The 168,364-nt window shown below is 68.5% G+C and carries 171 protein-coding genes and 3 pseudogenes (1 of these 174 cut by a window edge); 85 read left to right on the top strand and 89 right to left on the bottom strand.

From position 1 onward, the window contains the following. The 9 genes from ACWIGI_RS25225 to ACWIGI_RS25265 form a co-directional block, all read right to left on the bottom strand. A protein-coding gene (locus tag ACWIGI_RS25225) for an enoyl-CoA hydratase/isomerase family protein (protein WP_454204921.1) crosses the window boundary here: on the bottom strand, window positions 1–48 show its 5' portion. It extends 780 nt beyond the left edge of the window; the window shows 48 of its 828 coding nt (coding positions 1–48); the start codon lies at window positions 46–48; its stop codon lies off the left edge, out of view. Next, entirely contained in the window at window positions 48–812 is a 765-nt protein-coding gene (locus ACWIGI_RS25230; RefSeq protein ID WP_454204922.1) for an SDR family NAD(P)-dependent oxidoreductase, read from the bottom strand. Before ACWIGI_RS25230 ends, ACWIGI_RS25225 begins: the two co-directional genes overlap by 1 nt. Continuing rightward, entirely contained in the window at window positions 812–1,978 is a 1,167-nt protein-coding gene (locus tag ACWIGI_RS25235; RefSeq protein WP_454205089.1) for an acyl-CoA dehydrogenase family protein, read from the bottom strand. The genes ACWIGI_RS25230 and ACWIGI_RS25235 overlap by 1 nt, the downstream gene beginning before the upstream one ends. A gap of 247 nt (window positions 1,979–2,225) precedes the next feature. Then, window positions 2,226–2,534 carry a hypothetical protein gene (locus ACWIGI_RS25240; protein ID WP_454204923.1) on the bottom strand — a complete coding sequence of 103 codons (309 nt, stop codon included), beginning with the start codon at window positions 2,532–2,534 and terminating at the stop codon, window positions 2,226–2,228. Further along, window positions 2,506–2,877 (bottom strand): hypothetical protein, encoded by a 372-nt coding sequence (locus ACWIGI_RS25245; RefSeq protein ID WP_454204924.1) that lies wholly within the window; start codon window positions 2,875–2,877, stop codon window positions 2,506–2,508. Before ACWIGI_RS25245 ends, ACWIGI_RS25240 begins: the two co-directional genes overlap by 29 nt. Then, window positions 2,874–3,626, bottom strand: a complete 753-nt coding sequence (locus ACWIGI_RS25250; protein WP_454205090.1) for an ABC transporter ATP-binding protein — start codon at window positions 3,624–3,626, stop codon at window positions 2,874–2,876. Before ACWIGI_RS25250 ends, ACWIGI_RS25245 begins: the two co-directional genes overlap by 4 nt. 124 nt (window positions 3,627–3,750) lie before the next feature. Beyond that, the gene (locus ACWIGI_RS25255; RefSeq protein ID WP_454205091.1) at window positions 3,751–4,452 is read right to left on the bottom strand and encodes an ABC transporter ATP-binding protein; all 702 of its coding nucleotides are present in this window, start codon (window positions 4,450–4,452) and stop codon (window positions 3,751–3,753) included. Window positions 4,453–4,537: 85 nt separating this feature from the next. After that, window positions 4,538–6,664, bottom strand: a complete 2,127-nt coding sequence (locus ACWIGI_RS25260) for a branched-chain amino acid ABC transporter permease (RefSeq protein ID WP_454204925.1) — start codon at window positions 6,662–6,664, stop codon at window positions 4,538–4,540. Window positions 6,665–6,693: 29 nt separating this feature from the next. Next, entirely contained in the window at window positions 6,694–8,076 is a 1,383-nt protein-coding gene (locus ACWIGI_RS25265; RefSeq protein ID WP_454204926.1) for an ABC transporter substrate-binding protein, read from the bottom strand. 231 nt (window positions 8,077–8,307) lie between these two features. Here ACWIGI_RS25265 and ACWIGI_RS25270 point away from each other — a divergent pair, with 231 nt between their 5' ends. The 7 genes from ACWIGI_RS25270 to ACWIGI_RS25300 are packed head-to-tail and all read left to right on the top strand — an operon-like array spanning window position 8,308 to window position 14,033. After that, window positions 8,308–8,841, top strand: coding sequence for a carboxymuconolactone decarboxylase family protein (locus ACWIGI_RS25270; protein WP_454204927.1), 534 nt, complete (start codon window positions 8,308–8,310; stop codon window positions 8,839–8,841). A 4-nt stretch (window positions 8,842–8,845) separates the two neighbouring features. Further along, on the top strand, window positions 8,846–10,114 hold the full coding sequence (locus tag ACWIGI_RS25275; protein ID WP_454204928.1) for an aromatic ring-hydroxylating oxygenase subunit alpha: 1,269 nt from the start codon (window positions 8,846–8,848) through the stop codon (window positions 10,112–10,114). Continuing rightward, window positions 10,098–10,445, top strand: a complete 348-nt coding sequence (locus tag ACWIGI_RS25280; protein WP_454204929.1) for a hypothetical protein — start codon at window positions 10,098–10,100, stop codon at window positions 10,443–10,445. The genes ACWIGI_RS25275 and ACWIGI_RS25280 overlap by 17 nt, the downstream gene beginning before the upstream one ends. Window positions 10,446–10,449: 4 nt before the next feature. After that, window positions 10,450–11,670, top strand: coding sequence for an amidohydrolase family protein (locus ACWIGI_RS25285; protein WP_454204930.1), 1,221 nt, complete (start codon window positions 10,450–10,452; stop codon window positions 11,668–11,670). Beyond that, window positions 11,654–12,070 (top strand): nuclear transport factor 2 family protein, encoded by a 417-nt coding sequence (locus ACWIGI_RS25290; RefSeq protein ID WP_454204931.1) that lies wholly within the window; start codon window positions 11,654–11,656, stop codon window positions 12,068–12,070. The genes ACWIGI_RS25285 and ACWIGI_RS25290 overlap by 17 nt, the downstream gene beginning before the upstream one ends. Continuing rightward, the gene (locus ACWIGI_RS25295) at window positions 12,067–13,185 is read left to right on the top strand and encodes an acyl-CoA dehydrogenase family protein (RefSeq protein WP_454204932.1); all 1,119 of its coding nucleotides are present in this window, start codon (window positions 12,067–12,069) and stop codon (window positions 13,183–13,185) included. The genes ACWIGI_RS25290 and ACWIGI_RS25295 overlap by 4 nt, the downstream gene beginning before the upstream one ends. Before the next feature lie 2 nt (window positions 13,186–13,187). Beyond that, on the top strand, window positions 13,188–14,033 hold the full coding sequence (locus ACWIGI_RS25300; protein ID WP_454204933.1) for an acyl-CoA dehydrogenase family protein: 846 nt from the start codon (window positions 13,188–13,190) through the stop codon (window positions 14,031–14,033). Window positions 14,034–14,266: 233 nt separating this feature from the next. On the opposite strand, the gene ACWIGI_RS25305 is transcribed toward ACWIGI_RS25300, so the two are convergent. After that, window positions 14,267–14,572, bottom strand: coding sequence for a hypothetical protein (locus ACWIGI_RS25305; RefSeq protein WP_454204934.1), 306 nt, complete (start codon window positions 14,570–14,572; stop codon window positions 14,267–14,269). Between the two features lie 213 nt (window positions 14,573–14,785). Then, window positions 14,786–15,649, bottom strand: a complete 864-nt coding sequence (locus ACWIGI_RS25310) for an SDR family oxidoreductase (protein ID WP_454204935.1) — start codon at window positions 15,647–15,649, stop codon at window positions 14,786–14,788. Between the two features lie 178 nt (window positions 15,650–15,827). Here ACWIGI_RS25310 and ACWIGI_RS25315 point away from each other — a divergent pair, with 178 nt between their 5' ends. After that, on the top strand, window positions 15,828–16,412 hold the full coding sequence (locus ACWIGI_RS25315; protein ID WP_454204936.1) for a dihydrofolate reductase family protein: 585 nt from the start codon (window positions 15,828–15,830) through the stop codon (window positions 16,410–16,412). Window positions 16,413–16,454: 42 nt separating this feature from the next. On the opposite strand, the gene ACWIGI_RS25320 is transcribed toward ACWIGI_RS25315, so the two are convergent. Continuing rightward, complete coding sequence (locus tag ACWIGI_RS25320; RefSeq protein WP_454204937.1) at window positions 16,455–17,456, bottom strand: RNA polymerase subunit sigma-70; 1,002 nt, start codon at window positions 17,454–17,456, stop codon at window positions 16,455–16,457. 212 nt (window positions 17,457–17,668) lie between these two features. Between ACWIGI_RS25320 and ACWIGI_RS25325 the strand changes: the two genes are divergently transcribed. After that, entirely contained in the window at window positions 17,669–18,214 is a 546-nt protein-coding gene (locus tag ACWIGI_RS25325) for a nitroreductase/quinone reductase family protein (protein WP_454204938.1), read from the top strand. Here the strand turns inward: ACWIGI_RS25325 and ACWIGI_RS25330 are convergent. From ACWIGI_RS25330 to ACWIGI_RS25380, 11 genes are all read right to left on the bottom strand, one after another. After that, entirely contained in the window at window positions 18,183–18,602 is a 420-nt protein-coding gene (locus ACWIGI_RS25330) for a MerR family transcriptional regulator (RefSeq protein WP_454204939.1), read from the bottom strand. The two genes, ACWIGI_RS25325 and ACWIGI_RS25330, sit on opposite strands and share 32 nt — an antisense overlap. A gap of 5 nt (window positions 18,603–18,607) precedes the next feature. Then, on the bottom strand, window positions 18,608–18,940 hold the full coding sequence (locus ACWIGI_RS25335; protein WP_454204940.1) for a hypothetical protein: 333 nt from the start codon (window positions 18,938–18,940) through the stop codon (window positions 18,608–18,610). A 170-nt stretch (window positions 18,941–19,110) separates the two neighbouring features. Then, window positions 19,111–19,527, bottom strand: coding sequence for an RNHCP domain-containing protein (locus ACWIGI_RS25340; protein WP_454204941.1), 417 nt, complete (start codon window positions 19,525–19,527; stop codon window positions 19,111–19,113). 32 nt (window positions 19,528–19,559) lie between these two features. Beyond that, complete coding sequence (locus tag ACWIGI_RS25345) at window positions 19,560–19,919, bottom strand: RNHCP domain-containing protein (RefSeq protein WP_454204942.1); 360 nt, start codon at window positions 19,917–19,919, stop codon at window positions 19,560–19,562. A 393-nt stretch (window positions 19,920–20,312) separates the two neighbouring features. Next, the gene (locus ACWIGI_RS25350; protein WP_454204943.1) at window positions 20,313–20,525 is read right to left on the bottom strand and encodes a hypothetical protein; all 213 of its coding nucleotides are present in this window, start codon (window positions 20,523–20,525) and stop codon (window positions 20,313–20,315) included. A 719-nt stretch (window positions 20,526–21,244) separates the two neighbouring features. Continuing rightward, a complete protein-coding gene (mbp1, locus tag ACWIGI_RS25355; RefSeq protein WP_454204944.1) occupies window positions 21,245–21,490 on the bottom strand; it encodes a microaggregate-binding protein 1 in 246 nt (81 codons plus the stop codon). 129 nt (window positions 21,491–21,619) lie between these two features. Then, window positions 21,620–22,420, bottom strand: a complete 801-nt coding sequence (locus tag ACWIGI_RS25360; RefSeq protein WP_454204945.1) for an alpha/beta fold hydrolase — start codon at window positions 22,418–22,420, stop codon at window positions 21,620–21,622. Between the two features lie 175 nt (window positions 22,421–22,595). Continuing rightward, a complete protein-coding gene (locus ACWIGI_RS25365) occupies window positions 22,596–23,027 on the bottom strand; it encodes a hypothetical protein (RefSeq protein ID WP_454204946.1) in 432 nt (143 codons plus the stop codon). Between the two features lie 73 nt (window positions 23,028–23,100). Further along, window positions 23,101–23,730 carry a GNAT family N-acetyltransferase gene (locus tag ACWIGI_RS25370; protein WP_454204947.1) on the bottom strand — a complete coding sequence of 210 codons (630 nt, stop codon included), beginning with the start codon at window positions 23,728–23,730 and terminating at the stop codon, window positions 23,101–23,103. Window positions 23,731–23,793: 63 nt separating this feature from the next. Continuing rightward, window positions 23,794–24,144, bottom strand: coding sequence for a hypothetical protein (locus tag ACWIGI_RS25375; RefSeq protein WP_454204948.1), 351 nt, complete (start codon window positions 24,142–24,144; stop codon window positions 23,794–23,796). 144 nt (window positions 24,145–24,288) lie between these two features. Next, window positions 24,289–24,429 (bottom strand): hypothetical protein, encoded by a 141-nt coding sequence (locus tag ACWIGI_RS25380; protein WP_454204949.1) that lies wholly within the window; start codon window positions 24,427–24,429, stop codon window positions 24,289–24,291. Window positions 24,430–24,642: 213 nt separating this feature from the next. Between ACWIGI_RS25380 and ACWIGI_RS25385 the strand changes: the two genes are divergently transcribed. The 4 genes from ACWIGI_RS25385 to ACWIGI_RS25400 are packed head-to-tail and all read left to right on the top strand — an operon-like array spanning window position 24,643 to window position 26,768. After that, complete coding sequence (locus ACWIGI_RS25385; protein ID WP_454204950.1) at window positions 24,643–25,080, top strand: phage holin family protein; 438 nt, start codon at window positions 24,643–24,645, stop codon at window positions 25,078–25,080. Then, window positions 25,077–25,472, top strand: coding sequence for a hypothetical protein (locus tag ACWIGI_RS25390; protein ID WP_454204951.1), 396 nt, complete (start codon window positions 25,077–25,079; stop codon window positions 25,470–25,472). Before ACWIGI_RS25385 ends, ACWIGI_RS25390 begins: the two co-directional genes overlap by 4 nt. Next, window positions 25,469–25,729: a DUF4235 domain-containing protein gene (locus ACWIGI_RS25395; RefSeq protein ID WP_454204952.1), complete on the top strand. Its 261-nt coding sequence runs from the start codon at window positions 25,469–25,471 to the stop codon at window positions 25,727–25,729. Before ACWIGI_RS25390 ends, ACWIGI_RS25395 begins: the two co-directional genes overlap by 4 nt. Before the next feature lie 7 nt (window positions 25,730–25,736). Then, window positions 25,737–26,768 carry a YihY/virulence factor BrkB family protein gene (locus ACWIGI_RS25400; protein WP_454204953.1) on the top strand — a complete coding sequence of 344 codons (1,032 nt, stop codon included), beginning with the start codon at window positions 25,737–25,739 and terminating at the stop codon, window positions 26,766–26,768. Window positions 26,769–26,792: 24 nt separating this feature from the next. On the opposite strand, the gene ACWIGI_RS25405 is transcribed toward ACWIGI_RS25400, so the two are convergent. Then, window positions 26,793–27,848, bottom strand: coding sequence for an NAD(P)H-dependent amine dehydrogenase family protein (locus tag ACWIGI_RS25405; protein ID WP_454204954.1), 1,056 nt, complete (start codon window positions 27,846–27,848; stop codon window positions 26,793–26,795). A 117-nt stretch (window positions 27,849–27,965) separates the two neighbouring features. Further along, window positions 27,966–28,637, bottom strand: a complete 672-nt coding sequence (locus ACWIGI_RS25410; protein WP_454204955.1) for a GntR family transcriptional regulator — start codon at window positions 28,635–28,637, stop codon at window positions 27,966–27,968. 68 nt (window positions 28,638–28,705) lie between these two features. Here ACWIGI_RS25410 and ACWIGI_RS25415 point away from each other — a divergent pair, with 68 nt between their 5' ends. The 3 genes from ACWIGI_RS25415 to ACWIGI_RS25425 are packed head-to-tail and all read left to right on the top strand — an operon-like array spanning window position 28,706 to window position 32,246. After that, window positions 28,706–30,082 (top strand): LLM class flavin-dependent oxidoreductase, encoded by a 1,377-nt coding sequence (locus ACWIGI_RS25415; protein ID WP_454204956.1) that lies wholly within the window; start codon window positions 28,706–28,708, stop codon window positions 30,080–30,082. Between the two features lie 8 nt (window positions 30,083–30,090). Next, window positions 30,091–31,275, top strand: a complete 1,185-nt coding sequence (locus tag ACWIGI_RS25420; RefSeq protein ID WP_454205092.1) for a CaiB/BaiF CoA transferase family protein — start codon at window positions 30,091–30,093, stop codon at window positions 31,273–31,275. A 38-nt stretch (window positions 31,276–31,313) separates the two neighbouring features. After that, window positions 31,314–32,246: an HpcH/HpaI aldolase/citrate lyase family protein gene (locus tag ACWIGI_RS25425; RefSeq protein ID WP_454204957.1), complete on the top strand. Its 933-nt coding sequence runs from the start codon at window positions 31,314–31,316 to the stop codon at window positions 32,244–32,246. A gap of 227 nt (window positions 32,247–32,473) precedes the next feature. On the opposite strand, the gene ACWIGI_RS25430 is transcribed toward ACWIGI_RS25425, so the two are convergent. The 5 genes from ACWIGI_RS25430 to ACWIGI_RS25450 all read right to left on the bottom strand — a co-directional run bounded on the left by ACWIGI_RS25430 (window position 32,474) and on the right by ACWIGI_RS25450 (window position 36,576). Next, entirely contained in the window at window positions 32,474–32,674 is a 201-nt protein-coding gene (locus tag ACWIGI_RS25430; protein WP_454204958.1) for a hypothetical protein, read from the bottom strand. Between the two features lie 348 nt (window positions 32,675–33,022). Then, the gene (locus ACWIGI_RS25435) at window positions 33,023–33,517 is read right to left on the bottom strand and encodes a hypothetical protein (RefSeq protein ID WP_454204959.1); all 495 of its coding nucleotides are present in this window, start codon (window positions 33,515–33,517) and stop codon (window positions 33,023–33,025) included. Between the two features lie 103 nt (window positions 33,518–33,620). Next, on the bottom strand, window positions 33,621–34,412 hold the full coding sequence (locus ACWIGI_RS25440) for an enoyl-CoA hydratase (RefSeq protein ID WP_454204960.1): 792 nt from the start codon (window positions 34,410–34,412) through the stop codon (window positions 33,621–33,623). Between the two features lie 3 nt (window positions 34,413–34,415). Next, entirely contained in the window at window positions 34,416–35,594 is a 1,179-nt protein-coding gene (locus ACWIGI_RS25445) for an acyl-CoA dehydrogenase family protein (protein ID WP_454204961.1), read from the bottom strand. Then, window positions 35,578–36,576 carry an acyl-CoA dehydrogenase family protein gene (locus tag ACWIGI_RS25450; protein WP_454204962.1) on the bottom strand — a complete coding sequence of 333 codons (999 nt, stop codon included), beginning with the start codon at window positions 36,574–36,576 and terminating at the stop codon, window positions 35,578–35,580. The genes ACWIGI_RS25445 and ACWIGI_RS25450 overlap by 17 nt, the downstream gene beginning before the upstream one ends. Before the next feature lie 175 nt (window positions 36,577–36,751). Here ACWIGI_RS25450 and ACWIGI_RS25455 point away from each other — a divergent pair, with 175 nt between their 5' ends. Both ACWIGI_RS25455 and ACWIGI_RS25460 read left to right on the top strand, forming a co-directional pair. Next, window positions 36,752–37,405, top strand: a complete 654-nt coding sequence (locus ACWIGI_RS25455; RefSeq protein WP_454204963.1) for a TetR/AcrR family transcriptional regulator — start codon at window positions 36,752–36,754, stop codon at window positions 37,403–37,405. 43 nt (window positions 37,406–37,448) lie between these two features. After that, window positions 37,449–38,261: an acyl-CoA thioesterase gene (locus ACWIGI_RS25460; protein ID WP_454204964.1), complete on the top strand. Its 813-nt coding sequence runs from the start codon at window positions 37,449–37,451 to the stop codon at window positions 38,259–38,261. A 198-nt stretch (window positions 38,262–38,459) separates the two neighbouring features. Here the strand turns inward: ACWIGI_RS25460 and ACWIGI_RS25465 are convergent, their stop codons facing one another. Genes ACWIGI_RS25465 through ACWIGI_RS25475 form a run of 3 tightly spaced genes read right to left on the bottom strand, consistent with a single transcriptional unit; the run spans window position 38,460 to window position 42,022 of the window. Then, window positions 38,460–39,410 carry an ArgK/MeaB family GTPase gene (locus ACWIGI_RS25465; protein WP_454204965.1) on the bottom strand — a complete coding sequence of 317 codons (951 nt, stop codon included), beginning with the start codon at window positions 39,408–39,410 and terminating at the stop codon, window positions 38,460–38,462. A 43-nt stretch (window positions 39,411–39,453) separates the two neighbouring features. Beyond that, the gene (locus ACWIGI_RS25470) at window positions 39,454–40,602 is read right to left on the bottom strand and encodes a thiolase family protein (protein WP_454204966.1); all 1,149 of its coding nucleotides are present in this window, start codon (window positions 40,600–40,602) and stop codon (window positions 39,454–39,456) included. After that, a complete protein-coding gene (locus tag ACWIGI_RS25475) occupies window positions 40,595–42,022 on the bottom strand; it encodes a class I adenylate-forming enzyme family protein (RefSeq protein WP_454204967.1) in 1,428 nt (475 codons plus the stop codon). Before ACWIGI_RS25475 ends, ACWIGI_RS25470 begins: the two co-directional genes overlap by 8 nt. Window positions 42,023–42,075: 53 nt before the next feature. Between ACWIGI_RS25475 and ACWIGI_RS25480 the strand changes: the two genes are divergently transcribed. Both ACWIGI_RS25480 and ACWIGI_RS25485 read left to right on the top strand, forming a co-directional pair. Beyond that, a complete protein-coding gene (locus ACWIGI_RS25480) occupies window positions 42,076–42,840 on the top strand; it encodes an SDR family NAD(P)-dependent oxidoreductase (protein ID WP_454204968.1) in 765 nt (254 codons plus the stop codon). Between the two features lie 32 nt (window positions 42,841–42,872). Next, window positions 42,873–43,058, top strand: coding sequence for a hypothetical protein (locus ACWIGI_RS25485; protein WP_454204969.1), 186 nt, complete (start codon window positions 42,873–42,875; stop codon window positions 43,056–43,058). A gap of 117 nt (window positions 43,059–43,175) precedes the next feature. Here the strand turns inward: ACWIGI_RS25485 and ACWIGI_RS25490 are convergent, their stop codons facing one another. Beyond that, a complete protein-coding gene (locus ACWIGI_RS25490) occupies window positions 43,176–44,282 on the bottom strand; it encodes an AraC family transcriptional regulator (RefSeq protein WP_454204970.1) in 1,107 nt (368 codons plus the stop codon). Window positions 44,283–44,527: 245 nt separating this feature from the next. Here ACWIGI_RS25490 and ACWIGI_RS25495 point away from each other — a divergent pair, with 245 nt between their 5' ends. Next, entirely contained in the window at window positions 44,528–46,618 is a 2,091-nt protein-coding gene (locus ACWIGI_RS25495) for a CocE/NonD family hydrolase (RefSeq protein WP_454204971.1), read from the top strand. A 137-nt stretch (window positions 46,619–46,755) separates the two neighbouring features. Here the strand turns inward: ACWIGI_RS25495 and ACWIGI_RS25500 are convergent, their stop codons facing one another. The 4 genes from ACWIGI_RS25500 to ACWIGI_RS25515 are packed head-to-tail and all read right to left on the bottom strand — an operon-like array spanning window position 46,756 to window position 50,895. Further along, window positions 46,756–47,523, bottom strand: coding sequence for an enoyl-CoA hydratase/isomerase family protein (locus ACWIGI_RS25500; protein WP_454204972.1), 768 nt, complete (start codon window positions 47,521–47,523; stop codon window positions 46,756–46,758). Window position 47,524: 1 nt separating this feature from the next. Beyond that, on the bottom strand, window positions 47,525–48,613 hold the full coding sequence (locus tag ACWIGI_RS25505) for an acyl-CoA dehydrogenase family protein (protein ID WP_454204973.1): 1,089 nt from the start codon (window positions 48,611–48,613) through the stop codon (window positions 47,525–47,527). Then, complete coding sequence (locus ACWIGI_RS25510; protein WP_454204974.1) at window positions 48,600–49,505, bottom strand: acyl-CoA dehydrogenase family protein; 906 nt, start codon at window positions 49,503–49,505, stop codon at window positions 48,600–48,602. The genes ACWIGI_RS25505 and ACWIGI_RS25510 overlap by 14 nt, the downstream gene beginning before the upstream one ends. Next, complete coding sequence (locus ACWIGI_RS25515) at window positions 49,483–50,895, bottom strand: class I adenylate-forming enzyme family protein (protein ID WP_454204975.1); 1,413 nt, start codon at window positions 50,893–50,895, stop codon at window positions 49,483–49,485. Before ACWIGI_RS25515 ends, ACWIGI_RS25510 begins: the two co-directional genes overlap by 23 nt. A 76-nt stretch (window positions 50,896–50,971) precedes the next feature. Between ACWIGI_RS25515 and ACWIGI_RS25520 the strand changes: the two genes are divergently transcribed. Then, a complete protein-coding gene (locus ACWIGI_RS25520; RefSeq protein WP_454204976.1) occupies window positions 50,972–51,979 on the top strand; it encodes a 2Fe-2S iron-sulfur cluster-binding protein in 1,008 nt (335 codons plus the stop codon). Window positions 51,980–52,050: 71 nt separating this feature from the next. On the opposite strand, the gene ACWIGI_RS25525 is transcribed toward ACWIGI_RS25520, so the two are convergent. Continuing rightward, window positions 52,051–53,007 carry an LLM class F420-dependent oxidoreductase gene (locus ACWIGI_RS25525; protein ID WP_454204977.1) on the bottom strand — a complete coding sequence of 319 codons (957 nt, stop codon included), beginning with the start codon at window positions 53,005–53,007 and terminating at the stop codon, window positions 52,051–52,053. Window positions 53,008–53,030: 23 nt separating this feature from the next. Continuing rightward, window positions 53,031–53,429 (bottom strand): cobalamin-dependent protein, encoded by a 399-nt coding sequence (locus ACWIGI_RS25530; protein WP_454205093.1) that lies wholly within the window; start codon window positions 53,427–53,429, stop codon window positions 53,031–53,033. A gap of 150 nt (window positions 53,430–53,579) precedes the next feature. On the opposite strand from ACWIGI_RS25530, the gene ACWIGI_RS25535 reads away from it, so the two are divergent. The 3 genes and pseudogenes from ACWIGI_RS25535 to ACWIGI_RS25545 all read left to right on the top strand — a co-directional run. After that, window positions 53,580–54,413 carry an SDR family oxidoreductase gene (locus ACWIGI_RS25535; RefSeq protein WP_454204978.1) on the top strand — a complete coding sequence of 278 codons (834 nt, stop codon included), beginning with the start codon at window positions 53,580–53,582 and terminating at the stop codon, window positions 54,411–54,413. A 55-nt stretch (window positions 54,414–54,468) separates the two neighbouring features. Then, window positions 54,469–54,750 (top strand): hypothetical protein, encoded by a 282-nt coding sequence (locus ACWIGI_RS25540; RefSeq protein WP_454204979.1) that lies wholly within the window; start codon window positions 54,469–54,471, stop codon window positions 54,748–54,750. A gap of 63 nt (window positions 54,751–54,813) precedes the next feature. Beyond that, a pseudogene (locus tag ACWIGI_RS25545) lies at window positions 54,814–55,029 on the top strand (aldehyde dehydrogenase family protein); the annotation flags it as partial. 247 nt (window positions 55,030–55,276) lie between these two features. On the opposite strand, the gene ACWIGI_RS25550 reads toward ACWIGI_RS25545, so the two are convergent. Together ACWIGI_RS25550 and ACWIGI_RS25555 are read right to left on the bottom strand one after the other, a co-directional pair. Further along, window positions 55,277–56,254, bottom strand: a complete 978-nt coding sequence (locus ACWIGI_RS25550) for an NAD(P)-dependent alcohol dehydrogenase (protein ID WP_454204980.1) — start codon at window positions 56,252–56,254, stop codon at window positions 55,277–55,279. Window positions 56,255–56,333: 79 nt separating this feature from the next. Then, window positions 56,334–57,323: a hypothetical protein gene (locus tag ACWIGI_RS25555; protein WP_454204981.1), complete on the bottom strand. Its 990-nt coding sequence runs from the start codon at window positions 57,321–57,323 to the stop codon at window positions 56,334–56,336. A 52-nt stretch (window positions 57,324–57,375) separates the two neighbouring features. On the opposite strand from ACWIGI_RS25555, the gene ACWIGI_RS25560 reads away from it, so the two are divergent. Both ACWIGI_RS25560 and ACWIGI_RS25565 read left to right on the top strand, forming a co-directional pair. Next, window positions 57,376–57,894: a ferredoxin gene (locus tag ACWIGI_RS25560; protein WP_454204982.1), complete on the top strand. Its 519-nt coding sequence runs from the start codon at window positions 57,376–57,378 to the stop codon at window positions 57,892–57,894. 349 nt (window positions 57,895–58,243) lie between these two features. After that, the gene (locus tag ACWIGI_RS25565; protein ID WP_454204983.1) at window positions 58,244–58,576 is read left to right on the top strand and encodes a hypothetical protein; all 333 of its coding nucleotides are present in this window, start codon (window positions 58,244–58,246) and stop codon (window positions 58,574–58,576) included. A gap of 66 nt (window positions 58,577–58,642) precedes the next feature. On the opposite strand, the gene ACWIGI_RS25570 is transcribed toward ACWIGI_RS25565, so the two are convergent. The 3 genes from ACWIGI_RS25570 to ACWIGI_RS25580 all read right to left on the bottom strand — a co-directional run bounded on the left by ACWIGI_RS25570 (window position 58,643) and on the right by ACWIGI_RS25580 (window position 61,438). Beyond that, window positions 58,643–59,464 (bottom strand): LLM class flavin-dependent oxidoreductase, encoded by an 822-nt coding sequence (locus ACWIGI_RS25570; RefSeq protein WP_454204984.1) that lies wholly within the window; start codon window positions 59,462–59,464, stop codon window positions 58,643–58,645. A gap of 99 nt (window positions 59,465–59,563) precedes the next feature. Beyond that, the gene (locus ACWIGI_RS25575; RefSeq protein WP_454204985.1) at window positions 59,564–60,103 is read right to left on the bottom strand and encodes a TetR/AcrR family transcriptional regulator; all 540 of its coding nucleotides are present in this window, start codon (window positions 60,101–60,103) and stop codon (window positions 59,564–59,566) included. A gap of 102 nt (window positions 60,104–60,205) precedes the next feature. Further along, the gene (locus ACWIGI_RS25580) at window positions 60,206–61,438 is read right to left on the bottom strand and encodes a cytochrome P450 (RefSeq protein ID WP_454204986.1); all 1,233 of its coding nucleotides are present in this window, start codon (window positions 61,436–61,438) and stop codon (window positions 60,206–60,208) included. Between the two features lie 275 nt (window positions 61,439–61,713). Here ACWIGI_RS25580 and ACWIGI_RS25585 point away from each other — a divergent pair, with 275 nt between their 5' ends. The 3 genes from ACWIGI_RS25585 to ACWIGI_RS25595 all read left to right on the top strand — a co-directional run bounded on the left by ACWIGI_RS25585 (window position 61,714) and on the right by ACWIGI_RS25595 (window position 63,756). Next, window positions 61,714–62,097: a DUF5313 family protein gene (locus ACWIGI_RS25585; RefSeq protein ID WP_454204987.1), complete on the top strand. Its 384-nt coding sequence runs from the start codon at window positions 61,714–61,716 to the stop codon at window positions 62,095–62,097. Between the two features lie 121 nt (window positions 62,098–62,218). Further along, a complete protein-coding gene (locus ACWIGI_RS25590; RefSeq protein ID WP_454204988.1) occupies window positions 62,219–62,836 on the top strand; it encodes a TetR/AcrR family transcriptional regulator in 618 nt (205 codons plus the stop codon). Window positions 62,837–62,925: 89 nt separating this feature from the next. After that, entirely contained in the window at window positions 62,926–63,756 is an 831-nt protein-coding gene (locus tag ACWIGI_RS25595) for an NAD(P)H-binding protein (RefSeq protein WP_454204989.1), read from the top strand. A 199-nt stretch (window positions 63,757–63,955) separates the two neighbouring features. Here the strand turns inward: ACWIGI_RS25595 and ACWIGI_RS25600 are convergent, their stop codons facing one another. From ACWIGI_RS25600 to ACWIGI_RS25640, 9 genes are all read right to left on the bottom strand, one after another. Beyond that, complete coding sequence (locus tag ACWIGI_RS25600) at window positions 63,956–65,380, bottom strand: MCE family protein (protein ID WP_454205094.1); 1,425 nt, start codon at window positions 65,378–65,380, stop codon at window positions 63,956–63,958. 2 nt (window positions 65,381–65,382) lie between these two features. Then, window positions 65,383–66,525 (bottom strand): MCE family protein, encoded by a 1,143-nt coding sequence (locus ACWIGI_RS25605; RefSeq protein WP_454204990.1) that lies wholly within the window; start codon window positions 66,523–66,525, stop codon window positions 65,383–65,385. After that, on the bottom strand, window positions 66,522–67,766 hold the full coding sequence (locus ACWIGI_RS25610) for an MCE family protein (protein WP_454204991.1): 1,245 nt from the start codon (window positions 67,764–67,766) through the stop codon (window positions 66,522–66,524). Before ACWIGI_RS25610 ends, ACWIGI_RS25605 begins: the two co-directional genes overlap by 4 nt. Further along, a complete protein-coding gene (locus ACWIGI_RS25615; protein ID WP_454204992.1) occupies window positions 67,763–68,782 on the bottom strand; it encodes an MCE family protein in 1,020 nt (339 codons plus the stop codon). The genes ACWIGI_RS25610 and ACWIGI_RS25615 overlap by 4 nt, the downstream gene beginning before the upstream one ends. 2 nt (window positions 68,783–68,784) lie before the next feature. Further along, window positions 68,785–69,807: an MCE family protein gene (locus ACWIGI_RS25620; protein ID WP_454204993.1), complete on the bottom strand. Its 1,023-nt coding sequence runs from the start codon at window positions 69,805–69,807 to the stop codon at window positions 68,785–68,787. Beyond that, complete coding sequence (locus ACWIGI_RS25625; protein WP_454204994.1) at window positions 69,807–70,967, bottom strand: MCE family protein; 1,161 nt, start codon at window positions 70,965–70,967, stop codon at window positions 69,807–69,809. Before ACWIGI_RS25625 ends, ACWIGI_RS25620 begins: the two co-directional genes overlap by 1 nt. Window positions 70,968–70,975: 8 nt before the next feature. After that, window positions 70,976–71,821 (bottom strand): ABC transporter permease, encoded by an 846-nt coding sequence (locus ACWIGI_RS25630; RefSeq protein WP_454204995.1) that lies wholly within the window; start codon window positions 71,819–71,821, stop codon window positions 70,976–70,978. A gap of 9 nt (window positions 71,822–71,830) precedes the next feature. Then, on the bottom strand, window positions 71,831–72,595 hold the full coding sequence (locus ACWIGI_RS25635) for an MlaE family ABC transporter permease (protein ID WP_454205095.1): 765 nt from the start codon (window positions 72,593–72,595) through the stop codon (window positions 71,831–71,833). A gap of 109 nt (window positions 72,596–72,704) precedes the next feature. Further along, window positions 72,705–73,367: a TetR/AcrR family transcriptional regulator gene (locus tag ACWIGI_RS25640; protein WP_454205096.1), complete on the bottom strand. Its 663-nt coding sequence runs from the start codon at window positions 73,365–73,367 to the stop codon at window positions 72,705–72,707. 105 nt (window positions 73,368–73,472) lie between these two features. Between ACWIGI_RS25640 and ACWIGI_RS25645 the strand changes: the two genes are divergently transcribed. The 9 genes from ACWIGI_RS25645 (at window position 73,473) to ACWIGI_RS25685 (ending at window position 81,766) form a co-directional block, all read left to right on the top strand. Further along, a complete protein-coding gene (locus tag ACWIGI_RS25645; RefSeq protein WP_454204996.1) occupies window positions 73,473–74,333 on the top strand; it encodes a mycofactocin-coupled SDR family oxidoreductase in 861 nt (286 codons plus the stop codon). A gap of 56 nt (window positions 74,334–74,389) precedes the next feature. Continuing rightward, window positions 74,390–74,584, top strand: coding sequence for a ferredoxin (locus ACWIGI_RS25650; RefSeq protein ID WP_454204997.1), 195 nt, complete (start codon window positions 74,390–74,392; stop codon window positions 74,582–74,584). A gap of 47 nt (window positions 74,585–74,631) precedes the next feature. Continuing rightward, window positions 74,632–75,996: a cytochrome P450 gene (locus ACWIGI_RS25655; RefSeq protein ID WP_454204998.1), complete on the top strand. Its 1,365-nt coding sequence runs from the start codon at window positions 74,632–74,634 to the stop codon at window positions 75,994–75,996. Between the two features lie 37 nt (window positions 75,997–76,033). Beyond that, window positions 76,034–77,644, top strand: coding sequence for a 4Fe-4S binding protein (locus ACWIGI_RS25660; protein WP_454204999.1), 1,611 nt, complete (start codon window positions 76,034–76,036; stop codon window positions 77,642–77,644). Between the two features lie 32 nt (window positions 77,645–77,676). Further along, window positions 77,677–78,627, top strand: coding sequence for a hypothetical protein (locus ACWIGI_RS25665; RefSeq protein ID WP_454205000.1), 951 nt, complete (start codon window positions 77,677–77,679; stop codon window positions 78,625–78,627). Then, window positions 78,624–79,154: a twin-arginine translocation pathway signal gene (locus ACWIGI_RS25670; RefSeq protein ID WP_454205001.1), complete on the top strand. Its 531-nt coding sequence runs from the start codon at window positions 78,624–78,626 to the stop codon at window positions 79,152–79,154. The genes ACWIGI_RS25665 and ACWIGI_RS25670 overlap by 4 nt, the downstream gene beginning before the upstream one ends. 149 nt (window positions 79,155–79,303) lie before the next feature. Further along, on the top strand, window positions 79,304–80,326 hold the full coding sequence (locus tag ACWIGI_RS25675; RefSeq protein WP_454205002.1) for a hypothetical protein: 1,023 nt from the start codon (window positions 79,304–79,306) through the stop codon (window positions 80,324–80,326). A 390-nt stretch (window positions 80,327–80,716) separates the two neighbouring features. Continuing rightward, on the top strand, window positions 80,717–81,283 hold the full coding sequence (locus tag ACWIGI_RS25680; RefSeq protein ID WP_454205003.1) for a hypothetical protein: 567 nt from the start codon (window positions 80,717–80,719) through the stop codon (window positions 81,281–81,283). A gap of 135 nt (window positions 81,284–81,418) precedes the next feature. Further along, on the top strand, window positions 81,419–81,766 hold the full coding sequence (locus tag ACWIGI_RS25685) for a hypothetical protein (protein WP_454205004.1): 348 nt from the start codon (window positions 81,419–81,421) through the stop codon (window positions 81,764–81,766). A gap of 57 nt (window positions 81,767–81,823) precedes the next feature. Here the strand turns inward: ACWIGI_RS25685 and ACWIGI_RS25690 are convergent, their stop codons facing one another. After that, window positions 81,824–82,264, bottom strand: coding sequence for a DoxX family protein (locus tag ACWIGI_RS25690; RefSeq protein ID WP_454205005.1), 441 nt, complete (start codon window positions 82,262–82,264; stop codon window positions 81,824–81,826). Window positions 82,265–82,567: 303 nt separating this feature from the next. Between ACWIGI_RS25690 and ACWIGI_RS25695 the strand changes: the two genes are divergently transcribed. Next, window positions 82,568–83,293 carry an ATP-binding cassette domain-containing protein gene (locus tag ACWIGI_RS25695; protein ID WP_454205006.1) on the top strand — a complete coding sequence of 242 codons (726 nt, stop codon included), beginning with the start codon at window positions 82,568–82,570 and terminating at the stop codon, window positions 83,291–83,293. A gap of 56 nt (window positions 83,294–83,349) precedes the next feature. On the opposite strand, the gene ACWIGI_RS25700 is transcribed toward ACWIGI_RS25695, so the two are convergent. The 3 genes from ACWIGI_RS25700 to ACWIGI_RS25710 form a co-directional block, all read right to left on the bottom strand. Further along, complete coding sequence (locus ACWIGI_RS25700) at window positions 83,350–84,558, bottom strand: alpha/beta hydrolase family protein (RefSeq protein WP_454205007.1); 1,209 nt, start codon at window positions 84,556–84,558, stop codon at window positions 83,350–83,352. A 145-nt stretch (window positions 84,559–84,703) separates the two neighbouring features. Next, a complete protein-coding gene (locus ACWIGI_RS25705) occupies window positions 84,704–85,264 on the bottom strand; it encodes a hypothetical protein (protein WP_454205008.1) in 561 nt (186 codons plus the stop codon). A gap of 231 nt (window positions 85,265–85,495) precedes the next feature. Beyond that, the gene (locus ACWIGI_RS25710; protein WP_454205009.1) at window positions 85,496–86,767 is read right to left on the bottom strand and encodes a diguanylate cyclase domain-containing protein; all 1,272 of its coding nucleotides are present in this window, start codon (window positions 86,765–86,767) and stop codon (window positions 85,496–85,498) included. 196 nt (window positions 86,768–86,963) lie between these two features. Here ACWIGI_RS25710 and ACWIGI_RS25715 point away from each other — a divergent pair, with 196 nt between their 5' ends. Then, window positions 86,964–87,626: a TetR/AcrR family transcriptional regulator gene (locus ACWIGI_RS25715; protein WP_454205010.1), complete on the top strand. Its 663-nt coding sequence runs from the start codon at window positions 86,964–86,966 to the stop codon at window positions 87,624–87,626. 74 nt (window positions 87,627–87,700) lie between these two features. On the opposite strand, the gene ACWIGI_RS25720 is transcribed toward ACWIGI_RS25715, so the two are convergent. Continuing rightward, on the bottom strand, window positions 87,701–88,318 hold the full coding sequence (locus tag ACWIGI_RS25720; RefSeq protein WP_454205011.1) for a hypothetical protein: 618 nt from the start codon (window positions 88,316–88,318) through the stop codon (window positions 87,701–87,703). A gap of 134 nt (window positions 88,319–88,452) precedes the next feature. On the opposite strand from ACWIGI_RS25720, the gene ACWIGI_RS25725 reads away from it, so the two are divergent. The 8 genes from ACWIGI_RS25725 (at window position 88,453) to ACWIGI_RS25760 (ending at window position 97,341) form a co-directional block, all read left to right on the top strand. Next, the gene (locus ACWIGI_RS25725; protein WP_454205012.1) at window positions 88,453–89,622 is read left to right on the top strand and encodes an amidohydrolase family protein; all 1,170 of its coding nucleotides are present in this window, start codon (window positions 88,453–88,455) and stop codon (window positions 89,620–89,622) included. Between the two features lie 32 nt (window positions 89,623–89,654). Then, window positions 89,655–90,890, top strand: coding sequence for a M24 family metallopeptidase (locus ACWIGI_RS25730; RefSeq protein WP_454205013.1), 1,236 nt, complete (start codon window positions 89,655–89,657; stop codon window positions 90,888–90,890). Continuing rightward, complete coding sequence (locus ACWIGI_RS25735) at window positions 90,880–92,007, top strand: M24 family metallopeptidase (RefSeq protein ID WP_454205014.1); 1,128 nt, start codon at window positions 90,880–90,882, stop codon at window positions 92,005–92,007. Before ACWIGI_RS25730 ends, ACWIGI_RS25735 begins: the two co-directional genes overlap by 11 nt. A gap of 130 nt (window positions 92,008–92,137) precedes the next feature. Continuing rightward, window positions 92,138–94,603: a CoA transferase gene (locus tag ACWIGI_RS25740; protein WP_454205015.1), complete on the top strand. Its 2,466-nt coding sequence runs from the start codon at window positions 92,138–92,140 to the stop codon at window positions 94,601–94,603. Window positions 94,604–94,741: 138 nt separating this feature from the next. After that, a complete protein-coding gene (locus ACWIGI_RS25745; RefSeq protein ID WP_454205016.1) occupies window positions 94,742–95,041 on the top strand; it encodes a DUF1540 domain-containing protein in 300 nt (99 codons plus the stop codon). 594 nt (window positions 95,042–95,635) lie between these two features. After that, window positions 95,636–96,256 carry a TetR/AcrR family transcriptional regulator gene (locus ACWIGI_RS25750; protein ID WP_454205017.1) on the top strand — a complete coding sequence of 207 codons (621 nt, stop codon included), beginning with the start codon at window positions 95,636–95,638 and terminating at the stop codon, window positions 96,254–96,256. A gap of 237 nt (window positions 96,257–96,493) precedes the next feature. Next, window positions 96,494–96,637, top strand: a complete 144-nt coding sequence (locus ACWIGI_RS25755) for a hypothetical protein (protein ID WP_454205018.1) — start codon at window positions 96,494–96,496, stop codon at window positions 96,635–96,637. Further along, window positions 96,634–97,341, top strand: a complete 708-nt coding sequence (locus ACWIGI_RS25760) for a TetR/AcrR family transcriptional regulator (RefSeq protein WP_454205019.1) — start codon at window positions 96,634–96,636, stop codon at window positions 97,339–97,341. The genes ACWIGI_RS25755 and ACWIGI_RS25760 overlap by 4 nt, the downstream gene beginning before the upstream one ends. 43 nt (window positions 97,342–97,384) lie before the next feature. Here the strand turns inward: ACWIGI_RS25760 and ACWIGI_RS25765 are convergent, their stop codons facing one another. Continuing rightward, window positions 97,385–98,623, bottom strand: coding sequence for an ABC transporter substrate-binding protein (locus ACWIGI_RS25765; protein ID WP_454205020.1), 1,239 nt, complete (start codon window positions 98,621–98,623; stop codon window positions 97,385–97,387). Between the two features lie 158 nt (window positions 98,624–98,781). Between ACWIGI_RS25765 and ACWIGI_RS25770 the strand changes: the two genes are divergently transcribed. The 3 genes from ACWIGI_RS25770 to ACWIGI_RS25780 are packed head-to-tail and all read left to right on the top strand — an operon-like array spanning window position 98,782 to window position 102,373. After that, window positions 98,782–100,794: an ABC transporter permease gene (locus ACWIGI_RS25770; protein ID WP_454205021.1), complete on the top strand. Its 2,013-nt coding sequence runs from the start codon at window positions 98,782–98,784 to the stop codon at window positions 100,792–100,794. Window positions 100,795–100,838: 44 nt separating this feature from the next. Next, window positions 100,839–101,657, top strand: a complete 819-nt coding sequence (locus ACWIGI_RS25775) for an ABC transporter ATP-binding protein (RefSeq protein WP_454205022.1) — start codon at window positions 100,839–100,841, stop codon at window positions 101,655–101,657. Next, window positions 101,654–102,373, top strand: a complete 720-nt coding sequence (locus ACWIGI_RS25780) for an ABC transporter ATP-binding protein (protein ID WP_454205023.1) — start codon at window positions 101,654–101,656, stop codon at window positions 102,371–102,373. Before ACWIGI_RS25775 ends, ACWIGI_RS25780 begins: the two co-directional genes overlap by 4 nt. Here ACWIGI_RS25780 and ACWIGI_RS25785 read toward each other — a convergent pair. After that, complete coding sequence (locus ACWIGI_RS25785; protein ID WP_454205024.1) at window positions 102,349–103,881, bottom strand: class I adenylate-forming enzyme family protein; 1,533 nt, start codon at window positions 103,879–103,881, stop codon at window positions 102,349–102,351. The two genes, ACWIGI_RS25780 and ACWIGI_RS25785, sit on opposite strands and share 25 nt — an antisense overlap. Before the next feature lie 107 nt (window positions 103,882–103,988). Between ACWIGI_RS25785 and ACWIGI_RS25790 the strand changes: the two genes are divergently transcribed. After that, window positions 103,989–105,182 carry an acyl-CoA dehydrogenase family protein gene (locus tag ACWIGI_RS25790; protein WP_454205025.1) on the top strand — a complete coding sequence of 398 codons (1,194 nt, stop codon included), beginning with the start codon at window positions 103,989–103,991 and terminating at the stop codon, window positions 105,180–105,182. A 23-nt stretch (window positions 105,183–105,205) separates the two neighbouring features. Here ACWIGI_RS25790 and ACWIGI_RS25795 read toward each other — a convergent pair whose 3' ends face one another. Further along, window positions 105,206–105,859, bottom strand: coding sequence for a TetR/AcrR family transcriptional regulator (locus ACWIGI_RS25795; RefSeq protein WP_454205026.1), 654 nt, complete (start codon window positions 105,857–105,859; stop codon window positions 105,206–105,208). A gap of 119 nt (window positions 105,860–105,978) precedes the next feature. On the opposite strand from ACWIGI_RS25795, the gene ACWIGI_RS25800 reads away from it, so the two are divergent. The 17 genes and pseudogenes from ACWIGI_RS25800 to ACWIGI_RS25880 all read left to right on the top strand — a co-directional run bounded on the left by ACWIGI_RS25800 (window position 105,979) and on the right by ACWIGI_RS25880 (window position 124,157). Beyond that, complete coding sequence (locus ACWIGI_RS25800) at window positions 105,979–106,965, top strand: alpha/beta hydrolase (RefSeq protein WP_454205027.1); 987 nt, start codon at window positions 105,979–105,981, stop codon at window positions 106,963–106,965. 168 nt (window positions 106,966–107,133) lie between these two features. Continuing rightward, window positions 107,134–108,246, top strand: a pseudogene (locus ACWIGI_RS25805) (AMP-binding protein); the annotation flags it as partial. Between the two features lie 204 nt (window positions 108,247–108,450). After that, window positions 108,451–110,022 carry an AMP-binding protein gene (locus ACWIGI_RS25810; RefSeq protein WP_454205097.1) on the top strand — a complete coding sequence of 524 codons (1,572 nt, stop codon included), beginning with the start codon at window positions 108,451–108,453 and terminating at the stop codon, window positions 110,020–110,022. Between the two features lie 27 nt (window positions 110,023–110,049). Then, on the top strand, window positions 110,050–111,177 hold the full coding sequence (locus ACWIGI_RS25815; protein ID WP_454205028.1) for an NDMA-dependent alcohol dehydrogenase: 1,128 nt from the start codon (window positions 110,050–110,052) through the stop codon (window positions 111,175–111,177). 177 nt (window positions 111,178–111,354) lie between these two features. Beyond that, a complete protein-coding gene (locus tag ACWIGI_RS25820) occupies window positions 111,355–112,143 on the top strand; it encodes a TetR/AcrR family transcriptional regulator C-terminal domain-containing protein (protein ID WP_454205029.1) in 789 nt (262 codons plus the stop codon). After that, the gene (locus ACWIGI_RS25825) at window positions 112,140–113,189 is read left to right on the top strand and encodes an enoyl-CoA hydratase/isomerase family protein (protein ID WP_454205030.1); all 1,050 of its coding nucleotides are present in this window, start codon (window positions 112,140–112,142) and stop codon (window positions 113,187–113,189) included. Before ACWIGI_RS25820 ends, ACWIGI_RS25825 begins: the two co-directional genes overlap by 4 nt. Window positions 113,190–113,370: 181 nt before the next feature. Continuing rightward, window positions 113,371–113,433 (top strand): mycofactocin precursor MftA, encoded by a 63-nt coding sequence (gene mftA, locus ACWIGI_RS25830; protein ID WP_454205098.1) that lies wholly within the window; start codon window positions 113,371–113,373, stop codon window positions 113,431–113,433. Next, window positions 113,423–113,713 (top strand): mycofactocin biosynthesis chaperone MftB, encoded by a 291-nt coding sequence (gene mftB, locus ACWIGI_RS25835; protein WP_454205031.1) that lies wholly within the window; start codon window positions 113,423–113,425, stop codon window positions 113,711–113,713. Before mftA ends, mftB begins: the two co-directional genes overlap by 11 nt. 16 nt (window positions 113,714–113,729) lie before the next feature. After that, window positions 113,730–114,917: a mycofactocin radical SAM maturase gene (gene mftC / locus ACWIGI_RS25840; protein WP_454205032.1), complete on the top strand. Its 1,188-nt coding sequence runs from the start codon at window positions 113,730–113,732 to the stop codon at window positions 114,915–114,917. A 33-nt stretch (window positions 114,918–114,950) separates the two neighbouring features. Next, on the top strand, window positions 114,951–116,123 hold the full coding sequence (gene mftD / locus ACWIGI_RS25845; protein WP_454205033.1) for a pre-mycofactocin synthase MftD: 1,173 nt from the start codon (window positions 114,951–114,953) through the stop codon (window positions 116,121–116,123). 267 nt (window positions 116,124–116,390) lie between these two features. Further along, window positions 116,391–117,089: a mycofactocin biosynthesis peptidyl-dipeptidase MftE gene (mftE, locus tag ACWIGI_RS25850; RefSeq protein ID WP_454205034.1), complete on the top strand. Its 699-nt coding sequence runs from the start codon at window positions 116,391–116,393 to the stop codon at window positions 117,087–117,089. Between the two features lie 283 nt (window positions 117,090–117,372). Beyond that, window positions 117,373–118,761, top strand: coding sequence for a wax ester/triacylglycerol synthase family O-acyltransferase (locus tag ACWIGI_RS25855; RefSeq protein ID WP_454205035.1), 1,389 nt, complete (start codon window positions 117,373–117,375; stop codon window positions 118,759–118,761). A gap of 185 nt (window positions 118,762–118,946) precedes the next feature. Next, the gene (locus ACWIGI_RS25860) at window positions 118,947–120,623 is read left to right on the top strand and encodes an FAD-dependent oxidoreductase (protein ID WP_454205036.1); all 1,677 of its coding nucleotides are present in this window, start codon (window positions 118,947–118,949) and stop codon (window positions 120,621–120,623) included. 130 nt (window positions 120,624–120,753) lie between these two features. Then, window positions 120,754–120,912: a DUF1059 domain-containing protein gene (locus ACWIGI_RS25865; RefSeq protein ID WP_454205037.1), complete on the top strand. Its 159-nt coding sequence runs from the start codon at window positions 120,754–120,756 to the stop codon at window positions 120,910–120,912. Between the two features lie 55 nt (window positions 120,913–120,967). After that, entirely contained in the window at window positions 120,968–122,266 is a 1,299-nt protein-coding gene (locus ACWIGI_RS25870) for an amidohydrolase family protein (RefSeq protein WP_454205038.1), read from the top strand. Window positions 122,267–122,340: 74 nt separating this feature from the next. Further along, entirely contained in the window at window positions 122,341–123,858 is a 1,518-nt protein-coding gene (locus ACWIGI_RS25875; RefSeq protein ID WP_454205039.1) for a class I adenylate-forming enzyme family protein, read from the top strand. After that, window positions 123,855–124,157 (top strand): hypothetical protein, encoded by a 303-nt coding sequence (locus ACWIGI_RS25880; RefSeq protein WP_454205040.1) that lies wholly within the window; start codon window positions 123,855–123,857, stop codon window positions 124,155–124,157. The genes ACWIGI_RS25875 and ACWIGI_RS25880 overlap by 4 nt, the downstream gene beginning before the upstream one ends. 71 nt (window positions 124,158–124,228) lie before the next feature. Here the strand turns inward: ACWIGI_RS25880 and ACWIGI_RS25885 are convergent, their stop codons facing one another. From ACWIGI_RS25885 to ACWIGI_RS25930, 10 genes are all read right to left on the bottom strand, one after another. Beyond that, window positions 124,229–124,864, bottom strand: a complete 636-nt coding sequence (locus tag ACWIGI_RS25885) for a cysteine hydrolase (protein WP_454205041.1) — start codon at window positions 124,862–124,864, stop codon at window positions 124,229–124,231. Further along, window positions 124,861–125,871: an aromatic ring-hydroxylating dioxygenase subunit alpha gene (locus tag ACWIGI_RS25890; protein WP_454205042.1), complete on the bottom strand. Its 1,011-nt coding sequence runs from the start codon at window positions 125,869–125,871 to the stop codon at window positions 124,861–124,863. Before ACWIGI_RS25890 ends, ACWIGI_RS25885 begins: the two co-directional genes overlap by 4 nt. A gap of 53 nt (window positions 125,872–125,924) precedes the next feature. Continuing rightward, the gene (locus ACWIGI_RS25895) at window positions 125,925–127,073 is read right to left on the bottom strand and encodes a thiolase family protein (RefSeq protein WP_454205043.1); all 1,149 of its coding nucleotides are present in this window, start codon (window positions 127,071–127,073) and stop codon (window positions 125,925–125,927) included. 17 nt (window positions 127,074–127,090) lie between these two features. Further along, the gene (locus tag ACWIGI_RS25900; protein WP_454205044.1) at window positions 127,091–127,507 is read right to left on the bottom strand and encodes a Zn-ribbon domain-containing OB-fold protein; all 417 of its coding nucleotides are present in this window, start codon (window positions 127,505–127,507) and stop codon (window positions 127,091–127,093) included. Continuing rightward, on the bottom strand, window positions 127,507–128,421 hold the full coding sequence (locus ACWIGI_RS25905; RefSeq protein ID WP_454205046.1) for an alpha/beta hydrolase: 915 nt from the start codon (window positions 128,419–128,421) through the stop codon (window positions 127,507–127,509). The genes ACWIGI_RS25900 and ACWIGI_RS25905 overlap by 1 nt, the downstream gene beginning before the upstream one ends. Continuing rightward, window positions 128,418–130,082: a thiolase C-terminal domain-containing protein gene (locus ACWIGI_RS25910; protein ID WP_454205047.1), complete on the bottom strand. Its 1,665-nt coding sequence runs from the start codon at window positions 130,080–130,082 to the stop codon at window positions 128,418–128,420. The genes ACWIGI_RS25905 and ACWIGI_RS25910 overlap by 4 nt, the downstream gene beginning before the upstream one ends. A 20-nt stretch (window positions 130,083–130,102) precedes the next feature. Next, entirely contained in the window at window positions 130,103–131,305 is a 1,203-nt protein-coding gene (locus ACWIGI_RS25915; protein ID WP_454205048.1) for an acyl-CoA dehydrogenase family protein, read from the bottom strand. Window positions 131,306–131,320: 15 nt separating this feature from the next. Beyond that, window positions 131,321–132,367: an acyl-CoA dehydrogenase family protein gene (locus ACWIGI_RS25920; RefSeq protein WP_454205050.1), complete on the bottom strand. Its 1,047-nt coding sequence runs from the start codon at window positions 132,365–132,367 to the stop codon at window positions 131,321–131,323. A 12-nt stretch (window positions 132,368–132,379) separates the two neighbouring features. Next, entirely contained in the window at window positions 132,380–133,204 is an 825-nt protein-coding gene (locus ACWIGI_RS25925) for an amidohydrolase family protein (RefSeq protein WP_454205051.1), read from the bottom strand. 190 nt (window positions 133,205–133,394) lie between these two features. Next, window positions 133,395–134,324 (bottom strand): NAD(P)-dependent oxidoreductase, encoded by a 930-nt coding sequence (locus tag ACWIGI_RS25930; RefSeq protein WP_454205052.1) that lies wholly within the window; start codon window positions 134,322–134,324, stop codon window positions 133,395–133,397. Window positions 134,325–134,475: 151 nt separating this feature from the next. Here ACWIGI_RS25930 and ACWIGI_RS25935 point away from each other — a divergent pair, with 151 nt between their 5' ends. Next, complete coding sequence (locus ACWIGI_RS25935) at window positions 134,476–135,714, top strand: amidohydrolase family protein (RefSeq protein ID WP_454205053.1); 1,239 nt, start codon at window positions 134,476–134,478, stop codon at window positions 135,712–135,714. Between the two features lie 66 nt (window positions 135,715–135,780). Here the strand turns inward: ACWIGI_RS25935 and ACWIGI_RS25940 are convergent, their stop codons facing one another. From ACWIGI_RS25940 to ACWIGI_RS25955, 4 genes are all read right to left on the bottom strand, one after another. Further along, window positions 135,781–136,629: an SDR family oxidoreductase gene (locus ACWIGI_RS25940; RefSeq protein WP_454205054.1), complete on the bottom strand. Its 849-nt coding sequence runs from the start codon at window positions 136,627–136,629 to the stop codon at window positions 135,781–135,783. A 127-nt stretch (window positions 136,630–136,756) separates the two neighbouring features. Then, window positions 136,757–138,940 (bottom strand): molybdopterin-containing oxidoreductase family protein, encoded by a 2,184-nt coding sequence (locus ACWIGI_RS25945; protein WP_454205055.1) that lies wholly within the window; start codon window positions 138,938–138,940, stop codon window positions 136,757–136,759. Between the two features lie 91 nt (window positions 138,941–139,031). Next, window positions 139,032–139,439 (bottom strand): pyridoxamine 5'-phosphate oxidase family protein, encoded by a 408-nt coding sequence (locus ACWIGI_RS25950; protein WP_454205056.1) that lies wholly within the window; start codon window positions 139,437–139,439, stop codon window positions 139,032–139,034. Then, window positions 139,439–140,659, bottom strand: coding sequence for an amidohydrolase family protein (locus ACWIGI_RS25955; protein WP_454205057.1), 1,221 nt, complete (start codon window positions 140,657–140,659; stop codon window positions 139,439–139,441). Before ACWIGI_RS25955 ends, ACWIGI_RS25950 begins: the two co-directional genes overlap by 1 nt. Window positions 140,660–140,984: 325 nt before the next feature. Here ACWIGI_RS25955 and ACWIGI_RS25960 point away from each other — a divergent pair, with 325 nt between their 5' ends. After that, a complete protein-coding gene (locus ACWIGI_RS25960; RefSeq protein ID WP_454205058.1) occupies window positions 140,985–141,803 on the top strand; it encodes an acyl-CoA thioesterase in 819 nt (272 codons plus the stop codon). Between the two features lie 37 nt (window positions 141,804–141,840). Here ACWIGI_RS25960 and ACWIGI_RS25965 read toward each other — a convergent pair whose 3' ends face one another. Further along, the gene (locus tag ACWIGI_RS25965; RefSeq protein WP_454205059.1) at window positions 141,841–142,752 is read right to left on the bottom strand and encodes a TIGR03619 family F420-dependent LLM class oxidoreductase; all 912 of its coding nucleotides are present in this window, start codon (window positions 142,750–142,752) and stop codon (window positions 141,841–141,843) included. A 143-nt stretch (window positions 142,753–142,895) separates the two neighbouring features. Between ACWIGI_RS25965 and ACWIGI_RS25970 the strand changes: the two genes are divergently transcribed. Both ACWIGI_RS25970 and ACWIGI_RS25975 read left to right on the top strand, forming a co-directional pair. Next, on the top strand, window positions 142,896–143,708 hold the full coding sequence (locus tag ACWIGI_RS25970) for an enoyl-CoA hydratase/isomerase family protein (protein ID WP_454205060.1): 813 nt from the start codon (window positions 142,896–142,898) through the stop codon (window positions 143,706–143,708). A gap of 41 nt (window positions 143,709–143,749) precedes the next feature. Continuing rightward, a complete protein-coding gene (locus ACWIGI_RS25975; protein ID WP_454205061.1) occupies window positions 143,750–144,436 on the top strand; it encodes a TetR family transcriptional regulator in 687 nt (228 codons plus the stop codon). A 45-nt stretch (window positions 144,437–144,481) separates the two neighbouring features. On the opposite strand, the gene ACWIGI_RS25980 is transcribed toward ACWIGI_RS25975, so the two are convergent. After that, a complete protein-coding gene (locus ACWIGI_RS25980; RefSeq protein WP_454205062.1) occupies window positions 144,482–144,991 on the bottom strand; it encodes a DoxX family protein in 510 nt (169 codons plus the stop codon). Between the two features lie 200 nt (window positions 144,992–145,191). Between ACWIGI_RS25980 and fabG the strand changes: the two genes are divergently transcribed. From fabG to ACWIGI_RS26010, 6 genes are read left to right on the top strand one after another with little or no spacing between them, the layout of a single operon-like run. Beyond that, window positions 145,192–145,920 carry a 3-oxoacyl-ACP reductase FabG gene (gene fabG / locus ACWIGI_RS25985; protein ID WP_454205064.1) on the top strand — a complete coding sequence of 243 codons (729 nt, stop codon included), beginning with the start codon at window positions 145,192–145,194 and terminating at the stop codon, window positions 145,918–145,920. Window positions 145,921–145,958: 38 nt separating this feature from the next. Next, the gene (locus tag ACWIGI_RS25990) at window positions 145,959–146,783 is read left to right on the top strand and encodes an FAS1-like dehydratase domain-containing protein (protein ID WP_454205065.1); all 825 of its coding nucleotides are present in this window, start codon (window positions 145,959–145,961) and stop codon (window positions 146,781–146,783) included. Between the two features lie 2 nt (window positions 146,784–146,785). Then, on the top strand, window positions 146,786–147,997 hold the full coding sequence (locus ACWIGI_RS25995) for an acetyl-CoA C-acetyltransferase (RefSeq protein WP_454205066.1): 1,212 nt from the start codon (window positions 146,786–146,788) through the stop codon (window positions 147,995–147,997). 2 nt (window positions 147,998–147,999) lie between these two features. Then, a complete protein-coding gene (locus tag ACWIGI_RS26000; RefSeq protein ID WP_454205067.1) occupies window positions 148,000–148,458 on the top strand; it encodes a MaoC family dehydratase in 459 nt (152 codons plus the stop codon). Next, window positions 148,455–149,693: a CoA transferase gene (locus tag ACWIGI_RS26005; RefSeq protein WP_454205068.1), complete on the top strand. Its 1,239-nt coding sequence runs from the start codon at window positions 148,455–148,457 to the stop codon at window positions 149,691–149,693. The genes ACWIGI_RS26000 and ACWIGI_RS26005 overlap by 4 nt, the downstream gene beginning before the upstream one ends. Further along, window positions 149,690–150,880 carry an acyl-CoA dehydrogenase family protein gene (locus ACWIGI_RS26010; protein WP_454205070.1) on the top strand — a complete coding sequence of 397 codons (1,191 nt, stop codon included), beginning with the start codon at window positions 149,690–149,692 and terminating at the stop codon, window positions 150,878–150,880. Before ACWIGI_RS26005 ends, ACWIGI_RS26010 begins: the two co-directional genes overlap by 4 nt. A gap of 6 nt (window positions 150,881–150,886) precedes the next feature. Here the strand turns inward: ACWIGI_RS26010 and ACWIGI_RS26015 are convergent, their stop codons facing one another. The 9 genes from ACWIGI_RS26015 to ACWIGI_RS26055 form a co-directional block, all read right to left on the bottom strand. Then, window positions 150,887–152,515 (bottom strand): acyl-CoA synthetase, encoded by a 1,629-nt coding sequence (locus tag ACWIGI_RS26015; RefSeq protein WP_454205071.1) that lies wholly within the window; start codon window positions 152,513–152,515, stop codon window positions 150,887–150,889. A gap of 211 nt (window positions 152,516–152,726) precedes the next feature. Continuing rightward, on the bottom strand, window positions 152,727–153,542 hold the full coding sequence (locus ACWIGI_RS26020) for an enoyl-CoA hydratase/isomerase family protein (protein WP_454205072.1): 816 nt from the start codon (window positions 153,540–153,542) through the stop codon (window positions 152,727–152,729). Window positions 153,543–153,636: 94 nt separating this feature from the next. Next, entirely contained in the window at window positions 153,637–154,407 is a 771-nt protein-coding gene (locus tag ACWIGI_RS26025) for an SDR family NAD(P)-dependent oxidoreductase (protein WP_454205073.1), read from the bottom strand. A 49-nt stretch (window positions 154,408–154,456) separates the two neighbouring features. Further along, entirely contained in the window at window positions 154,457–155,218 is a 762-nt protein-coding gene (locus ACWIGI_RS26030; protein WP_454205074.1) for a crotonase/enoyl-CoA hydratase family protein, read from the bottom strand. 63 nt (window positions 155,219–155,281) lie between these two features. Continuing rightward, window positions 155,282–156,460: a thiolase family protein gene (locus ACWIGI_RS26035; protein WP_454205075.1), complete on the bottom strand. Its 1,179-nt coding sequence runs from the start codon at window positions 156,458–156,460 to the stop codon at window positions 155,282–155,284. An 80-nt stretch (window positions 156,461–156,540) separates the two neighbouring features. Beyond that, window positions 156,541–157,803: an NAD(P)/FAD-dependent oxidoreductase gene (locus tag ACWIGI_RS26040; protein WP_454205076.1), complete on the bottom strand. Its 1,263-nt coding sequence runs from the start codon at window positions 157,801–157,803 to the stop codon at window positions 156,541–156,543. Then, window positions 157,800–157,991: a rubredoxin gene (locus ACWIGI_RS26045; protein WP_454205099.1), complete on the bottom strand. Its 192-nt coding sequence runs from the start codon at window positions 157,989–157,991 to the stop codon at window positions 157,800–157,802. Before ACWIGI_RS26045 ends, ACWIGI_RS26040 begins: the two co-directional genes overlap by 4 nt. A 2-nt stretch (window positions 157,992–157,993) precedes the next feature. Next, window positions 157,994–158,842, bottom strand: a complete 849-nt coding sequence (locus ACWIGI_RS26050) for a mycofactocin-coupled SDR family oxidoreductase (RefSeq protein WP_454205077.1) — start codon at window positions 158,840–158,842, stop codon at window positions 157,994–157,996. 53 nt (window positions 158,843–158,895) lie between these two features. After that, entirely contained in the window at window positions 158,896–160,434 is a 1,539-nt protein-coding gene (locus ACWIGI_RS26055) for an aldehyde dehydrogenase family protein (RefSeq protein WP_454205078.1), read from the bottom strand. Window positions 160,435–160,524: 90 nt separating this feature from the next. On the opposite strand from ACWIGI_RS26055, the gene ACWIGI_RS26060 reads away from it, so the two are divergent. The 3 genes and pseudogenes from ACWIGI_RS26060 to ACWIGI_RS26070 all read left to right on the top strand — a co-directional run. Next, on the top strand, window positions 160,525–161,745 hold the full coding sequence (locus ACWIGI_RS26060) for a CaiB/BaiF CoA transferase family protein (protein ID WP_454205079.1): 1,221 nt from the start codon (window positions 160,525–160,527) through the stop codon (window positions 161,743–161,745). 45 nt (window positions 161,746–161,790) lie between these two features. Beyond that, entirely contained in the window at window positions 161,791–162,237 is a 447-nt protein-coding gene (locus ACWIGI_RS26065; RefSeq protein WP_454205080.1) for a PaaI family thioesterase, read from the top strand. Window positions 162,238–162,285: 48 nt separating this feature from the next. Next, window positions 162,286–163,341: pseudogene (locus ACWIGI_RS26070) on the top strand (phosphotransferase); the annotation flags it as partial. 68 nt (window positions 163,342–163,409) lie between these two features. Here the strand turns inward: ACWIGI_RS26070 and ACWIGI_RS26075 are convergent. Together ACWIGI_RS26075 and ACWIGI_RS26080 are read right to left on the bottom strand one after the other, a co-directional pair. Beyond that, window positions 163,410–164,909, bottom strand: coding sequence for an acyl-CoA carboxylase subunit beta (locus ACWIGI_RS26075; protein WP_454205081.1), 1,500 nt, complete (start codon window positions 164,907–164,909; stop codon window positions 163,410–163,412). A gap of 71 nt (window positions 164,910–164,980) precedes the next feature. Next, window positions 164,981–166,216 carry a cytochrome P450 gene (locus ACWIGI_RS26080; RefSeq protein ID WP_454205082.1) on the bottom strand — a complete coding sequence of 412 codons (1,236 nt, stop codon included), beginning with the start codon at window positions 166,214–166,216 and terminating at the stop codon, window positions 164,981–164,983. Between the two features lie 160 nt (window positions 166,217–166,376). Between ACWIGI_RS26080 and ACWIGI_RS26085 the strand changes: the two genes are divergently transcribed. Both ACWIGI_RS26085 and ACWIGI_RS26090 read left to right on the top strand, forming a co-directional pair. Beyond that, window positions 166,377–167,162, top strand: coding sequence for an SDR family oxidoreductase (locus ACWIGI_RS26085; protein ID WP_454205083.1), 786 nt, complete (start codon window positions 166,377–166,379; stop codon window positions 167,160–167,162). A gap of 125 nt (window positions 167,163–167,287) precedes the next feature. Then, window positions 167,288–168,364, top strand: a 1,077-nt coding sequence (locus tag ACWIGI_RS26090) for a cytochrome P450 (RefSeq protein ID WP_454205084.1), incomplete at its 3' end; no start/stop codon positions are given.

Genomic DNA, 168,364 nt, shown 5'->3' on the forward strand with positions numbered 1-168,364 from the left:
GCGGACGCCGTCGTGGTCGGCGCTCAGCAGCACCGGCGGCTCGCCCATCACATCACCATGCCGCCGTCCACCGGCAGCACCTGACCGGTGACGAAGGAGGCGGCGTCCGAGGCCAGGAAGACGAAGGCGCCGGCGACCTCCTCGGGTTCGGCCCAGCGCCGCAGCGGAATTCGATTCAGCATGGTTTCGGCGAAGCGCTCGTCGGTGCGGATGGTCGCCGTCATGGGCGTCGCGGCCAGGGGCGCGAGCGCGTTGACCAGGATGCGCTTGCGCGCGAGCTCCTTCGCCAGGGATTTGGTGATGCCGATGATCGCGGCCTTGGCGGCCGAATAGTTCACCTGGCCCAGGGTGCCGACGAGCGCGGCGGCGGAGGTGACGTTGATGATGCGGCCGGTGCCGTCGGTGGGGAGCACGGCCAGGGCGGCCTGGGCGCAGTTGATCGTGCCCAGTGCGTGGATGTCGAACAGCCTGCGCACCGACTCCGCGGTGGTGTCGGCGAACATGGCCGGGTCGGTCACCCCGGCGTTGTTGACCAGGATGTGCAGGACGCCGCCGGTCGGCTCGGCCGCCGCGGCGACCGCTGCGTCGGCGGCGGCCCGGTCGGCGACATCCAGCGCGAAACCGGTGGCGGCACCGCCGTTTCCGCGAATCTTCTCGGCGACGGCGGCTGCGGCGTCGCCGTCGACGTCGGTGACCAGCACGGTCGCCCCGGCTGCGGCCAGGGCGTGTGCCACGGCCGCGCCGATGCCGCCCGCGGCGCCGGTCACCAGCGCCGAGCGCCCGGTGAGGTCGAATGGTGCGCGGTAGGTCATCAGTAGCTCCTCGGCAGTCCCAGGGTGTGCGAACCCAGGTAGTTCAAGATCATTTCTTGGCTGATGGGCGCGATGCGCATGACGCGGGCTTCCCGGAAGTAGCGCGAGACGTGATACTCCTCGGAGTAGCCCATGCCGCCGTGGGTCTGCAGGGCCCGGTCGGTGGCGGTGAAGCCGGCCTCCGCGCACAGGTACTTGGCGGTATTCGCTTCGCGCCCACAGGGTTTGCCGTGGTCGTACAGCCACGTCGCCTTGCGCAGCATGAGTTCGGCGGCATCCAGGTGAGCCAGCGAGTCCGCGAGCGGGAACTGCACGCCCTGGTTCATGCCGATGGGCCGGTCGAACACCACCCGCTCGTTCGCGTAGCGCACGGCGCGGTCCAGGGCCACCCGGCCCAGGCCGAGCGCCTCGGCCGCGATGAGCATGCGTTCGGGGTTCAAGCCGTCGAGCAGGTACTGAAAACCCTTACCTTCCTCGCCGACTCGGTCCCGCACGGGTACGCGCAGATCGTCGATGAACAGCTCGTTGGAGCTGACCGCGTTGCGGCCCATCTTCTTGATCGGGCGGATGTCGACGTGCGCGCGGTCCAGGTCGGTCAGGAACAGCGTCATGCCGTCGGTCTTCTTGGTGACCTCGTCGTACGGCGTGGTCCGGGTGAGCAACAGGATCTTCTCGGACTCCAGGGCCTTGGAGATCCACACCTTGCGCCCGTTGATCACATAGTCGTCGCCCACGCGCTTGGCGAAGGTGGTGATGCGGGTGGTGTCCAGGCCCGCGGTCGGTTCGGTGACGCCGAAGCACACGTGCAGCTCGCCCGTGGCCACGAGCGGCAGGGTCCGGGCCTTGAGCTCCTCGGAGCCGTGCACGACAACGGGATTCATGCCGAAGATCGACATGTGGATCGAGCTGGCGGCGTTCATCCCGCCGCCCGAGCGCGCCACCTCCTCGGCCAGCAGGGTGGCCTCGGTGATGCCCATCCCGTGCCCGCCGTACTGCTCGGGAATCGTGATGCCCAGCCAGCCGCCGGCCGCGATCGCGGCGTAGAACTCGGCCGGGAACTCGTGCGCCTGGTCCTTCTCCATCCAGTACTGATCGTCGAAGCGGCGGCACAGTTCGGCGACGGCCTTGCGGATCAGGTGCTGATCTTCGGACAGTTCGAAATTCATGCCCTCGGACATGGTTGGCGCCTTTCTCCTCGTACGGGTCATCGACCCGTGGGCGCGCCGATGCGGGCGGAGTCTGCCGTTCCACCCGCATCGGCGGCTCATCTCGACGGCCGAACGCGCTCGAACGCCCCGGCCTGTACCCCGGGGGCGGCGGCGCGCCGACAACGGCCGTCGTCGATCCCGGCGCGCTCGCGGCGCCGGGACGTGCTCCGCGCCCACCCGGGGCGCGGCGTGTGCGGGCCCGCGTTCAGTCCGAGGCGGGCAGGGCCTTGGCGGCCTTGAGGGTCAGGGCGACGCCGTCCAGCGCGAGTTCGCCGCTGCCCGAGCGCGTGCACAGCAGTTCGATCGATTCGGCCGCGTCGACATAGCGCTTGCCGATCAGCGTGACCGCCTGGCCCGCATCATCTTTCGGTTCGGCCTTGGCCGAGACCGCCATCGGCTCGCCGCCGCAGGTCAGGGCGACCGGTTCGGCCCCCGCCGTGCGCACCACGACCACGCGGGTCGCGCAGACGGCGCTGGCCAGCTGCTCACCGGGCCGCAGAGACAATGTCGTCATCGTGAATCTCCTTCTCCGCCAGTCGATCTCCGAGTAGAGCGAGATCGTGCGATTGTCGTGCCAGCCAGAAGCGCAGGAATTCGGTCAGCGAGTAGCGCAGGAAGATCGCCGAACCCACCACGCTGGTGGCCACCCCGCCCAGCGCCAGGGTGATGGCGTCGCGCTGGGTGAGCGGGTTCTTGGTGCCGTGCGAGAGGAAGTACGCGGACAGCGCGAGCACCAGACCGGTTGCCATCAGGGCGATTCCGATGCGCAGCCACAGCCGCGCTCGTCCGGCGGCCGGGTCGGGGATCTTCAGATCGGTGAGTTCGCGGACGAAGCGGTCCGCGCGGGACTCGGTCATGTCGTACTTCCTAGATAGTGGGCTGCCAGGTCGTTGCGGAATTCGGCGTCGGGCCGCCCGTGCGCGGCGACCCGCCCGCGCACCAGCACGGCCGCGTGATCGGCGATGTCGAGCACGGCGGCCGCGAACTGCTCCACGACCAGTACCGCCACGCCCTGCCGGGCGATCTCGGCGACCTGCTCGTAGAGCTCGCCGACCACCAGCGGCGCCAGGCCCATGGACAGTTCGTCCAGCAGCAGGACCGCCGGGTCGGTGGCCAGACCGCGCGCCAGCGCGAGCATCTGCTGTTCGCCGCCGGACATGGTGCCCGCGATCTGATGGGCGCGCCGCTCCAGGATGGGGAACCGGGCGAACGCGATCTGCTGGATCTCCTCGCGGGAACGGCCGGTGAAGGTCATCATCCGCAGGTTGTCCAGGACGCTCAGATTGGGAAAGACACCGCGGCCCTCGGGAATCAGGCAGACGCCGGCGCGCGCCAGGTCGCGCGGGTTCGCCCCGGTGACCGTGCGCCCGCCCAGAATCACGTCGCCGCCGGTGACCGGGTGTATGCCCGCCGCGACGCGCAGCGCGGTGGTCTTACCCGCGCCGTTGGGACCCAGCAGGGCCGACACGCGGCCCGCCGCGACACTCAGATCGACACCGTGCAGGACGGTGATCGCGCCGTAGGCGGCGCGGACACCGCGCAGTTCCAGCAGCGCGGTCTCCTCCGATGCCGGTGCGGGAGCATCGATCCGAACGGAATCCGGCATCGCGCCGTCACCGACCGCCACCGCGCCGGGGGATCCGGCGGTGCTCGTCGCAGGGGAACTCATGTCGTCTCCTCGGTCGCCCCGGATCGGGCCGCGGGCGACTGCCCGTGGCGGGCCCCGGCGGTCATATCTCCCCCAGGTACGCGGTGACCACGGCCTCGTTCGCCTGCACCGCCGCGGGCGGGCCGGAGGCGATGACCTTGCCGAGATCCAGGACGAACAGCTCGTCACACACCTTCATGACCAGGCCCATGTCGTGTTCGACGAGCAGAACGGCGGCGCCTTCGGCCGCCAGCGATCGCAGCAGCTCGCCGAACCGTTCCGTCTCGCCGGGGTCCTGTCCGGCGGCGGGCTCGTCGAGCAGGACCAGGCTCGGGCGCGCGGCCATGGCGCGGCCCACCTCGACCAGACGGCCGGTGCCCGTGGGCAATTCGTCGGCCGAGGTGTCCGCCAGGGCGGTCAGGCCCAGTCGTTCGAGCAGGTCGTCCACCGCGCGGGCCGCGCGCCGGCGCTCGGGTCCGAGTTCGGCGGCGACCAGCAGGTTGTCCCGGACGGTCAAGCGGCCGAACAACTCCAGGCGCTGGAACGTGCGGGCGAGCCCGTGGCGTGCGCGCCGGGCGGGGCCGTGGCGGGTGACGTCGCGGCCGCCGATGGCCACCCGGCCGCCGGTGGGGGCGCGCAGCCCGCAGATGACGTCGAACAGGGTGGACTTCCCGGCGCCGTTCGGTCCGATCAGCCCGGTCACCGCACCGCGCTCGGCGTGCAACCCGGCGCCGTTCAGTGCCAGGTGGCCGCCGAAGGCGACGCTGACGTTTTCCACGTGCAGATGGGCGGATTCACGCGTACTCGACTCCAGGACTGCGGCTTTCGTGTCCGTAGGCGTTGTGGGCGGCGAATCGCCGGGTACGGGTTCAGCGTGCGGTAGCGACGGCATGGTCGAGCACCTCCCTGTCCTCGGGGGTCCAGGGCTTGCGCACGCCCCACCATTCCACCGGCACCGCAACGTCTTCCGGTTGCGGCGGGCGAGCGCGTCGGGCGTGCCAGATCCGTGCGCCGACGACGGCGATCACCAGACCGCCGGTGAAGGACCAGCCGTCGATCATCCCGGTGATGTTCGCGATCCAGCACAGCGTCACGGCCAGTGCGAGCACCGGTGCGACGACGCGATCACGCAGCGTCCCCAGCCATTCGGACCGCATACTCGCCAGCGCGCCGGTCCGCAGGACACCACCGCCGAAGGCGATGCCGCCCGCGGCGGGCAGCACCTGGGCCAGGTTCGACAGCGCGGGCCAGAGCGCGGGGATCGCGGCCAGCGGACCGGCCAGCACCGCGCCGGTGAACAGGCCGGCGCCGACCATGCCGAGCCCGCCCATGACCACGATCAGGAAGATCGGCATGCCCGGGACGAGACCGAACTGCTCGGAGGTCACCGCCTGCTGCTGCATGCCGTACAGCGCGCCGCCCAGTCCGGCCAGCGCCGCCGAAACGGCGAACACCAGGACGCGAGCGGCGAGCGGGTTGCCGCCGAGGGTCGCGTACGCAGCCTCGCTGTCGCGCAGGGCGATGAGCCGGCGGCCGAATCGGCTGCGGCGCAGGGCGACCACGGCCAGCCCGGCCAGGCCCAGGCAGATCGCCGCGAAGACGGTGATCTCGGCGGTGGTGTCGAGGCTGACGCCGAACAGATTCGGGCCGACCAGCGACACCGAGCCCTGCTCGAACAGCGCGATCCGCACCCCGAAGAGTTCGAACGGCGGCAGGTTGAACAGCCAGCGATCGAGCACCACCGCGAACGCGGCGGTCGCCAGCGCCAGATAGACACCGGACAAGCGCAGCGCCGGAATGGCGATCACCGCACCGGCCGCACCGGCCGCGAGCATGGCCGCGGGCACCGCCCACCACTGCCCCGCCGCGCCCACCTGCGCGCAGGTGGCCGCGCCGATTCCGGCGAAACTCAACTGGCACAGCGAGATCTGGCCAGCGAATCCGGTCAGCGGCACGAACGACAGGGCGATGACGCCGAAGGCGAAGATCGAACCGTAGGTGATGAGGTCGGCTTCGGCGAGCACGGTCGCCAGGATCACGCCCAGTGCGGCCACGACCCCGGCGAACGCGGCCGAGCCGGACCAGGTCGGCAGCGGCACGGCGGCGAGGGTGCGGTCACGACCGCGCAATCGGCCGTGCGGGAACAGGAGCAGTGCCAGCAGCAACAGCAATGCCGGTGCGGCCAAACGCAATCCGGGCAGATAGTCGTTCTGCGGCAGATAGCCGGCGAGGTAACTCTCCAGGCAACCAACCACCACCGCGCCCACGAAGGTCATGGGCAGATTGCGGAGACGGCCGAAAATCGCGGCGGTGTAGGCGCTCACGATCAGCAGGGACAGCTGCGCGGCGTCCAGCGCCACCATGGGGGCGATGAGAATGCCGCCCACCGCGGCCAGTTCGATGCCGAGTATCCACGCGAACCGGTTGGCCCGGCCGGGATCGGCCCCGGTGAGCCCGACCAGTGCGCGGTCGTCCACGGTGGCGCGCATTTCCACGCCGATACGACTGCGGTACAGCAGTATTCGCAGCCCCACCGCGACACCGACCGCGACCGCCATGGTCAGGATCTGATGCCAGGTGACCGTCACCGCGCCCACCCGCACCGGGGTGACGTCGGCGAAGAACGTCGGCAGCGACCGCGCGACGTTCGGATCCCACACCCAGCGCGCGATCACGATCAACCCGCTCAGCAGCGCGATCGTCATGACGAGTTTCTCGGCGTCGCCCAGGCCCTGGGTGGGGGCCAGGGCCTTGCCGAACAGCACGCCGAACAGGGGTGCGAACACCCCGAGCACGAGGATCAGCGCCAGCGGCACCGGCACGTTCCAGCCGATAGTCAACTGCCAGTAGACGAACGCGGACACCATGCCGGCCGCGCCGTGCGCGAAGTTGAACACCCCGGTGGTGGTGTAGGTCAGCACGAGCCCGCTGCCGATGACGGCGTAGATCGCGGCGGTGCTGAGGCCGACGACGCCGAAGGCGATGAACTGCTCCATCAGTGTCCCGTCACGTCAGATCGTTTCCGTCACTTCAGGTCGCTGAAGGACTTGCCGACATCGGCCAGGGTGACGGCCTTGGTGTACTCGCCCTGGAAACGGAAGGTCGGGATATTGCAGCGGAAGACCCCGGTGTCGGGCTTGAAGTCGATGGTCTTCCAGCCCTCGGGGGTCGCGCGCTGGACGTTGAAGCAGCGCACCTGCTCGCTCGCGGGGGTGGACAGGTTGACCGGTGCGGTCAATCCGCCTCCGGTCCAGGCGGTTTCCTTGCGGGCGGCGTTGTAGACGCAGGCGCGGGTGAGTTGGTCGCCGCAGCTGGTCGCCGATTTCGCGAACAGCAGCCAGCTCTGGAACCCGCGCAGGGCCGGGTACGTGATGGCCGCGTCGGGGGCGTATTCGGCGAACAGCTCACGCAACTGCTTGACCGCGGGCACCTTGTCGGCCGAGTCCAGCGGCGCGATCTCGCTCAGGTCCGCGATGTTGTTCTGCGCGGACAGCGAGTTCTTCGCTGCTTCGATGAACGACGGGTTGTAGGCGTTGCTGTTGGCGTCGATCCAGTCCGGCTTGTAGTCCATGCCGGTGAGCACGTCCTCGAGCTTGGCCAGCTGGCGGAAGTCGCCCAGGAAGATCAGTCCGCGAACGCCTTTGGCCTTGATGGCCTGCGCGTACGGTGTCCAGTCCGAGACGCCCGCGGCGGGATAGAGGTCGTTGTAGACGATCGTCGCGCCGGCAGCGGTGAGTGAGGCCACCATCTTCTCGGCGGTCGGCTTGACCGCCGGGGAATCGCCCACGATGAAGCCGACGGCGCCGGCCGAGGCCGGGTAGGCCTCCTTGATCAGCCAGTGCTCGGACCCGGTGTACTGATTGACCGGTCCGGCGGCCGAGGAGCCGGCGGCCAGCTGCAGGTCCGAGCCCGCGTTGGCGGCCTGCACGACCTGGCCGGGGAATTCGGGCAGCAGGCAGGACAGACGATCCTTCACGCCCAGCCCGTCCAGGGCCGCGCCGCCGCCGACCAGGAAGAAGTCCTCGCGACAGGACTCGATCATGCGCTGGCGGTACTCCATGAGCTTGGCGTCGCGCATGTTGGCCACGAGCTTGCGGCCGTTGATGCCGCCGGCGGCGTTGCACCACTGCGTGAAGACCTTGGCGGTCTCGGAGAACTCGGGGTTCTTGGTGAATCCCATGTCGGTGAAGACACCGATCTCGATCTCGCTGTCCGACACACCTTGTGCGGTGGAGCCTTTCGCACTGCCGGGGCCGCACACGCCGGTCAGGTCACCGAAGTCGCCGGAGGTGGCGGCCGCGGTGGTGGGTTCCTCGGCGACGGGATCGTCGCCGCGCCCGCAACCGGAAGCCAGCAGTGCCAGCGTCGTCAGGGCAATGAGTATGCGGCGTGTTCGGCGCGGTTTCACCGTGTGTCCTCCTCTGCGAGCCCCGGCATCGGACCTCGTTCGAGAAAATTACATTCTCCAATAGTGAGAATCAATATCCTGTCCCGCATTCGGCGACCGTGCCGCACCGCCCGGGTGGCGGTGACCCTGCGGTGTCCGGGGTACCGAACCCACCTGGCGTTGACAGCATGACACACCCATGGAAATCTAGTAGTCACTTTATGAGAATCAGATTCTCCTCAGGAGGTGCGGATGCGGCTGCCACCCTTACCGGCAGACGAATGGGACGACCGGACCCGCAGTGCGCTACGCGCCCTGCTCCCCCGCGATCGACGTCATCCCGACGGCGCGGGCCCGGCCATGTCGACACTGGTGCGTCATCCCGACCTCACCGAGGCCTTCCTCGGTTTCGGGGTCTACGTCCTGTTCCGATCCAGCCTGCCCGCCCGGGTTCGCGAACTCGTCGTGCTGCGCGTAGCCCATCGCAGCTCGTGCGCCTACGAGTGGGACAGTCACGTCTCCATCGCCGCCGAGGCCGGCATCACCCCCGAGGACATCGCCGCCGTCCGGAGCGGCATCAGCCCAGACCCCTATGACCAGGCGGTCCTGACCGCGGTGGACGAACTCGCCGAGCACAACGCCCTCGGCGACCGCACCTGGGGCGAGCTCTGCTCGTACCTGGACGAGCGCCAGCTCATGGACTTCGTGTTCACCGTCGGCGGGTACAGCGTGCTGGCCATGGCGTTCAACAGCTTCGGTGTACAGCCCGAACACCACGAAAGGTAATGCGTTGGCACACTTCACCAAACCGGCGGCGGGAAGCTGGACCCAGAACTATCCCGAACTGGGTACCGCGCCGGTCGATTACACCGACTCCATCGACCCGGAGTTCTACGAGGCCGAACGGCAGGCCATCTTCCGCAAGAGCTGGCTCAACGTGGGCCGGATCAACCGGCTCCCGCGCGCGGGCAGCTACTTCACCAAAGAGCTTGCCTGCGTGGGCACCTCGCTCATCATCGTGAAGGGTACCGACGGCGAGGTCCGCGCCTTCCACAACATCTGCCGCCATCGCGGCAACAAGCTGGTGTGGGACGACTTCCCCAACGAGGAGACCTCCGGCACCTGCCGGCAGTTCACCTGCAAGTACCACGCCTGGCGCTACGACCTGACCGGCAAGCTCACCTTCGTCCAGCAGGAGAAGGAGTTCTTCGAGCTGGACAAGGCCGATTTCGGGCTCAAGGGCGTGCGCTGCGAGGTGTGGGAGGGGTTCATCTTCGTCAACCTCGACCCCGACGCCAAGCCGCTCGACGAATACCTCGGCCCGCTGGCCAAGGGGCTCGAGGGCTATCCGTTCGCGGAGATGACCGAGGTCTACAGCTACCGGTCCGAGATCGGCAGCAACTGGAAGCTGTTCATCGACGCCTTCGCCGAGTTCTACCACGCGCCGATCCTGCATCAGAAGCAGGCGGTCAAGGACGAGGCCGACAAGCTCACCGAAACCGGTTACGAGGCACTGCACTACGAGATCGCGGCGCCGCATTCGATGATCTCCTCCTGGGGCGGCATGGCGCCGCCGAAGGATCCGAGCATGGTCAAGCCCATCGAACGGGTGCTGCGCAGCGGGCTCTTCGGCCCGTGGGACGTGCCGGACATCGAGGGGCTCGACCCGCTGCCGACCGGTCTGAACCCGGCGCGCCACAAGGCCTGGGGCATCGACGAATTCGAGTTCTTCCCCAACATGTCGCTGCTGTGCTGGGCGCCCGGCTGGTACCTGACCTACCACTACTGGCCGACCGCGGTGAACAAGCACATCTTCGAGGCCAGCCTGTACTTCGTGCCCGCGCGCAACGCCCGCGAGCGCCTGGCGCAGGAGCTGGCGGCGGTGACGTTCAAGGAGTACGCGCTGCAGGACGCGAACACCCTCGAGGCCACCCAGACCATGATCGCCACCCGCGAGGTCACCGAGTTCCCGCTCAACGACCAGGAGATCCTGCTCCGCCACCTGCACAAGACCGCCCAGCGCATCGTCGAGGAGTACCGCAATGACAGCGCCAACTGAATCCCCCGCCCAGCTGCCGGAGGAGTTCGCCGATCTGACCCCGTTCGCCGACTGGATCCTGGCCACCGAGCCCGAGCGCTACGCCAAGCGCCTGGCCTCGACCATGGATCAGATGCAGGCGTTCTACGACGCGGCGTTCCCGCGACTGGAGCCGGCGATGGACTACATCGACAAGTTCGAGTGGAACGATCTGCCCGAACCCGCACGGGCGCTGTTCCATCTGCTGCAGTCGCTGGTGATGGTGTCCTTCCCCGTCGAGGTGTGGAAGCAGCCCCGCGTGCCGGATTCCGGTGCGGCCTGGGTGGATATCGTCTCCGAACCGGTGGTCTAGGGCAATGACGACGCTGACGCTGAAGGCCGCGGGCCTGCTCGACATCGACACCGGCGAGATCATCCGGCCCGGCCTGCTCCGGATCGACGGGGACAGGATCGCGGGTGTCGGCGGGCCCGAGACCGGTGAGGTGCTCGACCTCGGGGACGTCGTGCTGCTGCCCGGGTTCATGGACATGGAGGTCAACCTCCTGATGGGCGGACGCGGGGAAACCGGTCTGGCCTCCAGCGTCACCGACGATCCGGCGCTGCGCATGCTGCGCGCGGTGGGCAACGCCCGGCGGACCCTGCACGCCGGATTCACCACCGTGCGCAATCTGGGGCTGTTCGTCAAAACCGGCGGCTACCTGCTGGATGTGGCGCTGCGCAAGGCGATCGACGCGGGGTGGATCGAGGGACCCCGCATCGTCGCCGCCGGGCACGCCATCACCCCGACCGGCGGGCATCTGGATCCGACCATGTTCTCCGCCTTCGCGCCCGACGTGCTCTCGCTCTCGGTGGAGGAGGGCATCGCCAACGGGGTGGACGAGGTCCGCAAGGCCGTGCGCTACCAGATCAAGCACGGCGCGGATCTGATCAAGGTGTGCGTCTCGGGCGGGGTGATGTCCCTGACCGGCGCCCCCGGCGCACAACACTATTCGGACGAGGAGTTGCGCGCGATCGTCGACGAGGCGCATCGGCGCGGGCTCAAGGTGGCCGCGCACACCCACGGCGCGGACGCGGTGCGGCACGCGGTGGACGCCGGAATCGATTGCATCGAACACGGATTCCTGCTCGACGACGACGCCATCGACCGGATGGTCGAGCACGGGACGTGGCTGGTGCCCACCACCCGGCTGGCCGACGCCATGGACGTGTCCAAGGCCGCGCCCGCCCTGCAGGCCAAGGCGGCCGAGATGTTCCCTCGGGCGCGCACGTCGGTGCTGGCGGCGTACAAGGCGGGCGTCAAGATCGCCGTGGGCACCGACGCGCCCGCTATTCCGCACGGCCGCAACGCCGATGAACTCGTAGCCCTGGTCGAGCGCGGCATTCCGGCACTGGATGTGCTGCGCGCGGCCACCGTGCGCGGGGCCGAGCTGATCGGGGTCACCGATCGCGGCCGGCTCGCGGCCGGGCAGCTGGCCGACGTCATCGCGGTGCCCGATGACCCGCTGGCCGATATCGGCGTCACCCGAGACGTGCGCTTCGTGATGAAAGGGGGCAGGGTTCATGTCCAGAAACGATGATCTGCTCGAACTCCAGCAGCTGACGGCCCGGTACGCAACCGCCATGACCAGGGGCGACATCGACGAGGTGCTCGCGGTGTTCACCCCCGACGGCTCGTACAGTGCGTTCGGGGACACCTATCCCCTGGATCAGTTCCCGGAGCTGGTCGCTGCCGCGCCCAAGGGGCTGTTCCTCACCGGCACACCGGTTCTCGACATCGACGGCGATACCGCCACCGGTGTCCAGACGCTGTGCTTCGTCGAGCACAGCACCCACGACATGCGGATCGGGTACTACACCGACAGCTATGTGCGCGGTGCGGACGGCTGGCGGCTGCGGACCCGCCGGATGACCTTCATCCGGCGCAACGGCGACCACGACTCCGGCATTCCGCATGCTTTCGAGCGCTCGAAAGCATGAGCGCGACAACCGAATCGGGCACCGCGCCGAGCGTCGCCGAGTTCCGGGAGCGGGTGCGGGCCTGGCTCGACACCCACGATCTCACTCCCCCGCCGGATCATTCGCTGGACGCGCAGGTCGCGCAGCTCGCGCTCGTGCGACGGGAGCTGTACGAGGCGGGCTGGATGCGGTACGGCTGGCCCGCGGCGGTCGGCGGGCTCGGCGGGCCCGCCGTCCTGCGCGCGGTGCTGGGCGAGGAGGTGGCGAGCCGGGATCTGGCCGAACCCGGCATCTATTCGATGATCGAGGTCCTGGCTCCGACCGTCATCTCCTATGCGCGGCCGGAGTTGGCCGCCGATCTGGTGCCCCGGCTGCTGTCGGGGGAAGAGCAATGGTGCCAAGGGTTTTCCGAGCCCGGTTCGGGCAGCGACCTCGCTTCGCTCGCCACCCGAGCGGTCCCGGACGGGGACACCTGGGTGATCGACGGGCAGAAGGTGTGGACCAGCCTGGCGCAGTACGCCGCGCGCTGTGTCCTGCTCACCCGCACCGCCCCCGGCCACGACGGGATCACCGCGTTCCTGGTCGACATGGACACCCCCGGCATCACCGTGCGGCCGCTGCGCACCATGCACGGCGTCGACGAGTTCGCCGAGGTCTATTTCGACGGAGCCGTGGTCCCCGCCTCTCGTATGCTCGGCAAGCCCGGTGACGGCTGGCGGGTGGCCATGGATCTGCTGCCGCACGAGCGGTCCACGTGCTTCTGGCATCGGATCGCCTACCTGTTCACGCGCCTCGATCGCCTGCTGGAGCAGACCACGATCGCCGATGACGCCGAACTAGGCGCGGCCTATCTCGCGCTGCACGCCGCCCGTTGCCGCTCCCGGATCACCCAGGACCGCTTGGCTTCCGGTGCCCGCCTGGGGCCGGAGACCTCGGTCGACAAGGTCCTGCTCGCCACCGCCGAACAGCGCCTGTTCGACACCGCGCGCGAGCTGCTGCCCGGCGCGATCGAGTACGACGACCCGGTGTGGCGCACCGAGTACCTGTACTCGCGCGCGGCCACGATCTACGGCGGGACCGCCGAGATCCAGCGCAACATCATCGCCCGCCGCCTGCTCGATCTGGGGAAGGAGTAGCTGTGCTCGACGCCGACGAGACCCACCTGCTCACCGAGACCTTCCGTAAAACCCTCACCGCCACACCGGCATCCGACATCGACGCCGCCCTGACCGCCGCGGGCTGGCCCGATCTGCTCACCGAACACCCCGATGAGGCTGCAGCCCTGGTCTTCCGGCTGCTCGGCGAAACAGGCACGCACGCACCGATACTCAACGACGTGCTGTTGCGCGCGCTGGGAAAGCCGTTGTCCGGCACGATCGCGCTTCCCAGCGCCGGCGGGCGCCGGCTGCTCTGGGATAGGGCCGGCCACCGCCCCGACGCCCTCGACCCCGAGCTCCCTCTCTATCCGGTGGCTTCGGATGACCCGATGGACGAGCAGCGGCGGGAATCCCTCGCACCCAACGGTTTCCGGCCCGACGAAGTGTTCCCCCTCGCGGCAGGCCGCCGAGCCCTGTCCTGGTGGCTCCTCGGCACCGGCCACGCGATGCTGACCCTGGCCCGCACCCACGCCCTGACCCGCACCCAGTTCGGCCGCCCCCTGGCCTCGTTCCAGGCGGTACGCCACCGCCTGGCCGAAACCCTGGTGGCCTTGGAGGCCGCCGAAGCCACCCTCCACACGGCCGACGACGACCTGGGCGCCCTCCTGTCCAAGGCCGCGACCGGCCAAGCCGCCCTGACCGCCGCCCGCCACTGCCAACAGGTCCTGGCCGGCATAGGCTTCACCGCCGAACACGACTTCCACCGCCACGTCCGCCGGACCCTGGTCCTGGACGGACTCCTCGGCAGCACAAGGGAACTGACCCGAGAGGCCGGCGCCCTGGTCCGCGCCCGCGGCCACGCTCCCCGCCTGGCTCAACTGACCTGAATGGGTGCGCTCCGCGATCTCGTCCGCATCAACCACGATGCAACGTAGGAATCATGAGCGTCGTCCTGCGCGGAGGCACGGTGTGCCCGGGGGACAGCGTTGCTGTCGAGCTGCCGGACGAACCACATCTTCCGCTCGACCGCGTCTGAAGCTTCGACCCACTCGACGGCGGCTTGCCGCTGATCGAGGGGGCGGGCGCGGCTACGACCCGAGCCGCCACACTCCGCGCCGACCTAACGAATTTCGCGACCCCTCGCCGTCTCGGAACTGCTGCGAACCAGGTCGTACACATAGCTGCGGTCGCCCTTGCGGCTCACCCACACACCCTCGGGCGGGAGATCACCCAGCCCCGCATCGTCGAACGGACGGCTGTACACCTCACCGGACTCCGTACACACCACCCACCCGAAATCCGGCAGTCGGCGACACCAAATATCCAGGTCGACTCGCTTGTACGACGGAAAACCATGAGCCTGGCCGACGATGGCGAACTCGTAGGTCAAACCGTCCACCCGGCGCACGAACTTCACTTCCGACATGTCGCCATCCTCGATGGCCCGCGCGCGTCCTCGCAACAGAATTGGCCGCCGGAGCCTGCAAAGCTCGGGGCGGAGTAGCCGTAGGCAGGTTGAGCGGGTGCCTGCTCGACCACGGGTTGCGGCGAATCCGTGCGCCGCGTGGCGCTCGTTGTCCGTACCGGTCAGCGCGGCAATCGGCATCATGGCGCGAGCGTTCACCCCGTTTCCGGCGGCTCAGGCGTGGGTGGGGTAGTGCTTGCGCAGGTCCGAGGTGGTGACACGGTCGAGAGCGCGGTCGGGGAGCAGGCGTGAGGCGCTGATGAGCATCCTCGTCATCATGTTCGTGGTGTAGCGGGTGCGGGGTTTGGGCGTGGTGGCGGCGTCGGCGATGATGCGGCCCGCGGCCTCGGCCGTGATCGCGGAGTCGCCGAACCCGGCCATGTGGGCGGGGAGGGCGTGCATCAGGTCGCCGTAGCGGGCCCGGTGGTCGCTGGACATGTTGGTGCTCAGGCGATCCAGATCCGGGCTGCCGTCCATCGCGGTTTTCACCCCGCCGGGTTCGACGACGACCACCTGTACACCCAGGGGAGCTACTTCGTTGCGCAGGGCATCGCTGATGGCTTCCATCGCGAACTTGGAACCGGCGTACGGACCGTAACCGGCCATGGCGAGTTTGCCGCTCATCGAGGTGATGTTGACGATCCGGCCTTTACTGCGGGTCAGTGCGGGAAGGAACGCCTGGGACATGGCGATGTGACCGAATACGTTGACCTCGAATATTTTTCGCCATTGGTCGAGTGGCACCATTTCCACCGGGCCCACACCGGGAACGCCGGCATTGTTCACCAGCACACGCAGCGCGCGGCCCTGCGGATCGGCGTCCACTCGGGTGACGAGCGCGGCGATGTGATCCGGGTTGGTGATATCGAGGATGACCGGCTCGATACCGGCGGCCGCCAGCGAGTCGCCGTCACTCTGACGCCGCACCCCGGCCAGCACATGAAATCCCCGGCGAGCAAGCTCCTGGGCGGTCGCGGCACCCATACCCGTGGATGCGCCCGTCACGATCGCCAACTCCTGGACCGCGGACTTTGTCATCCGCAAAACCCTGCCACAGACGCAAGGACAAACCTGGGAATCACCAATCCGCCGAGCGTTTTCGCTGCCTGGTGGGCCCTGGCGCCCATTGTGCGGCGGCAGGCTCGTTTCCGAACCGATTAGCTTTTCGCGACGTGGCCGTCTGTATAGGGGAGATCAACCAACGGGAGGCTGACAAATGCGGAAACTGACGTTCGGCATGAACGTGACCTTGGACGGATACATCGCCGCGCCGGGCGACGACCTCGGGTGGAGTGGGGGTGACGGGCCGGACTCGTCGCCAAGCGACGAGCTGTTCCAGTGGTGGTCCGACCGGGTGGCGGGCACCGAGCTGGCCCTCTACGGGCGCAGGTTGTGGGAGGGGATGAACGCACACTGGCCGACCGCCGACCGGGACCCGGACGCCACACCGGCCACGGCCGAGTACGCGCGGCGCTGGCGCGACATGCCCAAGGTCGTGTTCTCCTCCACGCTAGGTGCGGTCGAGGGGAACGCCCGGCTGGTCACGAGTGACGCGGTCGCCGAGATCACCCAACTCAGGGCCGAGGACGGCGGGCAGATGGACATCAGTGGCGCGACACTCGCCGGCGCCGCCATGCGAGCCGGGCTCATCGACGAGTACATCCTGGTCACCGTGCCGGTTCTGGTGGGTGGCGGGACGCCGTTCTTCACCGCGCTGGACAGATGGGTGAATCTGAGTCTGGTGGAGACTCGGACGTTCCCGGGCGGCGTGCTGATGACCCGGTACGAGACGAGGCGATGAGTCCGGGCATTCGGTTGTCCAGACTTGTTGGGGCGCAGGTGATCACAAGGTCGAGGGCAGACCCAGCCACGGCTTGTCCCGCGCGTCGAACCCGGTGAGCTCGGCAATCTTCCCGTCGGCAACATGCAGGACCGCGATGGTGAACAACCGATAGTCCGGGTCGCCGGGGGCGCGGAGGTACAGCGCGGCCGCGGGCATGCGGTTGACCGACGTTGTGACGCAACGCCAGTCGTCGAAGCCGTGCTGGAACAGCCCGTGGGCGACCCAGCCGTCCACCGCGTCCCGGGCGGTCCTGCTCACGACGCCCGAGTCGGGCACCATCGCGAAGCGCAGGTCGTCACGCAGCAGCGACGCCAGCCCGTCGATGTCGCTGCGTTCATGGGCCTCGATGTACGACTTCACCACGCCGCGTTCGTCATTCGACAGCTCCCCGGCGCCCGGGCTACGCCAGTCGAGGCGCCGGCCGGGCAGCTGCTCGCGCATCGTCACCCGCGCCCGCTGCAACGCACTGGTCACCGATGCGACGGTCAGCTCGAGTGCGTCGGCCGTCTGCGCCGCCGGGAAGCCGAGAACATCCCGCAGGATGAACACCGCCCGCTGCCGCGGCGGCAGGTATTGGACGGCGACGATGAACGCCAGCTCGATCGTCTCCCGCGCCACCGCCGCGTCCTGCGGGTCCTCGGGCAGCATCCGGTCGGGATACGGCTGCAGGTACGGCAATTCGGTCTCGGGCAGCTCCACCTGCACCGGTGTCCGGTCGTTGCGCTTCTCCACGAAGTCGAGGCAGGCGTTGGTGGCGATCCGATACAGCCACGTCCGCAGCGCGGCCCGTCCCCCGAACGACTCTCGCCCGTTCCACGCCCGCAGAAACGTCTCCTGCGTCATGTCCTGCGCGTCCTCGAAGTTCGCGAGCATCCGGTAGCAGTGCACCTGCAACTCTCGCCGGTGCCGCTCGGTGATGGCCGCGAACGCGGCCGCGTCCCCCGAACGGGCGACCGCGATGAACGCGGCCTCGTCCTCCCCCAGCGCTCGGGCGTCGGTCATGGTCCCCAATCCTTCCATCGGTGCGAGGGCACAACCAGAACCGACGATGGGGCGGCGGGTTTCTAATCGGCGAGGGCACCGGCGGCACGGACCGAACCCCCGAGTGCGCACGCCGCCGCGGCACGGGCGCAGCCGATTCGGTGCAAAACCACTGGGCACCAGACGAAATGACTACTATGTTATGTAGTAGATATTTCGGAGCGGGGGACGCAATGAAGAGCATTCGCGGCACATTCACCGGCGCACGACCATCCAGCTCGCGGGCCGTCGACGGGACCGAGCAGCCACGCTGGTTCGTGCGGGCCTACGCCGCCTTCGCGACCGGCCGCCTGCCACGATTCGTTTCCCGCCACATCGCGTGGAAGCTCGATCCCGTACTCCTGCGGCTCACGCGCGGCCGCCTGGCAACAACGTTGATCTTCCCTACCGCGGTGCTGGAGACCACCGGGGCCAGGACCGGAGCCCGACGGCGCAACGCGATCATCTATTTCACGGACGGCGAGCACATGGTGATCGTGGCGTCCCATGCAGGCAGCGCGACCAACCCGAGCTGGTACCACAACCTGCTGGCGAATCCCGATGTCCGCTTCGGCGACACACCGATGCGGGCGACCGTGATCGCCGACGAGTCCGAGCGCCAACGCCTCTGGGCGATCGCCGACCGGGTCTTCCCCGCCTACGTCGCCTACCGCCGGGAGGCGGCCCGGGCGGGGCGAACCGTCCCGATCATCCGGCTGACTCCGCCGGTTCGCCGCTGAACGGGATTGGGCAGCCAGGGCTTTCGCCGCACTCGAGCAGGTCGTCGCAGCCGGCGGTCAGGGCCGCGAGCAGGGTCTGGCGGACCATGGTCAACTCGGCGAGCTTCGCGTCGACCTCTGCGAGCTTCGCGGTGGCCCGGGCACGCAGGCCGTTATCCGCACGGCGGGCACGCGGCCGAGTGACTTCGATCAGGTCACCGACCTCGTCCAGGGTGAAGCCCAGACGCTGAGCCGCCTTGATCGCCCGCAGCAGCGCCACGGTGTCGTCGGGGTATAGGCGATGGCCTCCGAGCGACCGTTCCGGTGCTCTGAGCAGCCCGCGCCGTTCGTAGTACCGCAGTGTCTGCACATTGACACCGGCCGCAGCGGCGACCTGACCGGTGCGCATCCCATTCATCGCGGATGTGCCAGAGCACGGACGCGCTGTTCGAGCGCGTCCAGAACGTCCAGGTGTGCGGGCGGAACTTCGATGCGCATCACCGGGCCGGTCTCGATGGTGAAGGTGAAGAACGAGCAGCATCCGGACTCACGGGCGGCCAGATCCCGCGCGAGCGGCTCGGCGCCCTCGGCGAGTGCCAGGTCCAACCGCGTCGGCAGCGGGCGGTCGAACCCGCGAACCGACGCGGTGAAGAAGCTGTCGAACTCTGCCACCCGCACCGGTTGTTCGGCGGTCGGCAGGGTGCACGCGTCCGGCACCCAGCCTTCGGGGTTCAGATCGATCGTCATGTCTTCACGGTAAGCCTGTACCCGGGTACCGGATACAAGATGTCCGATGGTCCCGAGAGTCGGGCAGCGCTCCCATCGCCCGGCCGTCGATCTCGGCGACCAGGTAGGCGTAGTTGCCGGCGTTCGGCGGTGGCGGAGCACGGTGTGCAGGCCACCGCCGAACGCCGGGTTCACAGGGCGAGTAGGGCGCGGCGGGCCAGCGCGGTGGTGGCCAGGGGCCGCAGCGCCAGACGCACGAGCGCCAGCGCGTTGTCGTCGCCCGCGGCGCGGTTGACACTGAGTTCGCCGCACGTCAGGCATTGATGAATGAGCAGCCACTCCCCGTCGGTGCGGGCGGTCATGCTCACCGCTTCCATCCGGCCGCGGCAACTCGCCGCCCGGTCACCGGGAATCCGCCGGTCGACATGCAGGGACGCCAAGCAGTTCGGGCAGTGATTGCGATGTGCGGTGCCCGGGGCCTGGATCGGTACGTCGAGACGGCAACCGACGCAACGGAAATCGGCATCGCGATGCCCGTCTCGACGATGAAGTACCGTCTTGTGCCGCTGCGGGCGACGCGTGGGGGTTCGACGAGTATGGCGTGGCACGCAGAGTCCTCCTTTCGGTATCTGCCACGCGATTACAGGGAACCGAATGCCTCGAGCGGGAAGGGTGGCTGCGCGAGTGGGCGCACCGCGATACGCATGAGTACCAATTGGTTGTCGTCGGCGCAGATCGGAGCCGCGGCGAGCTCGTCGCACCGCACGCAGCGGTGGATCAGCATCCAGTCGCCGCCACGCGGTACCGCGATGGCCAGCGGCGACATCCGTGCACCGCACTCGCTGTGGCCACCGGCGACGTGGTCGACGACGTGGCGTGAATGCAGACACGACGGGCAGTGGTTGCGCGGCACACCGTCGCCGGCGAAGGCGAACACGACGAGCCCGCACGAGATGCAGGTGAAGGTGTTGAGCTGTTGAGAGGTACTGATGGTAGACACCCGGGTTACTCCTCTTGCTGAAGTCCGACAAGACAGCAGGAGCAGGCCGAGCGAGCCTCGACGACAGAGCCCGAGTGATCGCCGTCCCCGGGTTCCGGGAATGGGTCGATCAACGGGTCACGGAATGGGCACCGGAACTCGACGCATCCGGCGTGCCGCGGTTAGCGGCGACGGATACGCGGTTGCGCGATGCGGAAAGGCGCGCTCGGCGCCGGCCGGGTCATCAGTACACCAACCCTCTACGTTCGAACGGACAGGAAGCGACCGTCGTGGTCGCGGCTGAGGGTAGCAACCCGAGGACACCCATCGTCAACCATATTTTCGTCGCCCTCACGCCCCGTGCGGGCGCCATTCGCGGCGAGCCACCGACACGGTCAACTCGGCCGGCTGACCTCAGTCGTCGGCGCGGGCGTGCCGCCCGCCGGGCAGATCAGTGTCCGGCGTGGACAATTCCCCGGACGGGTTCTCGACGATGCGCGGCAGGACCACGGTCGGGTCGTCCAGTTCCCGCCGCACCTGCACCAGGAAGGCGTCCAGGCTGGAGTACTGCTGCAGGACCTGGGTCAGCAGGCGCAGCGCGCCCGACTCGGGGTATGCGTTCGTCATCGATCCTCCACCGGCGGGCGAACCGCCTTCGCGGGCGGTTCGATCGGATATGGGTGCGGATCGTCCTCGGTGCGACGGCCGGCTGCCGTCGCACCGAGGACGAGTACTGCGGTGGAGCGATAGGTCCTGTTACAGGCCAGAACCCGGGCCGTCGGAACGGCCGATGGTGTGCGTCGGCGGGAAGTATCGGACTTCCCGACGGCGCTACCGCAGCCGGTGTACCTGCTCGATTGCGGTTCAAACAGCCCGCGCGCGAATCAGTCCCGAATGCCCGAATTTTGGTCCGGGACAACCTCGATGGTGGCGTCCTCGACGCGAGCCGGCGCCGGACTGCTGAGAACTTGCTGTGGGATTGGGCACACAGCCCGCAGTGAGAGGTATTGAAACATAGGCTTTTCGCGTAGAACGGTAATCGGCCGCAGTGTGGCGGGAATCCTCTCGGAGGGAACGCTCATGTCGGTGACGATGTTCGTGATCGTGGCAATACTCGTACCCGTGCTGGCAGCTGCCGCCGGGTACGCGACCATCGCTGCCACCTACTGGTGGGTCCAGCACGGTACGCGCAGGCCCGCGCTCGGCTACATCCGGAGCGAGGACGCACCCGCACGAGGGCGACCACGCCATTTCGCGCGAATGTCCTTTCAACGCAACGCCTGACGCGTCAGGACCGGGTGCCCGCGATTCGGGGCACCCGGTCCTGACGTCTTCAGCCCCGCGGGCTACTGATTTTGCTGGTACGCGCGCTGACGCTGTTCGTCCACCGCGGCTTCCGCGCGGGCCTTCTCGGCCTCGGCTTCCTTGGCGGCTACCTCACGCTGCGACTCGGCCTTGTCCTGCTGGGCACTTCCCTCCCGGCGCAGGTCGTCGTTCCCCACGACCGCACCGGCAACTTCCTTGGCCTTGCCCTTGATTCCCTCGACGACCCCTTCAACACCTTCGAGGGGGCCGCTCTTGCGCTCGGACATCTCTACCTCCGAAATTGTTGCGTCACTGGACAAAGACCGCATACCCGGGCAATCGGGCTCAAACCGGCGGGGACGCGGTACGCCCACGAGATCCCGATCACACCGCGACCGGGCGGTTTGGACGGGTAGTCAGTGGGCGACGGTCGCGCGGATCGCGTCGGCCACCGCCGGGGAATCCTTACGCAGGATTTTCGAGTGGTTACTGGCGACCTTGGCGCTGATCGTCACGTTGGGGTTGGCGGCGAGGATCGGATCGAGCACGGCCCGGTTCGTTTCCATCTCGCCGGATTCGCTGCCCAGACTGTCGCCGGTGGCCAGCACGAACCGCACCGGCCGGATCGCACGCTCGAGCACGGGCCCGCTGGCGGCAGCGATCTCGTTGAGCTCGATGTTGGATTCGGCGTGCTGGGCCGCGCTCATGCGTGCGGCCAGCCCGAACGGGCGAACCAGGGGCAGCAGGAACCGCATCCGGTGAAACAGCGTGCGAATCCGTTGCGCGCCTTCGTCACCGGTGAGGCCGTAGGGGAACGCGTCGACGGTGACCACGCCCAGCACACGGTCGGGGTTGGCATCGGCCCAGTGCCAACCCAGCACTCCGCCATACGACCAGCCGGCCAGCACGACCGGCCCGGTCACACCGCGCGCGGCCAGCACGGCGTCGATGTCCCGCAGGCACGCGGCGAAGGAGTAGTCACCGGACCGCCCGGACTTGCCCCGGGCGCGCTCGTCGAAGGTGATGTGGCGGTAGCCGTCACCGAGATCGGCGATCACCTTGCTCCAGTGCGACTGGTCGGCGTACGCGCCGTTGAGGTAGACGATCGGCTGTCCGGTTCCACCGGTGTCGGTGACCGCCAAGGCGGTGTCCTCGACCGCGACCGTGCCGCTCCAGGAGGTGCTGGCCGGGCTGCTGGGCTTCGCTGCTTTGCTCATGGGAAATACGTTGCCCGGCAGCGCTGTTCCGGCCCTGACACCGCCCTGACACCGTTTGCGTCACCGCCTGATGGGAGGACAGGAACCATCGGTGCGTGCCGGAAACGCCGCGATCGAAGATGCGTTCGCGCTGGTCATCACCGACGAGAAGTTCCTCGTCACCATCGAGCACTTCTCACCCGAGCCGGACCAATGCCAGGTCCCATTGGCCGTTCTGGTCCTCCCAGGTCGTCACGACCTCTCCGACACCGACCGGGTTCCGCCCCGGCGCATCATCGACGTCGAAATCCCCGTCCTCCTCGATCTCCGCCACGATCCGCAACGCGTCCTCCCGCGTCCCGTCCGTCCGCACCAGGATCCGCTGTACCCGCCAGTCGATTCCGCCCAGTTCCCGCCCCACCAGCTCACGCCCCTCGGCCGACTCCCCACCAACGTCGAACCTGGTCCCCGCCCCGTCCACCCGCAATGTGTCGGTGTCCCCGATCATCAGCTCGTCGCTCACGACATCCCGCTCCCCGCGCAGCAACGCGGGATCGAGCCACCCCGGATCACGGTCGAGACCGACCTCGTAGATGAAGTTTCCCCAAGCGAACAGCGCGTACGACATGGCGAGATCCTAAGCGAGCCTGCAGTTTCCGGAGCGGTGCCAGTGGTGGTTAGCCAGTCGGTGCGCGGCATCGTCATTCGGCTGAGCGGGAACGGATTTCGGGGAGCTCCCGACGTGGCTCCCGCTGCATACACCAGGTGCGCAGGCCATCGTCGGTCACCACGACCTCGGCGGTCACTTCGAAGCCCAGGCGCCGATAGAAGCGGACGTTCGCCACACTGGAGGTTTCCAGGAACGCCGGGTAGCCCGCCCGGGAGGCCGCCTCGACTCCGGGTCTGAGCAGGGCGCCGCCCAGTCCGCGTCCCTGGAGTTCGGGGGCGACCGCGACGGTGTTGAGCAGCCACACCGGATACGCGGGACGGTGCGGCTCAATAGCCGCCTCGGAGGCGGCCGCCGCGTCGGACCTGTCTCCGATGAGTTCACCCAACTCCGCTGCGATTGCGGCGAATTCGGCTCCGGGATCCCGGTCGGGGCTGAACCAGATCGCGACCGCGCGCCCCGAGTCCGCGACCCAGACCCGTCCGCGCACCATTGCGACGCGTGTCAGGCACAGCTCCTGATAGCGCCGAACCCGATCGAGGTGGTTGTCGGCGGCTATGACATGCCGGGTGTAGGGATACTCGGCGAAAGCGCGGGCCAGAGTGTCTACCGCGACGGGAACGTCGGCGTCCTCGATCGGACGCACCTCGGCCGTTGATGACATCACGGGTGGTGAACGACCCCCGCGACGATACCGTTCCGGGCGCGGCGGTTTACCGGCCGCAGGCTATTCCGCGAGTAGCGTGCGGGCGTAGTGGATCAGATCCTCCGGCGGCGGTAAGTCCTTGTACGACTGCCCCACCTGTGTGCCGTTCGCGTAGACGACGATCGTGTTCGCGTCCATGACGTGCTCACGTTCGGCGGCGCGTCGTACCCGGTCGTAGTGGACGGTGCCGAACACGATGTCGGACAGATGATCCCAGTGAGCGATGCCATGCCGTCCACACAACGGGCTCTCGCGCTCGCAGCGCCTGTACTCGATGACCACGATCGGGTTGCTACAGGTGAAGTCGTCGATCACCCTCCACTGTTCGGATGGATCGGTGTAGACATCGAACGTGATCCACGTGGCAGGCATGTCTGGCACCTCTGGTCGCGAAGACGCGCTCGAAACAGCGCGGAAGAACCATCGGGCCCATCGCCGACCATTGTTGCTCAAGGCCCCGCACATCGGCATCCCTGGGAACTCCAGAATGCCGCCGGGCAGTCGTGGGTATGAAACCTACTCCCGGCCGGACTCCTCAGCGGCGCGCTTCGCCTCCTCGAGATCCCTGCGGAGCCGGGTGGCGGTCTCCGTGTCGCCGGCGTCCTCGGCGGTCGTGATGTCCTGCTTCAGCTGGGCGATGACGTTTCCGATCTCCATTTCCAACCTCCAATGCGGTCTTCACGTCGGCCACGCAGCGTGGACAATCGCATGGCCAGTAGGGCGGCTACCCGTCTTGATGATCGCGAAACCGAGACGGGCGGCTCGGCGATTTCGCGCGGGGCGCCCGTCTCCGCAGACCGGCCGTCATGCCGGCGACCTGTTTCGGGTTCATGCCTCCGGGTAGTCGCCGACGAACAGGAGGTGCGAGGCATGAACCCTACTTCTGAACCCCGGACCGGCGTCGCGACGGCGAACGGGGACAACGACAGGCGCTCGCTGACCGAACTCGTCGACACCGTGGGCGCACAGCTGACCAGGCTGGTCCGGGACGAGATGCAGTTGGCCCGAATCGAGATGCGGGACAAGGGCAAAGGGATGGCCAAGGGCGTCGGCATCGCCGGCGCCGGTGGGCTGCTGGCGTTCTACGGCGGCGGCGCGCTGATCGCCGCGGCGATCCTGGCGCTGGCGCTCGTGGTGCCCGGGTGGGCCGCCGCGCTCATCGTGGCGGTCGTGCTGTTCGCGCTGGGCGCGATAGCGGGGCTGGTGGGCAAGAAGGCGGTCGACGAGGCGACGCCACCGGTGCCCGCCGAAGCGATCAAGGACGTCCGCGAGGACGTCGAGGTACTCGAGAACAGGAGTCGGCGATGACCGACAAGACACCACGTCCACATGTCCCCGACGAGGCCGAGCTGTTGCGGGCGGACCGCGACCTGGCACGCCGGGAACTCGGCGACGCCGTGGCCGAACTCGCGGATAAGGCCGACGTGCGAGGGCGAGCGCAGGACAAGGCGCACGAAACCGCCGAGGCCGCCCGCGAACGCGCGGCCGAAGCCACCCAATACGCGCGCGAGGTCGCCGGGAACGTGCGCACGAGCGCCGCACAGGTCGCGGACCAGGCTGTGGCCAAGACGCCCGAGCCGGTGCGCGAGAAGAGCAAGCAGGCGGCGGACGTGGCCTGGCGCAATCCCGTGCCGATCGCCGTGGCCGTGGCATCCGGCGCGGCCCTGATCTGGTGGACGCGGCGGCGGAGGAACGCGTGAACGCACTGTACAAACCCGTTGGACTGGTCGTGAGCGTGCTCGGCGGGATCGCGGCTAACGTGGTGTTCACGCAGGTGTGGCGGCGCGTCAGCGGTGAGGATCAGGCGCCGAGTGCCACCGCCCGCGAGTACGGCTGGCAGGAAGTGCTCGCCGCCGCGGCCTTGCAGGGCGCGATCTTCGGCGTGGTGAAGGCCTCGATCGACCGCGCGGGCGCGTCGGGCTACCAGCGATTGACGGGCACCTGGCCCGGGAAGTGAGTCGAGCATGGCCGCCGACGACCATCCGGCCGCTACCGATACCGGCGCTCGACCGGATCTGGACGCCGACCAACCCGACAGCCCTGCCGACCTGTCGAAACCGTCCTTGGTCGCGGTGGTCAAGCGCGCGGGCCGGGAATTCCAGCGCGACAACCTGACCGATCTGGCCGCGTCCCTGACGTACTACGCGATGCTGTCCATCGTGCCGGGGCTGATCGTGCTGGTCTCGCTGCTCGGCCTGCTCGGACCGGACGCGACGGGCGAGCTGATGGGCCAGGTTCGCGAGCTCGCCCCCGGCTCGAGCGCAGACTTCGTGCAGACGCTCATCGACCAGGCCCAGGCCAACAAGAGCGGCGCGGGACTCGGCGCGATCCTGGGTCTGGCGATCGCGTTGTGGTCGGCGTCGAGCTACGTCGCGGCGTTCATGCGAGCCTCCAATGTCATCTACGACATCGGGGAGGGTCGCCCGATCTGGAAGACCACGCCCATCCGGCTCGGCGTCACCGTGCTCTCGGTCGTACTGCTGTTGCTCAGCGCGGTGATCGTGGTGGTGAGCGGGCCGATCGCGCGACAGGTCGGTGATTTCCTCGGCCTGGGCGAGACGACGGTGCTGATCTGGAACATCACCAAGTGGCCCGTGCTGTTCGTCCTGGTGTCGGTGCTGCTGGCAATCCTGTTCTGGGCCAGTCCGAATGCGAAACAGGGCGGCGTGAAATGGATCAGTCCCGGCGGCGTGATCGCGGTCCTGATCTGGGTGATCGTCTCCGCGGGATTCGCGGTATACGTCGCCAACTTCTCGTCCTACGACAAGACCTACGGCTCGCTCGCGGGCGTGGTGATCTTCCTGGTGTGGCTGTGGCTCACCAATATCGCCCTGCTGCTGGGCGCGGAGATCAACGCCGAACTGGACCACGGCAGGGCCATGGCCGAAGGGCTGCCCGAAGAGGTCACGCCCTTCGCGAAGCCTCGTGACACCAGCAAGCTCGATCCGCTCGATCAGCAGGCTGTCGAAGAGGCTGAATCCGCTCGGCGAGAATGAATTTCACGCACCCTGGGCGATGACTCAGCGTGCCAGGTCCGGGTGGGCCCGGCCGGTCACCAGCGGCATGTCGACGAAGGTCAGTAGGCCCGGTTCGGCGGCGCAGACGTACGGGATCGAGTTCACGCAGTGCGCCGCGGTGACGACGATTCCGGGGTTGCGCTCGAGGCCCGCCGCGACACCGCTGGGGTGCCAGCCGTGGATCGTGACGTGACAGTCGGGATCGCCCTTCACCTCTACCTCGAAGCGGACGCCGCCGTCGCCGTATTTCCATGGCGGGTCGAGGTTTTCGTCGCCCATCAGCCAGTTGACCGCCACCCGGACGACCTTGGTTTCGCCGACGAACGCCTCCCAGGCGAAGCGCTGGGCCGCCACCTGGCCGGGCTGGATCTGGCCTATCGGCGAGTCGATCGGGGCGGTTGCCACCGCCACCTCGCGACTGCTGCGGATCTCGGCTTCGGCGAAACCCAGTGTGTCCAGGCACATACGGACGGACTGGTCGAAGCCCTTGTCCAGCAGGGACAGCATCGGGCCGTTCATCGCCGCCTCGGGCGACTGACCGAAGCCCATGATGTGGCGGACCACATCGGGAGAGTTGTAGGTGCGGATATCGGACCATTCCTCACCGCGGACGAACGTGATCGCGCTGGACAGGCCGGCGAAGAACAGCGGCTGTTGCTCGGTGGCGCCGCCGGGATCGATCCCGGTCCCGTGCAGCGTCACACCGCCTTCGATGGCCGGCGCGGCCATCCGCTCCTTCTCCTGCGGGGTCGGCCAGAACCAGCCCAGCGGGGTGACGACGTTCTTGCCCGACCGCAGGATCGCGGCGACCTCTTTGGGATTCGGCATCAACGGCGCGTACAGGACGCAGTCGGCCTCCAGCGCGAGGATCTCCTCGACACTGTTGGTGGCGATGACGCCGATCGGTCCGATCCCCGCGAGCTCACCGGCATCCTGCCCGGCCTTGGCCTCCGAATGCACCCAGCACCCGACGAGCTCGAGCTCCGGGTGCAGCTGGATCTGGCCGATCGCGGCCTGGCCGAGCCCACCCGTCGCCCACTGGATCACTCGCAGAGTCATGCAAGAAATAGAACACGTTGCATTCTCGGGGTCAAGATCGCAAAGCCACTGCGTTCGAGCCTCCTTGTCGAGGTCGTCCACCCCACCGGGACGTGGTGCGCCCGAGCAACCCGGTCGTCAGTCTCCCGCCATCTCGCCGGATTCGTTGCGCCGCAACCACTCCGCCAGCGAGCGACCCGCGTCGAGAACATGCCGTTCGGCGATGTCGCGGGCACGAACCGCGTCGCGGGCGGTCAGCGCGTCGATGAGCTGGTCGTGTTCGTGGAGGGCGTTCTGTTCGTGTTCGGGGAACACGCGCAGGAAGTTGGTGGGGACCACGCGGGCCGCCTGTTTGATCTGGGTCAGCAGGCGGGGCGAGTGCGCGGTCCGGTGGATCTGTTGATGGAAGCGCCAATTGGCGTCGGCAATCGCGTCCTCGCCGGAATGGGACGCCACGGCCGCGGCCAACTCGCGCAGGTGCGTGAGCTCGGCGTCGGTGGCACGTTCGGCGGACCAGGCCGCGGCCTGACCGGTCAGGACGCCGAGGATCGTGAAGCTGTCCATGACGTCGGCGGGACTGATGCCCAGCACGGTGATGCCGCTGCGGGGGGCCACCCGCACCAGGCCCTCGAAGGAGAGTTCGAGCAGGGCCTCGCGCACGGGGGTGCGGCTGGTCGCGAACTCCTCGGTGATCGCGTCCAGATCTATGCGCGCGCCGGCGGGGAGGGTGCCGGTCAGGATGCGGTCACGGAGTTCGCGGGCCGCGCGTTCGCGCACGGTGCCGCCGATATCGACTGATCGCGATGCCATTCCGGGGAGCCTAGCAGGTCTCGAATACAAGGTTTGATATCTGATATATCAGATGTTACGTTCACGATATGACAGCACAGCGTCGCGACCGGATGACCTTGGTCGCTTTCATGCAGGCGGGCAGCACCTCGGTCTACGCGGGTTCGTGGCGGCATCCGGCCACCGAGCACGGGTACCTCGACGCGTCCTACTACGCGAAGGTCGGACGGCAACTCGAAGAGGGCTGCTTCGACCTGATGTTCTTCGATGATCGGCTGGCGATGCCGGGCATCTACGACGGTTCGGTGGCCGAGGCGGTGCGCTACGGCGCGCGGCCGGTGAAGCTGGACCTGGGAGTGGTGCTGGGCGTGCTGGCGCAGAGCACCTCGCGAATCGGTTTGGGCGCGACGTACTCGACCACGTACTACGCCCCGTTCCACGTCGCGCGGACCTTCGCCACGCTGGACCACCTGTCCGGCGGACGGGCGGCGTGGAACGTGGTGACCTCGGTGAACGACAGCGAGGCCCAGAACTTCGGTGTCAACGCCCATCTCGGGCACGACGAGCGCTACGACCGCGCGGACGAATTCCTCGAGGTCGTCAGCGGACTCTGGGACACCTGGGACGAGGACGCGATCATCCACGACCGGGCGGCGGGTGTGTACGCCGATCCCGGCAAGGTGCACGAGCTCGGGCACGTGGGCCGGTTCTTCTCCGCGCGCGGACCGCTGACCGTCCCACGCACCCCGCAGGGCCGCCCGGTCATCATTCAGGCCGGCTCGTCCGGTCGCGGACGCGAATTCGCCTCGCGCTGGGCGGAATTGATTTTCACCGGTGATCCGGGGCTCGAGGTCGCCCGCAACCACTACGCCGACCAGAAGGCGCGCATCGCCGACGCCGGACGCGATCCGGACTCGGTGAAGATCTGTCCCATGGCCTATGCCGTGGTCGGCGAATCCGAGCAGCACGCCCGCGAGCGCGAGGCCATGCTGCTCGAGGACCTGGTGCATCCGATGGCGTCGCTGACGCTGCTGTCGGAGCTGATGAATTACGACTTCGCGCAACACGATCTCGACGATCCGGTCACCGACGAGCTGATCGCCTCGGTGTCGGGCATCCGCGGGCTGGTGCAGAATCTGCGCACGCACATCGGCGGCACCGTCACGGTCCGCGATCTGGCCGGGCACCGCGCGACCCTGCTGCAGGGCCCGCGCTTCGTCGGCACCGGCGAACAGGTCGCCGATCAGATGGCCGAATGGTTCCACGGCGGAGCCTGCGACGGGTTCGTCCTGGCGGCGACCCACATGCCCGGCTCGTTCGAAGACGTTGTGCGCATGGTTGTTCCGCGCCTGCAGCAGCGCGGGCTGTTCCGCACCGAGTACGAGGGCACCACCCTGCGCGACCATCTCGGACTCGACCGCCCCGCGGTGCGCCGGCCGGCCGCGCACGCCGGACCGGTTTCGTGATGAACGCCATGCTCTCGGGTGTGCGAGTGCTGGACCTCGCCACCCTGGCCGCCGCCCCGCTGGCGGCGACCTATCTCGGCGAATTCGGCGCCGAAGTGATCAAGATCGAGCAGCCGGGCGCCGGGGATCCCATCCGCACCTGGGGCGCGCAGCGCGACGGCGTCGGGCTGATGTGGAAGTCGGTGTCCCGCAACAAGCGTTCCATCACCCTGGACATGCGCGGCGCCGAAGGCCAGGACCTGCTGCGCAGGCTGGTGACCAAAGCCGATGTGGTGGTGAGCAATACGCGGCCGCAGACCCTGCGTAAGTGGGGTCTGGACTACGAGAGCCTGCGCGCGGTCAACGAGCGCGTGATCATGTTGCACATCACCGGCTTCGGGCTGACCGGACCCAAGAGCGAACGGCCCGGCTTCGGCACCCTGGGTGAGGCCATGAGCGGGTTCGCCCACATCACCGGCGCGGCGGACGGCCCGCCGACCCTGCCGCCGTTCATGCTCGCCGACGGGGTGGCCTCGCTCAACGCCGCGTACGCCGTGCTCATGGCGCTCTATCACCGCGACGTGCACGGCGGGCCCGGGCAGTTGATCGACATCAATCTCGTCGATCCGCTGGCCCGGCTGCTCGAGCAGACCCTGCTGGGCTACGACCAGCTCGGCATCGTCGCGCAGCGCGCCGGGAACCGCTGGGACATCTCCGCGCCCCGCAACACCTATCGCACCGCCGACGGGAAGTGGCTGGCGATGTCCGGCAGCTCACCCGCGCTGGCGCTGCGGGTGTTCCGGGCGATCGGGCGGGCGGACCTGGTCACCGACGCGGAGTTCTCCGACCCGCAGCGACGCCTGGCACGCGCGCGTGAGGTAGACGACGTCGTGGCGGAGTGGGTGTCGAAACAGACTCTCGCCCAGGCGATGTCGGCGTTCGAAGCGCACGAGGTCGCCGCCGCGCCGGTCTACGATATCGAGGACCTGCTGCACGACGAGCAGGTACGCCACCGGGAGGTCTTCGTCCCGGTGCCCGACCCCGAACTCGGCACCATGACCGTGCAGGCGCCGGTACCCCGATTCTCCGAAAGTTCCGGCCGCGTGGACCATCTCGGTCCGCGCCTGGGCGAGCACAACGCCGAGGTCTACGGCGAGCTGCTGGGGCTCAGCGCCGGCGAGGTCGCGGACCTCGCGCACCGCGGCGTGCTCTGACCCGTTCCGATGATCACGAACCACGAAGGAATTCGACGATGACCCTGCTCGTGCGACGCTCCGAACTCGCGCTGCCCGCCTGCAACGACCACATGTTCGCCAAGGCCCTGTCCTGCGGCGCGGATCTGGTGTTCCTGGATCTCGAGGACGCCACCCCCGAATCGCTCAAGGAGTCCGCGCGGGAGAAGGCCATCACCGCGCTCACCGAGATGGACTGGGGGCGAACGGTTCCCGCGATCCGCATCAACGGTCTGGACACCAAGTGGTGCCACGACGACATCATCGAGGTCGTCACCCGCGCCCGCGAGCACCTGCACACCATCGTCGTACCCAAGGCGTGCACCGCCCGCGATGTGTGGTGGGTGGACCTGCTGCTCACCCAGCTCGAGGAGAAACTGGGCCTCACCCGCCGGATCCGCCTGGAGGTGCTGATCGAGGAGGTCGAGGGCCTGGCCAACGCCGAGGAGATCGCGGTGGCCAGCGACCGGATCGACGCCCTCATCTTCGGTGTCGGCGACTTCTCGCTGTCCCAGGGCGCGCGCGTGGACACCAACTTCGAACCGCTCGGCGACTACCCGGGCGACTTCTGGCACTACGCCCGCAACAAGACCCTCGTGGCTGCTCGGATCGCCGGCGTGCTCGCCATCGACGCGCCTTTCCCCGACTACGGCAACGTCGAGGGCTACGAACGCGACGCGCGCCGGGCCTCCCTGCTCGGCTACACCGGCAAGTGGGCCATCCACCCCGCCCAGGTCCCCATCGCGAACACCGTCTACTCCCCCACCGCCGCGGAAATCGCACTGGCGGAACGCAATATCGCCGCCTACCGCGAGGCCGAGGCGAACGGCCGCGGCGCCGTCGGCGTCGACGGTGTCCTGGTCGATGCCGCACACATCAAGATGGCGAAGGCCACCCTGGCCCGCGCGGCGGCCATCGACCCGGAACTCCTGAACGGAGCCGCCGTCGGCTGACGCGACGAAGACGATGGTCCGCTGGACCTGCCCGCACTGGAATCGCCAGGCGGGCACGGCGGGCCATCCGCGTCACCGAACACCGGCGCCGATCCGCACCCGGAAGGCTCCCGACACGCCTACCGGGGCAGTCCGTTCGGGCCACACGCTGTGGGAGACCGGGCAGAGACGTCGGATCGGTAAGACGCTCACCGATATCCGCGCCGGCTGTTCACGCCACCCGGCAATCAGACCGGACGATCTTCCTCACAGATGATGTCTCCGTCCGAGTTCTCGCGGCACGAGTACGGGACGAAGGCTCGAAAGCCGACCTGCCCCTCCTTGTCCGTGAAACGGACCAGTCTCAGGTCCCCGTATGCCTCGCCGTGCTTCGCCTTCAATGCCTCGAATTCCTCAGCGAAGCTCAGCTGATTCTGTTCGATCGTCATTGCCTCGTCCTCTCGTGGTGGTCGCGGCCGGAGGGCCGCCACCATCAACGATGTCCTCGGCGGGCGCTACTCGCGCGAGTGGTGCACTACTCGAACTTCACCGCGTGTCCTCCGGCCGACCACGGTCAGCCGATCAACGCCCCCAGCGGCATCCGGGCCCGGCTCGAGGAATCGTCGAGCCGGGCACGTTCCTCGATCCTGGACGGATGCCGGTCGGCGGACACGGTGTGCACCGTCCGGATACCCCTCTCCCCTGACAGTGCACACAGGTGGCTACCGACGAGCCCGCACCCGGTCACCACCGGCGCGGCTCGGCAGTGCCACCGGCATCGAAACCCGCGTTCGGCGTCAGCAGGCGGTGGACGTCCCGCCCTGGATCGCGAGCAGGGCGCAGAAGGTGATCGTCGCGACCTTCCACTTGTCGCCTTCCTTCACCGCGTTGCCGGCCTGGTCCGGCAGGGCGGGGGTGCCGTTCAGCAGCAGGGTGTAGGTGACGTCGGCGTGCGTGGCGTCCACGACTTTGACCGCGGAGACGGTCGCCGAGGTGCCCGAGGCCTGCGGATTGGCCGCGGCGGCCTGCAGCACCGCCGCGAACTCCTGGCCCTTCTCGACCGTGGCGATGCGCTGCTCGGTGGGCGTCTTGGCGTTGAAGAAGGTGGTGAAGGCGTCGGTGATGGCCTTCGTGGTGGCCTCGTCGGCCTTGGCGGCCGCGGCCGTGGTGGTGACAGCGGCCGTTGTCGTGGTCGCGGTGGAATCGTCGTCCGAGCCACAGCCGGTGAGCGCGGCGGCGGCGAGGAGAACGCCGAGGGCGGCGGCGGAGGTGCGACGGAAGGAGATTCGCATGGTGGATCCTCATCTGAAGGGGAGAAGCGGGGCCGCGACGGGCCCCGCGAGGGTGGAGATATCGGCCGTACTGTAATACGGACGGTAGTGCCGGATGGCGGGATTACTTCACATTGGCTTTCATCTGTTCCAGCCGCATCAGCACCGGGAAATCGTTGACGCTCAGCGCGTTTCCGTGGCCGGTCTGATGAATGTCGAACACCGACTGGATCGCCGCGTAGAAGCCCTGCACATCCAGGGTCTGGTTGACCGCGCGCTTGGCCTGACGCAGGCCGAACGCGGGCATGGTGGCGATATGGGCGGCGAGTTCGCGGGTCTTGGCGTCGAGTTCGGCGCGCGGCACGACGGTGTTGACCATGCCGGTGCTCTCGGCCTCGGTCGCGGTGATCGGGCGGCCGGTGAACAGGATCTCCTTGGCCTTGCGCGGGCCCAATTCCCAGGTGTGCCCGTGGTATTCGACGCCGCCGATGCCCATCAGCACGACCGGGTCGGAGAACAGCGCGTCGTCGGCGGCCACGATCAGGTCGCACGGCCAGCACAGCAGCAGCGCCCCAGCGATGCACCGGCCCTGCACCGCCGCGATCGACGGCTTGGGCACGTTGCGCCAGCGCAGCGAATACTCCAGGTAGCGGCGGGATTCGATCTCGTAGATGGTGTCGAGGGTGATCCGGGAGGGATCGGGCCACGAACTGTCCTTGAGATCGTGACCCGCCGAGAAGTGCTTGCCCTCGGCGCGCAGCACGATGACCGCCACCTCCGGGTCCGCGGCGGCGCTGGTCCACGCCGCGTCCAGCGCGTCGAGCAGCTCACCGTTCTGGGCGTTGGCGGCCTCGGGACGGTTCAGGCTGATGGTCGCGATCTTGTCGGCGACCTCGTAGCGGATGTACTCGCTCATAGTTCAACTCCGGGGAAGACCGAGCACCCGCTCGGCGATGATGTTGCGCTGAATCTCGGACGTTCCGCCCGCGATGGTGCCCGCGAAACTGCGGGCGTACCGCTCGAACCAACTGCCCACCGTGTTGTCGTGGTTCAGCGGATGCATGGGGCCGGTGAACATTTCGTTCAACAGCCCCTCCGGGCCCGCCGCGGTGAGGGCGTGCTCGGAGGCGGTCTGCACGGCTTCGGAGCCGAGCAGTTTGAGCACCGACAGCCCGGCCACGTCCTGCTGCCCGCGCGCCTCGCGCGCCAGGGCGGCCGAACCGAGCAGGCGCAGCGCCAGATTGTCCATGACCAGGGTGGCGTAGTGGTCGCGATCGAACACGCTGTGCGGCTCGAAATCGTCTATCAGGCACTGCAATCGGTCGGCGAAGCTCAGCCACAGCATGGTGCGCTCGTGCCCGAGCGAGCCGTTGGCCACGCCCCAGCCGCCGTGCAGCGGGCCGACGAGATTCTCCGCCGGCACCCGGGCGTTCTCGAAGAACACCTCGTTGAAGTCCACGTCGCGCGGCCCGCAGATGGACGGGAACGGGCGCCGGGTCACCCCGGGGGTGTCGGTGGGAATCAGTAATACGCTCAGGCCCTTGTGTTTCGGCGCGTCGGGATCGGTGCGCACGAAGGTGAGCAGGACGTCGGCGTGATGCGCGCCCGAGGTCCACACCTTCTGGCCGTTGACGACGAAGTCTTCGCCGTCGCGCACCGCACGGGTGCGCAGACCGGCCAGGTCCGATCCGGCGCCCGGTTCGCTCATGCCCAGCGCGGCGGTCAATTCCGCGCGCAGGATCCGCACCGCCCAGTTCTTCTTCTGTTCCGCGGTGCCGAAGGAGAGCAGCGAGGCGGCCACGATGCCCAGGCCCTGCGGATTGAAGCTGTGATAGATCCGCCGCCGCGAGAGCTCCTCGAGGTGCACGTACTGCTGCAGGATCGAGGCGTTGCGGCCGCCGAATTCCGGTGTGTTGCCGGGCAACAGCCACCCGTGCTCGAACTGCGTGCGCTGCCACTCCCGTGCCCAGTCGGGCACCTCGGCGCTCGAGACCGGGCGGTCGGCACGGGCCCGGGCCTCGTCGGGCATGTGCTCGGCCAGGAATTCGACGAAGGCCGAGCGGAAGTCCTCGACCTCGGCGTCAAAAGTCAGTCGCACGGTACTCCTTCGCGATCAGCGCGCGGTGCTCCACGGCTCCGCCGAGCAGCAGCTCGCCGGCCTTGGCGCGTTTGAGCGCGAACTGCAGGTCGTTCTCCCACGTGTAGCTCATGGCGCCGAACAGCTGCATGCCGTGCCGGAAGACCAGCGACTGGCACTCCCCCGCCGCGGCCTTGGCCATGGACGCGGCCACCCGGCGGCGCGGGTCGTCGGCGGAGATGGTCAGGGCCGCGAAATAGGCCAGGGCCCGGGCTCTTTCGACTGCCACGTGCATGTCGGCCGCCTTGTGCTTGACCGCCTGGAACGAGCCGATCGGCACCCCGAACTGCTCCCGGCCGCGCACATGCTCGAGGACCAGGTCCAGCACGCGCGCGCACGCGCCGACCATGGTCAGTGCCAGGCCGGTCAGGCCGATGTGGCGCCCGCGTTCGATGTCCGCGTCGATCCGATCGCTCTCCTCGACGCGGACGCCGGCGAAGCTCACCTCCGCCACGTGCAGGACCGGGTCGAACGCGATCTCGCGCCGGATGACCGCGTCGGCCGAGTGCACGGCGAACACCCCGGCGCGGGTGGCGACGGCGAACCAGTCGGCGCGGTCGCCGTCCAGGACGTGGCGCGCGGTGCCGCTGAGCAGCCAGCCCGTGCCGTCGTGGAAGGCGGTGACACCGTCGTACACGGCCGCGCCGGGCGCCGAGCTGGCGCCGAATCGGGCTGCCAGCGGGGCGAACTGGGTCATCGTCGCCAGGAAGGGCGTCGGATCGGTCGCGTAGCCGAGGGCCTCGAGCACGATGGCCAGCTCGACCATGTCGGCCGGATCGGTCAGTTCGGTCCAGCCCTGATCGACGTAGACCCGCCACAGTTCATCGGTGGTCGCGCCGCGGTCGACGACCGCGCGGACCAGCTCGGGCGGACCGTGTCTGGCGATGACCTCACGGACAGTCTTCTGCCACAGCCGTTGGTCGGAGTCGAACTCCAAAAGCATCCCGGCACGCCTCCTCGCTGCTGCGTTCGCAATGCAAGCGAGAATATCATTCTCCTAGAATGAAAGTCATCCTTCGCCATCCGGGAAGGCGCGCCGACCCTAACGTCCAGGAATACGCCGTTCTCCGGTACAGTGCATTCATGTTCTCCCCCTACAACCGAGGACCGATGCGGCCGTGACCAGCCCGAGCGAAGAGCCAGCCTGGAAGCAGCGCGCTGTCGAGCGCTCGCTGCGCGCCGCCAAGGTGCGAGCCGAGGAACGCGTCCAGCGATTCCTGGACGCCGCGCAGGCCATCATCACCGAGAAGGGCTCGACCGACTTCACGGTTCAGGAGGTCGTCGACCGCTCCCGGCAGTCGCTGCGCAGCTTCTACCTGCAGTTCGACGGTAAGCACGAGCTGCTGCTCGCCCTGTTCGAGGATGCGCTGAGCCGCACCGCCGAACAGTTGCGCGCCGCGGCCGACGGGCAGACCGACCCCCTGGACAAGTTGCAGATCTCGGTCGAACTGCTCTTCGAACTGTGTCGGCCCGATCCTTCGGCGCAGCGTCCGCTGTTCACCGATTTCGCGCCGCAGCTGCTGCTTTCGCACCCCAGCCAGGTGAAGGTGGCGCACGCGCCGCTGCTCACCCTGTTCACCGAACTGATGGAACAGGCCGCCGCGGCCGGGCAGTTGCCCGCCGACGCGAACCCGCGCCGGCTCTCGGCGATGGTGATGCAGACGGTCATGTTCACTGCGCAGTCCTCCGGGGCGATCGACGAGCAGACCCCGAACCCGATCACCGCCACCGAGGTCTGGAACTTCTGCGCGCACGGTTTCACCCGCGCTTGAGAACGCTGTTCTCATTCAGGAGAACTTTACTTACACTCGGGGTATGACCGAGCTGTGGACCGATCTCGTCGCCTGTCTCGACCTGGACGAGCAGCCGCCCCTCGCAGACACCACCGTCTTCGAGGGGCGCAATCAGAAGCTGACCTATCACCGCGTGTTCGGCGGCCAACTGCTGGGCCAGTTCACGCGCGCCGCCGCGCTGAGCTTCCCCGACAAGACGGTCAAGTCGCTGCACGTGGTGTTTCCCCGCGAAGGCCGCGCCGACGAGCCCATCCGCTACCGGCTCGAGCGCGCGCACGCCGGACGCACCTTCGCCACCGCCACCGCCGTGGCCGAGCAGTCCGGCAAGATCATCGCCACGGCCTCGATCTCGCTGCACGCGCCCGAGGCCGGCCCCGAGTTCGACAGTGTGGCACCGATTCCCGCCCTGCCCTCGGCCGAGCACAAGATCGACGGTATGGAGTTGCTGCCCTGGGAGGTGCGCTCGCTCACCGACCTGAACGACCCCGCCGCCCGGGCCCCGGAATACGAGCTGTGGATGCGCACCCCGACCGTGGAACCCGGACTGGCGCAGGCGATCGCGGCCTACGCCACCGACCTCACCCTGATCGGCACGGCGCTGCTGCCGGTGGACGGCTTCGATCAGCGCGGCAACGGCACCGCCTTCCTGTCCGCGGTTACCTCGCACACCCTGTGGTTTCATCGCCCCTTCCGCACCGACGACTGGCTGCTGCTGCGCCAGCACAGCCCGCTGCTCGCGCACGGCCGCTGCTTCGGCCGCGGCGACATCCTCACCGAGACAGGCACGCTGGTCGCCTCCTACGCGCAGGAAGCCATGGTGCGGCTCCCCTCCTGATCCGCCCGCGCGGGCGATCGGCCGAGTTCAACGCCGATCCCCGCGCCGAACGACAGCGTGGACACCGATGTCCTTGCGGCCGAGGACACGCCATACCAACGGGCTGACACGGACGCAGGAGAACGGACGGGTTCCGCGCGGCCGCACTGTTCGAAGCGAAGCGGCGAGCATCCGGTCGCGGGCGATCGGCCGAGGTCATCACCGTTCGGCTCGCAGCGCTGCGGGCGGCCGTGCGTTCGCCAATGCCCTTGCGGCCGAGTAGGCGTCGCACCGGCCGGCCGCCACGGACGCGGCCAACCCATCCAGGTCCGGGTGGGCGCAGAGGCCGGTGCGAGTCAGGGCGAGGATCTGAGCCCGAGCGCACGCGACGCGGCGGGAGGCGCTGCGGGGGCGGCGGTGGCGGTCGATCACGTCGACGAGCTCGGGCATGCCCTCGCCGCGGGCGGCGATCAATGTCAGTACCGGAACATCGGATTCGGCCTGCAAATCGCGCACCGTCTGCTCGACGCCCTCCCGGTCCGCCTTGTTCACCACCAGGATGTCCGCGATCTCGAGCAGTCCCGCCTGGGCGGCCTGCACCCCGTCGCCCGCCCCGGGGGTCAGCACGACCACCGCCGGGTCCGCGACCGCGGCGATCTCGGTGTCCGACGACCCGGCACCGGCCGATTCCAGCAGCACGACGTCGTAGGACAGCGCGGCCAGCAGCCGCACGGCCGCCGGGACCGCCGCCGCCAGGCCACCGGGGTGCCCGCGGGTGGCGAACGAGCGGATCAGCACCCGGGGATCGTCGACATGCTCGGCCATTCGAATCCGATCACCAAGCAGCGCACCGCCGCTGTACGGGGAGGAAGGATCGACCGCCAGCACGGCCACCCGGTGCCCGCGCAGCCGGTAGGCCGCGATCAAACCGGCTACGGCCGTGGACTTCCCGGCCCCGGGCGGCCCGGTCACCCCGATCACACGGACCGATGCCGGCGCGAGCGTGGCGCACACGTCCGCCCGCTGCGGGCCCTCGACCAGAGACAGGAGACGGCCCACCGCCCGCACCGACCCGGCGCTCGCCCGCGCCAACAGCTCCGCGATCTCCTCGGCCACCGGCGACGCGGCTATCGCGCGCGCCGCCTCCGATTCACCGTCGGCACTGTGCATCTCGGCTCTTTTCTCGATCGTGGACCGGACCGCGTCGCCGCACTCACGGCGCGGGCACCGCGAGGACGGTGGCCGAGCCCATGCCGCCGCCCGCGCACATCGCGACGATGCCGTAACCGCCACCGCGCCTGCGCAACTCGTGCACCATCGTCACGATCATGCGTGCGCCGCTGGCCGCCACCGGGTGGCCGAGCGAGCAGCCGCTGCCGCTGTAGTTGACCCGATCGGGATCGAGGTTCAGCGCGCGTACCGCCGCGACCGGCACCGAGGCGAAGGCCTCGTTGATCTCGAACAGCGACACCTCCGACAGCGAGATGCGGGCCTTGTCGGCGGCGCGGGTGATGGCCTCGATCGGGGCCAGGCCGGTCTCGGCGGGATCGACGCCGATGGAGACCCAGCTGCGGATCACCCCGAGCGCGGGCAGTCCCAGGTCGGAGCTGGCGACCACCAGGGCCGCCGCGCCGTCGTTCGCGCCGCTGGCGTTGCCCGCGGTGACCGAGAAGCCGTCGATCTCCGGGTGCAGGGGCTTGAGCGCCGCCAAGCGTTCGAGGGTCGTGTCGCGGCGAGGGTGCTCGTCGGTGTCGAAGACCCCGTGCGGAGTCGTGATCGGCAGGATCTCCTCCTTGAAGCGGCCCTCGTCGATGGCGGCGATGGCGTTGCGGTGCGAACGCAGCGCCCACTCGTCCTGCTCGGTGCGGGAAATGCCCACGCGCACAGCGGTATTCCAGCCCACGGTGATGGACATGTCCATGCACGGCGCCTCGGGACGGTCCGGGTGGCTCGGCGAGACCCAGGGGTCGATCCACTCGTCCTCGCCGACCTTGAAGCGGGCGCGCGGTGCGGTGGAGTCGGAGTTCACGCCGCCGGCGATGATCAGCTCGGACATGCCCGCGCGGATGTTCGCCGCGGCGGTCTGCACCGCGGACATGCCCGCCGCGCAGTGCCGGTTCTGGGCCAGGCCGGGCGCGCCGGTGAGGCCCGCGGTGACCGCCGCGTGCCGGGCCAGCACGCCGCCGCCGTAACGGCCCTCGCCGAGAACGACGTCGTCGACGCGGTATTCACCGCCGAGTCCGTCCGCGGCGGCACCCACCACGTGCCGGGCCAGGTCGAAGGCGTTGGTGTCGCGCAGGGTGCCCTTTCGGGCGGTTCCGATGGCGGTGCGGAGCGCGGAGACGATGACGGCGTCAGGCATGGGAGGACTCCATTTCGGCGACGAGCGTGCGCCGCAGCAGTTTTCCGGTGTCGGTCTTGGGCAGTTCGGGTCGGAAGACGATCGCGTCGGGGGTCTTGGACGAGCGCAGCCGCTGTTTGACCCAGTCGCGGATCCGCTCGGGATCGCCGGCGCCCACCACGACGGCGACCAGGCGCTGTCCCCATTCGGGATCGGGAACGCCGATCACCGCGGCTTCGGAGATGCCGGGGAATTCCAGCAGCACGTCCTCGATCTCGGCGGGCGCGATGTTCTCGCCGCCGCGAATGATGGTGTCGTCGGCGCGGCCCTCGATGTACAGGTAGCCCTCGGCGTCGAGGCGGCCCAGATCCCGGGTGGGGAACCAGCCGCCCGCGTCGAGCACGCTGCGGTCGCCGTATTCGCCGGAGATCTGCTCGCCGCGCACGAAGACAAGTCCGGTCGTACCGGCGTCGACGGGTTCGCCGGCCTCGCTGCGGATCTCGATCTCGATGCCGGGCAGCGGGCGGCCGACCGATCCGAGCCGGTCGCGGACGGCCGGATCGCTCGACGCCTCGGCCGTCCGGTGATCCTCGGGACCGAGCAGCGCGACCGAGGACGCGGTCTCGGTGAGCCCGTAGGCGTTCACGAATCCCGTGGAGCCGAACACGCGCAGGGCTCGTTCGAGCACCGGTCGCGGGGTCCGGGATCCGCCGTAGGCGAGCGAGACCAGCGTCGGGGTGCGCGCGTCGTCGCCCTCGACGGTCGCGACGATGCGGGCGAGCATGGTCGGCACCAGCATGGCGTGCGTAACACCCTCGCGGCGAACGGTTTCCAGCCAGTTCTCCGGATCGAAGGCGGGCAGGTACACCACGCGGCGGCCGGAGTAGAGGTTCGACAGCAGGTTCGTCAGACCCGCGATGTGGTACGGGGGCACCGAGACGAGCGTGGACTGACCGATGCCCGCACCGAATTCGACGGTGTTGATCAGATACGCGGTCAGGTGGCGGTGCCGGAGCAGGGCGGCCTTGGGCGCGGAGGTCGTGCCGCTGGTGTAGATGATCGCGGCCACGGCGTCCTCGTCGGCGGGGTCCGGATCGGCGGGGTCCGCGCTCGCCACGTCGGCCAGGAACGTGTCCAGGTCGTTCTGTTCCAGGACCAGCGCGCCGGGATGCCGGTCCCGCAGCGCCGCCAGTTGTTCTTCGCCGAGCCGATAGTTCAGCGGCACGAAGGGAATTCCCGCGGCGGCGGCCCCGAACAGGGCGACGGGATAGGCCGGGTGGCTGGTGCCGAGGTAGAGCACCGCCGGGAACCCGCGCAGCCGGGTCGCGGCGCGCTGGGCGAGGTCGAGCAGCTCGGGGGCGGACAGCGAGCGCTCGCCCGCGGTCACGACGGGGTGATCGCCGCCCGCGGCGGCCATGTCTAGGATCATGCCGATGTTCATGAGAACATTATTCTCACAATTGGAGAGCGGTAGTTGCAAGAGAGGAATACCACATGCAGATACAGGACTGCTCGGCCCTGGTCGTGGGCGGCACCGGCGGACTCGGCGAAGCGACCGTGCGCCGACTGCACGCCGGCGGCGCGAAAGTGGTCGTCGCCGACGTCGCGGACGAGAAAGGTAAGGAGCTCGAACGCGAGCTGGGCGTGCGCTACGTGCGCACCGACGCCACGGACGAACAGTCGGTGCAGGACGCCATCGACGAGGCGCGATCACTGGCTCCGCTGCGCATCTCGGTCGACACCCACGGCGGGCCGGCCAGCGGCGGCCGTCTGGTAGGCCGTGACGGCTCGGCCCTGGGTCTGGAGGGTTTCCGCACGACCATCGAGTTCTATCTGACCGCCGTCTTCAACGTGCTGCGCCTGTCGGCCGCCGGAATCGCGAAATCCGAACCCGTCGAAGAGGATCAGCGCGGCATCATCATCAACACCGCCTCGATCGCAGCCTACGAGGGTCAGGTCGGCCAGGTTCCCTACGCCGCGGCCAAGGGCGGCGTGGTCGGCATGACCCTGGTTGCCGCCCGCGATCTGGCGCCGCTGGGCATCCGCGTGGTCACCATCGCGCCCGGAATGATCGACACGCCCGCCTATGGCAAGAACGGCGACAAATTGGCCGCATACTGGGGCCCGCAGATCCCGTTTCCCAAGCGCCTGGGCCGCTCGGCGGAGTACGCCCGGCTCGCCACCTCGATCATCGACAACGACTACCTCAACGGCGAGGTCATCCGCCTCGACGCCGCGCTGCGGTTCCCGCCCAAATAGCCGAATCCTCCTCCGCCGGAAGGACACCGACGATGTACGACCTTCCCCCCACCGACCACTCGCCCATTCCGGTGATGACCGTGGACACCGCCCACCGGGTGATGCAGCAGCACCTGACCTGTCCCGCGACCGTCTGCGCACGCAAGCATCAGGCCAAGCGCCGACTCACCGAGGCGGCCCACCTCGTCCCCGCCGATCAGCCGCACTTCGGTGGCTGACTCGTTTCCCGAAGGGCCCGAACCGGCGGGGAGCCGGAGGGTACGGACTCCGTCGCGGATCGAACTCGAGCGCAACGAGTTCCGTCCGGCATGCGGCTCGACAGGTGGATATCCCGGTCAGATCCGGGGTGCGACATGGCGAGCCGAGGCGACGGGAGTGTTCCCGGCGTGGGCGCCGTCCGTCCGACCGGCGCCGGCTTTGTCAGCCATCGCCCGGGCCCGGCCCTCGGCCCGTATCTCCTGCGGTGTGCGCCCGTACCAGCGCCTGACCACCCGGGTGAGCGCGGACTGCTCGCGCAGCCCGATCAGGACCGTGACGCGACTCAGCGGAAGATCGGTTTCGCAGAGCAGACGGTAGGCGGCATCGCGACGGGCGGCGTCCAGGACCGCCGTGAAAGTCGTTCCCTCGCTGGACAATGCGCGCTGCAGGGTCCGGGGCCCGGTGTGCAGCATCTGAGAGACCGTGGCGATGTCGGCGGTGGATTCGAGGAAGGCGCGGTCGACGGCGAGGCGTACCCGGGCGGTCATGGTCCGGCCGAGCTCGGAGTAGTTGCGCGCCAAATAGTCCATGGCCAGGGTGTGCAGCATCGGGTCGCTGCCGAGCATGGGCCGGGCGAGCAGGTCCGCGGGAAACCGCAGCAGGGTCGTGGGCATGTCGAATCGCACCTCGGCGCCGAAGAATTCGGCGTAGCGCGCGACGGGGGCCCGCGGCGGGTGCGGCAGGTGCACCATCCGCAGCCCGTAGGCGCCACCGACACCGTGGCACACGAACCGATGCAGAAATCCCGCGCCGTGGTCGATGCCCTGACTGAAGGCGGACACCTCGGCCATGTCGCGATAGTTCAGCGCGATGACGCCCGGCTGCTGCTCGGGATCGGCGCACAACTCGACCGAGATGCCGGCGTGGTGGGTGTACAGGTAGCGCTGCGCGCAGGCCAGCGCCGCACCGACGGTGGGCGCGTTGAGCAGGGCGACCCCGAGCGGGCCGAGCACGCTGAAATCCTGGCGTTCGGCCAGCCGCAAACCCAGGTCGGGGCAGCGCAGTTCGGTCGCGGCGATCTCCAGCGCCCAGCCCATGGACTCCGAGGAGACCACCGCGTCATCGGAGTTCACGGCGTCCGGGGAGATGCCGAAACGCCGCAGTAGCGCGACGCCGTCACCGCCGAGCTCGTCCACCAGTTCGCGAAACCCGCGCAGTGTCGCGGCCCGCCCCATCGTCGCCATCAGCAACCCCACCAACCATGTCGAAGTGGTTTCGCAGCGTATCCACCGGCGCACTCCGCGACAAGACCCGTCGCGATTGTCTCAGCCACGACCTGCGGTTTCACCGGCCCGAACACGCCGAGAAATCGACATATGGCACAACCCATGTCGCGTAGGGGTAAAAGGATGTCGCCCAGGAACGAGTCGTCTTTACCCGCCGGTAGCAACAATCTGGCTCAGGAATCGAGTGAGAGGTGGACCACAGGATGAGGGCTGGGAGGCGGACGAAATCGTTCGCGGTTCGCGGCATGGTGGTGGCGGCGGTGGCGCTGGGGACCGTGCCGTTCTTGACGCCGGCGGCTTTCGGTGAACCGAACGGGGGGTTCACCGCGATCGACGGCGGAGACCGAGCGGCACAGTGGAATTCGGCGCTGAACGGTCCGCAGCCCTACAACGGCGTCGCACCCGATCTCGCGGTACCGATCACGATGAGCGACGGCACGGTGCTCAAGGCCGACATCATCCATCCGGCGCGCGACGGCCGGCGGCCCGACGGCCGACGGCCGGTGATCCTGCAGATGCAGGGCTACGGCAAGCTCCCGATTCTCGTCGGGCAGGCGCTGCTGGCCTCCGCCGACGACCTCGGCATCAAGAAGCCGCTCGAGGATTGGATCGCCTCGATCAACCTGCCCGGGGTCGGGATCGACGGACTGTTCGACATGACCCGCCAGCTCGACTCGGGTGCGGTCGAAGCCGCGCTGCAGGATTGGGCGCTCGCCGAGGCCGGGTACACCCTGGTGCAGGTCGATCTGCGCGGCACCGGCACCTCCGAGGGCAGCTGGCAGGTCTTCGGTGATCGCGAGAAGCAGGATGTCGCGGAGGTGATCGACTGGATCACCCGGCAGGACTGGAGCGACGGCAACGTCGGCACCATGGGGATCTCGTTCACCGCGATCAGCGCGATCGAGGCCACCGATCGGATGCCGCCGGGGCTCAAAGCCGTCTTCGCGTACGAGGGCAGCGCCGATATCTTCGACGACATCGCCGGGCCTGGCGGCGCGGTGGGTGTCGGCTTCCTGGTGCCGTGGCTGCTGGGCGTCAACGCGCTCAAGATGATTCCCGATCTCACCGCGCTGGCGGTCGGGAAGTTCGATCCCGCACAGCAGGCGAAGTGGCTCCGGGACCGCATAGCCGACCCGCTCACCCTGGTCGAGATGGTCGTCAACGGCTACACCGCGCTGACCCCGGATCAGCTGACCCCGCAGACGCGTGGCCTGATGGACCCGAATTCGCCCTTCCGTCAGGGGTTGAAGGCCAAAGTCGGCAATATCCGGGTGCCGACCTTCATGGTGGGCGCGTGGTTCGACATCTTCGGCACCAGCCCGACCGACACCTTCAATTCGATTCCGCTGCCCGCCGAGCAGAAGAAACTCATCATGGGCGACGGCTACCACATCGGTTCCGGCGTAGCGGGTTTCGGCGAGCCGGGAATGCCGCCCCGCCTGGATGTGCTGCAGCGCGCCTGGTTCGATCACTGGCTCCGCGGAATCGACAACGGCATCGAGGATTACGCGCCGATCGTGGTCAAGCAGCAGGGCGGCGGCTGGACCGACGCCGCGGAGTTCCCGCGCGCCGAGGTCACCTACCGGCGGGTGTACCTCAACGACTCGCCCTCGGGCACCGCCGGGGGTTCGATCTACGACGGCGGGCTCTCGGAGAATCCCGTGCAGGCACAGCCCCGCGATCTGACCGTCGCACCGGGTCTGCTGAGCCTGTGCGGGCGCGACGTCGCCCGGATCAGCGCGGGCGTGACGGCGCTGCTGGACGCCTGCGGCAAGGACTCCCGCATCTGGGAACACGATGGGCTGAGTTTCACCAGCGCCCCGGTCAGCGCGGCGACCACCGTGTCCGGCCCGATCAACGTGCACCTCAACGTGGTTCACGACGCGGCCGACGGCTACTGGGTCGCGACGGTCAACGACGTGGCGCCCGACGGCACCTCCAACCAGATCGCGACCGGGCAGCTGGTCTCCTCGCTACGTCAGATCGACGACGCGGCCAGCAAGACCTCCGCCAACGGCGATTACACCGAGCCGCAGTACTTCCTCGATCTCGAGCGGCGGCAGCCCACCGTTCCCGGTGAGCCCGTCACCCTCGACATCGGCCTCACCCCGATCGACGCGGTGCTGCAGCCCGGCCACCGGCTGCGGGTCAATATCTTCGCGAGCAACTTCCCCAAAGGTCTGCCGCCCCTGATGTTCCTGGCCGACTCCGGTCTGAAGCCCGAGCACCTGCGGCTGGATCCGAGTGCGCCCAGCTGGGTCAATATCGCCCTGACCGCGGCCATCCCGGGCTGACTCGGCCCGCTCACCGCGCCGTGCGAGCGTTCGCACGGCGCGGTGAGCGCCCGCGCCGCGGGCGCCTACCCGCTCGATGACGGGCCGAACGATGCGGTTCCAGCCGCCACCGACCGAGTCCCCGCGAGCGATGCGGGTCAGGAACGCGGGGCGGTGAGGCGCGCGATCGTCGCGCGGAAGTCCTCGGTCTGAAAGGACAGGTCCTCGGCGGCGTTGGCGTAGTCGAGGGTCGCCAGCACCGCGCGTTCCAGGTGCAGGTTCAGCAGGCGTTTGGTGGACTCCACGGCCTGGCGCGGGAGTTCGAGCATCCGCTTCGCGCAGGCCAGGGCCTCCGAGAGCGGATCGGCGACAACGTGATTGGCCAGACCCATGGCCTGTGCGCGCTCGGCGGGGATCTTCGCGCCGGTGAGGGCGTATTCCTTGGCCAGCAGCAGGCTGGTGTGCAGGGGCCAGGTCAGCGGTCCGCCGTCGGCGGCGACCAGGCCCACCTGCACGTGCGGGTCCTTGAGGTAGGCGGTCTCGGCCATGTAGACGATGTCGCTCAGCGCGACCAGGGAACAGCCCAGGCCGACGGCGGGGCCGTTGACGGCCGCGACCAGCGGCACCCGGCAGCGTGCCATCCCCAGCACGATGTCGCGGCCGTGGGCGATCGTCTTGGCGCGCAGGCGCGCATCCCGGCCCAGTTCGGCCAGATACGCGAAATCACCACCGGCGGAGAAGGCTTTGCCCGCGCCGGTGATGACCGCGACGCGCGCGTCCAGGTCGTCGTTGAGCCGGGACCAGAGCTGGGCTAGGCCCGTGTGCAGGTCGTCGTTGACGGCGTTGAGCGCGTCGGGCCGATTGAGGGTGATGATGCGCAGCGGGCCGTCGGCCCGGACGTCGATCTCTGCCGGCAGGTCGTACATGTCAAACTCCTAGTCCGAGAATGCGTGAGGCGATGATGTTCTGCTGAATCTGCGAGGTCCCGCCCATCACGCTCTGCGCGCGGCTGTAGAAGTACGCGGACAGCAGATCGGGATCCGAGGTGCCGCCGACCGCGAGCGCGGCGTGCCCGACCGCCTGGTCGACCCAGGTCATGAGCAACTTGTCCAGCGATCCGTCGGGACCGTGGGTGACGCCGTCGAGTTGTTCGGACAGTCGGCGGCGCACATGCAGGCGCAGCATCTCGGTCTCCACCGCCGCCCAGGCCAGATCCTCGGGCACCTCGTCCTGTGCGCGAGCGAGCAACTGGCGCACCAGTTTTCCGTAGCGCGCGGAGTAGCCGAGGGTGGAGGGCTCACGCTCGTGACCGACCACGGTCATGGCCAGCCGCCAGCCGTCGCCGGGCGCGCCGATCAGGTTCTCGACCGGAACCCGTGCCGCGTCGAAACTCACCTGCCCGAACTCGCGGGTGACCCCGTTGATCATGCGCAACGGCCGCTGCACCACACCGGGCTGGTGCATGGAGATCACGAACGCCGAAATGCCCTTGTGCCGTGGCACATCGGAGTCGGTGCGGGCCAGCAGCAGGCACCAGTCCGCGACATCGGAGTAGCTGGTCCAGACCTTGTGGCCGGTGACGACGTAGTGGTCGCCCTCGCGAACGGCGGTGGTGCGCAACGACGCCAGGTCCGACCCGGCGTCCGGCTCGCTGAAACCCTGGCACCAGCGCTGGGTGCCGTCGATCATGCCGGGCAGGAAGCGCCGCTGAATGTCCTTGTCGCCGTGCCGGCCGAGCCCCTGCACCAGGTATCCCAGGCTGGGGCGGGGCGGGGCGCCCGCGATGGCGAGTTCCTCGTCCACGATGACGTCGTAGACCGGCGGCAGGTCCTGCCCGCCGAATTCGCGGGGCCAGGACAGGCCGAAGAATCCGGCGCCGTACAGCGCGCGATGCCATTCGCCCTGGCGCGCCCAGTAGTCGTCGCCCGCGGTGGGGAACTCGCCGGCGGTCGCGGCGAGCCAGGTGCGCAGGCGGGCACGAAAGTCCGCTTCCCGAGGGGAGTCACGAAAGTCCATGGTCGATCTCCTTCAGGCCGACGGGGAACAGTTCGATGGAGGTGAGAACGCGGCGCAGGTAGACGTGCGCCAGGCACTCCCAGGTGTTGCCGATTCCGCCGTGCACCTGGATCGCGGTCTCGCAGACCGTGCGCGCGGCGCGCGCGGTGTAGAGCTTGGCCACGCGCGCGGCGCGCAACGCGTCGGGCGCGGGCAACTCGTCCACCGCCCAGGCGGCGTAGCGCAGCACGCTGATCGACCCTTCGATCAGGGCCTGGTTGGCGGCCAGCAGGTGGGCGACGGCCTGGTACGACCCGATCGAATGTCCGTACTGTTCCCGGACTTTCGCGTAGTCGACCGCCAGTCGCTGGGCGCCCCGGGCCGCGCCGAGCAGGTCCGCCGTGGTGGCGGTGATCGCCAGCGCGTGCCACTGGGCCTGCTGGTCGCGCGAGAGCACACCGAGCGGTTCACGGTGGCCCGCTACGAGGGCAGCGTCGCGGGTCAGGTCCGCGCCGGCGGCGATGTCGCCGGTCGGGGCCCAGAGCAGTTCCCCGTCCTCGAGGAGCAGGACCCGGTCGCTGCCGCGTGCGTCGATGGCCCGGTCCCGCACCGCGACGGTCCAGCGCGAATCGTCGCTTTCGGGCCGCCCGTGCAGGTCGTCGGCGAGCACCGGTCCCAGGAACGCGACGTCTACCAGGCCGCGCCCGAATTCCTCGGCCACCAGCGCGACTTCGACGCCCGAGGCGCCGTCGGAGCGCAGGGACCGCCAGCCGCTGGTCTCCACCGCCTTGTCCAGGCGCTCGCGGCGCTGCGCGTCATCGAGGCCGGCGACGCTGCCCGGACCCAGTTCATCGGCCAATCGCGCGGCGGCGGTGCGCAATTGGCGTTGTTCATCGGTCAGCCGGACGTCCATGGTTCTCCTTGAGGACTCGCCGCAGCGCTTTGCCCGAGGGCAGGCGCGGGATTTCGGGCACGTACACGACCCGATGGGGTCGCTTGTAGGTGGCCAGGCGGGCGCCGACCAGATCGACCAGCTCGGCTGCGGGCACCTCGGCGGTGGTGACCACCGCCGCGACGATCGCTTCGCCGTCGCGTGCGTCCGGTTCGCCGAAGACGGCGCAGTCGGTCACCGCCGGGTGTTCCAGCAGCACGGCCTCGATCTCGGCGGGGGCGACCTGGAAGCCGCGGACCTTGATCATTTCCTTGGCCCGGTCGGTGATGCGCAGCCAGCCGTCGCCATCGATTCGGCCGATGTCGCCGGTGCGGTACCAGCCGTCGTCGAAGGCTTCGGCGGTGGCCTCGGCGGGCAGGTACCCGGCCATCACCGAGTCCGATCGGCACTGGATCTCGCCGATCTCGTTGTCCGGCAGCGGTTCACCGGTCTCGCGGGAGACCACGCGAATGGTCACGCCGGGCGCGGGTTTGCCGACGCTGTCCAGGCGGGCCGCGCCGATCGGGTTGCAGGCGATGACCGGCAGCTCGCTCGCGCCGTAGGCGGGCAGCCAGCCCACGCCGGAGCGGCGGGTGACGGTCTCGGCGACCGCGGCGGTCACCGGCGTCGCGCCCCACATGATGAAGCGCAGTGAACTCAGGTCGTACTGCTCGAGATTCGGATGTCCGGCCAGCGCGAGCGCTATCGGCGCGACCGCCATCTCCACGGTGATCCGATCGTCCTGGATGCAGGCCAGCACAGTGCCGAGGTCGAAGCGCCGGTGCAGCCGCAGCCACGCGCCCGCCTCCAGGGCGGTGACGATATTGAGCAGGCCCAGAATGTGCGAGGGCGGGGTGGCGATCTGCATCCGGTCGGTGGCGGTGAGCGCGAGCACCTCCCGCCACTGGCGCACCGCGGTCGCGAGGGAACCGTGGGTGTGGCGGACCGCCTTGGGCAAACCGGTCGTGCCGGAGCTGAACACCAGCACCGCGTCCGCGGCCGGGTCGGGGTCCGGAAAAAGCTTGTCCGACGGGCGGATCGGTTCGTCCAGGTGGCGCGTGGGCAGCAGGTCGGCCAGGACCGGCTGATCACCGATACCGTGCACCGCGCCGGTGACCTTCAGCGCGTGCGCGACCTCGTCGTGCTTGTAGGCCGGGCTGATGAGCACGGCCGCCGCTGTGATCCGCCACAGCGCCAGCACGGCGACGACGAACTCCGGCCGGTTCGAGGACATCACGGCCACACGGTCTCCGGCGCGAATGCCGTCGCCGGACAGCTCGAGCGCCAGACCTGCGGCGAGCGCGTCGATTTCGGCGCGGGTGTAGTCGCGCCCTTCGAAGGCGAGCGCCGCCGCCGCAACCCCGGATGACATTTGAGAAGATCCCGTCTCGTGTAGGAGAATCATATTCTCACATTGATAGAATCTTAATACCAGGAGGTGAGGGTTCATGGCGAGAACACCCGCGTTCCAACGCGCGACAGTGACCCGGATCGTCAAGGAGAGCATCGACGCCCGGACCTTCGTGCTGGCCCCGCACACCGCGCCGATTCCGTACCGGGCCGGGCAGTTCTGCACCTTCAAGGTCACCATCGACGGGCGGGCGCTGTACCGCTCCTATTCGATGTCGAGTGCGCCCGAGACCGACGCCGAATTCACCACGACGGTCAAACGCGTTGCGGGCGGGGCGGTCTCGAACTGGATGCACGATCACCTCACCGAGGGCGACGAGATCGAGATTGCCCAGGCGGCGGGCCGTTTCTGCCTGCGCGACACCGATGTCCCGCTGCTGGGGTTCAGCGGCGGCAGCGGCATCACCCCGCTGCTCTCGCTGACCAAATCGGCATTGGCCACCACCGGACGCCGGATTCGCCTGCTCTGCGCGGACCGCGACGCCGACTCGATGATCTTCGAGCACGTTCTCGCGGACCTGGTCGCTCGCCACCCGGGCCGGCTGGAGGTGGTCCGGCACCTGGATTCGGCCGGCGGTTTCCTGGGCGCCGAGGCCGTGCGCGCCTTCGTCGGCGAGGACGCGGCCGCGGACCATTACATCTGCGGCCCCGAACCTTTCATGGAGATGGTCGAGCTCGCGGTGCCCGAGGGGGGAACGGTCTTCAGCGAACGCTTCGGCGCCCCCGCGCCGCGGGTGGCCGTCGCGGCGGCACCGGACCGGCCCGCCCCGCCCACCGGCACCGTCACCATCATTCTCAATCGCAAGAAGAAGTCGGTGCCCCGTCAGGAGGGCGAGACGCTGCTCGAGAGCGCGCGGCGCGCGGGCCTGGCGCCGCCGTTCTCCTGCGAGGCCGGCAATTGCGCGACCTGCATGGCCAAGGTGACCTCCGGGCATGCCACGCTGCGACGGAACGAAGCCCTCACCGACGGCGAACTGGCCGAGGGGTATGTCCTGACCTGCCAGGCGGTTCCGGACACCGACTCGATCACGGTCGACTACGAGTGAGGCGCGAACTCGTCACCGCCTGATGCCCGGACGATCGGGCATCGGGCGGTGACCCGGGGTTACGTGCCGAGTCAGCGGAGCTCTCGGGCGAGCTCCGCGATGACCGTGCGGGTGAGCTGCTTGGAGGCGATCAACTCCGCGACGGTGTCGCCGATCGGGAGCAGGCGCACCGACAGATCGGTGGCGCCGGCCTCGGCGTAGCGGCGCAGGCCCGCGGCGATGGTCTCCTCGTCACCGGCGATACACAGGTCGCCGATATCGCGCGCTTCGCCGCGCTCGAGCAGGCGCTGATAGTTCGGCGAGATCTCGGCCTCACCGAGTATGCGATTCGCGCGCTCCTTGGCCTCGTCGATATCCGCACGCGCGCACAGGCATACCGGCAGACCGGCGACGACGCGCGGGGCCGGGCGGCCCGCGTCGGCGGCCGCCTTGGTGATCTTGGGGACGATGTGCCCGGCGATCGCGCGCTCGTCGGCCATCCACAGGATGGTGCCGTCGGCGCGCTCCCCCGCGACCCGCAGCATCACCGGCCCGAGCGCCGCGACCAGCACGGGCATCGGCGCGACCGGCGTCAGATCGGTCGGGTTGTTCACGTCGAACGAATCGTTGCGCACCCGAACGGGTCCCGGCCCGGTCACCGCGGCATTGAGTACCTCGAGATAGTCGCGGGTGTAGGCGGCGGGCTTGTCGTACGGCAGGCCGAGCATGTCGCCGACGATCCAGTGATGGGACGGCCCCACCCCGAGCGTGAGGCGGCCGCCGGTCATCGCCTGGACCGACAGCGCCTGGCGGGCCAGGGCTATCGGATGCTGCGCCTGCAGGGGCACGACCGCCGTGCCCAGTTCGATGCTGGACGAGCGCGCGGCCATGGCGGCGATGGCGGTCAGGGCGTCGAAGTCGGTGGGTATCTGCGGAATCCACGCCGTGTCCAGGCCCGCGGATTCGGCCCATTCGATGTCACGCAGCATGCGTTCGAGCTTGCGGGCGGTGTCGCCCTTCTCCGGCCCGATCATCACTCCGATGCGCACGGTTCCTCCAAAATTAGTGGTGTTCATCCGGTTTCGGACGCGGTCAGCCCGCGAATCTCGGTGACCATCGCCTCGGGTGCGGTGCCGGTGGTGAAGACCGCGGCGGCGCCGGCGCGCAGCAGCGCGGGGACGTCCGAGCGCGGGATCGTCCCGCCGATCACGACCGCGATGTCGGCGGCGTCGGCCGCCCGCAGGCCGGTGATCACGCGACTGGTCAGCGGCAGATGCGCCCCGGACAGCACGCTCAGGCCGATCACGGCGACGTCCTCCTGCAGCGCGATGGCCACGATGTCCTCCACGCGCTGGCGAATTCCGGTGTAGACCACCTCGAATCCGGCATCGCGCAGCGCGCGGGCGAGGATCTTCGCGCCGTGGTCGTGACCGTCCAGCCCGGGCTTGGCGATCAGTACGCGCACGGGCACCCGCGCCGCGTCGTCCGGCGCGACCCGCCCCGGCGTTCCCGGGGACAGCGGCTGCTTGTGGTCGCTCATCAGCGGATACGTTACTTGCGAAAAATGAGAATGCCAATACCATCAGATGGAAACGCATATTCACTCACTGCGAGGAGCGCCATGACCGAACCGGATCGCCCGCTGACCGACCGCACCATGGTGATCTCCGGGGCCAGCCGTGGCATCGGGCTCGCGATTGCCGTCGCGGCGGCGGCCCAGGGCGCGAACGTGGTGTTGCTGGCCAAGACCGCGGAACCCCATCCGAAGCTGAGCGGCACCGTGCACACCGCCGCCGCCGAGATCGAGGCCGCCGGCGGCAAGGCCGCCGCGGTGATCGGCGACGTGCGCTCGGAAGAAGACGTTCAGCGTGCGGTCGACACCGCGATCGAACGCTTCGGCGGTGTGGATCTGTGCGTGAACAACGCCAGCGCCATCGCCACCGAGGCCACGGAGGAGTTGTCCGCCAAGCGGTTCGACCTCATGCAGGATGTGAACGTCCGCGGCACGTTCCTGCTCACCCGGGCCTGTCTGCCGCACCTGCGCGAGTCACCGAACGCGCACGTGCTGACCCTGTCCCCGCCGATCAACATGAACCCGCGGTGGCTGGGGGCCCATCCGGCCTACACCGTGTCCAAGTACGGGATGACCCTGCTGACGCTGGGGTGGGCCGCCGAATTCGCCGGTACCGGAATGGCTTTCAACTGCCTCTGGCCCGAGACGTTCATTGCCACCGCCGCGGTGGCACATATGGCGGATTCGGAGAATTTGCTGCCGAGATCGCGCAGTCCGCGCATTATGGGCGATGCGGCCGTCGCCATCATGACCCGGCCCGCTCCGCAAATCACCGGCCATTGCTTCATCGACTCCGACGCCGTCACCCGCTACACGACCACCGACGACCTGTCCGGTTACGGCGGCGGCGATCACCCCAAGCTCGACCTGTTTCTCGACTGAGTCACCGGGACGGGCTGCCCGAGCACACGAATTTCACTGCCAGAGAGAACCGATCATGCGTCAACTCCACCCCGTCCCCGAGCCCGCCGACTCCGATGCCCCCGTCCACGTGATGGTCCGGGACGTCCTGGACTACTTCGGCGCCTGCGCGCACTGCGGCTATCCCGCCCAAGCGTCGGAGGTCGTGAGCACCTTCCGCGACGGCCGCGTCCGGGTCGCCATGACACCGACCTGCGGTCTGCCCTGCGGGTGGCACGGGCGCCCGCGCCTGACCGAGTCCTCGGTCGACCAGCTGCCCGAACTGCGAACCGCGTTGCGGGAGAACCGAGTCGCCTGAGTGCCATCGCCCTGCCCTGCCCCGACTCGTCGCAGCGAGGCGGGGCAGGGACACCGGTAGACGTGGAACGGCCCGGTGTTCAACTTCTGCGCCAAGCTCGCGCCCGCACTCGCCGCCGGCTGTAGCAGTGTGGTGAAACCTGCTGAGGAGACACCGCTTTCGGCGCTGGTGCTCGATCGCATTCTCGCCCAAGCCGGCGTTCCGGATGGGGTGGTCAACCTCATCACCGGGTACGGCCACACCACCGGCGCGGCGATCACCGCGCATCCCGATACGGACTGAACCTGGTGTGCGGAGTCTGCGGCCTCTTGGTGGCGACCGAGCAGAGCGATTGCTGGGTCGTGCCGTTCGTCTTTCTCTCACCGACCGCGGTGATCGCTCGTGGTGGTCGGGGCTGGCCAGGGCACACAGCGTGGACGTACTCCCGCCGATACCCGTACAGGATTGTTCGGCGGTAGTACGCCCGGGCCCGAATCGCTGTCGTGCGAGCTTGATCGGTCCTCGCACGACCGGCGCTCATGTCCGCCTACCCGGATACGGTGATCACGATCTTCGCCCTGGCGTGTTCGGACTCCATGTAGGCGATGGCGGCGGGAGTCTCGTCCAGGGGGTAGGTCCGGTCGATGGCCGGGCGGACGTGGCCCGCCTCGATCAGCTCGCGGAGCTCTGTCAGGGACGACGGGGTCTGCTCGGCCTGGGGGACGCTGATCGAGGGTTTCACGAACGGGCGGGCGAGCTGGCCGCGTGCGAGCAGGCCGACGGGGCCGAACACGCTGCCGCCGTCGAAGTTTCCGCCGCCGGACAGGACCAGGGTGCCGGTCGGTTCGACCAGGCGCAGAAGCTCGCGCAGGCCGCGTGCGCCCGCGAGGTCCAGGACGGTGTCGTAGCGGCCGGTGACGGTCTCGCGGGTGTAGTCGAATACGTGCCCGGCGCCGAGCGACTCGGCCGCCTCGACATTGCGGGTGCTGCAGACCGCGGTGACCTCGGCGCCCTTGGCACGGGCGATCTGGACCGCGAACGTGCCGACCCCGCCGGAGGCGCCGATGATCAACACCCGCTCCCCGGACTTGATGTGGCGCAGGCAGGTCAGCGCAGTGTTGGCGGCCAGCGGTACGGCCGCCGCCTCTTCGAAGCTCAGGTTCTTCGGCTTTCGCTCGAGCAGTGCGCGCGGGACCGCCAGGTACTCCGCGAATGCGCCGCTGACCGCCTCCCCGAACACCTCGTCCCCCACCGCGATGTCGGTGATCCCGTCACCCACCGCCTCGACCGTCCCCGCGAAGTCCCCGCCCTGCACCAGGTTCGCCGGCCCCTTCCGCCGGAACACCGACCGATCCATCCACCGCGCGATCTTCGGATCCCCACGCATCACATGCCAGTCCCGCGCGTTGATCGACGCCGCCCGGACCCGGACGAGCACCTCCCCCGCCCCCGCGTCCGGTCGCTCGACGTCGCCCACCGTCAACGCCGCCGACGACCCATAAACCCGCTGCACGATTGCCTTCACCCCGATAACGCTAGGCGTCCCGGCCGCCCGGACACATCAGGGAAGTCCCCGGGGTGTCCCGGATTCGGGACGTCCTCGGTCACCGGCCGTAGGGCTTGCCTTCGAATCCGTGTGTACGCATGTCCTGGGCGTCACGCAGGTACGGATTGGTCGCCGGGTCCAGGCCGGCCAGGAACGCGTTCACGAGCGCCCGCGCCGCGTCATTCGTCGTCCAGGTGAAGCTCGGCCAGAAGAACTCCGGCGGCACCGGCTTCCAGATCAGCTGGGAGTCTTCGTCATCCGGATCGTCGTCCGCGAGGGCATAGGTTGCCTCGGCCTTGTCGAGGGCCTGATTCAACCAAGTCGAGAATCCAGCGTGCGACCCCATCACCTGACGGGCCAACAGAATCAGCGACATGCACTCACCCTGCAGGTCCTCACCGATGACGGCCGACCCGTACACCCAGAAGAGCAGCGTTCGGCAGACCCACAGCGGCTCTTCGGCTTTCGGCGGCGCCTGATCTCCGAACACCGGCGGATCGGTCAGCCGCGCGTAGTGCAGGTCGGCGCATAGAGCCCACGCAGCGTCGATGCGCAGCAACGCGTCTCGCACATCCGCCGCCGGCGCGACACCGTCCACACGCGCCACAACCCACCGCGCCGCGGCGACGCCGAGCCCGAAAATAGCTTCGTCCCTGAGCGCCCCGAGCCTGTCGGCCAACGCGGGGTCGCGCTCATCGTCGTCGTCGAGCACTGTGTTCCGGGTCGGCTCGTCCCATTCGAAGTCGAAGGGCAGGCTCGACAGCGACATCTCCGCCAGAAAACCCCCGGCTCCCCGATCCGCGACACCGAACGCACCATGAACAGCCATCGGACCGGTCGAGACCGGAGAGAGGTGCTCGGACATCAAAGGTTCTCCATCACGTGCGTTCCAGGTGCGGCGGTGGTCGCCGAGCGCACACCTTCCACGACGAAATGCCGGAACGTCAAGGCGCTGTGCGGAATCGACGGTCGTCACGCCCTTCAGCAGGTCGCCAACGAGCCACCACGACACCGCGCGGCAACCGATGACGCGACGCTCACGGCCCATGGCGATAGGGAATGCTGGAGCGGTGAGCAACCTACCGCGAGGCTGGGATCCGATGACCGCGGTTCCGAACACCCCGTATGAATCGGTCTACCACGGTGACAAGTGGGAGGACCGGCACTGGATGAATGTGCCGGGGCCGTTCTACACGGGCCAGACCGATACCTGTTGGACCGGAAGGCTGCACGCGCCCCACAACGTGCTCTACGGCGGTAGATATTACAACGAGTTCATCTACCGCCAGCCTCGGTCACCGGCCGAGGTCGCATGCGTGCTGGTGGCGGCGGCCGAGGACCCCTTCGATGGTTACGCATGGGACGGGGACTCGCGGTGGACCCCCGCGGCCGTTCGCGCATGGTGGAGCGGCCGCGCCGAGGTCGCCGACCATCTCATGGAGTTGCTCGCCGAGTTCACGGGTCCGAAGGCTCGTGCCCAGGATGCGGAGCCGGCGGCAGGTGTCCGGGACTTTCTCACCTATCTCGCGACCGATCTCGAGACCGATCTGCGGGCCTACGTGTTCAGGTTGGAGAACGGGCGATACCCGGACACCGACGACCCGCTGCCGAACCTGTAGCGGCGCCTGGGGATCCGCTGCCACGTAGCGGCCTGACCGAACCGGACTCGTCCCCGGCGACGCGGAGAGGGCTTACATCCCGCCTCGGTGGGCAGGGGCAAACCCGCGTCGTCGCGTCGCCGCGTTGTTGGGCTCGAACAGCGATATCGTCGGCTGCATGGGGACAGCGCGTCGGGTCTTGGCAGGTGCGGTCGCACTCGGGAGTGGGGCGGTGCTTCTCCTTACGGCGGCTTGTGGGTCGTCCGACAACGAGTTGTTTCCCGGGACGTCGCCGTCCACCACGTCGAGCTTCCCCTCCAGGACCAGCGAATCGATCAGTCCCCCAACCCCATCCACCTCGACCAGGGTCGTGCCGTCTCCCCCGACCAGCATCACCGTGCTGGAGCTGCCCGCCGACGGATCGACGCCGGTCGCACCCGGAACGGCGTGTGGCGCGTCGACCGGCCAGCCGATCGTCAAGGTGGAGGCCGGGAACGTCTCCTGCGACGAGGCCGAGGCGGTGCTCGCGAAGTACCGGGCGCTGCCGCCCGATCCGGCGGCGGGCAACACCAACAACCGCACGTTCGACGGGTGGCAGTGCATGAGCCCCACCTACGGGATGTCGCTGGAGCTGGGGTACGGGTCCAGCTGTCGCCACGAGGCGCGCGGGGTGCACTTGACGACGCCCGTCATGGTGCGCTGACCGCCCGCGCCACCACGACGGGATCTACTGCGCCACGGCGTCGCGGCTTCCAACTTCACCGAGCGATCAACCCACCACGGGAGGTCCCTGCCTTACCCTCCTTCGTGTTCCCTCGATATCGGTGATGCGGGGGAAGGTGTATTCCATCCACCATGTCGCGCCTGCCTCACGGCACGCGTGAACCACGGAGGTGTCCTGTGGGCCTTCGGTGTGGCCGAACCTGATCACGTCGAACGGTGAAGCCGTGCCGCGTAAGGCCGTGACTTTCTCGAGCATGACCGCGAGGTCGCCCGGCTCGACCTCCAGGCCGTAGTGGTCGGCGCAGATCATCCCGTCCCAGCGGGCCGCGCGGGCCAGCGGTTTGGTCGCGGACTTGGTGGCCGCGGTCCAGATGGGTACTCGGGGGCGCTGAACGGTCGGGGTGAACCCATTCGTTCTCAGCTCATAGTGGGGGCCATTGTGCTCGACCGCGCCGCCACCCCAGAGCTGGTCGAGAACGGTGAGCGCCTCGTCCAATTTCGCGGCGCGTTCGATGGCCGTGCCGGAGTCTCCGAAGGCGGAATAGTCCGGCAGTGCGGCGTAGCCGGCGCCGGCGCCGAAAATGACGCGTCCCGCGGACAGCTGGTCCAACGTGCCGACCTCCCGCGCGAGTTTGGCGACGTGCCGCCTCGGCACGGGAGTGACGAGGGTGCCGAGTCGGATGGTCGACGTCGCAATCGCCATGGCGGCCAGCGCGATCCACGGATCCACCGCGGGTTCGATCACCTCCAGGTGGTCCCAGAGGAACACCCCGTCCCACCCGGCGATCTCCGCGTCACGGGCCAGCTCGGCCAACACCGCGGCGTTTCCGCAGCAGCCGAAATTCGGTAGATAGATTCCTGTTTTCACCTGTGTACCGGTCCTGTTGGATCAATGACTCGATATGAGTCGAGACGCCCCCGGGCGAGATCATCGATCCGCGAGGGCAGTGGATATGCCGCTGGTCCGTCAGCCCCGTGCGGAGCCATCGACGATGCGGCGGAGCTGGTCGTAGAACTGGTCATCGTCGTCACCGGGCACCAGGTAGTGCGAAATAGATACCCGGACAATGGCTCCCGCGATGACGTCGGCGTCGTCGATGTCTCCGAGGGTGTCCCGCACCCACCCGCGGACCACGGGAATGATCCGCGTCAGTTCACCGAGTTCGTGCACGGGCTCGATCTCGATCAGATTCCGGAGTGGATAGGACTTGGTGCAGTCGGCGATGAAGCGAAGCATCGCGTCGACACGCTGCTCTCCCGTGGTCCCCGCCAGGGCGGCGCGAACCGCCTCGTACACGACCTGCTCCTCGTGGCTGCCGAGCGCGTCGAGGAGCTTCTCCTTGGAGGAGAACAGGCGATACAGGGTCGGGCGGGAAACCCCCGCCTGCGCGGCCACTTCGGACAGGTTCAGCGCCGTTCGGCCTCGCCGGCCGAGTACCGTCGCGGTCGCCTTCAGGATCCGAGTTGTCGTCGAAGCATCGTCGGCGAACCACTGAATGCCCGTCATGACGATCCTTCCTCGGTCGATGAGCTGACAGCTTCGGAAAGCTACGCCGTGCGAACATGATTCCATCCGGGCGATCAGCGTTCGGCAGCCGGTGCCGTCAGGTCATGGCGCGCTGATCCTCCGAACAGGCACGTTGCACCACCCCGCCACGCTGGCGGCGCTGACTCGCCGGAGGCCGGCGCGGTCCACGGTGTATTCGGGCATCAGGTCCAGCAGCGCGTTCAAGGCGAGAGCGCCTTCCATTCGAGCCAATGCCGCGCCGAGACAGCTGTGGATGCCGTAGCCGAAACCGAGATTGTGGCTGGAGTATCGGCGGGTTATGTCGAAGCGGTCGGCATCGGCGAACTCTCGATCGTCGCGCGTGGCCGCGGCGAGCAGGAGCAGCACGGGACTGCCCTCGGGGATGGTGACGCCGTGCATCGTGACATCACGGGTGGTGACTCGCACGTCGTATTGTGCGGGCGGCTGGTAGCGCAGCAGTTCCTCGAAAGCGCCGGGCACCAACCCGCGGTCTGCGCGCAGTGCCCGCCATTGCTCCGGGTGTTCCGCGAACAGAACCATGGCGTTGCCGATCAGCTTCGCGACCGTTTCCGCGCCCGCGCCGCCCAGGAGTGAGATGAAACCGGCGATCTCGAGGTCGGTGAGACGGGTCGGAACGCCGTCGCCGCGGTCGATTTCGGCCTGGGTCAGCCGGGTGATCATGTCGTCCCGCGGCGTGCGGCGACGTTGTGCGATCAGTTCCATGTACAGCCGCGCGGCAGCGCGCACCCCGTCGACCGCCTCGGTGCTGAAAGCGGCGTCACCCGCCGCGCGCTCCAGCGGTTTGGCCAGCCAGCCGCGGATCTGTTCACGGTGTTCCTCGGGCACGCCCAGCATCGTGGCGATGACATCGAAGGGGAACAGGTCCGAGAAGTCGGCGACGGCGTCGAAGGATTCCGGGTCGAGCCTCTCGAGGTGAGAGTCGATGACCGCCTTGACCATCGACTCCATACCGGCCACGGCCCGGGCGGTGAACGCCTTGTTGACGAGTCGCCGCATTCTCGTGTGCTCGGGCGGATCCATCATGATGATCATCGGCCCGCTCGGCAGGGCGACCTCGGGATTGAGCACCATATCCAGGGTTACACCGTGCGCCGAGGAGAAGGTGCCGGAATCCTTGATGCTCGCCGCGACATCGGTGTAGCGACTCAGCGCCCAAAACCCCTGCGCCGCATTGTGATAGACCGGGGCTTCGTCACGCAGCCGACGGTAGGTGTCGTAGGGATCGGTGAAGTACACCTCTGAAAACGGATCGAACTCCAAGGGATTGGACTCGACGTCGATATGACCGCGCATCGTTGTATCTCCTTCACGCGACGTCCACACCGCCGGCACGACGCCGAACGGGTAACGCTGGCAATGTTACAGATATTACACATTCTGTAAATAGTGTTTCAGCACAAGGCAGTTCGCATCCCACCGGCGAAACAGGACTGTCGATGACGACCTCGCCACGGCACCCCATAGGCCCGATCTATGGCTACATAGCGCGGCGACGGCTACCGACGCGGGACCGCCGAGCGCATCCTCGAGGTAGTTGATCCCGTCACCGCGGGCGAGAGGAGCGAGACATGACACGGCAGCGCCGGCGACCCACCTTCGCGGAGTGGCTCGGCTACACGGTCGGACGGTCGATGCCCGGCGACCTGCGGGACTGGGTGTTGCGGGACCTGACCGGAAAGCACGCGTACACAAGGCATCTCGTGCGGGGGATGACCCCGTTCCTGCCGGTCTTCGCGGTGTTGCTCTTCGCTTTTCCCGGAGCGTTGTGGCTGCGTCTCGCCATGACCTTGCTCGCGCTCATTCTCGCGCTGTTCTACTGCGCGGCCTATATGGCGCCGAACCGGGCGCATCGACTGGCCCAGCACGGCCTGCCCGCCGATCTGGACGCGCCGGGGGTGCTGCACGCCACCGCGCGCGAACGCGCCCGTTACGCGATCAATCACCCGCACTGACCCGGCTCGGGACCGCATCCTTCCTTCAAACCTTGCAGGCTCTGCACTATTTGCATACTCTGCAATTGTTGATCGGCTCAAGTTCGCCGAGCCCTCACACGACAGAGCGAAGGGATGCGGAATGGCCGGCCAGGACACTCGAGCAGCGCGGCGCCGGGCGACAGCCGCGTCGATCGAGAAGGCGGCGTTGCGTCAGGCGGTCGAAAGCGGCAGCGCCGCGGTCACCGTCGACTCGATCTGCGCCGAGGCCCTCGTGTCGGCGCGCACGTTCTACAACTACTTCCCCACCCGTGACGCCGTGCTCGCGGGGCAGAAGTGGGAGTCGATCCCGCCCGAGGCGGCCGAACGGTTCAGCGCGGCCGAATCGACCGACCTGCTGGAACCGCTCGTCACGCTGTTCGTCGACTCCGGACCGCAGACCGCGGCCGAGCGCGAGCTGTTCCAGTTGCGCCAGCGGCTGTTCGAGCTCGAACCCGGGTGGGCGCAGCAGGCCATGGCCGGGTTCACCGAATGCGTCGAGGATGTCGTCGCTCTCGTCCTGGCCCGGTGGGAGGGCGAAGGCCGCTCACCGGCCACCGAACCGGACCTGCCCGCCCTCGCCCGTATGTCGGTCATGATCGTCGGATCGATCCTGCAGACGGGCATGCTCGACTCCCAGCCGCCCGGCACGGACGAGCCCGAGTCCCCCGATCAGCTGATCATGCTCGCTCGCAAGGCAATTCAGAACCTCATCACCTGACCTCCAACCATGTCTCGCCCTATTCCTGGCGCGCTTCGGCGAGTCCGGCGGATTCGTCGCGCGCACCGAACCTTCATCGGAGACCTGTCATGAGCACCAGCCCACCCACCACCCTCGTCATCGGCGGCAACGGCACGACCGGCAGCCGCGTCGTCGCCGGTCTGGAACGACTCGGTGCCCCCACCCGAGTCGGCTCCCGGCGTGGCACCCCGCCCTTCGATTGGCATGACGCGCGCACCTGGAGCCCCGCCTTGGATGGGGTGGATCGCGTCTACATCGCACACCCCGCCACCATGGGCCAGGAAGCCATCGACGAGATCGGCGCTTTCGCGAAACACGCCGTCGAGGCCGGAGCCAGCCGCCTGGTCCTGCTCAGCGGCTATGGGGCCGAGGACATCACCGGTCCCGCCGAGAACGCCGTCGAATCCTCAGGCGCCGAATGGACCTTCGTTCGCCCGAGCTGGTTCAACCAGAACTTCGACGCCGGCGACGACTATATGTTCGGATTTCGTGAGGCCATCCTGTCCGGCAACCTCGTCGGCAACCACGGTCAGGCCCGGCTCGGATTCGTCGACGCCGACGATATCGCCGCGGTCGCCGTCGCGGCGCTGACCGGCGACGAACACGTCGGGCAGTCCTACGATCTCACCGGGCCCCAACTCCTCACCTTCGCCGAGGCCGTCGCCCACATCGCGCGAGCCACCGGCCGCGACATCACCTACACCCACCTCGAACCCGTCGACTACCGCGAATACCTGATCGCACAGGGCATTCCGGCTGAGGACGCCGACTGGATGGCAGACATGGCACTCACCGACGACATACTCGCTGACGGCGTACAACGCGTACTCGGGCGAGCAGCCACGGACTTCGCCGACTATGCCCGTCGCACCGCCGCCACCGGGGTCTGGACCCCGTAACCACCGAGGCGAGACCGGCCATGGCCACCGGAAACGCTTCAGTTGAACGCCGCACCGGTATCCCCTTGGACGGCGCGGCGGCTGATCATTCCGCAGCCGCACGTGGCCTCGGCATTCGCACCGAATGCCGAGGCCGCTCGGACGAATCGAGGACGTGACCGGCGCTCAGCAGCAGGCCCAGCAGACCCGCGGCCCCGGGTCAGCGGGGCATCAGGTTCGTCCACTGTCCGTCGGCAGGCGTCGCCAGATCGGACTGGCGATAGATCTTGCCGTCGGGGGCAACGTATTTCCCGGTATTGGGGTCGTAGCCCGCGAAGCCGATGCCCGGGGACAGCAGGTTGTCGGGACCACCGCCGGTGTCGTGGCGAGGGTCGGGATCAATGCCCTGGTTCTCCAGATTCGGATCCCGGGGGTTGGGACCCAGGACCGGCTGGTCGGACGCGAGCGGTACGTACTCCTGATCGCTGTTGCAGAGGGCGGCGGAGGGCGCTCGTTTGCCGGGATGGTTGACGCAGGGGAAGTTCCGGGCGCCACGCACCGCTATCTGGGAGTCCTGGGGCAGTTTGCAATACAGGTCTTCGGGGGTGTCGATCGTGGTGATGTCGGCGGGGGAACGCCACTCCGATTGGGGGAGAAAGCCGACCGTACAGGCGGGCGGATCGGAGGTGCCCGACAGCCGGAAGGTGCCCAGGCCCCAGCCCGAGGCGTTGTTGGTGGGGTGCACGGCCTGGATCATCGAAACCGCAGGGGGCAGCAGAACCAGGAGCTGTTCCAGGCCCGCGTTGTAGGTGACCGCGAGCTGGCTGACGGTCGTCAGGTTCGCCAGCAAGATCGGAAGGGTCGGTTTCAAGGTGTCCAGCAGCGCGGTCACGTCGCCCGTGGCGGACGGGCCGGTCTGCAGCAGAGCACGCACCTGGGGATCGTTCGCGACGAGCTGCGCGGTCACCCCGGACAGGCTCCGGGTCCACACCCGGATGGCGTCGGCCGTGCGCGCCTGCGACTCCAGCAGCGGCGCGGTGTCTTCGATGAGCGTTCGGGTCTGGCTCGCCACCCCGTTCAGGTCCGCGGACAGCGTGCCCGCCGAGGCCATCAACGAATCCAGGTCGTAGCCGACACCGTTGACGCCCTCGAACATCTCGTCGAGCAGATCGCTGAGCTTGTCCTGCGGAATCGTCCCGACCAGGGCGCTGAGCCGATCCAGCATCGGGCCGACGGCCTGCGGAATCTTGGTGTCGCGCAACGCGATCACCGAGCCGTCGTGCAGGTACGGTCCGGAATCGGTGCGCGGGCGCAACTCGACGTACTGTTCGCCGACCGCCGACACGCTGCGCACCTCGGCGTCCAGATCCGCCGGTATACGCCAGGATTCGTCGATGGCCAGGGTCGCGTGCACCCCGTCCCGCGTCAGCTCCACCCCGGTGACCTTGCCGATCTCCACCCCGCGATAGGTGACGTTGCCGAAGCGGTAGAGCCCGCCCGCGGCGGGGAGCTCGACCGTCACCCGGTAGCTGCCGATGCCGGCCAGGGTGGGCAGGCGCATATACACGGTCGCCATGACGACCAGGCCGATGACCGACAGGATCGAGAAGATCACCAATTGGGTTCGCACGAAACGCGACAGCAGCATCAGCGCTCTCCCGGATTCTCCGGCGCCGGCTCGATGCCGACGGTCAGTGGATTGTTGACCTGGCGGGCGTAGCCGGGTTCGCCGACCGCCGCCTGGATGACCGCCGTCGGATCGCCCCACGGCGTGCCCAGCAGCAGTTCCTTGCGCAGGCGCGGCACCGTGAGGTCAACGGTGGCAACGAGATTGATGTAGTCACCCTTGATCGCGTGATCGACGCCGTACTGCCCGTAGGGGTACACCGTCGCGAAGGCGATCGCGGAACTGATGTCGGAACCGACGTCGGCGAGGGTGCGCACCGTCGGTTCCAGATCGGCCAGATCCGCGAGCAGGTCGTCGCGCACCCGATCCACCACCCCGGACGCGGTGTCGCTGAACGTTCGGAGCCTGTCCAGGGCGGTCACCAGATCCGGGCGCGCGGCGATGAGGGTGTCCAGCGCGGGCGGTAGCTTGCGCAGCGCCTCGCTCACCACGTCCCGCTGGGCGGCGAAGGTGCCCGCCAGTCGTTCCACCCCGCCGATGGCGTCGATGATGTTGGCGCGCTGGGTATCCAGGGTGCCCAGCACAGTGTCGAGCCGGGTCAGCAGGGACGCGATCCGGTCCTGCCGGCCGGTGAACGCCTCGTTCAAACCGTGGACGATATCGCCGATCTGACCCAGGCCGCCGCCGTTGACGACCAGCGACAGCGACGCCAGGGTCTGCTCGGTGGAGGGGTACGTCGAGGACGAGTTCAGCGCGATGGTCGCGCCGGATTCCAGCCGCCCCGCCGGCGCCACACCGGGCGGGGTGCTCAGCGCGAGGTGGCTCGAGCCCAGCAGGCTGGTCTGCCCGATCACCGCGACGGCATTGGCCGGGATCACGGTCCCCGGGCGAATCCACACCTGCACCCGCGCGTGCCATCCGCTCAGCCCGATATCACCGACGCTGCCGACCACCACATCGTCGATCATGACCGGCGAATTCGACACCAGCGTGCCGACATCGGCCATCTCGACGTTCAGGACCGTGGAGCCCGGCTCGTGCCCGGCCGCACCGGGCAGGGACACCGAGTTTACGCCCTGCCAGCCGCAGCCGGTGGCACTGAACATCGCGCACGCGCCCAGCAGCAGAAGCCTGCCGCGGCGCGGAAGCCGCTGTGCTGTCATGGGAGTCCTCCGCCCGGGAACAGTATGTCGATCAGGTTCGGCAGGGTGGGCCCGGCCGCCTGGGTGTCGACGACCTGGGGAATGAGCGCCGGGTCGGTGTAGAGCAGGTTCTTCGGATCGGCCGACGGGCCGATCGCCGGATTCACCGCGAACGGCAGATAGTTGAACTCGAGCAGTTTCAGGAACGGGCCCAGGTATTCGTGACAGCGCGCCGCGGCGTCGGCGGACGTCGTGTTCTCCAGGCTGGCGATGCCGCCGCAGATGAACTGGATCGGATTGGTGAAATTGTTGAGCGAGAACACGCCCGGGGTGGTTCCGGTGTCCGCGTTGTAGATGTTGTAGAAGTTCGCGAAGCTGTTCGGCGCGAGATGCAGAATTTCCTCCACGTCCGAGCGCTGATCGACCAGCACCTGCGTGACGTTCGCCAACCGCTGCACCTGCTCCCCCAGCCGGTCGCGATTCGCGTTCACGAACCGCTGCACATCCCCGATGGCGACCGACAGATTCACCAGCGCCGCATCGAGATCCGAGCGCGAATCGTTCAGCAGGCTGGTGAGGGTGGCCAGGCGATCCTGGAATTCGACGATCTGCACGTTGCTGTCGCGCAGCACGCTGACGAAGGTCTGCAGATTCTTGATCGTGTCGGCGATACTGCCGCTGCCCTCGGCGAGAATCCTTCCCACGCCGGACAATTGGGTGAGTGTCTCCCGGAGCTTCCCGCCGTTACCCGCCAGCGCGTCGGCGGTGCTCTCGATGAATCGGCCGGTCGTTGAGGTCTCCGCGAGGGCGCCGTCCGGACCGAGATCGGTGGACAGTCTTGCCAATTGGGTTTTGACCTCGTCCCACTCCACCGGGACCGCGGTGCGCTCGAGGGGAATCACCGCGCCGTCCTCGAGCACCGGGCCCGATCCCCGATGGGAGGGCGTGAGCTGGACGTAGCGGGCCGCGATGAGGCTCTGCGCCACGATGACCGCTTTGGCGTCGGCGGGAACCTCGATGTCACGGTCGACCTCGAGGACCATCTCCGCGGTCGTGCCGCGCGGCTCGATGGCCGCGATCCGGCCCACCCGGACCCCCGCCACGCGCACGTCGTCACCGACGTAGATGGCGGTCGTGGCACTGAAGACCGCGCGAATCTGCTTGGGCTCGAACCAGGTTCGCTGCACCACGAGGCCGGCGGCGGCCAGCGCGAGCAGGACCGCGGCGAGCGCGGCCAGACGGCGTACGGGCAGCCTGCTCATCGAGGCCCCTCCCCGGAAGGCAGCGGTACGTTGCCGAACTGCTGCTCGATGAACGGCTGAATCAGCGACCCCGGCAGCAGATTCACCACGTAGGCGTTATAGAAGGGCCCGCTCGACACGATCTCGCCCTGGGTGCGCATGATCTTCACGAATCCGGGCAGTGCCTTCGAGAGGTTGTCCCGATTGCGTTCGAGCATGGCGACCACCGAGTTCAGCCGGTCGAGCGTCGGGGCGAGTTCGGCCTCGTTGTCCGCGACCAGGCCCGAGAGCTGGCGGGCCACCGCCGCGGTGTTGGCCAGCAGATCTACCACCGCCTGCCGGCGTTCGGTGAGCACACCCAGCAGGGCATTGCCGTTGAGCAGCAGGGCGTTGAGCTGATCGCTGCGCTGCGCCAGGATGCCGGTGACATCGGCTGTCGCGCCGAGCAATTCGCGCAGCGAGCCGTTGCGCTCGTTGAGCGATTGCGAGATCCGGCTCAGTCCCTCGAAGGCCGGGCCGAGTTGCGGTGCGACGCGGTCCAGGGTCGAGGACAGCAGTGCCAGTGACTGATTCAGCGCCTGGGTGTCGACCTCGGACACGTTGGTGGTGAGGTCGCCGACCGCGTCGGTCAGCGAATACGGCGAGGACGTGCGTTCGACCGGGATGACCTGCGACGGGCGCAGGGTCCCCGAGCCGTCGGAGATCACCGTCAGCATCCGTTTGCCCAGCAGCGAACCGGTTTTGATGTGCGCGGTGCTGCGGTCGCCGAGCCGGATGCCGGACTCGACCGTGAACACCACCCGGGCGTCCCCGTCGCGCAGGCTCACCCGCGCGACCGAACCGACCTTGACCCCCGACACGATCACCTCGTCGCCGGTGGTGAGACCGCCCGCCTCGGTGAAGACCGCCGTGTAGCGGACCGTGGTGCCCCAGCTGGTGATGCGCTGGGACTGCAGACCGATGAAGATCACGCAGATGATGACGACGACGCCCACCACACCGTGGCGCGCCAGATTCCTACCGCGATACTCGAGCATGGCTACGCGCTACACCTTCCCGTGTCCTGTTTGACCGCGGGCAGCACGACGACCTGTCCGGACGGATCGTTGACCCGCACCGAGATCGAGCACAGGTAGTAGTGGATGAAGTTGCCGTAGGTGCCGGTGCGCGCCATCTTGCGGAAGTTTTCCGGCGCCAGCGCGATTCCGCTTTCGAGGCGATCGCGGGTGTCATCGAGCTGTGGTGCCAGGCGCGCGAGTTCGTCGACCGTGCCTGCCAGGCCGGGACGCGCCCGGGTGAGCAGGTCCGCGAGCGAGGCCGTGCCGTTGTCGAGCGCGGTGACGGCCGCGCCGATCGGGTCGCGCTCGGCGGACAGCTCGCTGACGAGCTGTTCGAGCCGGTCGATGGTCAGCCCGAACTGTTCTCCGTCCGTGGACAGGGTTGCCATGACGGTGTTGAGGTTGTCGATCAGCTGCTGCACCACGGCGCCGTTGTCGGCCAGGGTGGTGGTGAAGGAGGTGGTGCGCGCGAGCAGCGAGCCGACCGTATCCTCCTTGCCCTGCAGGATTTCCAGCAGCGACCAGGTGAAGCCGTTGACGTCGCGGGCGTTCAGGCCCGAGATCACCGGCTTCAAGCCGCCGAGCAGAACGTCGAGATCCAGTGCGGGCGTGGTCTTGTCGGCGGGTATCCGCGCGCCGGCGGACAGTATCTCGGTGCTGGCCGGACCCTCGGTGAGTTCGAGGTAGCGGTCGCCGACCAGGTTCAGATAGCGCACCGCGGCCTTGGTGCCCGTGGTCAGGGCGACCGTGCGGTCGGTGTCGAAATCTACTGTGACGGTGTGGTCGTCGAGCAGCTTCACGGTGCCGACCGTCCCGACGCGCACCCCCGCGATGCGGACGGTGTCCCCCGGGCGCAGGCCCGAGGAATCGGTGAACACCGCAGAGTACTTCGTCGACGCCCCGCCCCGGAAGTCGCCGAACACCAGAATCAGCAGCCCCGAGAGCACGACCATGACGACCGCGAACGCGGCGAACTTCAGCAGCGGTCCGTTGCGGCGATCCATTACCGGCCCCCGTTCGCCGCGCCGGTCCCGAACAGCAGGTGCTGCAACCACTCCGAATTGAAGGTGATGCCCTGCTGCCCGCGCGCGTACGGATTGGCGCCGACATCGGCGACCACGAACGGCGGATGGGTGTCGTAGGGCACCGGCACCACCGAGCACTGCGGTCCACCCGAGGCCGCGACTTTGGGCAGGTTCTCGGGATAGGTGTAGGGGAAGGTGCCGAACAGGAAGTTGGCCGAGATCATGACGCCCTCGGCCTCGGCCGGTGGCAGGCGATCGAGTTTGGCCATGCCCGTCACCCCGCAGCGCAGCGCCTCGCGGTACTCGTTGGTCAGGGACAGGGTCGGGCCGAGCAGATGCAACGTGCTCGCGAGCGAGTCGGCGTTCTCGGACAGGACCTGGTTTCCGGTATCGGACAGCCCGATCACCCCGGTCAGGAGCGCGTCGAGGTTCTGCTGCTCCTCGACCAGGGTGGAGGCGATGGTCGTGGCGTCGGCGGCGGTGCTGACCAGCGCGGGCGCGCCGTCGGCGTAGGCGGCCGCGACCGCGGGCAGGTGCGTGAGGTCGGCGTCCAGTGCGGGGAGCGCCGGTTCCAGCTGTGCCAGAAAGGATTCCAGATCGGTCAGCAGCTGGCCGATGCGCTGGCCCCGGCCCTTGGTGGCGGTGGCGATCGCGCCCAGGGTCGCGTTGAGCTTCTCCGGTTCGATCCTGCCGAGCACCTGGGTGAGCTGCTGAAAGATGGTGTTGATCTCGACGGTCACATGGTCGGCGTCGAAGGTCTGGCCCGCGGACAGCGCTGCGGGCGAGGGGTTGTCGGGCGCGATGAACTGCACGTATTTGGCGCCGAACACGGTGGTCGAGGCGATGTCGACCGACACGTTGGCCGGGATACGGGACAGCTGCGCGGAATCGATGGCCAGCCGGATCACCGCGACGCCGTCCGCGCGCTCCTCGATCCCGGCGACCTTGCCGACGGTCACCCCGCGCATCTGGACCTTGGCATCGGGATACATGACCAGCCCGGCCCGGCCCGCGAGCACGGTCACCGGCACGGTCTCCTCGAGACCGCCTTCGAACAGGGTGACCGCGCCGCCGACGGCGCCGGCGATCATCCCCATGGACAGCAGACCCACCAAGGGGCGCAACAGATTCGAGAACACCGCAATGCCTATCCGGAGAGATTGAAATTCCCGTTGGCGCCGTAGACCGCCAGCGAGACCAGCAGCGTCACCGAGACCACCGCGATGAGCGAGGTGCGCACGGCGTTGCCGACCGCGATCCCCACTCCCGCGGGACCACCGCTGGCGAAGAAGCCGAAGTAGGTGTGAATGAGCAGGATCGTCAGCGCCATGGCCAGGGCCTGCACGAACGACCACACCAGATCGATGGGGTTGAGGAAGGTCGAGAAGTAGTGGTCGTAGAGTCCGGCGGACTGCCCGAGCAGCACCACCGTGGTGAATCGGCTGGCCACGAACGAGGCGATGACCGCCAGCGCGTAGAGCGGGGTGATGGCGACCATGCCCGCCACCAGCCGGGTGCTGACCAGGTAGGCGATCGGTTCGATGGCGAGGGATTCGAGGGCGTCGATCTCCTCGTTGATCCGCATGGCGCCGAGTTGCGCGGTCGCGCCCGCGCCGAAGGTCGCCGCGAGGCCGATGCCCGCGACCACGGGCGCCGAGATGCGCACGTTGATGAACGCGGACAGGAATCCGGTCAGCGCCTCGATACCGATGTTGCCCAGGGAGCTGTAGCCCTGCACCGCCAGCGTGCCACCGGTGGCCAGGGTGAGGAACCCGACGATCACCACGGTGCCACCGAAGACCGCCAGCGCGCCCGCGCCCATGCTGATCTCGGCGATGAGCCGGATGGTCTCGCGGCGATAGTGCATGGCCGCGTAGGGCGTTCGGGTGAGCGCCTTCAGATAGAAGATGGTGTGGTCACCGACGCGGCCCAGGCTCACGATCGGACGGCGCACCCGGCGCAGGGTCGCCGGATATCTGGCGGCGATGGTCATGAATCCCCCTCATCGTGCCGTCATCTGGATGCCGATGGCGGTGACCACGACATTGATGACGAACAGCGACATGAACGCGTAGACGACGGTCTCGTTGACCGCGTTGCCGACCGACTTCGCGCCGCCGGTCACGATGAGCCCCCGGTAGCAGGCCACCAGGCCCGCGACGATGCCGAACAGCAGGGCCTTCACCGACGAGATGAGGACCTCGTCGAGTCCGGTGAGCAGGGTCAGGCCGGCGGCGAACGCACCCGGATTGACGTCCTGGACGAAGACGGAGAAGACGTAGCCGCCCAGGATGCCGATGATGCAGACCAGGTTGTTGAGCAGGAACGCCACCAGTCCGGAGGCGAGCATGCGCGGGGTGACCAGGCGCTGGACCGGATCGATGCCGAGCACGCGCATGGCGTCGATCTCCTCGCGGATGGTCCGCGAGCCCAGGTCCGCGCACATGGCGGTCGCGCCCGCGCCGGCCACGATCAGGACCGTGACCATCGGGCCGACCTGGGTGACCGCGCCGAACGCCGCGCCCGCCCCGCTCAGATCCGCGGCGCCGAGTTCGCGCAGCAGGATATTGAGGGTGAAGCTGACCAGCACGGTGAACGGAATCGCCACCAGCACAGTCGGAATCATCGATACCCGCACGATGAACCAGGACTGCTCGAGGAACTCGCGGGTCTGGAACGGACGGACGAAAGCGAAGCGGACCGCGTCCGCCGACATGGCGAACAATCCGCCGATGGTTTGAAAAACGCCGGTGCTCCGCCGGGCCATCCAGGTGGATCGGGGAATCAGTTTCGAGGCCATGAGCTCACCGCCCCTCCACACCGTTGGGAAATGGCATTCTCGAATGTGACCTAGCCTACATGCCCGATTTGAGAATTCAATACTCGCCAGGTCCGGTGATGCCGTGCGCACAGAACGCCCAGGCCTCATCTGCGGTGATCGGCCGCACGTCGCCGTCCACCGTGCCCGGGTGCGCGATGTACATGACCGTCTGCATGGTGATCGCCGCCAGGCGCCGCGGGTTGCCGCCGGCGCGCAGCCGACCGGCCGCGCCGACCCCTTCGAGCAGATCGGCGAACACCGCGAACAGCGCCGCGTGCGCGACCCGCACCTCGGTCGGGTTCGAGGTGCGCAACTGCGGGGAGAAGTCGGTGAACAGCGGCCGCTGCGCGTCGGGATCCGGACGGCACAGCTGGAACAGCAATTCCACGGCGACGCGCAGCCGATCCAGTGGATCGTCGAAGGTGTCCGCGGCCGCGCGGATCTGGGCCGCGGTCTTGGCCATCGCCTCCTCGTACAGCGCGAGCAGCAGCTGATGCTTGCCGTCGAACTGGAGATAGAAGCTGCGCAGCGACTGTCCCGAACGGTCGACGATCTCCTGGACGGTGAAGTCGATGCCGGCCTTCTCGGTGATGAGCGCCTGGGCCGCGTCCAGGAACTGTTCGACGCGTAGTTCGGCGCGGACCGCCGCGGCTCGCAGTGCGCGATCGACCGCGCGCTGCTTCCACGCGGCCGGCCGGGTTTCCCCCGTGGTGCTCATGGCCGTCTCACTTCCCTTGCTGGTCACCCCTCGGTAGAGTACCGTTCTCATTCACGGAAGGGACATTCTTCCGAACTGAGATCAACAAATTCGGAAGGAACCACCGTGGGACGTGTTGAGGGCAAGGTCGCATTCATCACGGGTGCCGCACGCGGTCAGGGCCGCAGCCACGCCGTGCGTTTGGCCGAGGAGGGCGCCGACATCATCGCGGTCGACCTGTGCGAGGACATCGCGAGCCTGGGCTACGCGCTGGCACGCCCGGAAGACCTCGAGGAGACCGCGCGCCTGGTCACCAAGACCGGCCGCCGCGTGGTGACCGCCAAGGCCGACGTACGCAAGGCCGACGAGCTGCGCGCCGCGCTCGAGACGGGCATCGCCGAACTCGGCAAACTCGATATCGTTGTGGCACAGGCGGGTATCGCGGGCATGAAGGGCAAACCGCCCGTGCAAGCGTGGTCCGACGTCATCGACGTCAACCTGATCGGCACCATCAACGCCATCCAGGTCGCGCTGCCGCACCTGAGCGCCGGCGCCTCCATCATCGCCACCGGCTCGGTCGCCGCGCTCATGGACGCCTCCAAGAAGGACCAGCCCGGCAAGGATCCCGGCGGCTACGCCTACGTGCACTCGAAGCGGGCACTGTCCGCGTACGTGCACGACCTGGCGACCAACATCGCGCCGCTGGGCATCCGCGCCAACGTGATTCACCCGACCAACGTCAACACCCCCATGCTGCAGAGCGAGCCGATGTACCGCTCGTTCCGGCCCGACCTCGAGCACCCGACCCGCGAGGACGCCGAGCCGGTGTTCGCCGTGCAGCAGGCGATGCCGATCCGGTACGTCGACCCCGAGGACATCAGCAACGCCGTGCTGTACCTGGCCTCCGACGAAGCCCGCTACGTGACCGGCACCGCCGCGCGCGTGGACGGCGGCGGCTACCTCAAGTGGTACGACTACCACATCTGACCAATCGAAGTCTCAAGGCGCACAGCCGATTACGGAACTATAGCGAGGAATGGACGATGAAGGTCCAGGTCGATTCGGAACGCTGCCAAGGTCATACGCTGTGCGCCCTGAGCGCACCCGCGGCATTCGAGCTCAGCGAGATCGACGGTCACTCGTCACCGGCGTTCGACGGTGACGTGCCCGCCGATCAGGAAGAGCCGGTGCGCGAGGCCGCCCGATCCTGCCCCGAACGCGCCATCACCCTCATCTGAGGCGACCCGCCGACAGGCGTCACATCGGACCACCGGAGGAACACACAGTGAGCATCGACGATGTCGCCGTCGGCGAGGATCGCAAACGCAACAGATACCACTTCGACCGCCACACCGCCGACTACCGCGGCAAGTTCGAGACCATCACCGAGGAGCTGCACGAGCGCTGCCCGGTGGCCTGGACGGACACCTACGAGGGCCACTGGGTGGCCAGCAGCGCCGACGCGGTCTTCGAGCTCGCGCGCTGCCCGCACGTGTCCAACGATCACGATCTGCGCGGAGAACGCAAGGGCTACAAGGGAATCTCCATCCCGACCGCGCGACGGGCGGCGGTGGTGCGCGGCGGCATCCTGGAAATGGATGACCCCGAGCACCGGATCTACCGGGCGGTCCTGAACCCCTACCTGTCTCCCGCCGCGGTCAAGCGCTGGGAGCCGTTCATCGACGAGATCGTCCGGGCCAGCCTGGACGAGAAGATCGAGAGCGGCAGTATCGACTTCGTCGACGACCTGGCCAACGTGGTGCCCGCGGTGCTGACCCTGGCCATGCTCGGCATCGCGCTGGACAAGTGGTCGACCTACAGCGAACCGGTGCACGCGGCGGTGTACACCCCCGAGAACTCGCCCGACGCCGTGCGCGTCGCCGAGATGCACCGGCAGATGGGCCTCGACCTGGTGGTCAATCTGCACGAGATCCGCGAGAATCCGCGCCCCGGCCTGGTGGACGGACTGGTCCAGATGCGGATCGACGGCGAGCCCGCCCCCGATCTCGAGATTCTGGGCATGCTGGGCCTGATCATCGGCGGCGGCTTCGACACCACCACCGCGCTCACCGCGCACGCCTTGGAGTGGTTGTCGGACAACCCCGATCAGCGCGAGCTGCTCAGCCGCGAACGCGAGACGCTGCTCAACCCGGCGACCGAGGAGTTCCTGCGCTTCTTCACCCCCGCCCCGGGTGACGGCCGCACCATCGCCGCCGACTTCGATGCCGCCGACACCAGTTTCGTCGAGGGCGAGCGGCTGTGGCTGTCGTGGGCCATGGCCAATCGTGATCCCTCGGTATTCCCCGAGCCGAACCGAATCGACCTGGATCGCAAGGGAAACCGGCACTTCAGCTTCGGACTGGGGATTCACCGCTGCATCGGCTCCAACGTCGCGCGCACGGTGTTCAAGTCCATGCTCACCGCGGTGCTGGACCGGATGCCCGATTTCGTCTGCGATCCGGCGGGTGCGGTGCACTACGACACCATCGGCGTCATCCAGGGCATGCGCAAGCTGCCGGCCACGTTCACCCCCGGCAAGCGGCTGGGCCCCGGACTCGACGAGACCCTGGCCAAGCTGCAGCGGATCTGTGTCGAACAGCAGCTGGCGGCGCCGGTCACCATCCGGTCCCAGGCCGCGGTCATCGACTGAGCTCGTCCGATCCCCTTCTCTCCCAGGAGTTCCGGCTTTGGCGTACGTGATCACCCAGAACTGCTGCAAGGACGCCAGCTGCATACCGGCGTGCCCGGTGGATTGCATCCGCCCGCTGTCCGGCGGAGGCGGCGATCCCGGGGCGCAGATGCTCTACATCGATCCCGAGACGTGTATCGACTGTGGAGCCTGCGCGGACGAATGCCCGGTCGGGGCGGTGTATTCCGAGTACGACCTGCCGCCCGAGCTCGAGCGGTTCCGGGACATCAACGCCGCGTACTTCGAGCGGCACCCGCTGGAGCCGGTGACACCGGAAGCGGCTCCGGCCCAGGCGATACCGGCGCGCGCGGAGTTGCGGGTGGCGGTGGTCGGCGCCGGGCCCGCCGCCTGCTACGCCGCGGCGGAACTGCTCGGCATCCCCGGGGTCGAGGTCGATCTCTTCGAACGCCTGCCCACCCCGTTCGGATTGATCCGGGCGGGGGTCGCGCCGGATCACCAGCGCACCAAGTCGATCGTCAAGGTCTTCGATCGCGCGTTCTCCGACAGCCGGTTCGGCTGTCATCTGCACGTGGAGGCCGGGCGCGATATCAGCCACGCCGAGCTGCTCGCCCACCATCACGCGGTGATCTACGCCGTGGGCGCCTCGGACAGCCGGGATCTCGGGATCGCGGGCGAGGATCTGCCCGGCAATCACGCGGCCGCGGATTTCGTGGGCTGGTACAACGGGCATCCGGACTACGCCGAGCGGGAATTCGACCTGTCCGGGACGCGGGCGGTGATCATCGGCAACGGGAACGTGGCCCTGGACGCGGCGCGCATGCTGCTGCTGGACGCGGATGCGCTGGGGCGCACCGATATCGCCGAGCACGCCGCGGATGCGCTGGGGCGCAGCGGTATCGACGAAGTGGTGATCCTGGGCCGGCGCGGACCGCGCGAGGGCGCGTTCTCGGCGGGTGAGTTCCACGCACTGGGGCACCTGCCGGGTATCGACGTGATCGTCGAAGGCGGGGACCTGACCGCGCATCCCGATGACGACGTGGAGACCACGGTCAAGCTGGAACTGGCCCGGGAGTACGCCGAACGCGAGCCGACACCGGGCAACAGGCGGATCGTGTTCCGCTTCAACACTTCCCCGGTCGAGTTCGCCGGCGACGACCGGGTCACCGGGTTGCGCCTGCTGTCCACCGTTCCCGGCGCGGACGCCACCGAACTGCTCGAGACCGGGCTGGTGCTGCGGTCCATCGGATTCCGGGGCCGGGCGCTGGACGGGCTGCCGTTCGACGCGGCCGCCGGGATCATCCCGAACGACCGCGGGCGGGTGGTGGATGCCGACGGGCAGGCGCTCGAGGGGACCTATGTCACCGGCTGGATCAAGCGGGGTCCGCGCGGGGTCATCGGCACCAATCGAACGTGTGCGGCGGAAACGGTGGCCCAGCTGTGGGACGACTACGCCGCGGGCGCACTCACCCGCGACGTCGGGGACCGTGCGGCGGTGCGTGCGCTGCTGGCCGAACGCGGTGTCGCACCGGTCGATTGGCCCGGCTGGCGCGCGATCGACGCCGTCGAGCGGGAGCGGGGCGCGAGCGCGGCCCGGCCCCGGGTCAAGTTCGTCACCATCCCGGAACTGCTGGCCGGCGCACGCGGCTGAGACCGACGCACACACCATCGCTTGGAGGCGTGATGAAGGATCTCGTGGACCCCGGTATCGACATCGAGCCAGACCTGGAGGCGCTCGCGCGCGCCGAGTCGAGCGTGCTGCTCGCGGCGGCCGAGGAAGCCGAGGCCGATGCCGCAGCGGCGGAGGCGATGGCGGCGGCCGCCAAGGCGCGGGCGCGGGCGACGGCGCTGCGGCGGCGGGCCGAGGCGGTCGCGAAAGCGGCTGACAGCGAGGGCTCCGGTGGCGCGAGCATCGTCCTGGCGAAATCCGTTGCTCCCGTGCGTGAAGAGACTTCGACCGCAGACGCGGATAAGTCCTCGAGCGAGACTGCCCTGGACGAGACATCCAGCGCCACTGCACCTTCGGGATCGGGTACCACGGAGACTGACACCGACGGCGGTGTTTCCGACGACGACAAGAAGACGGTCGACATCGCTGTCGCCGAACCCGCGGGATCGCGGGTGGCACGGTGGACGGCTCGCGCCCGGGCGGGCGGGCGCCGCACGGCCCTGGTCGTGCTGGCCACCGCGCTGCTGGTGGCCTCGGCCGCCACCGGTGCGTTCTCGGTGTGGAATCACCACCGGCTCACCGGCGACGAACGCCGCACGGCGGAGTTCAGTGCCGCCGCCCGGCAGGGTGTGGTCGCGTTGACCTCCCTGGACTTCAACCGCGCCAAGGACGACGTCCAGCGGGTCCTGGACAATTCGACCGGAGCCTTCCGGGAGGACTTCCAGAGCCGCGCCGAGGATTTCACCAAGGTCGTGGAGCAGTCGCAGGTCACCACCGAAGGCCGGGTCACCGCGACCGCGGTGGAATCCATGACCGATGATTCGGCGGTCGTCCTGGTCGCGGCCACCTCGCAGATCACCAATTCCGCCGGGGCCAAACAGGAACCGCGCATCTGGCGGCTCAGCGTCACCGTGACCCGGGTGGACGGCCAATTGAAGATGTCGAAAGTGGAGTTCGTACCGTGATCACCACACTGCGCACCCGGCTCGCGCGCACGGCCGCCCTCGCGCGCCGCGCACCCGGCGCCCTCGTTCTGACCCTGTGCACCGTCGCCGCCGTGCTGGCCGCCGCGAGCCTGATCTGGTGGCAGTACCTGCCCGACAGCCGCATCGACGACAGCGACTCCGCCGCGGCCCTGGCCGCCGCCAAGGACGGCACCGTCGCGCTGCTGTCCTACGCCCCGGACACCCTCGACCACGATTTCGACACCGCCAAATCCCATCTCACCGGCGATTTCCTGACCTACTACACCCAGTTCACCCAGCAGATCGTCACCCCGGCCGCCAAGGAGAAGGCGGTCAAGACCAGCGCCACCATCGTGCGCGCCGCCGTGTCGGAACTGCACCCCGAGGACGCCACCGTCCTGGTCTTCATCAACCAGACCACGACCAGCGCCGAGAAGCCCGAACCGGCCATGACCGCCAGCAGCGTCCGGGTCACGCTCACCAAGACCGAGGACGTCTGGCGCATCTCGGCCTTCGACCCGGTGTAGGGTCCATCCGCCCGTGGTTTCGACTGCGCCGCAGGTTCATTCGCGGACCAGTCGGTTTCGAGGCGGTGGACGGGGCGGCTCGCGTGCTGGCTATCGTGTGGTGACTGCACCGAGATCGGTGTCACCGCACGAACAAAGGTGAAGGGCCAGTGCTGGTCAACAACGGTGAGCAACCGGGGGAATCCGAGCCCTGGCCCGTTTCCGCACCCGAACCCGTCCTGCTGCCGCCGCCGGAAGTGACCGCCTGGCAAGGGGATCCGTACTCGTGGCTCGATGAGATCGAGGACGACTGGGAGCTCGACACTTTCGATTCGCGCGGCTACTTCGATGATCCCGCGACCGACGGCGAACCGAGCGAGGGTCGTTCGCCCCACGGCGAGGATCCCGAGAGCGATGAGCCGGAGATCCCCTCCGAGGCCGCGGATTCCGTCGACGGGACCGAGACCGACCCGGTGTCACCCGCACCGGTGGTATCGAATCGACAGACGGGTCGCGATGATTCGGACGCCGACGCCCCCGCTTCGACCACCGAGCCCCTGCCCAGGGACGACTCGACCCCGCCGCTCGGGTCCGATGTCGTGCGCACAGATCCCGAGGGCGTCGAGCCTGGTACGAGTCTCGAGGCGCAGAGCCCGACGGAAAGCGCACCCGTACAGCCTGATTCGTATGCGGTGACGTGGGCGGCCGTCCTCGGGCAGCCTCGGCAGCGCGCACGTTCGAAGTCGTTGCCGCCGGGCCCCGCGGCGACCACCCGTCCCTCTCGCACAGTCGGGTCGTCCGTCCTGCGGGTAACCCGATCTCTTCCGGCGTCCTTTAAGAACATCCCGCGAGTGCGCATCACGTGGTCGCCACCGAGCGCTTCGGCCGGCCGTGCGCAGCCGTCGGCCGGAACTCCTCCTCTTGTCGCCCGCGCGACCCGCTCGCTCCCCGCCGCTCTGCGGCGTGTGCCACGCGAGCGCGTCCAGAGCGTGATCGCGGGCGCACTTGCCCTGGGCGTGTTGGTCGGCGGTGCCTGGTGGCTGGTGACCGACGCCCGGACCACCACCGAACCCCGCAACACACGCGTCGACACCCCGGTCAGCGTGCCGACCGAGCCGACCCCCGACCAGGGCCGTCCATCACAACCGGTCCCCACGTCACCGTCGCGCGTCTGCTATCCGTTCGATTGCTGAACCCGATCCCGGGTACGGCGTGCACGCTCGAATCAGCTGGTAGCCGCGCTGTTTCGCGCTAGCCCGAGATGCTCGGAGCGCATCCGAAACTGCCGGTGCTCGCCGCCACGCGGATCTCCACGGTCAGCGACCCCGGGGAATCGAACCGGTGCCCGTGTCCACGGTTGAGGTGAGTACGTACTGCCCGGCGGTATCCGGTTCCACAACACCTTCGCTGGGCTTCCGATCGGGCTGTCTCCGCCGTGCCAGATCGACGCTACGGGCCCGGTTCGCCCGCCGGATAGACTCGCCCGGGTGTTTTCCCGTTCCGTCGCAGCCGTTTCCGATGGACTCACCGCACGCGCTCGATCGTTTGTCGACAGGCATGGCGTCCAGGTCGAGGTCCGGCCCGTGGAAGACCACCGGCAATGGTGGCTCGAGCGGGACGTGCCCTCGGAAGTGATCGATCGAATGGCGAAATTCGAGAAGAAGTGGCGCGGCTTGCATTTGCCGCCCACGCCTCGGTACGACGGTGGTCCGCGGTATTTCTATCCGGATTCGCCCGAATCCGATGCTGCGGGTTGGTGGTTCGAAGCCGGTCCGCAACGCAGCGCGGTGCCCTTTGCGTTCATGATCGGCCCTGCCGGTGAGTTCGGAATCCAGGCCGAGGGGGCGGGGTGGGCGCCTTTGCATTCGACAGTCGAGGGCTGGGTGGAATCGCTGGCATTGGCCTATCACGCGTCGGCGCGGGCGCGGCGGATCACCACACTCGTCGGCGACGAGCTCGACGGTCTCGACCTGGACGACTACGAACCCGTATGCGAGGTAATGGGTCTCGCGGATACCTGGTGGCGGAATGCGGACTCACTGGTGGCCGTATACACCGGGGAGGCCGTGAGCCTCGATTCGCCCGGGACACGGGTCGCGTTGATCTATTCGGGTCTCGGGGTGCGCGACAGCGGTACAGCCGACGGGTAGGTCGGCGGTCGATCGTGCCTGCCCGGCTTCTCGGTCGGCTTGGCGGGAAAGGGAATTGGTTGTTGTCGGAGCCGAGAAGTAACTTCTGTTCGGTCGGCTGATCGCCGGTACTACCGAACAGAAAATGGTCCATCCATGCGCAAGATTGTCCTGGCCTCCATCGCCGTCGGCACGGTCATCGGCTCCGTCGGCCTCGGCCTCGGTACCGCGTCCGCCGACAAGGGTGATCCGATGCTCACCTGGGAGGTGGACGAGGGCCTCACCTTCCACTTCGGCGACAACGTGATCGAGCCCTACCCCGGCTCGCAGTCGTGCTACTTCCGGATCGATCGCGGAAGCAACGGGCGGATGTACGACCTGGTCGGCAGCGGCTCCGGCAAGCCCCAGCAGCCTTTGAGCGGCACCATCACCGGCCCGACGACCCTGTCCCTGGCGACCGAGGACAAACTGACCTCCGACTGCTACCCGTCGATCCTGGGCTGAGCGTCGCGGCCGGCGCGGAGGGATCGCGTCGGCACTCCACCCGCGCCCGGCCGGAGGTCAGGCGTTGACCGCCGCGCGGCGACGCCACACACCGATCGCGTCGGTCGCCAGCAGCGCCCACGCGACGAGGACCGGTTGGAACACCAGCCGCACCGCGCGCTTGGCGTCGGAGTCGAGCCCGAACGCGTCCCGATGCTCGACCAGCTGCGCGATGTTGCCGGGGAAGATGACGACGAAGAACGCCGCGGCGATCGCGCCGACCAGCGCACGCCGCGGCTGCTTCCACACCAGGAGCAGCGCCGCCGCCAGCGAGATCTCGACGACCCCGGAGGCCAGGACGACGAAGTCGGTGTCGAGCGGGAACCACGACGGCACCTGTGCGCGAAACTCCTCGCGGGCGAAGGTCAGATGGCTCGTACCCGCCGTCGCGAGCATCACGCCCAGAAAGGCCTGAGCTGCGAGCCGAAGCCTGGACGGGCGTTCGTTGTTGATCACCATACAAAAAGCATCGCACACGATGTATCCCGGCGCGCGTCACCACATTCGCGTGGCTGGTCCGGGCGGCGCGATCCGCAATCCAGGGCAGTAGTGCAACATCTCGATGAGGATGGCCTCGGTCGAGTAGGGATGCAGCTTCACCGGCGACAGCATTATCGACTCGTAACGAAAGACGCTGGACAGACGCGAACGCCGGGCGGGGACCCTACGCAACAGCGGGGGAATCCCCTTCGACAGCCTCGTTCAGCATCCACGGGATTACAGTCGGTACGCGGGGCAGTCGAATCGAGGAAGGCTTGGGCCGTGACCGCTGAACTGCGTGGTGTCACCGTCCGCGTCGACACCGGGCGATGGCGCGAAACCGTGCTCGAGGACGTGAACCTGGACGTGCCGGCGGGCCGGATCACCGCGGTGCTCGGCGGTCCTGGATCCGGGAAGTCCATGCTTGCCCGTGTTCTCGCCGGGCGGCTGCCGACTACCGCGCGGTGCAGCGGCGAGGTCCTGATCTGCTCGGAGACCGTGGTGGACCACCATGTGCCGCAACCTGTTCAGCGTGTCGGGTACGTCCCACAGGACGGGGTGGACGTATTCGAGGCCGAGCAGACCGTCGGAGGGCAGTTGCGGGCGCTTCGAGAGCGGAACGGGGTCTGGAGCGTCGAACGGGCATGTGCCGCGGCGCACTATCCCCTCGACGCGCTGGACCTGCTCCCCGAACACAACTCCGGAGGGCAGATCCAGCGTGCCGCTCTCGCCGGGGCGTTGCTGGCGGAGCCACGGGTTCTGGTCGCGGACGGCCCGACCAACTCACTCGATGCCGGTACGGCTTACCAGGTTTGGAGATCGTTGCGTGACTACGCCGACTCCGGCGCAGCAGTGCTCGTGATCAGCAACGAGGTGCGGATGATGATCAGTCGCGGGTTCGCCGATCGCATAGTCCTGATGGACGGGGGACGTGTTCGATCGGCGGGGACGACCACGGCGATGTTGGACTACGACCCTGTCGTGCAGGCCCTGTTTCGAGCAGGCTGAATCCCGGCGGGCGCACGCCTTCTTCGCGACCGCGATTTCCCCCGCCGACGGGTCGGTCAGCGGCCGAAGCGGACGTCGAGCCAGGCGAGTACGTCGTCATTCGCGGCGGCGACGATGCCGCGGTGATCGACGCCGGGGTAGGTGCGGTACTCCAGTGGTTGGGCGGCCAGGCGTTGCTGGGCGACCATCAGATCGGTGCCGGACGGGGGGACGACCGTGTCGGCGGAGCCTTGGACCACCAGGACCGGGACGGTGTGGGTCAGGGTGCTGGCGTCGTTCGCGTTCAGGACCGCGCCGAAGGTGGTCGTGTCCGCGGCGGGGCGGAACAGGGACGAGAGGGGTTCGCCTGCCCACGAATCGGATTCGCGCAGGCCGTCGATGCAGCGCTCGTCCGCCTGGGGCAGCAGGGTCGAGCCCGTGGGGGTCAGGAAGCGGGTGGGGTCGACGTCGGCCACCGTCTGAGCGCCGCGAATCATCAACGGCAGGAACGCATTGGAGACCTGTGGGAGGACCGAGGTGCCGACGGCGGCGGCGAGCGGGCCGGCGGCGGCGACCAGCGCCTGATGGGATGCCGGGGCCTCGGCCACCGCGCCGAGCAGTTGCAGTTCGGGCGCCCAGCTCTGGGCCTGGGCGGCGGTGAAGACGGCCGCCTGCCCGCCCTGGGAGTGGCCGACGGTCGCCCAGCGGGTGCCGATCTCGGGGTCGACCGCGCGGGCGGCTCGGGCCATGTCGGTGACGGCGCGCTGCTCCGCCTCGCCGATCAGGTAGCCGTGCGGGCCCTCGGTGCCCAGGCCCTGATAGTCGGTCTGCGCGACCGCGTAGCCGGCGGCGATCAACCGCGCCTGGGTCTCGCGGACCAGCGAGGTGTAGGCGTGCGCGGGGAAATCGGGACCGGTGTCGCGCGAGGGCGCGCAGCGGTCCGCGACGCCGGTCGTGCCGTGCGCCCAGGAGATCAGCGGCCAGCCGCCCGCGGGCGGGACGCCGTCGGGCACCGCGACAGTTCCGGACACCGCCACCGGCCGACCCTGCATGTCGACCGAACGATAGAGGACGAGGTGGTTCCGGGCGCCCGCGATCGCGGGATCGCCGCTGATCGCCTGGGACCGGATCACCGTCCCGTGCTCGCCGGGCACCAGATCCGCTGCCGGAGTGTAGAACCCGAGCCCGTCGGCCGGGTCGGCGCTCGCCGCCCCGCCCTGGCACAGCAGCACGGCGGCCGCCATGACCGATACCGCCGCCGGTAGCACCGATTTCGCCGTGCGCATCGCGACTCCTTGTCTCGCCGGGGACCGGTCCGCGCGAGTGAGCCACGCACCGCGATCCGTACTGGATCCGATCGTGAAATGTATGCGATCCGGACCCCGCCCGGCGCACGCGCGGGGCGTGTCCTTCGTCATCGCTTCGACCCCTTCACTCCAACAGCGCCGCCAGCTCCCGATCCTGGATCCGTGCCCCGGCCGCCGCCAGTACCGGCAAGGTCCCGGACACGATGTGAGCCAAGATCTTCGCGTTCGCCAGCGGCAACAGCACGACGCCGTCGGCCACCTTGGCCGCGTAGATGTCCGAGATGAGACCGGCCAGGCCCGCCGGGGTTCCGATGTAGCGCAGGGTCGCCGGGGGCGGCGGGGAGTCGACGAGCGCGTCCAGGCGCTCGAGGGCGCGATGCGCGCTCGACACGTCCTCGGCGATGATCACTTCGAGGTCGACCAGCACGATCGTGTCGGCGGGGCCGCGCCCCGCGGCCGCCGCGTCGGCTTTCCACTGCGCGGTACGCCGTTTGGTGCGCAGCAGATCCGTGGTCCGTACCCGGCGCACCGTCGCGGGGTCGAGCGGGTCGGACGTGGTGAGCTCGATCCAGGTGTCGGCGAGCACGAGCGGCCGGTCGAGTGCCGCGGCCGGATGGTGCCCCGCACCGGACGGCTCGACGGCCACACACAGCGCGACGCCGGTATCGGAGAGCAAACGAGACATGGTGAGTCCTTTCCAGATTCGCGGCGTCATCTGGATGCGGTGCCGGTGCCGGCACCGGTGTCACGATCGCGAGTGTGTGCCGCGAAATACCGCCGGATATGGCCGGCGCTGCCACTGGAGCCGCCCCGGGCGCGTGCCCCGGCTACTCCGAACGTTCACAGCGGGAACGTGATTCGTATCATTCGCGATCTTGGCCCGGAAGTCCACAGGCTGCGCCGAACCTGCCGAGATTCAGGCAGGCGGCACCAGGGTGTGCAGTACCACCTTGCCCTGCGCGTGCGCCTTGGCCTGATACAGGCTCACGTCCGCGGCCTCGAGCAGTGTTTCGGCATCGGTGGTGGTGACCGGCGTGACGACAGCTCCGATGCTGGCCGAGACCGGCAGCCGATGCGCCTGCACCGCAACGGGATCGGCCAGCGCGTCAAGCAGCGCGGCCGCGATGTCGGCGACCTCGTCGCTGCTGACCGGCGGCCGGATGAGCACCACGAACTCGTCGCCCCCGAGCCGGGCGACCACACAGTCCCGGTCCCCCACCGCGTTCTCGAGCCGTTTCGCGACGGCGACCAGCACCTGATCGCCGATGCGATGCCCGAACCGGTCGTTGATGCGCTTGAACCTGTCCAGGTCCACGAAACACAGCCCGGCCTGCTGGCCCGGGGTCGCGGCGGTGAGCATGACGCCCATGTGCTCCAACAGGTCACGACGGTTGGCCAGCCCGGTCAGCGCGTCGACGCGAGCTTGGCGATGCAATTCCTCCTGCAGCCGGTGCCTTTCGGTGACGTCCTCGCCGACCGCCATCAGGTAGTCCTTGCCGCCGACGTCCGCGACATAGGTGACCGCGAAGCGGGACCATCCGCCACCGCCGTCGGCGCGCAGCGTGCGCCGCTCGAGACGCACCGTGCCTTCTCGGGCGGGCACCAATTTGTCGAAGATGAGGGTACGAATCTCCGCCAGATCATCGGGATGACTGTGGTCGAACGGTGCGATGTCGCCCGGAACGGCGGGCGTCAGGCCGAGCAGATCGACGAAGGCGCGGTTCACCATCAGCGGCGTGCCGTCGATCTCCCCGAGCCCGACCGCGACCGACACCCGATCGAACATGGCCTGGAACAGCTCGACCCGGCGCTCGGCGCTCGACGGACGATCGGCCGCCCGCGACTCGGCGTCCGCCCCGTTCGCCGCCAATTCCCGGCATCGCCGCTGGTGCCCGGTGCCGAGCGCGGCCATCGCGACGGCCGTGCGCGCGGCGGCGTCGGCGTGGTCGGTGTGCTCGACGAGCCGGAAGAGCACCCCGGCCGACACCGCGGGCACGTTCGCGTCCAGCAATCCGGAATCCGCCAGGCCCGCACCCACCCGTGCGCCGGCCTCGCTGTCGAAGTCCGGTGCCCGCATCGCGGTGAGCAGCTCACCCGCCCAGGCGGTCAGTGACCGGTCATCGGCCTGCCATCCGGCCTCGCGCAGCGCCCGCCCCCACATCCCCGCCAGGTGCTCGGCATCGCGCATGTACGCCCTTCGGATAGTCGCCGTGCGGGTCCCGCCGTGTCGGCGGCCCGCGTCCGGCACGCGGTAATCCCGGGGCAAATCTACTAGCCGCGCGCGGCGGTTCCGGCCCGCACGGAGCGACGCGACAAAGAATCATGTTCTCAATTTTGGAGAATTAGATATCGCTTCGGGGCCGTACTGGCCATATGATCGAACGATGCGGACTCGGGAACCCCAACCCGCCTGGATGCGGAGGTCGGTCGACCGCTCGCTGCACACCGCCCGCCAACGCGCCGGACAGCGCGCGAACCGGTTTCTCGACGCCGCGCAGGCCGCCATCACCGAGAAGGGCAGCACCGACATCACCGTGCTGGACGTGGTCGAGCGCGCGGGGCAGTCACTCACCAGCTTCTACACCCGCTTCAACGGCAAACATGAACTGCTGCTCGCCCTGTACGAGGAAACCCTGGATCGAACGGTCGAGCAGATCCGCGCGGCCACCGCCAATTACGACGATCCGATCGCCAGACTGCGCATCGCCGTGGAGTTGCTCTTCCAGCTGTGCCGCCCCGATCCCGGCACCTACCGGCCGTTGTTCACCGAGTTCGCCCCGCAGCTGCTGCGCGCGGACCCGGCCGCCGTGCGCAAGGCGCACGCCTCGCATTTCGCGCTGTTCACCGAACTGCTCACCGACGCGGAGCATTCGGGTCTGCTCGCACCCGGCGCGAATCCCCGCCGGCTGGCCGCGATCACCATGCAGGCGATCATGTACGTCGCGCGGCCCACCGCGGCCGACGACACCGACCCGATCTCGTCCGAGGACGTCTGGCGCTTCTGCTCCGCGGGGTTGATCGGCGATCGCGAACGACCTACGCCCTGAGGCGAATTCGCCCCGTACGACCGCAGCCGGCCGTGCGTTCCGATTCGGCACGCGGAATCGGCTGCCCGCCCGGATCAGTCGCAGCCGAGCGGACTCAGATCCGCGACGATCGGCGGCCAGGAGGACATTCCGCTGCACAGCACTTCGGTCGCGTCGACCCGGCAGCCCTCGGGGTCCATACCCAGACCCGCGGCGGTCAGCGCCTGCGCCTTGAACACGCGCGCGGCGGCGCTGAGCCGGTGCAGGACCGGATCCACCGGATACTCCGCGCTGACCGGCCAGCCCGCGCCCCAGCCGACCACCTGAATACCGCCGTCCGCCAGCGCGAGTCGCAGGCCTTCGCCGGTTCGGGCATCGCGGGCGATGACATCTGCGGCGATGGCGATGGCGTGCGGCTGCCGTCCGGACCCACCCGAGTCCAGCACCGCCTTCAGATCGAGCACCTCCGCGCCCAGGATTCGCATCGGGCGGTCGTCGTCGGCCGGCTCGTCCACCAGCACGCTCACCTCCCACCCGGCCGAGGCGCGGTCGAAGAGCCAGCCGCCGGCGTGTTCGACCACGTCGGCGATGTTGGCCGCCACCACGTCCAGGCGATAGCGGATGTTTCCCCATTCGAATCGCGAGCGGGCGCCGATGATCCGGGAATCACGTACACCGGCACGCTGTGATGGGTCGAATGAGCGAGCGTCCATGATTCCGACGATAACACCATTCTTGCTGTTGGGAACCATGAAATCGAACCTCGCTAGATGATCATGATGTACATGCCTCTCCAAAAATGATAACGTCATTCTCGCATCCATGAACGACTCCTTGGAGGATCCAGATGTCGGCTCCGACCAGCAGCGCTTCCCTGTATCCGCCGGGCGGCTTCGGCCCGCCCAAGGATCGGCGCGGTCACGCCGCGGGCACCCTCGGCCTGCCCGCGGGCACCGAGGTGTTCTCCGCCGACAATCACATCTCGCTGGCGCACGACATCTTCTTCGAGCGGTTCCCCACCGAGCTCAAGGACAAGGCGCCTCGCGTCTGGTACGAGGACGGCGCCTACCAGCTGGGCCGCAAGGGAAAGTCCTTCCTGCCCGGCGATTTCAGCCACGTCCTGATGCAGTACGACCCCCTGGCCGGCTCGGGCAGCGCCGATCTGAGCGCGCGCATCGCCGATCTGCGGGCGGACGGCATCGCCAAGGAACTCGCCTTCCCGAACGCGCTGCTGGCCCTGCTCTTCTACCCGGACAAAGAGATTCGCGAGCTGTGCTTCCGGATCTACAACGCCTACATCGCCGAGCTGCAGGAACAGTCCGGCGGCTGCTTCTACGGCGTCGGGCTGATCAACTGGTGGGACGGCGAGGGCGCCCGTCGCACCCTGGCCGAGCTGAAATCCTTGGGGCTCAAGACATTCCTGCTGCCGCTGTCCGCCGGCAAGGACGATGACGGCAAGATCATCGACTACGGCGGATCCGCGATGATCCCGGTGTGGGAGGCCATCGAGGAATCCGGGGTCCCGGTCTCGCACCACATCGGCGAATCTCCGCTGTCGGCGCCCTGCGAGGTCAACAGCGTCGCGGTCGGCATGATGCACAACGTCGCGCCGTTCCGGGAACTGTTCTCCAAGTACATCTTCAGCGGCATCCTCGACCGTCACCCCGGCCTCAGCGTGGGCTGGTTCGAGGGCGGGGTGAACTGGGTGCCCGCCGCGCTCCAGGATGCCGAGCACATGCTCGCCTCCTTCCAGCACATGCTCGACCGCCCGGTCGAACACGACGTGCGGTACTACTGGCGCAATCACATGCGCGCCTCGTTCATGGTCGATCCGCTGGGGCTGTCGCTGATCGATCAGATCGGCGTGGACCGGGTGATGTGGTCCTCGGACTACCCCCACAACGAGAGCACGTTCGGCTACTCGGAGAAGTCCCTGGCGGCGGTGGTCGAGGCGGTGGGCCCGGCCGACGCCGCGCGGATCGTCAGCACCAACATCGCCGAGTTCCTGGGCCTGTGAATCCGAATCCCGGTGAAAGCGACTGAACTTCGATGACATCATTCCTGTCCCCCGGGCTCTCGACCTTCGAGATACCCGAGCTGCCCGACCGCGCGCGGATGCGCCGCGAGACCGGGGCCCGGCTGCGCGCGTCCATGGCCGCGCAGGGCGTCGACGTGCTGGTGCTGCTCAACAACAGCAGCGTCGCCTACGCGACCGGGGCGAACTGGCCCCTCGGTGACGCCGGGCTCGCGCACGTGGAGCGGCCCGTGGCCGTGGTGGTGGCCGGTGATCCCTGGCCGCACCTGTTCCTGCCGTTCCGCGAGGGCACCGCCGGTGAGTCCGAGCTGCCCGCGGACCACCTGCACGGTCCGGTGTATCTCGAATTCGACGAGGGCGTGAAGCTTTTCGCTCGGCAGCTGGCCGAGATCCGGCCCGCGGGGGCGACCGTCGCGGTCGACGAGTGCACCGGCGCCATGCTGCGCGCACAGGCCGAGCTGTTCCCCGCAGGTCCCCCGGTGGATGCGGCCACGGTGGTCGGCCCGGCCAAGCTGATCAAGACCCCCGACGAGATCTCCTGCATTCGCACCGCCTGCCGCATCACCGAACAGGCGATCGTGGACGTGCAGGCGGCGGCGGTGCCCGGGCGCAGGCAGATCGATCTCTCGGCGCAATTCATCCGGCGCGCTTTCGAACTCGGCGCGGGCGCCACCATGCTGGACGCGATCTGGCAGGTGATGCCCGAGACCAAGGCCGCCGGGGTGTGGACCACGCACGGCGACCTGGCGCTGCCGCTGCTGACCACCGAACGCGAGCTGGCCGCAGGCGACGTGCTGTGGACCGATGTCAGCATCACCTACGGCGGCTACTGTTCGGACTTCGGGCGCACCTGGCTGGTAGGGGACACCCCGAATGCCCGCCAGCGCAGCCAGTTCCGGCGCTGGCGCGACATCTTGACCGCGGTGCTGGACGTCACCAAGGCCGGCGCCACCGCGGCGGATCTGGCCCGGGCGGCCATCGCGGCCAACGACGGCAACAAACCGTGGCTGCCGCACTTCTATCTGGGCCACGGCATCGGCGTCAGCGCCGCGGAGATGCCCATGATCGGCACCGATCTGGGCGCGGACTACGACGAGAACTTCGTTTTCGAACCCGGCATGGTGCTGGTGCTCGAACCGGTCGTCTGGGAGGACGGCACGGGCGGGTACCGCAGTGAGGAAATCATCGTGATCACCGAGGACGGCTGGACCGCACTCACCGACTACCCCTACGCGCCCTATGAGAACTGAGATCCTGCCCGACGAACGGGCATTGCGACACGGACGACGCGCCCGCGCACTCGAACAGATGCGCGCGCACGACCTCGACGTACTGGTGCTCGGACGACAGGGCAACGCCCGCTACGTCGCGGGAGCGCCGCAGCTGTGGGTCGCCGGCACCCGGCCGTTCGGCCCGGTGGCCACGCTGGTGCGCGACAGCGGCGCGGTGCATCTGCTGAGCACCTGGGACGAGGGTGTGCCCGAGGACATTCCGCACGAGAACCTGTACGGGCTCGCCTGGAATCCGATGAACCTGATCGAGGTGCTGCGCGGCATCGGCGGCGCGGACCGCGCGCGCCGGGTCGGCACCGACGCGCTCTCGCCCACCTTCGCGAAGCTGCTGCCGCTGGCCTTCCCGAACGCCGAACTCGTCGACGGCGAGATCGCGATGCGGGCCGCGCGGCGCATCAAGACACCGGAGGAGATCGCGACACTCGATGCGGCGCTGCGCGTCGCGCAACTCGGGCTGGAGAACGCCCGTGCGCGGCTGGTTCCCGGCGTCACCGAGCAGGAGGTGACCGGTGTCCTGCTCGAGGCCATGACCGCGGGCGGCATCAGCACCCCGGCGGCCCAGGATTCGGTGTGGGTGACCTCGCGGACGCATCCGTGGCGGCGGCGCGACGCCGACCGCCGGGCCCACACCGGGGACCTGGTCGCCGTCTCGGCCAGTGTGCTCGGTGACGGCTACATCGGCGAGGTGGGCCGCACGTACCCGGTCGGGGATGCCGGGCACGACGGCGCACGGGCGCTGTACCGTCGCTGGGACGCACTGTGGGGCAGGCTGTTCGAGGCGTGCCGCCCGGGTGCGAGCACCACCGGGCTGCTCACCGCCTACGAGACGGCGGGCGAGCCGCTGCCGCCCATGCCGGTCGCGCGCGGGCTCGGGATGGGTTTCGATCCGCCGGTGGTCTCGGCGCATCTGCCCGAGACCGCGGCGGCCGAGGTCCTCGAGCCCGGCATGGTGCTGGCGGTGACCGGCTACGTGTGGGATGCGGGCGTGGGTGCGGTCTTCGGGCGGGACGCGGTCCTGATCACCGACGACGGAGCGCGAGTGCTGACCGACGCACCGCACTGGCCGCACTCCTAGCGCGAGGAAGTTCGAACCCGGCCGTCGTACACCGGCGGCCGGGATCACGCGGCGGCTGACGCTGCCGGTCGCACCGTTCCGGGCCGGCGACCGCCCGAGACGGTTCCGACCCCGATCACGGTGAGAGACAATGGCATCCAATCGATCCGGACGCGGTTCCGCCCCGCTGACGCCGCTGCACGGGTGGCGGGTGGCCGATCTGTCCAGTGGCATCGCGGGCGGGTACTGCACGAAGCTGCTCGCCGATGGCGGTGCGGACGTTGTGAAACTCGAAGCACCGCAGGGTGACTCACTGCGCTACTGGACCGCGTCGCACACCCCGCTCGCCCCGGGCCGGGACGGCGCGCTGTTCGCGTTCCTGGCCGGCGCCAAGCACAGCGTGGTCGCCGATCCGGCACTCGACGCCGATCTGGCGCTGGTGGACGGGATCCTCGCCGCCTCGCAGGCCGTGGTCTGGACGCCGGGTTCGGTGCTGGCCGAGCATCCGTTCCTGTCGCCCAACGAGATTCGGCGCAGGCATCCGCACCTGGTGGTCACCGCCATCACCCCGTTCGGACTCGAGGGTCCGTGGGCGGGGCGGGCGGCCACCGAGTTCACCCTGCAGGCCTGGTCCGGGGGAATCATCGGGCTCGGTCGCGGAGCACCGGACGAGCCGCCCGTGCACGTGGGCGGGCGGATCGGGGAATGGTTCGCGGGCGCGTACGCCTCGGCCGCAACCCTGACCGCGCGCTGGCGCACGCTGGGCACGCGGGCCGGGGAACTGTGCGACGTATCGATGCTCGAGACGCAGATTCTGGGGCTGACCTATTACCCGGTGTCGTTCCACGAGGGGCTGGGGCGGCCGTTCCGGACGCAACGGCGACTCAGCGTGCCGGGCGTGGCCGGGGCCGAGGACGGCATGGTGGCCGTGGGGTGCGGGACCGCGCAGCAGTGGTTCGACCTGTGCGCGATGGTCGGTCATCCGGAGTGGATCGACGAAGGCTTGGACGCCGGCATCACCGAAACCGCCGGCCGCAAGGCGCCGGAGATCATGGCATGGATGGCGGCGCATCCGGTGTCGGTGATCAGCGATCTGGCGACGGCGTTCCGCATACCGAGCGGGCCGATCGCGCACGGCGCCAACGCGCCCGAGCTGGATCAGCACGCGGATCGCGGATCGTTCACCACCAATCCACGCGACGGCTTCCGCCAGCCCGGACAGCCGTATCGCACCACGCCGGAGCTGCTGCGCGCGCCCGAACCCGCGCCCCGGCTCGGGGAGCACACCGCGCACTATCGGTCGGCGAGCGTGCCCGGCGAGCCCAACGGCCGGGCCGCGGGCGGACGCGAACCCGATCCGCTCCCGTTCCGGGGGCTGCGGGTGCTGGATCTGACCACGTTCTGGGCCGGGCCCTCGTGCACCCACTACCTGGCGATGCTGGGCGCGGAGGTCGTGCACGTGGAATCCGCGCAGCGGCCCGACGGCACCCGCCTCGTCGCGGGTGTTCCACTGTCCGAGGATCAGTGGTGGGAGCGGTCGCCGATCTTCACCGGCCTGAACACCAACAAGCGGGGACTGACGCTCGACTTCCGGTCCGATCAGGGCCGAGAGATCCTGCGCCGCTTGGTCGCTCGTTCCGACGTGATCGTCGAGAACTACACACCCAGGGTCCTGGAACAATTCGGGCTCGACTACGCGGAGGTGCGTGCGCTGCGTGCGGACGCGATCATGGTCCGCATGCCCGGCTTCGGGCTGACCGGTCCGTGGCGGGACAACCCGGCCTTCGCCTACGTCATCGAGGACACCTCGGGCCTGACCTGGCTGACGGGGCACCGCGATCGAAATCCGGTGGAGCCCTACTCGATCGGTGATCCGAACGCGGGCGTGCACGCCCTCAACGCGCTGCTGCTCGCGCTCGAGCATCGCCGGAAGACCGGTTCCGGCGTCCTGATCGAGGCGGCGATGGTCGAGGCCGCCTTGAACGTCGCCGCCGAACAGGTCATCGAATACTCCGCCTACGGGGCGCTTCTGGAGCGCGCGGGCAATCGCGGTCCGGCCGCGGCCCCGCAGAACCTCTACCGCGCGGCGGGCGCGGACGAGTTCGGGCGCAAGGACTGCTGGATCGCGCTCGCCGTGGAAACCGACGACCACTGGGACAAACTCGTCACCGCCCTGGGCAATCCCACCTGGGCACGCGCGCCCGGCCTGGCCACGGCGGCGGGCCGCCGCCGCGAACACGACCTCATCGACACCCGGCTGGCCGCCTGGTGCGCCCGCCACGACAGCGATGCCATCGTCCGAATCCTCTGGGACGCGGGGGTTCCCGCGGCGAAGGTGATGCAGCCGCACCGGCAGACCGAGATCCCGCAGCTCGAGGCCCGCCGCTTCTTCGAACCCGTCCCCCACCCCGTCCTGCCGACCGCTCGCCACAGCACCCTGCCCGTGCACTTCACCCACGGCCCCGGCACGTTCCATCGCTCCCCCGCACCGCTGCTCGGCCAGCACAACACCGAGATCCTCACGGCATTGGGCTTCGGCGCCGCGGACATAGACGCGCTGATCGCGCGCGGGGTCGTCGGCGGCACCCCCGAGGTCGTCAAGGCGGCCACCGCCTGAGACGGGGTTGCCCGGCCATTGCCATAGATGCGCGCGCAGGCGTTCATGAGGGTAGCCTGACCTGGCTTTTGATGCCTTTCGATTGGGTCTAGCCTGGGGCACAGCACCGAAAACCCTTCAACCACCTGAAGGAGTGTCATGACCACCATGGAAATGCCGCACGTTGCCGAGTGCACAGTCAGCAACTGTTCCTACAACCACGACGGTTGCCACGCGTACGCGATCAACGTCTCCGGCCACAACGGCACGGCCGACTGCGGCACCTTCATCCCCCTGACGATCAAAGGCGGCCTGGACCGGGTCACCAGCATGGTCGGCGCCTGCCAGCGCGCCGATTGCACCCACAATCGCGACCTCGAGTGCACCGCGACCGACATCCACGTCGGCCCCGGATCCGGCGCCGATACGGCCCGCTGCCTGACCTACAGCGCCCGCTGACCGGACCGACGACGACTACGAGCCGGCCGGCCTGTCGGTCGGCGGGTCCATCCGCGTCACTTGCGGTGTCCCCTCCCAGCCACAGGGGACACCGCAACCGGGCGTAGTCGTTGTCTCGACGGAGCCATCCCGGAACGTGCGGATGGTGGCCAGCGCCCGAGCCGGATACCCACACCACGGACACTTGTCGAAGTAGTCGAGGACATCGGTAACCGAAACGCTGATCGGATCCGCCGGACCGTTGCGTGGTTGCCGGAAGAACGACGGCCGCGCCGGCTCGATGTCCCACTCGCGCAGGATGACATCTCGACTGCGCGGCGGCCCGCCATGAGCAGAGACTCTCATCGCCGTACTTCCTTCCGATCACCACGGATCATGCCGATGCGGGACGCGACCGACCACATCGTTTCGGTTCCGCTCCGGACATATTTACTGTAATAGATACCGTATTGATCATCAACCGATCGCGCGCTCCACCGTCCCCACACCGATGACCGCTTGACGATCACGTCAAACATGGTGCGATGCCGACCACCGACAAGCGATCAGTGCGGTGAAATACCGTCTGACTACCTAGTCAGATACGATGTCCTGATGCCAGTGGCCGATGATCATGCCGTCGATGTCGCGGCGGCCGCGCGGCCGAGCCGAGCCGACCGCACACGAGCGGCGATATTGGACGCGACACGGACCCTGTTCCTCGAACGCGGATACGCGGGAACGACCGTGAACGCGATCACCGAGGCCTGCGGCATCTCGCGGGCGGGTTTCTACACGTACTTCAAGGACAAGCGCGAGGTGTTCCGGCTGCTGGGCGACCGCGCGTACCGGGATCTGCGCGCGGTGCTGGCGCTCTGGGAGGACTTCCCCGATCCGCTTCGAAACGACGATGTCCGCGCCTTCGTGCGGGCGTACTTCGACTACATGGATCGGCACGGCGCGTTCGCCATGTCGGCCATGTTGTCGGCGCCCGATGACGAGGAATTCCGGCGGGGCAACAACCGCATGCAGACGCGGATCGCCTGGATATTGGGACAGGCCCTGGGTTCCGGTGCCGACGACCACTCACCGGAGGTCCTCGGCACCGCCGCCTTCGGCCTGCTCGACCGCTGCTGGCATACCGCGCGCACCCAGACCGTCGCGGTCGACGAGGCCGAGATGATCGCCGTCGTATCCGACACGCTGTTCCGAATGAGCACGCCGCGCCCGTCGTAGCGACCGCGCCCCACGGGATCCCACCCGTCCGATCGCGGTGCGCCAATGCCACACGACAGCCAGCGATCATGCATATACTGTATTCATTACAGTAATAAAGTGTGACCATGTTTCCCGCTTCGACGGCGCAGTGCGGCGAGCTGGTGCACAGCCCCGCCCCGGACGACGCGGCGCGGGGTTGCCGTGCCCCGAGCCGCCTCTCCACGCCGTCCGGGGCACGGCCACGAAAGGATCACCGTGACAAGCAAACTCGCACCGCTCACCGAGAACACCCGGGGGGTGCGCACCGTCGATGAGACCGGGCCCGGCATCATCGCGACCTCCGCCGACCGGCGGGATCCGGGACATCCCGGCGGTTCGAACTCGCCGGGCGCACGATGACCAGGCGGCGCGGCGTGGAGACGCGACGCCGGCGCAGACGCGAGCGCGGCTCGCTCAATCCCGAGGACATCATCGACGGCGCGTTCGAGCTCGCGGAACGCGTATCCATCGACGGACTGAGCATGCCGCTGCTGGGCAGGCACCTCGACGTCGGGGTGACGAGCATCTACTGGTATTTCCGGAAGAAGGACGACCTGCTCAACGCCATGACGGACCGGGCGCTGCGCCGCTACGTCTACGCGGCGCCGTTCCCCGCGGTCGACCCGAACGACTGGCACGAGTCACTGGCACGCCTGGCGCGCACCATGCGGAGTACTTTCCTGAGCAATCCGCTGCTGTGCGACCTGATCCTGATCCGCTCCGCGCTCAGCCAGGACGCGGCCAGGCTGGGAGCCGAACAGGTGGAGCGCACGGTCGCCAGCCTCGTTCAGGCCGGGCTCTCGATCGACAACGCCATCGACATCTACTCGGCCGTGAACCTGCATGTCCAAGGATCCGTTGTGCTGCAACGACTCCACGACAGGAACCAGGAACTCAGCGAAGCGAGCGCCTACTACGACGTGATTCGCATCGATCCCGTCACGACGCCGTTGCTCTCGGCGGCGATGGCCGACGGACGGCAGTCCGGCGCGCCGGATGAGAAGAACTTCGAGCGGGGACTGCAGTGCATCCTCGACCGGGCGACACAGCTGATCGAACGCTAGGACGGTGTCCCGGCCACTCGGCCGGGACACCCCGTGTCCCCGATCAGCCGATCACTGTGCCGCAGAACGGGTTACCGTCCGCGGGCACGAACGCGGCGCCCCGCAAGGTCACGAAGTAGGCGCACAGGTCGTCGTACTCCGTCGTGTTCATGTTCAACGGCTTGGGCAGGAGACCACCCGCCGTCCACGTCGCGTCCGAGCGCAGGGTGGACATGAACTCCGCCCGGGTCGCATCACACCCCGCCAATTCCAGACCGTGCAGCAGTAGGTCGGCCGACATCCAGCCGTAGATGTTCGAAAAGCTGGGAATGCCGGCGGAATTGCCCGCGTACTGCTTCAGCGCCTCGGAAAACGCTGTGCCGGCGGGTGAATTCGACTCCACCGGAGCGATGCCGCCGACGACCAGGAAGCTGACGCCCTGGCCGGCCTCGACGGCGGGGGCGGACTGTAGGAGGTCCGAACCGTAACCGGTGGCCGTGAGAACGACCTTCAGGGGGTAGCCCGCTTGCCGCAGGCCCGTGACGACCGCGAACGCGGTATCCGGGTTGAGTGCCATGGCTACCGAATCGGCCCCGGACGCCATGATGCCGAGCACGATCGCGCCGACGTCGGTGTTGCCGAACGGGACGCTGTCGATGAGATATCCCCGCTGCAGGCCGCCGGCCTCGGCCGCGTCCATCCACGAGCGGATCGACTGCTGCGAGCTGGGACTGTTGTACGCCACCGCCGCCAGCTTGGTCGCACCCCGCGACTTCAGGTAAGCCGGGATGGTCGAGTACCGGTCGTCGTAGTTCTGAATTTGACTGGAGGCGAACAGATTCGTCTCCGGCGCCCGCAACCACTCGGGCGCTCCGTCGAAGGCGCCGCCGAGCACCGGCGTGTCCTTCCCCTGGGTCGTCACCCATCGTGACGCGCCGTAGAACAGCGGGCTCGCCGTGATGAGCGCGTAGACCCCGTCCTGCTGGATGAGCTTCTGCGCTCCGGTCAGCGCCCCTTGCGCGGTGGACTGGTCGTCCACCGGCACCACCTCGAAGCCTCGGCTCGCGCACGCGCCGCCCGCGGCCTCGTAGGCCCGGAACCGAGCCTGTGCGCCGGGCACGGCACCGGTGTACGCGGAGGCCGCCGGTCCGCTCAACGCGGTGAGCAGCCCGATCTTCAGTGGCCCGGTTCCACCGCCGCCATCGCGGTCGCTGCCGCACGCCGCCGCCACCATGACCGCCGCACACAGCAGGGCGATCACCGAACTTCTGCCGCGCAACGCAACTCGCTTACCTGGACGCATCTCTCTCGACCTTCTCCATGAGCCGCCGCATGCGGATCCGCGCCTGTGCGACGAGGCGTGATTGACACGCTTCCGAACTCTGACCGATACTTCCTGAGCATCGTACTGTGTTACTTACTGTTAGATAAACAATTCGTGTGCGACCGGTACTGCGCCGAATGTCTGGAGTCGATTTGCTCTCGTACGCCCTCGCCGGCCTGAGCCTTGGGGCCGTATACGCCATAGCAGCGGGATCACTGGTGATCACCTACGTCTCGTCGGGCATCTTCAATCTGGCGTTCGCGGCGATGGCCTTCACCGTCGCCCGGTTCTACTACTTCCTGGACACCGAACAGGGCTGGGGCATCGTCCCGGCGGCATCGTTGTCGCTCCTGGTGTTCGCCCCGGCGCTGGGCATGGCGCTGTACGCCGTGCTCTTCCGGCACCTGCGCCAGCGCTCGCCGGTGGTGACATTGATGGTGACCGTGGGGCTTTCGGTCGCGCTGCCGCCGCTGGTCACACTCGTGCTGGGCGGGCTCGTCAACGTCACCGCACCCGGGCTGGCACCCCGCCCCCTGGCCATCGTGCACATATTCGGCGCCGTCCTCAACGCCGACCAGCTCGTCACCTATATCGGGCTCGCCGTGGTCCTGATCATCGGCGTGAGCGTCCTGCGGTTCACCGACGCCGGGCTCCGGGTGCGCGCGCTCGTCGACTCGGAGGCGCTGACCGCGCTGAGCGGCACCTCCCCGGGACGAGTAGCCCTGGGCGTGTGGGCCGCGAGCGCGACTCTCGCCGGGCTGGCAGGCATTCTGATCGCCCCGACCTCCGGCCTGTCCGTGGAGGGAATGACCTACATGATGTCCGCGGCCTTCGCCGCGGTCGTCGCGGCGCGGCTGCGCAGCCTGCCGGTCGCGATCGTCGTCGCGCTCCTGATGGGCGTCGTCACGCTGGTGACCCAGCGCTACCTCGACGCCTCGAGTCAGTTCACCGCGGCGGTGGTGGCGAGCGTGCCGTTCGCGTTCATGCTGGTGTTCCTGCTGTTCTACGCGCTGCGCGGGCAGACGGGCGACACCCGGCCGGGGACCGCGCTCGACCGCGCCATCCGCCCACAGGGCGGTGATCCGTCGATACCGCGGGCCGCGATCGACTCGGGCACTTCGCGATTCGAACCCGCCGTTGTGGGTGCGGTCGCCACCGTCGTGGTGGTGGCCGCGCTGCCCGCTGTGCTCGACACCTACTGGACCGGCCTGCTCGGGTCCGGAATCGCCCTGGCGATCGCACTGCTGTCCTACACCCTGGTCACCGGCGAGGGCGGCATGGTGTGGTTGAGCCAGATCACCTTCGCGGGGGCCGGCGCGGTGCTGGCCGCCGAGCTCGTCGGCCGAGCGGGGTGGTCCCCACTCGCGGCGGTGAGCATCGGATCGCTGGCGATCGTACCCGCCGGGGTTCTCATCGGCCTGCTCACCATCCGGCTCGGCAATCTCTACGTCGCGCTCGTCACGCTCACCTTCGGATCGCTGGTCCAGACGCTGATTCTGACCCGGGATCCGTTCTACAACTTCGGATCCGGTCAACCGATGGACCGCCCGGAATTCGCCGAGAGCAACGTCGACTTCGTATATCTCGCCCTGGCGGCGTTCCTCATCCTCGCCCTGTTCATCGTCAACGTGCGCCGGTCGACGCTCGGACTGGCCATGAGCGCTGTCCGCTGGAGCGAGAACGGCTCGCGCACGGTAGGAATCAGCATCGTGCAGACGAAGGTCCTGGTCGCGGGTCTCGCCACGTACGTGGCCGCGGTCGGGGGCGGCTTCATCGCGATGAGCGCGCAGTCCACCCTCCCGGACTCCTTTCATCCCTCGGCCGGGCTCGTCTGGCTCGCCGTGCTGGTGACGATGGGCGCGCGTTCGGTCATCGCGGCGTTGCTCGCCGGAATCGTGTTCTTCCTCATGCCGGCACTGTTCTCGACGTACGCGCCCGCCGACTTCAGCGATGTTCCGGTCATCCTCTTCGGTCTCGGCGCGGTGGGCCTGGCACTGCACCCCGAGGGAGTCGTGGCGCAGGCCGGCCGAACTGCGATCCGAGTTGTGTTGCGCCGCAACAGCACTGCCGCCGATCGCCCGCCGGGACGAACAGGTGAGGGCACATCCGCCGGTGCGGCCACCGAGGTCTCGACCGGAGGTCCCGCGTGAGAACTACGACATCCGTTGCGTCGGAACACAGTTCACCCGCCGCTGTGCCACGCTTGGCCGCGCGGGGGATCACCGTCCGCTTCGGCGGCCTGGTCGCGCTCGACGACGTCGACATCGCCGTTCCGGCACGTTCGATCATCGGCCTCGTCGGCCCCAACGGCGCGGGCAAGAGCACCCTGTTCGCGGTGCTCTCCGGCCTGCTCGCGCCGAGCGCGGGCACGGTGTCGATGAACGGCCGCGATATCACCCGGACATCACCCCGGACGCGAGCGAAACACGGCCTGGCCCGGACGTTCCAGCATCCCGAGCTCTTTTCGTCGCTGACGGTGCGCGAACACGTCGTACTCGCCTACCGGATGAAACACGCCGGGCGGCGGATCTGGACGGATCTGATGACCGGACGGGGATTGTTCCGGGCGCCGGCGGCGGAGAACCGTCGAGTCGACGAACTGCTCGATTCGCTGCACCTGGGCCGGGTCGCGCACCTGCCCGCGGCGGGACTTCCCCTGGGGACGGCTCGGCTCGTCGAAGTCGCTCGCGCACTGGCGACAGACCCAGAGGTACTGCTGCTCGACGAACCGTCGTCGGGGCTCGATGTCCGTGAGAGCGACGAGTTGTCCACGACCCTACGGCGGTTGACGACCGACCACGGGGTGTCGCTCCTGCTCATCGAACACGATGTGGAACTGGTCTTCGGGATGTGCGATCACGTCCACGTGCTCGACTTCGGCGCCGAGATCGCCGCCGGGGCACCCGCGGCCGTGCGCACCGACCCGGCGGTGCGCACGGCCTATCTCGGCGCGCCGATCGCTACCGGCGAAGCCCACCGCCACGCCACCGACATCCCGGGAGACCCCGCATGAACGCGACCGACGCGGTACTGGAAGTCCACGACCTGTGCGTCCGATACGGCTCGTCACAGGCGTTGTGCGACATCACTTTCGATGTGGCGCCGAACAGCGCACTGGCCGTTCTCGGGGCGAACGGCGCCGGCAAGAGCACCCTGGCCCGGGCGCTGTCCGGCCTGGTCCCGGCCTACCGCGGCACGGTGCGCTTCGACGGCGAGGACATCACGCGCCGCTCGGCGTCCGACATTCGGCGATCCGGCCTGGTGCACCTGCCGGAGGGCCGCGGCGTGTTCCCGAGCTTGACGGTCCTGGACAACCTGCGAATGGCGCTGATCACCGGCGAGCACGGCCGCACCGAGGCGCTGAGCCGTGCGTTCGACATCTTCCCGGTGCTCGGTGAACGCCGGGGGCAACAGGCGGGCACGCTGTCCGGCGGCGAGCAGCAGATGCTCTCCCTCGCCCGTGCACTCATGGTGTCGCCCCGGCTGATCGTCGCGGACGAGATGTCACTCGGTCTCGCCCCGAAGATGGTCGACATGGTCTTCGACAGCCTCGGTCGGGCGCGCGCCACCGGCGTATCGGTGGTGATGATCGAGCAATTCGCGCGGCGGGCACTCGATTTCGCCGATCACTGCGTAATCCTGCAGCGCGGCAACCTGTCCTGGTCGGGCCCCGCCGATCAGGCCGGCGACGAGCTGCTGCACCGCTATCTCGGTGCGGCCCGCTCGTAGAGCGACTTCACCTCCGCCACGCGCACCTTCCACGCCGCGTTGCGCGGCAGGGCGCCGACGATGGTGATCGCCACCGGAATGTGGTGGCTCGGCAGCGATTCCCGCACCAGCGCGAGCAGTTCGGACTCGGCCGGAACCACGGCGCCGCGCCGGAGTTCCACCGCGGCGAAGGGCACCTCGCCCAGGAGGGGCTCGGGCACACCGACCACACACGCGTCGAGGATCGCGGGATGCGCGAGCAGTGCGTGCCGCACGGTTTCGGGCAGTATCTTGAACCCGCCGCGGTTGATCGCCCCGTCTCCCCTGCCGTGAATCGTGATGAAGCCGTCGGCGTCGATCGAGGCGAGGTCGGTGGTGCGACCCCACCCCGGCCCGAGGACCGCCACCCGGGCTTCGAGGAAGCCCCGCGTGCCGACCTCGACCTCGGCGCCGGTATCCGGATCGACCACCCGAACCTGAACGCCGGGAAGCGGTTTGCCGACCGAGCCGGGCTTGTCCGCACCGAACCGCCGGTGCAGATCCGGAGTCCACGCGCACACCGAACCCGCGAACTCGGTGGCGCCATACCCCCACAGCAGCGGAATGCCGTAGCGCCCTTCGAATTCCGCGCGCAGTTCGGGCTCCAGCGGACCGGAACCGCCCGGAAGATACTCCAGCGAGGCCAGATCCGCGGGCGGCACATCGGCGTCGAGCAGCATCCGCAGGATCGCGGGCTGCACGCCGGTCCGCTTGATCCCGTAGGACTTCACCGCCCGCACCCATGCCTCGACGCCGAATTTCTCCAGTAGCACCATGCGTTTGCCGAGAAACGGACCGGCGAGCAGCTGACAGATGCCGATGCTGCCGAACGGCCAGTACACCAACTCCGGTGGATCCTCGGGCGTGGCCGGCAGCCCGCCGGTCATGCTGTGCACGGTGTGCGCGAGCGCGGCCATCGGGATCGCGACACGCTTCGGCGGGCCGGTGGTCCCGCTGGTGAGGATGTGCAGGCCGGGCAGGTCGGACGCCGGATCCGGGGGCGGCGTTCCGCCGCCGGCGCGAGGCACGCGAACCTCGGTGCGGGATGCTGTCGGCGAGAGGGAGATTCCGGCACTGCCCGCGCGCGAGCACGCCGCGACCACCGGGCCGGTCCAATCGGAGCCCTCGGCGATGACCGCGCTCAGGCGCAGTTCCTCTATATCGCGGGCGATCGACCCGGCGGACTGATACGAGTTGATCATCGCGAGCGGCCGGCCGGCAGCGATGGATCCGAGTATCGCCGCGGCGTGCGGCACCCGGTTGCGCACGACGAGCCCGACACGCTCGGCGGGCCCGACACCGGCTTCGGCCAGGGTCCGGGTCAGCGCTCGCATGCGTTGCAGCAGTTCGTCACCGCTGTACCACCGCTGTTCGAACTCCAGGCACGGCCGGTCGCCGTACTCGGTCAGCTTGGCCGCGAGCGCCGCGGCGAATCCGATCGCGGAATCCGCCGTCGCATCCTCGTCGGACGAGGTCATCTGGGTCGACATCGGCCTCATCATAACAGTTACCGCTAGTATTACAGTAGGGCTCTACAACATCCCATCGCACCGCACGACGACGCCGGCGTACGAGCCGGACGACAGGAGGCCCGGTCATGAGCACACACGCCGGAGAAGACACCGTCAGTGCCGAGGATTTCGACGAGATCCTCACGCAAACCAGGAAGTTCGTCCGGAATGTGGTACTCGACCGCGAGCGGGACATCGCCGACGACAACCGGATCCCGGACGAGATCGTCGACCGGGCGAAAGCCATGGGCCTGTACGGGTACGCGATCCCCAGCGAATGGGGCGGACTCGGCCTGAATCTCGCACAGGATGTGGAACTGGCGATGGAGTTCGGGTACACCACACTGGCGCTGCGCTCGCTGTTCGGTACGAACAACGGCATCGCCGGGCAGGTGCTGGTCGGATACGGCACCGACGAGCAGAAGAAGCGCTGGCTCGAGCCCATCGCCTCGGGCGAAGTCGTCGCGTCGTTCGCGCTCACCGAGTCCGGGGCGGGCTCGAACCCCGCGTCGCTGCGCACCACCGCGGCACGTTCGGGCGAGAGCTGGATCATCAACGGCGAAAAGCGATTCATCACCAATGCCCCGCTGGCCGATCTCTTCGTCGTCTTCGCCCGTACGCGGCCCGCCGACTCCGCCGGCGCGGGCATCGCGGTCTTCCTCGTACCCGCCACCACGCCCGGAATCACGGTGGGCCCCAAGGACAGGAAGATGGGCCAGGAGGGTGCGGTAACCGCCGAAGTGCGGTTCGACAACGTCACGGTCGGCGACGACACCCTGGTCGGCGGCAGCGAGGACATCGGATACCGCGCGGCCATGACTTCCCTCGCGCGTGGGCGTGTGCATATCGCCGCGCTGGCGGTCGGGGCCGCACAGCGCGCACTCGACGAATCCGTCGCATACGCCGCCACCGCCACGCAGGGTGGCACCCCCATAGGCGACTTCCAGCTGGTGCAGGCCATGCTCGCCGACATGCAGACCGGCGTCATGACCGGCCGGGCGCTCGTGCGCGATGCGGCGCGGTGCTGGGTCTCGGGCGAGGATCGCCGAGTCGCGCCGTCGGTCGCCAAGCTCTATTGCACCGAAATGGTCGGCACGGTGGCCGATCTCGCGGTCCAGGTGCACGGCGGGACCGGCTACATGCGCGATGTTCCGGTCGAACGCATCTACCGGGACGTCCGGCTGTTGCGACTCTACGAAGGCACCAGCGAGATTCAGCGTTTGATCATCGGCGGCGGCCTGGTCAAGAACGCGCGGCGAAACCCGTTGCCGTCCCGCTGAATTCCGGATGGGCCGGGCCGGAGTTACCGGACCGGCCCCGGGCGCGCGGATTCCGACTCGGCGGGCGAGTTCAGCGCGGCCGCTTCGTCCGTTCGGACGATACCGACCAACAGATTCGTCAGGACGCCCTCGACGGTGTCCGGCACCGCACGGCGGGTCAGGACCCAGACGAGCAGCAGACCGTCCACCATGTCCGCCACCGCGCCGAGATCGGCGTCGGCGCGCACCTGCCCCTGACGCACCCCCGAGGACAACCGCTTGATCAGGTCATCGCGGCGCGGCGCGATCAGTTGCCGGCTCAGTCGGTCCGCGTCGATGCCGCTGTCCGCCGCCGCGGCGGCGAGACCGCGAATCGTCGCGGCCAGAGCCGGATTCGCGAGCCGATGAACCTGGTCCTGCAACCAGACCCGTAAATCCTCGGTGATGTCGCCGGTGTCCCCGGGCGGATCGGGCGAACCCACCATCACCAACCCCGCGACGGTGGCCTCGGCGACGACGGCCGCCTTGGACGGCCACCAGCGGTAGACCGTTTGCCTGCCGACACCCGCCCGCGTCGCGATCGCGTCGACGGTCAGGTGCTCGTATCCGCCTTCGGCGAGCAGGTCCCGCGTGGCTTCCAGAATCGCCGCGTGCGACCGCAGGCTTCGGGGGCGTCCCCGCTGTCGAGTTCCTGACACGAACAACAGCTTAGGGGTGGTTTTCGTATTTTCGGTCCGGTTTGTATTGAAATAGTTACTATAGCCACGTCAGACTAGGCGACGGTGCAACACCCTGCACGATGCGAGAAGGATTGACCATGACCCAGTCCACCGACTTCAATTCCGACCTGCGGATCGCACGCTTCCTGCCGCGCACGGTCATCAGTCCTCGAACCCTTCGCCTCGTCAGACGCTTGACCGCGCTCGCCGGGCAACGTCCGTTGTCCCGAGGGACATCCGAACAGGTCGATTCGAACGTGACGGTCCGTGTCTTCCGGCCCAGCCGGGCGCGGGACGCCGCACCGGGCATCCTGTTCATTCACGGTGGCGGTTACGTCATCGGAAGCGCCGCCATGGGAGATCGCTTCTGCCGCCGCGCGGCCGAGGAGCTCGGTGCGGTCGTCGCGTCGGTCGAATACCGTCTGGCACCCGAACATTCGTTCCCGACGCCGCTGGAGGATTGTTACGCGGCGCTGACCTGGCTGGCGGATCAACCCGACGTGAATCCCCGCCGCATCGCCATCGTCGGCGAGAGCGCCGGCGGTGGATTGGCCGCCGCGCTGGCGCAACTCACCACCTGGAGCACCGAGGTGCGGCCCGTTCTGCAGGCGCTGTCGTATCCGATGCTCGACGACCGGACGGCGGCCCGGACCGATATCGACCCGGACCGCCTGCGCATGTGGGATCAGCGGAGCAACCGTCTCGCGTGGCGCGCCTACCTCGGCGCGGCCGCCGACGGCCAGGTCCCGCCACTGGCCGCCCCCGCGCGCTGTGCGGACCTGTCCGGGCTGCCGCCGGCGTGGATCGGCGTCGGCACCAACGACCTGTTCTACGACGAGGACGTCGCGTACGCCGAGCGCCTGCGGCAGGCCGGGGTCCCCTGCACCCTGCATGTGGCGGACGGCGCCTACCACGGATTCGACCTGATCGAGAGCAGAGCGCGCATCTCCCGCACCTTCCAGCAGGCCCGGCTCGACGCGTTGCGAGAGGCGCTCGACAAGCCTGAACCGCGTCCGCGCGCGACCCGCGCGACCGCCCGATCCGCTTCTCCGGCAACAAAACTCAACTACTGCGTGCCTTCGTAATCCAGCCGGTCGACAGGTCCGTCCATCGACCCTCTTTCCTCCGCGACCGTTGCTTGCTACCTTGGAATACACGCAACGGTAGTACATACCGTAAATCAAACAGTATGTGGGTGGAACAGAGGTGCGACAGTGCGGCCAGACTCCGAACCCGACGCCGCGGATCCGCCCGTGACCGGCATCCACTCATCGGGCTCCGCGGTCACGGTCGCCGCGATACTGCGGCGAAACGCGCACGCTCACCCCGGCAAACCGTTGCTGATCCGCGATGCCGAACGACTGACATACGGCGAGGCCGAACGTCGCTCCGCCCGGCTCGCTCGCGCGCTGATCGCCCTCGGCGCCGGAAAGGGAACGCACGTCGGGCTGCTGTACTCCGACGGGGCTCGGTTCGTCATCGGCATGCTCGCGGCGGCACGCATCGGCGCGCCGATCGTGCCGCTGGGCACCCCACCCACCACGACGGACTTGCGAGATCGTCTGGCGCACAGCGACACCCACATTCTGCTGGGTGCCGATTCCGATGCCGCGGGCGGCGCTGTGCAGGAGCTGACCCGGGTACTGGGCGATGCCGAATTCGATGCCGCGGGCCGGCTTCACAGCACCTCCGTGCCGCAACTGCGGCACGTCGCGATAGCGGATGGGCCCGCCGGCTCGCGATATGTCCGCGACGATCGCGACATAGACGCTCTCGCCGCAACGATCGACGAGGAACTACTCCACGCGATGGAGGGCGATGTCGACGGCGCCGACCCGCTGTCGATCATCTACACGTCCGGACCCTCGGGCGCGCCCGAGGGCGCCGTGCACACGCACGCGGCGCTGCTGAATCACCAGCGCGATCTCAATGACATCCGCGGCGTGACAGCGGACTCGGTGCTGCGCTGCGACGCGCCCTTCGCCTCGATGGAGGGCTTCGCAGCCGGCCTGCTGGCCGCGCTCGTCGCGGGCTCGACGCTGCTGCGCTCCGGCGCCACCGACCCGGGGACGGTGCCGCGGCACCCCGCCTTCTCCGAGCCCGAGTCGTCCCCATCTGGACGTCGAAACCTCCACGCGCTCAACCCCACCGAGCTCCGACCGGCCCGCGGCGAGGTACGGCCCGCCGTGCTGAGCTCGGCCGAGGCCGGGAGCCCCGTACTGCTCGCCGCCGGCGAATCCGACCGGACGGAGCACCGCGGCGTGCCGGTCCCCGGCCTCGAGACGAAAGTCGTCGATCCGGCCACCGGTGCCATCGTCGCCGCGGGCGAGGTGGGCGAATTGTGCCTGCGCGGGCCCGCTCTCATGCTGAACTACTACGGTCGCGGCCGCGAGGAATGCTTCGACCCCGACGGCTGGTTCCACACCGGTGACCTGACACGACCCGATGGTCACGGAATCCTGTCCGTCATCGGCCGCGTCGGCACGGTCACCGATCGCACCGGCGACGCCACCGTCCCCGGCGAGCCGAGGCGGTCATCGACGGCCGATCCCACTCTTTCGGCGAACACCATGGACCGACTGGTGCGCGCCCGCGCCGGCAACACCCCGGACGTGCCCGTGGTCATAGACCCCGCCGGCGGTCTGAACTACGGCGAACTCGACTCGGCCACCGGGAAACTCGCGGCCGTGCTGATCGACGCGGGGGTGGGCAAGGGTACCCGCGTGGGTGTGCTCCTGCCGAACGGCGCGGAATGGGTGCGGATCGCGGTCGCCGTGACCCGGATCGGGGCTGTCCTGGTGCCGCTGAGCACCCTGCTTCGCCCGCCGGAGCTGCGTGCGCAGTTGCGGGTGGCCGCCGTGCGAATTCTGGTGACCGTCGAGGAATTTCGGGGTCGCCGCTATCTGGACGACCTGCCTTCCGCGACGAACACCGACGGAGTATTCGACCCCGAGCTTCCGGCGCTGAGACAGATCTGGACCGTCGATCGCCTCACCGCGGTGACCGCGAGCCCCGCGGCGATTCGAATCGTCGACTTCGTGGCAGGCACCGTCGGCGCCGCCGACCCCTTGGTCGTCATGTTCACCTCCGGCAGTCGCGGAATGCCCAAGGGGGTCGTTCATTCGCACGGCAACACGTTCGGTGCGGTGCGGGCGGGGCTGACCGCGCGCTGCATCGATGCCGGGACTCGCCTGTACCTGCCGATGCCGTTCTTCTGGGTGGGCGGATTCGGCGGTGGCGTGCTGTCCGCGCTCCTGGCCGGGGCCACCCTCGTCACCGAGGCGATCCCCCAGCCGGCAACCACCCTCGAGCTCCTGCGGTCCGCTCGGGTGACGCTGTTTCGGGGCTGGCCGGACCAGGCCGAGAACCTCGCGCGGCACGCCGAAAGACTCGGCGTCACGGTGCCCACGCTGCGGGCGGGCAGTCTCGATGCGCTCCTCCCCCCGGAGGTCCGAGCCAAGCCGGGCGCCCGCGCCAACCTCTTCGGTATGACCGAATCCTTCGGTCCCTACTGCGGATATCCAGCGGACGTCGACATGCCGGAATCGGCATGGGGCAGCTGCGGCAAACCATTCACCGGCATGGAGGTCAGGATCGCCGACGTCGACGATGGCCGGCCCGTGCCCCACGGAACCATCGGCGTCATCGAGGTCCGAGGCCCGCACACCCTGCGCGGGATGTGCCGGCGCAGCCGGGAGTCGGTGTACACCGCCGACGGCTACTACTCCACCGGGGACCTCGGCCGTCTCGACGCCGACGGATTCCTCTTCTATCACGGCAGATCGGACGACATGTTCAAGGTCAGCGGGGCGACGGTATACCCCAGCGAAGTCGAGGCGGCACTGCACGCGGTCGACGGCGTCAGCGGCGCCGTGGTTACCAATGTGCCCGGCCCCCATGGTGATCGAGTCGGCGCGGTGGTGGTGTGCGACAGCCACGCCACCACCGCCGAGTGGCTCCGCGACACGGTTCGGGAGTCACTCAGCTCCTTCAAGGTGCCGACGGTGTGGGTGCTGCTGGACTCCGACGACCAGATCCCGCGCGGCACGACCGGCAAGGTCGACCTCGCCCGGCTACGAGGGCTCTTCTGGGCATCACAGCCCGGAGCCGGACCCCAGCCCCCGGCCCGGCTCCCCGGCTGACGATCGACGAGAGCGGGACGAACATCGATGAGAACCACAGGCGCACTACTCTGGGGACGCGACGAGCCATGGTCGGTCGAGGTCATCGAGATCGGCGAACCGCGCCGCGGCGAAGTCATGGTGCGAATGGAGACGGCGGGCCTGTGCCATGTCGACCACCACCTGGTGACCGGCGATATCCCGGCGGCCGGCTTCCCCGTACTGGGCGGACACGAGGGCGCGGGGGTCATCACCGCGGTCGGGCCCGAAGTGGACGACCTGGCCGTGGGCGACCACGTGGTCATGTCCTTCGTTCCATCCTGCGGCCGCTGCCGGTCCTGCCACGCCGGAATCAGCAACCTCTGCGATCTGCGTCCCAGCCTGCTGTCCGGAGCATCGGTGTCCGACGGCACGTTCCGGGTCACGGCGCGCGGCCGGGACGCGTACCCCGTCTCGCTCGTCGGCGCGTTCGCGCCCTACGCGGTCGTCCATCGCACGTCGGTCGTCAAGATCGACTCGGCCATTCCCTTCGACGTCGCGTGCCTGGTCGGCTGCGCGGTGACCACCGGATACGGCTCGGCGGTGCACTCGGCCGGCGTGCGGCCCGGCGACGATGTGGCCGTCATCGGTATAGGCGGTGTCGGCGCAGCGGCGCTGCAGGGCGCGGTGATCTCCGGCGCCGGACGTGTCTTCGTGGTCGACCCCTCGGCATGGAAGCGCGATCAGGCCCGGAAATTCGGTGCGGCCCAAGCATTCCCGGACACCGAATCCGCATTCGCCGGCATCTCGGAAACCACCGTGGGTCGCATGTGCGCCAAGGTGATCGTCACGGTCGGCCGCTGCGACGGCCGAGACCTCGAGGCCTGGATGCGACTGACGGGCAAGGCGGGTACGTGCGTGCTCACCACCATCGGCAGCACCGGCGCCACGACCGCGACCGTGGACCTGTCGGCGCTGACCCTCTCCCAGAAGTCGTTGCGGGGCAGCCTCTTCGGCGGTGGCAATCCGCGCCAGGACATCCCCGAGGTGCTGGCGCTGTACAAGCTCGGCGAGCTGGCCCTCGACGATCTCGTAACCCGGGAATATCGCCTCGAGCAGATCAACGACGGCTACCGGGACATGCTCGAGGGTCGCAACATCCGGGGAATCATCCGTTTCACCGAGGCCGACCGATGACCGAGCGAGCGACACCCGATCGGGAGACGCGCACCACACCCGGAAGACGCATGCCGGGCGAGCCGATTGAGATCACAACGGTATGATTTACGGTTACACGTACTATCGGCACCATCGAGTTGCCGGCGACGGCGAAAAGGCCGGTACCGAAGTGAACTCCAAGGAGGTGGTTGCGAGATGGCGAAGCGGACGACCGCGGAGAAGCGGCCGCGACGCGAGCGTGGGTCCCTCAACCCCGAAGACATCGTCAACGGCGCGTTCGAACTGGCGAACGAGGTGTCGCTCGACAATCTGAGCATGCCGGAACTGGGCAAACGCCTCGGTGTCGGAGTCACCAGCATCTACTGGTACTTCCGCAAGAAGGAGGACCTGCTCAACTCCATGACCGACCGGGCCCTGCGGCAATACGCGGTGGCCGCGCCCTTCGTCGAGGCCAGCGACTGGAAGGCGACCCTGCGCAACCACGCCCGCACCATGCGCGCGACCTTCCTGCGCGACCCGATTCTGTGCGACCTGATCCTCATCAGGTCGGCGCTGAGCCCGGCCGCCGCCCGATCCGGCGCGCTACAGACCGAGCAGGTCGTGGCCAGTCTCGTGGAGGCCGGCCTCTCCCTCGACGACGCCGTGGACGTTTACTCGATCGTTCAGCTGCACACTCGCGGATCGATTGTGCTGCAACGTCTTTACGACAAGAACAAGGAATCGGGCGACGAGCCCGGCGCCTACTACGAGAACCTCGCGATCTCGCCGGAGACCACACCGCTGCTCGCCGAGGCCGGCACGCGCGGGCATCGTAGCGGGGCACCCGACGAACACAACTTCGAATACGGTCTCGATTGCATCCTGGAGTACGCGAGCGGACTCATCGAGACCCCCGCGAAGAAGGCCGCACCGGCGAAGAAGGCCGTTCGCCGGCCCGCCGCCACGACGCCGGCGAAGCGGGCCGCGGCGGCGCGCGATCGGTGACGCGAAACCTGTACGGCCTGGCCGACATCGCCGATGGCGCCGCCGATCTCGCCGTGGATTCGACCAGCCTTCCGCCACACCCACTCGTGATCGTCGATCTGGACCGGAACGAATGGGCGCACGCCCCCGCCGCCGCACGCGCGCTGAGCCGGCGGACGGTGATCACCGTGGGCGTCAGCAGCACACCGTTGCCCGCTGCCGCCGGGCCCCTGCTCGAAGCGCTGACCTGCACTCTCGCTCCCGGCGGACCGGGCCGAGCGTGGGCATCGGGCGATGATGCTGACCTGGACGCGATCATCGCCACGGTCGCCGCCGCCCCGCGTGCCGCGCTCACCCTCGAGAGCCTGCTCGGGGTCACAGCGCGCGCGGACGTGCTGGATGGACTCGTCGCCGAATCCCTCGCCTACTCGATGCTGCTGGCCGGGCCGGAGTTCGCCGGGTGGCGCGCCCGCACTCCGGCCGCGCCGATACCCGACTGCGCGGACCCGGTGCTGCTCGAGCGCGCCGGGGACGTGCTCACCGTGACGCTGAATCGCCCCCGGCGGCACAACGCGTTCGGCCGGGCCGTGCGCGACGGACTGCTGGAAGGCCTCGAGCTCGCGGCACGCGATCCTTCCATCCACCGGGTGCGGCTGCGGGGTAACGGCCGATCCTTCTGCAGCGGAGGAGATCTCGATGAATTCGGTACGGCCACGGACACCCCCGCCGCGCATCTGGTCCGGTTGGACCGCAGCGCGGGCCTGGCGGTTCACGAAGTCGCGGACCGCGTCCACGTCGTCCTGCACGGGGCGTGCATCGGTGCCGGGATCGAGGTCCCAGCGTTCGCCGGCCACGTCGAGGCGCACGACGACACGTGGTTCCTGCTGCCGGAACTGTCGATGGGGCTGGTTCCCGGCGCCGGCGGAACGGTGAGCATCACCCGGCGCGTCGGCCGTTGGCGCACAGCGTTTCTGGCGCTCACCGGCCGGCCGATAGACGCCGCCACCGCCCTGGACTGGAACCTGGTCGACGCCCGGCTCCCCGGCGTCGGCGAAGCGGGCGCCTGATCCGTCCCAGCGCGGCACCGGTCGCCGGCCGTCTACCCGGCCGGTTTCCGCCTTCGCCAGGATCCCTCCGGTCGATACTTCACCGCAGCGCTTGCCATTTCGGCACCCGGTGCCATAATACTGTAACTCATACAGTAATAAATACCGACTGGGAGCTGACATGGAACACGACAGCACGGCGATGATCGAAGAGGACCTCCTGGTCGAGGAGGTCTCTATCGACGGTATGTGCGGTGTCTACTGAACCGGCCGCCTTCGACCCGGCCCTGCCCTACGCGCTGGCCGGGTCGGTGCAACTGCGGCCCGAACCGTTCGGCGCTCTGGTGTACGACTACTCGACCCGTCGACTGTCGTTCCTGAAGACCCCTTTGCTGGTGACCGTGGTGCGCGAGCTCGGCAATCACCCCGACGCGCACGGCGCCCTCGCCGCCGCGGCGGTCCCGGCCTCCGATCACGAGCGCTATCTGCACGCGCTCGCCGGCCTGAGCGAGTCGGGCACCATCGAGCGGCGCGCATCACGCTGACGCGGACAGGAAAGTCATGAAACTGGTCGAACACTTCGAGCACGGCTTGAACTCACCGATCTGCCTGACGTGGGAACTCACGTACGCGTGCAACCTGGCCTGCACCCACTGCCTGTCCTCTTCCGGACGTCGCGACCCCCGTGAGCTCAGCACCGCCGAGTGCAAGGCCGTCATCGACGAACTGCGCCGGATGCAGGTCTTCTACATCAACATCGGCGGCGGTGAACCTACGGTGCGCCGGGACTTCTGGGAACTACTGGACTACTCCGTGGCCAACGGCATCGGAGTCAAGTTCTCCACCAACGGGGTTCGGCTGACGCCCGAACGCGCCCGGCAACTGGCCGCCACGGACTACGTCGATGTGCAGATCTCACTGGACGGTGCGACCGCCGAGGTCAACGACGCGGTGCGGGGTGCGGGCTCCTTCGCCACGGCCTACCGGGCGATGGAGAATCTCGCCGATGCCGGGTTCGAGAATTTCAAGATCTCGGTCGTGATGACCCGGCACAACGTGGCACAGCTCGACGAGTTCAAGGCCATCGCCGATCGATTCGGCGCGCAATTGCGCATCACTCGCCTGCGGCCGTCGGGTCGTGGCGCCGATGTCTGGAACGATCTGCACCCGACTACGAGCCAGCAACTGGAGCTCTACAACTGGCTGGTGGCCAACGGTGAGAACGTGTTGACGGGGGACTCCTTCTTCCACCTCAACGCACTCGGTTCCACTCCCCTGCCCGGACTGAACTTGTGCGGCGCGGGTCGAGTCGTCTGCCTCATCGATCCCGTCGGTGATGTCTACGCGTGCCCGTTCGCCATCCACGATCAGTTCCTCGCGGGCAATGTCCGCGATGCCGGCGGTTTCGAATCGGTATGGCGCGCATCGGAATTGTTCACCCGGCTGCGCGAACCGCAGACCGGCGGCGCCTGCACCATGTGCTCGGCCTTCGATTCCTGCCGGGGCGGCTGCATGGCGGCCAAGTTCTTCACCGGGTTGCCACTGGACGGCCCCGATCCCGAATGCGTCCGCGGCAATGCCGAACCGGCCCTGGCGGTGGCCGGAGCGGGCGGCGACCGGCCGCGCCCCGACAAGGATCACTCACGCCCTGCTCGCCGGGCGGTCGTCGCACTCGGCATTCCCTCCACCGCACCGAACACCACGCCCGATCGCGCCTGCGACACCAGCCCGCTGGCCGGCCTGCGCTGATTCGAATTCGACTACGAGAACGAGGATTTCCCAGTGGCCAGTACCCGTGATTGGTTCGAATCCGTCGCCGAAGCACAGCGGCGGGCGAAGAAGCGCGTGCCCAGATCGGTGTATCTGGCGCTGCTGGCGGGCTCCGAAGCCGGAATCACCCTGGACGACAACGCCGCCGCGTTCGCCGAACTGGGCTTCCGGCCGCACATCGCCGACCTGCCCGCCACCAGGGACCTGTCCACCACCGTACTGGGACAGGACATCTCGATGCCGGTGATCTGCTCCCCCACCGGTGTGCAGGCCGTCGATCCGGCCGGCGAGGTGGGGGTCGCCCGGGCCGCAGCCCTATCGGGTACCGCGCTCGGGCTGTCGTCCTTCGGCTCCAAGCCCATCGAGGACGTCGTCGCGGCCAACGACAAGACCTTCTTCCAGATCTACTGGCTCGGCAGCAAGGACGCCATGGCCGCCCGGCTCGAGCGCGCCCGCGAAGCCGGGGCCAAAGGTGTCATCGTCACCCTCGACTGGGTGTTCTCCTCGGCGCGGGACTGGGGCAGCCCGGCCCTGCCCGAACGCATCGATCTCCGGACCGCGGTGAGCTTCGCACCGCAGGTGCTGGCGCGCCCGGGATGGCTGTGGCGGTTCACTCGCTCGGGCAAGCTGCCGGACCTGACCACCCCGAATCTCGCCGGGCGCGGGGAGCCCGGACCGACCTTCTTCGGCGCCTACGGCGAGTGGATGGGCACTCCCCCACCCACCTGGGCGGATCTGGCGTGGCTGCGCGCGCAGTGGGACGGACCGTTCCTCGTCAAAGGGATCTCACACCCCGATGACGCGAAACGCGCGGTCGATATCGGAGCCACCGCCATCTCGGTGTCGAACCACGGCGGCAACAATCTCGACTCCACGCCCGCCGCGATTCGGCTCCTGCCGAGCATCGTGAAAACCGTTGGCGGACAGGTGGAGATCGTGCTCGACGGCGGTGTGCGGCGCGGCAGCGACGTGGTCAAGGCGGTAGCGCTGGGCGCCCGCGCGGTCATGATCGGCAGACCCTATCTCTGGGGCATGGCCGCCAATGGCGAACGCGGGGTACACAATGTCCTCGAAGTGTTGCGGCAGGGCATCGATTCCACGCTGTACGGACTAGGCCACGCTTCCATCCACGACGTGACCGCGGCGGATGTGGTCGTGCCCGACGGGTTCACCCGGGGGCTGTGATGGGTGCGAGGCCGGTCGCCACCGTCACCGGCAGTGTCGTGCACGCCGACGGCGGCTTCCGGTCATGAGGGTGCGATTGGACGCGGGTGTGCGCCGGTTCGCGGAGGGCCGGGTGCTACTCGGCGGCTCACCGGCCCGGGTGGTGCGGATCGGGACGGCGGGCAGGGCACTGCTCGACGAATGGGTCGCCGGAACGCCCGTCTCCCCGCGGGTCGAGTCATCGCGAACCGGACCGGTAGGGCACCACGAGGCCAGGCGAATTCGGCCATGACAGACCTTGCCGATCTCCGATCACCCGACCTGGTGGCCCGCGCGCGGCACATGATCCTCGCGGTACCGCTCGGCGCGACCGAACAGCACGGCCCGCACCTGCCGCTGTCCACCGACACCGACATCGCGGCGGAGCTGTGCCGCCGGCTGTCCGCGGCGCTGCCGGCAATTGTCGTGGCACCGGCCGTTCCGTACGGATCCAGTGGCGAGCATGCGAGCTTTCCGGGCACCCTGTCCATCGGCCGGGCCGCCCTGAAACTGATCCTGGTCGAGCTGGTGCGATCGGCCGACGCCTTCGCGGGCGTGCTGCTCGTGAACGGCCACGGCGGCAATATCGCACCGCTGCACGCGGCGGTACGACTGCTGCGCACCGAAGGGCGCGACGTCTCGGCGTGGTCGCCTTCCGGAGCAGCGGACGACAGTCATGCCGGACACGCGGAAACCTCGGTCATGCTGCGGTTGCGCCCGGATGCGGTGGCCATGGATCGCGCGGAGGCCGGAAACACCCGTCCGCTGGACGAGCTACTCGAACGGATGCGCCGCGACGGTGTCGCGGCCGTCAGTCCCAACGGCGTGCTCGGTGATCCCACGCGCGCTGATCCGACCGCGGGGACGCGACAGCTGGATCGGTGGGCCGAATCGCTCGCTGCCCATGCGGCACAGCGGTTTCCCAGCACCCTGCCGACCACGCGGTGATCGCGGTAGCGATCGCCGAACCACTACGCGGCAACTAATTCTGTAAAGCGAACAGTAACTCGGTCAACAGGTGTCGCCGAGCGAGCCGATGCACTAGGCTCGGAATCTCGGCGTTCACTCGCCGTCTCCGGCCTCGGGCCGGATTGCGCTCGTGCCGCGATGCACGAATTGGTCACACATCAGGAACAACCCGGCAGCGGTTGGCGTACGCCCGTGCGCGCATGCCGGCCGTCGACGTCGGCACACTCGTTCCGCGACAGCATCCGAGCCCTGGGGGACTCCAATGACTTCGTCCGATCAGACCCGCGTCACCACCGCACCGCGCCAACTCGGCTCGATGGACCTGCAGTTGCTGCACACCGAAACAAGCACCACCCCAATGCATATCGGGGCCATCACCATGCTGGATTCACACGGTGCGAAGGGGGGACCGCTGCAGGTCGGCCAGCTGCGCCGGCTCATCGCGAGCCGAATATCGGTCTCACCGCAGCTGCGCTGGCGATTGCGCACCGTGCCGCTGGGCGTCGACGTGCCGTATTGGGAGGACTGCGCGGACCTCGATCTCGATCACCACATCCGCGACGCTCCGCTGTCCGGCACCGACCTGGCCGAGTTCGTGGCCGAGCTGCACGCGATACCGCTGGAGCGCTCGCGACCGCTGTGGGAGTGCTATCTCATCTCCGGGTTGCCGCGCGGACAGCAGGCGATCTACATCAAGGTCCATCACGCGGTGATCGACGGCACCAACGGAGCGGAGATCATGGCGGCGCTCTTCGACGTCGATCCCGAGGCACAACCCGAATCCGCGCCCGCCGCGGAGATAGCACCGGCGCGCACCCTCGGCACCGTCGAAATGATCGCCCGCACCATCCCGAACGTACTCACCCGCCAACTCGATCGCGTCCTGTCCCTGCCCAGGATCGCGCCGAGCCTGTTTCGCATGGCGACCGGATTCCGGTTGCCGCCCAACGATCTTCCCTTCAACAGGCCCAATACCGCGAAGCGGAGCTACGCCTTCACCTCACTGCCGCTGGCCGATGTGAAGGCGATCAAGAATCGCCACGACGCCACCGTCAACGACGTCGTCATGGCGCTGTGCGCCTCCGCGTTGCGCCGCTGGCTCATCGCGCACGCCGCACCCGTGGAACGCCCCCTGGTCGCGGTGCTGCCCATATCTCTGCGCGCCCTCGAAGAGTCGTCCGCATCGAACAACGAGTTCTCGCTCATGATGTGCGACCTGCCGATCAAGGAATCCGATCCGCACCACCGGATGAAGCTGCAACGGGACGAACTCCTCAGCGCGAAGGCGAGTTTCCATTCGACGCCGCCCTCGATGCTGCGCGAAGCCACCGCACTGCTGACACCGCTGCTGCACGGCGCACTCACCAAGGCGATGCTGGCCGCCGCGACGCCGGTGTTGCCGATGGCCGACATCCTCATCTCGAATGTCGCCGGACCACAGTTCCCCCTGTACGTCCGGGGCATCCCCGTGGCGGGGTGCTACCCGATCTCGCTGCTCATGGACGTGACCGGCGGCCTCAACATCACCGTCATGTCCTTCGACGGCCACCTCGATTTCGGGATCCTCGCGTGCACCGACGTGGTTCCCGATGTGTGGAGCATCGCGGAATACCTGAACGACGCACTCGGCGAACTGCTCGACCGGGAATAGTCACCGGCCCGCTCGACCGTGCCTGTTCGTGCCACCTCCGGCGTGCCCTGCGGGTCCGGAGGTGGCTCGCGCACCATCTCTGTGATTATTACTGTAAGCTCAACAGTAATTAGTTCACGCATCCCGGCCGACTCGGCGGCGATCGGCGACCGGACCGTGTGACCCCGCACCGAGGAGCGCATTCCATGGCATACGTCATCACCCAGCGTTGCTGCAACGATGGCAGCTGTGTCGCCGACTGCCCGGTCGACTGCATCCGGCCACGGCCGGAAGACCCCGAGTTCGCCACCGCGGAGATGCTCTACATCGACCCCGACACCTGCATCGACTGCGGAGCGTGCACCGAAGCCTGCCCGGTGGACGCCGTTTTCGCCGAAGACGAATTGCCCGACGTACTGGGCGAATTCACCGAGATCAACGCGGCGTACTTCCGGCGCCATCCACTCACCGAGGCCGCACCCGTATCGGCGCCGGCCCGGGTGCCGAAGGAGCTCGGACCGCTGCGCGTGGCCATCGTCGGAGCCGGACCGGCTGCCTTCTACACCGCCGAGGAACTGCTGCGGCGATGCAGCACCGAGATCGATATCTTCGATCGCCTGCCCACCCCGTGGGGACTCCTTCGCTCCGGTGTGGCGCCGGATCACCAGAGCACCAAGGCGGTGGCGAAGCGATTCGAATCGGTCCTGCGCCGGGACTGCGTCGACCTTCATCTCGACACCGAAGTGGGCCTGCATATCTCGCACGACGAACTGCTGGCCGGTCACCACGCCGTGCTGTACGCCGTCGGCGCCTCCGACGACCGCAGGCTCGACATTCCGGGCGAGGATCTGCCCGGCTCGCACTCCGCCACGGAGTTCGTCGCCTGGTACAACGGGCATCCCGACTACGCCGACCGTGCGTTCGACCTCTCGGGTCCCCGCGCCGTCGTCATCGGCAACGGCAACGTCGCGCTCGACGTGGCCAGGATCCTGACGTCGCGACCGGAGGAGCTCGAGCGGCGCACCGACATCGCCGAGCACGCGCTCGCGGCCCTGCGGACGAGTGGCATCACCGAGGTCGTCCTCATCGGGCGGCGGGGCCCGCTCCAAGCGGCCTACACGGGTCCGGAGTTCCTCGCGCTGGGCCACCTCGACGGTGTCGACGTCCTCATCGACGCGGCCGACCTCGAGCTGGATCCCCGCAGCCGTGCCCAGCTCGACGATCCCGCGGCCGAACCGGCGCTGCAAATGAGATACGCTCTGGCACAGCGCTATTCCGGCACACGAACGACACCGGGACATCGGCGGATCGTCTTCCGCTATCTCGCCTCCCCGAGCGCGCTCACCGGCGACGGCAAGGTCGACACAGTCCACCTGGTCCACAACGAGCTCGTCGACGGCGACGGGGGTCCGCGCGCCCGCCCCACCGGCCGCACCGAGGAGCTGGCGGCCGGCCTGGTACTGCGCTCGGTCGGGTATCGCGGTGTCCCGCACCGGGATCTGCCCTTCGATATCGCACGCGGGGTGATACCCAATGAACGTGGCCGGGTCGTGGACGGCGACGGCACACCGGTGGAACGGGTCTATGTGGCCGGCTGGATCAAACGCGGGGCGCAGGGCGTCATCGGCACGAATCGTGTCGACGCGCAGGAGACGGTCGAGGCCATCCTGGCCGATTTCACCGCGGGACGCCTGGCCGCCCCGGTGCTCGATCGCGACGCGTTCGCGAAGCTGCTCGCGACCCGGAGGCCCGACCGAGTCGGGAGCCGGGGCTGGGCGGCGATCGACCGCGCCGAACGCGCCGCCGGCGCCGCCACGGGCAGGCCCCGGGTCAAACTGGCAACCCGGCCCGAATTGCGCGCCGCGGCAACCGCATCACAGTAGGCCGCCACGGCTGTAGATATTTCCAGGATGGCTAACTGTAAGAGTTTCCGTATACTGTGAACCAACCGGCGAGACCCTGGAGAGAAGCAGCGATGCCCGGACAACTCCACACCGAGAACGGGGCGACCCCGTGACCGACTTCCAGAAGCGCAATCTCTCCTGCCCGTGCGGGGAATGGCTGACCGGGATCGACGAGGACGACCTCATCGAACGGGCCCGAGAGCATCTGGCCGAGCGACATCCCGACCACAGCTACACCAGGGAACAGATCCTCTTCCTGGCCTACTGAACAGGTCGAACTCTATATAGTAAGCATTACAGTCTCACCATTAGGAGTAGTGTTCGTGGACAAGAACGATATGGTCCTGATCAGCGTCGATGACCACATCATCGAGCCGCCGGACATGTTCCGAAACCACCTTCCCGCCAAGTACGCCGCCGACGCACCGCGCCTCGTGCACACTCCCGACGGCGCCGACGTCTGGACCTTTCGCGACACCGTCATCCCCAACGTCGCCCTGAACGCCGTCGCCGGACGCCCCAAAGAGGAGTACGGCCTCGAGCCGGACGGTCTCGATGAGATCCGGCCCGGCTGCTTCGACGTCCACGAACGCATCAAGGACATGAACGCCGGCGGCATCCTCGCGTCCATGAACTTCCCCTCCTTCCCCGGGTTCGCCGGTCGGCTCTTCGCCACGGAGGACTCCGACTTCTCGCTCGCGCTCGTCCGCGCGTACAACGACTGGCACATCGACGAATGGTGCGGCGCCTACCCCGGCCGCTTCATCCCCATGGCGCTTCCGGTCATCTGGGACGCCGAACTCTGCGCCGCGGAAGTCCGCCGCGTCGCCGACAAGGGCGTCCACTCGCTGACCTTCAGCGAGAACCCGGCGGCGCTCGGCTATCCCAGCTTCCACGACCCGTTCTGGAATCCGCTCTGGAAGGCGCTCGTCGACACCGAGACCGTCCTCAACGTGCACATCGGATCCTCGGGCCGGCTGTCCATTCCCGCGGTCGACTCCCCGCCGGACGTGATGATCACGCTGCAGCCGCTCAACATCGTGCAGGCGGCGGCCGATCTGCTGTGGTCACGGCCGGTCAAGGACTACCCGGATCTGAAGATCGCGCTGTCCGAGGGCGGCACCGGCTGGATCCCGTACTTCCTGGAACGGGTCGACCGGACGTTCGAGATGCACTCGACCTGGACCCTGCAGGACTTCGGCGGCAAGAAGCCGTCCGATGTCTTCCGCGACCATTTCCTGACCTGTTTCATCAGCGACCCCGTCGGAGTCCGGCTGCGCCACGACATCGGTATCGACAACATCGCCTGGGAGATGGACTACCCGCACAGCGACTCCATGTGGCCGGACGCCCCCGAAGTCCTCTGGGACCTGCTCGCCAGGGAGAACGTTCCCGACGACGAGATCGACAAGATGACCCATCTGAACTCCATGCGCTGGTACAACTTCGACCCCTTCCAGCACGTCCCCCGCGAACAGGCGACCGTCGGCGCGTTGCGCGCGGCCGCGGCGGGCCACGACGTCAGCATCAAGTCCCGCAGTCACAAGTCGACCTCGGCCGAGGACAAACTGGCCGCCTTCTCCGCCCAGATCAAGGCGGCCACCGCACACACCGCGAGCTGACTTCTCGCGACCGCGCGCCACCCTGGGAATCGCGTTCCGGGGTGGCCACCCGATGTGAACCGATGGGGTGAGAGTTGAGCATTTCCGTGCTCCTGGAGATGGCCGCGGCCACCAGGCCCGACCAGAACGCCGTCGTCTCGGACGGCACCGAGACCACCGTGGCCGAACTGAGCGATCTCGCCGATCGCGCCGCGGGCCTGATCGACTCGGCAGGTGTCAGCCATGTCGCCTATGTCGGTACCGGCGGAATCATGCTGCCCCTCCTGTTGTTCGGGTCCGCGCGGGCCGCCCGCGCGTTCACCCCGCTGAACTACCGCCTCGGCGCCGGCGCACTGCACGAACTCATCGAGCGGCTTCCCAACCCGCTGATCGTCGCCGACGCCGCGTACACCGACATCGTCGCGGGAGCCGGCGCACAGGTGATCAGCTCCGCGCTCTTCTGCGCCGCGGTCCGCGAAGGGTCGAGCAACCCGGTGCTGACCGAGCCCGATCCCACCGACACCGCGGTACTGCTGTTCACCTCGGGCACGACCGCACAACCCAAAGCGGTGGAACTCACCCACGGCAATCTGACGAGCTACATCACCGGCGCCGTCGATTTCGACTCCGCGGAGCCGGGCGACGCGGCCCTGGTCTGCGTCCCGCCGTACCACATCGCCGGTGTGAGTGCCGCCCTGTCGAATCTCTACGCCGGCCGAACGACGGTGTACCTGCGCCAGTTCGAGGCCCAGCGCTGGATCGACATGGTTCGCGCGGAGTCGGTCACCAACGCCACGGTCGTGCCGACGATGCTCGACCGCATCGTCACCGCACTGCGCGCGGCGCCCGGGACCGAACTGCCGAGCCTGCGCACACTCGCCTACGGCGGTTCCCGGGCTCCGCTGCCCCTGGTTCGCGCGACCCTGGAACTGCTGCCCGAGGTCGGGCTCGTGAACGCCTACGGGCTCACCGAGACCAGTTCGACGATCGCGATATCGACACCGGAGGACCACCGGATCGCTTTCACCGCAACCGATCCCGCGGTCGCCCGCAGGCTCGGTTCGGTCGGCCGGGCGGTGCCGGGGATCGAACTCGAGATCCGCGGGGACGACGGGACAGTGCTGCCGCCCGGCGAGACCGGCGAGCTGTACGTCCGCGGGCCTCAGGTGTCCGGGGTCTACCGCGGCCTCGGCTCGGCGCTCGACGCCGACGGGTGGTTCCCGACCAGGGATCTGGCTTCCCTCGACGCCGACGGCTACCTGTTCATCGGTGGACGCTCGGACGACACCATCATTCGCGGCGGGGAGAACATCGCGCCCGCCGAACTCGAAGACGTTCTCGTCGAGCATCCCGAGGTGGCCCTGGTGGCCGTCGTCGGCCTGCCCGACGAGCAGTGGGGGCAGATCCTGGTCGCCGTCGTCGTGCCCGTCCCCGGCACGACACCCGACGCGGAGCGACTGCGCGACCACGTGCGAGCCAATCTGCGCGGCTCACGCACACCCGACCGGGTCGTCTTCCGTACCGAACTGCCGACCAATCCAACCGGCAAGATCCTGCGCCGAGAGCTCGTCGACGAACTCTCGGGCGCGGCAACCCTGCGAGGAGCATTGTGATCACCAGCGGAACCCGCCTCGAGAGCCAGGTCTGCGATACGCAGGTCATCGTCATCAAGGCCACCGGCGCCATCGACGATCTGTGGTGCGGGGGCGCACCCATGGTGGTGCTGGGCGAGGACAAGGACGCCGACACACACATCGATCCCGCGTTCGCCGCGGGAAACGCGGTGGGCAAGCGGTATGTGCACACCACCGGCGCCGAAATTCTGGTCACCAAGGCGGGGGCGGGCACCCTCGCCGTCGACGCGGTGCCGCTCGACCTCAAGCAGGCCAAGCAACTGCCCTCGAGCGACTGACCCACGCGAACGCCGATGGCGCTCCCCGCTTCTGGTGCGGGAGCGCCATCGGCGTTTCGCAGGCGTGAACGTCAGTCCCAGGCGGCAAGCAGTTCCCGGGTCGTGGTGACCGTGGCGATCATCGACAACGTGTTGTCGATGATCGCGTCGCCGTACTCGCGCGGGACGCCGGCCACGGCGTCCCGGGGCACGACCACGTCGTAGGCCGCGTTGACCGCGTCCATGACCAGGTTCGGGATAGCGACGTTCAGGGAGACACCGACCGCTATCACCGTGGTGACCCCGAGATTGCGCAACACCGCGTCGAGGTCGGTGCCACCCATCGGACCGAGCCCGTGCCGGCGCCGCAACACCAGATCCCCCGGCTCGGGCCCGAATTCGGGCAGCAGCTCGGTGGCTTCGGTGCCCGGGTCCAAGCGCACACCCCGCGCACCGAGGGCGAACAGCTTCGCGTTGTGATTGGACCCCAGGCCATCGGGCCTGCGCCAGACCAGGCAGTGCACCACGCGGACACCGGCGGCGCGGGCGGCCGGCAGCAGTGTGCCGATCGCCGGCAACGCGGTCACCCGGGCTTCGTCGGCCAGCGCGCGCAGCCCCGCCTCCGCGCCGACGACCGCGCCCTGGAGCTCCTGGGTGACGATCGCGGTCCGGCGGGGCGACACCAGGTCCGCCAGGGACCTGCGAGTTGTTCCCGAGCCGGCCGTCATACCCGCGCCTGCGCGTCCGCGGGCGGCACATCGTAGAACTGTGTCGCCCATTTACGCAGGGACAGATACGGTTTGGCGTCCTTCGGCGAGAGCGGCGGGCGCTCCACGTACTTCTGGTAACGCCAGATGCTCAGGTCCTCCCACACGGTGACCAGGAACTGCCGCTCCACCCGTTCCCGGACCTTCGGCGGGGGAACCTCGGAATCGTCGCCCGGCTCGCGCGGCCACCAGATCGAATAGAACAGATCCGATGACTCGTCGTCGACCGGCGTGGTGGCGAAGATCAGCCGATGCCGCGACGATCCCTCGAACGCGCTGATCGAGCCGCCGAGCCCGAACATCTGCGCGTGGATCTTGAGCGCCATCTTGCCCGGATCGTCGCTGCGCGCGTCGGGCCAGCCGGTCAGGAAGTTCCAGGTGTGGTCGACCGCGCTGTAATCGAGCATCTGCGGGGTGACGGTCGCACCGTGGACGTACTCGAAATGCAAGCTGTCCGGGCCGTTTTCGAGCACGACCTGCGGATGCACCGGCTCGCGCTCGGTCTTGCTGGAGAACTCGGGATACGGCCGGTAGTAGTCGACCGCGTCGGATCCCAGCTCCGGGAACATTCGCAGAATGTCGGGCATCTCCCAGGACGGCGGGTTCCCTTCGGGGTGATGCCACATGAAGACACACCCGTTCTGCTCGTTCACCGGGTACACCCGCAGCCGCAGGCCGCGGTTGACGCGGTCCTCCCCGGGGATGTGCCGGTTCCTGCCGTCCGGGCCCCACCGCCAGCCGTGGAACGGGCACTCGACGCAATCGCCGACCACCTTGCCACCGTGGCCCAGGTGCGCGCCCAGATGCTTGCAGTGTCCGGTGAGGATGTGCACCAGCCCGGCGTCGTCGCGGTAGGCGACGAGGTCCTCGCCGAAGTAGTGCAGCGGCTTGGTCTCTCCCCGTACGAACTCCGCCGACCAGCCGACCATGAACCAGCCGGTGACCTTCCAGGTGAAGGGTACTTTCACGGATACCTCCGGTGCCCGATGTGGTTTCGGTGATGTCGCGCCGTCGCCCGCGCTCAGGTCGTGACGATGGTGGCGCCCGCGGTACCCGGCGCACCGTAGAGCAGCGCGAAGCCCGCCTTCGGTTCCCCGGCGACCTGCCGTTCACCCGCGGTGCCGCGCAGCTGCAGGACCAGTTCGTGCAGCTGGCGCATGCCGGACGCGCCGATGGGTTCCCCGTTCGCGATGAGCCCGCCGTCGGTGTTCACCGGCAGCCGCCCCGAGATCTCGGTGGCGCCCTCGGCGATCAGCCGCTCCTGCTCGCCGTCGGCGCAGAAGCCGGCTTCGGCCATGTGGATGACCTCGGCGCCCGCGTCGGTGTCCTGCAGCTGCACCACGTCGATGTCGGCGGGCGTGATCCCGGCGGACTCGAAGGCCGCGCGCGCCGCGAACACCGATGGCGACGCGACCTCCTCCACGGGCGCGTAGGTGGTGTTCACCTCGTAGGCGCCGTAGGTGCGGGTGCGCACCTCGACCGCCCGGACATAGATCGGCTTGCTGGTGAACCGGTGCGCGATGTCGGCCCGGCACATGATCACCGCCGCGGCGCCCTCGTCGGGCGCACAGAACATGTAGTGGGTCAGCGGGTAGTTGAGCATGGGTGCGGCGAGGATGTCCGCCTCGGCAACCGGCTTGCGGCGGAAGGCATTCGGATTGAGCACACCGTTGCGGTAGTTCTTGGCCGCCACCTTGGCCAGGGTGTCCACCGAGATGCCGTGCTCGTGCAGGTAGCGATTGGCCTTCATACCGAAGAACTGGGTGGTCAGGTACTGGCCGTTCTCGCCGTACCACTTCGGCATGCCGACGAGCGTGGGATCGACGGTGAACGCGCCGCGCGGATGCTTGTCCATGCCGATCGCGATGCCGATGTCGTACTTTCCGAGTGCGATGGCGTCCGCGCAGGCCTCGGTCACCGACGCCGACGTGGCGCACGCGTTGAACACGTTGGTGAAGGGAATTCCGGTCAGACCCATCAGCGAGACGATGGCATCGGGATTGGCGACCTCCCAGCTGCCGCCCACCGCGAATTGAATGTCTCGCCACTCCAGGCCCGCGTCCGCCAGGGCCGCGCGGATCGCGTCGGTCCCCATCTGCATGGCTGTCTTGCCGGGAAAGCGACCGAACGGGTGCATACCCACACCGATGATCGCGACGTCGTTGGTCATCTCTGTTCGTCCGTTCGTCAGGCGGGCTGGAAGGCGAAGGTGAGGACCTCGTTGCCTTCGGCATCGGTACCGAGCGGGACGCTGGTCAGCTCGACCCGCATCCCGAATGTCAAAGCGGCGGGATCGTTTTCGGTAAGTCGTCCTTCGACCCTGATGGTGTCCCCGAGCTGGACCAGTCCGACCCCGAACGGGACGAACGTCTCCGCGGTCTCGTCGCCGAGATAGGGTGCGCCGGGCAGGAATCCCTGGGTGGTCCAGGCGATCAGGGTGCCCGTGCGCGGCAGGGCGACCGGCTCGATCGCGGGCTTGCTGCAGCGCGGGCACAGGTCCTGCACCGGGAAGACGGCGGCGCCGCAGTCCGCGCACGATCCGGCGATCAACTGGAAGTCCGGCTCCGGCCAGGTGGAGATCTCGGGGGCGATCATTCTCTGCATCAGTCGTTCCTTCTCATCGAATTCGTCACGAGGTCCCCGGCCCGCACGACACATTCCTCGACGAAGCCGAGGAGGCCGAGGTGGTAACCCGCGGCGCCGAACCCGACGCTCGCGTTGTGGCCGCAGCCGGCTTGTTCGTGGGATACGACCCGGGGCGCGGCGGCGAACAGGGCCGCCAGTTCGGCGACCGCGCCGGGGTCCGTGCGCCAGACCCGTTCGTGCTCGGCCTGGGTGAGCCGCACCGGGATTCGCACCCGCTCGGCCAGCACCGGGAAGTCGGCGGGCCATTGCCGCACGACCACGGTCTCGTAGAACGGGGTATCCGAGGAGAGCGACCGGCCGCCGAGCACCTCGTCCGGGTAGCCGTTCGGCGGACTCCACAGCAGGTCCCGGATGGCGCCCGAGCGCCGGGTCCGGTGGATCTCCTCGATGATCGCGATGGCCTCGGGTTGTTTGTCCACGCCCGTACCCGCCAGCTCGAGCCCGAGCAGGTCGTCGCCGCGCGGGTCCGCGGCCAGCCGGGCGGCCAGATCACAACCGGCCGAGTGGCCGAACACGAATACCCCTGCCCCGCGCGGGCTTTCGCCGAGCAGCGCGTCGAGCGCCGCGAAGGTCGCGTCGACCCGTCGCTCCGGCGCGTCGAAGGATCTGTCCCAGGGCGCCGACGCGCCGTACCCGGGCCTGTCGAGCGCGAGCACGGTGAATCCCAGCCGCGCCCCGAGCCGCAGCAGCGACAGCCACGGGTGGTCCGGGAGATCGAAGTACCGGGCGGTGGTGGCGCCGCCGTGCAGGGCGAGCACGACCGCTCGCGGGTTGTCGACCTCGGCGCACAGTGCCGAGAACCGCACGCCGCCCACGTCGATCGTGCGGGCGCTCACCACGTCCGTGTGGTCCGGATTCCGCTCGATGCTCATGTGTCCCTCCGCAACAACATCACTCCGCTGGGGGTCAGTCCCCCACTGCTGACAACCGCGACGCGGGCGTCCGAGACCTGGCGCGGTCCGGCCTGCCCGCGCAGCTGGGTGATCGCCTCGTGGATCAGGCCCATGCCGTGTGTTCTGCCGTGCGAGAGCTGACCGCCGTGGGTGTTCAGCGGCAGCACCCCGTCGCGAGCGATGTTCTTGCCTTGGGCGAGAAAGTCTTTCGCTTCGCCGATACCGCAGAAGCCGAGGGCTTCGATCCAGGACAGGCAGTTGAAGGTGAACCCGTCGTAGAGCTCGGCCACGTCCACATCGCCGGGACGCAGATCGGTGCGCGACCACAGGTGCGCGGCCTGACCGAGCACCTGCGGCTCGTGAGTGAGGGTGCTCTGATCCCATTCCAGGCGTTCGGCGATCCGGGTGCCGACCGCTTCCACCAGAACCGGCGGCTGCGCCAGATCCGCCGCCGTGTCGCGAGCGGAGACGATGACGGCGACGGCGCCGTCGCACGGCACATCGCAGTCGTAGAGCCCGAACGGTGTGGTGATCGGCCGCGCCGACAGATAGTCGTCCATCGTGAGCGGCTCGCGGTAGATCGCGGTCGGGTCGAGCGCCGCGTTGGCGCGCTGGTTGAGCGCGATCCAGCCGAGGGTTTCGCGATCGGTGCCGTAGCGATGGAAGTGCCGTTGCGCGGTCTGCGCAAGCAGGTGCGCGGCCGACACCGCGCCGAAGGGCACCAGCCAGGGGTCGGTGATGCCGCCCGACGGGGTGAGCCGGCCCGTGCGGACCAGTTCGCCGTAACTGGATTCCCACACCGTCCGGAAGCACAGGACGTGCCGGGCGAGGCCGGAGGCCACCGCGAGCATGGCCGCGATCACCGACCCGCCCGGTCCGAACGTCTCCGCGCCACCGTTGTGCCAGGTCGGGCACAGGCCCAGTGCGGATTCCACCGCGGTGATCCCGCCCTCGCCGAACGGTCCGAAGTCACCCGATCCGGGATAGGTCGACAGGCCGTCGATGTCGTCGAAGGACAGTCCGGCGTCCTCGACGGCCGCCCGGCAGGCCTGCACGGTCAGCGCCAGCGGATCCACCAGCAGCCGGCGACCCAGGGCGGACCGGCCGATTCCGGTGATCGCCACCCGGTCCTCGAACTTGTCCCCGGTCACCCGGGCCGTACGCACCTCGCGCACCCGTTCGGGTTCGACCGGATCGCCGGGTATCTCCGACATCGGTTCTCCCGCGGTCGATTCCACCGGACGGAACAGCGGCAGCCAGGTCGTGCCCGCCTGCTGGAACGCCACGGTGACGCGCTGTCCGAGCACCAGGTCGCCCGGGTCGGCGCCGATGATGTTGGTGGTCAGCCGAACCCGGGTGTCCTCCTCGATCGCGACCTGGGCGACCACGTACGGCGCCGGCAGACCCGGTACCGAGAAGCGATGGTTGACGGTGAATCCGATCAGCGTGCCGTAGCCGGACACGACGCGGATGTCGAAGTCCGTGCCCCGGCAGTACCGGCAGACCGGGCGCGGTGGGTGGATCAGGGCGGTGCATGATCGGCACTGCCGAAAACGCAGCCGCCCGTCGGCGCCGGAGGCCCAATAGAATTCGGTCTCCGGCGTCGTCGGCGGTGGCAGCCGACGGGTGTCCTCGGTCACGGGAACTCCCTCCGAGCCGATCAGCTCGCCGCGCCCCGCGGCTTGGCGAGGGGCGCGTAGGCGGGCCTGCCGAGACCGAGGACGTGCTGGGCGATCATGTTGCGGAACACCTCGAGGGTGCCGCCGTAGATACCGCACAGCGGCGCCCACCGGAAGATGTGTTCCATGCCGCCGTTGTCGGCCGCGCCATCGGTGTCGATCGGCAACGCGGCGGCGGGCCCGAGGATGTCCATCAGGTCCGGGGAGACATCGCGCATGGTCTGGGCGATGGCGACCCGGCCGAACATGTGGGGCGCGGACAGCGCGGCCTCCACCCGGGCGATGCTGCGGCCCAATCGAAGTGCGACCGACCGGTCGTCCAGGAGCCGCTGCCCATCGGGCCCCGGCTGCGCGGCGATCGCGGTGATCCGATCGACGGCGGTCGCCATCTGGGTGCCCTGGTGCACCAGAATCGACACGTCCTGCAGGCCGTCGGCGTTCGCGTCGACCACGCCGTGCTCGGTGCTGAGCGGACCCATCAGCACCGACCAGCCCTCGTTCACCTCACCCAGCCGGTACTTGTCGTCGACCCGCACATCGCTGTAGTAGACGATGTTGGTCCGGTCGCCGTCGACGGTCTTGATGCCCTGGATCTCGATGCCCGGGGAATCCAGCGGAACCAGGAACATGGTGAGGCTCTTGTGTTTACGCGCCTCGGGGTCGGTGTTGGTGATGAGGAAGACGTACTGGCAGTTGTGCGCGCCGGTGGTGAACATCTTCGAGCCGTTGATCACCCAGTGATCACCGTCGCGCACCGCCTTGGTCTTGCACATGGCGACATCGGATCCGCCCTCCGGTTCGGTGTAGCCCAGGCACAGCCTGATCTCGCCGCTCTCCACCCCCGGCAGCACCTCGGCCCGCAGTTCCGCACTGCCGTGCGAACGCACCGAGGCCGCCACGATGGCGGTCGTGCCCCAGGTGACCCACGGGGTGTGTGCGCGACGCTTCTCCAGGTCCCACAGGCGTTTGCGGAGCCGGTTGGGCCCGCCGTCGCTCTCGCTGGTCATCTCGTCGGTGAGCCGGCCTGCCGCGCCGAGCGCGAGGTGCACGGCTTCGTCGAAGTTGTCGCCGGTCTCGCGGTCGCGACGGCGTACGTCGTCGGTGACGTGGGTGGTCAGGAATTCCCGTGCCTCGTCGAGGAATCGCTGATCGTCGTCGGACAGTTCGACGCGTGAGAAATCCATGTTCTTACTCCGTTTCTAGGCGGTCGCCGCGGCGAAGAGTTCGGCGACCTGCACGGCGCTGGCCCCGAGGTCACCGGCGGCCAGCGGCCAGCCCCGGGCCCGCACGAGGTAGGACGAGGCCGCCGATTCCTCGGACACCCCCAGGCCACCCTGAACATGGGTAGCCGTCGTCGCGGCCCTGGGCGCCGCCTCGGCGATGTAGACGAAGGCCGCGGCGGGCAAGCCGGGCTGCACGGTCGGTTCGTGTTCGAGGAACCAGGCGGCGCGCCGGGTGAGGTTGCGGCCCGCCTGGACGGTGATCGCAATATCGGCCAGCGGGTGCGAAATGCCCTGCAGCGTCGAGATCGGCACGCCCATCGTGTAGCGAGTGGTGGCGAATTCCGCAGCGATACGCAGGGTTTCCTCGACGAGGCCGACCAGGGCGGCCGCGGTGAGCACACGCCATTCGTCCAGGGCCCGATCGTATTCGGCCAGGGCGGCGGGGCCCTCGGCCAGCACCGAACGGTGTTGGGCGGCCGCCGGATCCACCCATGCCATGGGCAGTTTGCCGATATTGGCGACCTTGTCGGGCTTGGCGTCGAAACCCACTTCCACGATCCGATCGCCGTCTCGGACGATGATCCGATCGGCGACCGCGCCCGCACCGATGAGCCGGCGTCCGGTCGCGGCATCGACGCGGGTGTCGAGCGCGAGCAGACGCCTGCCCTCGGCGATATCGCCGCCGTCATCCGCGGTGAGGGCGCCGAGCCGCTGGAGCAGGCGGGCGGCGCAGATGTGATCGATCCACGGCACCGGCGCGAGCGCACGGCCGAGTTCCTCGGCGACCAGCGACAACTCGACCAGGGTCGCACCGTCACCGCCGACGGATTCGGGCAGGGCCATGGTCGTGGCGCCGGTGGCGCACAACTGTTCCCACAGATCCCGGTCGAACCCGGATTCCTCGGCGGCCCGGACGGTGTCGAGGGGACTGCGCGAGCGGAAGAACTTCGCGTAGACGGCCTGCAGTTCGGTCTGATCGGCGGACAGCGAATAGTCCTGCCTGCGCAATTCGTAACGGTCCATGGTGGTTTGCTCCTAGCCGCCGAAGAAGAATTCCTGAGCGTTGTTGTAGAGGTAGTCGTCGAGCACATCGGCGGGCAGATCGAGGGCGAGGGCCTCGGGCACCACCCGGCGCATGGCGAGCACCGGCCAGTCCGATCCGAAGATCACTTTCTTCTTGCCCCGGGTCCGCATGAAGTGGATGAGGCTGTCCGGCAAGCGTTTCGGCGACCAGGCCGAAGTCATCAGGCGCAGGTTCTCGTATTTGATGAGCAGCCGGATGGCGGTGTCCCACCACGGGTCGGCGCCGTGGATCATGCACAGCCGCAGTTCCGGGAACTGGTAGCAGACACGATCGAGGTAGATCGGGTTCTGCACTTCACCGGGAATCGGCGGGCCGGGGATGCCGGTGTTCATGCACAGCGGCAGTCCGAGTTCCGCGCACTTGTAGTAGAGCGGGTAGTACACGGCGTCGGTCGGCGGATACCGGCCGTCGCCCCAGAAACTGGGTCCGGTGGTGGTGTAGCTGACGGGCAGATCACGCACGAGCGCGGACAACTCCCGCAGCGACTTGACCGGCCGCAGCAGGTCGACTCCGTTGACCGCCAGGGAGAATCGGTCCGGCCGCTGCTCGGCGAACTTCAGCGCCGTCGCCGACGGTTTGACCATCGAGTACATCAGCACGGCCTTCTCGACGCCCTGCTCGTCCATCTCCTCGAGGAGGGCGTCGAGTTCGACCGGGGCGTACATCGAGTTGCCGCCCTTGAAGTAGTCGTCACGGACCTTGAGCATCCAGGCGGGCTGTTCCATTTCCCCGAAGTGCACATTGACCAGACAGTCGTTGACCTTGCGTTCGCTCATGCTCCGATTCCTTCCGCCCGGTGTTCACGGCAGCGCGGTGATCCCGAAGCCACGACGCCGGTCGCCACACACCGGGGCGCCGGCCACTACAGCGATAAACAGATACAAATACTGTATACGTAACAGTAAGTCTGAAATCAAGTGTTGTCCGGGCAATTCCGCGCACGATCCAGCGCGGCGGCGCCCGGGATCACACGAGCTCGAACGGCCCGGCCTCGATCGCCGTGCCGAGCACGCCCAGATCCACCCCGAGCTCGGTGGTCGCGGCCAGGCAGGCCGCCACGTCCTTCTTCAGAAAGGGACCGGCGAGCTTCTCGAACTTCCCGAAACCGCCTGTGCGGCGGATTGATTCGGCCGCGAAACTGTTGCCGCTCGCCGCCGACAGCGCGTCGAGGAGCTGATCCTTCTCGATACCGAGTTGCCTGCCCACCTCGGCCGCGACCGCGACCAGCTGGGCGTTCGCGGCGAACAACGCGTTGTTGACCAGCTTGACGCCGAGCGCGCTGCCGAGCGCGCCGGTCGCGATGATGGTGCTCGCGTAACTGGCCAGGACGGGACGCGCGCGGGCCACCGCCTCGTCCGGGCCGCCGAGCAGGACCGTCAACTCACCCTTCGCGATATCCGCGGCCGATCCACTGACGGGCCCGTCCAGCAGGACCGGCCCGTCCGCCCGCCGCGCGGCCAACTCCCTGATGGTCGACACCGCGCCGGTGGTGTGCGAGATGACCACCGCGCCCGGGCGGGCCGCGGCCAGCGCTCCGTCGGGACCGTCCAGCACCTCGGTGAGTTGCCCGTCGGAGAACAGGCACGCCACGATGACATCCGCCGACGCGGCGACCTCCCGCACCGAATCCACGACCTGCGCACCAGCGTTCGCCAACCGTTCCCGTACCTCGGCCCGGCGCGCGTAGACCACCGTGCGGTATCCGGCCTCCACGAGCCGCACCACCATGGGCTCGCCCATCTGACCGGCTCCGACAAAACCCACGACCTGTGACATCGGCGCACGCCTCTCCACTCGGCCGGACCGATCCCGCTGCCGAGACACGGCCGACTCATTTCCAGTAATGGCAACAGTAACAGCATTCACGAAGCCCGTGCGGGGCCTTCGCAACCCCATATCAGAGATCCGAAGGATCGGATGACGATACCGTCAAGTCATGAATACACAGGTCAGATGTATCTATCGGTTTTACAGTAACGGTTTCTTGACACCTTCGTTCCGGAATGCCAAGCTCGGATCAGCGCAGCCCCGAGAAGGAGATTGAGCCATGACCAGAAGCACCGACGCGCCGATCTTCGACGCCGACTCGCACATGTACGAGACAGCCGAAGCGCTCACGAAGTTTCTGCCGGAGCAGTATCGGCAAGCCGTGCAGTACGTCCAGATCGGCAGGCACACCCGCCTGTGCATCAACGGCCGGATCACCGACTTCATCCCGAACCCCACCTTCGAGCGCGTCGCCGCACCCGGCGCCCACGAGAAGTTCTTCGCGGGAGAGAACGTCGAAGGGCTCACCCTGCGCGAGATGCAGGGTTCGGCGATCGAGGCGCCCGCCTCGACCCGCAACCCCGCCGATCGACTCGTCGAACTCGACCGCCAGGGCGTGCGCGAAACGCTGAACTACCCCACGCTGGCCAGTCTCGTGGAGCACTCCGCGGCCGATGACCCCGAGCTCAGCCTGGCCATCATTCACGCGCTCAACCAGTGGATGCTCGAACACTGGACCTACGCGTACGAGGACCGGATCTTCAGCACGCCCATCATCAACTGCTCGGAAGTGGACGGCGCGCGACGCGAACTCGAGTACATCCTCGACAACGGCGCGAAAGTCGCACTCATCAAACCCGCTCCGGTCAAGGGCCTGCGCGGCTGGCGATCACCGGCACTGCCGGAATTCGATCCGTTCTGGCGCGACGTCGAGAGCGCCGGGCTCCCCATCGTGCTGCACGCGAGCCAGCCGCCGCTGGACGAGTACATCAACAAGTGGGAGCCGCCGGCGACCAAGAACTTCATGGCCATGAGCTCGTTCCGCTGGCTCGCGCTCGGGCACCGCGAGATCTCCGACATGATCGGCAGTCTCATCTGCCACGGCACCCTGACCCGCTTCCCGAACCTGCGTATCGCGAGCGTGGAGAACGGCAGCTCCTGGATCCATCCGCTGTTCCACGACCTCGCCGACCTCACCCGGAAGATGCCGCAGAACTTCCCCGAGGACCCGCTCGAGGTCTTCCGGCGCAACATCTGGGTCAGCCCGTTCTGGGAGGGCTCGGTCGCCGACGTCGTGGAGACCGTCGGATGGGACCGGGTCATGTTCGGCTCGGACTTCCCGCATCCGGAAGGACTGCCCGAGCCGAAGGGCTACTGGAAGTACGCCGAGGGGATGGACGAACGCCGCACCTGGGATTTCATGGGCGACAACGCACGTCGATTCATGGGCTTGCCGATCGCCAACCCCGACCCCGCCGCGCAGAACCCGCCCGCGCTGACGAGCACCGTCCCGTCCTGACACCGCTCGCCCGCTCCGCCCGGCTGTTTCACCCCGGGGCGGAGCGGGCGATCCGTGGTCAGCGGGTCAGAGGAACAGGTCGAGATTGAGCGGTTCGTCGCCCGGCTGGGCCCGATACCGGTCCAATTCGGTGATCCCGTGGCTGATCAGCACCTCGTCGTCGAGAAAGAAGTTCCCGGTAGTGGTCCGCGCCGGTGCGGTGAAGATCAGGTAGGCGGCGTCGGCGCAGACCTCGGGGGTGCGTGAGGTGGCAGCCCGCCGGGCGCCGTCGGCGCGGTTCGCGATGGCTGCCGTCGCGATCGTGGTCCGCGGCCACAGCGAGTTCACCGCGATGCCGCGCCCGCGCAGCTCCTGCGCCAAACCCAATGTGGTCAGGGACATTCCGTACTTGGCGATGGTGTAGCCCAGGTGCGCGCCTGCCCATCGCGGGTCCAGGTTGAGCGGTGGAGACATGGTGAGAATGTGCGGATCGCGCCCGGCGCGGGCGGACTCCTCGAGCGCGGGAACGGCCAGCTTGGCGAGCAGGAAACTGCCACGGCAGTTGATGTCCTGCATCAGGTCGTAGGTCTTCATGGACAGGGCCGTGGTCTCGGACAGATCGATCGCGGAGGCGTTGTTCAGCACCAGATCGATACCGCCGAAGCGCGTTACGGTGTCCTCGACCGCCCGGGCGACGGTCGCGTCGTCCCGAATATCGCCCACCACCTTCAGCACCGTGCCGCCCGCCGCCTCGATCTCCCGCGCGGCGGTGTGAATGGTGCCGGGCAGCTTCGGATGCGGACTGTCGGTTTTGGCGATGAGCGTGATGTTCGCGCCATCGGCGGCCGCGCGCCGGGCGATGGCGAGACCGATGCCGCGGCTGCCGCCGGACATGATCAGGGTCTTCCCCGCGAGCGGGCGGTCGGCTGACGGCATCGAGAGATCTCCCTCTGCTCGGATCGCGGCAATCGGCGAGGCGAGGTGCCGCGAACTGGGCATACGATTCTTACTTATTAGATAACTGTGAATATTACAGTAACTACTCGTGAGACGGTCGGCCTGCCTAGGCCCGTTCGAGGCGCACCGGCACCCCGGTGAGTCGCGACATGCCGGCCAGGGCCTCGATATCCTCCGGGGCACTGGACATCAGCCGATTCACGTTGGCGCCGCCGACGCGATTCGCGTGCCGCCACCCGCCGGTGCCCTTGTGGCCGTATCCGTGCGGTACGGCCACCACACCGCGCACCATTTCCGCGGTCAGTGCGACGGGAAGCTCGATACTGCCGTGCGGCGAGCTGATCCGCACCGTGTCCCCCGCATCGATACCCAGCTCCACGGCATCGTCCACGTGCACGAGTGCGAGCTGCCGTCGTTTGTCGTTGCGCCACAACAGCGGCGCGTTGTGCATCCACGAGTTCTCCGAGCCGGGCTCGCGCATACCGATCAACCACATCGGAAACTCCGGCACCGACCCGCGATCACCCAGCGACGCGATCTCGGTCTCGAATTCCCGGTGCCGCAGCCGGATCCGGCCGCGCGGGTAGGAGATGATCTCGCCCAGCACGCCGGTCCGGATCTGCGGCGCCAGCACCGTGCCGTGCGGGCTCCGGCCGGTGAGACGGGCGAAACTCAGCCCGCCGCGCCGGAGGCCGAAGCGATCCCCGCCATCGGACATACGAATGATCATGTCGACGATCGCACGGGGATGAAACCGCCGACCGGTCAGCCGCGCCACCCGGCGCAGCACCGCGAAGGCGGCGAATGCCGGTGTGCGCAGGGACATCCGGCGCATGATGTCGTCGATGATCTCCCACTCCGACCGGGCGAGTCCCCGTGCGGGTACCACCGCTTCGGTGGCCTGGCGGAACGGCGTCGCCTGGAACTGCGCGAAGGTGATCGCGAAGTCGTCACGCTCGTACATCGTGGTGACCGGCAGGATGTAATCACAGTGCGCGGTCGTCTCGTTGACGTAGAGGTCGAGTCCGACCATGAGTTCCAGCCCCGCCACCGCGGCCTCGAGCTCGTCACCATCGGGCACCGACAGCACCGGGTTGCCCGCGCTCACGAACATCACCCTGATCTGCCGATCACCCGGAACCAGAATCTCCTTGGCCAGCAACGCCGCCGGCTCGGCGCCGATCACCGGCCGGAAGCCACCGATGCGGGTGCGTCGGTTCCGATAGCTGCGCCGCAACGACGCGCCCATCGCCATCATCGCCCAGCGCTGCCCGGGAATCCCGAGCGTGCTGAAGACACTGCCGCCCGGCCGGTCCAGATTTCCGGTGACCAGGTTCACGACGTCGATCAGGTAGGCGGTCAGTGTTCCGTTGCGTCCCACGCTGGTTCCGAGGCGGCCGTACACCGCCGCGCGCGGCGCCGCCGCCAGCGCCCGCGCCAGCTCTCGGACCGTGTCCGGAGCTATCCCGGTGTACGCGGCGGTTCGCTCCGGCGAGAAGGACGCGCACCGCTCGCGCAACCAGGACAGACCCTCGACCCGGGCTCGGATCGGCGCCGTGTCGACCAGTCCTTCGGCGAAGAGCACTTCGAGCACCGACAGCAGCAGGTGGGCATCGCCGTCGGGATGTATTCCGAGCCACTCGAATTCGGCCGCCGTCTCGGTGCGCCGCGGGTCGATGACGAGCACCCGGCCCCCACGCGCCACCACGGCACGCAGCCCATCCCGGATCCGCGGCGCGGTGAGCAGAGAACCGTGCGAAACCAGCGGATTGGCGCCCATCATGACCAGCAGATCCGTGCGGTGGAGATCCGGGATCGGCACGGCCAGCGGCGACCCGTAGAGAAATTGGCTGGCCAGCAGCCGACTGCTCGTGTCCTGGGTCGACGCGGTGAAATAGTGGGCGTGGCGGCCGATTCCCTTGATGAACGCGAGGACTCCGAACAGGTGCGAGTAACTGAAGGCCGCCGGATTGCCCATGTACCACCCGATCGCACCGGAGCCGTGCCGGCGGTGCACGGCGCCGAGCCGGGCCGCGATGTCGGCCAGCGCCTCGTCCCAGCCGACCTCGACGAACCCCGCGGACGTACGCCGCAGCGGACTGGTAACGCGATCGGGGTCGTTGACGACCTCGGTGAAGGCGATGCCCTTCTGGCATGCGAATCCCGCCGACAGCGGATGCTCGCGATCGGGACGCAGGCGGGTCAGCCGGCCGTCCTCGACGGTCGCGACCATGCCGCAGAGTGGTTCACAGATTCGGCAGAATGTCGGCACGTGCTCGACTTCGGGCATAGGATCGCACCCTTTCGCATCGCGGGCGGAGCGGCCCGGGCCGCCCGGCCCGCCGCGGGCACCTCCAACGCCGAACCCGCACGGCGGCAGTTCACTTCGCGATGAACTTGGTGGTGTCGAGGATCAGCACGACCCGATCGTTCACGTCCTCCGGCAATCCACCGTCGGTGTCCCCGTACAGCTCGCTCAGCTTGCTGTAGAACTTCCCGTCCTCGTCGGCCAGTACGGTGACGAGCCAACCCTGCGCCTCCAGGCAGCGGGAGGGCTCGTCCGGATCGGTGATCAGAAACGAGTAGTTCGGGTTCGCCTGCAGATTGGTGAATTTCCGGCGCGGGATGGTGTGACTCATGCGCAGACGCGCGCCGTCCCAGGTGAAACGCATCGGCAACTGCTCCGGCGCACCGTGCGGTTTCACCGTTGCCAGGATTCCCACGATCGGGCGCCGCAGGAGATCCTCGAGACCACCGGGGATCTTCGATACCGCCGAGCTCACGGCCATCAGCCCGCCTGCCCCGTCGGAACGCCGGCGCCGATGAGGTCGAGTGCGTTGTCGCGCATAACCTTTCGGGTGTCCTCGTACGAGAACTCGGGGAACTGCGGGATATCGGCGGTGAACGTGGTGGGATCGGCGAGCCCTTCACCGTGCGGCCAGTCCGAGCCGAACAGCACGCGGTCCACGCCGATGGTCGCCGCGAGGAGTTTGACGTCGTCCTCGTAGTAGGGCGCGATCCACACGTGGTCACGCAGCTGCTGCACCGGATCCTCCACGAAGTGGTGCGGTGCGGTGTTGGCGGCCTTCTTGAGTCGCTTGATCAACCGGTACACGAAGTAGGAGCCGTTCTCGATACTGGCGATCTTGAGCTTCGGGTGCCGGGTGAAGACCTGGTGCACGATCAGCGAGGCGACCGTGTCGTGGATCGCGCGGTCGTCGAGCAGCAGGTTCTCGAGCGGATCCCGCTTGCCGAAGCCCTCGAAGGTTCCGTTGCCGCCCCACAGCGCGTTGACCGCGAGGTAGCCGCTGTCGGACAGATGGAAGCCGACCGGGACACCCGCTTCGGCCAGCCGCGCCCACACCGGATCGTGGAGCGGGTCGCCGAGGGAGCGCGGCCGGGTGGCCCCGGGCACGGGCGCGGGGCGGACCAGCACCATCTTGGCGCCGCGGGCGAGCACGAACTCGACTTCCGCGACAGCGGCCTCGGGATCGGCGAGCGAGATCATCGGCGCGGAGATGATGCGCCCGTCGGGGCGGTTGAAACCCCAGTCCTCGTCGAGCCACAGGTTGAACGCGTGCAGCGAGGCCATGGTCGCCGGGATGTCGTGCTTGAGGGCCTCCTCGACGCCGCAGGCGAAGGTCGGCAGCATGAACACCGTTTCCAGGCTCTGCCGGTCCAGAACCCGCACGCGCGCATCGCGATTCTGGTACTCGGGATGATCGGGCAGCCGATCCACCTTCAGCAGCGAGCCGGGGTCCACGCCCTCGGGGACCTCACCGCGGAACAGCAGATCCAGGCAGCCCGGCTCGATGATCGGATCGAAGGTCGGGTTCGGAACGAAGCTGTTGACCTTCCCGCCGATCACCGCCTGGGTACGTTTGCCGTCGTTGAGCATCTGCACGCCCCGGGCCCGGAACTCCTTGGGCAGATGCCGGGTGAACGCGTCCAGCGGTTCGTAGTAGTGGTTGTCGACATCGACCGCCAGATAGTCCAGTTTCGTCGTCATAGTTCGTCCTCTTCGCTCCGGATACCGTCGAGACCCGCTCGCGTCGCGCCGGGAGCGCGACGCGGGGAGCGGGCGGACGTCACCTCGATACCTCCCCGCGGGCATTCACTGTCCACGTTCGCCTTACTGTACACCCATCGGTATAGGCTCCCGCAATACCTTCGCCGGGCCACCGGAGGGGATCGGCCACCCGCGCCGATCCACCGTCGGACCGTGGATCACCTCGGTTTCGGGACGTTCCGGAAAGCACGGCAGGACGCGCTGCGAATCTCTTTGCGGTCATACATACTGTATGACATCCAGTATGTGGCACTACACTCTTCGTGTGCCTGAACTCTGGTCCGAACTACTGTCCTGCCTCGACCTGCGCCCCATGGGCGGCGACCCATCCGCCGCGACCGCACTCGAATTCACCGGGCCGAACCTGCGATTGCCGCACAAACGGATATTCGGCGGGCAGATCCTGGCCCAGTTCGTCCGCGCGGCCGCGATCTCCCGCCCCGAGAAATCGGTGAAGTCCCTGCACACGATCTTCCTGCGCGAGGGTACGTTCGGCGATCCGATCCACTATCTCGTCGAGCCGCTGCGCGACGGCCGCTCGTATTCGACCGTGCTCATGACCGCGCGCCAGCGCGGCGAGATCATCGCGACGTGCACCGCCTCACTGCACGCCGCCGAAGCCGGTGTCGCGGATCCGCGCACCCCGGCGGCGATCGACCTGCCCGGTCCGGAACATCTGGTCCGGCACGAATTGCTGCCGTGGCACACGCGATCGCGCACGGACCTGAACGACCCGTCGGCGCGACCGGCCGAATACGAGGTGTGGATGCGGACTCCGCCCGCCGCCGGCGACCTCGCCCAGGCGCTGCTGGCCTACACCACCGATCTCATGCTCATCGGCACGACCCTGCTGCCCTTCGACGGAATCGACCAGCGCGGCAACGGCATCGACTTCCTGTCCGCCGCGACCAGCCACACCGTCTGGTTCCACCATCCCTGCGATACCGGTGACTGGCATCTGCTTCGGCACGAAGGAGTCGCCGCGGCGCACGCTCGCAGTTTCGGGCGGGGCGATGTGCTGGCCGCTGACGGCACGGCGGTCGCCTCCTTCGCACAGGAGGCGCTGCTGCGGTTCCCGGCTTGACAATCCCGCGCGAGTCGCGGATTCGAGGCGCCGGCGCTCAGCGGTCGATCACCGCCGCCGCGAACGCCGCGATCGACGCCGCCGCGGCCGCCGGGCTCGATCCGTCGACGTGTACCACCGCGTGGGTCGCGCCGCGCCGCCCGAGGTCGGCGACGTATTCCCTTGCCGCACGCAGGGCTTCGCCGTCAGCGATGTCGAAGTAGGGAAACACCACCTGAATGTCGATGCCGGCCGGATCACGACCCGCGTCGTCCAGACCCCGGCGTAGCCGGTCCACGCGGGCACCGAATTGATCGGCGTTCTCGATGGCGGCGGTGCGCATCGCGGCGGCCATGGACGCCTCGGCGATGATCGGCATCCAACCGTCCCCGTGCGCGATCACCCGCGACAGCGCGGCGGACCCGTTGCCGCCGATCCAGATCGGCGGATGGGGGCGGCGCGCGGGCGGCTGCAACCACATCGCCCCGGTGGCCGCGAAATCCTTGCCGGCCACCGGCCGCTGCGGATCGATCCAGATGTCGCGCAGCGCCGCCAGCGCCTCGTCGAACAGCTCCGCTCGCCGATCGTGATCGACACCGAGGGCCGCGAACTCCGAGCGCAGGTAGCCCGCGCCGACCCCGGCGATCAATCGCCCCCCGGACACGATGTCCAGACTCCCGAGGGCCTTCGCCGACAGGTAGGGGTTACGGAACGGCAGCACATAGAGATTGGTCAGCAGGCCGATCCGTTCGGTGACACCGGCGACGAAACCGAGGGCCGCGATGGGGTCGAGGGTGTTGTGCCCGCCGTTGTCCCGCCATTTGCGCGACGGCGCCGGGTGTTCGCTCAACGCGAGGGCGGTGAAGCCGGAACTCTCGGCGCGGACGGCGATCTCCCGGATCACGTCCGGTAGCAGGAATTCATCGCCTGCTCCGGGGAGCTCACTCGGGTATTCGAGGACGTACTTCACGGTGGAGACCTCTCCGGCTCTGGGAAACGCGCCGCTCGGCGGTGCCCGCGGACTCCGACGCGGCGATACACCTAACCGTATGCGCTACTGTATTATGGACAGTAACTGTGGGACAGGCTGACCGACAAGGAATACCGGCAACGATGACCGACGAGAGCACACCGGACGACGGCACCGTCGACATCCACCGCGACGGAACGATCCTTCGACTCACCCTGCGCCGCGCGGGCCGGCGGAACTCCCTCTCCCAGCCGATGATCGACACTCTCGTCACCGCGCTCACCGAGGCCGCGACCGATGACGAGTTGCGGGTGGTGCATCTGCGCGGCGCGAACGGCGACTTCTGCTCCGGGGTGGACTGGGTCGCCGGCAACACCACACAGCGCAAACCGCGCACCGGCGACCTCGTCCGGCGTATCCCCCACACCGCCCACCGCGTCGTCGAACTCGTACACACCCTGCATCTTCCGGTGGTGAGCACCGTACGGGGCTGGGCCGCCGGGCTGGGCTGCAACCTGGCCATCGCCGCCGACTTCACCGTGGCCGATACCGAATCGGTGTTCTGGGAACCGTTCCTGTCGCGGGGCTTCAGTCCCGACAGCGGCTCGACCTGGCTGCTGCCCCGGCTGGTCGGTCTGGCCAGAGCCAAACGCATGCTGCTGCTCGGCGAGAAGATCACCGGCGCGGTCGCCGCCGACTGGGGACTCATCCACCGCGCCGTCCCGGCCGCCGATCTGGACGAGGCGACCGAGGAACTACTGGGCACCTTGGCCGCCGCGCCCACGATCGCGCTGGGACTCGCCAAACAGACCGTCCACCGGAACCTGGCCTCCGGCTTCGCGGACGGGCTCGACCACGAGCTGTACGGACTCGAACTCGCCTGTCGTACCTCGGATTTCAAGGAGGGCCTGGCGGCCTTCCGGGAGCGGCGCGACCCGGACTTTCGCGGACGCTGAACAACCGATCGCGGCGGACCCATCACGAAAGCGGAATCGGAATGGCGAAACGAGGCGCCGCGAAGCGGCCACGGCGTGAGCGCGGCTCGCTCAATCCGGACGACATCATCGACGGCGCGTTCGCACTCGCCCACCGGGTAACGATCGACGGACTCAGCATGCCGCTGCTGGCCAAGCAGCTCGATGTGGGTGTCGCCAGCATCTACTGGTACTTCCGCAGGAAGGACGAGCTGCTCGACGCGATGACCGAACGGGCCCTCGATCAGTGCGCTTTCACGACGCCGTTCGTCGTCGCCACCGACTGGCGCGCGTCGCTGACCGAGCACGCCCGCGCGATGCGTGGTGTCTTTCTCGCGAATCCCGTGCTGTGCGACCTGGTCCTCATCCGGGCGGCGCTCAGCCCGCACGCCGATCCGCTCGATGGCCGCGTGCCGGAGTACGCGGTGCACTCCCTCGTGCAGGCGGGCATGGCGGTGGGCGACGCGATCGACGTCTACGCGGCGGTCGCCACACACATCCGGGGCTCCGTCGTACTGCGGCGACTACACGACAAGCACAGCGCGGCGACACCGCACGGGCACGGGGTGGGCGGACTCGACGACCGCGCCTTCGAGTTCGGGCTGCGGTGCATACTCGATCGGGCCGCCGCGCTGATCGGCACCGATGACCATGGCATGCCGTGGACGTACCTGCCGGGCCCGGGCGGCGGGCTGGCCGATACCGGCTGATCGGGCCGCCCGTGGTGGGCCACGCCATGCCGCGTCGCGCTCCCGTCACGATTCCTGGAACGCCCGCGGCCGGTAGAAGAGCACGAGCTGACCGAGGCCCGCGACCAGGCCGAGTCCGAGTGCGACACCGAAACCGATCGGTCCGTCGATGTTGTCGGCGCCGAAGATGATGTGGTCGAGGCTGATCCGGCCCGGGCCGGTTGTCGCGACACCGACGGCGGCCACACCCAGCACCATCGTGTATTCCCAGCCCTCGCGGACGATGAAGAACCCGTTCGCCCGGTGCACGGTCCACCCCGCCACCAGCATGAGCGCGAGATACCCGGCGGCCGCGACGGGTGTCAGCAGGCCGAGCGCCAGCGCCAGCCCGACGCCGACCTCACTGCCCGCGGCCAGGCGCGCGTGCAGCACGCCCGGGCGCATCCCGATGCTCTCGAACCATCGGGCCGTCCCGGCGATCCGCCCACCGGCGAAGAACTTGTTGTATCCGTGCGCGGCCAGGGTGAGGCCGAGGCACACCCGCAGGATCAACGCTCCGGCATCGACCGCGTTCACAGCCACGTCACCCGGCTTTCGGCCGACCCGGTTCCACACGATCCCGTATAACATCCTGTATGCATTACCGCTGGCATTTCAGTAGTCTCCGACAGGTGGGGCTCACGGTCAAGTGGCACAGCATGATCTGAGTTACTGTAATGTTTTCTGTAATCTAGTCATCACTAGCTGGTGATCGGGTCACGAACGCAAGGAACGACATGTCACTTCTCGAAGACCGGGTCGCGGTCGTCACCGGCGGAGCCCAGGGCATCGGGCTCGCCATCGCCTCGAGGTTCCTCGCCGAGGGCGCTCGGGTCGTCGTCGGCGATCTGAACCCCGACGCCGCCCGGGCGGCGCTACCGGCCGACCGGGCGCGCGCGGTGCGCTGCGACGTGACCAGCGGCGCGGACGTGTCGGCCCTGCTGGATACCGCGCTCGCCGAATTCGGCGGGGTGGACATCATGGTCAACAACGCCGGAATCACGCGCGACGCGACCATGCGCACCATGACCGAGGACGACTTCGACCGGGTAGTGACGGTCCACCTCAAGGGCACCTGGCACGGCACCCGCCTGGCCGCGGCGATCATGCGCGAACGCGGGCGCGGCAGCATCATCAACATCTCGTCGCTCTCGGGCAAGGTCGGCTTGCCCGGCCAGACCAACTACTCGGCCGCCAAGGCGGGCATCATCGGACTGACCAAGGCCGCCGCGAAGGAGGTCGCGCGGTTCGACGTGCGCGTCAACGCCATTCAGCCCGGACTGATCCGCTCCCCCATGACCACCGCGATGCCGGAGAAGGTCTGGGCGCAGAAGATGGGCGAGATTCCGATGGCGCGGGCCGGCGAACCGGACGAGGTGGCCGGCGTGGCGCTCTTCCTGGCCTCGGACCTGTCCTCCTACATGACCGGCACCACCCTCGAGGTCACCGGCGGGCGGTTCATGTGACCGAATGGCGCCCACATACGGTCAGCGATCAGGAAACAGTGGATCCGGGACCGGTCGCCGCGCTCGGCGCGCTGTTCGACCTCGGCGGCGCGCCGATCCGCCCGGGCGATCCGCTGCCGCCGCTGTGGCACTGGGCAGCGCTGGCCCGATGGCCGGACTCCGCGCGGATCGGAGCCGACGGGCATCCGGCCCGCGGGTCGTTCCTGCCACCTGTCGCCCTGCCGCGCCGGATGTTCGCCGGTGGCGAGGTCGAGTTCCACGCGCCGATTCCGGTCGGATCGACCGTGCGACGCGACGCCGAAGTGGTCTCGGTGACCCACAAGACCGGGCGTACCGGACCGCTCGTCGTGGTGGTGGTCGAAACCCGATTACACACCGGCACAGGTCAACTCGCGCTGGTCGAACGACAGAACCTCATCTATCGCGAAGCCGGGCCCGCCCGCCCTGCCGCCGCGGCACCGCACGTCGAGCCGGTGGGTACTCCCCTGCGCCGGACGGCGGCGTGGGAGTGGGACCTGCGCACGGACCCAACCGTGTTGATGCGATTCAGCTCCGCCACCGCCAACGCGCACCGCATTCACTACGACCACCCCTACGCCACCGGCGTCGAGGGCTATCCCGGACTCGTGGTGCACGGCCCGCTCATGACGATCGCGCTGGCCGAGTCCCTGCGCCACGAACGGCCCGACGCGGGCCCGGTCCGCTTGCGCCACCGCAACGTCGGCCCGCTGTTCTGCGCGACTCCCGCCCGAATCCGGCTGCGCGCGAACAGCGATGCCGAACTCACCGTGGCCGTCGTGTCCGGCCCCGGCAACGACACCGAACACACCGTCCTGACCGCCGAACTCACCCGGAGGCCGTGATCATGCGCGAAGCAGTGATCTGTGAACCCGTCCGCACTCCCATCGGCCGCTACGGCGGGGCCTTCGCCTCGCTCAGCGCGGTCGAACTCGGCGTCGTCGCCCTGCGCGGTCTGCTCGAGCGCACGGGCGTCGGCCCCGAACTCGTCGAGGACGTCATCCTCGGGCACTGCTATCCCAGCAGCGAAGCGCCCGCGATCGGCCGCGTCGTGGCCCTGGACGCCGGGTTGCCCGTGACGGTCGGCGGGGTCCAGATCGACCGCCGCTGCGGATCCGGACTGCAGGCGGTCATCAACGCCGTCCTGCAGGTGGAGAGCGGCGCGTCCGATGTCGTGGTCGCGGGCGGCGCCGAAAGCATGACCAACACCCCGTTCTACTCCCTCGACATGCGCTGGGGCGGAGCGCGCGGCGGGGTTCGCGTGCACGACGCCCTCGCGCGCGGACGCGAAACCGCAGGGGGCGCTTATCATCCCGTGCCCGGCGGCATGCTGGAGACAGCGGAGAATCTGCGCCGCACCTACGAGATACCGCGCGAGGAGCAGGACCGGCTCGCCCTGCTGTCGCATCAGCGCGCGGTCGCCGCCGCCGAGAGCGGGGCAAGTGCCGAACAGATCGTGCCGGTGCGGGTCACCACCCGCACGGGTGAGACCCTCGTCGACGCCGACGAACACCCCCGTGCCGACACCACACTGGAATCACTGGCGGCGCTGCGGGCGGTCCGGGCGAAGATCGACCCGGAATCGACTGTCACAGCGGGCAATTCGAGTGGACAGAACGACGCCGCCGCCATGTGCCTGGTCACCACGCGGGCCAAGGCCGACGAACTGGGCCTGCGCCCGCTGGTGCGCCTGCGCTCGTGGGGCGTGGCGGGGGTGCGGCCCGATGTCATGGGCATCGGCCCGGTGCCCGCCACCGAAGCCGCGCTGCGCCGGGCGGATCTGAGCCTGGCCGATATCGGGCTGATCGAACTGAACGAGGCCTTCGCCGCCCAGGCCCTCGCGGTCACCCGCGAATGGAAGTTCGGCGCGAGCGATCTGGACCGCACCAACGTGCACGGGTCCGGTATCTCCCTGGGTCATCCGGTGGGGGCCACCGGCGGGCGGATGCTCGCGACGCTGGCCCGCGAGATGCACCATCGGGATGTCCGCTACGGACTGGAGACGATGTGCATCGGCGGCGGCCAGGGCCTGGCCGCGATCTTCGAGCGGGTGAGCTGAGCATGCCGATTCGTACTTTCACCTCGGCCGGTGACCTGACCGCGGCGCTCGGCGAGCGGATCGGCCCCGGCCCCTGGGTCGAGGTCGAGCAGTCCCGGGTCGACACATTCGCCGACTGCACCGGCGACGACCAGTGGATTCACCTCGACGCTGAGCGAGCCGCCACCGGCCCCTTCGGCACGACCATCGCACACGGGTACCTGACCCTGTCACTGCTCCCGTTCCTCGGCCGCGACCTGTTCGCCATCGACTTCGGTAGCGCGCGGATCAACTACGGCAGCAACAAGATTCGCTATCCCGCCGCGGTACGGGTCGGCAGCGCCGTACGGGCGAGCGCGACCCCGGCCGCGTTCGACGTCCGCGACGGACGTGGACTGCTCACCGTCACGTGGGTGGTCGAGACCGACGGCGCGGACAAGCCCGCTCTCGTCGCGGAGACCCTGACGGCGGTGGTGCTGTGACGACACCGGCGGCCGGACCGCTGGCCGGGCTGCGGATCGTGGAGATCTCCAGTTTCGTCGCCGCGCCGCTGGCCGGCATGACGCTCGCCCAACTCGGCGCCGAGGTCATTCGTATCGACCCGATCGGCGGGGCGGCCGACCGGCACCGCTGGCCGCTCACCGACCAGGGCGCGAGCATCTACTGGGCCGGTCTCAACAAGGGCAAACGCTCGTTCGTCGCGGACCTGCGTTCGGCAGCGGGCCGCGACCTCGTCACCCGGATCATCACCGAGAGCGGGCCGGGCGGCGGCATCCTGCTCACCAACGCCGCCGGCCGCGACTGGCACGGCTACGACACGCTGTCGCGGCGCCGGCCCGATCTGATCCACCTGGAGATCCCCGGCCGGGCCGACGGGTCGACCGCCGTCGACTACACCGTCAACGCCGCGACCGGATTCCCGCTCGTCACCGGGCCACCCGAGCACGACGGACCGATCAATCACGCGGTCCCGGTGTGGGACGTGGCCTGCGGGTTGTACGCGGCGCTGGCGATCGTCGCCGCCGTGCGTCACCGGGAAGCCACCGGCGCCGGCAGTCGCGTCGTCGTCCCCCTCGACGACGTCGCCCTGGCCACCGCCGGCAACCTCGGATTTCTCACCGAGGCGGCCCTGACCGGACGACGGCGGCCGCGCTTCGGCAACGCCATCTACGGCCAGTACGGGCAGCACTTCACCAGCGCCGACGGCGTGTCCTTCATGCTGGTCACCCTGACCGGCAGGCATTTCCGCGATCTGGCTCGGGTCACCGGCACCGAGGCGGCGGTGACCGCACTGGCGGGTTCGCTCGGCGTCGACTTCGAGGACGAGGGCGTGCGGTTCACCTACCGTGAACTGCTCACCGGACTGTTCACCACCTGGTTCCGCGAACACTCGGCCGCCGATGTCGCCGACGCGCTCGCGACCACCTCGGTGCTGTGGGATCGCTACCGCAGCTTCACCGAACTCACCACCGACCCGCGGGTCACCGCCAACCCGCTGTTCACCGTCCTGAGGCAACCCGAGCTCGGCGATCACCTCGCCCCCGGATCGCCGATCTCGGTGAACGGCGCGCACTCCCCCGCCGTACCCGCCCCGGCCCTCGGCGCGCACACCGCCGAGATCCTGCGCACGGATCTGCATCTCACCGACGCGGCCGTCACCGACCTGCGCACCGCGGGCACGGTGGCCACCGACAGCACCGAACGGACACCAGCATGAAACTCGGGCAAACCCACGGACTCACCGAGGTTCAAACCGAAATCCTCAGTGCGGTACGCACATTCGTGGACAAGGAGATCATCCCGGTCGCCCAGGAGCTCGAACGCTCCGATACCTATCCGCAGGCCATCGTGGATCGCATGGCCGAGATGGGGCTGTTCGGCTTGATGATCCCCGAGGAGTACGGCGGTCTGGGCGAATCGCTGCTGACCTACGCGCTGTGCGTGGAGGAGATCGCTCGCGGGTGGATGAGCGTATCCGGGGTGATCAACACGCATTTCATCGTCGCCCATCTGCTGAACCGGCACGGCACCGCGGAGCAGAAGCGGAAGTACCTGCCGCGCTTGGCCACCGGCGAGGTGCGCGGCGCGTTCTCGATGTCCGAACCCGAACTGGGCTCCGATGTGGCGGCCATCCGCACCCGGGCGGTGCGTGACGACTCGGGTTCCTACACCCTCGACGGCCGAAAGATGTGGCTCACCAACGGATCCACGGCCACCCTGGTGGCGGTGCTGGTACGCACCGACGAGGGCCACGACCGCGCGCACGACAACCTCACCGCGTTCCTGCTGGACAAGCCCGCCGGATTCGGCGAGGTGGCACCCGGTCTCACCATCCCCGGCAAGATCCACAAGATGGGGTACAAGGGGATCGACACCACCGAGATGCTGCTGGACGGTCACGTGGTGCCGGCCGAGGCGGTGCTCGGCAACGCGCCCGGGCAGGGTTTCAAGCAGATGATGGACGGCATCGAGGTGGGCCGCGTCAACGTCGCCGCACGCGCCTGCGGAATCGCGTTGCGCGCCTTCGAACTCGGTGCCCGCTACGCCCAGCAGCGCAGCGCCTTCGGCAAACCGATCGTCGAGCATCAGGCGATCGGGTTCGCCCTGGCGGAGATGGCGACGAAGGTCGAAGCCGCGCACCTGATGATGGTCAACGCCGCCCGGCTCAAGGATTCGGGTCAGCGCAACGACGTGGCCGCCGGCATGGCGAAGTACCTCGCCAGCGAGTTCTGCAACGAGGTCACCCAGGCCAGTTTCCGCATACACGGCGGCTACGGCTATTCGACCGAGTACGAGATCGAGCGCCTCATGCGCGAGGCGCCGTTCATGTTGATCGGCGAGGGCACCAGTGAGATCCAGAAACGAATCATCGGCAAGGGCGTCCTGCGCGACTACCGCCTGTGATGCCGATCATTCCGGCGTCGTGACGGAGATCGATTGCTCGGCAGCGGCTTTCGCCCAGCGGTAATCCGCCTTGCCGTTGCCGAGCCGACGGACCTCGTCGACGACGACGTAGTGCTTGGGCGCTTTGAACCTGGCGAGCTGCGCCGTGCAGTGGGTGTGCAGATCGGCCCGGGCCGGCGCCGCGCCCTCGTCCTCGAGGGACAGAACCGCGACCACCTGCTGGCCCCAGCGGTCGCTGGCGCAGCCGACGACGACGACGTCCCGGATGCCCGGATAGGTTCGCAGCACACCCTCGACCTCTTCGACGAACACCTTCTCCCCACCGGTGTTGACCACCAGGGAATCCCGTCCGAACAGTGTCAGCGTGCCGTCCGCCGCGAGGGCGCCGCGGTCGCCGGAGATGACCACCCGCCGGCCCTCGACCGTCGGAAAGGTCCTGGTGGTCGCCTCCCGATCATCGAAGTACCCCAGGGGGATTCGGCCGCCACGGGCGACCCAGCCGGTCTCCCGCTCACCCGCGCGCAGGAACCTTCCGTAGTCCTCGGCCAGTACCAGGGCGCCCTCGCGCAGGGCGAAGGTGTCCGTCATCGAGTCGCGATTGCTGTGCCCGAACGCGACATTGCCGGTCTCGGACGATCCGTAGCCGTTGATCAGGGTGATGCCGGGCAGCTGGTCCAGCAGCGCGCGGCGATGCGCGGGATTGGTCGCGGCGCCGCCGGATCCGATGGCGAACAGGGATGACAGGTCGTAGTTCGTCCGGCGCAGCTCGGTCACCAGAGGTCCCGCGTAGGCGTCCCCGACCAGGGTCATCAGACCCACCCGGTGTTGCTCGGCGGTCAGCAGCACGGTGCGCGGGTCGAACGCGACGCCCTCGTGCAGCACGACCGTCTGACCGGCCAGGACACCGGCGAAGGTCGTCCACAGTCCGGCGGCGTGCATCAGCGGCGACACCGCGAACCAGGGCGGGCCCGCGTGGCGCACCTTGTCCCGGATCTCGGCGTCGGAGTCGTGGTCCGCGCCGTTCATCGAGGCGACGTACGTGTCGCACTGCCGCCACATCACGCCCTTCGGGCGGCCGGTCGTTCCGCCGGTGCAGATCATCAGCAGGTCGTCCGGCGAGGGTGCGATCGGGCGGTCGGCGTCTCCCGCGGCGAGCACGGTGTCCAGGTGCACGGCCCCGGCCGGCGCCTCGGCGCGGGCATCGTCGTCGATCTCGATCAGCAGATCCGCACCCACCCCCGGAAGGACGTCGGCGAACTTCGCGCCCAGCGACCGGTGGTAGATCACCGCCCGCGGCTCGAGATACGCCAGCAGTTCGGCGACCTCGCGCGGGGTGTAGTGGTAGTTGACGTTGACCGGAACGGTCCGTGCTTTGAGGCAGCCGATGACCATGTCCGGATAGAGGTCGTTGTGCATGATGAGCGCGACGCGGTCCTGACCGCATTCCCAGTCCGCGAGGACGTCACGTTCGCGGTGGGCGCCGAGCCCGGACGCCGCGAGAAAGTTCGCCACCCGGCGGGTACGGTCCGCGACCTCGGCGAAGGTGCTCACCCGATTTCCGCAGATAGTCATCGGGCGGTCGGGCACCTCGTCGGCGATCACGTCGAGTACCGAGCCGATGGTCCATTCGCTCATGCGCTGTGTCCTGTCTCGACACCCGCGGGGGAAGCGGCGCCTGCGGGGTCGTCCAACCGAAGAGAGTCGATCGTCGTCGGATCGCCACGGTGGGCGGATGCGGGGACGCAATCTACTGCCGAAGCGACAGTTGTCTATACTGTATATATTCCAATAGCGGTTCGTACGCGATTCGGCGAGTCCGGCCCGGCCGAGAGGTCCAGCGGTGCGGTCACTGCACCTCGCGACCTGGCGCCGGGCGGTGGACATTCCAGCCCCCGGTGAATTCGGTGGTCCGCTTCTGCGCGAACGCCGCGTACGCCTCGGGGACGTCGGTCGTCGCGAAATTCACCGCCTGCGCGCGTGATTCACCGGCCAGGGCCTCGCGCATGGTCCGGTCCGCGTTCTCGTTCAGCAATGCCTTGGTCTGCGCGATCGCCAGCGGCGGTCCCGCAGCGAGACGGCGCGCGATGTGGTCCACCCGCTCGTCGATGACGTCGGCGGCGGCCACCCAGGTGACCAGCCCGAGTTCGAGCGCCTCCGCGGCGTCGATGGTGTCGGCCAGCAGTGCCAGTCGCTTGGCCTGTTGCATGCCGACGAGTTTGGGCAGCAGCCAGGAACCGCCGCAATCCACCGACAGACCGCGCAGGGCGAAAACTTGGGAGAACGTGGCATCGGGCGTGGCCACCACCAGATCGCAACCCAGCGCGAGATTCCAGCCTGCGCCCACCGCGACGCCGCGGACCTTGGCCACGGTCGGCTGCGCGAGCTCGTGCAACTGTTGTGCGACATCGGAAATCGCCCGGAGTTTGGGGAACGGCGCCGCATAGGGGTCGCTGTCGACGACATCGGCGCCCGAACAGAAGGCATCACCGGCGCCGGTCAGCACGACCGCGCGCACCCGCGTATCGCGGGCGATCTCGTTCAGGGCGTCGCGCAGGGCCTCCCAGAGCGCGAGGGTGATCGCGTTCTTCCGGCGCGGGCGATTCAGTGTCAGCGTGCAGACGCCGTGGCCGTCGAGGTGGCGCAGCAGGGGTTCTTCGCTCATGTCGACTCGGTTTCTCGGGAGCGGCGTCGCCACCGGAAGTTTCCGATGGCGACGCCGCGTATACCGGGCCGGCCCGTCGTGCCGGGGCGGCGCGCTACTTCGGCTGGAATCGCTGACCGCCGTCGAGGCGGACGATCTCACCGTTGATGTAGGGGTTCTCGAGCAGGTGCTGTGCCAGGAACGCGAACTCCGAGGGCGCACCGAGGCGCTTCGGGAACGGCACCGCCGCCGCGAACTTGCCGAGCTTCTCCTCACCGAGGAAATCCATGATCGGGGTGTGCATGGTGCCCGGGGCGATGGTGTTCAGGCGGATGCCCACCGCGCTGAGGTCGCGGGCGCCCGAGAGGGTCAGGCCGATCACGCCGCCCTTAGCGGCCGCGTAGGCGGACTGACCGATCTGTCCCTCGTAGCCCGCGATCGAACTGGTCATCACGATCGCGCCGCGCTCACCGCTCTCCTTGGGGTCGAGCTTCGCGATCCGCGCCGCGGACAGCCGCAGCACGTTGTACGTGCCGGTGAGGTACAGGCCGATGGTGTCGGCGAAGCCCTTCATGGTGTGCGGGCTGCCGTCGCGGTTGACGACCTTCTCCAGCACGCCGAACCCGCCGTGCGCGATCACCGCGTAGCGCAGCGTGCCGAGCTCGCCCGCCTGATCCAGCGCGTTCTCCACCGTATCGTCGTCGAGCACGTCGGTCCGCACGTAGACGGCGCGCTCGCCGAGCTCGTCGGCCAGCGCCTTGCCCTTGTCGTCGTTGAGGTCGGCGATGACGACGGCGGCGCCCTGGGCGTGCAGGCGGCGCGCGGTCGCGTCACCCAGTCCGCCCGCGCCACCGGTCACGAGTACTACTTCACCTTCGAATGCCACAGCATCTCCTTGTTTGTTCCGATCGGTAGCCGGTGTGCGAGGCAGTGCCTCACTTACCCGTCCAGTTGGGGGCGCGCTTCTCGCCGAACGCCCGCGCGCCCTCCTGGGCGTCCGCGGACGCGAAGACCGGGGCGATGAGCTCCATCTGCTTCTGCCACATCTCTTCCGAGCTCCACTCGCCGGCCTTGACGATGATCTCCTTGGTCACCGCGACGGCGAGCGGACCGTTCGCCGTGATCCGGTCGGCGAGTTCGAGCGCGCGCTCCAGCGCCTGACCCGGCTCGGCCAGCACGTTGACGAAGCCCCATGTCGCGGCGTCCTCGGCGGTGAAGCTCTCACCGGTCAGCGACAGTTCGAGAGCCTTCTGATAGGGGATGCGCCGCGGCAGCCGCAGCAACGCGCCGCCGCCGGCCACCAGTCCCCGTTTGACCTCCGGCACACCGAAGGTCGCGGTGCGCGCGGCCACGACGAGATCCGTCGCCAGCACCAATTCCGTTCCGCCCGCCAGGGCGAATCCCTCCACCGCGGCGATGATCGGCTTGACCGGTGGCCGCTCGGTGAAGCCCAGACCCCGCCCGGGCACATAGGGGTACTCGCCTTTGGCGAAGGCCTTCAGATCCATTCCCGCGCTGAAGTTCCCGCCGCTTCCGGTGAGAACCGCGACGGACAGCTCGGGCGTCGAGTCGAGTTCGTCGATCGCGTCCGAAAGACCCTGGCTCACCGCGAGATTGATCGCGTTGCGAGCGTCGGGCCGGTTGATCGTGATCACCAGCGTGCGTCCACGACGCTCCACCTGCAATTCATCCGACACGGTTCACCTCCGAGTTCGTGATGTCGGCATTGATTCCATGAGCAATTCGGTAAGGGTGCGAGGTCAGACCTCGATGACCAGCGCACCGCCCTGGCCGCCGCCCGCGCACATCGCCGAGACGCCGATGCCGCCACCGCGCCGGCGCAGTTCGTAGATCAGCGTCGTGATCTGGCGCGCGCCCGACGCCGAAATCGGATGTCCGAGACTGCAACCGCTGCCGGAGAAGTTGACCTTCTCCTCGTCGATGCCGTGTTCGCGCACCGCGGCGATGGGCACCGAGGCGAACGCCTCGTTGATCTCCCACAGCGCGACGTCCTCGACCTTCAATCCGGTGCGATCGAGGATCTTGCCGATCACCCGCACCGCCGCCAGGCCGTTGTCGGCCGGGGTGACGGCGACATTGGCCCACGAGCGGACCGTTGCCAGTACCTCGAGGCCGTTCGCGGCCGCGTAGTCGTCGGCGGTGAGCGTCACCGCGGCCGCCGCGTCGTTGATGCCGCTGCTGTTCCCCGCGGTGATCGAGAAGCCCTCGATGTGCGGATGCAGGACCGGCAGCGAGGCGAGCCGTTCCAGGGTGGTGTCCCGGCGCGGGTGCTCGTCGACGGCGAAATCGACGACGGTGCCGTCGGCCCCGGTCACCTTAAGCGGCAGGATCTCGTCGAGGAATCTGCCCTCGTCGATCGCGGCGATGGCGCGCTGATGCGAGCGCAGCGCCCACTCGTCCATGTCCTGACGGCTGATGCCGGCCTTCTTGGCGGTGTTCCAGCCGACGGTGATCGACATGTCGGTCGCGGGCGCGTCCGGGGTCTCCGGATGCGAGGGCGGGATCCAGGGCTCCTTGAACTCCATCGGATTCGAGCCCGGGACACGCCATTTCATCAACGGGGCGGTCGAGAGCGACTGCACGCCACCGGCCACGATGACCCGTTCCGCACCGACGCCGATGTGGGCGGCCCCGTTCGCGATCGAGGTCAGGCTGCCCGCGCAGTGCCGGTTCACGGCCTGACCGGGAACGGATTCCATACCGGCCGCGACGGCCGCGTGCCGGGCGAGATCTCCACCGCCGTAGTTCAATTCGGCGAAGATGACGTCGTCGACCTCACTCGGGGCGATACCCGAACGCCGTACCGCCTCGGTCAGGATCTCGATGGCGAGGGTCTCGGTCGCCACATTGACGAGCGCGCCCTTGAACGAGCGCCCGATGGCCGTTCGGACCGCACTGGTGATTACAGGTTTGGGCATTGCGCACCTCTGTGTCGTGGCCGCGCTCCCTGGCACGGCGTTCCGTGGGATCTGGATTCGTTTGTGGGTGACGGTGACCGTCAGCTGAACGCGAAACGATCTGGGGCCGAAGCCATCTCGACGAGATCGAGATCGCCGGAGGTGAGCAAGTGGCGGGGTGGATACGCCCCCTTCCCGATCAGGGTCTGTGCGGCGCGGACCGCACGCGGGCATCCCGCGCCCGCCGCTCCGACCAGCCGATCCCCGTCCAGGCTCAGCACGAGGAACGACTCACCGTCGAGGTCGCCGTGCACGATCAGGTTGTCGCCGCGGCCCGGCCACCCCGCGAGCTGCAGGGTGCGCCCGAACTGATTCGTCCAGCACCAGGGCACTTCCGTGTAGGGCGCGCCGACCCCGAGCACGCTGCGAGCGGCGGCCGCGCCGTGTGCCTGGGCGTGGTTCCAGTGCTCGACGCGCTCGTCGCCGCCGAGTATCAGGTTCGGCAGGCGGGCGACATCGCCCGCCGCGTACACCCCGGCGGCCGACGTCGCGCCGAACTCGTCGACGACGATGCCGTCGGCGACGGTGATACCCGCGCGATCGGCCACCTCGGTGTCCGGGGTCATCCCGATCGCGACGATCACCGCGTCGGCGACCCATTCGCGGCCGTCCTCGGCGATCGCGCGCGTGCGCTCGCCCTCCTCCGACCGCAGCTCGGCCAGGCGAACGCCGGTGCACACCGAGACCCCTCGTGCCCGGTGCAGGCGTTCGTAGCTCGCCGAGATCGGTTCGGGCAGTACCCTTTCGAGCACTCGATCACCCATCTCGAGCACCGTCACCTCGGCGCCCGCACCGCGCGCGGCCGCGGCGGCCTCCATCCCGACCAACCCGCCCCCGATGACCAGGACCGCGGGCGTCGCGGCGGTCGCGGACAGCCGATCGAACACCGCGCGCAGCGGCGCCGGGTCGTGCAGATGCCGAAGGGTATGCGCCCCGGCCGGCATGGGATCCAGCGACCGGGCCCGCCCACCGGTCGCGAGGATCAGCGCGTCGTAGGCGAGCACGCCGTCGTCGAACACGACCCGCGCCGCAGCGGTGTCGACAGCGCGCACGGTGACACCGAGTCGCAGGTCGATGGTCGAATCGGCCCAGAAGGACACGGGTTTCAGCGCCGCCTTCGCGGGGGCGGCCGTACCAGCCAGCAGTTCCTTGGACACCATCGGCCTGCGATACGGATGGGCGGGGTCCGCACCGACCAGCACGATCGAACCCGCGAACCCCTCCTTGCGCAGTGTCTCGGCCGCGGTGGCGCCCGCGATACCGGTGCCGACGATCACGACACGTCCGCCCGGCGCCACGCTCACCGCTCGACCTCGACCATCTCGAAATCGGCCTTGGCCGCGCCGCAGTCGGGGCACGACCAATCCTCCGGGATGTCGTCCCATCGGGTGCCCGGCGCGATGTCGTCATCGGGCCAGCCGGCCTGTTCGTCGTATTCCCAACCGCAGATGAGGCAGCGGTACAGCTTGTAGGCGGTGGCGGTCTCGGACATCGTCATTTACCCCACAGCACGGACTTCACGTACCCGCCCGCGTCGACGCGCAGCTGGCTGCCGGTGATGTAGCGGGCGTCCTCCGAAGCGAGGAAGACGACGAGGTTGGACACGTCCTTCGCCTCGATGTAGGGCACCGGCATGGCCTGCATCGCGGGGAACGCCTTTTCCGCGTCCGTGCGGGTCGGTGCGTCCAGGTCGGGCCGGAAGACCTTGTACATGCCCTCGTTGTGCAGCATGTCGGTGTCGACGTTCGTCGGATGCACCGCGTTGATTCGGATCGACTTCTTGGCCAGCTGTACCGCGAGGTCGTTGACATAGTGCGCGACAACCTGTTTCGCGAGACTGTAGGCCGAACCGCCCGGACCCTGTTTGGTCGAGCTGCCCAATTGAGCCGCCAGCGATCCGGTGGCGATGATGGAGGCGCCCGCGCTCAGATGCGGAAGCGCGGCCTGCACGACGTTGAACACGCCGGCGAGATCGGTGTCGATGGTGTCCGACCACGATTGCAGGGTCTGGCCCTTACCCATCGGGGCGATTCCGGCGTTCGCCACCACGATGTCGAGGCGGCCGAGCGCCTGCACGCCCTGCGCCACCGCCGACCACACCGCCGCGCGTTCGCGGACGTCCACGATCACCGGATGGAAGCGCCCGCCCTCCTTCTCCACGAGCCTGCCGGTCTCTTCCAGATCCTCGGGCGTGGCGAGCGGGTAGGTGTTGCCCTCGAGGTCGGCGCAGATATCGAGAGCGATGATGCTCGCGCCCTCGGCCGCGAGTGCGACCGCGTGCGAACGTCCCTGTCCGCGAGCCGCACCCGAGATGACCGCGACCTTGTCCGTCAATTTGCCCACTGCTGGCAACCTTTCACTTCTACGTTGTGGCACTCGCTCGGCCGCGGGCTGTTTCAGCCGCGCGGGATCCGGGAGCCGATGGTTTTGGTCTCGAGGTACTGCTGGAACCCCTCGATGCCGCACTGGCGGCCGACACCGCTGTTCTTGAAGCCGCCGAAGGGCGCGTCCGCGCCGTAGAACATCCCCCCGTTGACACCGATCGCGCCGGTGCGGACCTTTCGCGCGATCGCCATGGCCCTATCGGCCGAACCCGACAGCACCGCGCCCGCCAGCCCGAACGCGGAGTTGTTGGCGATCCGCACCGCGTCCTCGTCGTCGGAGAACGGCAGCACGACCAGCACGGGACCGAAGATCTCCTCCTGCGCTATGGCCAGATTCGGGTCCTCGGTGGTGAAGACGGTGGGCTGTACGAAGTGGCCACCCGCCAGGTGGTCCGGGAGATCGGTGACGACTCCGCCGCCGACGATCAGTTCGGCGCCGTCCCGGACGCCGCGCTCGCAGGCGTCGAGCACCCGCCGCTGCTGCGCCGCGCTGATCACCGGGCCGACGAGCGTGCCGGGCAGCGCCGGATCACCGACCGGCACCGCCGCGTAGGCGGCGGCGAGCGCCGCGGTGACCTCCTGGAATCTCGACCGGTGCACCAGCATTCGGCTCGTCGCCGCGCAGGCCTGACCCGCGTGCACACAGACGCCGATCGCACCCTGCACGGCGTGCATCAGGTTGGCGTCCTCCAGCACGATCAGCGCCGACTTCCCACCGAGTTCGAGGAAGGTGCGCTTCATCGTGTCCGCGCCCTGCCGCATGAGGGTGCGCCCGACCGCGGTCGATCCGGTGAACGAGATCAGGTCCACCCGGGGGTCGGTGGCGAGCAGTCCCGCCACCTCGTTGGACGGGGTCGGCACGACGTTGACCACACCCGGCGGAAAATCGGTGTGCTCGGCGATCAGCCTGCCGATCCGGGTCGCGTTCCACGGCGTATTCGGATCCGGTTTGAGCACAACGGTATTGCCCGCCGCCAAGGCGGGACCGAGCTTGTTCAGAATGACTTCCAGCGGGAAGTTCGAGGGGCAGATCGCGGCGACGACGCCGACGGGTTCCTGAACGACGGTGCGCCGGTTGCGGTCCCCGAACAGACCGCCGCCCTCGAGCACCCGCTCCCATTCGAAGTCCTCGATCAACCGGGCGGGGTAGCGCAGCGCCTCGGCGAGCGGCCAGTCCAGCTGTGCGTTCCGCGTGGTCATCACCGGACAGCCGACTTCGGCGACGAGTTCGGTTCGGAAGTCTTCGATCTCGGATTCGAGCGCGCGCTGCAGCTGTTCCAGGCAACGCAGTCGCAGCGCGCGATCCGTGGACCAGGCGGACTCGTCGAACGCCCGGCGCGCGGACGCGATCGCCCGATTCATGTCTTCGACGCCCGCCGCGCTGGTGGATCCGAGCAGCCGACCGGTCGCCGGCCCGACGTTGTCGAAGGTCTCGCCCGAGACCGCCGCGGTCAGCTCACCGCCGATCAGCATCCGGGACTCGGCGCGCTCGCTCGCCAGCCGGCCCAGCTCCGGGCTCAGTGTCACCGGCTTGTCGGCCACGTCGCTCACATTGTCTCCCGATCCTCATCCAGGATGTTTAACTGTAATGATTACCGTATAGTACTTTTCGTTGGCAATCAATCAGGAGAAGGAGCGGCGATGTCGGATTTGCTCAGTGGCATCAAGGTCGTCGAATTGGCTTCGTGGACCTATGTTCCGAGCGCCGGAGCAGCGCTGTCGGACTGGGGCGCGGACGTGATCAAGATCGAAGACACCCACGGTGGCGATCCGTGCCGCAACCTCGTCGTCGGCGGCCTCGACGGCACCGGGACAGCGGTGCAGGCGAACTTCATGATGGAGATCGGCAACCACGGCAAACGGAGCATCGGCGTCGACATCAAGTCCGAGGACGGTCGCCGCATTCTCGGCAAGCTCATCGAGCAGGCCGACGTCTTCCTGACCAACTGGCTGCCCGCCGTACTCGAACGCGCCGACCTGTCGGTCGAACGCATCCGGGAGTTCAACCCGCGGGTGATCATCGCGCGCGGCAGCGGCCACGGGAGCCGCGGACCGGACAGGGACCGCGGCGGATTCGACGGGGCCAGCTACACCGCGCGCGCGGGCGTCGCCTACGCCCTCACCCCCACCGACGCCGAATTCCCGATGGCACAGGGTCCGGCGTTCGGCGATCTGCAGGGCGGCATCACCCTCGCGGGCGGGATCGCCGCCGCCTTGCTCGCCCGCGAACGCACCGGCCGCGCCGCCATCGTGGACAGTTCGCTACTGGCACAGGGCATGTGGGCGGTGGCGCCCGACATCGCCGCGGCCGACTACTACGGGATCGATCGCATTCCCGCGGGCGCGGCGGGCACGGCGCTCAACCCCGCGGTGAACCGCTACCGCACGAGCGACGACCGCTGGGTGCAGTTGCTCTTCTTGCAGGCGGACCGATACTGGCCGGGATTCTGTCACCGCATCGGACGCCCCGACCTGGCCACCGACGAACGTTTCGTGCCGCTGGCGAATCTGGTGATCAACAGCGCGGCGGCCACCGCCGAACTGCGCGCGATCTTCGCCAGGCACGACCTGGAGCATTGGCGGAAGGTGCTGGCGGACGAGCCCGGCGTGTGGGCCACCCTCGCGAGCCCGCAGGAGGTGCTCGACGATCCCCAGGTCACCGCCAACGGCTATCTGATGACGGTGACCGACAGCGCGGGTAACAACTACCGAACCGTCGCCGCGCCGGTCCAATTCGACGAGCAGCCCGCCCCCGCCCGGCGCGCCCCGGAATACGGCGAGCACACCGAGACGATCCTGCTCGAACTCGGCTTCGACTGGGAGGACATCGTCGCCGCGAAGGAGAGCGGTGCGGTCCTGTGAGCGGTTCCCCTCGAGTGTCGGAATCGTCAGCGGAGTGAGCGGGCAATGACATCATCGGTACCCGCGATCGGCGAGCTGTTCGAACACATCGGATTCCACCGGGAGACGGACGCCTCGGGTGCGGTCACCTGGGAACTGCCGGTGACCCCGCGCGTCGTCAACACCTCCGGCGGCCTGCAGGGCGGGCTCCTCGCCACTCTCGCCGACATCGCCGCGGGGACAGCGGCATTGGAGATCCGCCCGCCCAACTCGGGTGTGGTCACCTCGGACCTGTCGATTCGGTACTTCCGGGCGATCAGAAGCGGCACCGCGCGTGCGGTGTGCACGATCGTTCATGCCGGTCGGCGCTCCATCGTCGTTCAGGTCGAGGTGATCGACTCGGACGGCGAAGTGGCCGCGCTGGCGACCGTGAGTTTCGCGACGGTCGACTTCCCCACCGACCGCGCGGCCGGCACCAATGACGACGGACTTACGGTTGATTCAACTGTATAAATTACCGATCTACATTCAGTGTCCTCCTCTGCGAGCTACAGTCCAGGCATGCAAGTCAATTCGGCCGAGCCGATCATCGAGCACCCGGACAATCTCGACGCCGCCTGGTTGAGCGAGAAGATCGGCACGGGTGTCGTCGTCGGGTTTAACAGCACGCCGGTCGGGACCGGCCAGGTGAGCGACTGCTATCGGATAACCCTCGACTACGCCCCCGGTCCGGCCGGTCCCCGATCGGTCATTCTGAAGGTCGCCGCGGCCGACGCCACCAGCAGGCAGACCGGACTGGCGATGGGGCTGTACGCGGGCGAGGTCCGCTTCTACCGCGACATCGCGCCGGCCCTGGCCGCGGGGCCGCTGGCGCCGTGCTACGCGGCCGCCATGGACGATGCCGGCGGCGCCTTCCACCTGCTGCTCGGTGACGCGGCCCCCGCTGTCGTGGGCGATGAGATCGCCGGTGCGACAGTCGAACAGGCCACCGTCGCGGTGCGCGAACTCGGCCGGCTGCACGCGCTGGCCGCGACGCTGCCGACCCTGCTCGAGGCCGCCTGGCTCGACCGCGGATCGCTGTTGAACCAGGCGGTGTTCGCTCAGCTGTACGCCATGTTCCTGGAGCGCTACGACGCTGCCCTGACCTCGGAGCAACGCTCGGTCTGCGAGGCGCTGGTCGCATCGTTCGACGACTACGTCGCGACCATGTATCGCTCTCCCCGCGGCCTGGTACACGGCGACTTCCGTTTGGACAACCTGCTTTTCGGCACCGCGACCGCGGAGCGGGCACTGACCGTCGTGGATTGGCAGGGCGTGATGGCCGCGCCGACGATGACCGATCTCGCGTACTTCATCGGCGGCGCGCTGGCGCCCGAGGACCGCCGCGCGCACTACGACGAGCTGCTGAGCGCGTACCACGCGGCGCTGGGCCCGGACGCTCCGGTGACCCTGGCCGACGTGCGCGCCGGCGTCCGGTTGCTGAGCTTCGTCGGCGTCACGATGTGCGTCGCCGCATCGGTCATCGTCGAACGCACCGACCGCGGCGACGAGTTGTTCATGACCACCCTGTCCCGGCACTGCGCGCACATCCTGGACATCGGCGCTCTCGACGTGCTCGATCGGTAGCCGGTGCGCGGTGGCTGGAGACCCGAGCCCCTCGACTCGCTCGGGTCCGGCCGGCGCGATCAGGGCATGATCGCGCTGCGCAGCACCGGCTCCGGCGGCGACTGGCGCCCGTAGATCGCCCGTTGCAACGCGGTCAGCAGTGCGTCACGGGTTTCCTCGGGCCGGATGAGTTCGTCGAAGCCCATGTGCTCGGCCGAGTTGTACGACGCCTGCAGCTCCATCTCGGCCAGTTCGGCGGCCAGGTCGTCCTCGGCGTTCGACGCGCCGCTCAGCGCGGCCGCGCTCATCGCACCCATCGTCGCGCCCGGGTACGCGAAAGTGGCCGCCTGGCTGTCGAATCCGATCAGCGACATCACCATGGAGCCGAATCCGTACGCCTTGCGCAGTGTCAGGTGCAGTTTGATGGTGCTCGCCGTCGTCTGTGCGACGAACATCCGCGCCCCACTGCGCAGTACGCCCTCGCGCTCGGACTCACCACCGGGCAGCATGCCCGGGTTGTCGGCCAGGAAGATGATCGGCAGGTGGAACGCGTCGGCCACCGAGATGAAGTGCGCGGCCTTGTCCGCGGCATCGGCATCGATCGAACCCGCCAGCACCTGAGGCTGATTCGCCACCACCGCGACCGGGTGCCCGCCCAGGTGCGCCAGGGCGCAGACGATGGCGGTGCCGAACTCGGGCTGCACTTCGAACCAGTCCGTGCCGTCGAACACCACGTCCAGCACCCTGCGCATGTCGTAGGTGCTGCGGTTGTCCCGCGACACGATGTTCAGCAACTCGGGGGTGGCCCGCCGGCCGGTGGTCTCGTCCGGCATGTACGTCGGCGGATACGACCAGGCACTGGACGGGAAATACGAGAGATAGCGGCGAATCTCGTCGAGCGCGTCCTCGTCGGTCTCGGCGACGTTGTGCACCACACCGCTGGGCAGGGCCACCCCGGGACCGCCGAGGTCCTCCTTGGAGATGTCCTCGCCGGTGGAAATCTTCACCACCGGGGGCCCGGCGGTGAAGATCGCGCCCTGGCGGCTCATGATCGCGAAATCCGAGACCGGGGCGATCAGGGCGCCGTGCCCGGCCGAGGGACCGAGCACACCGGTGACCATCGGCACCCTGCCCGAACACTGTGCCTGCGCGAGCAGATCGGTGGGCGTGCGCCCGTAGTGGGCGCCGGTCGGCCGGAATCCGGCGCCCTCGAGCAGCATGATCAGCGGGACCTTGTTCCGCACGGCCAGCTCGGCGATCCGGAATCGCTTGGCGTTGCTGCCGGGCGCGATAGTGCCCGCGAGCGTGGTGAAGTCCTCCGCACCGACCATGACCGGCGTGCCGTTGATCAGGCCGGAGCCGGTGACGATCGCGTCGGCGGCGGCGGTATCGCCACCCACCAGGGTGCCGAGCTCCTGGAACGTCCCCGGATCGAGCAGCCGCTCGATCCGGGCCCGCGCATCGAGTTTGCCCCTGTCGCGGTGCTTGGCGACCCGTTCCGGTCCGCCCATTCCCAGCACGCGGGCGCGACGCTGATCGAGGTCGTCGAGTGTCTTGTCCCAAGTCTCGGCATTGGTCATCGCGGGGCCTTCTTCATACTCGGATCGTGTGCGGTGGAAAGGGATTCGACACGTGCGGCGGGACGCACCGATCAGTCCAGCGAAAAGCGGATCGGTAGACGCTTCAAGCCACCGACGAAGGTGGTCGCGGTCAGTTCGGGCTCGCCCGCGAGTTCGATGGACTTCAGCCGGGGCAGCAACTGGTTGAAGAACTTCCCGATCTCCATGCGCGCGAGACCGGCGCCGAGACAGAAATGCACGCCGAAACCGAACGCCACGTGCTTGTTCACCGCCCGGTCGATGTCGAACCGGAACGGATCGTCGAACGCGTCCGCGTCCCGATTGGCCGAGGCATAGGACAGCAGCAGCGAATCCCCCTGCGCGATGTTCACACCATTGATCACCGAATCCTGTGCGGCCGTTCGCATGAAGGCCTTCACCGGGGTCACCCAGCGGATGATCTCCTCGGTGGCCCGGGGCATCGAGCCCGGGTCGGCGCGCAGGGCCGCCAGTTGGTCGGGATGCTCTATCAGAGCGCGCATTCCCCCGGAGATGCTGCTGCTCGTGGTGTCGTGCCCCGCGGTGGCGATGATCGCGTAGTAGGACATGGTGTCGATATCGGAGAGCGGTTCGCCGTCGATGGTGGCGTTGGCGATCGTGGACGCGAGATCGTCGGTGGGATTCGCCCGGCGAGAATCGGTGAGCGCCTTGAAGTAGGTGAACATCTCCACGAGGGCGTTCATGTTGTCGTCCGAATCCGGTTTCCGCTGCAGATCGGCGTCGTCGGAGCCCATCAGCTCCTGGGTCAGCTTGAGCATGAGCGGTAGATCGGATTCCGGAATGCCGAGCAGCGACATGATCACGTAGAGCGGGAAGTTCACCGCGACTTCGCTCACGAAATCGCATTCGCCGCCGAAGTCGCGCATCCGGTCGATGTGCGCGGTCGCCAGTTGGTCGATGCGGTCACCCATCGCCTTCATAGCCTTGGGGCTGAACCAATCCGCGGCGATGGCACGCACCACGCGATGCTGGGGATCGTCCATGTGGATCAGCGTCCGGACGCCGATCGCCGCCTGCAGGTCATCGGCCGCGGCGGTCATGAGCACCGGGCGCGGCCAGTTGGTGAAAACTTGATTGGCCCGCTCGACCGCCATCACATCCGCGTGTTTGGTGATGGCCCAGAACGGTTTGTACGACGGCGCATCGACCCACGCGACCGGCTTCTCGTCCCGCAGGACCGTCAAAGCCGCGTGCAGCCGAGCCTCGTCGGCGTAGGCGGTCGCATCCGCGAGGACGTTCGCGGCGTCGTCGACGATCGGCATGCTCATCAGCACCTTCCGGTTCCCCACAGGCGGGTTCTATTCAGCGCAGGCAAGGGCCCGCAGCATTGTCAACTCGCTACAGAGTTATTTATAGTTGCCCTTACTGTCAAGCAGTCTACAAACAGTTCCAGCCCGAGCGCCGGAACGGATCGAACGGGTGAGCCCCATGGCTTCGGAACAACGCAGGATCATCGTCGTGGGTGCCGGATCCGGCATCGGAGCGGCCGCGGCGGAGCACTTCCACCGACGCGGCGATCACGTGCTCGCCATCGACCTGCGCGCGAACAACACCCCCGCCGCCCAGCACGAGCAGCTGGATCTGCGGGACGCAAACGCCATCACCGCCCTGCTGGAGCGCATCGAACCAGGCTGGGACGCACTGGTTTACGTGGCCGGCCTCCCGGGTACCGCGCCCGCCGCGGATGTCCTGGGCGTGAACTATCTCGGCATGCGCCTGTTCACCACCGGCGCGCTGCCGCTGCTGCGGCAGGGCGGCGCCATCGTCACCGTCGCATCGGTGGCGGCGCTGGGCTGGGAGCAGCGCGTCAACGATCTCGCCGGACTGCTGGCAGCGACCGACGCGGCGGCGGTGAACGCCTGGCAGGCGACCCAGGACCCGAACTTCCCGGTGTACAGCACGTCCAAGCAGGCCGCGATCATCTTCGCCAAGCGACTCGCCCCGGCGGCGTGGCAGAAGTACGGCGTGCGGATCAACACCGTCAGTCCCGGCCCCACCGAGACCCCGATCCTGGCCGATTTCGAGAGCTCGATGGGCAAGGACCTGCTCGACGCGGTGAAATCGGCCGTCGGCCGCCACGCCACCGTCGCCGATATCGTGCCGGTGATCGCGTTTCTGGCCGGCCCGGAGTCGGGGTGGGTCAACGCACAGGACATTCAGGTCGACGGCGGCTACATCGCCCCGATGCTGCTCGGACCCGCGATCACACTGTGAGCGAGGCGAATTCGGCCGGTCAGGCCCGGGCAACGCTGGTTGCCGCCCTCACCGAAAAATAATACTGTATTACTTACAGTAGAGTCCTGCCGCCGGACCGCGGTGCAACGAGTCAGAGGTGAGCTGTGAACAGCCCAGTTGAGGACACATCGACGGTGGTCGACGCCATCCCCGATCCCCACGACCCCTACCCCTTCTTCGCCGCCCGGCGACGGGAGGGCGGGGTATTCCACGGGACCACGATGGACTATTCCAGGACTCCCGCTGAACTGCGACCGGCCGACAGCTTCGCCGCGGTGTCGTGGACCGCGGTGAACCAGGCGTTGCGCGACAACACCGTGTTCAGCACGCAGTTCTACGACTCCACCATCGGGATCTTCATGGGCCCGACGATTCTCGCCATGAGCGGGATCACCCACAAGCAGCACCGGAACCTGGTCTCGGCCGCGTTCAAACCACAGTCGCTCGCGACGTGGGAACCCGATGTCGTGCGGCCGATCTGCGAGAACCTCATCGACGAGTTCGTCGCGGACGGGCGCGCGGATCTGGTGCGCGACTTCACCTTCGAGTTCCCCACGCGCGTCATCGCGCGACTGCTCGGCCTGCCCGAAGAAGATCTTCCGTTCTTCCGTGCGGCGGCGGTGGCGATCATCAGCTACGCGGGCGACGTCCCGCGCGCGCTGCAGGCGTCGAAGGATCTCAAGGAGTACTTCCTCGAACATATCGAGCGCCGCCGCAGCTCCCCCAGCGACGACATCATCAGCGATCTCGTCACCGCCGAGATCGACGGCGAGAAGCTGAGCGATCGGTCGATCTATTCGTTCCTGCGGCTGCTGCTGCCCGCGGGCCTGGAGACGACCTACCGCTCGTCCGGAAACCTGATCTTCCACCTGCTGCGGCATCCGGATCAGTTCGCGGCGGTCCAGGAGAACCGGAATCTGCTCCCCCAGGCGATCGAGGAGGGGCTGCGCTACGACACGCCGCTGACCCTGGTCCAGCGCTATGTGACACGCGATACCGAACTCGAGGGCGTCGCCATTCCGGAAGGGGCGATCCTGGACATCGCGCTGGGCTCGGCCAACCGTGACGAGAGCCGATGGGAACGATCCGAGGAATTCGACATCTTCCGTCCCCGCCTGCCGCACATCAGCTTCACGGCCGGCGCGCACACCTGCCTCGGCCTGCACCTGGCGCGCATGGAG

Source organism: Nocardia sp. NPDC055321 (assembly GCF_053645575.1).

Coding starts and splice junctions, on each gene's coding strand:
- ACWIGI_RS25700 (WP_454205007.1), bottom strand. CDS start 84,558: ATGCGCACGGCGAAATCGGTGCTACCGGCGGCGGTATCGGTCATGGCG.
- ACWIGI_RS25940 (WP_454205054.1), bottom strand. CDS start 136,629: ATGCCGTCAGCCGACCGCCCGCTCGCGGGGAAGACCCTGATCATGTCC.
- ACWIGI_RS25945 (WP_454205055.1), bottom strand. CDS start 138,940: ATGCCCGAAGTCGAGCACGTGCCGACATTCTGCCGAATCTGTGAACCA.
- ACWIGI_RS25915 (WP_454205048.1), bottom strand. CDS start 131,305: ATGGATTTCTCACGCGTCGAACTGTCCGACGACGATCAGCGATTCCTC.
- ACWIGI_RS25585 (WP_454204987.1), top strand. CDS start 61,714: ATGACACGGCAGCGCCGGCGACCCACCTTCGCGGAGTGGCTCGGCTAC.
- ACWIGI_RS26010 (WP_454205070.1), top strand. CDS start 149,690: ATGAAACTCGGGCAAACCCACGGACTCACCGAGGTTCAAACCGAAATC.
- ACWIGI_RS25770 (WP_454205021.1), top strand. CDS start 98,782: ATGTCTGGAGTCGATTTGCTCTCGTACGCCCTCGCCGGCCTGAGCCTT.
- ACWIGI_RS25535 (WP_454204978.1), top strand. CDS start 53,580: ATGACCGAACCGGATCGCCCGCTGACCGACCGCACCATGGTGATCTCC.
- ACWIGI_RS25885 (WP_454205041.1), bottom strand. CDS start 124,864: ATGACGGCCGGCTCGGGAACAACTCGCAGGTCCCTGGCGGACCTGGTG.
- ACWIGI_RS25415 (WP_454204956.1), top strand. CDS start 28,706: ATGACAGCACAGCGTCGCGACCGGATGACCTTGGTCGCTTTCATGCAG.
- ACWIGI_RS25330 (WP_454204939.1), bottom strand. CDS start 18,602: ATGCGCACCGGTCAGGTCGCCGCTGCGGCCGGTGTCAATGTGCAGACA.
- mftC (WP_454205032.1), top strand. CDS start 113,730: ATGAAACTGGTCGAACACTTCGAGCACGGCTTGAACTCACCGATCTGC.
- ACWIGI_RS25620 (WP_454204993.1), bottom strand. CDS start 69,807: ATGGATCGCCGCAACGGACCGCTGCTGAAGTTCGCCGCGTTCGCGGTC.
- ACWIGI_RS25405 (WP_454204954.1), bottom strand. CDS start 27,848: ATGACTCTGCGAGTGATCCAGTGGGCGACGGGTGGGCTCGGCCAGGCC.
- ACWIGI_RS25325 (WP_454204938.1), top strand. CDS start 17,669: ATGAAGAGCATTCGCGGCACATTCACCGGCGCACGACCATCCAGCTCG.
- ACWIGI_RS25430 (WP_454204958.1), bottom strand. CDS start 32,674: ATGACGATCGAACAGAATCAGCTGAGCTTCGCTGAGGAATTCGAGGCA.
- ACWIGI_RS25385 (WP_454204950.1), top strand. CDS start 24,643: ATGAACCCTACTTCTGAACCCCGGACCGGCGTCGCGACGGCGAACGGG.
- ACWIGI_RS25745 (WP_454205016.1), top strand. CDS start 94,742: ATGACCACCATGGAAATGCCGCACGTTGCCGAGTGCACAGTCAGCAAC.
- ACWIGI_RS25715 (WP_454205010.1), top strand. CDS start 86,964: ATGCGGACTCGGGAACCCCAACCCGCCTGGATGCGGAGGTCGGTCGAC.
- ACWIGI_RS25500 (WP_454204972.1), bottom strand. CDS start 47,523: ATGTACGACCTGCCGGCAGAGATCGACGTCCGGGCCGACGGCCCGCTG.
- ACWIGI_RS25650 (WP_454204997.1), top strand. CDS start 74,390: ATGAAGGTCCAGGTCGATTCGGAACGCTGCCAAGGTCATACGCTGTGC.
- ACWIGI_RS25350 (WP_454204943.1), bottom strand. CDS start 20,525: ATGACGAACGCATACCCCGAGTCGGGCGCGCTGCGCCTGCTGACCCAG.
- ACWIGI_RS25245 (WP_454204924.1), bottom strand. CDS start 2,877: ATGACCGAGTCCCGCGCGGACCGCTTCGTCCGCGAACTCACCGATCTG.
- ACWIGI_RS25610 (WP_454204991.1), bottom strand. CDS start 67,766: ATGAGCAGGCTGCCCGTACGCCGTCTGGCCGCGCTCGCCGCGGTCCTG.
- ACWIGI_RS25320 (WP_454204937.1), bottom strand. CDS start 17,456: ATGACCGACGCCCGAGCGCTGGGGGAGGACGAGGCCGCGTTCATCGCG.
- ACWIGI_RS26020 (WP_454205072.1), bottom strand. CDS start 153,542: ATGAGCGAAGAACCCCTGCTGCGCCACCTCGACGGCCACGGCGTCTGC.
- ACWIGI_RS26075 (WP_454205081.1), bottom strand. CDS start 164,909: ATGACCAATGCCGAGACTTGGGACAAGACACTCGACGACCTCGATCAG.
- ACWIGI_RS26085 (WP_454205083.1), top strand. CDS start 166,377: ATGGCTTCGGAACAACGCAGGATCATCGTCGTGGGTGCCGGATCCGGC.
- ACWIGI_RS25790 (WP_454205025.1), top strand. CDS start 103,989: ATGAGCACACACGCCGGAGAAGACACCGTCAGTGCCGAGGATTTCGAC.
- ACWIGI_RS25240 (WP_454204923.1), bottom strand. CDS start 2,534: ATGACGACATTGTCTCTGCGGCCCGGTGAGCAGCTGGCCAGCGCCGTC.
- ACWIGI_RS25510 (WP_454204974.1), bottom strand. CDS start 49,505: ATGGACGTCCGGCTGACCGATGAACAACGCCAATTGCGCACCGCCGCC.
- ACWIGI_RS25520 (WP_454204976.1), top strand. CDS start 50,972: ATGGCGAGAACACCCGCGTTCCAACGCGCGACAGTGACCCGGATCGTC.
- ACWIGI_RS25950 (WP_454205056.1), bottom strand. CDS start 139,439: ATGGCCGTGAGCTCGGCGGTATCGAAGATCCCCGGTGGTCTCGAGGAT.
- ACWIGI_RS25735 (WP_454205014.1), top strand. CDS start 90,880: ATGAGAACTGAGATCCTGCCCGACGAACGGGCATTGCGACACGGACGA.
- ACWIGI_RS25580 (WP_454204986.1), bottom strand. CDS start 61,438: ATGCGCGGTCATATCGACGTCGAGTCCAATCCCTTGGAGTTCGATCCG.
- ACWIGI_RS25920 (WP_454205050.1), bottom strand. CDS start 132,367: ATGGACCGTTACGAATTGCGCAGGCAGGACTATTCGCTGTCCGCCGAT.
- ACWIGI_RS25270 (WP_454204927.1), top strand. CDS start 8,308: ATGCGGCTGCCACCCTTACCGGCAGACGAATGGGACGACCGGACCCGC.
- fabG (WP_454205064.1), top strand. CDS start 145,192: ATGTCACTTCTCGAAGACCGGGTCGCGGTCGTCACCGGCGGAGCCCAG.
- ACWIGI_RS25475 (WP_454204967.1), bottom strand. CDS start 42,022: ATGAACATCGGCATGATCCTAGACATGGCCGCCGCGGGCGGCGATCAC.
- ACWIGI_RS25905 (WP_454205046.1), bottom strand. CDS start 128,421: ATGAGCATCGAGCGGAATCCGGACCACACGGACGTGGTGAGCGCCCGC.
- ACWIGI_RS25750 (WP_454205017.1), top strand. CDS start 95,636: ATGCCAGTGGCCGATGATCATGCCGTCGATGTCGCGGCGGCCGCGCGG.
- ACWIGI_RS26015 (WP_454205071.1), bottom strand. CDS start 152,515: ATGAGCGAATGGACCATCGGCTCGGTACTCGACGTGATCGCCGACGAG.
- ACWIGI_RS25555 (WP_454204981.1), bottom strand. CDS start 57,323: ATGGGCCGTGAGCGTCGCGTCATCGGTTGCCGCGCGGTGTCGTGGTGG.
- ACWIGI_RS25310 (WP_454204935.1), bottom strand. CDS start 15,649: ATGACAAAGTCCGCGGTCCAGGAGTTGGCGATCGTGACGGGCGCATCC.
- ACWIGI_RS25290 (WP_454204931.1), top strand. CDS start 11,654: ATGTCCAGAAACGATGATCTGCTCGAACTCCAGCAGCTGACGGCCCGG.
- ACWIGI_RS25935 (WP_454205053.1), top strand. CDS start 134,476: ATGACCAGAAGCACCGACGCGCCGATCTTCGACGCCGACTCGCACATG.
- ACWIGI_RS25480 (WP_454204968.1), top strand. CDS start 42,076: ATGCAGATACAGGACTGCTCGGCCCTGGTCGTGGGCGGCACCGGCGGA.
- mftE (WP_454205034.1), top strand. CDS start 116,391: ATGACAGACCTTGCCGATCTCCGATCACCCGACCTGGTGGCCCGCGCG.
- ACWIGI_RS25490 (WP_454204970.1), bottom strand. CDS start 44,282: ATGGCGACGATGGGGCGGGCCGCGACACTGCGCGGGTTTCGCGAACTG.
- ACWIGI_RS25575 (WP_454204985.1), bottom strand. CDS start 60,103: ATGACGGGCATTCAGTGGTTCGCCGACGATGCTTCGACGACAACTCGG.
- ACWIGI_RS26080 (WP_454205082.1), bottom strand. CDS start 166,216: ATGAGCATGCCGATCGTCGACGACGCCGCGAACGTCCTCGCGGATGCG.
- mbp1 (WP_454204944.1), bottom strand. CDS start 21,490: ATGTCCGAGCGCAAGAGCGGCCCCCTCGAAGGTGTTGAAGGGGTCGTC.
- ACWIGI_RS25495 (WP_454204971.1), top strand. CDS start 44,528: ATGAGGGCTGGGAGGCGGACGAAATCGTTCGCGGTTCGCGGCATGGTG.
- ACWIGI_RS25800 (WP_454205027.1), top strand. CDS start 105,979: ATGACCCAGTCCACCGACTTCAATTCCGACCTGCGGATCGCACGCTTC.
- ACWIGI_RS25425 (WP_454204957.1), top strand. CDS start 31,314: ATGACCCTGCTCGTGCGACGCTCCGAACTCGCGCTGCCCGCCTGCAAC.
- ACWIGI_RS25930 (WP_454205052.1), bottom strand. CDS start 134,324: ATGGGGTTGCGAAGGCCCCGCACGGGCTTCGTGAATGCTGTTACTGTT.
- ACWIGI_RS25785 (WP_454205024.1), bottom strand. CDS start 103,881: ATGTCGACCCAGATGACCTCGTCCGACGAGGATGCGACGGCGGATTCC.
- ACWIGI_RS25995 (WP_454205066.1), top strand. CDS start 146,786: ATGCGCGAAGCAGTGATCTGTGAACCCGTCCGCACTCCCATCGGCCGC.
- ACWIGI_RS25540 (WP_454204979.1), top strand. CDS start 54,469: ATGCGTCAACTCCACCCCGTCCCCGAGCCCGCCGACTCCGATGCCCCC.
- ACWIGI_RS25440 (WP_454204960.1), bottom strand. CDS start 34,412: ATGAGCGAGTACATCCGCTACGAGGTCGCCGACAAGATCGCGACCATC.
- ACWIGI_RS25705 (WP_454205008.1), bottom strand. CDS start 85,264: ATGTCTCGTTTGCTCTCCGATACCGGCGTCGCGCTGTGTGTGGCCGTC.
- ACWIGI_RS25435 (WP_454204959.1), bottom strand. CDS start 33,517: ATGCGAATCTCCTTCCGTCGCACCTCCGCCGCCGCCCTCGGCGTTCTC.
- ACWIGI_RS25640 (WP_454205096.1), bottom strand. CDS start 73,367: ATGAGCACCACGGGGGAAACCCGGCCGGCCGCGTGGAAGCAGCGCGCG.
- ACWIGI_RS25855 (WP_454205035.1), top strand. CDS start 117,373: ATGACTTCGTCCGATCAGACCCGCGTCACCACCGCACCGCGCCAACTC.
- ACWIGI_RS25615 (WP_454204992.1), bottom strand. CDS start 68,782: ATGCTCGAGTATCGCGGTAGGAATCTGGCGCGCCACGGTGTGGTGGGC.
- ACWIGI_RS26060 (WP_454205079.1), top strand. CDS start 160,525: ATGTCGGATTTGCTCAGTGGCATCAAGGTCGTCGAATTGGCTTCGTGG.
- ACWIGI_RS25335 (WP_454204940.1), bottom strand. CDS start 18,940: ATGACGATCGATCTGAACCCCGAAGGCTGGGTGCCGGACGCGTGCACC.
- ACWIGI_RS25380 (WP_454204949.1), bottom strand. CDS start 24,429: ATGGAGATCGGAAACGTCATCGCCCAGCTGAAGCAGGACATCACGACC.
- ACWIGI_RS25285 (WP_454204930.1), top strand. CDS start 10,450: ATGACGACGCTGACGCTGAAGGCCGCGGGCCTGCTCGACATCGACACC.
- ACWIGI_RS26000 (WP_454205067.1), top strand. CDS start 148,000: ATGCCGATTCGTACTTTCACCTCGGCCGGTGACCTGACCGCGGCGCTC.
- ACWIGI_RS25235 (WP_454205089.1), bottom strand. CDS start 1,978: ATGAATTTCGAACTGTCCGAAGATCAGCACCTGATCCGCAAGGCCGTC.
- ACWIGI_RS25780 (WP_454205023.1), top strand. CDS start 101,654: ATGAACGCGACCGACGCGGTACTGGAAGTCCACGACCTGTGCGTCCGA.
- ACWIGI_RS25595 (WP_454204989.1), top strand. CDS start 62,926: ATGAGCACCAGCCCACCCACCACCCTCGTCATCGGCGGCAACGGCACG.
- ACWIGI_RS25710 (WP_454205009.1), bottom strand. CDS start 86,767: ATGCGCGATGCCGAGCACCTGGCGGGGATGTGGGGGCGGGCGCTGCGC.
- ACWIGI_RS25280 (WP_454204929.1), top strand. CDS start 10,098: ATGACAGCGCCAACTGAATCCCCCGCCCAGCTGCCGGAGGAGTTCGCC.
- ACWIGI_RS25925 (WP_454205051.1), bottom strand. CDS start 133,204: ATGAGCGAACGCAAGGTCAACGACTGTCTGGTCAATGTGCACTTCGGG.
- ACWIGI_RS25955 (WP_454205057.1), bottom strand. CDS start 140,659: ATGACGACGAAACTGGACTATCTGGCGGTCGATGTCGACAACCACTAC.
- ACWIGI_RS25305 (WP_454204934.1), bottom strand. CDS start 14,572: ATGTCGGAAGTGAAGTTCGTGCGCCGGGTGGACGGTTTGACCTACGAG.
- ACWIGI_RS25400 (WP_454204953.1), top strand. CDS start 25,737: ATGGCCGCCGACGACCATCCGGCCGCTACCGATACCGGCGCTCGACCG.
- ACWIGI_RS25295 (WP_454204932.1), top strand. CDS start 12,067: ATGAGCGCGACAACCGAATCGGGCACCGCGCCGAGCGTCGCCGAGTTC.
- ACWIGI_RS25690 (WP_454205005.1), bottom strand. CDS start 82,264: ATGGTGATCAACAACGAACGCCCGTCCAGGCTTCGGCTCGCAGCTCAG.
- ACWIGI_RS25375 (WP_454204948.1), bottom strand. CDS start 24,144: ATGCCTGCCACGTGGATCACGTTCGATGTCTACACCGATCCATCCGAA.
- ACWIGI_RS25485 (WP_454204969.1), top strand. CDS start 42,873: ATGTACGACCTTCCCCCCACCGACCACTCGCCCATTCCGGTGATGACC.
- ACWIGI_RS25685 (WP_454205004.1), top strand. CDS start 81,419: ATGCGCAAGATTGTCCTGGCCTCCATCGCCGTCGGCACGGTCATCGGC.
- ACWIGI_RS25560 (WP_454204982.1), top strand. CDS start 57,376: ATGACCGCGGTTCCGAACACCCCGTATGAATCGGTCTACCACGGTGAC.
- ACWIGI_RS25635 (WP_454205095.1), bottom strand. CDS start 72,595: ATGGCCCGGCGGAGCACCGGCGTTTTTCAAACCATCGGCGGATTGTTC.
- ACWIGI_RS26065 (WP_454205080.1), top strand. CDS start 161,791: ATGACATCATCGGTACCCGCGATCGGCGAGCTGTTCGAACACATCGGA.
- ACWIGI_RS25895 (WP_454205043.1), bottom strand. CDS start 127,073: ATGACCAACGACGTCGCGATCATCGGTGTGGGTATGCACCCGTTCGGT.
- ACWIGI_RS25900 (WP_454205044.1), bottom strand. CDS start 127,507: ATGCAGAGAATGATCGCCCCCGAGATCTCCACCTGGCCGGAGCCGGAC.
- ACWIGI_RS25860 (WP_454205036.1), top strand. CDS start 118,947: ATGGCATACGTCATCACCCAGCGTTGCTGCAACGATGGCAGCTGTGTC.
- ACWIGI_RS25470 (WP_454204966.1), bottom strand. CDS start 40,602: ATGCCTGACGCCGTCATCGTCTCCGCGCTCCGCACCGCCATCGGAACC.
- ACWIGI_RS25250 (WP_454205090.1), bottom strand. CDS start 3,626: ATGCCGGATTCCGTTCGGATCGATGCTCCCGCACCGGCATCGGAGGAG.
- ACWIGI_RS25230 (WP_454204922.1), bottom strand. CDS start 812: ATGACCTACCGCGCACCATTCGACCTCACCGGGCGCTCGGCGCTGGTG.
- ACWIGI_RS25740 (WP_454205015.1), top strand. CDS start 92,138: ATGGCATCCAATCGATCCGGACGCGGTTCCGCCCCGCTGACGCCGCTG.
- ACWIGI_RS25390 (WP_454204951.1), top strand. CDS start 25,077: ATGACCGACAAGACACCACGTCCACATGTCCCCGACGAGGCCGAGCTG.
- ACWIGI_RS25725 (WP_454205012.1), top strand. CDS start 88,453: ATGTCGGCTCCGACCAGCAGCGCTTCCCTGTATCCGCCGGGCGGCTTC.
- ACWIGI_RS25260 (WP_454204925.1), bottom strand. CDS start 6,664: ATGGAGCAGTTCATCGCCTTCGGCGTCGTCGGCCTCAGCACCGCCGCG.
- ACWIGI_RS25365 (WP_454204946.1), bottom strand. CDS start 23,027: ATGTCGTACGCGCTGTTCGCTTGGGGAAACTTCATCTACGAGGTCGGT.
- ACWIGI_RS25420 (WP_454205092.1), top strand. CDS start 30,091: ATGCTCTCGGGTGTGCGAGTGCTGGACCTCGCCACCCTGGCCGCCGCC.
- ACWIGI_RS25665 (WP_454205000.1), top strand. CDS start 77,677: ATGAAGGATCTCGTGGACCCCGGTATCGACATCGAGCCAGACCTGGAG.
- ACWIGI_RS25810 (WP_454205097.1), top strand. CDS start 108,451: ATGGACCGACTGGTGCGCGCCCGCGCCGGCAACACCCCGGACGTGCCC.
- ACWIGI_RS25820 (WP_454205029.1), top strand. CDS start 111,355: ATGGCGAAGCGGACGACCGCGGAGAAGCGGCCGCGACGCGAGCGTGGG.
- ACWIGI_RS25370 (WP_454204947.1), bottom strand. CDS start 23,730: ATGTCATCAACGGCCGAGGTGCGTCCGATCGAGGACGCCGACGTTCCC.
- ACWIGI_RS25460 (WP_454204964.1), top strand. CDS start 37,449: ATGACCGAGCTGTGGACCGATCTCGTCGCCTGTCTCGACCTGGACGAG.
- ACWIGI_RS25515 (WP_454204975.1), bottom strand. CDS start 50,895: ATGTCATCCGGGGTTGCGGCGGCGGCGCTCGCCTTCGAAGGGCGCGAC.
- ACWIGI_RS25720 (WP_454205011.1), bottom strand. CDS start 88,318: ATGGACGCTCGCTCATTCGACCCATCACAGCGTGCCGGTGTACGTGAT.
- ACWIGI_RS25970 (WP_454205060.1), top strand. CDS start 142,896: ATGACCGACGAGAGCACACCGGACGACGGCACCGTCGACATCCACCGC.
- ACWIGI_RS26035 (WP_454205075.1), bottom strand. CDS start 156,460: ATGCCCAAACCTGTAATCACCAGTGCGGTCCGAACGGCCATCGGGCGC.
- ACWIGI_RS26045 (WP_454205099.1), bottom strand. CDS start 157,991: ATGTCCGAGACCGCCACCGCCTACAAGCTGTACCGCTGCCTCATCTGC.
- ACWIGI_RS25315 (WP_454204936.1), top strand. CDS start 15,828: ATGCGGAAACTGACGTTCGGCATGAACGTGACCTTGGACGGATACATC.
- ACWIGI_RS25465 (WP_454204965.1), bottom strand. CDS start 39,410: ATGCACAGTGCCGACGGTGAATCGGAGGCGGCGCGCGCGATAGCCGCG.
- ACWIGI_RS25760 (WP_454205019.1), top strand. CDS start 96,634: ATGACCAGGCGGCGCGGCGTGGAGACGCGACGCCGGCGCAGACGCGAG.
- ACWIGI_RS25975 (WP_454205061.1), top strand. CDS start 143,750: ATGGCGAAACGAGGCGCCGCGAAGCGGCCACGGCGTGAGCGCGGCTCG.
- ACWIGI_RS25730 (WP_454205013.1), top strand. CDS start 89,655: ATGACATCATTCCTGTCCCCCGGGCTCTCGACCTTCGAGATACCCGAG.
- ACWIGI_RS25360 (WP_454204945.1), bottom strand. CDS start 22,420: ATGAGCAAAGCAGCGAAGCCCAGCAGCCCGGCCAGCACCTCCTGGAGC.
- ACWIGI_RS25605 (WP_454204990.1), bottom strand. CDS start 66,525: ATGACAGCACAGCGGCTTCCGCGCCGCGGCAGGCTTCTGCTGCTGGGC.
- ACWIGI_RS25765 (WP_454205020.1), bottom strand. CDS start 98,623: ATGCGTCCAGGTAAGCGAGTTGCGTTGCGCGGCAGAAGTTCGGTGATC.
- ACWIGI_RS25410 (WP_454204955.1), bottom strand. CDS start 28,637: ATGGCATCGCGATCAGTCGATATCGGCGGCACCGTGCGCGAACGCGCG.
- ACWIGI_RS25505 (WP_454204973.1), bottom strand. CDS start 48,613: ATGGACTTTCGTGACTCCCCTCGGGAAGCGGACTTTCGTGCCCGCCTG.
- ACWIGI_RS25630 (WP_454204995.1), bottom strand. CDS start 71,821: ATGACCATCGCCGCCAGATATCCGGCGACCCTGCGCCGGGTGCGCCGT.
- ACWIGI_RS25815 (WP_454205028.1), top strand. CDS start 110,050: ATGAGAACCACAGGCGCACTACTCTGGGGACGCGACGAGCCATGGTCG.
- ACWIGI_RS25450 (WP_454204962.1), bottom strand. CDS start 36,576: ATGCTTTTGGAGTTCGACTCCGACCAACGGCTGTGGCAGAAGACTGTC.
- ACWIGI_RS25590 (WP_454204988.1), top strand. CDS start 62,219: ATGGCCGGCCAGGACACTCGAGCAGCGCGGCGCCGGGCGACAGCCGCG.